Here is a 230,686-nt window from a genome sequence, read left to right as displayed (position 1 = left end):
GCAGACCTGCGTCTGCTCCCCGTTTCCATTGAGGCCACACGGCGCGCTCTGCGACGCGCCCGCGGCGCAGCCGGGGTCCCCGCCGCTGCCGCCCGCGCCGCCGGTCCCGCCCGCGCCGCCGGTCCCGCCCGCGCCGCCCGCGCCGCCGGTCCCGCCCGCGCCGCCCGCGCCGCCGGTCCCGCCCGCGCCGCCCGCGCCGCCGGTCCCGCCCGCGCCGCCCGCGCCGCCCGCGCCGCCGGTCCCGCCCGCGCCGCCCGCGCCGCCCGCGCCGCCAGCGCCGCCCGGACCGCTCGTGCTGGCTGCCGCGCTGCCGCCGGTCCCGCTCGGGTCGCCGCTGCTCGTGCTGGTGTCGTCTGGCTCGTCGCCGCACGCCACGGTTACGAGAGCGACGAGGGCGACGAGCATCCGCGCGAACCGCGCTCGACCCGCACCTCGACCAGCTACAGCCCTGTTCCCGTCGATGCGAGAGCGCCGTCGAGTGTCCAATGCAATCCTCCGTCTGGCCGTGATAAGCGTCACAGAAAACTACAGAATTTTCTTCCTCGTTACACCACATCTCTGTTGCGGCAGCACACGAGGACGCGTCCCAGTGGCCCGGGGGGACCGTGCCAGCAGGTTATGGACGCTCGCCAGCAGGTCCGGAGCCCTTACCAGCACCCGCTGGTGCAGCTCCCGCGAGCTGCTGGTGTCGCTCCTCCGACCCGCTGGTGCAGCTGCCCCTTCGCGCGGATATCGCTCCTCCGACCCGCTGGTGCAGTTTTCCTGCGCTGCTGGCCGCGCTCCCCGATCCGCTGATCCCGCTCCCCAGCTCCGCGGAGCCGCGTCCCGGAAGCGCTGGTGCAGCTCCCCGGTGACGCAACCATGCTTTCCGGTGCGTCGGGCGCTGCTGGTGCGCGCCGAGCTCTGCTGTCGTGCTACGACCGCCCATTGGCCATGATATCCACACTGACCACCACCACCAACGGAGGTAGGTTAAGGGAATCGAACTATCACAAGAGCAACTCGCGGTCCTGAAGGAGACCCGCGCGGTCGGGACCCCTGCGGAGTCTCAGGCCCTCCTCGAACAGGCGCGTCCAGAGCTCGACCGCATCGTCCGCGAGGTCATGGAGCCGAGTCAGCCCATCTCGACGACCCTCACGGAGGACCAGGCGTTCGTCTTCGAGCCGGACGTCGCCGAGCAGTTCGATGACGTCAACTCGAGCGGCACCCTCGACGAGGAGGTCAGCGACCTCGGCATGCTGCTCCGGCTCGCTCAGCAGCACCAGGCCGAGGCGAAGCGCCGCCTCGCTCCGCAACGCCCTGCGAAGGCTCCGCCCGAAGCGCCGGGCCAGCGCCGTCGCGCCGGACGAGCCGGCGCCGCTCGAACCCACGCCCGCCCGCTCCAAGCCCGCGCCGGTCGAACCCTCGCCGATCTGATCTGGGCCGGATCCCGTAGCGCTCAGCGAGCGCGGTAGATGCGGAGCACGGTGATCGTCCGCGCCTCGCGCTCGATCGTGAGCACCGCGTCGTGGAAGCCCGCGCTGAGGAGGTAGTAGGGCGCCTCCCACGCGAGCTCGCCTTCGCCCGTCTCCGCGAAGCGAACGACCGCCCGGTCGATCATGAAGGCCGAGTGCATCGGCAGTCTGTAGAACGTGACCAGCGCAGGGAAGTTCCAGACGACGCGGAAGCTCATCCGCCGTGCTCGCGGGCCAGCTCCTCCAGGGCCCGCGGCAGATCCTCGTGAGCGACGAGGCGCGCACGGCCCGCCGCGATGTCGGCGAGATCCTGATCGAGCTCGGCGCGCTGCTCCGGCGTGAGCCTCTGGACACGTGGCGCGCGCTCGATGGCCGCGAGGATGGGGTCGCTCGGCAAGGAACTGGGCCGGGTAGACATGGGTTCAGCGTGGATCAGAAGGGGGCAGGGATGCAAGAGCGCGCGCCTCTGGCACGAAGCGCAGGATCTGTGCCCGCCCGGCGGCCGTCCATCCGGCGTCTGGTCAGCCGACGTTCTCGAGGCTCCCCGCCGCCGCCGACAGCGCGCCCGCCCTAGAACAGCTCCCCGATGCGCCGGAGGAAGCCGCCGCTCGAGAAGAGCGCGCGCATGCCTCGCTTGAACCAGCTGTACGACGACGCGGTGTAGGGGAACCAGGTCGGGTCCTTCGACCCCAGCGCGATGCGGTCCGCGTTGATGTGCTTGACGTCGCACATCTGCCGGAGCCCGTCCTCGCCCATCACCCGGCCGAAGCCGCTCTGCTTGACGCCGCCGAACGGCGCGTCGGGGAGGGCGCCGTTCATGAGCACGTCGTTCACCAGCACGCTGCCGGCCTGCAGGCGCTCGGCGAGCCGGCGGGCGTGATCGGTGTCCTCCGAGAAGACATAGGCGTTGAGGCCGAGGTGCGACTCGTTCGAGAGGCGGATCGCCTCCTCCTCGGTCGCGACCTGCATGAACGGCACGACCGGCCCGAAGATCTCCTCGGTCATCACCGTCATCGCATGATCGCAGCCTGCGATGATCGTCGGCTCGAAGAACTGGCCCTGCCCCGGCGCGCGCTTGCCGCCGGCCTTCACGGTCGCCCCCTTGTCGACGGCGTCCTTGATGTGCCGCTCGGCGACGTCGATCTGCGGCGGGAAGATGATCGCCCCCACGTCGACGAACTCCTTGCCCGGATCACCCTGGTTCAGCCCCTTGGTGATCTCGACGGTGCGCTCGAGCAGGCGATCGTGGATCTCGCGGTGCGCATAGACCCGCTCCACCGCGACGCACACCTGCCCCGCGTTCGCGAAGCCGCCGAAGACGATCGCCTGCGCCGTGCGCTCGATGTCCGCGTCCGCGCAGGCGATGAGCGGCGCCTTGCCGCCGAGCTCCATCACGCACGGGATGAGGCGCTCGCCGCAGGCGGCGGCGACCTTCCTCCCGGTGCCGACGCTGCCGGTGAACAGGAGCATCTGGATGCCGCTGTCGATGAGCGCCGCGCCGGTCGGCCCGTAGCCGGTGACGACCTGGAACAGATCCTCGGGCATGCCCGCGCCGTCCCAGATCTCCTTCTGCTTGAGCGCGATGAGCGGCGTCACCTCGCTCGGCTTGAGCACGGCGGCGTTGCCGGCGACGATCGCCGCGAGCACGTCGCGCAGCGCGAGCTGGAACGGGAAGTTCCACGGCGAGATCACGCCGACCACGCCGCGAGGGACGTAGTGGACCCAGCTGCGCCGGTGCTTGAACAGGTGGAGCTTGATCTCGTGCGGCTCGAGCGCCTTCGGGGCGACCTGCGCGAAGTACGTCGCCATGTCGGCCGCGACCAGGACCTCGTGCAGCAGCGCCTCGTGGCGCGGCTTGCCGCACTCGCGCGAGAGCAGATCGACGATCTCGTCCGTGCGATCGACGATGGCGTCGCGGAAGCGCAGGACGCGCTGGCAGCGCTCCTCGACGGGCAGCGCGCCCCACGCCTCCTGCGCGCGCCGCGCCCGGGCGACCGCGGCACGCACCTCCTCGGCGCTGGTGTTCGGGGCCTCTCCAAGGAGCTCCCCGGTCGCGGGCGCGTAGCTGCGGATCGCCGCGCCTCCGTGCCCGTTCATGCCAGGACCGCTGCCGTTGCCCCCGATCGGGCGTTCGCTCACCACCTGACCCATGTTCGATCCCTCCGCCTGTCGAGCCCGCATCGCTTGCCGGATGGCCTCCGTGGCTCGCCGCTCGACGCCGGGACCCTACCCTTCCCGAGAAGGTACAGCAAATGAGCATTTGCGCTGTTTCCCGATGAATCCCGACGATTCTCGGCGTGCTCGCGGTCGATCCGGCCCCCCGACATCCGCTGTTGCGCTGCGGACAAATGGTGAGCACACCGTGGTTGCGCCAGGGGGGACCGGCGCCGCAGGCCGCGCCGGTGCGCCCGGGTGAGCCTGGTCGGCGTCTCGGGCGGACTCTCGGCATGACGTCGGCGAGTGGAGCCGCTATAGGCGGACCCCGACATGTTGGAACAACGAGAACTCGATCTCATCGCGGCAGTCGAGCATCCGGATCCGCACCACGTGCTCGGCGCGCACGAAGACGAGGACGACCTGGTTGTCCGCGTCTTTCGGCCGGACGCCACCGAGATCTCGGTGGTCCCGGGCGACCCCAGGCTCCGGAGGCAGCCGATGGAGCGCGTCCACCCCGCGGGCCTCTTCGAGGCGCGCTTCCCCGGCGTGTCCTACCCCGCGGACGGACGCTTCCCGTACCAGCTCGAGCTGCGCTTCGCGGACGGCAACTCCTCGGTGGAGCTCGACCCGTACGCGATGCCGCCGACGCTCGGGGACATCGATCGCCACCTCCTGGCCGAGGGGCGGCACTGGGAGCTCTACCGCGTCCTGGGCGCGCACGTGCGCGAGGTGGACGGGGTCTCCGGGACGTCGTTCGCGGTCTGGGCCCCGAACGCGCGGCGGGTGAGCGTCCTCGGCGACTTCAACCACTGGGACGGCCGCCGCCACGCGATGCGCCGGATGGGCGAGGGCTTCTGGGAGCTCTTCATCCCGGGCCTCGGCGAGGGCGCGCTCTACAAGTACGAGATCAAGACGCCGGAGGGGCACCTCACGGTGAAGACCGATCCCGTCGCCCAGGCGATGGAGCTCCGGCCGGCCACCGCCTCGCGCGTCTACACGAGCCGCTACGCGTTCCAGGACGGCGACTGGATGCAGGAGCGCGGCAGGATCGACTCCCGCAAGAAGCCGCTCACGATCTACGAGGTCCACGCCGGCTCCTGGCGGCGCGTGCAGGGCGAGGGCCCGCCGTACGAGGGCGGGATGCGCTGGATGACGTACCGCGAGCTCGCCGACCACCTCGTCGACTACGTGGCCGAGCTCGGCTTCACGCACATCGAGCTCATGCCGGTCATGGAGCACCCCTTCGACGGGTCATGGGGTTACCAGGTGGCGGGCTACTTCGCCCCGACCAGCCGCTTCGGCGATCCCGACGACCTCCGCTACTTCATCGACCGCTGCCACCAGCGGGGGATCGGCGTGATCCTCGACTGGACCCCCGCGCACTTCCCCAAGGACGCGTGGGCGCTCGGGCGGTTCGACGGCACGGCGCTCTACGAGCACCTCGACCCGCGCCTCGGCGAGCACCGCGAGTGGAACACGTACATCTTCAACTACGGCCGCCACGAGGTGCGGAACTTCCTTGTGGCCAACGCGCTCTACTGGCTCGACGAGTTCCACATCGACGGGCTGCGGGTCGACGCGGTCGCCTCGATGCTCTACCTCGACTACGCCGCGCAGGGCGGCGACTGGGTGCCGAACCGGTATGGCGGCCGCGAGAACATCGAGGCCATCGACTTCATCCGCGAGCTGTCGAACCGGGTGCACGAGCGCTGTCCGGGCGCGATCCTCTGCGCGGAGGAGTCCACCGCCTGGCCGTCGGTGACCCACGCGACGTACGTCGGCGGGCTCGGCTTCGACTTCAAGTGGAACATGGGGTGGATGCACGACACGCTCGACTTCTTCAAGCACGAGCCCATCCACCGCGCCTTCCACTACCACCAGCTCACGTTCGGGCTGATCTACGCCTTCTCCGAGAAGTTCCTCCTGCCGCTGAGCCACGACGAGGTCGTGCACCTCAAGCGGGCGCTGCTCTCGAAGATGCCCGGCGACTACTGGCAGATGCTGGCGAACCTGCGCGCGCTCTACGGCTACATGTGGGCGCACCCGGGCAAGAAGCTGCTCTTCATGGGCGGTGAGATCGGCCAGTTCGCCGAGTGGAGCGAGAAGACGGAGCTCGACTGGGGCCTGCTCTCGGTGCCCGAGCACGCGGGGCTCAAGCGGCTCGTGACGGAGCTCAACGCGCTCTACAAGAAGTATCCGGCGATGTACGAGCTCGACGACGAGCACCACGGCTTCCGGTGGATCGACTGCACGGACCACATGCAGACCGTGATCTCGTTCATCCGCTACGGCGACGGCGCGGGAGATCAGATGTCGCCCTCGGGCACGCACGTCGTGTTCATCGGCAATTTCACGCCGGTCCCGCGCCATCACTACCGGATCGGCGTCCCGCGGCGCGGCGCCTACCTGGAGGTGCTCAACACCGACGCGGTCCAGTACGGCGGCAGCGGCGTGGGCAACCTGGGTCGCGTCGAGGTCGAGGACGTCCCGAGCCATGGGTTCCCGCAATCGATCGTGCTCTCGCTCCCGCCGCTGGGGGTGCTCTGGCTCGTCCCCGAGCAGGACGCGCCGGGCTGAGGCCTCGTCGGGCGCGCTGGTGACCAGGTCCCCAGGGCGCCTTCGCTCGTCGGGGCGAGCGCGCTCCGCGCGGGGCGCGCGCGGCGGTTTACTGGGCCTGGGCCTCGTCGGCCGGCGCTGCCTCGCCTCGCCGCGAGCGCCTCGGCAGCCACATGTCCACCGTCGAGACGACCGCCATGGCGCCGAGCGACAGCAACATCGCCACGCCGGAGATGGGCATCAGCGCAGCGGCGCCGGGCGCGCTCCGGATGAGCCATGGCGCCGCGATGTGCAGCCCGCTCGTGACGACGGCCGCCGCGACGCCCGCGGTGTGGAGCCACGACGGCAGGCGCGCGAGCAGCCAGAGGTGCGCGAGGATCAGCACGTAGACCGGCACCGAGAAGAGGTGGAAATGCGTCACCTCGAGCAGCTTCCGCTCGGAGATCTGCTCGACGAGGACGCGCGGCGCCTCCGGCGTTCCGGGGAGCTCGATCTCCGGGCCCAGATCGAGCGCGGGCCCCTCGGCCGCCGCGGGCGCCTGGGTCGGGGCAGGCGGCGGCGCGGCGACCGGCGCGCCCGCGTAGTACGCGGCGGCCCCCGCGTCCTGGACCATCGCGCCGTAGAGGCGCCACGACACGAGCAGCCCGATGACCGACGCGAGCGCGAACGCCGAGTAGAGGAGCTTCGCGCCGAGCGAGAGCGACCTCAGCCGACCGGCTGAAGCTGTGAAATCCCTCACAGACCGCCGCGCTTCAGCGCGAGCTGGAGGACGAGCGCGTCGCGCTTGACGCCGAGCGCCACGGAGCGGGACGAGATGGATGCGCCCGACACGATGTCGATGTCCTTGCCCGCGGTGATCGGGTCGACCGCCGTCTTGCCGCGGAACTGGGCGCGGAAGCGATCGCCGCGGACCTCGTCGCCGTACGCCTCGCGGTACTCGAGGATCTCGATGCGCTCCACCGCGCCGGCCGTCGAGAACTGCACGGCGAAGTCGATCGGCTCGTGCATCCCCTTCTCTTCGTCCTTGATCGCGTAGCCGTCGATCTTGCCGTCGGACTCCGCGACGTACACCACCCACTCGCGCTTGACCGGCGCCCCCAGCTTCTTGCCGAGCTCCTGCGCCTCCGCGTCGCCGAGGACGACCTTGCGATAGCCGACCTTCTTCGAGCTCGCGAAGAAGCTCTTCAGGACAGCAGGGACCGTCCAGTACGTCGCGCCGTGGGCGGGCAGCGCCGCCAGGATGAACGTGAGCGCCGCTGCTGCAGCGAAGTGGGCGGTGTGGAGGTCACGAGAAGGACGCATCAAAGCTCCGACGAAGCTGTCATTCGTGAAAGTCAAAGTCAACGGCGTTTGGGCCGCGGATTTGCGGCGCGGGCGTCAGTTGCGTCAGTTGCGTCAGTTGCGTCAGTTGCGTCAGTTGCGTCAGTCGCGCACCTGCACGTCCAGGTAGCGCTCGGCGTTCAGCGCCCACGCTTCCGGGCTGCGGCCGGCCTCGACGTGCGCCACCGCGTCGGCCGCGATCGCGGCGCAGTGATCGAGGTTGCAGTGCAGGAAGAGCGCCTGCCGCCCGAAGGGGATCACGCCGAGCGCGGCGGCGCGGCGCATCGCGGCCCGCCAGTCCCGCAGCCAGCCGCGCCGGTAGAGCGGGTACACGCGGGGCACGAAGCGCTGCCGGGCCTCGAGCGGCGCCACCCCGCGCGGGGCGATGCCCGCGCGCACGAGCTGGTCGAGCAGCGCCTCGAGCGGCGGGCCCGAGGCGAAGTCGCGCCCGCTCCCCCAGGCCCCCTCGGGGATCTCGACGCACAGCACCGTCTCGCCCGGGCGGCGGAGATCGGGCGCGTAGTTCTGCAGCTCGGAGACGCGGCCGAACCAGAAGCGCGGGTCGGGGCAGTAGTACGTCTCCGGGGCGCCGAGCCGCGCGCGCGGGTACGCCAGGTAGACAAGGTAGAGCCCGCGGTGCTCGAGCGGCGCGTCGGGCACGAGATCCGCGAGATCGCCGGCGAACAGGATCGGCGCCGCGCCGGCGCGCGCGCCCGCCCCGGCCAGACCGAGGGCGGAGCCGCACTCGGCCTTGACGCCGGCCTCCGCGAGGCGCGCCTCGAGGTACGTGACGAGCGACGAGATGCCCGCCGGCGGGTAGATGAACCGCGCGAGATCCGCCGAGGCGCCGCCGCGGCCGCGGGCGAGCCCCTTGAACAGCGCGAGCGGGCTCGTCGTGCTGATCCGCTTCTTCGCGACGGTCTGGGAGAGCTCGGACGGCGGGAGGCCCCAGACCTTCTCGGCGTAGGGCCGGTAGAACGACGCGTAGGCCGCCGCGCCGACGCGGTCGCGCACGAACCGCTCGAAGCCGACGTCCTCGCCGGCGAGGGCGCGGTCGTGCTCCCAGCGGGCGAAGGCCGCGCGGCGGCCGCGCTGCGCGACGAACCCGAGGCCCATGGCGGCGCCGGCGCGGAGGCCGAGCGCGCGGAGCATCGAGGGCGCGCTCGGCGGGTAGGGGACGTGGCGCTCGCCGAGCACGAGCACCCCGCGGCGCGGGCGCGAGAGGAACGGGGAGCGCGCGTGCACCTCGCGGAAGAGCGGCTGATCGAGGGCGGCCGGGTGGAGCCGGTGCGAGCCGAGATCGCACGGCAGGCCGCGGAACGTCTCGGCGCCCGCGAGCCCGCCGGCCCGCGCCGCGCGCTCGAGGAGGCGCACGCGCCGGCCGGCCCGCGCGAGCAGCAGCGCGGCGTAGAGGCCGGAGATGCCGGCGCCGACCACGAGGCGCTCGGGCCCGGCGTCGTCTGGGCGGAGTGACATCGTGTGCCCGCGTCCCGCGCGCTCAGTACATGAACCCGAGGCCGAGATTGAGCTGCGTCTGGTCGAACCCGAGGGTGCGGTCGCGCAGCTGGTAGTCGGCCTTCACGACGACCCCCTGGGTCGGCCGGTACGAGGCGCCGAGCGTGAGCTCGCGGACGCCGTACGAGGCGTTGGCCTTGTAGCCCTCGGGCACCGCGGACTGCGTGTCGTACGCCTCGACGCGCGCGAACGGCAGGAGCTCGTGGCCCACGCCGAGCGGGCGGAGCACGTCGAACGCGGCCTCGACATAGCCGCCGCGGATCCGGGAGGCCACGGGGCTCGTGGGATCGATGAAGTTCGGCGCGCCGCTCTCGTTGAACGAGACCATCAGCGCGCGCGCCTCGGGGAGGTGCCACTCGGCGAACAGGACCCGCGTCTCCAGGCCGCTCCTGCGCCAGCGCGCGTCGAGCGACCAGCCGAGGACCGGGACCGACAGATCCACCGGGGTGCCGTCGCGAAGGAAAAATTTTCCCTCGCCGTTCGGCCCAGCGTCGCTCGCGTACACCGAAGCGCCCGCGACGACCCCGAGCAGCGGCTCGGCCTCGACGCGCGCGACGGCCGCCCATGCGTTGGCGCGGGCGAGCCCGCCGCTCTGCCGCCCGCCGGCGAGGCCGCCCGCGCGGAAGCCGAGCGGATCGAGGCCGGTCATGGCGTAGGCCTCGAAGCGCAGCCAGTCGAGCGGCTGCCCGAACGCGCCGATCCCGATCTCGCGCCACGTCGAGGGGATGACGAGGGTGTCGACCTTGGGCCTGACCACGCCGTGGAACACCGGCGGCTCGTGCCACTGGTTGATGATCCCCATCGGGACGAGCACGAGGCCAGCCCGCAGCCCGAGGGCGCGGCCTGCCGCGTTCCACTCGATGTAGGCCTGCTCCAGCTCCGCGGCGCCCGGGCAGCTCGCGCAGGAGATCGAGTGTTCGACCTCGAGCTCGACGTAGGACCGGATGTCGGCCGTGAACTCGTGCGCCACGAAGAGCACGAGCCGGGGGATGTCGGCGACCCACGCGCGCTCGCCGTCGCGGCCGGTCGTCGTGCCGCGGACATGCACCTCGCCGTAGCCGCCGACGGAGGTGCTGCTGGCGCTCGCCCCGGCGCTGCGGAACCGCTGCTCGGTCAGGCCGCGGACGAGCTCGTGCTCGGGCGCCTCTCCGGCGCCGAGACCGACGGCGGGCTTCCGGGGCTCCGGCGGCGGCGCGGCGTCCTCGGGCGGCAGGTCGAGGACCGGGCCGTCCGGCGTTGCCTGGGCGGCAGGCGCTGGCTGGGCGCCAGGCGCTGGCTGGGCGGTAAGCGCGGGCTGCGTGGCGGGCGCGGGTTGCGTGGCAGGCGCCGGCTGCGCGGCAGCGGAGAAGGGCAGCAGCGCGCCGAGGACGACGCCCGCGGAGCGAGGCCACAAGGACGTGATCGCTTTCATGACGAGGACCGGGAGCCCGGAGGGGCGGGAGTCTTCGCGCCCTTGAAAACGGAGGTCAACCTCGTTTTCAGCGAGGGGGCGCGCCGCGCGGCGCGCGCGAGAGCGCGCCGCCTGCTGGAGGTCCGGCGGGCAGCGCCTCGAGCAGCGTGAGATCGCTCCAGAGCGCGTCGACGTAGCGCGAGCGCGGGCGCGCGAAGCGGATCGCGATCGTGTAGCCGCGGCCCGCGAGCGCGTCGCGCGCCTCCCGCGACAGCGCCTCGCTGGTGATGAGCGCGCCGCCCGGCCCGGCCTGCTCGACGTAGCGGACGAGCGCGGCGTCGTCGCGGACGCGCACGGGCAGCCGGCCCGGGGCGCCCTCCTGGATCATCCGGTCGAGGTCGCGCGTGAGCACCGGGCGCGGCGGCGCGCCGGCGTCGCGGAGGAAGCGCACGATCGCGGCCGCCGGCGAGGGCGCCTCGTGCTGGCGAGCGAGCGAGATCGCGTCGGCGAGCCATTGCGCCGCGAGGGCCGCGACGAGGGCGAAGGGCGCGGTGGCGCGGAGCGCGCGGTGGCGCGGAGCGCCCTCCGCCGCGGGGCGCGCCGCCGAGAGGGCCGCTGCGCCGGCGGCCATGGCGACGAGGAGGAGCGGGACGAGAGGGAGCCAGTGCCGCGGCTTGAAGGCGATGTTTTGCCCGAGGAGCGCCCAGAGGAAGTAAGCGAACGCGGAGACCCAGAGCTCGGGTTGCTCGCGCAGCGCGCGCGCGGCCCGCTCCCGCGACGCGACCCGGAGCGCGCCCGCGGCGAGGAGCGCGATCAGGAGCGGCGCGCCGAGCCAGCGCGCCGCCGGCGCGTCGGGCCACGCTCCGCCGAGCCCGTTGGCCCAGATCCCCCAGATCACGCCGCGGAGGCGATCGAGCGGCGACGACACGGTGATCGCCGTCCCTCCCCAGCGGGTGAAGTGCCCGAGCCCCTGGACCCACGTCGTCGCGACGAGGTCGCGCGGCGTCGCGATCAGCAAGAGCGGCACGAGCCACGCGAGCGCGCCGGCCGCGAGGTCGCGGCCGCGCGCGAGCCACGCGAGGCGGCCGCCCTCGTCGCGGGCGATGACCGCGAGGCAGGCGAGCGCGAACGGGAAGTACGAGAGCCGCACGCCGAGCCCGACGCCGAGCAGCACGAGCGCCCAGGTGCGCGCGCGCGCCGCCGCGGCGGCGGTATCCGGCGGCGCGCCCGGAGCGGCCGCCCGCGCGTCGCGGAGGCGCCGCGCGCGGGCGCACAGCCAGAGCGCCGCGGTCACCGCCGCGGTGCCGGCCATGTCGCTGAGGAGCTTCTCGGACGACAGCCAGAGGAACGGCGAGGCGAGCGCGAGGACCCCGGCGAACACCGCGGCGCGCCGCCCAGCGACGTCGCGCGCGAGCAGGGCGGTGAAGGCGACGGCGGCAGCGCCCGACGCGGCGCTGACGAGGGCGAGCGCCGCGCGCGGCGTTGCGCCGAGCAGCGCCAGCCCCTTCGCCGCCGCGACGAACACGGGGTAGTACGGCGCGTGCGGGCGGAGCGCGGCCACGTCGAACCGCTCCACGCCGAGCGCGAACCGGAGCGCGTCGATGTCCTCGTCGTGATCGATGCGGAAGAACAGGCGCGAGGCGAGCGCGGCGGCGGTGAGCGCGGCGAGCGCGAGGAGATCGCGCCGCTCTTCCCTCACGAGCCCGAGCCGGATCCCGAGCCGGGCGCGTGCGTCGGCGCGCCGCAGTCCGGCTGATCCACGCTGGCCGCCCCGGCGCTCGTGGTGGCGCCCGAGCCCGATCCCGAGCCCGGGAGCGGCGCCGCCGGCGTGTCGCACTGGTCGAACAGCTCCTCGCCCGCGTAGTCGAGGCACGCCGTCGCGAGCGACGCGACGACGAACGTGGCGCCCGCCACGACGAACGCGGTGCGAAGCGATGCCCAGGAGCCCAAGCCAGTCACGCAAGCACCGTGCCGCTGACCCAAATGACTGTCAAGCGCGTGCGTCCCCCGGGTTGCGCCTGCGCGGCGGGGCGGAGCGTCGCTCGTTTTTTGCTCCTTCCGGCGCCGCGCGCGTAGGGTCGCGCGCATGGAGTGGCTCGAGTCGATGCACCGCATCCGCGCGCTCAAGCTGGAGCTCGCGCGGATGGATCCGCGGCAGGGAATGCCGATCGCGCCGCCGGCCGGGGCTCCCGAGGAGGCGATCGCCGGCGTCGAGCGGCGCCTCGGAATGGCGTTGCCGACGAGCTATCGGGAGCTGCTCTCGCGGCACGACGGCTGGCCGCAGCTGTTCGCCGGCGCCAGCCTGCTCGGGGTGCGCGCGCTCGCGCGCGGCTCGTACATGGACGTCGGGCGGATGGTGCTCGAGCACTGCGAGGGCGAGGAGGCGCGTGGCGCGGGCGACCGCGACGGCGCGCCGGCGACCGTGCGCGGCCGCTATGGTGCGCGGAGCGCGCTCGTCCCGTTTGGCATCGACGCGGCCGCCGAGACGGTCTTCGCGTGGGATCCCGAGGCGAGGGCGCCTGACGGAGAGCTCGAGATCATCCTCTGGACGAACGACGTTGGGCTGCGCCTGTCGGGCTTCCCGGAGCTCCTCGACATGGTGAAGGACATGCTCGCCGCGGAGCTCGACGATCGCCGGAAGCGCGCCGCCGCGCAGGTCGCGCAGATCGAGCCCGCGGCGCTCGCGCGCGGCGCGGTCGCGTCGAGGAGCCGCGTGCGCGCGGTGGCGGTGCCGCTCACACCTGCACCTCGGCCGTTCATGCGGAGCGCGCTCACGGGCTGAGCGAGCCTCGCCTCCGAGCCTGGCCGCTGCGATGCCCGCGTAAGGCTGCGTCCAGGGGACAGGGCGCGCGCTCGTGCGCGAGCGTGCGCGAGCGTGCGCGAGCGTTACAGACCGCATTCTTTGCGCGCCTCGCTCGCGGGCTCCGATGAAGACGAGCCGGTTGTTTCCGCGCGCAGCGTGGGACGTGGTGTACTAGGTGGACCATGACGGATGCCCACCAGCAGCAGCGCTACCGGGTCATCGAGCGGCTAGCTTCGGGCGGCATGGCCGAGGTCTTCCTGGCGGAGAGCGCCGGGATCGAGGGGTTCAAGAAGCAGGTCGCGATCAAGCGCGTGCTCCCGCACCTCAGCGAGAAGAAGCGCTTCATCGCGATGTTCCTCGACGAAGCGCGGCTGTCGGCGCACCTCTCCCACTCCAACGTCGCGCAGGTGTTCGACATCGGCGTCGGCGACAACGCGTACTTCATCGTGATGGAGTACGTGGACGGCGCCGACCTGAAGGCCGTCCTCGAGTCGATGCGCAAGGCCGGCCGCACCCTCCCGGTCGAGTCCGCCGTGTTCATCACGGCGAAGCTCTGCGAGGGGCTCACCTACGCCCACGAGCTCAAGTCGGCCGACGGGCATCCGCTTCAGATCGTCCACCGGGACATGTCGCCTCCGAACGTGCTCATCACGAAGTACGGCGAGGTGAAGATCGTCGACTTCGGCCTCGCCAAGGCGACGAGCCAGCTCGAGAAGAGCGAGGCCGGGATCATCAAGGGCAAGTTCAGCTACCTCTCGCCCGAGGCCGCGCAGGGCCAGGAGGTCGATCACCGCACTGACATCTTCGCGCTCGGCGCGATCCTCTGGGAGATGCTCTCCGGGAAGCGGCTCTTCCTCGGCGACACCGACTACCAGACGGTCAAGCTCGTGCAGCAGGCGCAGATCCCGCCGCTCTCCGAGAGCAACAAGGCGGTCCCCCCCGAGCTCGATCGCATCATCGCCCGCTCGCTGGCCCGCGATCCCGCGGAGCGTTATGGCTCGGCGCGCGAGCTCGGCCGGGATCTCACGACCTTCCTGTACAGGTTCGGCAGGCCCGTCAGCGCCTACGACATCGCCGAGCACGTCCGCAGCGCCATGGCGCTCCGGAAGCGCGCTCCCACGTCGGACAAGGCGTCGTTCATCGACCGGCTCATCGAGGAGACGCTGCTCGAGTTCACGTCGCTGCCGGACGACAAGGCGGCGCCGAGCACCACGCGCTTGAACGAGCCGCTCAAGATCTCGGCCTTCGAGGACATCGGCAAGTGGGCCGACGAGATCAAGCTCTCGGCGCCGGGGGACAAGCTCTCGGCGCCGGGCGAGGACGTCATGCGGCGGTCCCTCGCCACCGTGTCGGTCGAGGAGGGCAACCTCGCCGCGCTGGAGGAGACGGGGTTCGGCCTTCCGCTCGCCCCCTCGTCCAGGCCGGCGGGTCCGCTGCTCGCGCCGCCTGTGCCGGCGCATCCGCCGTTCGAGAGGCGAGCCGTACCGACCCTGGCCTCCCCGCGGCCCGTACCCGAGATGCAGCGCCCTGCGCCGCCCACGCCGGCGCCTATCGCGCCGCTCGTCCCGGCTGCGCCGCTCGACCTGGAGCCGGATCTGGCCCCTCCAGCCAGGACCGGGGGCGGCGCGGTGAAGGCCGTGCTGCTCGTCGCCGCGCTCGCCGCCCTCGCCGCAGGCGCGTGGTTCGGCGGCCTGATCCCGCACTGACACGGCGAAGGGAGCGTGCTCCTTGCGGCGCCCATGGCCGAGCCATGGGCGCTGCGTGCTGCGCGGCGGCGAGGTGGCCAGCGCCACGAGCGCTCAGCGCATGTCAGCACGCGTCGACACGCCGCCCTTGCGAGGCGCGCCGCACCGTGATCGGTGTCGTGGCGCGCTCTCTCGCCGGATGCGTTACTCGGTCCCCTCCGCCTCGTCGTCCTCCTCGTCGTCCTGCTCCTCGAGCTCCCTCTCGAGCTTCTCGATCTCCTCGTCCTCCGTGTCGTCCAGGGCAGGAGCGGCGCGCCCTTCCTGGATCGCCTTCTGACGCGCCTTCTCCGCGGCGGCGCGGGCCTGGGCCACCTTCTGCAGGATCGCCGGCTTGGGCGCCATCATCAGCGTCATCGTGCGCTGCTCCATCATGGGGCGCACCTCGACGTTCGCGATCTCCTCGCAGTGCTGGACGATCCAGTCGAGCTGCTCCTGCGCCTTCTCCGGGTGGGTGATCTCTCGGCCGCGGAAGCGCACCGTGAACTTCACCTTGTGGCCTGCGCCGAGGAACCGGTGAGCAGCCCTGGTCTTGAACTCGAGATCGTGGTCGTCCGTCTTGGGACGGAGCTTGATCTCCTTGATCTCCACCACACTCTGCTTGCGCTTCGCCTCGCGGGCCTTCTTCTTCTCGTCGTACTTGTACTTGCCGAAGTCGAGGATCTTGCAAACCGGGGGATCCGCCTTCGGGTTGACCTCGACGAGGTCGAGCCCCTTCTCCTGTGCTCGGCGCAGCGCCTCGTGGGTCTGCATGATGCCGAGCATCTCGCCATCATCACCGATGACGCGGATCTCCGGGACGCGGATGCGCTGGTTGATGCGGATCTGCGGCCCCCGCTGGGCCTGCCGAGGGTCGAAGCGTCTCATCGCCATGTGATATTTCGCTGCCTCCTTGTGTGCTGTGCTCTTGAAAGCGACGGTCCGCCGCTCCGCGACCGAGCCCGGTCGTGGCGTCCATCACCACGACAATGTCGCCTGACTCTGCGCCGCAGGCAACGGCAGCAAGCAGGACGAGCGCCGCGGCGCATCGGCGCTCCGGGCCATGGCGCGCCGGGCTCGACGGGGGTGGGGAAGGGACTGCCGGGCGAGAGAGGCCGGCCGGAGCGGCAGGTCACGAACCCGATGCGCTCACGGCGAGCCGGGGGAGCTTCCGCGCTGCGGCTCGCCGGTCGGCGAGCTCCGCGAGCGGAATCGCCCCGAGGGCCTCGTCGAGGTCGCGCGACCGGGGGGCGGCCACGGCGTTCGCCGAAGGGCGATCCGGAGCGCTCGTCCGGACCAGCCCGACCGGGGCCGAGTCGTCGAAGTGGAAAGGGGTGTGAAGCTCGATGAGGCGCCCGTTGACGTGGGCGCCGAGGATGGGGCGGTTCTTGGCGATGTCGTCCGCGAGAGCCTTGCGCACCGTGGTGCGGGCCGCCGGGGCGGCCAGGGCTGTCTGATCGAGGGCCATGAAACCTCGCAGGCTAGGTCTCCTGCTGATTTGTAGGCGCGGCCGGTTTCGAACCGGCGACCCCTACCGTGTCAAGGTAGTGCTCTACCACTGAGCTACGCGCCTATGTCCCGCCCGCTCGGCCTGAGGCCGACGAAACGGAGAGCGCCTCCTATCAAGGGGGGGGGAGTCCGTCAAGCGATATGTTTCCTGGGGGTCGCTTTTGTCGTGGCGGCCCGGTGCCTGGTGGTCGGTTTCTGGTGTTCCTGGTGAAGGCTCGGGCGGCGGCCGTCATCGCCCCGCCGCCTTGGTCGAGCAGCCGGTTCGCCGAACCGTCGATGCCATCGAGCGGTCGACGAGGCCCGGCGGCAGCCACAGGCCAGGCGCGGCAGGCGTCCATCGCGCGCTCGACGCGCCGGGCGAGCGACCGGTCGGGAGCCGCATGCGGCGGACGCTCATTGGACGCTCATTGCGCGGTGGGAGCGTGAATTCTCGGAGTTACGTCCGGACACGGACGAACACTGACGACCGCGATCGCCGCGCTACTCGAGGCCGGCCGCTGCGCGGAGGCCGATCGCGCTCGCGCTTGACCTCGCGTGCGGCTCGGGCGACGAACGATGGGATGGCAGGGCCTGACGGTCTAGGCTCGCCGCCGGATCCGGCGGCGGTGATCGCACATGTCGAGGTGGCCGCGGGGAGCGCGCTGTTCGCCGCGCACGCGGCGGTGCCCGGCGATCTGCCGATCGAGCGCGCCGCGTGCGCCACCGAGGCGATCCGCGGCGCCGCTGCGCGCACGCGCGCCGGGCGGCGTGCGAGCGTCGTGCTGGGCGCCCACGAGCTCGTCGGTGCGCTCGCCGCGCTCGGCGAGGCGGCGGCGGTGCGGACGCCGGTCACCGTGCACGTCATCGAGCGGCGCGGCGGGCTCGCCGTCGGGCGCGACGAGCTCGCGCCTGCGCTCGACGTCGGCGCGGGGGTGCTCGTGACCTGGAGCAGCCAGGAGGCGGCCGACATGACGCTGGTGGCGCGGCGCGCCGCCGAGGACAGCGAGACGCCGTTCCTGCACCTCGTCGATGCGCTGCCGTCGGACGTGTCGGCCCTCGGCGGGGCGCGCGAGCTCGCGGCGCGCTTCCTCGGCTCCGAGCGGAGCGCGCCGACCTTCACCGACGCGGCGCCGGGTGAGAGCGACGGCGACGGGGGGCCTCGCCCGCAGGGCCGCGGCGTCGTCCGGAAGCGGGCCGAGCGGGGCTTCTGCGCGCGCGTTCCGTTCGCGCTCGCCAGCGCGATGCGGGAGCTCTGCGAGCTGACCGGCAGGCCGCTCGGCGCGATCGAGCGCGTCGACACCGCGGACGCGGAGGAGATCTTGGTGGTCGTGGGCTGCGCGTTCCCCGCGGCGCGCGAGGTCGTGCGCAGCCTGCGCGCGCAGGGCCGCCGCGTCGGCCTCGTGGGCGTGCGCGCGCTCCGCCCGTTCTTCGGCGCCGACGTGGTGAAGGCGCTCGCGCGGGCCAAGGCCATCGTGGTCCTGGAGCCGCTCGACGTGCCGCTCGCGCCGTACGGGCCCGTCGCCGCCGCGGTGAAGGCGGCGTTCGCGGACGCGCTCACCTGGGCCCCGGGCTTCCCCAGCGTCGGGCGCATCCCGCCGATCCTCTCCGCGACGTTCGCGACGATCGACGGCACCATCACCGAACGCGACGTGCGCCTCTCGCTCGCCGAGATCGCGAGCGGGGAGCGCGCTCGCCGGCACATCGTGTTCGGCAGCGACGGCTGACGCCGCGCGGCAGCGGAAGCGCGGCAGGGGACGGAAGCGCGGAAAGGGCCGCCAGGTCGCATTCCCCGGACGCCCGGGTGAGCCTGCCCGCCTAGCTCCTTGCGCGACCCTTGGATCCTGGGTATGGAGGCGGGCCCCGGGGGGTTGGGAGAGGCCCGCAATTTGCGGGCGAGCCCGTCGGGGCCCGGAGACACGCGTCACCTTGGCAAGCTCAAACTGGTTCCAGCCGAACGCCGCCCCCGGGCGAGCGGGCAACGCGCCCGCGACGCCGGTCGAAGGTCAATCGCCGCCGTCCGGAGGGCAGGAGGCGCCGCCTTCTTCGCCGTTCGGCGGAGGGGCCTTCCAGTTCCTCATCCTGGCGCTGCCGCTGCTGCTCATCTTCGTGATGACGCGGAGCCAGAGCAAGAAGCAGAAGCAGCTCGAGTCGAGCCTCAAGGCGGGCGACCGGGTCGTCACGCAGTCCGGGCTCCTCGGCAAGATCATCGACATCAGCCCGAACTCCCCCAGGGTCAAGCTGGAGATCGCCCCCGGCGTGAACGTGCAGGTCCTGAAGAGCGCGATCCAGGGCCCCGATCCGGGCGAGGTCGCCGCGGCGGACGCCAAGGTCGCCGACGCGGCGAAGGAAAAGAAGTCGTAGGCCGGCGCTCGGCCCAACAGGAAGCTTTTTTACCGCCCCCGCGGCGCCAGACTCCATGCTCCTAAACATCTTCCAGTACGGGTTCGCCGGCGTCGCCGGCCTGTGCCTCCTCGGCGCGTGGCTCAGCCGAGCGAAGCGCGGCGTCTTCGCCTGGGCGGCGCTCTCCGCCGGCGCCGCCGCGATCGCGGCCCACTACCACGTGTTCTGGGCCCTCGCGACCTTCGGCCTGATGGTGCCGTGGGCGCTGCTCTGCGTCGGGCCGTGGATCGATTTCGCGTGGCGGGTAAAGACGGGCTTCGTCCTGTTCCTGGCGCTCGGCTCGGCGCTCGCCATCTACCCGACCTACCACGACGAGCGGTACGGCCGCCCCGTCCACACCGGCCTCTCGTCGGAGCAGGTCGCGGAGCAGGAGACCCGGGCGAGGGCCGGCGAGCTCGGGTTCAGCCGCTTCCTGACGTCGAACATCCCGTTCCGCCTGGTGCGCGGGCTCGATCTGAAGGGCGGCCTCCGCCTCGTCTACACGGTCGACGTCGACGAGGCGATCAGCGACAAGCGCGATCGGTACTACGACGATCTGCGCGCGGCGCTCGCGAAGTCGTTCGGGTTCCACGAGGGCGACAAGCCGCCGACGATCGAGGAGATGCAGAAGCTCCAGACGAAGCTCCGCATCGAGAAGTCGCGCGAGCAGGCGGACACGATCGCGATCACGTTCGACGACCCGGCGGACTCCGAGAAGATCAACGACGAGTTCCTGGCGAAGTTCCTGCACGAGCTGCAGCTCCAGCGGTCGGCGGATCGCCGCGTCGCGAAGTTCCGGATCCGCGACGAGGTCTCGAGCAGCATCCGTGAGCGGGCGGTGTCGCAGGCCAAGGAGACGGTGCTCCGCCGCGTCGACGGGCTCGGCCTCAAGGAGGCGAGCGTCTCCACGCGCGATGAGGACGTCATCATCGAGGTCCCCGGCGACGACGAGGCCGCGTTCACCACGATCCGCGAGATCATCAGCCAGACCGCGCGGCTCGAGTTCAAGATGGTCGACGACGACCAGGACTTCTTCGAGCCGATCGCGAGGAGCGCCAAGGAGGAGGACCTCCCGAAGGGGCTGACGTTTTCGATCGAAAACGCGCCGGTCGGCCCCGGGAAGACGAAGCCGGTCCACTTCGCCCGGATGGTGCGCGCGGAGCACGAGGAGCTGCGCGATACGCTGAAGCGGCTGCGCGAGTGGGTCGGGACGCTCCAGGTACCGGCGGACAACGAGGTCGGCTACGGCAAGCTGTACGAGTACAACGAGGAGAAGGACGTCGTCGAGGAGATCGGCTGGCGGACGTACTTCCTCTTCAGCAAGGCCGAGATCACGGGCGACATGGTGCGCGACGCGCAGGCGCTCCCGGATCAGAGCGAGGGCGGCCTCGGCGGCTGGTACGTGTCGATGGATTTCACCCCGACCGGCGCCGACCGGTTCGAGGACATCACCGGCAGGAACGTCAAGCGGCGGTTCGCCATCATCCTCGACGAGAAGGTCGAGAGCGCGCCGGTCATCCAGACGAAGATCGGCGGCGGCCGCGCGCAGATCACGATGGGCTCGCAGAACCCCGATCAGCAGCTCCAGGACGCGCGCAAGCTCGAGCTGGTGCTCCGATCGGGCGCGCTGCCGGCCCCGATCTCCCCCTCGAACGAGCAGCGCATCGGCCCGTCGCTGGGCAAGGACGCGATCCAGCAGAGCATGAAGGGGGCCATCGCGAGCGGCGTGCTCGTCGTCGTGTTCATGGTGGTGATCTACAGCCGCGCCGGGCTCATCGCGGACATCGCCGTCGTCTTCAACCTCATCCTGCAGATCGCCGTCCTCGCGATGTTCGGGGCGTCGATGACGCTGCCCGGCATCGCCGGCCTGGTGCTCACCATGGGCATCGCGGTCGACGCCAACGTGCTGATCAACGAGCGCATCCGGGAGGAGCTCAGGAACGGCAAGAGCCCGCGCGCCGCGGTCGACGTCGGCTATGACAAGGCGTTCAGCGCGATCCTGGACGGCCACGTGACCACGCTGATCTCGGGGCTCATCCTGGCGCAGTACGGAACCGGCCCCATCAAGGGCTTCGCGATCACGCTGATCGTCGGCATCGCGATCAGCCTGTTCACCGGGGTCGTCTGCACCCGCCTGATGTTCGACTGGGCGGTCCGCGGCCGAAAGATCAAGACGCTCTCGCTCGGCTGAGTACGGGGGCGCGCGAGCGGATCTCCGACCTTTGAGGGAGAACGCGCGAGCGGATCTCCGATTGAGATACGACGATGGAACTCATCAAACCTGGCCGTCAGTTCGACTTCATGAGCAAGCGCTGGCTCTTCATCGGGCTCAGCGGGGTGCTGCTCATCCTGTCGATCATCTCATTCATCGTGCCGGGGCCGAAGCTCGGGACCGATTTCAAGGGAGGCACCGAGGTTGAGGTCGCCTTCCGGGCTCCGGTCTCGAGCGCCGAGGTCCGCGAGGCCGTCACCAAGGCGGGCTTCGACTCCCCGGACATCGTGTCCGTCGCGGATCAGGCCAACCCGAACCGCTACCTCATCCGGGTCCACGAGGTCTCGGCCCTGTCGGAGCAGCAGAAGGGCGCGGTGCGCGATCGGCTGTGCCTACCGCCGGAGAACGGCTCCGTCCCCGAGGACCGCTGCCCGCCCGCGCTGCGCGCCACCGAGGTGAAGTTCAGCCCCGGCGGCGACAAGATCTCCACGCGCTACGACACAGCGCCCGACCTGGAGGGGATCAAGAAGCAGCTCGAGGGCATCGAGGGGGTCGAGCTCAGGGCCGGCGCGAACAACCCGCTCGTCGTGAGCGAGCGCGACCACAAGGTCGAGCTCCACCTCAAGTCGAAGGGCGACCAGCTGATGGACGGCCTCCGGCAGCACCTCGGCGCGGACAAGGTGCCCGAGCAGGCGCTCCGGGTCGAGTGGATCGGCCCGAAGGCCGGCGCGCAGCTGCGCGACGCGGCCATCAAGAGCATCGCCATCACGATCTTCTTCATCATGGCGTACATCGCGTTCCGGTTCGACATCCGGTTCGCGCCCGGCGGCATCGTCGCGCTCGTGCACGACGTCGGCATCGCGCTCGGCGCGATGGTGATCACGCAGCGGGAGATCACCCTGTCCACGGTCGCCGCGCTCCTCACGATCGTCGGCTACTCGATCACGGACACGGTCGTCGTCTACGACCGGATCCGCGAGAACCTGGGGAAGCACCGGGACATGAGCTTCTCGGCCGTCATCAACTTCTCGCTCTCCGAGATGCTCGGGCGCACGATCCTCGTGTCCATGACGACGCTGCTGTCGCTCGTCATGTTCCTCTTCTACGGCACGGGCGTCATCCGGGACTTCGCGTTCACGCTCGTCGTCGGGATCGTCGTCGGCACGTACTCGTCGATCTACGTCGCGGCGCCGCTCACCGAGTGGATCGACCGCCGGTTCTTCGGCGCGAACGGGAGCAAGCGCAAGAAGGTCAGCCGCGTCCGCACGCAGAAGCGCGCCGACGCGGTCGTCTGAGCGCCTCGCCGTGGCCGCGCGGTGCCGCGCGGCCTGAACCGCCCCAGGTCATGGACGCACCCCTCTCGTCGGTGTACCCGCTTCTGTGATGAGCACCGCCACGGAGGCCTGGAGGGAGCTCCCCGAGCGCGAGGCGCAGGCCTCGGCTTCGCACGGCGCGGGGGGCGCCGCGCCCGTCGCGGATCCGGGCGAGGCGTCCGCCGAGGCGCTCGTGATGGCGCGCCAGCTGGGGCTGTCGATCACGGTAGCGGACATCCTGCACCGGGCCGGCTGGGCGCCTGACGAGGCGACCCGGCGCTTCCTCGACCCGCGGCTCTCGCACCTCACGTCGCCCGACGCGATGGCCGATCGCGAGGCGAGCGCGGAGCGGATCGCGCGCGCCGTGCGCGTCGGCGAGCGGATCGCCGTCTTCGGCGACTACGACTGCGACGGGATCACCGCGACCGCCATCATGACCGGCGGGCTGCGCGCCCTCTCGGGACAGGTGGTGCCGCTCCTCGCGACGCGCGCCGAAGGCAGCTACGGCCTCTCGGCGCCCGCGCTGGAGCGCGTGATGCGCGCCGGTCCCACGCTGCTCATCACGTGCGACTGCGGATCCAGCGATCACGAGCGGCTGGCCGCGGCCCGCGCGGCCGGCGTCGACTGCGTCGTCATCGATCACCACCTCGTGCCGGCCGAGCCGCTCCCCGCGATCGCGTTCCTGAACCCGCACCGCGCCGATTGCGGCTTCCCGTACAAGGGGCTCGCCTCCTGCGGGCTCGCGCTCTCGCTCCTGGCCGCCGTGCGCAAGAAGCTCGGCTCGTCGCTCGATCTCCGCCCCTACCTCGACCTCGTGGCGATCGGCACGGTCGCCGACGTCGCTCCGCTGACCGGCGACAACCGCGCGCTCGTGCGGGCCGGCCTTGGCGTGCTCCAGACCGGGCCCCGTCCAGGGCTCCGCGCGCTCGCGGCGCTCGCCAACCTCGATCTCGGGCGCGGCGCGTCCGCCGAGGACGTCGCCTTCCGGATCGCGCCCCGCCTCAACGCGCCCGGTCGGCTCGGCGATCCCGACATCTCCCTGGAGCTCCTGCTCGCGCACGACGGCGTGACCGCCTCCGCGCTCGCCGCCACGGTCGAGCAGGCGCAGATGAAGCGGCGCGCGATCCAGGACGAGATGCTGACCTCCGCGCTCGCCGAGATCGAGCGCGCCGGGTTCGATCGGGATCCTGCGATCGTCATCGCGCGGCAAGGCTTCCACCCCGGCGTGGTCGGCATCGTCGCTGGCAGGATCACGGGGCGCTACGGCAAGCCGGCGATCGTGATCGCGCTTGAGGGCGCGAAGGGGCGCGGCTCGGTGCGCGGTCCAGCGGGCGCGCGGCTCCACGACGCGCTCACCCGGTGCCGCGCCGAGCTCGTCGGCTTCGGCGGCCACCAAGCGGCGGCCGGCGTCGAGGTGCGCGCCGATCGCGTCGAGGCGCTTCGGGCGGCGTGGTGCGACGCCTTCCGCGAGCAGGACCTCCCGGCCGCCGCGGCGTTCGCGGCCGCCCACGTCCGGCTCGACGATCGCGACGATCCAGCGGCCGTCGCGCGCGATCTCGAGCGGCTCGAGCCGTGCGGCGAGGGCAACCGCCCGTCGTACGTCCTCGTGGCGGGCGCGGCCGTACGCTCCGCGAGGAACCTGAAGGGCCACCTCAAGCTGGAGCTCACGTTCGCCCGCCGCGAGATCTCGTGCTTCGGGTTCGAGCTGGGCGAGCTCGCGCCGCGGTTCACCGGCAAGCGCGTCGACGTGGTGGGCCGCCTCCGACGCGACGCCTGGCGCGGCGGGGACGCCGTCGAGATCAGGATCGAGCACGTCGCCGCGTCCGACTGAGCGTTCGCGGCGGGCCTCCGCGGCGTGCTAGCGTGAACGCGTGGCTGAGCCGCTGATCCGGTTCTCGCGTGTGCGCAAGGCCTTCGGTCCGAAGGTCATCTACCGCGACCTGAACCTCGAAGTGTACCCGGGCGAGACGATCACCATCATGGGCGGCTCGGGCGTCGGCAAGAGCGTCATGCTCAAGCTGCTCATCCGTCTGCTCGACGCTGATGGTGGATCTATCCAGTTTCACGGTGAGGAGATCACGCGCCTGAGCGAGTCGCGCATCGCCGGGGTGCGCCAGCGCATCGCGATGCTCTTCCAGGGCGGCGCCCTGTTCGACTCGATCTCGGTCGGTGAGAACGTCGCTTACGGCCTGCACGAGCACTACCGGAAGGAGATGACCGAGGCGCAGATCGCGGATCGGGTCAACTGGGCGCTGTCGCTGGTCGGCCTGCCGGGCATCGAGCAGATGCGCCCGGGGGACCTGTCCGGCGGCATGAAGAAGCGCGTCGGCCTCGCGCGCGCCATCGCGGTGCAGCCCGAGGTGCTGCTCTACGACGAGCCGACGACCGGCCTCGATCCGATCAACACCGAGCGCATCAACCACCTCATCAAGGGGCTGAAGCAGGCGCTCAACGTGACGAGCATCGTGGTGACACACGACATGAAGAGCGCGTTCTCGATCTCGGATCGGATGGCGATGATCTTCCGCGGCGAGGTCATCGCGACCGGCACCCCGGACGAGTTCCGGAAGTCTACCGATCCGCATGTCGCCGATTTCATTACCGGGACCGCTCCGGTGAATGAGGACGTCCAGACGCTTCTCGGCGCGTGACGATCCCCCCGAGATCGCGCAAGATGCCCTTCTGCATGGGCAGAGCGCGCGATCTGAAGGTCGGACTCTTTGTGCTGGCGGGCCTTGTGCTCTCCGCCGTAGTCATTTTCCTGATAGGCGACGAGCGGCGGCTCTTCGACTCTTCCGTCAGCTTCACGACGAACTTCGGCGACGTCCAGGGGCTTAAGCCGGGCGCGCCCATCCGCATGGGAGGCATCGACATCGGTCACGTCGCCGAGGTCGGTTACGGCCCTGATCCGAAGGACACCAAGATCTATGTGAAGCTCGAGATCGTCGAGAGCGAGGCGAGCCGGATCAAGACGGACAGCGTCGCCCAGATCGCGAACAAGGGCCTGCTCGGCGACAAGATGCTGGAGCTCACGAAGGGGCAGAGCCCGGACTCGGTGCCGCCCGGCGGCCACATCCCCGGCGAGGTGCCGACCGACGTGATGGGGAAGGTGACCGGCATGGCCGAGAAGGCCGAGGCGACGCTCGACAACATCCAGAAGGTCTCGGAGAGCATCGCCGACGAGAAGCTGCACAGGGATCTCCGCGAGACGGTCGCCTCGGCGAACACGCTGATGAAGCAGGTGACCGAGGGGGAAGGCTACCCGCACCGCTTCCTGACCGATCCCGAGGAGGCCGAGCGCATCTCGCGCACCGTGCAGAGCCTCGACCGCCTCAGCACGGAGCTCGCGAGCGCGGTGCGCGAGGTGCGGGGCGTCGTCTCGCGGGTCAAGGAGGGGCCGGGGTTCGCGCACGACGTCATCTACGGCGACGGCCCGCAGAAGCAGATTCAGCAGTTCGGGAGCGCGGCGGACGAGGTCGCCATGACGCTGCGGGGCATCCGCGAGAGCGACAGCTTCGCGCACGACGCGCTCTATGGCGGCAAGGGCGACGGCGCCGAGGCGCTCGCCAACGTGACGGCGATGACCGGCGATCTGCGGGCGATCGTGCACGACATGAGGGCGGGCAAGGGGACGCTCGGCGCCCTGCTTGTCGATCCGTCGATCTACGAGGACATGAAGAGCCTCCTCGGCAATGTGCAGCGCAACGACGTGCTCCGCGCGCTCGTGCGCTACTCGATCAAGCAGGACGAGCAGAAGCCCGCGGTCCAGGTCGGCGGCGCCACGCCGTCGCCCTAGCGGCACATCCGAGCCGCCCGCGCAAGCGCCGGAGCGGTAGCGCCTTGCGTTATCTCAGGCCGCCCTTTATTCCTCAGTGTCTCGATGCCCAGGAAGCTCGCTGACCGTCTGTCGGCCGTCGCGCCCAGTGCAACGCTCGCCATGGCGGCGAGGGCCGCGCGCCTCCGCGCCGACGGGCACAAGGTCTTCTCCTTCGGCGTGGGCGAGCCTGACTTCGACACGCCGGAGCACATTCGTACCGCGGCGAAGGCGGCGCTGGACGCCGGCGCCACCCACTACACGGCCGTGTCCGGCATCTCCGAGCTGAAGTCGGCGATCTGCGCGGCGACCGAGCAGCACCGCGGCTGGCGGCCGCTGCCGAGCCAGGTCACCGTGAGCTGCGGCGCGAAGCACGCGTTGTTCAACCTCGCGACCGCGCTCTTCGAGCCGGGAGACGAGGTCGTCATCCCCGCGCCCTACTGGGTGAGCTACCCGGAGCAGGTGCGCCTCGTCGGCGCCACGCCGGTCGTCGTCGACACGACCGAGGAGATGGGGTTCCGCCTTACGGCGGACGCGCTCCAGGGCGCGCTTTCTCCGCGGGTGAAGGCGATCATCCTGTGCACGCCCTCCAATCCGACCGGCTCGGCGTATGCGGAAGAGCACCTGCTCCCGCTCTTGGGCGTGCTGCGGCGGCATGACTGCTGGATCGTCGTCGACGAGATCTATGCCGATCTCACCTACGACGGGTTCCGGCACGTGTCGCTCCCCGCGCTCGCGGAGGACCTCGCGCCGCGGGTGATCGTCGTCGATGGGGTCAGCAAGACCTTCGCCATGACGGGCTGGCGGATCGGCTGGAGCATCGCGCCGGCCGAGGTCGCGAGGGCGCTCGACGTGGTCCAGGGTCAGAGCACCACGAACGCGGCGGCCGTCTCCCAGGCGGCCGCTGTCGCCGCCCTGAACGGGCCCCGCGACGCGGTGTTCGCGATGCGCGCGGCGTTCGCCCGGCGGCGCTCGCTGATGGTCGAGGGGCTCAACGCCGTACCGGGGGTGCGCTGCAGGACGCCGGAAGGGGCGTTCTACGCGTTCGCCGACGTGCGCGGGCTCTGCGGGCGCGCTTTCCAGGGGACGACGCTCGCGAGCGACGAGGACGTGGCGACGTGGATGCTCGAGCAGGCGCACGTCGCCGCGGTCGCCGGCACCCCCTTTGGCGCGCCTGGGTACCTTCGCTTCTCGTATGCCTGCGATGAGGACCACATCGAAGCAGGCCTCGCCGCGCTCCGGCGCGCCGTCGCGACGCTCGATTGACCGCGCGCGTCGCTCTGCGCCGGTGTCCACGCGCGCGCTCGAAGCGCAGCGGCGCCCGTCCCCGCTCGCCCGACCGCGACGTGGCGCGGACGCGGCGGCCCGTCTGGCTCCCGTGCCCCGGTCGCTCACGGGCGGCGCGCAGCCGGCGCGCGCGAGCCCCGCGGCCGGCGCGCTGGCAGCGGCCGCAGGCGCGCCTTCACCGGCGACCCGCCGGTTCGGGCCTGGCTCGGGCCTGAAGGAGCTCCGCGAAGAAGTTCGACATCGCCAGCGAGTTCTTCTTGTCGAACGCCGATGTTTGGGTTAAAAGCGCCACGTCTTTCCGAAACGGCCGGGTGACAACCGGCTGGCATCGGGCGCATAACTCAGCGGTAGAGTGCGTCCTTCACACGGACGAAGTCGCAGGTTCAAGTCCTGCTGCGCCCACCCCGATTCGCTCCCCTGGTGAGCTGGTTCCACGCGTCGAGCTGTCTGCGTGGCCGTGCCGCTCCCAGCAGGTGTTGAGCGGTTGCTTCGGAGCATCGAGTCGCCCGCGCGGCCGTGCCGATGCGCTCCGTCCGTGCCTGCAGCTTTGCGGGGGTGGCGGGGAGAGAAGCCGCTCGGCGCCGTCACGTCGGGGCGTGAAAGCGGCGAAGCGAGGGGGCGCAGGCCGCTTCGGGGTTGGCGAGACGAAGGCGTTCAGCGAGCAGCGCTCGCGGCGGGCGGCGCTGCCGCCGCCTTGTCGTTCTTGCGCTTCTCGATGACGCTGGCCGTCGCGCGGAGCTCCTTCTGGAGGGGGCCGCACCTGAGGCACCTGCGCGTCCGATGGCCCCGGCAGGGCTGGGGGGTGCCCAGCGCCTTGATGTAATGGAGCGCGCGGACATCGCCCTCCTCGCGCACCCTGGCGAGCATCGCCTTGGTGGGGCACTCCGTGAGGCGGCGCAGATCGTCGGCGACGAGCAGCGCCGGCGACGCGAGCTGCCGCACGCTGCTCTCCATCAGCCGTGTGCTCGCGTGGTCCCTGGGCCAATCGCCGAACTTCGGCGCGGTCACCACCTCGTAGAGCAGGTCGGGACCGCGGCTTCCCATGTGCTTGGCCATCAGATCGAACGCCGTGAGGGCGACGTCCGGGGTGCCGTTCGCCGCCCTCAGGATGATCTGCTTGAGCTCGTCGTTCCCGGCCTCCTCGGGAGCGACCTCGAACAGCCGCTGCGCCGTGAGCAGCGCGGCCGCCATCGCCTTCTCACGCCCCTGCGCGACCGCGAGGGCCCGGAGCACCGCGGGGTCTTCCGGATACCGCTGCGCGAGCGAGCCGAGCGCCGCGCTCCCCGCGGCCTGGGCGCTCTCGAGCTCCGCGGGCTGAGCGCGGGCAGGCGGCGCCTTCGCCGGGGCCTCGGGCTCCGCGGGCGCGAGCGCCGGCGCCGGCTCGGGGGCCGGCGCGCTGCTGCTCTCGCGGCCGCTGCTGCTGGGCGCGGCGGCCGGCGAAGGGCCCGGCAAGGCGCTGGCGCGCCCCTCGAGCGCCGTCACGGCCGTCGGATCGCGCAGCGCGACCGCGCCGCAGACGAGCCCGGTCGCGGCCAGCAGGCCCAGCGCGGCCAGCGTGGCGGCCGCCTTCGAGCGGCCTAGCCCTGATTCACCGACGTGACTCACCGAGCCGCTCATCGCAGCTGCCTCTCCCGCGGAGGACCCGCGGCCTGGTCATCAACCGTAGGGATCGTCGTTCTTCGGCGGCTTCGGCGCGGCCGGCCTGGGCCTAGGGGCCGCCGGCTTGGGCGCCGCGGGCGCCGCCGTCGCCGTGGGGGCCGCGGGCTCTGGCGCTGGGGTGGTCGCTGCAGGCTCCGCCGTCGGCTTGGGGGCCGTGGGCTCCGCCGTCGCCGGGGCCGCAGGCTCGGCCGTCGCCTTGGGCGCTGCAGGCTCCGCGGTCGCTCCGGTCGCCCCGAGAGGCGCGGTGGCGCTCGCCGTCGGCGCCGCGGGCGCTTCGGCGGTCGTCGTGGGCGCCGCCGTCGCGGCGGGCGCAGCCTTGTCCGTCGCCGCGGGCACGACCTCCGTCGGCTGAGGCTTGTCCGCCGGAGCCGCAGGCTTGTCCGCCGGAGCCGCAGGCTTCGCCGCGGGCTGCTCGGGCGCGGCCGGCGGGGTCGCGGAGGGCTTGTCGCTCTGCCCGAAGACGAGCCAGAGCGCGCCGCAGAGCGCTGCCGCGACCAGCAGGATCGTGAGCAGCCGCCCGGTGCCGCTGCTCTCCTCTTCCTGCGCGAGCGGAGCCTGGGCCGCGGGTGCGGCCTTGGCCGTGGCCGCCTTGTCTTCCTTCGGCTTGGCGGCCGCTGGCTTCGCCTTCGCCTGATCGTCGGACGCCTTCACGTCCTGGCGCGCAGGCTTGCCGTGCAGATCGTCCGCCGGCGCCCGGTCCGCGACCTCGGCCGGTCTCCTCGCCGCGGCCGCCTTCGCTGGTCTCGCCTCGGCCGCGGGCGCCTCGTCCCGCGCTTCCCGCTCGTTCGCCAGCTGGGCGACCGCCGGGACCGGGATCGCCGCCGGCTCGGCCAGCGGCCTGACGTGCTCCTCTTTCGGCGCCGGAGCTGGCTCGGCCTTCTTCGGCGGGGCGGCCATGAGCGGCTCCTTGGACGGGCCGATCTCTTCCAGCGAGCCGCCAGCGTCGGCGAGCGCTTGCTTCAGCAGCTCGGCCGCCTGCTTCATCATCGTCCGCTCGTCGGGCGGCGGCATCTCCTTCTCGGGGTTCGTCTGCGGGAAGAAGCTGCCGCCCTCCGCGACGTCGGCCTTCTTCGCCTCGCCCTTGCCCGCGTCGCCCTTCGCCCCGATCGAGCCGAGCCCCAGCATCGTCGACGCCCGCTTCACCTGCGCCTGCGCTGCCTTGGAGGCCGCGGCCGCGGGCTCGGCCTGCGGCGCGCTCGCGGTCGCCGACGGTGCCGTGATCTCCTGCACGTCGTCGCCCAGATCCGCGCGGTCGGTGATGCCGGCCTCGAACGCCGACCCGGCGCCCGCTTGCGCGTCGACGAGCCGGGTGATCACGGCCTTGGATTTCTCATCGATCTTGATGAACTTCACGCCCATGCCCGCCGGGTGCGCGTCGCTCCCCTGCGCGGGCTCGCGCTTCCACACGACGCGGCCGACGCCGGCGATCACGGCTTGCTCGTCCTGCAGACGGATCTCGAACTTGAGCAGCGTGCCAGCGGGGAAGGGCGACGGCGTCTTGATGAAGATGCCGCCACGGCTCACGTCATGCGAGTGGTGCTCGATGAACTCGTCGACCGTGGCGCTCTTGTAGCGGACGGTCATCTGCAGCACTCTCGCTCGCGGATCTTTGCGTGTGTCCTGGGCCATCAGGGTAGAACTCCCGTCTACTTCGCGACTCGCTCGCGACTCGCTCCAGCGGATGTGGTCCGCATGTTACCCAAGGTTCGCCGCGAAGCCCAAAGGCTAACACGTGGCGGTCGCTTTACCGAACGCAGCCATGGGCGACCGGGCGAGCATGCTGTTCGCGCGGCGCGCGTGGTCGCGCCTGCGCCCCTGCGCCGCACGGCTTGGCGAACCGAGCGTGTGCGCGCGTCTCTCGTGATATGTTCGCGTCGACTGGAGAATGCGCCAGGATGGCTGTCCGGGACCACTTTCGCGTTCACGCGAGGCGACGCGTCGATCTTGGGGCGACGCTGCGCGATCGCCAGTCAATCGAGGAGCACGGCGTTCGCATCCGCGATCTGGGGCTGGGCGGCGCCGGCATCGAGCTGTCCGAGGCCCAGCTCGCGTCGGAGCTCCTGGATCCCGAGGCGTCGGTGACGCTCGAGGTCACCGCCCCGAACCTGTGGGATCCGCTGAGCCTCCGCGGTCGTATCGCCTGGATCCGCCGCGGTGCGGCGGGGCGGCCGGCGCGCGCGGGCGTTCGCTTCGAGCACCACGACGCCGGGTCGCTCTACGGCCTCTACCAGCTGCTCGGCACCGAACACTTCGACCTTTAGCGCGGGGAGCGCCCGCTTCGGATACGGGCCCATCTCGGCGCTTTCGGTGCTCGGCGTACGTGAGTACGCCTGCGCGCCGAAAACGCCGATCTGGGCCCGTCTCCTGTGCGGGCGCCCCCCGCGCTGCGGCTGGGACGGGGGAGGGAAGAGGGGTTCGGCTGTCCCGACGCGCTGCGCTGGAGCACGTCGGGAACGTCGCTCTGGGTGCGGGAGACGGGGCTAGAAGGCGAACACGGGGCTGACGGTGGGGGCCAGGACGAGGCCGAGCGTTGGCCACATCAGCATCACCTTCATCTCGGCAGACACTCCGAAGTTCTGGGTGATGCCATAGACCACACCGGCGCCTAGCGCGGAGAAGTTCCGCCCCGTGATCTGGTAGGCATCGAGATTCTCGACGTAGCGGGTGTTCGCCGGACACCTGTTGCTGCTGCTGGTGCGCACCGGATCCCCTTCCTCGGTGCGGCGATCGCACACATCCACAGGCACCGAGGCGTTCACCTGGGCCAGCCCGATGGGCGAGGCGAAGGCATAGGGGCGGAACCCGCCCTTCTCGACGATCCGATCCCCCAGGAGGAAATACGTGGCGCGGAGCTCCGCATGGAGTGGCAGGAAGCTGAGCGCCTGGAGGTGCGGGTTCTGCAGGTCATTGCCCGCCTCGTCCGTCCACGGGTTCGGCCCGTTCTTGGAAGACGGCGAGCCGCCGAACGCGAATCCGACCCGTACGCCGAGGAGCAGCGACAGGTCCGAGAACAGCTGCCGATCGTACGACAGCATCACCCGCCACCCAGCGAGGCTCAGGCCGCCCTTGACCCCGTTCGTTCCCTCCAGATCCGCGGGCTCGCCGTAGAACTGCCGGCCCTCGCCGCCCGGATAGAAGCAGGCGTAGGCGGCGTCGCTGCCCGAGCAGACGTAATCCGTACCGCGCACCAGGAGCAGGTCGAGCTGGCCGGAGACGCCGACCACGTTGCGGTTGCCCTTGCCCTTGCCCTTCGACGCCCCGCCGCCCTCGTCGCTCCCCTGCTCGCAGGTCCCGTTCACGCAGGCGAGCCCCGACTGGCACTCCTCGGTCGCCTCGCAGGCCGAACCCCACGTCTTGTCCCCGCGCTTGCCGCCGGCCTCGGGGCAGCCAGGCAGGCCCGGCGGGCAATCCTCCTTCGCGGCGCACCGCTTCGGCGGCTCCTGGCCAGGCAGCGACGGCTCCTGCTCGATCTCGTTTTTGATCGGCACCCGGTGAGGCGCCTGCATCGAACCGGCGGTGCCCACCGGATCGCCCGCCTCGTCTCTCAGGATGACGAAATACCGGATATCGCCGGTCGTCGTGACATCCTCGCAGGGGATCTCCACCCCGAAGCCGCTCTCGATACGCCTCATCTCGAGCGACTTCCACTTGGGCGAACCGAACGGCTTGTAGCGGACCGTCGCCTTGGACGCGTCGATCTCCTCCGGGATCTCGACGTACACGGGCACCGGCGTGTTCACCGCCTGCTCCGCCACCGGCGTGTGGGGAACGTCGCCCGCCGCGGCCTTCGTGGCCTTGCCGCCGCCGTCGCGAGGCGCCTTCCCGGCGGCCTGCGCCTCCTTCTGGGCCTCCTTGAACGCCTGGGCCAGCTCGGTCGTCGTCAGCGCGTCGATGAGCGCCGCCTTCGGATCGGCCTGGAGCGCCAGCACGAACTCGGCCTTGGCCTGCTGGAGCTTGTTGCCGCCGCCATACACCGTGCCGAGCGCGATGTGCAGCTTGCCGACCACCGGCTTCGAGCAGGCGTTCTTGTCGCACTTCTTCAGGGCGTCTTTGAGCTTCTTCTCCGCCTTGTCGAACTCGACAGAGAGGTAGTCATCGTCCATCGCCTGGTTGTGCAGCTTCATCGCCTCCGCGTCCTTTTCGCCGGCGGCGCCGGCGACCGCCGGCGCGCCGAGGACCCACAGCGAAGTCAGTGCAGACGCGAGACGAGCGCGGCGTGAACGACGGAAAAACACGGGTTCAGACCTCCAGGGTGTGCTGGGGAGGGGCTCTTGCTTTCAGGAGGAGGGGGCCGGGTCCGGCCCCCTGGACTGCGCGGTCGAGAGCGACCGTACCCCGACACGCCAGGCGGTGCTCCCGCGACGGCTGGACTACTGCGCGCCCTCCGTGCGGACGAACTGCACGCGCCGGTTCAGGGCACGGTTCTGGTCGGACGTGTTCGGCACGATCGGCTGCTCCATGCCGTACCCCTTCGATGTCAGCCGGGCCTCGTCGATGCCCTTGGCGACCAGGTACTTCTTCACCGAGGCCGCGCGCCGATCCGACAGCTTCTTGTTGTAGGCCGCGGCGCCCTTGTTGTCCGTGTGCCCCTGGATCTCGATCTTGATCTTCGGGTTCTGCTGGAGGACCTCGACCACGGCGTCGAGGATCGGGAAGCTCTCGGGCCGGATCTTGTCCTTGTCGAACTCGAAGTGGATCTGCTGCGTGATCTTGATCTCCTTCTCGGTGACGATGACCAGGCTCGGCTTCTTCGGGCAGCCCGGCTTGTCGCCGCCGACCACGCCCGGCTCGTTCGGGCACTGGTCCTCGAGATCGACCACGGTGTCCTGGTCGTTGTCCGGCTCGGGGCAGCCGTCGGCGTCCTCGTAGCCGTCCGGATCCTCCGGGTCGTTCGCGCAGTTCTTGCCCGTGCTGTCCTTGTCGTTCGCGTCGAGGACCGTATCGAGGTCGTTGTCGAGCTCGGGGCAGCCGTCCTCGTCGAGGTAGCCGTCCTTGTCCTCGGGCAGGAGCACGCAGCTATCCTTGCCGTCCGTCAGGCCGTCGCCGTCCGTGTCCGGATCGTCCGGGCAGCCGTCATCGTCCTGGAAGCCGTTCCAGGTCTCGGCGTCGCACGGGCACTTCTTGTCCTGCGGATCGAGCAGCCCGTCGCCGTCGCAGTCTCCGGGCTTGGGCGGCGGCGCCTCCTCGACGAACCCGCGCTCGGCGCACTTCTGCGGCGGCGAGAGGTCGTACGCGGCGTGCGTGTTCGCCTTCGCGATGTCGAGGTGCTCCTTGGCCCGGACGAAGAAGCCCTGATCGAGCTCGACCGAGGCGAACGACAGGTGCGACTTCGCCATCGCCAGCTCGCGCGGCGCGCAGCGGAGCGCGCCGTTGCGCTCCGCCTGCTTGGCGATGGTGGTCAGCGCCTCGATGTCGCCGCGCATGACCGGCACCTGCGTGCACGAGAAGGCGGCCCCGGCGATCGCCACGACAGCGACGGCGCCTGCGCGACGGGCGCGGCGGGAACTGCGGCGCGTCATTCCAATGCTCATCGACCCGCGCCCTCGTGCGCCTGTTTCGCTAGGGTGATCGCCTTGTCCGCGTACTCCTCTGCGACGTCGGCGAAGTCGATCGCGTCGCCGTAGTCGGCGGCCGCGGCCTCCTCCCGAGCCTTCCAGAGGTGCTCGCGCGCGGTGTAGTACTCGTACGGCGCATACTTCTCTGCGCCGAGCGCCTCGGCCGTCTCGAGCTTGCTCGAGGCCGAGTTCGCGGTGAACGCGTAGAGGGTACCGCCGCAGCCGCCCGTGAGAGCCGCCGCGAGCACCATGCCCGCGCCTGAAATCCAAGTCCCGAATCGCCGCCCGTGCGTCGTCACGATCGCGTTCTTTCTGGAGCGGGCACCTAAGACCGTCTGCCCGGCCGTCGCGACGCTATCAAGGCCGCTCGGCGCGCGTCAACCGGCTCGGGGAAGGGAAGGGTGAGGTCAGAGCTTCCGGTAGACGCCGACGACCACGCCGAGGAGCATCGCGGGCTTGAAGTCGCTCGCCCGGACCAGGATCGGCGCCATCGCCGCGTTCGCCGGCTGGAAGCGCACGTAGTCCTTCTCGGGGAAGAAGTATTTTACCGTCGCCTCGTCGCCGATCAGCGCCACCACGATGTCGCCGCGCTGCGCGGTGAGCTGCCGGCGCACGAAGATGTAGTCGCCGCTGAAGATGCCCGCCTCGATCATCGAGTCGCCGGTGACGCGCAGGCCGAACACCTCGCGCCCGCCGCGCACGAGCGTGCGCTCGATCCGGACCGTATCGAGGACGTGCTCCTCGGCGAGGACCGGCAGGCCCGCGGCGATCCGGCCGACGACCGCGATCTCGACGAGGTCGTCCTCCTGGTCGTTCGCAGGGGCGTCGTTCCCACCGTTCACGAGCGCGCCGCGGAGATCGGCGCCGCCGCCGGCGCCCGCGCCGTCGAGATCGCGCGGGCGGAGCGCGCGCGACTTCATGTCCTCGCGCGTGAGGTAGCCCTTGCGTTCGAGCGCCCGGAGGTGATCGTTCACCCCGTTCGTCGAGCGAATCCCCATATGCGCGCCGATCTCGCGCAGCGTCGGCGGGTAGCCGCGCTCGCTGATCGACTGCCGGATATAGTGAAGCACCTGCTGTTGTCGCTCGGTGAGCCCCTGCATCGGGCGGAACCTACTGAACGGTTGGGTAGATGTCAAAAAAGTGTGGAGCCCCCTCTCCATGGCCTCGATTTTACTGCGATTTTCTGGATGCCAGCGGCGCTCGTCCGACCGTCCGCCCCGCCTCCCGCCGCGCCGCGCCGTGAGCCGTAAGGCGGGTCGAGCGTGCAGGGTGAACCGAAGGGCAGGGCGCCGCTGTGGTCAGGGCTGCTTCGGGCCGTTGTTCCGCGAGCTCACCGCCTGACGGGGCTCCAGCATCGCCCGGATCTCTTCGCCGTCGGCGGCGGCCGCGAACGCCTCCTCCAGCGTGATCATCCGGCGCTGGTAGAGAGACACGAGCGACTGGGCCATCGTCTGCATGCCGCTGCCGGACTGGCCCACCTGCATCTGCGAGTAGATCTGGTGGAGCTTGTCCTCGCGGATGAGGTTCCTGATCGCCGCGTTCGGGATCATGACCTCCATCGCCATGACGCGCCCCGGGCCGTTCGCGCGCGGCAGGAGGAGCTGCGTCATCACGGCGACGAGCGTGAACGAGAGCTGCTGGCGCACCTGCGACTGCTGGTGCGGCGGGAAGACGTCGATGATGCGGTTGATCGTCGAGATCGCCGAGTTCGTGTGGAGCGTGGCGAACACGAGGTGGCCGGTCTCGGCGATCGTCAGCGCCGACTCGACGGTCTCGAGGTCGCGCATCTCACCGACCAGCACGACGTCCGGATCCTGGCGCAGGGCGTACCGCAGGGCGTCCTTGAACGACGCGGTGTCGGAGCCGATCTCGCGCTGGTTCACGAGCGACAGCTTGTGCGGGTGCAGGTACTCGATCGGATCCTCGATCGTGAGGATGTGCAGCCGCTGCTCCGAGTTGATCTTGTCGATGATGCTCGCGAGCGTGGTCGTCTTGCCCGAGCCCGTCGGGCCCGTCACGAGCACGAGGCCGCGGGGCTTGGCGGTGATGTCGAGCACCACCGGCGGCAGGCCCAGCTCGTCGAAGTTCATGATCCGGAAGGGGATCTGCCGGAACGCGGCGGCGACGGCGCCGCGCTGCATGTAGATGTTGGCGCGGAAGCGGGCGAGCCCCTTCATGCCGAACGAGAGATCGAGCTCGTTGCGCTGCTCGAACGCCGCCACCTGCTCCTCGCTCAGCACCGAGTAGCAGAGCTGCTTCGTGTCGCTCGGCATGAGCGGCGGGAGCTTCAGCGGCACCACCGTGCCGTCGATGCGCAGGAGCGGCGGCGTGCCGCTCGTGATGTGCATGTCGCTCGCGCCCTTCTCCACCATCGCGCGGAGGAGCTGCTGGAGCGTGTACCGGAGGCCTTCCTGCTGTCCGACGAGCTCGGTGGTCATGCGCTCAGTCCCCCATCGTCACGCGGCCGACCTCCTCGGTCGTGGTGACGCCCGCGAGCACCTTCTCGATCCCGCTCATCCGGAGGGTCAGCATCCCGCCCTTGATCGCGGCGGCCTTGAGCTCGGCCGTGGACGCGCCCTGGAGGACCATCTCCTTCAGCGCGTCGGTGAAGCGCATGACCTCGTAGAGCGCGACGCGGCCCTTGTAGCCGGAGCCGTTGCAGGTCTTGCAGCCCGCGCCGCGGATGAGCTCCGCGCGCGCCACCTGCTGCTCGGTGAAGCCGAAGTCGAGGAGCACCCTCGCGTCGACCTTCAGCGGGACGCGGCAGTCCGGGCAGATCTTGCGCGCGAGGCGCTGGGCCAGCACGAGGTTCACGCTGGCGGTGATGAGGAACGGCTCCACGCCCATGTTGAGGAGGCGCGAGATCGTCGACGGCGCGTCGTTCGTGTGCAGCGTCGAGAGCACGAGGTGGCCGGTGAGCGCGGCCTTGACGGCGATCTCGGCCGTCTCGAAGTCGCGGATCTCGCCGACCATGATGATGTCCGGGTCCTGCCGGAGGAACGACCGCAGCGACATCGCGAAGTTCAGCCCGATGTCGTCGTGCATCTGCACCTGGTTGATGCCGTGCAGGTTGTACTCGACAGGGTCCTCGGCGGTGCTGATGTTCGAGCCGATCTGGTTGAGCTCCGACAGCGCCGAGTAGAGCGTCGTCGTCTTGCCGGAGCCGGTCGGGCCGGTGACGAGGACCATGCCCCACGGCTGGCCGATCGCCCACTTGAAGTCGGCGAGCGGCTTCGGATCGAAGCCGAGCTTTGCCATGTCGAGCTGCAGGTTCGACTTGTCGAGGAGGCGGAGGACGATCTTCTCGCCCCAGATCGTCGGCAGCACCGAGACGCGGAAGTCCATCTCCCGGCCCCTGCCCATCTTCAGCTTGATGCGGCCGTCCTGCGGGAGCCGCCGCTCGGCGATGTCGAGCGAGCTCATGATCTTGAGGCGGCTCGAGATCGCGTTCTTCAGCTTGATCGGCGGCTGCATCTCCTCCATCAGCACGCCGTCGATGCGGTAGCGCACGCGGAGCTTCTTCTCGTACGGCTCGACGTGGATGTCGCTCGCGCCCTTTTTGATGGCGTTCAGGAGGATCGCGTTGACGAGCCGGACCACGGGCGCGCCCTCGGCGGCCTTCTCCAGCTCGAGGACGTTCACGTCGTCGGCCTCGACCTGGAAGCCGACCTCCTCCTCCCCAAACTCGCTCAGCACCTCGTCGTAGGAGGGCCCGACGTTGTAGGCGCGCTCGATCGCCTCCGTGATGCCGGTCTCGGACGCGACGACGGGCTCCACGTTGAAGCCCGTGAGGAACTTGATGTCGTCGATCGCGTGGAGGTTCGTCGGATCGGCCATCGCCACGACGAGCGCCGTCCCCGACCTGGAGATGGGGATGATCTTGTGCTTCTCGCAGACGTCCCGCGAGACGAGGCGCGAGACCTCCGCGTCGATCTCGTACTCGTCGAGGGCGACGGCCGGGACGCGGTACTGCGTCGAGAGGAAGCTCGTGATCTCTCCGTCGGAGATGTACCCGAGCTTGGCGAGCGCGTACCCGAGGTTCTGACCTGTCTTGCGCTGCTCCTCTTGGGCTTGCCTGAGCTGCTGGAGGCTGATGAGCTTTTCGCGGACGAGCAGTTCGCCGAGGCGGTTCGTTGTCGACATCGAGGCCGCAAATCCTGCGGGTGACGAGGGAGGGAGTCAACGCTGGCGGTTGGGGCCGGCGCGCATCAAGGGTAGGATGTCGGATGGGGGCGAGGATGGCGCTGCGTGAGTCTCTTTGAGTGGTTCGGGCTCAGGCGGGGGGACAGCCGACGCAGGGCGGCCGAGGCCAAGGAGCTCGCCGGCGATCTCGCGGGGGCGGTCGAGCTGTACCTCGACGCCGGGATGCCGGACGACGCGGCCCGGGTCCTCCTCCTCCGGGCGGACGCCGAGCGGAGCGTCGAGAAGCGGATCGCCTTCTGCGCGTCGGCGTCCCGCATGGCGGAGAGCCCGGAGCTCAAGCGCGCGGCGCTCGGGCGCAAGGCGCTGCTCGCGTTCGATCTGGTGCGCGCGCGGGGCGCGAGCGTGATGCGGAGCGAGGCGCTGGCCGTCGCGCGCGAGCTCGAGGAGGCGGGCGAGCTCGAGCGCGCGGCCGACGCGTACGCCCTGGTGGGCGACACCGAGTCGGAGACGCGGGTGCTGGCCGCGGCGGGCGCGATCGAGCGGCTCGAGGAGCGGCTCCGCTCCTCGATGACCGTCGAGAGGGACCAGCGAGAGCTCGCCGCGGTCCTGCGGTCGATCGCGGATCTCGACCGGATGGCGGAGCGCCGCGAGGCGATCGCGGTGGCCGAGGCCTGGATCGCGGGGAACCGCGGCGGCGAGCAGGTGGCCGACGCCCTGCGCGCGATCCGCGCGCGGCTCCTCTCGGGGCCGATCCTCTCGCTCGAGCTCGGCGGCGCGCTCCTGCGGTGCGCGCTCGGCGACGAGGTCACGATCGGCCGCGGCGAGGCGACCATCGTCGTCGCGTCCCGCGCCGTCAGCAGGACGCACGTGCGGATCCGGCGCGGCCCGTCCGGCGTCGAGGTCGAGGACCTCGGGACGCGCAACGGCACGACGCTCGCGGGCGCGCGGCTCACGGGGCCGCTGCCCGTCGGCCGCGGCGTGCAGCTCCTGCTGGGCGGGGAGGTGCCGTGCGCGATCACGCCGGGGACGGGGGAGGGGTGCGTGGTGGAGATCGCGGGCGATCGCTTCACGGCGCCGCTCGGCGATCTGCCGGTCGGCCCCTGGCGGATCCGCGTCGATCGGGCTGGGGCCACGGCGTTCGTCGCGCTGAAGACGCCGCCGGGGGCGCCGCCGCCGTTCCTCGGCGACTACCAGCTCGCGCCGTCGGTCGAGCTGTGCGCGGGCGACGCGATCGCCTCGGCGCGCGGGGGGACGGCGGTCTTCCGGCTACCCCCCGCGGGCGAGGCTCCGTCGATCCGGCGTGGCGGCGCCGAGGGCGGCGCGGCGTGAGCCTGTGGCGGCGGCTCAAGGAGCGCCTCGGCGGCGCCGCGGCGGACGGCGGTGCGCCGGCGGACGCGCGCGGCGCCGCCGGGCCGGGCGGGGCGGACGTCGGGGGCAGCGCGCATCCTGCGCGAGCGGAGCGGCCGCAGGCGCACGCGCGCGCGTCGCGTGAAAGCGGAGGCGACGACATCGCGCGCCTGCGGAGCTCCGGCACGCGGGAGGGGCCCTCGACGGACGAGGTCATCGCCGTGCTCCGGCGGGTGCGCGGGACGCTCCGGGAAGCCGAGGCCGTGGCGCACCTCGTCGCGGCGATGGAGGAGCGGGTGCTGCCCGATCCGATCCGCGTGGCCTGCGCGGATCTGCTCGCGGCCCGGGGCGACGAGCAGGGCGCGCTCGCCGTGCTGGAGGGCGCCGCGTCGCGCGAGCGCGGGGGCGCGTCGCGCGCCCAGCCTGTGTCCTCGACCGAAGGCCTCGTCCTCGCGGCCGATCTCTACGCCTCGCTGGGGCAGCTCCCGCGCGCGGTCGGCGCGATCGAGCGGGTGCTCGTCCGGGAGATCGGCGCGCCGGGCGCGCGCGAGCGCCACCAGCGCTGGCGGGCGGCGCTCGGCGCGGATCGGCCCGCCGCGGTCGCCCGGCTGGAGGATGTGACCGTGGTCGCGCCCTCGGCGGGCAAGAGCCCGTTCCGCCTGCTCCGGGAGGTGGCGCGCGGCGGCGCCGGCGCGGTTTACGAGGCCGAGGACGAGGTGCTCGGCCGGCGCATCGGGTTCAAGGTCTACCACGGGCGGGGCGGCGACAGGGCGCACCTCACCCGCGAGGTGCGGCTCGCCACGGCGCTCGGGGGCCCCGGCGTCGTGCGGGTCTTCGACGCGGACCCCGAGGAGGGGTGGATCGCGCTCGAGTGGATCGCGCGGGGGTCGGTGAGGGACGTGCTCCGCGCCGGCGACGCGGCGGCGCTCGCGCCGATCGCGCGGTGGGCGCGTCCGCTCGCGCGCGCGCTCGCCCGAATCCATGAGCGCGGCTACGTCCACGCGGACGTGAAGCCGGCCAACGTGCTCCTGCGCAACCTCGGCGAGCCCGTGCTCACCGACTTCGGGCTGGCCAGGCCGCGTGGCGCGCCGTCCGCCGGCGGCAGCCCAGGGTACGTCTCACCGGAGCGGCTCGCCGGGCGGGCGAGCGATCCGCGCGATGACATCTACGGCTTTGGCCGCGTGCTCGAGGACGTCCTCGTCCACCTCGAGCCGCTCGGCGGCGAGGGGCTCGCTCCCTGGAAGGACCTGTCGCTGCTGTGCCTCGGCCCGGACGACGACAGGCCGCCGGACGGCGCCGCGCTCGTCCGGGCCGCCCGCTGAGCGACGCGGCGGGCTCAGCAAGCTTCGAGGCAGCGCTGGTACCGATCGAACGCGGCCGCGTCGGTGCCATCGAACGCGCCGCAGGGAGCCTCCGCCGCGCACGCCGACGCGCACCGGACGCGGCCGTCGCACGACGCCTCGGCGGAAATGCCGCTGCCGTGGAAGCCGCACTCCTCGGTGTGCTCCGTCGCCTCGTCGCACACGCTCCCGCAGCCGGACACGAGGGCGACCGCGAGCGCAATTGACGCGGCTGACGCGGCTGACGCGGCTGACGCGGCTGACGCGGCTGACGCGGCGCGAGCTGCGCGCGCGCTGCGGAGTACTTCCGTCCACCAACGACGCCTGCCTTCGCTCATGCCTGTTCTCTGCCGGCTGATCTCTCGTGCGGGGGACCTCACGCTGCGGCGTGGTGCGGCGCAGCGTGGCAACCCGCTTCGCTTCGGGCGCGGCCCTGGGTAGATTGCTCGCCTGCATGCGCGTACGCAACGAGAAGAGGGCGCCCTGATGCGCTTGGCCGTCGTCGCCACGCCCAGCCTGCACCGCGATCAGCGGCCGGCGCCCGGCTCGCTCGACGGAGATCTCATCCGGGCCCGCCTCTCGCTGGACGACGCGGGCTTCCGGGTGATCGACGTCGATCCCGCCCGGGATCTCGCGGAGCAGCTCGACGCGCTGTTCGACGAGGTCGTTGCGACGCGGAGGACCCTGGTCGACGCGGAGGACGCCGCGCGCGACGACGCATCCACCCTGTTCCTCTTCTACGCCTCCAGCGCGGTCGCGCTGTCGCCGGACGGGGAGCTCTTCCTCTGCCTCGACCCCGAGAACCCCGGCGTGGGCGACGCGCTGGGCGACATCGCCTCGGTGTTCCGCGATCGCGCGCGCGGCGAGGTGCTCTTCGTCCTCGAGTGCCATCACGGCCCCGGGGCGACCTCGCGCGCCGTCGTCGCCGCCGCGGAGCAGGCGGTGGCGTCTTCCGTGACGGGGGTCGAGCTCCTCGTCGCGGCCCACCCGATCGGCTCGCTCGACGCGGATCTGCCGTCGGTGCTCACCCGCGCCTTCGTCGAGCACCTCGACGAGGCCGAGCCGGAGCGCGGCCTCACCGCGGAGGCGATCTTCCGCCGCGTGGAGGGGAACGCCGACCTCGCCAGCGCCATCCCGTGCTTCGCGCGGACGGGCGGGCGGGGCTCCTTCTCGGTGCTCGTCCCGCGCGGCGGCGCCCCGGGCGCGCCCCCGGCGGAGAGGCCCGAGGCAGCGCAGCTGGTCGTCGCGGACGAGCGGGACGCCGCCACCACGCCGGCGCCGGCGCCGGACGATCCGGTCGCGCAGTACCTCGCGGCTGGCGACATGCTCGCCACCGCCGCGGACCTGGAGGGCGCGCTCACCGCGTACAAGAAGGCGCTCGCGCTCGTCGGCGTCGCGCACCGGGACGCCCGCGCGGAGGTGCATCTGCGCATCGCCCAGACCAGGTGGCGCCAGGAGCGGCACCGCGAGGCGATCGAGAGCTTCGACAAGGCGCTCGCGCTCGCGCCGGAGCACCGGCCCGCGCTCGAGGCGCTGGTCGAGCTCCACCTCACCGGGCGCGATTTCGTCCGGCTGCGCATCGCGGAGGAGCGGCTGCTCACGCGCGTCGAGGGGGACGGCGATCGTTTCGGGCTCCTCGTCCAGTTCGCAGAGCGCTGGGAGAGCATCGCCGGGGAGCCGGCGCGCGCGCTGGAGCTCCTCGAGCGGGCGCGGGAGCTCCGCCCCGACGACCGCACGGTCTTGCGCGGCCTGGGCCGGCTCTACCAGGCAGCGGGCGACGTCGATGCGTCGATCGTGGCGCGCCGATGCCTCATCGACCTGATGGAGGAGCCCAGGGAGCGGGCGGTCGCGCTCCTGGAGCTCGCGCGCACCGCGATGCAGGGCGAGGCCCGCGCGACCTTGACCGAGGTCACCCGGGAGCGGGACGGGATCGAGCTGCTCGAGCGCGCGCTGGACGCAGATCCCACGTTCCTCGATCCGCTCTCCCTCATCGCGATCCTCCTCTCGGCGCGGCAGGAATGGGGCGAGCTCGAGCTCGCGTACCGGCGGATGCTCGAGCGGGCGCAGCGCATCGCCGACCTGCGCGTCCGGAGCGACGTCACCTGGGAGCTCTGCCGCCGCCTCGGCATGCTCTTCCGCGATCACTTAGAAGATCCCAGCTCCGCGCTGGAGGCGTTCGAGGGCGCGGTGGATGAGCGACCGGACGATGTCCCGGGGCGGCTCAGCGCGGCGTCGCTCGCGCGGACCGCCGGCCGGCTCGAGCGCGCCGCCGCGCACCTCCAGGCCGCCGCGGTGCTCGATCCCGGCAACGTCCAGGTGTTTCACGACCTGTTCGACACGTTCCAGAAGCTGAGGCGGGTGGACCAGGCGTGGTCCGCCGCGAGCGTGGCTGTCTACCTCGGCGCGGCCGAGGCGCGGGAGCGCTTCATCTTCGAGGAGCACCGCCCGGCGGGCCTCGTCCAGCCTGCGCGCGGGCTGAGCGTCGCGACGTGGGACCTCCTGCGCGCGGGCGATCGCGATCGCGCGCTCGAGGAGGTCCTCGCGTCGGTCGCCGGCGCGGCGATCCGCGCGCGCTTCGCCCAGCGCGTGCGGGAGAAGCGGGTTCCCCAGCTCGATCCGGCAGCGCGCTCCGACGCGGAGCGGAACGCGGCCGGCGTGGTTCGCCTGTTCTCGTGGGCGAGCCGGTGTCTCGGGATCGCCGCGCCGGCGGTCTACCTCCGCAAGGACGCGCCGATCGCGGTCGCCGCGGTGCCAGTCGAGGAGCCGAGCATCCTCGTCGGCGGCGAGGCGCTCCGCGGGAGGACGGCGGCCGAGCTCGCGTTCCTGGTGGGCAGCCACGTCGCGTACCACGTCGGCCCGCACCGGCTGCTGCTCCATTTCCCGTCGCTAGAGGAGCTCGGCGTCTGCCTCGCGGCGGCCGTCAAGGTGGCGCGGCCGTCCGAGCTCGTCCCCGCCGACCTCGAGGGCGCGGTGCTCGGGCTGGTGCCCCTCCTCGACGAGCACCTGACGGAGAGCGAGCGTGACGCCCTGGAGGCCGCGGTGTTCGAGCTCTACGAGATCCGCGCGCCGCTCGATCTCGCGCACTGGGTGGGATCGGTCGAGCGGTGCGCTGCCCGGGTCGGCTATCTGCTGACCAGCGATCTCTCGGTGGCGGCGTCGTCGCTCTCGCGGGGAGACGCGCCGGGCGTGCTGACGGCCGAGGAGAAGATCGGCGATCTCCTCTCGTTCACGGTCTCGGACGCCTACCACGCCTTGCGCGAGGAGCTCGGCGTCGCGATCGAGCCCTGAAGCTGCCCGTTCACTCCTTGCCCCGGAGGTAAGCGAGGTACGCGTCGTGGCTCGGCGGGCGGCCGAGGAAGCGGGTGACGAGCGCTCCTGCCTCGACGCCGCCGCCCTTCGCGAGCACCTCGTCGCGGAACGCGCGCGCGACGGCGGGGTTCAGCAGGCCTTCCTGCTTGAAGCGGGTGAGCACGTCGCGCGAGAGCGACAGCGCCCACTGGTAGCCGTAGTAGCCCGCGTCGTAGGTGATGAGGTGCCCGAAGCTCGACTGCAGGTGCGTCCCCTTCACGAAGGCGAAGGACTCGTTCGCGCGCTGCGCCTGCTCCACGACCACGGTCGCGTCGAAGCCCGGATCGCGGGTGTGGAGCTCCAGATCGATCGACGCGAGGGTGAGCTGCCGCTGCGTCGCGAGCGCTCGACCGAAGCCTCGCGCGCGGGTCATCGCCTGGAAGAGGGCGTCCGGGATCTTCTCGCCGGTCGCGTGGTGCTTCGCGAACAGATCGAGCACCTCGCGCGACCACGCCCACTCCTCGAACATCTGGCTCGGCGCCTCGACGAAGTCGCGCACCGTCGCGGTCCCTGAATAGGAGGCCAGCTCCGAGCGCGTCAGGAGGTGGTGCAGCACGTGCCCGAACTCGTGGAAGAACGTCACCACGTCCTCGTGGGACATCAGCGCCGGCTGCGCCCCCGGCTTCGGGAAGTTGCACTCGAGCGCCGCGACGGGGCTCTGCCACGACCCGTCGTCGAGCAGCTTCGCCGTCCGCACGGTGAACATCGCCGCGTGTTTGTACTTGTCGGGCCTGCTGTAGAGGTCGAGGTAGAACTTGCCGATCAGCTTGCCCTCGGAGCGCACCTCGTACGCGGTCACGTCGGGGTGCCACGCCTTCGCGGGGACCTCCTTGTACTCGAGGGCGTACATCTTCGCGGTGATGTCCATGAGCCCCTGCTTCACCGCGCCGAGCTCGAGGTAATCCGAGAGCGCCTGCGAGTCGAACTGGTACGTGGACGCGCGGACCCGATCCTCGAGGAAGTAGCGATCGGAGGGGGGGAGCTTGTCGGTCGGCTTGCCTCCGAGCCGCACGTGCTCCTTCATCAGCGCGGCGAACTCGGCCTTGGCGGGCTCTTTCAGCGCGGTCCTGACCTGGTCGAGGAAGCCGCGCACGGCGCCGCTCGTCCTGGCCATCCGCGGCTCGATGGCGTAGTCCGCCCAGCTCTTGTAGCCGAGCATCTTGGCCTTCTCGGAGCGGAGCGCGAGGAGGCGATCGACGAGCTTCACGTTCTTCTCGCCGCCGCGGTTGGTGAACAGGACGTAGAGAGCGAGCGCTGCCTTGCGGTCCTTGGCGTAGGTGACGAACGGGAAGAAGTCGGGGTAATCGGTGGTGATCTCGACCTTGCCGTTCGCCTTGGGCGCGTGCTTCGCCACGTACTCCTTGGGCAGCCCTTGGAGGGACGCGGGCGCGATCTCGATCGATGCGGTCGACGCGGACAGGTTCGACATGAACTCCTGCCCGATGCGGGTGATCTGCTCGTTCACGTCGCGGAGGCGCTGCTGTCGGTCGACCGGCAGCGACAGGCCGTTGCGGCGGAAGTCGCGCAGGACATCGGAGAGCAGCCGGGCGCGCTCACCGTTCAACGTCTCGCGCGCGTCGCCTTTCTCGGCGTACGCCTCGATGACGGCGGCGAGATCGGCGTCCAGCCACATCGCGGTCGTGAACCTGTCGACCTTCGGCTCGCAGAGCCTTGCGGCCTCTCGCACCGCCGCGTCCGGGTGCGCGACCCCCATCAGGTACGGGAACTCGCCCGCGCTGTTCACCTCGAGCGCGGCGTCGTCGAACCGCCCGAGCGTCGCGGCGTAGGTGAGCTTCTCCGGCGGCGCGCCTCGGAGCGCCCTGATCGCGGCGAGGTGCCCCTCCGCGGCGCGCAGGTGCTCGTCGCAGAGCTGCTTCACGCCCTCCACGGTGAGGCCCTGCGCCACGGGATCGAACTCGGCGCGCGTCGGCGTCTCGGACGGCGCGGTCGTCGCCGGGGTCGACGTCGCCGCCTGCGGCGCGGCGCTGCCGGCCGTGGCCGGCGAGGAGACCCTGCCGGTCTGGGTGCCAGCGTTGCAGGCGACGAGCAGGAGAAGTGAGAGGAGCCCGGAGCGCGCGGGGGTGGTGCCGACCTTCATGTCGGTCGGGCTATACCACGGGGAGCGAGGTGCTTCAGACCGTCACTCGGTCTCCGGCGGCAGGTAGGCGAAGAGGCAATTGTATCCTCGGCTCGTCACGTCGGCGGCGGGCGTCCCGGCCGATACCCTGACGAGCAGCCGGTTGTCCGCTGGGGCCTCCGGGATCGCGACCCGCTCGACGTACAGGTTTTCGTCCTCGGTCTCCGTGGCCGAGTAGGTGGCGGCGTCGATCGATGTGCCGTCTCCGTTCAGCACCTCGGCGCTGAGCTCGCGGACCCCGGACCCGTTGCGCTGCGCTTCGCAGACGACCGAGAACGTCCAGCCCTCTTCCACGTCGTCGAGGGGGACGGCATAGATGTCGACGTCGGCGGTCTCTCCGTCGGCGAGCTGACCCTCGATCGCGTAGCTGACGCCGCCTCCCCCGTTGGCGAAGGAGACAAGGCCGCCTTCCGGCGTCTCCACGACACCGTTGGTCTCCTCCTCCGCCTCGAGGGGATCGGAGCTCGTGCGGTTGTGCAGCACGATGTAGAAGTCGTTCTTTCCTACCTCTCCCGCAGGGCGCTTGACGAAGACGAAGTACTCTTGCCCAGCTTCCACCGGGAGGGCGATATCGCCGCCCGTCGAGGGGTCCACCTTCGCGTACGCGTTGGTCAGATCGGTCGAGGCGAACACGGCGATCTCGCTGACCTTCACCGTCGAGCCGTTGCCCTCGACCCCTGTCGGCTGGTCGACGATCAGCTGGGCGAGGATGGCGTTGTCGACCGCAGGGGTCTCCGGCGGGGTGAACGAATACACGTCGACGTCGGTCGCGCTCTCGAAATTGCCGAAAGCGAAGGTGGTGAAGTAGCCCGACTCGTCGTTATTCAGCTCATAATGCAGCTGCACGGCCTGCTCGGCGTCATTGTTGGGCTCGGTGTCGCTGATGAGGCTGTCGGTATCGCTCTCCGCCACATCGAGCGCGAGGAGCGCCACCCCGTAGTCGAAGCTCACGACCTCGGCGGGGTCGAAGCAGCCGTTCGGGAAGGCGAACTGCGGGAAGGCGGCGTTGCAATCCTGGACGACGATGACGTACTCGCCGTCTGCTGGCAGGACGGTGAGCAGCTCGCTGTCATTGGTGAAGCCCTGGGCCGGGTCGTCGTTCTGCGCGAGCTGGTTCCCGTCGGCGTCGAGCAGCGTGATGACGGTATCCGGGTATGTCGGATCCCGCTCGTCATCCGAAGGCCTCGCGTCGCTCAGGATGTACACCGGCTGCCCCTTGGCTCCGGTGAAGCTGTAGTAGTCAGCGTCCTCGTCCAGCGGCTCGAGCGTCCCCTCGAGCCAACCGTCCTCGGGTTGGATCGGCTCCGCTTCTTCGGGGCTGTCGTTCCCGTCATCCACCTCGCCTGAGCCCGTGGAGGTGCTGCCGGCGGTGGGGCCGGTGGTCGCGGAGGACGTCGTGGTGCCCCCGGCTCCTCCCTCGCCGCCGCCGCCTCCGTTGCCCTCGTCGTCTCCGCCGCAGCCAGCGGCGGTCGCCGCGATCGTGCTGAGCACGAAGAAACCCAGAAAATGCATCGACTTCATGGCACCTCCAACGTTTTCTATCCCACAGCGACTCCAGGTGTAGCGGCGTGGGAAATATACACCTACGCTTCTGCTCGTCCTGCGCGCCATGGGAGCGCACGCTTTCGACGGGCGGAGATCTGGAGCATACGTAATGGCCGGGTGCTGCTCCACAGCCGAATGGCCGAGTTCGGATCGCCCTGTAGAGCTCGGTGGTTGGCGCGTCGGATGGCAATGGCTCCGGGCATGACTCCCTGAGAAGAGCCTCCGTCTTCGTTGGTGCGATTGACGACTCGGGCGGAACACGGAGTTCGCCGGTGGGCTCACCGGCTCGATTCGCCTCCGGCGGCGTGCGCTTCCAGCAGGGATCCGGGGCAGGGGCGAGCCGGCGCCGCGCGGCCGCCCCCTGCTCGCCTCTCGCCGCCGGCTCGGCCGCGTGCTCCGATGGCCGCTGGAACTTTCGCCATGCCCCGTCCCGCGCTCGTCCTGGCCCTGCTGCTCTTCGCTCCCACCCCTGGATGCTCGTCGGACATCGACGCGTGCGAGGTGGTCTGCACCAAGAACGCCGAGTGCCAGACCGACAGCCCTGGAAAGGACACGTGCGTCGCGCTGTGCCTCGAGCTGTCCGACCGCGCGTCCTATGCCACGGCCATCGAGCGCACGGCCGAGTGTTACGAGGAGGAGGCCCGGTCCTGCGCGGATCTCGCGGGTGGCGTCTGCGACTACTCGCCGGAGGATTGAGCGACGAGGCCCGCCGCCTCTCCGGCGCGGGGCGCGCTTCCTACTCGGCCGCCATGAACGGATAGGCGACCGCGCGCGGCGGGGCGAACGTCTCCTTCACGACCCGCGGGGAGACCCAGCGGAGCAGGTTGAACAGGCTGCCCGCCTTGTCGTTCGTGCCGGAGGCGCGCGCGCCGCCGAACGGCTGCTGCCCGACGACTGCGCCGGTCGGCTTGTCGTTGATGTAGAAATTGCCCGCGGCGAAGCGGAGCGCGTCGCTCGCCGCCTCGATGAACGCCCGATCCCGCGCGAACACGGCGCCGGTCAGGCCATACGGCGACGTCTCGTCGCAGAGCGCGAGCGCCCTGTGCTCCTCGCCGTCGGGGTAGACCCAGACCGTGAGCACCGGCCCGAACAGCTCCTCCGCCATCAGCGGGTGGCGCGGATCCGTGGTCTCGATCAGCGTCGGCTCGACGAACCAGCCGTCGCTCCCGTCGTGCGCGCGCGCGCCGCCGCCGCACACGATCGAGCACGCCGCGTCCGACTTCGCCGCGGCGATCCGCCCCGTGAGCCGGGCGTGCGCGCGCTCGTCGATCACCGCGCCCATGAAGTTGCGGAAGTCGGCGACGTCCCCCACGCGGATCGCCCGGATGTGGCCCACGAGCCGGTCCTTGAGGGCCGGCCAGAGCGAGCGGGGGATGTACGCGCGCGACGCGGCCGAGCACTTCTGCCCCTGGAACTCGTAGGCGCCCCGGACGAGCGCCACGGCGAGCGCGTCGACGTCGGCGCTCGCGTGCGCGAAGACGAAGTCTTTCCCGCCGGTCTCGCCCACGATCCTCGGGTAGCTGCGGTAGCGCCCGATGTTCTCCCCGATGCGGCGCCAGATCGACTGGAAGACCGCGGTCGAGCCGGTGAAGTGGATGCCGGCGAAGTCCGGATGATCGAGGCACGCGTTCGAGACGAGCTCGGGCGGGCCCATGACGAGGTTGATGACGCCGCGCGGGAGGCCCGCCTCGATCAACAGCTCCATCACGAAGTGCGCCGAGTACAGCGCGTTCGCGGACGGCTTCCAGACCACCGTGTTGCCCATCAGCGCCGGGGCCGCGCACAGGTTGCCCGCGATCGCGGTGAAGTTGAACGGCGTCGCCGCGAACACGAAGCCCTCCAGCGGGCGAGGCTCCGCGAGGTTCCAGATGCCGGGCGCGCTCGCCGGCTGCTCCGCGGCGATCCGGTGCGCGAAGTGGACGTTGTAGCGGAAGAAGTCGATGAGCTCGCACGCCGAGTCGATCTCCGCCTGGTACGCCGTCTTGCTCTGCCCGAGCATCGTCGCCGCGTTCAGCGTGGGGCGGTACCGGGTCGCGAGCAGCTCGGCCGCCTTGAGGAACACGGCGGCGCGCTCGGTCCACGGCGTCCTCGACCAGGCCGGGTGCGCCCGCCGGGCGGCCTCGATCGCGCGCGCGACGTGCTCGGCGCCGCCTTGATGGGCGCGGGCGAGGAGGAGGTCGCGTCGGTGCGGCGCGCGGACCTCGTCGAGCGCGCCGGTCCGGAGCGCCTCCCCGTCGATGACCATCGGGATCTCGATCGTCTCCCGCGCCCGGCGGTCGAGCTCCGCCTTGAGGGCCGCGCGCTCCGGGCTGCCAGGCGCGTACGTGAGGACGGGCTCGTTCAGGGGGCTCGGGGGCGTGGCGATGGCGTCGATCATGACGCGAGTCTAGCGGCGGAGCCGAGGGCGCGCAGGCTCCGGCGCCGCTGCTCTCCGCCGCGGCGTGAGCCAGATGGCCGCGGAGGAGAGCGCTCGGCGCAATCACGCGATTCGCACAACTCTGGCGATGTCAGGTTTCCGGTGTCGCTCGCCTTGGGCGGCGACCACGTCGCCGCTACTCTCGTCCGATGCGCGAGCTCATCACGCCGCCCGATACGATCCTCGACCCGAGCACGGGAGCGGCGCGCGTCGGGTCCTACCGGGGCGATCTCCCGCGCGTCGACCCGGCGCTCCTCGCGCCGCGCAGGCTCGATCGGCTGCTCAAGCACAAGCGATGGGTCTACGTGGCGATCGCGTCCGACGAGGTCTTCGTCGCCGTCTCGGTCGTGCACCTCGGCTACCTGTCGATCGCGTTCAGCGTCGTCTTCGACAAGGCAGGCCGTCGATTGCTCGTGGACCGCGCGACGTTCGGGCCGCCGTTCGCGGTGAGCGTGGGCGACGCGGGCGGCGAAGGCCGCTCCGCGCGGGCGTGGCTCCCCCGCGCGCGCGTCCGGATCGAGCGGCCGCGCACGGACGCGACGACCGCGGTGACCGCCGCGCTCCGCGGCGTCGAGCTCGAGGCGCGGCTCGACAGCCGCGCGGCCCCGCCGGCGCTCTCGGCGATTGTGCAGGCCTCGGACGGCTTCCTGATCACCACCGAGAAGCGCCTGCTCCTCGGCGTTGAAGGCGAGGCGTCGGTGCTCGGTCGCCGCATCTCCCTCGACGGAGCGATCGCCAGCTACGACTACACGAGCGGGCTCCTGCGGCGCCGCACGACCTGGCGCTGGGCCCTCGCGCTGGGGCGCGCGGAGAGCGGCGAGCGCATCGGCCTGAACCTCGGCGAAGGCTTCGTCGGCGACGCCGAGTGCGCGATCTGGATCGACGGCGAGCTCATCCCGCTCGCCGAAGGCCGGTTCACCTTCGACGCGGCCCGTCCGCTCGACCCCTGGCGCGTCCGGACCGCGGACGGCGCCGTGGATCTACGCTTCGTCCCCGGCGCGGCGCACTCGAACCACACGAACCTCGGCTTGCTCGCGTCGGAGTTCATGCAGCCGATCGGCCTCTACTCGGGCACGATCCGCCTCTCGGACGGGCGGCTCCTCGAGCTCCGGGACGTCCTCGGCGTCACGGAGGACCAGGACATCACCTGGTAGGGGTCGACGGGTCGAGGCCGCGGCTCGCCTCGGTCAGCCGCCGCGGCGCTCGGCGATGAGCTTGTCCAGATCGTCCTCGGTGATGAGCTTCGTGCCGTACTTGCGCGCCTTCACCGCCTTGCTCGACGTGGACGCCACGTCGGCGATGACGAGGTAGTTGAGCTCCTTCGTGACGCTGTTCAGCACCCGGCCGCCGTTCGACTCGACGAGGTGGGTGAGCTCGCCGCGGGGACGCGCGCCCGCGCCGGTGAAGCAGAACGTCAGTCCGGCGAGCGGGCCTTCGGCCTCGGGCGCGACCGGGACGATGCCGGCGGCGAGCAGCCGCCCGATCTCGTCGCTGCGGGCGCGCAGCCCTCGAACGATGCTCGCGGCCTTGATCGCGCCGAGGCCCGGGATGCCGGCGAGCTCGTCCTCCCTGGCGGCGAGCAGCTTCTCGATCGTCGTGTACCCCGCCGACACGAGCAGCCGCGCGGTCTGGATCGCGAACCCCTCGATGCCGAGCGCCGCGAGGAACACCGGCAGCGCGAGCGGGAGGCGGCTCTTCAGCTGCTCCAGGCACTTCGTCGCGCTCTTCTCGCCGCGCCGATCGAGGTCGGCGATGCTCTTGACCGTGAGCTTGTAGAGGTCGAGCGGCTCTCGCACGAGGCTTGCGGCCACCACCTGCTCGATCAGCTTGTCGCCCCACTCCAGCGCGCCGATGGCGTCGATCCAGTTGTGGATGCGCCCCTCGATGAGCGCGCGGCACGCGGCGTTCCGGCAGAGGAGGTACTCTCCCTCAACGACGAGCGGCGCGCTGCAGACCGGACAGACCGACGGAGGAACGGCGGCGGGGCCGCGCTTCTCGACGACCTCCTCGACGTACGGGATCACGTCGTTGCGGCGCGAGACCAGCACCTCGTCGCCCACGCCGATGCCGAGGCTCCGCACGTTGGCCGAGTTGTGCAGGGAAGCGCGCCGGACGTTGGCGCCGGCGAGCTCGACCGGCTCGACGATCGCCACCGGGGTGACGCGGCCGCTCGGCCCGGTGTCCCACTGGATCGCCACGACCGTCGTCACCTTGGCGGGCGACGCGAACTTGAAGGCGACCGCGCCGCGCGGCCGGCGGTTGACGTCGCCGAGCAGGCCCTGGAGGTGGAGCGAGTCCACGTAGACGACGAGCCCGTCGATCTCGTAGTCGAGGCTCGCGCGGAGCTCGCTCGAGTAGCGCCGGTAGAGCTTCACGACGTCCTCGACGCTGCCGTGCGCGGTCTGCGGCGTCGCGAAGCCGAGCTCGCGCAGCCAGGCGAAGCGCGCTCGGCACGTCGGGATCTCGAGGTGCTCGGCGACGTCGTAGAAGAGCACGGTGCAGTGCTCTGCCCCCTGGCCGTCGAACCGCTTGGCCGCGCCAGCGGCCATGTTGCGCGGGCTGGTGACGCCGGGGAAGTGGCGCTTCATGTCCGAGAGGCGAAGGATGATCTCTCCGCGCACGGACAGCCGGCCCTTCTCCCGGATCCGCGAGGGGATCCCCTTCATCCGCGCGACGTTCGCGGTGATCCGCTCGCCCCACTCGCCGTCGCCGCGCGTGATGGCGTCGACGAGCTTGCCGCCCTTGTAGATGACCTCGATGGAGATGCCGTCGAGCTTCTCCGCCACGAAGAGGTCACCCGCGACGCTCGAGGTGGAGCCCGGTGCCGGCGGCGCGGCGCCCGTGCCGCCGTCGCCGTGCCCGTCCTTCACGAGGATCTCGTCGCACCGGGCGACCCAGCCCAGGAGCTCGTCCTCGGAGACGACCTTGTTGAGCGAGCCCATCGGGATCTCGTGCCGCGCCTTCTCCCACTCGGTGATCAGGGAGGCCGAGCCGACCCGGGCGAGCACCGGATGCGCCGGATCGAGGGCGCGGAGCTCGTCCTCGAGGGCATCGAACGCCGCGTCCGAGATCTCGGGGTTCCCTGCGTAGTAGCTCGCCCTGTATTTCTCGATGCGCTCGGCGAGCTCCTCGATCCTCGCCTTGTGCTTCGGATCCGTCGCGAGCCCGCCCTGCAGCGGGTTGCGCGCTCCGGCGTCGTCGTGGTGTGCCTGCGTCATCGCTTGCCTCGGCTCACTCGAGCTCCGTTTCGCCGGCGCGCCGGGCGGCGGCGAAGAGATCCCCCATGCCCATCGCGAGCTCGGACGGGAGCTCGTCTTCCCGGAACAGCCTGACCTCGCGGATCTCGAGCGGATTTTGCGGAGGGCGCGTCGGCGCGGCGATCCGGGCGGTGACGACGACCGTCACGGCGTGGAAGCGAATGTCGCGATCAGGCCGCGAGTACACGCCCACGACCCGCCCGAGCTCGACCTCGGTGACGCCGGCCTCCTCGGCGAGCTCCCGCACGATGCTGTCGCGGAGCGTCTCTCCCCATTCCAGGGTGCCTCCCGGGAGCGCCCATGTTCCGGTGTCGCTGCGGCGAATGAGCAGCCACCGGCCATCGGCGGTCTGAGCGGCGGCGGCGATCCCGACGACAGGCCGCCGGAGCAGCGCGCGGGCGACCTCCTTGGCGAGGGCGAGCACGGAGCGCGGCAACAGCGACAGGGGAGCGATTTCCATGAGAATTTTTGTGGCGTGCGGGCAAAGCATAGGAGCGATCGGGCGCCGCCGGGAGAGGGTTCCGTGCGGCCTCGGCGGATCCTGCGGACATCCATGAGCCGTGCGGCTCAGGCTCGGTCGCGGGAGAGAGGCAGGCTACGCTCGTCCTCATCATGGCGATCGTGCGGAGGGCGATGCGCGCTCCTGTCGGGTTGTACGGCTGGGCTGTCCTCAGCGGCGTGATGGCCTGGGGCGCGGCGCTTGCGCTTGCGTCGCTCCCGAGCTGCACCGACGAGCGGCTCGCGTCGCCTCGCCCTCAGGCAGGCGTCTCCGCCAGCGCGGGCGCCTCGGGGGGGGCGCTGCCCGATGCGGGCGCCGACGAGGGGCCGGCGAACCTTTGCGAGTGCCTCGCGGCCTATGGCGGCGAAGCCGGACGCTGCGGCGATTGCTTCAACGAGCATGCGTCCCGCGGTGGGCGCTGCGAGGCGGAGCTCGCGGCGTGCGACGGGGAGCCTGAGTGCAGGCCGATCAGCCTGTGCCTGAAGGGGTGCGGCCACAACAAAGCCTGCCAGACGGCGTGCGTGTTCCCGGACGATGCGGGCGCTGCTCACCGGATCTTCCAGCGGGTGCTCGCCTGTGTATGCGCCGCGTGCAGCGCCAGGTGCACCTACTCCGGCGCGCCGCTCGAGTGCGCCGCGCCCACCGAGGTGGACGGAAGCGGTGGAGCCGCGGGCGCCAGCGGGGCAGGTGGCGCTGGTGCCGGTGGGGCAGGTGGCGCTGCCGGGGCAGGTGGCGCTGGTGCCAGTGGCGCTGTGGGCGCCGGCGGGGCAGGTGGCGCTGGTGCCAGTGGCGCTGCGGGAGCGTCCGGAGATCGAGGAATCTGACGAGCCCTGCGCTCCCGTCGGCGCGTGGTCCACGCCGGGTCCCCGTGCGGTAGGCTTGCCGCATGGAGAAACCGGTGATCTGGGCGGCCCTTCAGCTCTCCAGCCAGGAGAACGTGGGCGAGAACCTGGCGCGGGTCGAGGTGCTCGTCGTGGAGGCGGCGCGCCGTGGGGCGACGACGGTCGTGCTGCCCGAGAACTTCGCGTACATGGGCAACGAGGAGGGGAAGCGCAACATCGCGGAGGACCTCGATGCTGGCGGCGGTCCGATCGCGCGTCGTCTCGCCGACGCGGCGCGCTCCGCCCGGGTGACGATCGTGGCCGGCGGCTTCCCTGAACGCGCGCACGATCCGGCGCGGCCGTACAACACCTGCGCGGTCTTCGGGGCCGACGGCCGGCTCACCGCGCGCTACCGGAAGATTCACCTCTTCGACGTCGAGATCGCCGACGGAACGAAGTACCGCGAGTCGGCGTCGACGACCGCCGGGGAGCGCCCCGTCGTCACCGAGATCGACGGCGTGAAGCTCGGACTCTCGATCTGCTACGACGTCCGGTTTCCGGAGCTCTACCGTGCGCTGTCGTCCGCGGGTGCAGAGGTCATCGTCGTCCCTGCGGCGTTCACCCTGCTCACCGGCAAGGACCACTGGCTGGTCCTGCTCCGCGCCCGGGCCATCGAGGCCCAGGCGTACGTCGTGGCCGCGGCGCAGTGGGGCAAGCATCCTGGCGGGCGGGCGACGTTCGGGAAATCGTGCGTCATCGATCCGTGGGGTGAGGTGATCGCTCAGGCCTCGGAAGGGGAGGGGATCGCGATGGCGATGCTCGACCCCTCCTACCTCGATCGGGTCAGGGCGAACCTACCCTCGCTCACGCACCGGAGGCTCTGATCGTCATGTCATGGGGGTAAGCACTTTGTCCTCGCACCGGAGGCGGCGGTGCCGGCGCTTCATATGGCCGATCTCTGCCGTCAGCTCACTCGGCAGAGGCGTCGCTCGGCTCCGTCTCTGCGGCCGGGGGCGGCGTGCTGCCGCGCTTGGACAGGAGGGCGCGGAGCTCCGCAGGCCTGCGGAAGCCGATGCGGCGGGCGACCTCTCCCTCGGTTAGCCCCTCATGAAGGAGCGTTCGCGCGCGCTCCGCACGCACCTCATCGTAATAGACGTGGGGCGATGACCCGAAGGCGGCGCGGAAGAGCCGCGCGAAATGAAACTCGGACAGATCGAGGTCCAGCGCGACCTCGTAAGAACGGATCCTCTGGCCTGCTTCCGCGGCGCTGCGGATGCGGTCGCGGCCGAGCAGGATCCGCTCCGAGGTACTGCGCGGGAGCGGGGCTGCCGAGCGCGGTGGTGGCGTGGATCGGGAGGCGCCGGTCGCTGCAGAGCGCTCGCGCGGCGGCTGCGCGCTGTGGCTCGGCGCAGCGACGCCAGGCGTGGGGAGTGACGCCGGCCGTGCGGCAGGCGCGCCGCTCGGAACCGACAGGGAACATGCGGCCGGCATGCTGTGGGACGAGGAGGGTGCGATCGGAGTCGAGATAGGAAGCGCAGTCGTCACGAGTACCTCTCCAGCGGTGAAAGGGCGGTGTCTCGCGGTCATCGCGGCCACCGGCGCGACGTATTGCAACCAGCAGGCCGCAAGCTGATGCAGCGCTCTCGGCTCACGCGGTTCGGCGTTCAGCAGCACAAAATCCCGCGATTGCCCGGCCACCTGCTCGCGACGTCCGACGGGGTGTGGCCTGCCGTTCACGTGGCACAGGCGCCAGAGATCACCCGCGGTTGGCACATTGTGTCTTCGCGACGTGCACGCCATGGCGGTCGCCTGCATCGCGACATCCTCGCGGCGAGCTCATGGGGGTCAGGGAGGATGAATGCGGGAGCGCGGCGCCGCATCCAACGAGGTCCGCGCGAGGCGCGAAGTCGCCGCGACCTCTCGAACGAGGGATCGATGTCAGACGTCGATCTCGGCGTTCGGCGCGCGCTCCATGATGAAGCGGAAGCGCGCCTGGGCGTCCTTGCCCATCAGCTCGTTGAGGATGCGATCGGTCTCGATCTCTCCCTCGATCACGATGCGCAGCGCGCGCCGGCGTCGGATGTCGAGCGTGGTCGCCTTGAGGTCCTCCGCGGGCATCTCGCCGAGCCCCTTGAACCGCGAGATATCCGCCTTGGCCGTCTTGGGGAGCTTCGCGAGGACCCGGTCGCGCTCCGCGTCGTCGAGCGCCCAGTGCGTCTCCTTGCCGACGTCGATCCTGTAGAGGGGCGGCTGCGCGAGGAACACGTGCCCGCCGCGGAGCAGGCCGGGCAGGTGCCGGTAGAAGAACGTCAGCAGCAGCGTCGCGATGTGCTGGCCGTCGCTGTCGGCGTCCATGAGCAGAAAAATCCTTCCGTAGCGCAACTTGGAGGCATCGAAGTCCTTTCCAAAGCCGCAGCCCAGCGCGCTCACGATGTCCTGGAGCTCCTTGTTGCCGAGCACCTTCGAGGTCGAGGCCTGCTCCGCGTTGAGCACCTTGCCGCGGAGCGGGAGGATCGCCTGGGTCCGGCGGTCCCGGCCCTGCTTGGCCGAGCCACCTGCGCTGTCGCCCTCGACGATGAAGAGCTCGCTCTCGCTCGGATCGGTCGAGGCGCAATCGGCGAGCTTCCCCGGCAGGTTGAGCCGGTGCGACACCGGCGTCTTGCGCAGGACCTGCTGGGTCGCCTCACGCCGCGCCTCCCTGGCGCGCGCCGCCAGGATCGCGCGGGCCACGATCGACTCGCCGGCCGTGCCGTTGTGGAGCATCCACTGCTCGAGCGCCGGCCGGACCAGGCCCTCGACCGCCGGCCCTGCCTCCGCGTTGTTGAGTCGATCCTTCGTCTGCCCCTGGAACTGCGGGTCCTGGATGTAGATGGACAGGACACCCACGATCCCCTCGCGGATGTCGTCGGCCGTCAGCGTCACCCCTTTCGGCTGGACCTTCTTCGCGTCCATGAACGCGCGGACCGCCTTCACGATCGCGGCGCTGAAGCCGGACTCGTGCGCGCCGCCCGCGTGCGTGGGGATACCGTTGACGTACGACTTCACGTACTCGTCGGTCGACTCGGTCCACTGGAGCGCGGCCTCCAGGCGGATCTCGCCCTCGCGCGCGACGTAGAAGATGGTCGGGTGCGTGACCGCCTTGCCGCGCTGGGCGACCAGCTTCGGCAAGAAGTCCGCGATGCCGTTCGGGTGGAGGAGCTCGATCGACTCTCCGGACGAGAGATCTCGGAACGCGATCTCGAGCCCTCCGTGGAGGTACGCCTTGGCCTCCAGGCGCTCGCGGATGGTCTCGGGATCGAAGCGCCGGCCCTGCCCGAAGATCTCCGGATCGGGCCGGAAATGGATGCTCGTGCCGTGCTTGCGGGTGGGCGCGCCCTTCTTGAGCTTGCTGGTCGGCGCGCCGCGCGAGAACGTCTGCTGGTGCTCGAACCCGTCGCGCAGCACCCGGACCTCCACGAGCTCGGAGAGTGCGTTGACGACGCTCGATCCGACGCCGTGGAGCCCGCCTGAGACCTTGTAGTTGTCGCTCGCGAACTTCCCGCCTGCGTGCAGCGTGCAGAAGATGAGCTCGAGCGCGGGGCGCTTGTACCTGGGATGGACGTCCACCGGGATCCCGCGCCCGTCGTCGATCACGGTGGCGCCCTGGAGATCGGCGTCGAGCGTCACCTCGATCCGCTTCGCGTGCCCGTTGATGGCCTCGTCGACGGCGTTGTCGACGATCTCCCAGAGCAGGTGGTGGTAGCCCCTGGCGTCGGTGCCGCCGATGTACATGGCGGGGCGCTTGCGGACGGGCTCGAGCCCCTCGAGCACCTCGATGTCAGCGGCCGTGTAACGTGCGCCGGAAGCGGCGCGGACCGGGGGATTCGTGGCGGCCATGTTCAGCTCACCTCCAGCGTCGGTACGACGACGGCCGGCGGCACCACGCGGGCGAAGCGGTCGCGTCGTGCGACAGGCTCGCCCTGGGTGCCGCGCTGGCCGGCGATTTTGCTCGCGGCGATCTCGAGCGTCTTGCCCTTCTCCGTCTCGACCGTGATCGCGTCGCTCGGCCTGAGGGCGAGCGCGGCGCCGACCAGGCGCTCACCTTCGGCGACCCGCATGACGACGGAGCCCTTGCCCGGGCCGGAGAGCAGGGCGAGCTCCTCCACGGCCACGCTGAGCGCCCAGGCGTCGCTCGAGGCGCAGAGCACCCGGTCGGCGCCGTCCACCGCGTGGACGAAGAGCACCTCATCGCCCTCGTTCAGCCTGGCGAAGCGGCGTCCGGAGCGCGTCGATGGATCGCGGTGCGGCCGCAGCGAGAACCTGAAGCCGAGGCCTCCTCGGGTGATCGCCAGCGCGAAGGGCGGCTCCGGCTCGGCGGAGTCCGGGGTCTGCGCCGGGACGTCGAGCGCCCTCGGATCGAAGGACATCAGCGCGATCAGCCGCTCGCCGTCGGCCAGCTTGAACAGCTTCTGCACGGGATCGCCGTAGCCGGTCGACTGCGGCACCTCGTGGATGCGGCACACGTAGCACGCGCCGAGGTTCGAGAAGAACGCGACCGTCGACCGCGTCGAGCCGGCGACGGCCGCGAGGACGCTGTCTCCCTCGCGGATGCGCGTCGAGGCGAGATCCTTCACCTCGCGGACCCGCTTCACCCAGCCCTGCGCCGAGAGGATCACGTTCGCGTCCTCGGCCACGATGAAGTCCTCCGCCTGGTACTCGGGCTCGTCGATCGAGCCGACCACCTTCGTGCGGCGCTTCTCGCCGTAGGATCCCTTGATCTCGACGAGCTCGTCGCGGACGATCCCCCAGCGCTTCGCGTCGCTCCGGAGCAGCCCTTCGATCCGCTTGGCCTCCGCGCGCTTCTCGCCGAGATCCTTCTGCACGAGCTGGATCTCGAGCCGCGCCAGCCTGTAGAGCTTGAGCTCGAGGATCGCGTCCGTCTGCTCCTCGTTGAGGGTGAAGCGCTTCATCAGCTTCTCGGCCGCGTCGGCCTTGCCCTCGCTCTTGCGGATGATCCGGATCACCTCGTCGAGCGCGTCGAAGATCTTCTCGAACCCCTCGAGGATCGTGATCCGCCGCCTCAGCTCGCCGAGCTCGAACTCGAGCCGCCGCGTCACCGTCGCGTAGCGGAAGTCGAGGAACTTCGTCAGGATCTCGTGCAGGCCGAGCCGCCGCGGCGCGGCGATCTCCGCGTTGTCGGTGGGCACGAGGCAGGTGAGGTTCACCTGCACGTTGATCGCGAGCGGCGTCTGTTTGTAGAGGTACGCCATCACGAGCTGCGCGTCGGCGCCGCGCTTGAGCTCCATCACGATGCGCACCTCGCCGGTCGACTCATCGCGCACGTCCACGAGCGTCGGCAGCTTCTTGGAGAGGATCACCTCGGCGATCTTCTCGACGATCGCCTTCCGCTCGACGCCGTACGGGATCGAGGTGATCACGATCTGCGGAGCGGCGCCGCGCTTGCCGTCGCCCTCTTCCAGCTGCCACTCGCCGCGGAGCTTCAGCGAGCCCTGGCCTGCCGTGTAGATGGCCTCGAGCTCCTTCTTCGTCGCGTGCAGCTGACCTCCGGTCGGGAAATCCGGCCCCTTCACGTACGAGAGCAGCCGGTGCGTGGTGAGCTCGCGGCTCTCGATCAGCGCGACGCACGCGTCGATCACCTCGCCCAGGTTGTGCGGCGGGATGCTCGTCGCCATCCCGACAGCGATCCCCTGCGAGCCGTTCACGAGGAGGTTGGGGAAGCGCGACGGAAGGACGATCGGCTCGAAGCGAGTCCCGTCGTAGTTGGGACGAAAGTCCACGGTGCGCTGGCCGAGCTCGCTGAGCAGCTCCAGCGCCAGGGGCCGGAGCTTCGCCTCGGTGTAACGCATCGCGGCGGGCGCATCGCCGTCCACCGAGCCGAAGTTCCCGTGGCCGGCGATGAGCGGCGCCCGCATCACGAAGTCCTGCGCGAGCCGGACCATCGCGTCGTAGATCGCGACGTCGCCGTGCGGGTGGTACTTGCCCATCACGTCACCGACGACCGCGGCGCTCTTCCGGTACTTCGCGTCCGGCCCGAGGTGCAGGTCGTGCAGCATCGCGTAGAGGATGCGGCGCTGCACCGGCTTCAACCCGTCGCGGACGTCGGGCAGCGCGCGCGACGTGATGACGCTGAGCGCATAGTTCAGGTACCGGCGCTGCGCCTCGTCGGCGAGCGAGGTGTCGGGCGCCGGGGGCGGCGGCGGCTCGCTGTCACCGGGCCGGCCGCCACGGCGGCCCTTGCGGGACGCGTCACCGTCGGACGGAAGGGAGGGGGTTCGAGACACGCGATGCTCCAGGGAGTGCGCGGGCACCGGACGAACAGGTGCTCCGATGTTCAGGTGAACGCTGGCGAGCCTCGGCAATTACCCAGGGGCTCGCGCTCGGTCAAGGCTGCCTCGCGGGAATTTCTCGCAGCGCGTGCTCGCCTGCGCTCGTGCGGACCCTGGCATAGCGTCAGATGGCCGCGAGATCGACCCGAACGCGGGCAGCGCAGCGCGGCCTGACGGCGACGCCTTGATTTCGGCGTCCGCCCTTGAGACTCACGGCGCGCTGGGCTACGGGGTGGCGCCTTGTACGCGACAGGCACCCGACCCATGCTTCGCCTTCTCGGCCGCTGGCTGCGGCTCGTCTGGCTCGGCCTCTTCCTGGTGTTCGTTGCAGTAGCGGCGATACGGCCCCGGCTCGCGGCAGCTCAGGTGCCCGGAGGTGCTCCGGGCGCGCAGCCCCCCCGGGGCGGCGCCGCGCCGCCTCCCGCCCCGGCCAGCGCTGCGCAGCCGCCCGCGCCGGCCGACGCGACCGCAGGAGCCCAGCCTGGCGCCGGTACACCTGCGCAGGTCGCCGCCGACGCCGTCGAGCCGACGATCCATCTGGCGCCCACGGAGGCCGAGCTCGCTCGGGGGCAGCCGGTCGTTCAGGTCGCCATCGCCGGCAACCGGCGGGTCTCGACCGAGGACGTGCTCGTCTACCTCGGGCAGACGCGGGTCGGCAGGCCGTTCACCCCCGAGGGGCTGGCGCGCGACGTGCGCGAGCTCTGGGACTCCGGCCTGTTCGACGACGTCGAGGTCGACCTCACGCGCCGCGACGACGGCGTGAGCCTGAGGGTGCTGGTCCGCGAGCGCCCGAGCATCAAGGCCATCGAGTTCTCCGGCAACAAGGAGATCGACGGCGAGGACCTCACCGAGGCGCTCTCGGTCGAGATCAAGACCGGCACGATCCTGAGCTACGCGGCGATCCGGCGTGGCGTGCAGAAGCTCCGCGACAAGTACGCCGAGGAGGGCTTCTTCCTCGCCGAGGTCAGCTACGAGGTCAAGCCGGAGCGGGAGAACCAGGTCACCGTCAAGTTCACGATCAAGGAGCACTCGCCGGTCACCGTCCGGCGCATCACGTTCATCGGCAACCAGAACATCTCGGACGAGGAGCTCCGGGAGGTCATGATCACGGGGCAGGGGGGCTTCTTCGCCTTCGGCACCGGCGGTCCGTTCCGCCAGGACGCGTTCGAGCGCGACGTCCTCGTGATCAACGCGCTCTACTACGATCGTGGCTTCCTCGCGGCGCAGGTCGCGACGCCCAGGGTGATGCTCACGCCCGACCGTACGGGCATCGAGGTCACGATCACGATCAACGAGGGGCCGCGCTTCCGCATCCGCTCGCTCCGCGTCTACGAGCGCGACGCCGACGGCCGCGAGATCGAGCCGCTCGGCGGGCGCCGCGCGCTGCGCGAGATGGTGCGGGCCAAGCCGGGCGACTGGTTCAACCGCGCCGAGCTCGCGAAGGATCTCGGCGCGATCCAGACGCTCTACCGGGACGCCGGGTACGCCAACGTCGAGGCGTCGCCTGACACCCAGCTCGACCCGGACAGGCGCGAGGTCGACATCACCGTCGGCATCCGCAGAAACCAGCTCGTCTACTTCGGGCGCATCGAGATCCGCGGCAACACGAAGACGCGGGACAAGGTGATCCGCCGCGAGATGGAGGTGGAGGAGCGGCGGCTGTTCAGCGAGACGAAGCTGGAGCGCTCGAAGCAGCGGATCACGGCGCTCGGCTACTTCGAGCGGGTCGACATCTCCACCGAGCAGGGCGACGACCCCCAGCACATCAACGTCAACGTCGACATCGGCGAGAAGCCGACGGGCACCTTCCAGATCGGCGCGGGCTTCTCGAGCGTCGAGAACTTCATCGCGACGGCGCAGGTCCAGCAGGCGAACCTGCTCGGGAGCGGCCAGTCGCTGTCGCTCCAGGCGCAGATCTCCGGATCGCGGCGCCTCATCGACGTCCGCTTCTTCGAGCCGTACCTGTTCGACAGCCCGTTCTCCGCGGCGGTGAGCGTCTACAACCAGCTGCGGACCTACACGGAGTTCTCGCAGACCTCCACCGGCGGCTCGCTCACGCTCGGCTACCCGCTCATCGAGCCGGAGCTGCGCGCGCAGCTGACCTACACGCTGGAGAACGACGAGATCTCGTCGGCCACGAACACCGGCCTCGGCACGGCAGAGGAGCGCGCCTCGTTCCAGCGGCTCCCGCTCTACAACCTCTTCAACGCCGGGCTCACGTCGAGCATCCGCCCTGCGCTCACCTTCGACACGCGCAACAACCAGCTCTTCCCGACCTCGGGCATTTACCTGCAGGGCTCGGTGGAGCTCGCCCACAGCGCGTTCGGCAGCGAGAACGAGTTCCTGCGGTACCGCGCCACGGGGAGGTTCTACTACCCGATCACGGACAGCCTGGTCCTCAAGCTGAACACCGAGGCCGGCATGGTGACGAGCCCCAACCCGCAGGGCGTGCCGATCTTCGCCCGCTTCTTCCTGGGCGGCATCCTCGACGTGCGCGGCTTCGAGATCCGGGACATCGGCCCGCGCCTCCCGCTCCGCGAGTCGCTCGATCCGAACTCGCTGCCCATCGCGAACGGCGCGAACATCGGCGGCAACCTGATGTACTACCAGAACCTCGAGCTGGAGTTCCCGATCCTCGAGGCCGTGCAGATCAAGGGCGTCGTCTTCACGGATCTGGGCAACGCCTGGAACCTCGAGAAGCTCTACTGCAACGCCGCCCCCGCATCGCCGCACGACGTCACGAACCCGTGCTTCTCGGCCGAGCGCCTCCTCGACGTCCGCACCTCGTGGGGATTCGGGCTCCGGTGGTTCTCCCCGCTCGGACCGCTGCGCTTCGAGTGGGGCTTCCCGTTCAAGCGGCTGCCCTACGAAGAGACGTACAAGTTCGAGTTCAACATCGGCAACTTCTTCTGAGCCGCTAGCCAGCGGACGCAGCAGGGACGTGCGCGCTCCCGGGGGGGCTGCCGGGGTGACTGTGCGCGGCCGGGCGGGCCCTGCCCCGGAGCGTCCTGGATGGCGCGCAGCGGGTGTCGCGGCCGCTGGATGGGGGGCGGCGCCGGGCGGATCGCCGTGAAGTCCGGGGGCAGCGGTTGCTCGTCGGGGGCGCCGCTGTTAGGTGGAGATCCATGCGCCCGGAGCACAGCTCGATGGGGTTCCCCAAGCCAGGCAAGGCCCTGCTGGGGATGATGATAGCGATCGGCTGTATCTGGGTGATGTTCACCCTGGGCCTGAACTGGGGGGGCGCCGGCGAAGGCGTGCTCCGTCCGTTCCTCGGGATCAGCGAGAAGGTGCTCCACGGTCAGGTGTGGCGGCTGCTCACGGCGCCGCTCGTCCACAGCCCGAGCAATCCCTGGCACTTCATCTGGACGCTGCTCGGCCTGTACTTCTTCGGCACCTCGCTCGAGGAGCGCTGGGGCGCCGGTCGCATGGTTGCGTTCCTCTTCGGCTCCGCGGCCTTCGCGTTCGCGCTTCAGGTGGCCGTCGGCGCCATCTTGCCGCAGGTGGAGCAGCCCGTGTTCTACGGCGGGTTCGGGATGGTCGGGGCGGTCTCCGTTGCGTGGGCGCTCGCGCACCGTCACGCCACGGTCCGCCTCTTCTTCGTCATCCCGGTGACGGGCACGATGCTGCTCGTCTTCATCTTCGCGATATCGGTGTTCTACGTGATCTCCAAGACTGCGCCGCCCCCGGAGGGGCAGATCACGCCGTTCGGCGCAATGCTCGCGGGCTACCTCTTCGGTGACTTCTCTCCGCTGCGTCGCTTCTATCTACGGATGCGCTTCCGCCAGCTGCAGGCGCAATCCGCGGCGCTCCGTCGCGTCCCCGCGGCGCGCGGCCGCTCCGGTGGCGTCCCGCTCCGGGTCATCCCCGGCGGCCAGAAAGACCCGCCGAAGGACAAGCGCTTCCTGAACTGAGATCGCCGCGGCGCGCCCGTCATGCCCCTCAGGCGCGGGCGCACGCGTTCACGGCGCGGCGCACCGACGGAGCTCCTCGAGCGTCTTCGCGCGCGTCAGGCAGCCGAGCTCGCCGGGGTCCACCTTGCTCCCGGCGAGCTCCCGCTTGCAGTCGGATGTCCACTCCGACGAGAGCCTCTCGCCCTCGCTGTCGATCACCACAGAGGCTTTCCCCGGGCCCCCTTTCGCGGCGGACCCCACCCGCTTTGCCTCCGCTGCCCATGCGGTGCGCATGCCCTCGCCGATCGTGCGGCAGTCTTCTTCGGACATCGTCTTGGTGCAGCCGCCGAGGACCGCGCTCGCGAGCACGAGGAGGGCCACGACGGCGCGCTGCTCGCCGAGCGAACGGCTGCCCACGCGAGCGCGTGCTTGGCCAGCGAGAGGCCGGCAGCGCGGCCTGCGCGGGAGAGCTGCCTTCATTGGGCGAGCAGGCCAGCCCACGGACTAGCTGTCGATGAAGCTCTTGAGCTGCTTCGAGCGGCTGGGGTGCCGGAGCTTGCGGAGCGCCTTCGCCTCGATCTGCCGGATGCGCTCGCGCGTGACCTCGAAGTCCTGACCGACCTCTTCGAGCGTATGGTCGCTCTTCTCGCCGATGCCGAAGCGCATCCGGAGCACCTTCTCCTCGCGCGGCGTCAGCGTCTTCAGGACCTTACGGGTCTGCTCCGCGAGGTTCATGTTGATCACGGCCTCCGCGGGCGAGATCACGCTCTTGTCCTCGATGAAGTCGCCAAGGTGCGAGTCCTCTTCCTCGCCGATGGGGGTCTCGAGCGAGATCGGCTCCTTCGCGATCTTCAGGACCTTGCGCACCTTGTCGAGCGGGAGCTCCATCTTCTCGGCGATCTCCTCGGGGGTCGGCTCGCGGCCGTACTCCTGCACGAGGTAGCGCGAGGTGCGGATCAGCTTGTTGATCGTCTCGATCATGTGGACCGGGATGCGGATCGTCCGCGCCTGGTCCGCGATCGCGCGGGTGATCGCCTGCCGGATCCACCACGTCGCGTACGTCGAGAACTTGTAGCCGCGCTTGTACTCGAACTTGTCGACGGCCTTCATGAGGCCGATGTTCCCTTCCTGGATGAGGTCCAGGAACTGGAGGCCGCGGTTCGTGTACTTCTTCGCGATGGAGACCACGAGGCGGAGGTTCGCCTCGACCAGCTCCGCCTTGGCGCGCTCCGCCATCCGCTCGCCCTCGCGGATGTTCTCGTAGGTATCGCGGATCGCGGCGACGTCGATGTTGAGCTCTTCCTCGACCTTCTTCAGGCCCTTCTGGGCGTTCTTGATGGTCGATTCGAAGTCGTTGAGCTCCTCGCGGTTGACGTTGAGCTTCTTGGCGAGCCGCCCCTCGAGGGCGCGGTTGCCCTTCACCTTGATGAGCTCGCGCTTGAGCTCGCCCTTCGAGAGCCCTGTGCGCCGCTCCAGCTCCGTCGCGCCCGCCTCGGCCTTCTCGACCTTCGAGATGAGGCTCTTCAGCTTCTGGACGATCTTGTCGATCGTCCGCTTGTTGAGGCGCATCTCCTCGAGCGTCGTCACGAGCTCGGCTGTCGCCTGCGTCACCTCGACGTCGATCTGCTTGCGGCGGACCTCCGTCTTCACCTCTTTACGCTCCTCCAGGAGCTCCGCCTTCTTCTTGTCGACGCGCTTCACCTTGTCGATGAGGCGGATGATGCGCCGGTCGGCCTCCTCCTCGTCGAACTCCTGGTCGTCGTTCTCGGCGTCCTTGATGAGCTCCTTCACCCGGATCTTGTGCTTCCGGAGCTTCTCGCCGAGATCGATGATCTCGCGGACGGCGATGGGGGAGTCGAGGATGGCGGCGTTGACCTTCTGCTCGCCGATCTCGATCCGCTTCGCGATCTCGACCTCGCCCTCGCGGGTGAGCAGCGAGACGCTGCCCATCTTCCGGAGATACATCCGGACGGGGTCGTTCGACTTCGAGTAGTAGTCGACGTCCTCTTCCTCGCGGTCGGGCGTGACGACGAGCTTCTTCTCGCCCGCCTCCTCGTCCGCGATGCGCTTCGGCGCGATCTTCACCTGGGTCGCGCCGTCGACGATCTCGATGTCCTCGTCGCCGAGGGCGCCCACCACGTCGTCGAGCTGATCGGGCGCGACGTCCGCGGGGAGCGCGTCGTTCACCTCGTCATAGGTGAGAAAGCCTTTGCTCTTGCCGGTTTCAACGAGCTTTTCGAGCGTCTTCCGGTCCTTCTCTGACCGCTCGGCCCGGATGCCCGCGTCTCCTTTGTTGCTAGGGCGCGCCCCCCCCTCGGCGTGCCCGCGTGTCGATGCGTGCCGCGCGCCGTTCAGCGCGCCGCCCCCCGCCGCCCTCGCGACCCCGCCTGCCCGACCGGAAGATTGCTTGGCCTTGCTCGCCATTACCTCATGCTCCACTTACGGCGATCAGCTCGCCGCGACCGACAAGACACCCAATGACTCCGATAAACTCTAGGGATCACGCACGTCGGGTCGCCACGGCGAGGCGACCCGGAACGCATCAAGGAAGACCGAGACCCCCCGCTCTTCGCTGGAATAGCTCACGCAGCAAAGCGTTTTCAGCATCAGCGTCGACGGCGCTCTTCTGGAGCTGGCTCACGACGGCTGCTTTTTGTCGCGCTAGGGCTTGTCTGCTCAACTTTTGTGAATTCTCCAAGAGCGTCGCCTTGGCCGTTGAGGCCGCTTCGAAGACAGGCGAGACCAGCCGTCCAGCCGCGAATGAATGGATCGGAGCCGGGACTTGCGCAAGAAATTCGCTGGCGGCAAGACCCATTTCAAAAGTGAAATTGTGACGCGCCGCAACAATCGCCAGGGCGACGTCGCCTTCGAGGCACTCCAGCGCCGTCTGGAGATCGTCGTCGGCCAGCAGCTCGGGAAAATCGAGGATCGCGCCCAGGATCTCCAGGCTTACTTCCTGGATTTGCGCGCGTGAGCGAGCGCGCTCCCACGTCTCGGTCGTCTGTCCGGAGGGGATCACCTCGCGGGTGGGCTGGCTCCGCGGGCGGGAGAGGGACTCCTCGACGACGCGCTCCAACTGCCGGAGGTCGTCCGGTGAGCGGCCGCCGATCACGAGCTTCGAGGAGAGGCGATCGGCGTAGAGCTTCGCCATCATCCTGAGGTTCGGGTCGTCCTCTTCGGCGAGCAGCGTCGTCACGGCGCGCACGCGGGCGAGCTGCTCGGGCAGCGACGAGCCTCCGAAGCTGTCGCCGTCGAGCGCCTCGTCGATCAGGTGCTCGAGCAGGCCGCGCGCCGCCTTGACGATGCGCGTGATCGCCTCCGGGCCGTGCTTGCGCGCGAGGTCGTCCGGATCGACGCCCGAAGGCAGCACGGCGACGCGCGCGCTGAGCCCCGCCTCACGGCACGGCGCGCGCGCCGCGCGCGTGGCCTTCTTGCCGGCCGCGTCGCCGTCGAACAGCAGGATGACCGCGGGAGCGAAGCGCTTGATGAGCTTCGCCTGTCCGGGCGTGAAGGCGGTCCCGAGCGGAGCGATCGCCTGGCCGATGCCGCGCGCGTGGAGCGCGACGACGTCGAAGTTGCCTTCCACGAGGATCGCCTCGCCGCGCTGACGGATCGCCTGGCGCGCCTGGTGCAGCCCGAAGAGGTGCTCGCCCTTCGTGTAGATCGGCGACTCGGGGCTGTTGATGTACTTCGCCGGCGCGCCGTCGGCCTGCGGCGCAGGGCCGGTGAGGCCGAGCGACGAGAGCTCGGAAGGGCTGGGATCGGGCAACGCGCGTCCGCTGAACGCGATCACCCGGCCCATCACGTCGGTGACGGCGAACATGAGCCGGTGCCGGAAGCGGTCGTAGTGTCCGCTCCCCGACGAGCGCGGCACGAGGAGCCCGACGCGCTCCGCGAGGACCGGAGAGACGCCTTGCTGTCGCAGGTACGTGGAGAGCCCGTCCCATCCGAACGGGGCGTAGCCGATCCGGAACGCCTGGAGGGCGTCGGCGATCGGATCGGTGGCTCCATCGCCGTCGCGGAGCGGCAGGCCGCGCCGCTCGAGCTCCTCGTGAGCGTGGCGCGCGAGCGGGTGAGGAGCGCTGCCCGGCCCCCCGCGGAGGCTGTGCTCGAAGAACGTCGCGGCGAGGTGGTTGACGGCGTAGAGGTCGTCCTTCGACCTGCGCGCCGCCTGGGCCTCGCGCCGCTCGGCCTCGGTCAGCGACTCCGCCACCTCGATGCCGGCGCGCTCGGCGAGCGCGCGGACCGCCTCGGCGAACGTCCGGCCTTCGAGCTTCATCACGAAGTCGATGGCGCTGCCGGTCTCCTTGCAGCCGAAGCAGTGGTAGAACCCGCGGTTCGGGCTCACGTGGAAGCTAGGCGTCTTCTCCTTGTGAAAGGGGCAGAGCCCGGTGAAGGAGTGCCCTCGGCGGGCGAGGCGCACGCTTTCGCCGATGAGCGCTACGAGATCCGTGCGCTCTTTCACGAGCGCGATCGTCTCCGGAGAGATCATGGGCTGCCTTGGGGGCTCCGTGCGTGCGGGGCCCGCAGATCATCACGGGTGGACTCAGACGGCGTGGCGGCGTCCGCGCCAGCGCCTCGGCGGTACGGGCGGCTCGCGAAGCGGGAGACCCCCCAGTCCCTCGCGGCCTGTGTGGAGACAAGTGTCCTGTGCGGCGGCCGCACGTGCAAGGCGGTAGCCGCCAGAGACGTCACTTAGGATCGGGGAACGGAGAGCCGGGCTTCTTGTGGTCCGTCAGGCTCTCGTCGGGCTGGGAAGCCTCGACCATCTCGTCAACCGGCGGCGCCTCGGCGTGCTCGGCCAGGAAGCGCGTATCTTCGCGGACCATCGGAGGGGGCGGATCGCCGATGAGCTCGAGCTCGGTGGCGAGCCACTGCTCCTCTTCGATGAGCGCCCGGCGGCGCGGATCAGTCAGGTCGCCTTGCCAGTGGTCGAGCTCGGTATCGACCTCCTTGAGCCGGCGGCGTACCCTCACGACGTCGACGTCGTCCTTCACCGCGAAGCGCTCGGTGAGGAGCAGCGCGGTGTCGCCGGCGACCTCGACGAAGCCGTGATGGACGGCCAGGCGGTGCTCCTGACCGTTCTGGTGGTAGGTCACGAGGCCGGTCCGGAGCGCGGCGAGCAGCGGGAGGTGACCCGGGAGCACACCGAACTCGCCGGCGACGCTCGGCGCGGTCACGTCCGTGACCTGCTCGCGCAGCGCGACGCCGGTCGGCGTCACGATCTCGAGGAGGATTGTGTCGGCCATGGCTGCGTCAGGACGCCCTCTGCGACGCCTTGGCCTTCACGTCCTCAATGCCGCCCACCAGGTAGAAGTCCTGCTCCGCGACATGGTCGAGCTTGCCGTCGAGGATCTCCTCGAAGCCCGCGATCGTGTCCTTGAGCGGCACGAGCTTGCCCTCGAGCCCGGTGAACTGGGCGGCCACGAAGAACGGCTGCGACAGGAACTTCTGGATCTTGCGGGCGCGCGCCACGACGAGCTTGTCGTCCTCGCTGAGCTCGTCCATGCCGAGGATGGCGATGATGTCCTGGAGGTCCTTGTAGCGCTGCAGCGTCTGCTGGACGCGCCGCGCGACGGAGTAGTGCTTCTCACCGACGATCTGGGGGTCGAGCATCGTCGAGTTCGAGTCGAGCGGATCGACGGCGGGGTAGATGCCGAGCTCCGAGATCGCGCGCGACAGCACGGTGGTCGCATCGAGGTGGGCGAAGGCCGTGGCCGGCGCGGGGTCGGTCAGGTCGTCCGCGGGGACGTAGATCGCCTGGACGCTGGTGACGGAGCCCTTGGTCGTCGACGTGATGCGCTCCTGGAAGGCGCCCATCTCCGTCGAGAGGGTCGGCTGGTAACCGACGGCGCTCGGGATGCGTCCGAGGAGCGCGCTCACCTCGGAGCCGGCCTGGGTGAACCGGAAGATGTTGTCCACGAACAGGAGGACGTCCTGCCCCTCCTCGTCGCGGAAGTGCTCCGCCACGGCGAGCGCCGAGAGCGCGACGCGGGAGCGAGCGCCCGGGGGCTCGTTCATCTGGCCGTAGATCAGCGCGGCCTTCGAGATGACGGGGCTGCCGTCGGCGAGCTTCGACTCGCTCATCTCGAGGAAGAGGTCGTTGCCCTCGCGCGTCCGCTCGCCGACGCCGGCGAAGACCGACACGCCGCCGTGCGCCTTCGCGACGTTGTTGATGAGCTCCAGGATGAGCACCGTCTTGCCGACGCCGGCGCCGCCGAAGAGGCCGATCTTGCCGCCCTTGCGGTAGGGGGCGATCAGGTCGATGACCTTGATGCCCGTCTCGAAGACCTCGACCTTGGTCGACTGCTCGATGAACGGGGGCGGCTCCCGGTGGATCGGCGCCACCTTCTTGGCGTGAACGGGCCCGGCTTCATCGATCGGCACACCGACGACGTTCAGGATCCGGCCGAGGCACTCGTTGCCGACCGGCACCATGATGGGCTTGCCCGTGTCGCGGACTTCCATCCCGCGCACGAGGCCGTCGGTGGAGTCCATCGCGATCGTGCGCACCGACGACTCGCCGAGGTGCTGGGCGACCTCGAGCACGAGGTTGTCTGGCTCAGCCGAGATGCTCGGGTTGCTCAGCTTGAGCGCGTTCAAAATCTTGGGCAGCTGGCCAGCCGGGAAATCGACATCGACGACCGGTCCGATGACCTGGGTGATCTTTCCAACAACCATGGAGCGGGAGCCCTCCTCGTACGTGCTTTGACGAGTCGCGGGGCCCACTAGCACGGACCTGCGCGTCCGACTAGTGCCGTCTGCCAGAAATTCTGCGGGATTTTTGACAGCCGCGTCGCTGCGGACGCGCGGCATTGGGCGTGTTTTTCGGTCGCTAGGCTCCGTACGCGACGTCGGGGCGCAACGTTCATCCGCGCTCGCTCACCGGCGCTGGCGAGGGGGCGCCCGCGCGCGGCGGGCGCTCAGCGTCCTCTGGAGGCGGCGATCCGCGCAAACGCCTCCACGCTGAGCGTCTCGCCGCGAGCGTCGAGCGAGATGCCGGCGTCCTTCGCGTGCCGATCGAGCTCCTGGGAGGACCAGCCATAGAGGTTCTTCCAGGCGTTCCGGAGCGTCTTGCGGCGCGCCGAGAACGCGGCGCGCACGGCCGCTCGGAAGGCGTCCGTCTCCTCGGCGCGCCGCGGGCGCCACGGCGTCAGCACGACGACCGCCGAGTCGACCTCGGGCCTCGGGTAGAACGCGCCGGCGCGCGCGATCAGGAGGCGGCGCACGTCGAACGCGGCCTGCACGAAGACCGAGAGCGCGCCGTAGTCGGCGCTGCCCGGGGCGGCCACCAGGCGATCCGCGACCTCGAGCTGCACCATGAAGACCGCGCGATCGATCTGATGCGCGACGGTGGTCGCCTGCTCGAGGAGCCGGCCCGTGATGTGGTACGGGAGGTTGCCCGCCACCGCGTGCGGCCGCGCGTGGCCGGAGAGCGCGCCGACCCAGTCGACCTGCGCTGCGTCGGCCTCGAGCAGCGTCAAGCGGCCTTCCTCGATCGGTCCAGCGAGCTGCTCGCGCAAGATCGGGACGAGGTCGCGATCGCGCTCGATCGCGACGACGTGCGTGGCGCGATCGAGGAGCGGCCGCGTGAGCGCGCCGAGCCCTGCTCCGATCTCGATCACCGCGCCGCCCTCCGTCGTCGTGGCCGCCTCGGCGATCCGGCGCGCCGCATCGACGTCGACGAGGAAATTCTGCCCGAACCCCTTCTTCGGGGAGAGACCGCGTGTGCGCAAGAGCTCTGCGATGGCCATCGCCCGTCCTCAGATCTGCGGTGGGTGCGCCCCGTCGTGGGCTACGTCTGCGGCTCTGCTCGGCGCGGCCGCCGCGCGCAGCCGCACCACGCGCACGCCGACCTTGCGGAGCACGGCTTCGCGGCGGGTCTGAGCCACCCGCGCGCGGATGAGCACCGCCTCGGCCGCGATCGGCGCGAGCTCCTGGAACGCCTTGTTGGACGGCGTGGGGCCGCTCTGCCCCTCGTCGCCGTCGCTCTCCTGCGGTCGCGGCGCCTCCCAGGGAGGCCCGAGCCCTGGCTCGAGATCCGGGAGCGTCCACACCACGTGAACAGCCTTTCGCGAGAGCCGACGCACGGCCTCCGAGAGCTGGCCCAGCTGTGCGTCGGCCGGAGGCGACGCGAGGACATAGACCATGCTCGCGCGCGGCTTGACGCGCGCGATGTGCGTGAGCGACTCGGCGACCGCCACGGCGGGATCGCGCCGATCCGGCTCGGCGCGCGCGGGCGACTCGATGCCGTAGCTCGCGAGGTAGCGGCGCAGCGTCCGTTCGCGCTGCGAGCGCCCGAGCGGCGCCGGCGCCGAGAACGGCGCGCGCGCGCGCATCGACTCCGCGCGGGCCGCCAGCCGGTCGAGGTCGCCGCGGCGCAGATCGTCGAGCCCGCGCGCGTCGAGCGGCCTGAGGTGCTCGATGACGCGCGCCGCGACGTCCGACTCGTCGAGCTCGCTCCGATCCGCGTCGTACGTGCCGCACCCGACGGTGAGCGCCTGCGCGATCTTGTGACCATGTCCTGGGCCGTGATCGGGCGCGATCGTCACGCGCGGGCCGGGGGCCAGCACGATGAGCCCGACGCGATCGCCGCGCCCGAGGTGCCTCGTCGCGATGGCCGCGGCCTCGTCGATCATGAGATCGAGCGGAGCGCGGCCGAGCGGGCCCGCCCAGAGCTCCACGGCCGCGTCGACGAGGACCCAGACCACATCCCGCTCCTCGCGCTCGAACTCCCGCACGAGCAGTGTGCCTCGGCGCGCGCTCGCCTTCCACGCGATCTTCCGGAACGGGTCCCCCGGCTGGTGCTCTCGCAGCTCGCGCAGATCGTCTCCTTCGCCGCGTATGCGCCCGGGCTTGCCAGAGGCAGCGAGGAGGTGACTGCGTCCTCCGCGCGGCTGCGTCAGGTACGGCATGAAGGGCCGCGGGAGCACCTCGATGCCGTACGGGTTCGCGAAGGTCAGGGGCACCTCGAATAGGCCCGGGGCGCCGTGCACCTCGAGCGCGAGCCCGTGGAGCCCGTGCTGGCCGACGCGCGGCGTTCGCACGATGACCTTCACCTTGAGCCGACCCGAGGCGGAGACTTCGCCGCGGTTCGGCTCGATGCGCACGTCGAGCTGCGACGAGGCGATGGTGCGCAGCTTGACGTAGCGAGCCGCGAGGGTGTCGCGGTTCCGGACCTCGGCCTCGATCTCCACGGTGCCTCCGCGCGCGGAACGGAGGATCCGCCGCGAGCCGCCCCAGAGCATCTCGAACCCAGCCGCGCGGATGCGCGCCACCGACACCAGCGTCACGCCGCGGGCGAGCGCGATCGCGACCAGGATCGCCCCGCCCCAGCCGACGATCGCCGGCTCGCGCGCGATGAGCCCGGCGCCCATGACCGCGACGCCGGCGATGGCCAGGTGGGCGGCGGTGCGCGTGGGGTAGAGCTGCATGCGGGTTTACGCCGGCCGCGCCGCGCGCCGGTACCCTACGCGCTGAACCGCCTCGTCGATGATCGTGTCGCGCGCCTTGGGATCGACGTCGGCCTCGGGCACCAGCACCAGGCGATGGGCCAGCGTCGCTTGTGCCATGCCGCGCACGTCGTCCGGCGTGACGAACGGGCGCCCGCCGATCACCGCCGCCGCCTTGGCCGCCTGGACCAGCGCGAGCGTGGCCCGGGGCGATGCGCCGAGCAGCACGCGAGGGTGCGTGCGCGTGAACGCGGTGAGGTTCACCGCGTACTCGTACAGATCGTCCTCGACGTGGATCCTTCGCGCGACGCCCTGCAGCATGAGGAGGTCCTGGACGGAGAGCGTCGCCCGCGCCCGCGGCGCCTCGACGTTGTGCGCGCGGAGCATCGCCACCTCGTCCTTGTGCTGCGGGTAGCCGAGGCTCACGCGGATGAGGAACCTGTCGATCTGCGCCTCGGGCAGCGGGTAGGTCCCCTCGAGATCGATCGGGTTCTGCGTCGCGAGCACCATGAACGGCGACGGCAGCTCGAAGCGATCGCCCTCGATCGTCACCTGTCGCTCCTGCATGGCCTCGAGGAGGGCCGACTGGGTCTTCGCCGGGGCGCGGTTGATCTCGTCGGCGAGCACGAGGTTCGCGAAGATCGGACCGGGGCGCAGCGTGAAGGTCCCCTCCTTGGGCGACAGGACATAGGTCCCCGTGATGTCGGCGGGCAGGAGGTCGGGCGTGAACTGGATCCGCCGGACCGTCGCGCCCAGCGCGGCCGCGAACGCCTTGACCAGCGTGGTCTTCGCGACGCCGGGGACGCCCTCCAGCAGCACGTGCCCCTGCGCGAGCAGGGCGGTGAGCATCAGATCGAGGGCGCGTGACGAACCGATGTAAACGCGCGTGATCTCTCGCCGGACCGCCTCGATCCGCTCCTTGGCCGCGGAGATTTCGTCGACGGCGACGGCCTGAACCTGGTTCATCGAGCGCCTTTGTCTGAGTGGGGTGGTGCGAGCTTCGCGTCTGTTGGCGACGGGGACGCCGTCGCAGGATCGGGGGGGGCGCCGGGGTGACGTCCGCGCGGTGGCTTCCGGCCGTCGGCGCCGCAGGCGGCGAGGACATGTCGCACGACGTCGGCGGCGTGCGAGAGCGCGGGCCTGGACACGTTCGCCGGTTTGCCGGCGACGACGGACGCTTCGACTCGGTACATGGTGCCCAGAACATCCTTGAAGGCCGAGAGGGCTCGCTCGTCAAGAGATCCCTCTCGCGCGACGAGCCGCGCGACCGTCTCCTGCGCCGGATTCGCCTCCAGGCCGAACCGCAAGGACAGCGCCTCGAACAGGGCGCTCTTCAGCTCGAGGAACGCGAGGCCCCGCGGGGAAGAGGGGGCGGCGAGGACGGCGAAGCGCCCAGCTGCGCCTCCCTGCGCGACGAGCGGCGTCGGACGGGCGTACCGGGGGAGCGGGCTCCGGTACGGCCGTGCGGAGGCGCGCGCGGTCCAGATGGCGAGGCCGAGGCCGGCGAGCGCCGCGAGCGCGAGGAGGGCGCCGCCCGGAAGCCCGTCGCGGCGGGCGTCCTCGACGGCGCTCGCGAGCGCCTTGAGCTGCGCGTCGAAGTCCTTTCGGAGCGACGTCTCGCCGCCGAACGAGCTCTCTTCATCGAACCGGTTCGCGACGATGTGGAGCCGCCCTCGGCGCGGCTGAGTTCCATCCTCGTCGACCAGGTAGCGCGTCAGGCCCGAGGCGAAGGCGCGGTTGCCCGGGTACCTGAGCATCATGTTCATCAGCGCGGACGGGTCGCCCATCGCGAAGAGCCGGCCCTTGCCGACCTGCCCGGCGACGGCGAGGATCACGTCCGGCTCGCTGACAGCGCGGATCCGCAGCACGGGCGAGAGGTTCGGATGCCGGAGGCCGGTCGCGTGGTTCGTGACGAGCCGCTCGACGTGGCTGACGACGGGGTGCCGGCCGACGGAGTGGCCCCCGACGGTGTCGGCGACCGGCTCCGCGATCGCGAGGGAGGGTCGGTTCCGGAGCGCGGCGAGCGGCCGGGCTGGCGTCGGGATGCGCTCGATCTGGAATCGTCGGAGCGTGTCGTCGCCGCGGCCGAAGTCGTCGATGATGGCGAGCCGCCCGCCGGCCTTCATGAAGGAGGTCGTCTCGTCGGCGTCGAGCGTTTGCAGCGGGTGGAGGACCAGGATGCCGTCCTCGGGGCCGACCTGGCTCCAGTCGAGCACGGCGACGGGGTGGACCCTCGCGGCCCCCAGCTCCGCGCGCGCGATCTCGAGAAGCTCCGAGCAACCCTCCCAGCTCGGGTCGTTCACGTCGAAGGCGGCGCCTGCTGCTCGGGCGGGCGCGAGCAGCGCCATCAGTGCGACGAGCGCCGCCAGGAAGGAGCAGGACGTGACCTGCGAGCGCACCGGCCAACGCCGATCTTCCCGAACAAGTTCGGAAGCGGAGCGGGAACCGGAACCAGAACCCGACCCGGGACCGGATCCTGAGGAGCATGCGTGCGCAAACCACGCGCCGTGCCGCGTCATGAGCGCTGCGAACATACCACTGTCGGCCCGACCGATAACCTTGACCCGCCATCCCACATTGCTAGATTCGCTTCTAAGAGCGGGGTGCTTTCTCGCAGACCTCGTTCCACCAATTCAGCCGAGCACTCTACGAGGTGGAGGGGTTAGTCGATGCTTCCTCCGTTCATCATCGAGCAAATACGGCAGCGCGAAGAAGAGAAGGATCGGTCCAGAAGAGAAGAAATTCGACCGCGCCTCGAGCTGCCGATCGAACGCTACCCCGCACCTCGTCGTCTTCCGGACTCGGAAGAGGACGATCCCAACCGCGGCGTCATCATCCTCGATCTGGGCTGACGCCACGTGTAGCACGCGCTCCCCCGTGAACCCCCTGGAAGCGCTGCTCCAGCAATGTGTCCTGGACGACGTACCTCCGAGACATTCCCCGTTTTCCTCGCAAATTCCACGAAGTTGGCGACCGTGCATGCACGCGGACCTCGGCTCCGCGCTCGCACCGGGCTCGTCCGGCGATGACGGTTGGCGACGGTTGGCGACGGTTGGCGACTGAGCGCAAGGGGCTTCGAGCAGGCCGCAGGGGCCCGAAAGTTGTCCTCCGCGGACGTGCCCTGCTCGTGCGGGGTTGACCCTCGGCAGGATCTTCGCATAGGTTGCGCCCCCACTTCTGGCGCCGAGCACTGAACGAGCTACGCTCCGGCGCCTCCAGAGCAGGCCGTGCACAACGTGGGCACGGGCTCTTCCATATCGATCGAGGTTCTACAGATGGCCGTTCATATTCGCCTCGCCCGCGCGGGCACCAAGAAGACGCCCTTCTACCGCATCGTCGTCGCCGACCAGCGCAGCCCGCGCGGCGGCAGGTTCATCGAGCGGCTGGGCACGTACGACCCGCGCAGGACCGAGATCCGCCTCGATGTTCCGCGCGTGAGGCACTGGATCTCGAACGGCGCCCAGCCGACGCACACGGTGGCGCTGCTCCTGAAGCACCCTGGCCTGGCCCAGGCGGCCGCTCCCGCGGACGCCGCGAAGTAGCATGGCCTCGTCGACGTCTCCGCTGGTCGATCTCGTCGCGCTCGTTGCCCGCGCGCTCGTCGATCAGCCGGACCGGGTCGTCGTGCGCGAGGTCGCGGGGGACCGCTTCCCCCGGATCGAGCTGACGGTCGCGCGCGAGGATATCGGCAAGGTGATCGGCAAGGACGGGCGCACAGCGCAGTCGATCAGGACGTTGCTGAGCGCCGCCGCGAGCAAGTCGGGGCGCCGCGCGCACCTCGACATCCTCGACTGAGAAGAGCCCGACGTGGAGCGACGCTACGTTCCCGTCGCGGATGTCGCCCGTCCGCACGGCGTTCAGGGGGAGCTGCGGTTGCGCCTCTACAACGAGGCGTCCGACCTGCTCCTCACGCGCCCTCCGATCAGGCTGCGCCTTACCGACGGCTCTGCGCGGGACGCGAAGATCGTCGCGACGCGGCCCGTCGACAAGGCGCTGCTCGTGCGGATCGCCGGGATCGACGATCGGGACGCGGCCGAGGCCCTGCGCGGAGCGACGGTGTGCGTCCCTCGGGACGTGTTCGCGCCGCTCTCCGAGGGCGAGTTCTACGCCTGCGACGTGGAGGGGGCGCGCGTGATGACGCCCGATGGCGATCTGCTCGGGCACGTGAGGTCGCTCCAGTCGTACCCGACCTGCGATGTGCTCGTCGTGGAGAGGCAGGGCGCAGATTCCATCGAGATCCCGCTGACCGAGAGCTTCGTCAGCAGCGTGGACGCGGAGCGGCAGGTCGTCCAGCTGGCGACGCTGGAAGGCCTCGTCTGAGCCGCCGTTCCACGCAAGGGAGCCGTCCTCGGCAAGTTCGATGCGCATCGACGTAGTCACCCTGTTTCCGGAGCTGTTCGAGGGGTTCCTGGCGATCGGCATGGTCGGGCGCGCGCTCGCGTCGGGTGCTCTCGCCGTGCGGACGCGCAGCCCGCGTGAGTTTGGCCTCGGCCGACACCGGAGCGTGGATGACACGCCTTACGGCGGCGGCTCCGGCATGGTGATGCGCGTCGACTGCATCGTCCGCTGCCTGGAGGCGCTCGACGAAGCCGCCGCCGAAGGCGACGCGTCGAGCGCGCCTCCGGGGGCCGAGGCGACGGCGTCCTCGGGGCCTCTGCCGCGCGCGCACCGGGTGCTGCTCACGCCGCAGGGGCAGCCTTTCCGTCAGGAGAAGGCCATCGAGCTCGCGGTGCGCCCTGCCGTTGCGCTCGTTTGCGGTCGCTACGAGGGGTTCGACGAGCGGGTGCGCGCTTTCGTCGACGAGGAGATCTCGCTCGGCGACTTCGTGATGACCGGCGGCGAGGTTGCGGCGATGGCGGTGATCGATGCGTGCGTGCGCCTGCTCCCAGGGGTGCTCGGGAACGCTGTGTCGGCGGAGCACGAGTCGCACAGCCCCGCGCTGGCAGGGCTCCTGGAGTACCCGCAGTACACCCGTCCCGTGGAGTTCCGTGGGCACAAGGTGCCCGACGTGCTGCAGCAAGGAAACCACGCGGCCATCGCGCGCTGGCGACGAGCGGAGGCCGAGCTGCGGACGGCCCAGCGCAGGCCCGACCTCTGGCGCAAGGCGCGGGGGGGAGAGCCGCCCGCGGACGAGAGCGGCGAGGCGCGGCGATGAGGCTCGCGCTCGCGCTCGTTCACTACCCCGTGCTCGACCGGTCCGGGGAGACGGTGACCACGGCGATCACGAACCTCGATCTGCACGACATGGCGCGGAGCGCGCGCACGTACGGCGCCGAGCGGCTCTTCGTCGTTCATCCGGTCGCCGCTCAGCGCGCGTTGGCAGAGCGGATCAAGGAACACTGGGTGCTCGGCTCCGGCAAGCGCCGGATCCCGGATCGCGCGGTCGCGCTCGATGTGCTGAGCGTGGTCCCCAGCCTGGACGACGTGTACTCCGCGCTGAGCGGCGCAGGTCGGCGCGGCGTCGAGGTCTGGACGACCGCGGCGGCCTCGCGAGGGCTGCCGGTGACGAGCTACGCAGCGACCCGCGCGCGCCTCGCGCAAGCGAGCGACCCGGTGGTGATCCTGTTCGGCACAGGCTGGGGCCTCGCGCCAGAGGTCATCGCCGATGCCGACGTGCGGATCGAGCCGATCAGGGCGGAGGCGAGCACCGGCTACAACCACCTGAGCGTGCGCGCGGCGTGCGCGATCACGCTCGATCGGCTGCTCGGCGACCGGAACGCCGGGTGATCTCGCGTGGCGCGCGGTCGTCGAGCGTGGCGCCAGCACCGCCGCGAGGCCTTCCGGTCCATCCTCCTGCGATGAGCGAGCGCGATGCCGATCGTACCGCCGGGGAGGCGAGCGCGGCGCGAACGACGCCCGACCGGCTGGTGCGCGAGCAGGCGTTCGCGCTCGGCTTCGACGTCGTGGGCGTCGCGCGCGCCGACGAGCCGCTCGGGGTCGAGCACGCACGGTACCTGGAGTTCGTCGCGCGCGGCATGCACGGCGAGATGGGCTACCTCGCGGAATACGCGGAGCAGCGGCGCCGGCTGGACACCAGCGCGATCCTCGAAGGAGCACGCTCGGTCGTGTGCGTCGGCCGCAGGTATGCCCGGCCCAAGGAGAGCGAGCGGCGCGACCCGCCGCTCGCGCAGAGCGTCGCGCGGTACGCGCGCGGGCAGGACTATCACAACCACCTGAAGCGGCGGCTCCGCCGGCTCGCGGCGTTCATCCGCTCGCTCGCGCCATCCGTGCTCGCGCGGCCGCTCTGCGATGTCGAGCCGGTGATGGAGCGCGTCTGGGCGGCGCGCTCTGGCATCGGTTTCGTCGGCAAGAACGGGCTGATCATCACGCCGGGGCAGGGGAGCTACCAGCTGCTCGGTGAGGTGGTCACCACGCTGGATCTCGTCGCCGACGTGCCCATCGCGGAGCGCTGCGGATCGTGCACGCGCTGCCTCGACGCGTGCCCGACCCAGGCGTTCGACGCGCCGTTCGTGCTCGATCCGCGGCGCTGCATCGCGTACCTGACGATCGAACAGAGGAACGCGCCGGCCGAGGCGCTGCGGTCCGGCATGGGTGAGCACCTCTTCGGCTGCGACGTCTGCCAGGAGGTCTGCCCCTTCAACAGGACCGCGCCCCCGGCCCTCGAGCGCACCGCGCCGTTCCATCCTCTAGCCCGATGGGAAGCGCGGGACGTCGACGACCTCGTGGCGCTCGACGAGCAAGCGTTCGACGCGCTGACCGTCGGGACGCCGGTCCGGCGCGCGCGACGCGGCGGGCTCGCCCGAAACGCGACGATCGTCGCTGCGAACCGGCTGGCGAGCGGCGCAGAGGGCGCGGCGGCAGCGAGCGCGAAGCGCGCGCTCGTCGCGGCGCTCGCCCATGACGACGCCTCGGTGCGCGCCGTCGCGGCGTGGGGGATGAGCCACGCAGCGGGCGGCGAGCCGGCGAGCCCGGGCGCGCCGAGGCCTGACGGGCCGAACGAGGATCCCGGTGCAGGTTGAGGCGCGCCGCCCGCCGCGATCGAACGCAGCGCGGGAGCGCGGCGGTGCTCGGGCGCTCTTCGCGGGGGCCCGATGATCCGCTACGGTGTGCGCCGGCAAGGCGCCGCGCGCACGAGCACCAACGTGGATCTCCCCTCCAGGCTCCGAGCGCTCCTCGACGATCTACGCCGGCACGATTCCGTCCTCTGGCGGCGGGCGGTCGACGCTGGGGTGACCTACGGCCCGGACCTCCTCGTCCGGCACAGCCCTGCGTTGTTCGGGCTCGTCGTCGGGGCGGTGTTGCCGGAGCAGCGGAGGGCCGTGCGCCGGAACCTGCAGCTGGCGCTGGGCGAGCGGGGGACGCTCGACGAGTACCGCGACGTCGCCCGGGTGTTCATCAACTTCGCCAGCTGTCTCACGGACGCGTTCATCGCGGGCAGCAGCCGGCCCGATCGGCTCACCGGCCTGTGCGTGAACGACGAGCACTTCACGAACGCGTTCCGGCGGGGCCTCGGCGTGATCGTCGTCACGGCGCATACCGGCGGCTGGCAGGCCGCCGCGCCGCTGCTGCGATCGGTGCACGCGGCCGACGTGCTCATCGTGATGCAGCGCGAGCGCGACGAGCGAGCGCAGGCCATCCAGGACGGCACGCGAGATCGGGTCGGCGTACGGATGCAGCACGTTGCCGACGATCCGCTCGCGGTGCTCCCGCTGCTCGCGCACCTCAGGCGGCAGGGCGTCGTGGCCATCCAGATCGATCGCCTTCCGTCCGGGATGCGCGGGCGCGACGTCGAGCTCTTCGGGCGACCCTGGCGCGTCCCGGAGGGCCCGCTTCAGCTGGCGGCGGTCAGCGGCGCGCCGATCGTCCCTGTGTTCACGCGGCGGACCGGCTTCATGGAGTACGAGATCTGCATCGCGCCGCCCATCTCGCTCCCCCGCAAGCCAGGATCGTCCGAGCTCGACGTGGCAGCGCGGCAGATCACGGCGGAGATGGAGCGTTTCCTCCGGGACAACCCGACGCAGTGGTTCCACTTCGAATAAATCAAGGATTTTGCTCCTCAAATGAGAAATCGCGCCGCCGTCGGGCACGCGCTGCATCGGCGCGCAAGGTGGGTTAAGAGTCCGCGCTGATGGCCCGCCTCCTCGTCGGACTGCCCTCGCTCAAGGGCGATATCCAGAAGTACAAAGATCGCTTCGATCTGGTCGAGCTCCGCCCGCTCGATACGTCGCTGCCTCGCGCGACGACGCTGCGCAAGTGGCGCAAGGCGGTGCCGCCGGGCTTCGTCTTCAGCGTGGTGCTGCCGCGCGTTGTCGGCGAGCTCGCCGGCGGGCGCGACCTCGACGAGGCGCTCTCGGCCTCGCTCGAGGTGGCGGCCGTGCTGGAGGCGCGGTGCGTCCTGCTCCAGACGCCGGCGTCGCTCCGGCCAACGGCGAGCAACCGCAAGAAGCTCGCGGCGCTCTTCGAGCGCCTGCCCGCCGAAGGGGTCGTGCGCTGCTGGGAGCCCTCCGGCATCTGGGAGCGCGACGACATCGTCGCGACCGCGCGCGCCGCGAAGGTCATCCCGGTGCTCGACGTGGCGCGCGACGCGCCGCCGCCCGGGCCGATCGTCTATACACGGCTGCGCGCGCTCGGGCGGTCCTCGTCGATGGGAGCGGCCGCGCTCGAGCGGGTCGCCGAGCGCCTGCGCGGACGGCGTGAGGTGTTCCTGGTCGTCGAGGGAGACCGCGCGCCGCAGATCAAGTCGCTGCTCGCGGCGGCGCTCGCCCGCACGCCCGATCGCTCGACGGCGTCGGCTGTGGTAAGGCCGACCATGCCCATGCCCAGCACCCTCGTCGCCGAGGACGAGGAGCAGTGATCCGCGGCGCGGCAGCCACCGCGAGCGACGCTTTTGCGGCTTCGGCCGCGCGGGCCGCGCTCGAGTCCTCCGGCAGCGCGATCGACGCGATCGTCGCCGGCTTCTTCGCTGCAGCTGGCGCGCAGCCCGACGTGCTGCTCGCGCCCGCCGTCGCGCTGGCGGCCGGCGTCGGCGTCGGCGCGAGGGCGTTCGATGGACGGGCGATCCAGCCTGGGCGCGGCGCGCCGCGGCCGCGCGGGTTCGTCGATGGGCAGAGCGTCCCGGAGGCCGCGCACGTCGCTGTTCCGCGCTCGCTCGGCATGCTGGTCCTGCTGCATGGCTATCTCGGACGGGCGCGGCTCCGTGAGCTGGTTCGCTCCGGTGTGGTCGCGGCGGAGCGCGCCGGCGCGACCGGGCGCGCCGCGCTGCTCCGCGAGGTCGGCTCGCTCGGCGCGGTGGCGCTCCGGGCGCGCGACGTGGAGCGGGCGCTGCTGGCCGTCGGCGGGGCGGTCGCAGGGGGGACGCTGACCGCCGAGGACATCGCCGAAGCGGTGCCCGCCGAGGTGGAAGCCGCGTCGACCACGATCGCGGAGGGGGCGACCGCGCTCCAGGCGCCGTGGCCGGTAGGGGATGTGGCGCGACCCACGGACGCCATCGTCGCCTGCGACGGCTGGGGCACGGTCGCAGCGCTCGCCTACACGCGCACCGACGATGGCATCACCGTCCCCGAGCTCGAGATCGTGCTCGGCCGCGACGCCGTCCCGGTGCGCCGCGGGATCACGCGCCTCGCCCCCGGCACGCCCCTGCCCGCGGCCGCTCCGATCGGGATCCTCCAGCGCGGCGCCTTCGGGGCTGCGATCGCGCTCGCAGGCAAGCCCACGATCGAGGTGAGCGTCCTCACCGCGCTCCTCGGCGGCAACGCGCTCGAAGCTGCCCTTCATGATGTCCGCACGCAGCAGGGCGCCAGCGCCGCCATCGCCGTCCTGCGCGACGAGCGCGACGCGCGCACGGCCAACCTCGCAGCCGGCTTCATGGCGGGGGCAGGGACGCAGCCAGCGGAGGGGTGAGCGCAGCGGGCGTCGGTCGGCCGAAGCGGAGATCGGCCGGCCATGCGGCTTCCGTCAGCCGACGCGACGCGGGCCATCGAGGGCGCCGTGGAGGCGCGCCGAGGCGGCAGGGAGGTACAGCGAGCCGCTGCGCAACGTGCGCTGCGGCCGACGCCTGCCAGCTCGCACTGGCTGCATGCGCCGCGTGCCGTCACGCACGCGGCACTTCCAGGGCCGGAGATGGATGGAGGTGAACCCCGAGAGGGGGAGAACAGAGCGCGGCGCGCATCCAGCCGCGAAGCGGCGGCCGACATTCAGGCCGGCCGGCGCGCTGACGCTGGGCCTAGAGCGCGACGCCGTAGCGCTTCGCGTAGGCGACAACGCCGATCTTGTCGATCGTGCGGATGTCGCGCGTCGTGAGGTTGAGCTTCACGAAGCGGTTGAGCTCGGGGACCCAGACGCGCCGGGTCTGGATGTTCACGAGCTGCCAGCGCTTCGTCTTGATGTTGGAGTGGGAGACATTCTGCGCCAGAAGCTTCCGCTTCCCAGTGATGTCGCTCTTCGCCATGACGTCCTCGGTTGGAAGGGGCCCTGCGTCGGTGCCCCGACCGTAAATCGAACCAGCTGGCCGGGCGCACGCCCTGCGCGGGGGAGCAGGGGGGCTCGGGAGCGCGGGAAAGTGAAGGAAGCCGGGGGACATGTCAAGCGTCCTCCGGGGGGTTCATCGCGGCCGCTGGCTGGAAATCTCTGTCGGAGGGGTTGAGCGCGCGCTGACGCCGGCCGGACGCAGAACGGGATGGGGAAGCGCGGGTCGCAAGCCGGCCCGGACGAGCCCCTCCCCTCGGTATCCCCGACGCCTTACGCGCCTGCTGACGCGCGGCCTAGGTCAGCCACTCGCCGCCCGAGGGCGGACGCCGATCCCGCCCGTCCTTCTCGTTCTCGGGGCGGCGGGAGTGCAGATCGATACGCCGGGCGTCGGCTGCCAGGCGCCAGGCCAGGATCTGGAAGAGGCCGAGGCTCGTGATGGCGGACGTCGCCGCGAACGCAAGGCCCGCGGAGAGCACGATGACGATGTCCCGGGGCGAGAAGGTGTCGAGATGCGCGAGCCTGCCAACGACCAGGTCGGCCGTGAAGGCAAGCACCACAGCGACCGCAAGGATCGACCCGGCGCCCGTCGTCTCCGCACCCATGAAACCGGTAAGGCTGGATAGGACCGCCAGGATCACCAGCAAGGCGCCGAGATGGCCCAGGTGCGGGTCGTGCAGAGCCAGCTGTCCGATCGCATGCCCGAAGGATGGGAGCGTGACGAGGAAGGCGGCGACGAGCAGCCACCGCGCGCCGCTGTAGGCCCTGTAGCGAGACCGGAAGACGAGCGCCGCCGGGAGCGCTATCGCCGCGATGGCCCGGGCGGTTCCCCAGCCAACTGCGGTCCCCGAGCTCTGGAGGCCGAGGACGGTCGCGATCGCCCCGAGCACCACCATGGCGACGGCGCGCTGCCGGTAGCTCACCGACGTGAGCGCGGTGAACAGCGCGACGATGCCCAGGACGAACGCTGGCGGCCCCGCGACAACGCCGTCCGGGCGGAGCCCAGCGAGCGACAGGCCGCCGAGCAGAAGGAAGCCGGCGCCCACCGCAGCACACCAGATCCGCGCCGCGTCCTGCGCTGGACGCATCGGCGCCAGGTCCTCCATGAGCGCTTCGGACGCGAGGAGCGGCTTGGTGACGTGCTCGCGCGTGCTCGGGGGCGCCACCTCGATCGGGATGGCCGGGTTCGACTCTAGGCGCCGATCGACCGGCGCGACGCTGATCGACGCCGCAGCCGGTCCCTCCTGCGCGGGGTCGGCCGGGCTGTCGCCGGCTGGGGCGCCCTCCGGCTGGGCAGGCGCGGCCTTTTCCCGGTCGGCGATCGCGCGACGGCTCGCTGGCGGGCGGTCGCGGCTCGCCTCTCCGAAAGGCTTTTCCATTGATGGAGCTGGATCAGATCTCACGGGCGTCGAAGGGAGGGCTGCTGCGGAGCTGACCGAGCAGCTCGGCTGAGGTGAGCCGCGCGACCAGGGTGCGCCCGAAGTCTCGCACGGCAGGGAATCCTTGCCCATCCATGGCAAGGGATTGCTCGTCCATGTACAGCCGGCGTGCAATCTCGATTTGCACGGCGTGGACGGCACGGTGCGGTTGGCCGTAGTGTGCGGTGCTGAAGCCCCCTTTATAGGGGTCATCATGGCGCACGGAGAAGCCGCAGGCGCGCGCGTGCTGATCGACCACGTCGATCACCGCGCTCGCGGCGGTCGTCCGCCCGCGCGTGCCGGGGACGATGTCGGCCCGAGCGATCGCGCCCTCCGCGTGGCCGCGGCGGCCCTGGCTCGGCATCGAGTGCGCGCAGAGGAGGATCGCGAAGCCGAAGCGCTCGCGCTTGCGGGCGAGGAGCGCGCTGAGGGCGCCGTGGTAGGGGCGATAGAAGCGGTCGAGCCGGCGCTCCACCTCCTGCCGCGGCAGCCGAGCGGCAAGGATGGGCTCGCCGTCCGTGGTCATGCGCCAGATGAGCCCCCGCGGGTAGGGCGCCCGGCCGCCGCCCTCGACCGCGTCGCCGTCGCAGTCGGTCTCGCTCCGGTTGAGATCGACGACCAGCCGGCTCATCCTGGAGAAGAGGAGCGTCGCCCCCTCGGCCGGAGCGTCCTGGAAGAGCGCGTCGACGTACAGGTCCGCGTCGCGCCCGATGCTGCGCGCCGGCGCGATGGTCCAGGACAGCGACTCTGGGTCCACGTGGACGCCCGCGTGCGGTACCTCGACGAGGACCGGGCTTTCCGCTCCGCGGGGCTCGATGACCTCGAAGGCTGACACCACGGGGCCCACTGTGACGCATTCCGCGTCCGGCTGGAACCAGGACGGGGAGGTGAAACGCCGGAAGGGAGGAAGACGTATTGCCGTTCGGGGCGTTCTGGGTCGATCCGCTCCGGCCCGGCTTTCTGGCGCGCTTCGCCGCTTTCGACGTACCGTTGGCCGTGGACCTTGCGACCTGGGTGGACGCCTACCTGGATCACCTTCGCGTCGAGCGGGCTCTGGCGCCCCTGACGCTCGAGGCCTACGGCCATGATCTCGCCAAGCTCGTCGCCCATGCCGAGGCGAGCGGCGTCACGACCGTCGACGGGCTCGACCAGGCGCTGATCGGCACCTACCTGGTCGCGCTCGGCCAGGCGGGCATCAGCGCCAGCTCGGCGGCGCGCCACCTCTCCGCGGTCCGCGGGTTCATCCGCTTCCTGCTCCGCGAGCGCCGCATCGAGCGGGATCCGTGCGCGCTGGTCGAGCGACCCAGGGTCGGGCGGCGGCTGCCCAAGGTGCTCTCGTTCGACGAGATAGCGCTCCTCATCGAGGCGCCCGAGCAAGGGACGTTCAAGGGGCTGCGCGATCGCGCGATGCTCCACGTGATGTACGCGGCCGGCTTGCGCGTCAGCGAGGTGGTGCGCCTCAAGCTCGCGGACATCGACCGGCGCAAAGGGATCGTGATGGCGCTCGGCAAGGGGGGGAAGCGGCGGCTCGTGCCGCTCGGCGAGCCGGCGCTCGCGGCCATCGACGCCTACCTGGAGCTGCGCGCGACGCACCCGCGCAGCGCGGCGAGCCAGGTGCTGTTCCTCTCGCCGCGCGGCGGGCCGCTCACCAGGCAGGCGGTGTGGAAGCTCCTCGGCGGATACGCGCGCGCCGTGGGCATCGCCAAGCCGAGCTCGCCGCACAAGCTCCGCCACTCGTTCGCGACGCACCTGCTCGAGGGGGGCGCGGATCTCCGGAGCGTCCAGGCGCTCCTCGGTCATGCGAACGTCGTGACGACCGAGATCTACACGCACCTCGCCGACGACCACGTGCGCGCCGCGTACCGTCGGGCGCACCCTCGCGCGTGATCGCGCGCAAGACGGCTATTTGCAGCGCTTGAGGAATTTGCCGCAAGGCTTGCTCGCCGGCTGCCCCGCTGGCTGAGCCGGGGGGATCTCGGTGAGCTGGAACTCTTGCACGAGCGGCGTCCCGGCCTTGACGACCACGCTCAGGCTCCGCGGGAAGTAGCCGGTTCGCTTGACGCTCACCTTGTGAACCCCAGGGGTGAGCCCGAGCTCGACCTCCGGGGCCTGCGTCACCTTGCCGTCGATGGTGATCTCCTCGCAGGCGACGGGCTTGCAGGAGATCTTCACCGTCGCGTCGGTCGCCACGCCGGCGTCGGTCGAGGCGCCGGCGTCGATCGGGGGCTCGGCGGCCGGGGTCCCGGCGTCGGCGGCCGGCGCGCTGTGGGCTGGCTCCGGCGGAGCGGGCTCGGCCGACGGCGCGGGGGGAGCCGCCGCGGAAGCGCTGGTCGAGGCGCTGGGGCTCGGCTGCGCCTTGTCCTTGCGGTCCAGGACGTACCACGCGGCGGCCGTGCCCCCGACGAGCAGCACACCAACGATGCCCACCATCAGGGAGGCCGCCTTGCCCCACGGCGACCGGGGCGCGGTGCTGACCGCCGTCAGCGCGGGAACGCCGCTTCGGCGGGATGCGGTCTGGCTCTGGGCCGAAGGCGACGGCGCCTGTCCGGCGGGCGCGTCGGCAGAAGGCTGCGGCGAGGGCGCCAGCGGCGGCGAGGGCGAAAACGGCGCGTGCGACGGCTGCGGCGAGGGTGAAAACGGCGAGGGCACCAGCTGCGTGGCGTCGCCGGGCGGCAAGGGCGCGGGCGCGCTCGCCGCGGTGACCGCGACGGCCGGCGGCGCGGGCGCGACCGCCTCGTTCACCGAAGGAGACAGAGCGAGCGTCGAGCCCACCTCGATCGCGGCCGCCGAGAAGCCGCTGAGCATGGCCGCGAGCTCGCTTGCCGAGCGGAAGCGCTCGCGCGGATCGTGCGCCAGCGCGCGCGCGAAGGCGCCGTCGAGCACAGGGCTCAGCGGGACGCCGAGCTCCGCGGCCCGCACGGACGCGGCGAGGCGCGGCGCCATGAGCTCGCGCTGCCAGCCCTGGACGTCGACCTGACCCTGGCAGGAACGCCAGTACGAGCGGCCCGTGAGCGCGAAGAAAGAGACCAGCGCCGCGGAGAAGATGTCGGCGGCTGGTCCCGCCTGGCCGCCCGGCTGAAGCTGCTCGGGCGCTAGCCACGGCGCGGAGAGGAGGTACCCCTCCTGCGTCGGCACCATGCTCCGCGCGAGGGACGGCCCGAAGTCGGTGAGCTTCACGCTGCCCGGAGCGCTCGGGTCGATGAAGAGGTTCGTCGGCTTGAGGCCGTGGTGGGGGACCTCGCGGGCGTGGGCAGCGTCGAGCACCGCCGCGAGAGAGCGGAGCATCGAGCCGACCTCCTCGAAGCCCATCGGCCGGCGACGCGCGAGCTCGGCGAGCGACGGAAACGGGATCATGTCCGTCACCGTGAAGGGCGCGGCCGTCGCCGGGTCGTAGCCGGCCTCGAGGATGTGCGCGGCGAGCTCTGGCGGCAGCCTGTTCGTCTCGGCCACGTACCGCTGGAGGTGCTGCATCGCGTCCGCGCGCTGACCGACGACGGGCGAGTACAGCTTGATGGCGACGTCGCGCGCTTGCGCCGTCACCGCGCGGAAGGTGGCCGTCGCGCCCCCGTAGCCGAGGAGCGAGCGGACCGAGAACCTCCCCGCGATGACGCTGCCCGGCGCGACGTTCGGTGCCGTCACGCGATCACTCCGCCGCGACCGAGATCGACTCGATCGATTGCAGGATGGTCTCGTCGGCGCCGGAGTTGTCGTCCTCGGGGACGAAGCCGAGCCCCAGCACGATCTCCCCGTCCTTCCCGGCGTCGCCGAAGATCAGCAGCGGGCCCTTCCTGGCCCCGCGGGTCGCGCCCTCTTTCTGCCACAGGCCGATCTTCCGCCCGGCGACGTCCTTGATGTCGTCGGGCTTCTTCCAGTTCACCTTCTTCTTGGGCAAGGTCACGTTGATCTCGCGCGCCAGCGCCTCGAGCGCGGCGTCGCGCTTCTCGATCGCCTGCTTGCCTTCGCCCGCGTCGATCTGCGCCGTCGCGAAGGCCGGGCCCTCGTCGGCGGCCTGCGCGATCGTGGCGCTCTCCGCCTGGGCATAGGTCCAACCCTTCGCGGGCGTGAACACGAGTGAGCTCTGGGCGATCTTCGCCCGGGTCGATGCCTCTGCCTGGCACTGCTCGTCGAGCGCCTTGCAGGGCTTCGGAGCAGGGGGAGGCGGAGGCGGAGGCGCCTCAATCACGGCCGGCGGCGGCGCTACGGGTTGCGGTGGAGGCGGCGAACCGCACGCCGTCGCGAGCGCCGCCGCAGCGCTCAGCGCTAGGGTAGGCAATCGTCGGAAGAACATTGCGCCCGAGCGTTGCAGGACCGGACCCGGTACGGCAAGTAAAGAGCGACTGGGGGGCGACAGCTTGCGCCGCAGGACGCGGCCGGCGCCTCGCGGAAGGCTGACCGCGCCGACCGCGCCGGGCGGCTACTCCGGCGCGGTCGCGAGGCGCAAGGGCTACTTGACGACGGCGCCGACGTCCTGTTCGACCTGCTCAGCGACGCCTACCGGCACCTTGCCGTAGAGGCGGGTGCGCTCCGTGACCAGGAAATAGTCGGGCTTGCCGCTCGCCCCGGGGGGGCCCTTCACGAGCTCGGCGAAGCCGATGTCGCCAGAGCGGCCTGTGTACTCGATCCGCACCACGACCTCCTTCTGCTCCGGGGCAACGGCCACGTACTCGGTCGGACGGAGACGGTCGAGCTTGCTCATCCAGTTGCCTACCGTCTCGTCGTTCTGCTCGGGGCTCGCCGGATCGGCCCAGAACTTCTTGCCCTCGTCGCCGCTGCGCACGACCTCGCGGCGCTTGTCCCCGGCGATGACGCGCGCCCTAGCGAGATCGACGTCCTTCCACTCGTGCAGATCCCGCTCCAGGAGGCGTGACTCCGCGGTGTCGAGATCGCGGTAGATGTCGCCCTTGATGGCGTACACCTCGCCCGTGGCCTCGTCGCGCGCGTACCGGTCCGCGCCGCCGGGCGTCGCGCCGCCGAGGACCAGCTTTCGCTCGGCGCCGCGCAGCTTGACGGTGAGCGTGCCCTCGGGCTCGGCCAGCCCGAACTCGGCCGCGCGGTCGTCCGCGATGCGGCCGATCGAGCGCAGCGCCTTCAGCGGCGCGATCGCCTCGGCGAGCTTGTTGCCGGCGGCCACCGAGACGAACGTCGTCGTCTTGACCGTCGGCTCAGCCTCCGCGGGCGGCTCGTCGTCGTGCGCCCCGTCGTCGGGCTTGTGCGGGTCCTTCGGCTTCTCGGCCGGGGGCGTCGTCTTGCGCTCCGCCGTGCCGACGAAGTAGCGGCCCTCCTTGTCCTTCTTCGCCTCGAGGACGACCGTCTTCGATTTCCCTTCGAAGGCGATGCGCTCGACATCGTCGGCCCGGCCGGTCCAGACGGTCACGTCCGCGACCGAGAGGGCGGCCGCCTTCTCGTCGCGCGTCCAGACGAGGACCGCGGACAAGGCCGCGACCACAAGAAGGCCGAGGTGCACGAAAAAGCTGCGTTCCAACCTCATGCGCGCCTCCCGCTCGCGCGCCGCCCGCGGCGCGTGATGAAGAGCCCGAGACCCAGCACCATGGCCGGCGCCACGAGGATCGTGGCCCAGAACCACACCTGGTCCTTCTCCTTCGTGTGCTCGATCCGGACGTCCTCGCTCGTCGTGATCTCCCCGGCGTAGCTCTCCTCGCCGCCGAGCCACCGGAGCGCGTCCAGCGCGAGCACGATGTTGGGCTCGTTCCTGAACGCCGCGTCGCTGAACACGTCGGCGTCGGCGACCACGAACGCGCGCAGCTCCTTCTTCTCCTTGTCGTCCCCGCCAGGCGCGAGCTCCTTCGAGACCGCCGCCGCGAGGTTGTAGACGCTGCGCTTCTCGCCGCCTTCGTCGAACTTGAAGTTGCCGTTCGCGTCGGCGAACGTCTCGCCCAGCGAGCGGACGACGAAGTCGATCTTGAGGCCGCCGTCCTCGCGCTTGTCGAGCGACGACGCTCCCGGGAAGATCGTCGGCGCCTGCTGCGAGTGGCGGCTCAGCGTCGACACCGAGGCGTGCGAGGAGTACCGCGTCGTGACCAGCATCCCCTGGTCCGAGTCGTTGTAGCGCCGCCGCACGTACACCCGATCGTTCGCCAGGACCTCGGGCTTCCACGTGAGCCCCACGGCGCCGGCGAGCGGATCCAGATCGACCTTGGCGTCCGGATCGAGCGCGAGCAAGAGGTGCCCGCCCTCATCGGCGTGCCGCTTGAGCGCCGCGACCTCCTCCGGGAGGAACGCCTTCTGCGGGCCGAGCACGATGACGACGCTCGCGTCCTTCGGGATCTCGCTGCCGAGCCCCTGGGCGAGCCCGAGGTCCTTGATGACGTAGTTCTGGGACTCGAGCAGCTTGCGGAGGTTCTTGGTAGTCCGCCCCTCGGGGGAGCTGGCCGACTCGTTCAGCTCGCCGTGGCCGACCGTCAGGTAGGCGGTGCGCTGCGGCCGGATCACCTTGAGCAGCACCTTCTGGAAGTCGGCGTCGAGGCTCTTCAGCTTGGCGCCCGCGCTCTTGATGTCGGAGCCGACGGTGAGCGTCTCGCGCGAGCCGTCGCGCGAGAGCACGATGACGCCGTCTTGCGTGACCTTCGCCTCCTTGGCGAGCGCGGGGACGAGCAGGCGATCCTGCACCTCCACGGTGATCTGCGGCGACGCCGCCTTCACCTCGCGCAGGTAGCCCTCCACCTCGGCGCCGACCTCGTTCTGCTGCGGGTAGAAGGCCGTGATCTTGAGCGGCGCGGTCAGGCTCTCGGCGACGCGCTTCGTGGACTCGCCCGGGCGGGCGGTGCGGTAGTACGAGAAGTCCGCCTTGAGATCGAGCTTGCTCGCGGCGAACACGAAGAGCGCGGAGTAGACCGCGGCGAACCCGAGCGTCAGGCCCGAGAGCGTCGCGGCGCGCACCCGCCGGCCCTCGATGCGCTCGGCGCGCCGCATCGGCGCGAGCGCCGCCTCGCCGAAGAACAGCGGCACCGTCGCCATGACGAGCAGCGCGACCCAGGCGACCGTCGTGGCCGCGTCGATGCGCCCGCGCAGCTCGGGCGCGGCGCGCGAGACGCCGACCATGGCCTGCCCCGCGTCGGTCGTGGTGAAGTAGGCCGCCACCGCGACGACGCCGAGCGCCGACAGGATCGCGAGCGCGCGCTCGACCGCGCGGCGCTCGCCCGACTCGCGCACCGCGGTCGCGAAGCGCAGCGCGGTGACGAGGACCAGGGTCAAGAACCCGAGCCCCGACAGGGCATAGCGGAGCCACTCGATCGTGGGCACCACGCGCTCGCCGAGGAAGAGGGCGAGGAGCGCGCCCGCGTACGCCGGGACCATCCAGCCCCCGGCGCGGAGCGCGGGCGGCGCGGGCGGCGCGAGCGGCGCGGCGGGCGCCGGCTCGCCGGCCGGCGGGGCCTCTCGCCCTGCGTCCGGCAGGGACGCGGAGCCCGCTCCCTCGCCGCGGATCTCGGCCTCGTCGGCCTGAGCTTGCTTGTCCTTCACCGCCACCTCCGCGCCTTCAGGGTGTGGGTCGCGGCGAGCAGGAAGAAGTACGCGACCGCGACGTAGTACACGACGTTCTCCAGCCGGAGCACGCCGTTCAGGAACGGCTTCTGGTTGAGCGGGTAGAGGTTCAGCGCGCTCACGAAGTCGTTGAGCGGCGGCTCCGTCACGCGGGCGACGAGGAACAGGAAGCCGAGCGTCCCGATGATCGCCGCCCCGAGGATGACCGCGATGACCTGGCTCGCCGCGAGCGTCGAGGCGAAGAGCCCGATCGCGAGCGACGCGGCGCCGAGCAGCAGCACCCCGGAGTAGCCGACAAGGATGTGCCCGACGGACACCTTGCCGTTCACGAAGATGAGCAGCGGCATGTAGATCGTGATCGCCGTCATCAACGAGACCAGCGCGAGCGCGGCGAGGAACTTGCCGACGATGATCTCGCCGTCGCGCACGGGCGCGGTCTTGAGCAGGATGAGCGTCCCGCTCTCGCGCTCGCCGGCGATGAGCCGCATCGAGAGGATGAGCGCCGCGACCATCGTGATGAACGCCGTGCCGTCGAAGAACTTGAGCAGCACCTCCGCCGACAGCCGCGCGCCCGAGCCGAGCGCCGCGACCTGGAAGTAGATGCCGTCGATGAGCAGCGCAGCGGCAGCGACGACGTACCCGAGCGGTGATCTCAGGTACGCGGACAGCTCCCGCCGCGCGACGAGCAATGTCCCTCTCATGTCTCGCCCTCGCCTTCCTCCGCCTGCTCCTCCGCAGGGGCCTTCCTTGCATCGCCGCCGGCCCTCGCCCTGCCGGCCGCGGCGGACCTGTCCTTCGCCCCGGGCGCCCCACGCGAGGCGAGCCGCAGGAACACCGACTCGAGCTCGCGCTCGCTCCGCTTCACCTCGAGGATGCCGATGCCCGCCTGCACGAGCTCGGCGCACAGCGCCGCGCGCACGTCGCGGTCGGCCTCGACCGCGAAGCTCACGACGTCGCCCCCCGGCTCGGTCGTGGTGAGCTGCTCGACGGACGTGACGCCCTCCACCGCGCGCGCGAGTTCGAGCGCGCGCGCCGCCTCGCCGCGGTCCGCGCCCTCGGGGCCGCGCACCGTGAGCTCGACCCGGACGCCGTGGAGCAGCTTGGCCGAGAGCTCCTGCTCGGTCCCCTGCGCGCCGATCTCGCCGTCCCGGATCACGAGGATGCGATCGCACGTCTCGCTGATCTCGGAGAGGATGTGGCTGGAGAGCACGATGGTGTGCTTGCCGCGCAGGCTCCGGAGCAGGGCGCGCATCTCGACGATCTGCACGGGATCCAGCCCGCTGATCGGCTCGTCCAGGACGAGCAGCCGCGGCTTGTGCACGATCGCCTGCGCGATGCCGACGCGCTGCTTGAAGCCGTGGGACAGCGAGCTGATGGGATCCGCGGCCACGTCGTCGAGCTGCGTCACCGCGAGCGCCTCGGCCACCCGCGCGTCGGCCGCGCCGGCGTCGACGCCGCGCAGGCGCGCGGCGAAGTGGAGGAAGGCGCGCACGCTCATCTCGTCGTAGAGCGGCGGCCTGTCGGGGAGGTATCCGATGCGGGACCGCACCTCGTGGGGGTGGTCGACGACATCCAGTCCGTCCACGAGCACACGGCCCGCGGACGGGAGCAGATCGCAGGCGAGGATCCTGAGCGTCGTCGTCTTGCCCGCGCCGTTCAGGCCGAGCAGACCGACGATCTCTCCCGCCTCGATCGAGAACGACAGGGGCCCGATGGCCTTCCGGTCGCCGTAGTACTTGTATAGGTCGCTGATTTCGATCACGGCCGTGCACCCCTCCGCGAAGGGAAGAAGCTCTCCGCGCCGGCGATTCGGACGCCGCAGAGCGCGGCGGCCCAGGCGCCAGCGGCCCCTTACAACAGCGGGAGGCGGAAATCATTCCCGACGCGGCGCGCGCGGGGGCTTGCTCCGGCGGGGGTCTCTCTCCCTCCAGACGAATCGAGCGGGACACGCGGTAAAGCGGTGAGCGAAGCGACCAGGACGTGATGGATCTCAGCCTGCAGCGCGGCGGGGTCGGTGATCCGGCAGCGCTCGTCCCGCCGTCAGCAGTGCTCGGCGATGATCGCCCAGCAGGCGTCCGCGAACTCGCGGTACGTGGATCGGTCGAGCGTCGCCTGCGTCACGGGCATCACGTCCTGGTGCTCGGCGAGCATCGGGCGCAGCGCGCCCTCGATGTCCGCGCTCGTCTCGATCCACAGGAACTCTTCGATGCCGTCGGTGATCTGGCCGCGGATGAGCTTCGGCACCTCGCTCAGCCGGACCTTCTTCGGGCTCCGCCGCGCGATCGACGAGGCGATCTGCTCGGCGTGCGCCGGCCACCGCTTGAGCGCGTTGTGGAACGTGGAGCCGACGAGCCGGAGGATCTGCTGCGCGAGCATCGCCACGCGCGGGCGCTGCACGCGCTCCTCGTTCTCCGCCACCATCGCCAGGTAGTCGTCGCTCAGGAGCTTGCGCAGGTCGCACGAGAGGATCTGCTGCGACTCCGGCGTCATCCGCAGATCCGCGACGTGCGCGAGGAAGATGTCCCGCAGCATGGTCAGCCGCGCCGTCACCGAGCCGGTCGGCGTCGTGTCGAGGATCTCGGCGAGCGGGTCGATCAGCCGGCGCCCGAAGGTGGTGAGGATGTGATCGAGGATCCGCTTCTGGTGCTGCTTGTGGCCGAGCACGGACAGCGCGCGCGCGATGTGCGCCTTGCTCGGCGCGTCGACGAGGATCTCCAGCGGCTGGTCCTGCGGCTTCCCCTCGTACATGCGCAGCGACGCGAACATCTCGCGGAACGCGTCCGCCGCGGCCGCCCCCTCGCCCGGCTCGCCGTAGACCCGGATGACGAGCCCCGAGTCGGGACCGGCGTCGAACAGCCGCCGGAGCTCTTCCCGGATGTCCTCGTCCGTGACGAGCGGCCCCGGAGGGAGCGATTTCCCACGTGAATCCATGAGCGTCCAGCCTACGGCAAAGCGCAGCGCACCTGAACCTCTGTGCCCCGAGAAAGCGAGCGCGGGGTGCACGCTCGCGGTCCGGTGAGGACGTGCCTGCGGCGGATGTCGTACCCCGGACCCAGGTCAGGCCGGCGTGGCCTCGGGCGGCGCGCCTGCATCAGATAGGAAGAGGAATCAGATGAAGACGACGGGCTGCTCCCAGATCGCGAGGACGATGCAGCCCTCGGCGCTCGAGACGCTGTGGCGGCTGCCCGGGGCGTTCATCACGAGCGTGCCGGCGCGGTGGTGCCCGCGCTCGTCCGACTGCGAGCCTGTGAGCACGAAGATGTGTTCATGGCCGCGATGGACGTGCTGCGGCACGGATGCCCCCGGCGCGTAGCGCAGGAGCGCGGCGGAGGCGCCTGCGTCGCTGCTGCCGTAAAGGCGGTGAATCTCGACGCCTTCCCGGAGGCGCCGCCAGGGGACCGACTCCGGATGAGCGGCCATCGTTGCCACATTCGCAATGATGAATGGCAACTGCACAGGCACGAAATCCCGCGTCGCTGCTGGAAGTGTAGCTGTCATCGCGAATCTCCAGTCTTGATGGAAGCATGCCACAGCGCGCGGTGCGCGCTCAACGGCAATCACGCGAAACGCGCAAAATTCATGCGTGGGAAAAGTTCCAGAAATGAGGAGTCGGTTACACATCCATGGCGTGAAGAGCACACCGAGAACTCCTCTGTTCGCCGTGTTCCCCGCGGCCGGCGTGGCACGGGGGCAGCGCTTCCTCGCCATCCTCCGTCCACTGCTCCTCTCGCTCTCGCTCCTGCCGTCGACCGGCTGCAGCAAGGAGGGGTCGAGCGATCAGCCGCTCACGGTGGGCTTCATCTACGTCGGCCCCAGGGACGACTACGGCTACAACCAGGCGCACGCCGAGGGGGCCGCAGCGCTCGCCAAGCTGGCCGGCGTGAAGACCCGTGAAGAGGAGAACGTCCCCGAGACGGTCGCCGTGCAGAAGACGCTCGAGAGCATGATCAACCTCGATGGCGCGACGGTGATCTTCCCGACGTCCTTCGGCTACTTCGATCCGCACATCCTCAAGGTGGCGGAGAAGTTCCCGGACAAGACCTTCCTCCATTGTGGCGGCCTCTACGACGGGTCGAAGCACCCGAGCAATGTCGGCAGCTATTTCGGTTACATCGACGAAGCCGAGTACGTGTCCGGCGTCGTCGCGGGGATGACGACGAAGAGCGGCAAGCTCGGGTTCATCGCGGCGAAGCCGATTCCACAGGTGCTCCGCAACATCAACGCCTTCACGCTCGGCGCCCGGAGCGTGAACCCGAGCGTGACGACGGCCGTGATCTTCACCGGCGACTGGTCGATGCCCGTCAAGGAGGCGGAGGCGGCCAACAGCCTCATCGATCAGGGCGTCGACGTCCTGACCGGCCACGTGGACTCGCCCAAGGTGATCATCGAGCTCGCGGAGCGGCGCGGCGCGTTCAGCACCGGCTACCACACGAACCAGGCGACGCTCGCCCCGAAGGGGTACCTGACCGGCGCCGAGTGGAACTGGTCCAAGGTCTACACCGACTACATGACGTTCATCCGTGAGGGGAAGCCGTATCCGCACCTCCTGCGCGGCGGTTTCAAGGAGGGGTACATCAAGATGTCACCGTATGGCCCCGCCGTCTCCGAGGAGGCGAAGAAGAAGGCCGATGAGGCGAAGGCGAAGCTCACGGAGGGAACGCTCACCATCTTCCAGGGGCCCATCATGAACAATGAGGGCAAGGTGGTGATCGCCGATTCCGTCGCGCAGCAGCAAACCGACATCGCGCTCGAGAGCATGGACTATCTCGTAGCCGGCGCTCTCGGCTCCACCCACTAGAGCGGTGGCCACCCGCGTCGGATACGGGCCCATCTCGACGTTTTCGGTGCTCAGCGCACCGGAGTGCGCTTCCGCGCCGAAAACGCCGATCTGGGCCCGTCTCCTGTGCGGGTGACCACCGCTCTGGAAGCGGTATCGAGCAGCCGCTCTGGAAGCGGTATCGAGCAGCCGCTCTGGAAGCGGTATCGAGCAGCCGCTCTGGAAGCGGTATCGAGCAGCCGCTCTGGAAGGGGCGTCGATCAGAGCGCTTCGAGGACGGCGGCGGCGGGGGCGGTCCAGCCGATGATCGCGCCCTGGGCACGGACCATCTCCAACGTCGCCGCCTTGAACTCGGGGAAATAGCTCTCGGTGGCGTCCTCGATCAACAGGCACTCGTAGCCGCGATCGTTCGCCTCACGCATCGTGGTCTGGACGCAGACCTCGGTCGTCACGCCGGCGATGAGCAGGTGGGAGACGCCGAGCGCCGCCAGCCTGGCGTCGAGGCCCGTCCGGTAGAATGCGCCTTTTCCGGGCTTCGGTACGACCAGCTCCCCGGGCGCCGGCGCGAGCTCGGGCACGAAGTCGTTGCCCGGCTCGCCGAGGACCAGGATGCGCCCCATCGGCCCGACATCGCCGATCCGCATCCCAGGAGCGCCCCGGCTCCGCTTCGCAGGGGGGCAGTCCGAGAGATCCAGCCTGTGACCCTCCTTCGTGTGAATGATGGGCAGGCCGTGGTCGCGGAACGCGTCGAGGACGCGCCGGACCGTCGGCACGATGCGCTGGAGCCGCTTGACGTCGTTGCCGAGCGCCGCGCCGAAGCCGCCGGGCTCGAGGAAGTCGCGCTGCATGTCGATGACGAGCAACGCCACGGCGTCCCGATCGGCGACGCGGAAGGGGTACGGCCTCGCCGCGATCTCGAGGGGCCGCGCCGTCATCGGTGCCCCGCCATCGCGCGGCCGATCTCCGCGACGTCGGCCGAGGCGATCGGCGACTCGTGGACGATGCGCCCTTCGCTCATCACGAGGACACGGTCGGCCATGGCGAAGATCTCGTCGAGATCCGCGCTCACGAGGAGGACGGCGGTCCCGCGGTTGCGCGCCTTCAGGATGCGGGAGCGGATCTCGGCCACGGCGGCGAAATCGAGCCCGAAGCAGGGGTTTGCGGCGACGAGGAGCGCGATGTCCTCGTCCATGCCGAGCTCGCGCGCGAGGACGGCGCGCTGCACGTTCCCGCCGGAGAGCTTGCCTATCGGGGCGTCGACCGAGGGCGCCTTGATGGCGTACTCCGCGGCGAGGCGCTCGGCCGACCGCCTCAGGGCCGCCCGGCTCACGCCCCAGCGGAGCCTCGTGAAGGGCGGCCTGTCGAAGACGCGGAACCCGATGTTCTCGGCGACCGACATCGCGGGGACGCAGGCGTTGCGCAGCGGCTCCTCGGGCAGGCAACGCACCCGGTGCTGATGGATCTGCGCGCGCGCGGCGCCGTACGGCTCGCCATGGACGAGCACGCTGCCACCCCGCGCGGCGCGCTGCCCGGCGAGGACCTCGACGAGCTCCTCCTGCCCGTTGCCGGAGACACCGGCAATCCCGACGATCTCGCCGCGATGGACCGTGAGCGTCACGCCGCCGAGCGCCGGCCGCCCGCGATCGTCGCTCGCGGCGAGGCCCTCGATGCGCAGGATCGGCTCCCCGGCGGGCGCGTCGCCGCGCGCCGCGGAGACCTGCGCCGGCTGCGCGCCGACCATCATCTCGGCCATGGCCGCGGGCGTGAGGTCCTTGACCTTGCCCCGGCCGGCGACCCGGCCGCGCCGCAGCACCGTGACCTCGTCGGCGAACGCCGTCACCTCGCGGAACTTGTGCGAGATCATGAGCACGCTGATCCGCTGCTCATCGGCCATGCACCGGAGCATCCCGAGCACCTCGTCGGCCTCACCGGGCGTGAGGACCGAGGTCGGCTCGTCGAGGATGACGATCCTGCTGCCGAGGTAGAGCTGCTTCAGGATCTCGAGCTTCTGCTTCTCACCCGCGGCGAGCGCGCGGACGGTCCGCTCCGGATCGAGCCGGAAGGGCATGCGCTCCATGAACGCGCGGATCGACTCGCGCTCCTTGCGCCAGTCGATCACGAGGGGGAGCGACGCGCGCGCGAGCACGAGGTTCTCGGCGACCGTCATGTTCATCACGAGGGTGAAGTGCTGGTAGACCATGCCGATCCCCAGCGCCTGCGCGTCACGCGGGCTCCTGATGGACAGGGCCGCGTCGCCGACCCTCACCTCGCCGGCGTCGGCCTGGTGATAGCCCATGATGCACTTGACCAGCGTGCTCTTGCCGGCGCCGTTCTCGCCGAGGAGCGCGTGGAAGCTCCCGGGCGCGAGGCGCAGCGAGACGTCGTCGAGCGCGAGCAGCGGCCCGAACCGCTTCGTGATCCCCGCGGCGGAGAGCGCCGGCGGCGGCGTGGGAGGGCTGGGCTCCCGGGCGGCGGCGCGGGGCGGCCTCGCCGCGGGGCTCGAGGAGACGCGCGGGTCCATGGTCACGGGAGCGCCTCCAGCAGCGCGGCGGAGGTCGAGACCGCGCCGAACACGCCGTTCTGCATCTTGATCATCTTCAGCGCGGCGGCGTGGTTGCCAGGATCCGTGGCCGCGCAGCAGTCGGAGAGCAGCAGGCACTCGTACCCTCGGTCGTTCGCCTCGCGCATGGTGGTGTGAACGCAGACGTCCGTCGTGATCCCCGTGAGGATCAGGTTCTCGATGCGGCGCTGGCGGAGGATGAGATCGAGATCCGTCGCGCAGAACGAGCCCTTGCCCGGCTTGTCGATGATCGGCTCGCCGGGCAGGGGCGCGAGCTCCGGGATGATCTCCCACCCAGGCTCTCCGCGGACGAGCACGCGCCCGCACGGCCCGGGATCGCCGATGCCCACGCCCGTGCCGCGACCGCCGTCGGTCCGGCGGGAGCGCCACCGCTTGTTCGCCGGGAGATCGGAGAGGTCCGGCCGGTGCCCCTCGCGCGTGTGCAGGACGTGATAGCCGCGGCGGCGCAGCTCCGCGAGCGCGCGCTGGATCGGCGCGATGCACGCCCGCGTCAGGGAGATGTCGTAGCCGAGCAGGTCGATGTACCCACCCTTCCCGCAGAAGTCGGTCTGCATGTCGATGACGATCAGGGCCGTCGTCTCGGGGCGGAGCGCGCCGTTGTAAGGCCAGGCGTAGGGATCAGCGGCCACGTAGGGCATCGGTCGAGTCCTCCTGTCATTCAGCGTTTCGCTCGTCTCGTACGGTTCGCTCGTCTCGCGGGGCTCGCTCCTTTCGTTCGTCTCGTCCGTTTCGTACGGTTCACGCGGTTCGTCCGGCGCGCGTCGCGTCGCGCGATCAACGCGCGAGCGTCAGCTCGGCGGGCTGATCGCGCAGGGTCTGGGTCGCGGAGCTCGCGGCGACCATGATGGCGAGCGTCACGATGTACGGCGCGGCGTTGAAGAGGTGGTATCCCCAGGTGATCCCCACGGACTGGAGCGCCGGCCCGAGGGCGCTCGCGCCGCCGAAGAGCAGCGAAGCGAGGAGGCAGCGCACCGGGTTCCAGCGCGCGAAGATGACGAGGGCGACGGCCATGAGCCCCTGTCCGCTCGAGAGCCCCTCGTTCCAGCTGCCGGGGTAGAAGAGCGAGAGGAACGAGCCGCCGACGCCGGCGAGGAAGCCGCCGGCCATGGTCGCGCGCCGCCGGACCAGGTTCACGTCGACCCCCATCGCGCGGGCGCTGTCGGCGCTCTCGCCCACGGTGCGGAGCACGAGCCCGAAGCGGGTGCGGTTCAGCGCCCAGAGCAGGAGCGGGGCGAGCGCGGCCCCGATGAGGAAGAGCGCGTTCACCTGGAGCGCGGAGCGGACCTGGGGGAGATCGCTGAAGAAGCCGAGCGATATTGCGGGCAGGCGGGGCGCCGTCGGCTGGATGAGCGGCTTGCCGAGGAAGAAGGCGAGGCCAACGCCGAAGAGCATGAGCGCGATGCCGACGGCGATGTCGTTGACGCGCGGCTTCGAGCACAGCCACGCGTGCAGCGCGCCGAGCGCGGCGCCGATGGCGCCGGCGGCGAGCACGCCGAGCCAGGCAGATCCGGTGAGGTAAGAGACGCCATAACCTCCCATCGCGCCCATGACGAGCGTGCCCTCCAGGCCGAGGTTCACGCGGCCGCTCTTCTCGGTGAGGCACTCGCCGAGGCTCACGAAGAGGAATGGCGTGCTGATGCGGATGGCCCCGGCGGCGACCGCGAGGGGGATGCCCCAGAGACCGAGCGCAGCTGCGTCGTTCATCATGCCACCGAAGGCGCCGGAGCCGGCTGACGGACCTTGGGCTCGCGGGCAGAGAGGGAACGGCCGTAAAGCGTCTCGCTGGCGAGGATCGCGATGAACAGGATCCCCTGGAGCACGCTCACCGTCGCGTCGGGGAGCCGCGCCGTCCGCTGCAGCAGGCCGCCGCTCGCGCCGATGCCGCCGAGCAGGAGGGCGACCGGCATGATCGCGAGCGGGTTGTGGCGCGCGATGAACGCGACGAGGATGCCGGTGTAGCCATAGCCGCTGACCAGCGACGCGTTGGCCCGGCCGTGGACCGCCGCGACCTCCACCATGCCGGCGAGCCCGGCGCACGCTCCGGCGAGCGTGCAGGTGAGCACGACGAGGCGCTTGACCGGCAGTCCGGCGAGGAGCGCCGCGCGGACGTTGCCGCCGCTCATCGCCGCGCCGAAGCCGAACGTCGTCCGGTGCATCAGCACATAACAGAGCGCGCACGCGAGCACCCCGTAGGCGAGGCCCCAGTGGACCTCGAGGCCCGGCAGGCTCCCCAGCGCGTTCTCGGCGCCGATGGAGGCGGTCGAGGGCTTGTTGAGGCTCGCCGGGTCGCGCAGCGCGCCCTCGACGAGGTGGTTCAGGATCGCGATCCCGATGTAGTTGAGGAGGAGGCTGCTGATCGTCTCGCTCACGCCGCGGTAGACGCGCAGCGCGCCAGCGAGGCCGATCCAGAGCGCCCCGGCGGCGAGCCCGGAGACGAGCATCGCCGCGAGCACGGCGGCGGGCGGCGCGCCCCACGCCCGTGCGGCCAGCGCCGCCGACGCGGCCGAGAGCCCGCCCATGGCGAGCGCGCCCTCGCCGCCGATGACGATCAGGCCGAGGCGCGCCGGCAGCGCCGTGCAGAGCGCGGTCAGCATGAGCGGCGCGGCCCGAAGGAGGGTGTTCTGGAGCGAGAACCACGTGCCGAAGGCGCCGCGGATCATGTCGTGATAGACGCCCAAGGGGTTCACCCCCTGGGCGGCCACGAACGCGCCGAACACGAGGAGCGAGGCCGCGAGGGCCCCGAGGGGGATGGCGATCGCTTCGGTCGTCTCACGCCCGAGCAGCCCGTGCGAGATGACTTTCACGCTGCCGAGGATAAGGCCTCCATTATTTCCACACGTTTTCGGGGAGCTTGCTTGTCGTGACAGGACGGACAGGACGGGCGCCTCGCGCCGGGACAACCCGCTCCGGCCGGCGAGCGACGCGCCGTTGTCATGACGTGCGACACCCCGGGGGCTCACCGGGTCGAGTGACGCTGTGGTGGGGTGGCCGCGCTGCGATGTGGCGGTAACGCGGCGATGTGGTGGCCGCGGCGACCGCGAACGGTTCGCACAGCGCGGCGGTCTCCGCCTTGCACTCGCCGTCGCGTGCCGGTGAGTTTGCTTGGCGTTCATTGCGTGGACGGCGAAGAGAGCGGCGAGCGCTCGCGCGCCTGAAAGATCTGGGAATGCCGAGGTCCGCGCCGTGCGGCCCCGGCGAGCCTCGTTCCTGTGCCCACGTGCGCCGCGCGCCGCGTAGAGGACCGCCGATCGATCCCACCCGCAAACCCCTGACTGGAGGTAACGCTGTCATGCGGTTCGAACGAACGATTCTGTTCCTGCTAGGCGCCGGTGTCCTCATGGCGTCTCGCCCGGCGGTGTCGGCGGACCTGACCTGCTCGTCGAGCGCGACCCTGGAGGCGCTCGTGACGTGCATTCGCGATCAGATGCCCGGCAGGGACTCAGGCATCTTCGTCACCCCGAGCGCGACGCAGCTGACCGCGTGGCGGAGCGTCGTTCGCACCATGATGGGCGGCAGCTGCACTATCGTGCTGCCGTCCAGCCTGTCGTCGTCCGCGCGGATCCGGCTCCTCCGCGACGTCAACAATGGACGAAGGTACTGTGTGCTCATGGAGGTCGGCGATCGGAACAGCGACGGGACCGTCGATCTCGGGCTGGGCACGTTCATCGTGGACGCGGCCGCGGAGCGAGAGCTCGCTCATTCGGCGCCGCATGCGACAGCGGACCTGGAGACGGAGATCCAGGCCGTCAGCGTCTTCAAGGCGACGAGATCCCGCAGCTTCCTGATGGCCGGCGCTCACCGCGATGCGAGCTTCACCGACAGCGTTTGCCAGAGCTCGACCATGGTCTCGGACGTGGCCCACAACGTGACGAACGCGTTTCACGCGACCTACCTGGAGCTCGCGGCCTTTTATGGATCGAATCCCTGGTGGGGCGTTCAGTGGCATGGCATGGCGAGAGACACCTGCGCGGAGGACGTGTTCGCCTCGCACGGCATGGATGTCGCCCCCGTCTCGGGTGACAAGATACTGGAGCTCAAGCGCAACTTGCTGGCGAGCAAGCCCACCTGGCGGGTCGGCGTTCCCGGCAGCAGCGATTGTTCGCTGAACGCGACGACCAACGTTCAAGGCAGGCTCCTCAACTTCGTTTCGGCGAGCCAGGTCTGTGGTCGCTCCGCCACGAGCTACAGCGGGCGCTTCGTTCACATCGAGCAAGATCCGGCCTTTCGCCTCGCGGACTACTGGATCAATGCGGTCAAGGCCACCTGGCCATGAGGGCCGCTCCTCGGCCGCGCGCTGCGGAGCGAGCCTGGCGATGAAGTGAGGAACGTATAGGTCTCGCTCGCGCGCTCGAGTCGTGCGCGTCGTGGAAGGCGCCCTGGAGATTTCGCGTCGCGCGGAAGGCCGCCCGGGTGAACAGCGACGCGCGAATTCAGGTTTGCCTCGGAAACGATGGAATCTTTCAGCGATAACGAAGTGAATGCGGTTCGACGGCAGGTTCTACAAGGGGCGCCTCGATATCGGGAGCAATGACCAGAACGTCGACAACAACGCGGGCTTCTTCATGTACCAGAAGGCCGAAGGGGGCGACGCGCAGACGAAGCGCCTCGACAAGGACGGCCTGGGCCAGGGGCAGGCGACGTACTCCTCGCACTTTCCGCGCTCGAGGCGCTCTGTTCAACGAGCTCTACTACTACGCCATCGCGGGCACGTACTGGGAGGCCGGCGCGGCGTCCGGCCAGCCGGACGACCCGGACGACCCGGACGACCCGGACGAGGACATGTTCACCAGCCTCGAGTCGTACATCTACCCGTTCTACGGGACGTCGGACGTGCGCTTTTACGGCTCATGGGCGCTGTTCGCGCCCTGGCCGGACATCGACAAGCAGGAGGTGCGGCAGTTCTGCGACAGCGTGACGACCACGGCGCTCCGACAGGCCGCGCGCAATCGGGACGACCGCGCACGATTTCGGAGACACCGACAGCCTCTTCCGCAAGTGGAACGCGTACACGTACCGCGACTCGACCAACTGGAAGGACCTCAACTCCAAGCTGGCCCTGATGGTCTATCGCGACTGGGCGCTCACCGGGAAGACCGATACGGAGTTCCTCAGCTACTGCTGGCCCGCCGTGAAGATGGCGATGCAGAAGGTGAAGAGCCAGGACGACGGGACGAGCAACCAGACGCGGGAGTGCTGGGTGGGCACGTCCTGGGGCGTGGTGGCCGGCATGATCCAGGAGGGGCTCGCCCAGCAGGCCGGTGAGATCGGCGCTAGCCTGGTCGACACCATCTGGAACACCGACGGCCTGTGGTTCCGCACGCCGGAGGCCTGGGAGGCGAACGGTAACATCCGCGCTCCCTACTACATGCGAGCCACCTCCGCGTGGGCGGCGAAGCACGCGTACGACCTCAGCCCCTAGACGTCGGCACGAGCGCGCTCCGAGGGCCTCGAGAGAGAGGTATGGCGAGGTCCTCCGCGTGCTGGCTCCTGCCGCGCGGGGCGACACGAGAGACGTCGTGCCGCCACGGCATCCCAACCGGTAAGCCGCCGAGGCCGGCCGCCGCGCGCGGACGCTGAGTAAAGCCCCGCTCGCCCGGCGCACCGCATGCGCGCGCGCGGCAGGATCTGCGTGCCGCGACTTGGCGCATGTCCGCATGGTCGAGCTCCAGGATGTGGCACTGTTCGTGCTATGATTGTCAGCTCCCATGGATAGGACGATGTCAGATGAGCTCATCGCCTCCAGCGCGGAGCGCGACATCGATGTACCCCTCGCCAAGCTGCTGGAGGCGGCGCCCGACGCGATGATCGTGGTCGATGAGCGTGGAACGATCGTCTACGTCAACGGCGAGGCCGAGCAGATCTTCGGCTACGCGCGCGAGGAGCTCTTCGGCCGGTCGGTGGACGTGCTCACGCCGGTAGAGATCCGCGACCGGCACAAGGGCCAGCGGGACCGGTACACCCGGAACCCACACGGCCGGCCCATGGGACAGGCGCTGAACATCATGGCCCGGCGCAAGGATGGGACAGAGTTCCCGGCCGACATCAAGCTGAGCCCGCTCACCACGCCGCGCGGCCTCCTGGTGACGGCCGCCCTGCGCGACATCTCGCTGCAGAGGCAGACCGAGGAGCGGCTCCGCACCTACGCGCGTCACCTCGAGGTGCTCCAGGCCGACATCGGGAGGAAGAACGTGGAGCTCGAGCAGCGCAACCGGGAGCTCGAGCAGTTCGCCTATGTCTCATCGCACGATCTCCAGGAGCCGCTCCGGAAGATCGTGGCCTTCGGCGATCGCCTCAAGGAGCGGTGCAGCGAGGCGCTGGACGATCGCGGCCGCGATTACCTCGAGCGGATGCAGAGCGCCGCGCGGCGGATGCAGCTCCTCGTCAGCGATCTCCTGGAGTTCTCCCGCCTGACGACGAGGGGCAAGCCGTTCGAGGTCGTGAAGCTCGACCAGGTCGTCCAGGCGGCGCTCTCGGATCTGGAGGTGGCCATCGAGCGGAGCGGGGGGAAGATCGACGTGGGCGAGCTGGCGACGATCGACGGCGACTCGGTGCAGATGCGTCAGCTCTTTCAGAACTTGCTCGGCAATGCGCTGAAGTTCCATGGCAAGGGCGTCCCGCCCCGGGTGAAGATCTGGGGACGCGTGGAAGACGCGGGCGAGGCGGGCGCTCCGGCGATCTACGAGCTCCATGTGGAGGACAATGGGATCGGCATCGATCCGAAGTATTCCGAGCGCATCTTCACGGTCTTCGAGCGGCTGAATCCGCGCGCCGAGTACGAGGGGACGGGGATCGGCCTGGCGATCTGCAAGAAGATCGCGGAGCGCCATCACGGCAGCATTCAGGTGAAGAGCGAGCCAGGGCGCGGCAGCGACTTCGTCATCCGGCTCCCCATGACCCACCCGAGCCGGACCGACGGTGCAGGCAAGAACATGAAGCCACAGCAGGCCGAGGCGGCGCCCGCACGGGCGAGCACGGGGCGCCACGCGGGGGAGACATGACCCTGAGCAAGCGATCCATCACCATCCTCTACGCCGACGATGATCTCGACGACCAGCTCCTCGTCCAGGAGGCGCTCGACGAGGCGCGGCTCCTGAACAATCTGCACTTCGTCAACGACGGCGAGGAGCTCATGGACTACCTCCGCCGGCACGGGCGCTTCGCGGATCCGGAGGTGTCGCCCCGCCCGGGGCTCATCCTGCTCGACCTGAACATGCCGCGGAAGAACGGCCGCGAGGCGCTCGCCGAGATCAAGCACGATCCGGATCTCCGGAGGATCCCCATCATCGTGCTCACCACCTCGAAGGCGGAGGAGGATATCTATCGATCTTACGATCTCGGGGTCAACTCGTTCATCTCGAAGCCGGTCACGTTCGCGGGGATGACCGCGGTCATGAAGGCGCTAGGGAACTACTGGTTCGAGATCGTCGAGCTCCCGCCGGACGTCGAGCACGCGCATGAATACGGGAACGATCAAGGTTCTTCTGGTTGACAACGACGAGGAAGACTGTCTCCTCGTCAAAGACATCCTCGCCGAGGTCCGAGCCACACGCTACGACGTCACGTGGGTGAGCACCTGTGAGGCCGCGCTCGTCGCGCTCAAGGAAGGACGACACGATGTCTGCCTCCTCGATTACCGCCTCGACGGCTGCACCGGCATCGAGATCCTGGAGGCGGTCCACCCGCCGGGCTGTGCGATCCCGATCATCATGCTGACCGGCGCGAGCGATCGCGAGATCGACGTCGCCGCGATGAGCGCCGGTGCCACAGACTACCTCGTCAAGGGGCGTATCGACGCGCAGCTCCTGGAGCGCACCATCCGGTACGCGATCGGCCACAAGGCGGGCGAGATCGAGCTCAAGCGGAAGAACCGGCAGCTCGTCCGGATGCACGAGGAGCTCGCCCAAAAGAACGCCGAGCTCCAGCGGCTCAACGAGGAGAAGAACGCGTTCGTGGGGATCGCCGCGCACGACCTCCGGAACCCGCTCGGGGTGATCATGGGGTACAGCGACTTCTTGCTGTTCACCCAGCGTCAGCGGATGAACAAGGAAGAGCTCGAGATCGTCGACAAGATCCGATCGTCGAGCCGCTTCATGCTCTCGCTCCTCAACGATCTCCTCGAGATCTCGACCATCGAGTCCGGCAAGCTGAACCTGGACAAGCGGAGCGCCGATCTCGTCCAGCTGGTGGAGGCAAACGTCGGCCTCAACACGGTGCTCGCGAGCCGCAAGAACATGGAGCTCCGCTTCGAGGGCCCGAGCGAGGTGCAGCGGGTGGAGGTGGACACGCTGAAGGTGGAGCAGGTGCTCAACAACCTGATCAGCAACGCCATCCATTACTCCCCGCACGGCACGGTGATCCGGGTCATCGTGCGGTGCGAGGGCGCCGAGGTCCTCATCGCGGTCAAGGACGAGGGGCCCGGCATTGCGCCCGAGGACGTTGGCAACCTGTTCCGGCCGTTCGGCCGCGCGAGCACGATGAGCACCGGCGGTGAGCTCTCGACGGGCCTCGGGCTCGCCATCGCGCGCAGGATCGTCGAGGGGCACGGCGGGCGGATCTGGGTCGAGACCGAGCTCGGCCGCGGGGCGACGTTCTTCGTCTCATTCCCCGTCCCGGCTCCTGTCTCGGAAGCGACCGAGTCGAGCGTGACGGGCTGCGGCGGATCCGCGGCCGCGGGGAGCGCGACCGCAGCGTAGCCGTCGTGCCGCGGCTCCGGCCGCGCGTGGCGCGCGTCACCGGCGCTCGTCGGGTGTGTCTCGCCTGCCACATCACCCGCCCGGATTCCGCCGTGGACTCGCCTCTTGCGCCCGCGGCATCCCCATTGCTGAGTCGCGGCCATGTCCGTCGCTCCGCGCCTCCGATCTGCGCCCGCCGTTCTCGCGGTCATCGCCCTCAGCCTGGCGTGCGTTCAGGGCGCGCGCGCCCCCAACGTCCCGCCTCGAGGGACGCTCGCGCCCGGCGCGCTCGAACCGGGCGGAAAGGCCGCGGCAGGGCCGTTCGCGGTGGTCTTCGGCGCGCCCCGCGGGCAGACCACGAGCCCCGCCGAGATCAGCCTCGTCTTCAACCGGCCGATGCGATCGCTCGATCTCGCGGGCAGCGAGGCCGCGGCGCCCGCGGTCCTGAAGCCGTCCGCGCCTGGACGCTGGCGCTGGGTCGGCACGAGCGGCCTCACGTTCGTCCCCGAAGGCCGCCTGCCGCGCGGCACGGAGTTCACCGTCGAGGTCCCGGCGGGCACCCGCGCGCTCGACGGCAGCGCGCTCGCCGAGCCGTACTCCTTCACCTTCCGAACCGAGCTGCCCGCGGTCGCGCGCGTCGAGCCCTGGTCGGGCAAGGACGACCTCAAGCCGGAGGCGAGGTTCGAGCTGCGGTTCAACCAGCCGGTCGACACCGCCGAGATCGCGCGGCGCGCGTCCCTCACGGTGGGCGATCGAAAAGACAAGGTGGCGTTCGAGGTGCGGCGCCCCGACGCGAAGAACGAGATGCTCGCCGAGCTCGTCCCCCGCGCGCCGCTGCCGCGCGACAGCGAGATCGAGATCGCCGTGGCCGAGGGCCTCCGCGGCCGCGAAGGGCCGCTGCCGGCCGGCGAGGAGCAGCGGTTCACGTACCGCACCTATGGGCCGCTCCGGGCGCTGCGCCCCCAGTGCGATCGCGACTCGCCGCAGGGGCGCTGCGCGGCCGACGGCGGGTTCACGCTCGCCTTCTCGAACCCCATCAAGTTCGCGGACGCGAAGCGGGCGATCTCGGTGGAGCCCGCCGTCAAGCTGCTGTGGCCGTCGTGGATCGAGGACGACGAGCCGACGAGCCACATCCCCCTCGGCGGCGCCTTCGCCCCGGGCCGCAGCTACCGGGTGCGCGTGGCCGCCGGGCTGCGCGACGTGCACGGGCAGGCGCTCGCCGGCGTCGTCACCGAGGAGATCGCGTTCGACGATCGCTGGCCCGAGGCGCAGATCGGCCTCGTCGGGAGCGTGTTCGAGCCGGCCCAGCGTCGCGAGATCCCGGTCGTGTCCGTGAACGTGCGCGAGCTCTCGCTCGCCGTCGGCGCGATGACCGAGGAGATGATCCTCGCGCTCCAGGGTGATCCGCACAGCCCGGGGCGCAGCCCGAAGATGGGCGAGATCGCGGCGCTGCCCTCCGGCAAGCAGACGGTCCTGCGGCCGGCCGCCGCGACCAACACGCCGGCGACGCACCTCGTGCGCGCCGCCGAGGTGCTGGGCGGCGAGGGCAAGCGCGGGCCGCTCGCGATCGGGATCAGCTACACCGCCCGGCCCGGGACGCGGCACGCGCGCACCACCTCCGAGGCGGTGATCGCGCAGGTGACCGACCTCGGGATCAGCGCGAAGGTCTCGCCGAGCGGCTCGCTCGTGTGGGTGACGCGCCTGTCGACGGGGGCGCCGGTGCCCGGGGCGCGCGTGTGGATCCGGGCACCGGGCGCGCCCGCGCCCGCGGCGGTGTCGACCGACGCCGAGGGGTTCGCGGTCGTCCCAGCGACGGCGCACGGTCCGGAGGCCTCGACGACGCTCGGGCGCAGCGTGGTCTTCGCGCGCGCGGGCGACGACTGGACGTACCGCACGGTCGCCGACTCGCTCAACGGGTGGCGCTTCGGCGCGGCGTCGGACTTCAGCGAGGCGCGCCCGTTCGGGATGATGTTCTCCGATCGCGGCATCTACCGGCCGGGCGACACGGTGCGCGTGAAGGGGATCTTCCGCGAGGAGGGCGCGCGCGGGGCGAGGACGCCGGCCGGCAAGAGCGTCGCGCTCAAGGTCGAGGGGCCGGACGGCGAGGCGCTCGTCTCGCTCTCCCCGACGCTCGGCGCCTTCGGCACGTTCTCGGCCGACGTGAAGATCCCCGAGAGCGCGCGGCTCGGCACGTACAGCCTCGCCGCCACGGTCCAGGGCGGCGAGGCGGGGTGGCCGGACGTGATGGGCAGCGTCGAGGTCGCCGAGTACCGCCCCGCCGAGTTCAAGGTCGGCGTCGAGAGCGACAGGCCGAGCTACGTCCGCGGCGACAAGGCGCGCTGGACCGCGCGCGGCGATTACCTGTTCGGGGCGCCGATGACGAACGCGGAGGCATCGCTCTCCGTGACGCGCGCGCCGGCGTCGTTCTCGCCGCCGGGGATCGAGGGGTTCACGGTCCGCGAGGACGAGCTCACCGACGCGCTGCGGGACCAGGCGCCGCGCGGGTTCGAGGTGCAGAGCGCGCGCGAGAAGCTGGACGCGGCCGGGCAGGCGTCGATCGGCGCGGCGCTCTCGATGCCGGGGCAGCGCGGCACGGAGCTCGTCACGTGCGAGGCGTCGGTCACCGACGTGTCGCGGCAGACGATCGCCGGGAGCTCGACGGCGCTCGTGCACCCGGCCGAGTTTTACGTCGCCCTCAAGGAGCCCGAGCTCTTCGCGAAGGCGGGCGACGTGCTGCGGCCGGAGATCCTCGCGGTCGATCCGAAGGGGGCGCGCGTCGCGCAGGTCGCGGTCCGGGTCGAGCTCGTGCACCGGACGTGGACGCTCGCGCGGGAGGAGAGCGGCAGCGCGTACCGCAGCGTGAGCGCGCCGGTCGACAAGGTCGTCGCGCGGTGCGGCGTCACGACGGCGGCGGCGCCGCGGAGCTGCGAGCTCACGGTCCCGTCGGGGGGCTATTACCTCCTGCACGCGACGGCCAGGGACCGCCGCGGCAACCCCGTCGGCGCCGCCGCCGGGGTCTACGCGCTCGGCGAGGGCGGCGGGGGCTTCGGCGACAGCGACGAGCTCAAGGTCGACCTCGTTCCCGACCGCGACAGCTACGAGATCGGCCAGACGGCGCGCATCATCGTGAAGTCGCCGTTCGCCTCCGCCGACGCGCTGGTCACGGTCGAGCGCGCCGGGATCTCGACGCACCGGAAGGTGACGCTGTCGGGCGCCATGCCCGTGATCGACGTCCCGATCACGGAGGACCTCCGGCCGAACGCCTTCGTCTCGGTGCTGCTGCTGCGCGGGCGGACGAAGCCGCAGCCCGCGCCGGGGAAGGGCGGGGCGCCTGGGCCCGACGTCGGGGCGCCGGCGTTCCGCCTCGGCTACGCGCCGCTCCGCGTGAACCCGGAGGCGCAGCGGCTCGCGGTGCGCGTCCGCGCCGACAAGGCGGACGCGCGCCCCGGCGATCCGATCCGCGTGGACGTCGACGTCCGCGATCGCGCCGGCCAGCCCGCCCGCGCGGAGGTCACGCTCTACGCCGTGGACGAGGGCGTGCTGTCGCTGACGGGGTACACGACGCCGGATCCGATCCCCGTGTTCGGCGCGCCGCGCCCCCTGAAGGTGGCGACGATCGAGACGCGCGAGGCGCTCGCCCGCGTGCGCAACCCGTTCGCCGACCTCGGCGCCGACAAGGGGCGCGCGGGCGGCGGCGGCGCCGAGGGCGGCACGGGCGTGCGCCGCGATTTTCGCCAGAGCGCCTACTACAACCCCGCGCTCGTGACCGACGCCTCCGGGCAGGTGCACGCGAGCTTCAAGCTGCCGGACTCGCTCACGACGTACCGGGTCATGGCGGTCGTGGCCGCCGAGGACGATCGCTTCGGCTACGGCGAGTCCCGGGTGACGACGAGCCGCCCGCTCATGGCCCGGCCCGCGCTGCCGCGCTTCCTCCGCGCGGGCGACGCGATCGACGCGGGGGTGGTCGTGACCTCGAAGGGGCTCGCGAAGCCGGCGACGGTCGAGGTGGAGGTCACCGCCTCGGGGCTGACGCTCGCGGGCGGCGCCAAGCGCTCGGTCGAGCTCGCGCCGGGCGGGTCGGCCGAGGTCCGCTTCGCGCTCTCGGCGCCGCGGGCCGGCCCCGCGACGCTGCGCTTCCGCGCCACCGGCGGCGGCGCGTCGGACGTTGTCGAGGTGAACCGCGAGATCAAGGCGCCCATGGCGCCGGAGGCCGTCGCGCTCTACGGCGACACCACCACGGCGAGCGCGGAGCGGCTCGGGGACCTGTCGGCGATCCGCGACGACACGGGCGGGCTCACGGTGAGCCTCGCGCCGACAGCGCTCGTGGGCCTCGGCGGCGGCGTGGAGCAGCTCCTCGAGTACCCGTACGGCTGCACCGAGCAGCTGACGAGCCGGATGGTCCCGCTCCTGTCGCTGCGCGACCTCGCGAAGGCGTACGGGATCGCGCTGCCGAAGGACCTCACGGCCGTCATCGGCAAGACGGTCCGGGAGATCCTCTCGCACCAGCGCGGGGACGGGGGCTTCGGCTTCTTCGCCGAGTCGGACAGCGCGGACCTGTGGACCACGGCGTACGCGCTGTGGGGCCTCACCGAGGCCAGGCGCTACGGGGTCGCGGTGCCGCCCGACGCGGCGGAGCGCGCGACGTCGTACCTGCGCCAGGAGCTCAACCGGATCGGCGCCGATCCGCTCCTCCGGGCGACGGCGCCGTTCCTCGTCGACGTCCTCGCGGCGAGCGGCGCCCCCGACCCCGGGCGCGCGAGCCAGCTGTTCGACGAGCGCGACAAGCTGCCGCTCTTCTCGAAGGCGCTCCTCGCGCACGCGATGGTGATCGGCAAGAGCGACAGGGCGTCCGTGGATCAGCTCGTCCGCGAGCTCGAGGGCGCGCTGCGCCTCGACGGGCCGGTCGCGCGGGCCGTCCACAACCACGGCGACGCCTACGCGGTCCTCATGGACTCCGAGGCCCGCACCTCGGCGCTCGTGCTGCGCGCGCTGCTCGCGGCGCGGCCGGCGCACCCGCTCGCGCCGCGGCTCGCGGCGGGGCTGCTCGCGGATCGCCGCGGCGGTACGTGGCGCAGCACGCAGGAGACGGCCTGGGCATTGCTCGCGCTCGATCAGTACCGGAAGGCGCAGGAGAAGACGGCGCCGGACTTCGACGCGCGGGTGTTCCTGGGGCAGGCGGAGCTGTTCTCCGCGCCGTTCCACGGCCCCACGACGGAGCAGGTCAAGACGTCGATCCCCGCGGCGAGGCTCGCGAGCGCCGCGGGCGCGCCGCTCGCGTTCGCGGTCGACGGGCGCGGCCGCCTGTTCTACGAGGCGCGGCTCCGCTACGCGCGCAAGCAGCTCCCGACGGAGGCGCTCGACCGCGGCTTCTTCATCGAGAAGTCGCTCCGCGCGCTCGCGCCCGAGGACCTCTCCGCCGTCGTCGGCGGCGCGGCCGGCGCGGCCCCGCCGTCGGTCGCGTTCGCCGGCGGCGACCTCGTGCTCGGCGAGATCGTCGTGGTGACGCCGTCTCCGCGCGACTTCGTGGTCATCGACGATCCGCTGCCGGCGGGCCTCGAGGCGGTCGACGCGCGGCTCGCGACGTCCGCGCGCTCGCTCGACGTCGACGCGGCCGAGGCCCAGGCCGAGGCGGACGACGCCGACGCCGATCAGGACGACCTGCGCGCGACCGGCCGCGTCTACGACCCGAGCCGCTTCGTCCGAGAGATCCGCGATGATCGCGTCCTCTTCTTCGTCGATCACATGGCCGCCGGGATGTACCGGTACCGGTACCTCGCGCGCGCCACGACGCTCGGCTCGTTCGTGGTCCCGCCCGCGCGCGCGGAGGAGATGTACAGCCCCGAGGTCTTCGGCCGGACGGGCGCCGTCACGGTCCAGGTCGGGAGCCGAGGGCCGGACGCGGCGCCGCGTCCGCGCTGAGCCGTGCGCGCGCCCTCCCCGGAAGGAGCCGGCCGCGCAGGGCGGTGGCTCGCGCGCCTCGGCCCGCGCGCGCGGCGGATCCTGCGCCGCGCGGCGCAGATCGCGGTCGCCCTCGCCGTCGCGCCGTGGCTCCTGCTGGCCGCCCTCGCGGCGCTCACGCCGCTCCCGCCGGAGCTCGGAGCGCCGGAGGATCACGCCGTGTCCACGGTCCTGCTCGACCGCCACGGCACGGTGCTCCGCGAGCTCCGCGCTGGCGACGGCGCGCGCGCGCGCTGGCTTCCGCTCTCCGAGGCCGGCGATCGCATCCAGCGCGCGCTCCTCGCCGCGGAGGACAAGCGGTTCGCGCGCCACCCCGGCGTCGATCCGATCGCCATCGCGCGCGCCGTCGGCCAGCTCGCGGCGGAGCGGCGCGTCGTCTCGGGCGGGTCTACGATCACGCAGCAGCTCGCGCGCACGCTCGTCCCGCGCCCCCGCACCGCGCGCGGCAAGCTCGGCGAGGCGGCGCTCGCGGTGCGCATCGAGGCGTCGCTCTCGAAGCGCGAGATCCTCGAGCAGTACCTGAACCGCGTCGCGTTCGGCCCGGGCCTGCGCGGGGTCGAGGCGGCGAGCCGCTTCTACTTCGACAAGCCCACGCGCGACCTGTCGCTCGCCGAGGCCGCGGCGCTCGCCAGCATGCCGCGCGGCCCGGCGCTGTACGATCCGCGTCGCGGCACCGGGCCGCTCGAGCGCCGCAGGAACCGCGTCCTCGATCGCATGCTCGCGGCCGGCCTCGCCGGCGAGGCCGAGGTGGCCCGCGCCCGCGCGGAGCCCATCGCGCTCGCCCCCAAGGGGGGCGGGCTCGGCGCGCCGCACCTCGTCCGCGCCGTGCTCGGCGGCGCGCTCGGCCCGGGCGCGGGCCTCCCCGCCGAGGGCCCCGGCGCCGCGTCGCGGATCGTAGACCGCCGGGCGACCTCGATCACGCTGACGATCGACCGCGGCCTCCAGCGCGAGATCGAGGTCCTCGCGCAGCAGACCGTCCGCGGCCTCTCGGATCGCGACGTCGGCGCGGCGGCGGTGGTGGTGATCGAGAACGCGACCGGTGAGATCCTCGCGTACGTCGGCTCGCACGACATCGACGACGCCGCCGGGCTCGGCCACAACGACGGCGTCCTCGCGCTGCGCCAGCCCGGCTCTGCGCTGAAGCCGTTCGTCTACGAGCTCGCCATGGAGAAGCTCGGGTTCACCGCCGCGACCGTCCTTCCCGACGTCGAGCTCTCGTTCCCGACGGCGGACGGCAACTACGCGCCGCGGAACTACGACGGCCGCTTCCACGGCCCCGTCCGCCTGCGGGACGCGCTCGCCAACTCGTACAACGTCCCTGCGGTCTGGGCGGCGGCCGCGCTCGGCCCCGAGCGCGTCCTCGCGCGGCTCCGGGAGCTCGGCCTCCGCTCGCTCGATCGCGAGCCGTCGCGCTACGGCGTCGCCATCGCGCTCGGCGACGGCGAGGTCCGCCTTGTCGACCTCGCGAACGCTTACGCCACGCTCGCGCGGGGAGGCTTGTACCTGCCGGTGCGCGCGGTGCGCTCGTTCGCCCCCTCGTCGCCTCCGCCCCCCTCATCACAAGCGGCCTCTTCCGTGTCACCCGCGTCCAGCGGTAGCGGCACGCCCGCCGAGCCGCCCGCGGTGCTTCCCGAGCGCGGCGCGCGCGTCCTCGACGCCGCGCGCGCCCGGGTGGTCGTCGACATCCTCGCCGACGACCGGGCGCGGCTCGCGTCGTTCGGCGAGGGCAACGCGCTCGATCTCCCGTTCCCTGTGGCCGCGAAGACGGGCACGTCCAAGGGCTTCCGCGACAACATCGCGGTCGGCTTCACGCCCGACGTCACCGTCGCCGTCTGGGTCGGTAACTTCGATGGCTCGCCCATGGGCGGCGTCAGCGGCATCACCGGCGCGGGCCCGCTGTTCCGCGACGCCATGCTCGCCGCCGCGCGCGTCCGGCCGCCGCGCCCCTTCGATCCGCCCGATCCCGAGCAGCTCGCCGAGGTCGAGGTCTGCGCCCTGTCCGGCATGAGGCCGACCGCCGCGTGCCCGCACCACCGCCGCGAGCTCCTCCCGCGCGGCGACGCCGCGGCGCTCTCGCCGTGCGACATGCACGAGACCGTGCGCATCGATCGCCGCAACGGCCTGCGCGCCGGGGCCTGCCCCGACGCGACGGTCGAGGAGCGCGTCTTCGAGCGCTACGACGCGGAGCTCACCGCATGGGCGCGCGCCGCCGGCCGCCCCCTCGCGCCCGATGCGGCGTCGCCCCTCTGCGGCGCGCTCGCCGGGCTCGACGGCGCACCCGGCGCTCCTCCTGCCGGCGCCGGCGCCGGCGCGCGCGTCCGCGTCGCGTACCCGCCCGACGGCGCCCGGTTCGTCCTCGACCCGTCGATCAACTCGCTGCAGGCGATCCGGCTGCGCGCCGACGTCCCTCCGGGCGTGCCCCGCGTGCGCTTCGTGCTCGACGGGCGCCCCATCGAGGTCGGCCCGCCGTTCGCGCTCGACTGGCCGCTCGTCGCCGGCGCGCACCGGCTCCGCGTCGACGCGGACGGAGCGACCGCCAGCGAGGAGATCGCGTTCTCGGTGGAGTGAGCGGCGGGCGAGGCGACACCCCGTCTCCTCGCCCGCCGGCTCCGATGACGTCACCCGCGCTGCAGTCGATGGCGTCGATGGCGGGGCGGCGCGCCGCCCGCGGGCCCCATCACCCGAAGATGGGCAGATCTTCTTCCTCGGAGAGCGGGAATCGCTCCACGAGCGGATCGTCCGCGATCCCCGCCAGCTTGCGGAGCGCCTTGTGGATGTGCCCCGGCTTGAGCCGGACGCCGCCCTCCTTGGGCGCGAGCGTGACCGGATCGACGTCGAGCGGGTTGTGCCGGTCGTCCGTCGCGCCGATCACCCGGTTCCCCGCGATGCCCGCGCCGGCCAGGATCATGCTGGTGATGTTCCAGTGGTCCTTGCCGTTGCCCTCGTTGTAGCCCGGAGTCCGCCCGAAGTCCGAGCCCACGACGAGGACGATCCGGTCCGCGATGCCCTGCTCCTCCGCGGCGGTCAGGAGGAAGTCGATCCCGTCGCAGATCTGGTCGAGCCGCGGGATGTGGTTGTCGTCGTGGTTCCCGTGCGTGTCGAACCCGCCCACCGACAGGTTGGCGCTCACGCAGATGCCGGCGCGGTAGGCCGCGAGCGCGACCTGCGCCTGCCGCCGCAGCGAGGCGCTCTCGAACTCCGCGGGCAGGTACTGGATGAGCTGCTTGAGCTCGTTCTGCCCGACGCGCGACGTGAACAGCGTGCTCATCGCCTGCTTGACGTGGGGCAGCCGCTGCTGATCGAGCTTCGCCGCGTGCCGCGCCTGCCGCGCCTCCAGGAGCCGCGTCATCGTGGCGTCGGTGTGGTACTGCTCGCGGTTCTCTTCGTTCCCCGGATCGATCCTGTTCGGATAGGCGAGCCGCTGCAGGAGGCCGGTGTCGGGTATGCGGGTGACGGCCACGACGTTCGCCGTCGTGTCGTAGCCGCCGTTGCTGATGAACCCCATCGGCAGCGCGCCGCCGTGGACGCCGGCCACGAGCGCCGCGAAGGCGGGTTTGCCCTCGCGGAGCGTGCCGCACCACGTGTTGCGGACGCCGGCGTCGTGGCTGTTCGTCCCTGTGTCGATGCCGTTGATGACGAGCAGCTTGCTGTAATGCTTCTTGAAGAACGCGTCGTTGCCGCCGACCGGCGCGTACTTGAGATTGCCGGCGGTCCCGATCGCCGCGCTCAGGTAGCTGCGGTTCATCGCTTCCCGCGTCTTCTGCTCCTCTTCGTCCCGCGCGCCCTTGGGATCGCAGAGGCTCGTCGGGTCCCAGCCGCCGCTCGCGTGGATGTGGACCCAGAGCGGGCCCGCGTAGGGGCCGGCCGCGGCGGCGTCCCTCGACAGCACGCCCGCTGCGACGACGCCGAGGCCCGCCATAGATGCCAGTTTGAGGAAATCTCGACGTTCCATGGCTGCTCCTACTGGTAAAGAAACCTGAAGTCCGAAAGGAGATAGGTCATGACGCTCATCCAGGCGCGGACCGTGTAGTTCTCGTCGCGCGTGAGCTTCTCTTCGTCGGGGAGCCCCTCTCGAGTCCAGTAGTCGTTGTGCACCTGGCAGGGGCCGGGCAGCGACCTCGAGAGCCTGCCCTCCTCGCCCTCCGGCTTCGCCATGCCCGCCTTGCCCTCCTCCCACGTCTCGAGGAAGACCTTGTATGTCCGCTCGATCTCGGGATCGCCGAGCTCGAGCGACTCGCCGAGCACCCGCTTGTGCAGGTACTGGATGTTCTGCTTGATCCCCTCGACGGCCGGCAGCACGTCGAAATCGTTCGTGTCGCGCGGCTCGAACGTCGTCTCGACGTACGGGAAGAGGAGCCGCTCCTCCTGCGGGAGGTAGAGGTCGCGCGGCACCGCGACGCACGCCATCTCGTTCGCCATCCGGTCGGCGATGTTGGCCATGATCCCGTTCGGCTCCGTGATCCGCTGGATCACGTCCTGCGAGTCGATGCCGCCGTACAGCATGCGGTAGGCGTCGCGCCGGAGCAGGAAGTCGTAGCGACTGCCGTCGTCCTCGAACGCCCGCGGGCGCCACGGATACCCCGTCACCGCCCAGATCTTCCGGTGCAGCTGCTCGGGCCCGAGGAACCGCGTGCCGCCGAGCTGCGTGAGCGCCTCGCCCCGAGACGCCTGCGCCACGTTGCGCGCCCGGAAATAGGGGCTCTTGACGATGGCCTTGACGACCGTCTTCAGGTTGTAGCCGCCGTCGGCGAAGTCGTGCGCCATCGTGTTGAACGCGTGGTACTGGGCGAGGTACGCCCGGAACTTGGCATTGAACTCCGGATCGTCGTTGCTCGGCGCGGCGAGCGGCTGTTGCCCGGTGAGGCCGGTGTACATCGTATAGACCGCCGAGAGCGCGAAGCGGGGGTCGTCGGCGACGCGCTTCGCCACCCACGAGAGCGCGGTCGGGAACTCGCTGAAAGGCACCGACTCGGCGCCGAAGCCCGGCGGCCGCATGTCCTCGTACCAGGTGTCGTCCTCCCTGTACCGGCCCGCGGAGTCGAAGCTGTGGAACCCGCCTGACAGCGGGTCCAGGGCGGCGTGGCAGACGGTGCACGCCGCGTTGTTCATCGTCGGGTTGAAGTCGGTGATCTTCGTCTGATCGAGCGGCTGCTCGGCCGTCTTCAGGATGTCGGTGCCGAGGAAGAACTGATAGACCATCCTCGCTCGGTGGCGGTTCCTGTTGGTGTTCGTCGTCGGGTGCCTGGACAGGAAGACGGGGGAGGTGAGCACGCCGGCGAGCGGGATCGGATCGCGCTTCGCCGGGACGAACTCGTCCGGATCCGCGTCGTTCTTGAACTCGGCCGTCACGCCGTACGCCTTGGCGGAGAAGGGGCTCACGACCGTGTAGTCGGCGGTGAGGACCTCCTTGAAGGACCTGTCGTTCCGCACGATGTAAGCGATGAGCTCGAGCGGCTCCCTCCCGACGGCCCGGTTCGTCCAGCTCTTCAGCTTGTTGGCGACGTCCTCAAGGTCCCGCGCGCCGTACCTCGCGACCAGCGCCGGATCCTGCGGGAGGCTGTTGTACCACTTCGGATCGTACGCGTCGCTCCGCAGCAGATCGACGGCCTCCTCGCCGTTCAGGTAACGGTCGGTGAGGAAGAGATCGTTGTAGATCTCCTTCAGCCGCACATAGAACGTCTCCTCCGTGAGCAACTGGTCCAGGATCGGATCCAGCGCGGCCATGCCGCTCTCTGCGACGGCCTCCTCCTCGGCCTCGGTCGGCAGGCGCCCGGCGAGCTCGAGGCTCGCCGTGCGGAGCGTCTCCTCGGGCCCGCTCATCACCACGCCGGCGAAGGAGGCGTTGACGTCCGTCTCGCAGGACGACGGCTCCTTCGTCCGCTCCACCATCGCCCGGAGCGCCTCGACCTCGGCGCTGTCCGAGGCGAGGACCTGGCCGCCGCCGTGCTCGATGGCCTTCGTCGGCTTGAGGAGGACGTACGACTCGCCGCCGAGCTCGAGCCCGGCGAGCGACTTGAACGTCGCGAGGTTCTTGTCGAGGAACCCCGCCTCGCTGCTCCCGGCGAGGATCAGCTTGGACTCCGCCGCCTGCCCCTGCGGGTTATGGCAGCCGATGCACTTCGTCGAGAGGATGGGGACCCACACCTTCTCGGCGAAGAATTGCTCGTCGGAGATGCACGGGCCGTCGGCCTCGCTGCTGCAACCGGCGGACACGGACGCGAGCGCGCTCGCGCCCGCGGAGAGCCCCAGGAGCCCCAGGGCCGTCGCGGCGCGCTTCCGGAGTAACCATCCTATTCTCGGCATAAGCATCCTCGCCGGGAGCGCTCGCGCGACTCCCACGTTGAGGGGACCGGGAGAGCGGAGCCCCGAATCGCGTTGAAAGAACACACACCGACAGCCCCTATCGCAGGGCGCATCCACCCCGCGATGGCCGGGTCCTCGTTCATCGACCATCGACACCCGATGAGGCGAGCTGGACGAACGCCCGCTTCATCGCTTGCGTAGACCACGTACTCTACCCTCTCGAGGGCCTCTCCCGCTATGCGCTCAGCACATTGCTTGATCAGAATTTCTGGTTGTTACCTCTAGTGGTTGTGAAGTTTTTCGACGGGAGGCTGCGGCTCCTCCGGAAGCCACGTACCCGGTGCGCCCAGGTGGGCGCTCCCGCCCGTGGGCGCGCGGGGCGTGCGTGGATGTGGTCAAGACCAGGGAAATCGAATAACCGTTGGATATGAGCTCGACGAGGGATGCGACCCGCGCTCGCGCGGTTCAGTGGTTTGTTCGCGGCGGCACGCTGCGCTCGGCGGGCCGGGATCCCGTCAAGATCGGCATCGCGCCGATCGTGGTGGGGCGCGATCCGAGCTGCGGTGTGGTGGTCGACGATCCGGAGGTCAGCTCGACGCATTGCGATCTTCGCGCGGAGGGGCCGGGCGTGCTCGTCCGCGATCTCGGCAGCAAGAATGGGACGTTCGTGTCGACGGTCCGCATCCGCGAGGCGATCTTGACGGCCGCGTGCGCCATCCAGGTCGGCGGCTCGGTGCTGAGCTTCGAGCCGCTCGACAAGGAGCGCGTCGACGTCGGCTTCGACGAGAGCTTCGGCCCGCTGATCGGCGCCTCGCCGCGGATGCGCCACCTGTTCCGCCTGCTGCGCGAGGTGGCCTCGACGGAGCTCTCGCTGCTGATCACCGGGGAGACGGGCACGGGCAAGGAGCTCGCGGCGCAGGCCATCCATGACGTCTCGAGCCGGCGCGGCGGCCCGTTCGTCGTCGTCGACTGCGCCTCGCTGCCGGGCGCGCTCGCCGAGAGCTTCCTCTTCGGGCACGAGCGCGGCGCCTTCCCCGGGGCGAACGAGCGGAGGAGCGGCGCCTTCCACGAGGCGAACGGCGGGACGATCTTCCTCGACGAGCTGGGCGAGCTGCCGCCCGATCTCCAGCCGAAGCTGCTGCGCGCGCTCACCGAGCAGAAGGTGAAGCGCGTCGGGTCGCGGATCTACGAGCCCGTCGACGTGCGGATCATCGCGGCGACGCGCCGCGATCTCGGCCGCAGCATGAACACCGGGCGCTTCCGGAGCGATCTCTTCTTCCGGATCGCCCAGATGCGCATCGAGCTGCCGCCGCTCCGCGAGCGGCGGGAGGACATCCCGCTGCTCGTCGAGCGCGTCTGCGAGCGCCTGGGGTGCCCCGAGCGCGCCGTGGAGATGGTCAATCTCATCACCACGACGCTCGGCCAGCACGATTTCCCTGGCAACGTCCGGGAGCTCATGAACGTCACCAGCGTGGCCGCGAGCCTGCCGCCCGGGGCCGAGGCGATCGCCTCGATCCTGCCGCTGGAGGGCGGCGGCGACGTGGTCGTCCCGACGTCGGCGTTCGGCGAGGCGAAGCGGAGCGCCGTCGCGGCGTTCGAGCAGCGTTACTTCAGCGAGCTGATCCGGGCGACGGGCGGCAACGTCAGCGAGATGGCGCGCCGCGCGGGCATGGAGCGCCACCACGTGCGTATGTTCTTGAGGAAGCACGGGCTCACCGCGAAGCAGTGAGGGCCCCGAGCGGCGAGGGCGCGGATCGGCGAGGGCGCCGAGCGTGTCCTAGGCGCCGCCTGCGCCGCCGCCGCCGCCCGCGCCGCCGCTGCCGGTCGGGTCGCCGCCCGCGCCGCCGTTGCCGCTCGGGTCGCCGCCCGCGCCGCCGCCGCCGGTCGGGTCGCCGCCCGCGCCGCTGCTCGTCGTGGCCGCTGCCGTGGTCGTGGCCGGGTTCCCGCCGCAGCGCTCCACGCCGCTGCAATCCGCGCAGGAGCACCCCTCGAAGTACTCCGCGCACGAGCCGTTGTCCGTGCAGTGATCCGTGCACCGCGGGGTGCTCGTGCAGTCGGGGCAGGTGCAATCCTCGTTGGCGTTGCACCCCTCGTTGTCGTTGCACCCGCGCCTCGGGCTGCACTCCGCAACCGTGCCCGCGCAGTCCTGGCAGGTGCAATCCTCGCCGTCGGGGGCGTCTGGCCGCATGTCGCAGGCGCCGTCGTCGTTGCAGCGGCCGAGGCAGCTCGCCGTGTCGGAGCAGTCGGGGCAGCTGCAGCTCTCGGGGACCTGGGCGAGGATCGTACACCGCCCATCCGGGCTGCCGCCGAAGCAGCCGAAGCCGAGCGAGCCGCCGGCGCCGGCGACCGTGGCTGCCGCCGTGGTCGAGGTCGTGTCGGTCGCTTCATTGCTCGAGCAGCCGCCGCTCGCGGCGAGCCCGAAGACGATGGAGGAGGCGAGGAGTGCAAGAAAGGCGCGCATGTCTGGCAGCATCCCTCTCCAGCGCGCGCCACGTCAACACCGCACGTCGCGCTGCGCCAGGAAGGCGCTCAGCGGAATGCCACGCTCCTGTCCGCCGTCTTCGCGCGGACGGCCGCGCGCTCGCGCGCGAGGAACTCGCGCACAGCGGCGTCCAGGCGTGGATGCGCGATGTGGTGCGCGCTGTGGGTGACGCTCGGTGCGAAGCCGCGAACGAGCTTGTGCGACCCTCCTGCGCCCGGCTCGAAGCGGCGCAGTCCCCGGGCGATGCAGTCCTCGACCGGGTGATAATAGCAGACGTTGAAATGCAGGAACGGGCGCTCCTCCGACGCGCCCCAGTAACGGCCGTAGAGCGTCGTGGGCCCGGCCAGATTGAGCGCGCCCGCGATGGGGCGTTTGCCTTCCCGCGCCAGGACGATCTCGACGCCTCCCTGCGCCCCGCCGCCGCGCAGCCGGGCCGCGATCTCCTCGAAGAAGGCGCGGTTCAGGTACTGCCGGCCCCAGGCGAACTTCTCCACGGTGGAGACGTAGAAGCCGAACATGGCATCGACGATCTCCGGCGTGATCTCGGCGCCGCGCAGCGTGTCGATCGACAGCCCCTGCCTCGTGGACTCGCGCATTTCGCGCCGGATCTGGTGCCGCCGCTTCGCGTTGAAGCGCGCGAGGAAGTCGTCGAACGTTTGATACCCCTCGTTCTCGAACTGGAACTGGACGCCGCAGCGGTGCGCCATGGCGGCGTCGGAGAGGGCGGCGGCCTCGTCCTCGGTCGGGAACAGGACGTGGGCGCTCGAGATGCGGCTCCGCGCCACCAGCTTGCGGAGCGTCTCGGCGAGGACGGGCAGCAGCGCCGGGCGGTCCTCCGGCCGCCGCACGAGCAGCCGCGGCGTCGTCGCGGGCGTGAACGGCACCGCGACGACGAGCTTCGGGTAGTACGGCGCGCCGATCTGGTGGGACGCAGAGGCCCAGCCGTGGTCGAAGACAAACTCTCCCTCGCTGTTGTCCTTGAGGTAGGCGGGCGCCGCGGCGAGCAGCGCCCCCTCGGCCCGGAGCGTGATGTGGTGGGGCAGCCAGCCCGCCGCCTCGCCCACGCACCCCGTCCGCTCGAGCGCGTCGAACCACGTCCAGGTGAGGAACGGCGCCTCACTCACCCCGTCGAGCGCGTTCCACTCGCTCTCCGGGATGTCGCGGATGGTGTCGTGGACGTGCGCTTCAAGCTCCATGGCCGATCATAGCAGCGCGCGTCGCGCCGCCTGGCCGGCTCACGAGGTCCTGGATCGACCGCGCGCCGGAGCGGGCCACGAGGTCCGAGAGCCCGCGCGCGATCGCGGCGGGGAGCAGCGGGCCGCCGTAGATGAAGCCGGTATAGATCTGCACGAGGTCGGCGCCCGCCTGGAGCTGGTCCATCGCGTGCTCCGCCGACTCGATGCCCCCGGCGCCGATCACCGTGACGTTGCTCCCGAGGCGCGCGCGGATGCGCCGCACCATCGCGAGCGAGCGCTGCCGGAGGGGCGGCCCGCTCAGCCCGCCCGCGCCCATCGCCTCGACGGCCTCCGGGCTCGTCGCGAGCCCGTCGCGCCGCACGGTCGTGTTGGTCGCGATGACGCCGGCGAGGCCGACCTCCTCGACCACGGCGAGCAGCGCCTCGAGCTCCTCGTGGCCGAGGTCCGGGGCGACCTTGATGAGCAGCGGCAGCGGCGCCCCGGCGGCGCGGTTCTCCCGCGCGATCGCGGAGAGCAGCGCCCGCGCGATCGCCGGGCCCTGCATCGCGCGGAGGTCCTTCGTGTTCGGCGACGACACGTTGATCACGACGAAGTCGGCCGCGCGCCGCGCCTCCCGGAAGCTCGCGAGGTAGTCGTCGATCGCGGGTTCGATGGGATCGAGCGGCGCGACCCTGGACTTGCCGATCGAGATGCCCACCGGCACGCCCACGGCCGCCGCGCCGCCGCGGCCGAGCAGGCGCTCCGTGACGCGGGCCGCGCCCTGGTTCGGGAACCCGAGCCGGTTGATGAGCGCCCGGTCGGCCGGCAGCCGGAAGAGGTTCGGCGACGGGTTCGCGGCCTGGGGCTGCGCCGTGACGGTGCCGAGCTCGACGAAGCCGAACCCGAGGGCGGCGAGCGCGCGGGCCCGGCGGGCGTCCTTGTCGAAGCCGCCCGCCACGCCGAGCGGGGAGGGGAAGTCGAGCCCCATGGCGCGCACCGCGATGCGCCCATCCCGGGGCGCGAGGCGGGCGTGCACGAGGGCGCGGAGCGGCGCTGCGTGCTCGATCGGGGCGAGCGCGAGCATGCCGAGCTCGTGCGCAAGGCTGGGCGGCAGCGCGAAGAGGAGCGGTCGGACGAGGCGGTACATCGGGGCGCGTCTCCGTTGCGGGTTGCGGCGCGCGGCGTCGGAGGAGGTCCTGCGAGCGGCGCGGTGGTGGCGGATACCATGGCGCACCGGCCGCGTGGGCCGCCATCTCGGCGTTGGCGAGCGCGCGCCTCCGCGCGCACGGAGGCGCGCGCCGGCGCGCCGGGCGAGGCTCGGCGGCTCTGCTAGACTCCGCGCCCTCCATGACGCCCCCCGAGATCCTCGATCGCGCAGGCGATCCCAGGCCACTGACCGACCTTGGCGAGCGCTTCGCGAGGAGCGCGGACGAGATGGCGGCGCTGCGCGAGCGCGGCGTCGCGGCCGCCCGCGACCTCTGCGCCTTCATCGATCGCTCGCCGACGCCGTACCACGCCGTGCGCGAGGTCGCCTCGCGGCTCGTGGCCGCCGGCTTCTCGGAGCTCGGGGAGCGCGACGCGTGGGCTGTCGCGCCGGGCGATCGCCGCTTCGTCATCCGGGGCGGGTCGACGATCGTCGCGTTCGTGGCCGGGGCCGAGCACCCGGCGCTCGGCGGCTTTCGCGTCATCGGCGCGCACACCGACTCGCCGAACTTCCGGGTGAAGCCGAGCGCCGAGCTCTCGCGGAGCGGCTACCAGCAGCTCGGGGTCGAGGTCTACGGCGGCGTCCTGTACTCGACCTGGCTCGACCGCGATCTCAGCGTGGCCGGCCGCGTCCACGTGCGCAGGGACGGGCGGATCGAGCGCCTCCTCGTCGACCTGGGCCGCCCGGTCGCCCGCGTCCCGAACCTCGCGATCCACCTGAACCGCGGGGTCAACTCCGAGGGGCTCGTGCTGAACGCGCAGAAGCACCTCGCCCCCGTGATCGGCCTGGGCAAGGAGGCCGATCTCAACGCCCTGCTCGCGCGCGCGGTCGACGCGCCGCGCGACGCCATCCTCGGCTTCGATCTCTGCCTGTACGACACGCTCAAGGCGTCGCTCGGCGGCCTCTCCGACGAGTTCATCTTCGCGTCCCGCCTGGACAACCTCGCGAGCTGTCACGCCGCGACGGCCGCGCTGATCGGCGCCGCTCCTTCCGCGGCGACGCGGGTCATCGCGCTCTACGACCACGAGGAGTGCGGCAGCCGGAGCGCCGTGGGGGCGGCGGGGAGCGTGCTCCGCGACGTGCTCGCGCGGATCGTCGACGTCTTCCCGGGGCGCGAGCCGCAGGCGTTCGCCCGCGCGATGGCCGGGTCGCTGCTCGTCTCGGCGGACATGGCCCACGCGGTGCACCCGAACTATGCCGATCAGCACGAGCCGCGCCACGCCCCGCAGATCAACCGCGGGCTCGTGATCAAGTCGAACGTGAACCAGTCCTATGCGACCGACGGCGCGACGGCCGCCGCGCTCGAGGCGCTCTGTCACGACGTGGGCTACGCCCCCCAGCACTTCGTCGTGCGCAGCGATCTCCCCTGCGGCAGCACGATCGGCCCGATCACGGCGGCCTCGCTCGGCATCGCCACGGTCGACGTCGGCGCGCCGATGCTCAGCATGCACTCCTGCCGCGAGATGGCCGGCACGCTCGACGTCCACCTCTCGATCGAGACCTACCGCCGCGCGCTTTCTTGAGGCGGGCACCCGCGGCGGATACGGGCCCACCTCGGCGTTTTCGGTGCTCAGCGTACGAGAGTACGCTTCCGCGCCGAAAACGCCGATCTGGGCCCGTCTCCTGTGCGGGTGCCCGCCGCGATCGCCTCGTTGGGGGGAGAGCGCGCGCGTGCGCGCGGAAGAGGGCCACCTTCTGCGGGGGGCGACGCGCTCGCTTCGTTAACGGGTGCGGGTGTCGTGGGAGAGGAGGGTGAAGCCGATGAGCTTGTACAGGAGGCGGGCGCCGACGTTGCCGTCCCAGTCGTCGGCGTCGTCCTTGGGCGCGACCTCGTTCAGGTCGAAGCCGACGATGCGCCGGCCGCTCTTCTGGATGCGGCCGATCAGGGCGACGGCTTGCTGGAACGTCAGCCCGCCGGGGACAGGCGTGCCGGTGCTCGGACACAGCGTCGGATCGAGGCCGTCGATATCGAAGCTCACATAGACGTCGTCGGGGAGATCCTCCACGATCGAGTCGGCGATCAGGTGGAACGGCTCCCCCTCGAAGAGCCGATCGGCGATCGAGGCGTCGATGTGGGCGACGATGCGCCCGTTCGACTCGCGGATGAACCGGAGCTCGTCTTCGCTCATGTCGCGCAGCCCGACCTGGACGATCCGCGGGATCTTCGGGTGGTTCGTCGCGACGTTGTGCATGATCGAAGCGTGGGAGTCGGTGAATCCCTCGTACGCGTTGCGGAGATCGGCGTGCGCGTCGATGTGCAGGATCCCCATTCCCGGGTAACGCGCGGCGTGCGCCGCGATCGCGCCGTAGGGGGCGGAGTGATCTCCGCCGATGACGCCGACGAGCTTGCCCCGCTCCATCCATCGCATGGCGATCTCCGTGACGCGCTCGTTCAGCCGCCGGGAGAGCGCGTTGACCGCCGCGAGGCGCGCCTCCAGGTCCCGGTCGCCAGCGACCTCCCCGTGCGCCGCGATCACCGGCTCGGCCGCGGCGCACGCCTCCGCGTTCCAGCGCACGATGTCCGGATCGACGTCGAGCATCGCGATGCCCTGCTCGTACGGTCTGCCCGTGTGCAGGTCGAAGAGGTCGACCTGCCGGCTGGCCCGCAGGATCGCCCCCGGGCCCTTGGCGGCGCCGCGGCGGTAGGACACCGTCGGCTCCCACGGCACCGGGACGAGGACCACCCGGGCGTCCTCGGCAGTGTGTGGCAGCCCGTAAATCCCGTTTCCGATGGCGGGACCGTTCGGATCGAAGCCGAGAGGGGATGAGCTCACGCGGCCACGTTGGCGGTTCGCGACCAGGTCGTCAAGCGCGAGCCGCCTCCGGCCCAGCGCACGCCGGAGCGCGCCAGCGCACGCCGGAGCGCGCCGGAGTGCTCCGCCGCACGCGCCGCCGAGCACCGGCGGAGCGGCTCCCTCACCGGCACACCGGCGGAGCGGCTCCCTCACCGGCACACCGGCGGAGCGGCTCCCTCACCGGCACACCGGCGCAGCGGCTCCCACGCCTGAATACCGGCGCGAGGTGCGTAGAGACGATCGCACCGAGCGTGAGACATCGGCGTGAAACACGGATGTCGGGTGGGGATGGCGCGGAGCGCTCGTCGGAATGCAACTTCGAGCTTCCAGCTGCGACGAAATGCGCTAGGAAGAGCGCCGAGAAGATGGGCCGCTGCGCCCGTCCGGGCCGGCCTGCGCTGCTCGGCGCTGCCGGTCGGTTCGGCGCGTGGTCCTGGTAGTAGCAGCGAAGAACAGCCATGCTCCGGTACCGCGCCGATATCAAGACACTCCTCTTCGTCGCGACGTATTTCGTGCTCGTGGCGGTGCAATGGGTCTACGCGCCGCGCGCGCTATGGCTCGCGATTCCGCTCCTCGTCACGACGTGCGTGTTCTCGTTCCTCGGAGCGGTCGCGACCCACAACGCGGTCCATTGCCCCGTGTTCCGGCGGCGATGGATGAACCGCGCGTTCCAGGTCGTGCTGACGCTCACCTACGGGCACCCCGTCAGCGCCTACGTCCCGGGCCACAACCTCAGCCATCACAAGTACACGCAGTCCCGGCGTGACGTGATGCGGACGACGAAGGTGCGCTATCGGTGGAACCTGCTGAACGGCCTCTTCTTCATGAGCCGCGTGGTCCGGGACATCCTGCCCGCCGACATGCGCTACTTCAAGGCGATGTACCGGCGGAACCCGCCGTGGTTCCGTCAGATGCTCCTCGAGTCGGCGGTGTTCCTCGGCGCGATGGGGGCCCTGCTCGCGCTCGACTGGCAGAAGTTCCTCCTCTACGTCCTGATCCCGCACCAGTACGCCGCGTGGGGGATCGTGACCATGAACTACCTCCAGCACGACGGCTGCGACGAGGACAGCGAGTACAACCACTCGCGCAACTTCGTCGGCCGGCTGGTCAACTGGTGGACGTACAACAACGGCTTCCACTCCATCCATCACATGGAGCCCGGCCTCCACTGGAGCCTCCTGCCGGCCGCGCACGCGAGGCGCGTGGCGCCCTTCATCCACCCGGGCCTCGACCAGCCTTCGCTCCTCGCCTACCTCTTCCGCAGCTTCGTCTGGCCTGGCAAGCGCCTGCGCTACGACGGCGCCCCGGTCGTGCTCCCGCCGGAGCAGCCCGACGAGGAATGGATCCCTGGCCCGAAGGAGACGCCCAGCGACGTCTCGCTGGGCGCGATCGCGCCCGGCTGACCCGCCAGCTCCTGCCTCGCGCTGGAGGCTCGGCGCCGCCCTCCTGGGGCGGCGCGCCGAGCGTCTGACCGAGATGTGCGGGGGCGGCCACGCCGGCGCGGCGCGCGCGGTCCTGTGGCGCCTGGAGACCTCCCGAGAGGCACCTCGCGGCGACGACCGGGAGGCCAGGGTCGTGGCCGTCGCGTGGGGTAGGGGGCTGGCCCGGCGCCGGGGGCGCCGGGCCCTGCGCGTCCCCCGGTCAGCGCGGCTGATTCTCCCGCGGCTGGTCTCCCCGCGACTCGCCGCCACGACGGCCAATCTCGGCCATGTGCTGGCGATCGCCGCTCACGGCCTCGCCGCCTTTGCGGCCGATCTCGGCCATGTGGGCCCGGTCCTGGCTCACGCGCTCGCCGCCACGGCGCCCGATCTCGGCCATGTGCTTGCGGTTCTGACTGACGACCTCGCCGCCCTTCTTGCCGGCAGCGCGCGCCTCGTCGCGCGTGAACTCGTGCGCCGTGCCCTTCTCGTGGGCTGCCTTCCCGCCCTTGCTGGCGATCTTGCGCTGACGGTCCTCGTCCATGGCGGCGAAGCCACGCTGCTGCCGCTCGTTGGCAGCCCGCTGCGACGCTGACGAAGGCGGGGGTTCGCTCGGCGAGGCCCCTCTCTCCTCCTGGCCCTCCTCACTCCTGGAAATCATACGATCATCCATGCTCGCCATCATCCTCTCCTTACGGTTGGCTCGCTCGATTCAGGTCTCCGAACGGGGCCTGCGAGCCGGTAAAGGACGGCGTTCCCCCCGTCCCCTCCCGGGCCGGTCGAGACCGGCGATGGCCGCTCTCTCCCGGTGCTGGTCAGGGAGCGGCGTTCGCCGTCCCCTTCCGGCGTTGGTCGGGGAACGGCGTTCGCCGTCCTCTTCCAGCGCTGGTCGGGGAACGGCGTTCGCCGTCCCCTCCCGGTGCTGGTCGGGGAGCGGCGTTCACCGCCTCCCTCCCAGCTGCGGAAAGGCCGACAGACCCTTTCCGCGAAGGCCTGTTGTGCCGGGCGGAACAACGTCAAGCGGGCTGAAGGTTGGGACGCGACGAATTAGGGGGAGGTTCACCGAGCGTGTTTTGGAAACAGCGGCGAACCTGGAAATACCGAGAACGTCGTGCTCCCGCCGCGAGTCAACCCCTCTTGGCGAAATCCCGCATGAACGCCGTGAGGCGCTCTACCGATGCAACGGGTACTGCGTTGTAGATCGAAACCCGGATACCCCCGGTCGACCTGTGTCCGGCGAGCCCCACCATACCCTCCTTTGCGGCCTCGGCGACGAAGCGTTTTTCCATCTCCTCGCTGGCCAGCCGGAACACCACGTTCATGAACGAGCGGCTCTCCTTCTCGACAGGCGCCCGGAACACGTCCGGGTGCGCGTCGATGGTTTCGTACAGCAGCTCACCCTTCTTGCGATTCCGTCGCTCGACCTCCTCGAGCCCACCGATCTCAAGCGTATACGCGAGCACGTTGCGCATGAGGTAGATTGCGAATGTCGGAGGTGTGTTGTAGAGCGAGTTGTTGGCAGCGTAAGTGGCATAACGGAAAATGACGGGAATGTCTTTTCGCGCGCTGTCAACGAGATCCTTGCGAACGAGCACGACCGTGATCCCGCTCGGCCCGATGTTCTTCTGGGCACCGGCGTAAACCAGGGCAAACCTGGAGATATCCATCTTCCGCCACAGGATGTCGGACGACATATCCGCGACGAGCGGCACATCGCCCGTATCGGGCAGCCAGTGCCACTGCGTGCCGAACAGCGTGTTGTTCGTCGTCATGTGGACGTAGGCGGCGTTCGGATCGAGCGAGAGCTCTCCCTGGTGGGGGATGCGGGTGTACCGCTTGTCGACGGCGGTGCTCCCGGCCACGCGCACCGTCCCGACGCGCTTCGCCTCCTCCAGGGCCTTCTCCGACCAGCCGCCGGTCAGGATGTAGTCGGCGCTCCTGCCGGGCGGCAGGAGGTTCATCGGCACGACCGCGAACTGCATGGCCGCGCCGCCCTGCATGAACAGCACGTGGTAGTCGTCCGACAGGCCGAGCAGCTGCCGGAGCAGCGAGATCGCCTCGTTGTGCACCGCCTCGAACGCCTTGCCGCGGTGGCTGTGCTCCATGATCGACATGCCCGTCCCCTCGAAATCGAGGAGCTCGCGCTGCGCGCGCTCGAGGGCGGGGAGGGGGAGCCCGGCAGGGCCGGCGTTGAAGTTGTGGACACGCGCCATGGTGCTTCTCCTGAGGTTCAAGTCGGCGGTTCCTGATGCCGCCGTGTCGGCCGTATACCACGGGGGGCGCCGCCTCCGCCGGACGGGCCGAGCAGGAGCGCCGCCGCGGCGGATCGCGCCGCGCCGGGCCCTTCGCCTCGGACCTGCCGGCGGCCGCGATCTGGGCTAAATTCACCGCTCCGGAGGGCGAGTGATGCTGGTGACCCGCGAAGAGATGGCGTTCGATTTCCAGGGCGCCAAGCTCGATCCCGTCAAGGACAAGGACGTGATCGTCTGGGCCGTGCAGCAGTTCCTCTACGGGGAGATCACCGGCGTCCAGATAGGGCACTGGCTGTACAACGCCCCCGACCTGGAGTCCGCGCGCTTCCTCGCGCGCCAGGCCGTCGAGGAGTTCCAGCACGTCGGCAACTTCCTCCGCATCCTCGAGATCCTGGGCGCGCCGCCGGACAAGGCCGCCTGGAGCGTGCGCTTCCTCGCGACCGGGCTGATGGGCGGGGACTGGGCCGAGCACGTCGCCCTCGAGATGGCCCTGGGCGAGGGCCTCGTCCTCCAGGCCTTCTACGCGATGATCGAGACCGTGGATGAGCCGGAGATCGTCGCCATCCTGAAGCGCGGCGTGCGGCAGGAAGAGCGGCACGTCGACTTCGGCGAGCAGCAGACGAGGAAGGCCATCGCGGGCAGGCCGGCGCTCCGGAGGCGGCTGCTCGGCCTCGCGCTGGTGTCGCTCTGGGGCGTGTCGCGGCTCGAGGCGTTCATGAAGAAGCGCCTGCCGATGGACCACCCGGCGCTCAAGCGCCTGCCCGATCTGGTGTGCCACACGGTGCGGATCGCGGAGCTCCGGCTCATGCGGATCGGCCTGACCGAGGCGCCGATCTCGTCGATGTCGGCCGGCCGCAAGCTCGCGCTGGTGGCGGAGGCGTACGGGGGCAAGCTCGCGCTCGGCCTCGCGTCGTGGGTGCTCTCGGTGCTGCTCTTCCCGCTGCGGCTGCTCGGCCTCGCCGGGCCGAAGCGGCTGACGGACACCTACCTGCGCGATCCCCTGGTCGCGCGCGGCGGCCGCCTCGGCGCTGGCGCGGAAGCTGGCACCGAAAATAGCGCGGACGACGACCCCGGCGACGCCGGTGAGCAGGCGGGCCCGGGCGGCAGGCAGGCGGGGCACGGCGCGGCGGCGCGCGCCTGAACGCGAGGTGGAACGTGGCTGACGGCGAGGACGAGGAGCGAGCCACCCGCGCCGGGGCGGCGGGCACGGCGGGGCCTCCAGGGGCGCGCCCTGCCGCCTCGCCCGCGTTGCCCGCGTCGCGGGAGCTGCCGCTCTTCGCCGAGCTGCCCGAGCTCTCGGGGCAGGTCCCGTGGCGACCCCTCGCGCACGCGCCGACGCCGGTCGTCCCGTGCGCCGCGATCGAGGGGTACCTCGGGCGCGGCGGCGTGTGGGTGAAGCGCGACGATCTGATCTCGCCGCTCTACGGCGGCAACAAGGTGCGTCGCTTCGAGTTCCTGCTCGCCGACGCGGAGCGGCGCGGGGCGAGGACGCTCGTCACCGTCGGCGGGCTGGCGTCGACGCAGGTCACCGCCACGGCCCTCTTCGGCCGCGCGCTCGGCTTCGCCGTCACCGCGGTCCTGTTCGATCAGCCGATCACCCGGTTCGGCCGCGGCGCGCTCCTCGCCGACGCGGCCAGCGGCGCCGAGCTCGTCCATGGCGGTGGGTACGCGACCACCGCGGTCCGGGCGATCCGGGCGCTGCGACGGGCCGACCGGCCGTATTTCATCCTGCCAGGCGCCTCGTCCGCCCTCCCGTGCCTCGGCTACGTCGACGCGATGCTCGAGCTCGCGGAGCAGGTCCAGCGCGGCGAGGCCCCCCGGCCCGATCGCATCGTCGTCCCCTCGGGGACGGGCGGCACGCTGGCGGGGCTCACGCTGGGCGCCGCGGTGCTCGGCTGGCCGACCACGATCGTCGGCGTTCGCATCACCGAGCGCATCGCGTCGAACCGCGCCGTCGTCCGGTACGAGATCGGCAGCATGAAGCGCCTGCTCGCCCGGCGCGCGCCGCGCTTCACCCGGCGTCGGCTCCCGCCGGTCCGCTTCGAGATCGATCACCGCGCGATCGGCCCCGGCTACGGCATGCCGACGCCCGCGTCCATCGCCGCGATCCCCGAGGTGGAGCGGCTGATCGGCGTGCCGGGGGAGGTCACGTACAGCGCCAAGGCGCTCGCCGCGCTGCGCGGGATCGCACAGGAGCGCCCGCGGGAGACGATCCTCCTCTGGCAGACGCTCTCGAGCGCGCGACCGCCGCTCGCGGAGGGCGGCGCGGCGGCGCTCCCGCCGGCGTTCGCGCGGTTCTTCGACGGGGAGATCGCGTACTGAGGGCGCGGCGCGCGGTCGACGCGCCGCGCTGCGGCGTCACTTCACGCGCAGGCTGTTCACCAGCTTGTCGAAGTCGGCGCGCGCCCCGGTGACCGTCTTCTCGGGGCCGGTCATCTTGAAGAACCAGGGATCGCCGGAGGGCGTCTCGACGATCGCGCCGAGGAGGGCGTAGTTCGGCTTCGGATCCGAGGCGGGCATGCCGGGCATCCCGGAGCCGGCGAACGTCCCCTTCACCTCGACGATGGTGACCTTGAGATCGCCGGCCTTGAGGTCGGTGCGCTTGGGCGAATCGTCGCTCTTCTGGGAGAACTGGCCGGCCCAGCGCGTGATGTTCGCGTCCACGCTGCCGCCCGCCTGGCTGACGCTGAGCTCGGCGTCCTCGGCGTCACCGGCGGCGCGCTTGATCTTGTACGTGGCCTTGCGCATCGAGTTGGGGTTCGGCGCGCTCTCGAAGCTCGCCGGGGCGTCCCACGCGAGCGCGCCGCCCGCCTGCTGGCCGCTGGCCGGCGCGGACTTCGGAGCAGGCGCCGCCTCGGCGGGCGCGGCGGGCTTGCTGGTCGCCGGCGCCTCGGGCGCGGATGTGGCTGTCGGCTCGGGGGTCTTCGAGCACGCCGCGGTGAGCGCGGCGACGAGCGGCAAAACCATGGCGGAGCGGAGCTTGATCATCGTGGAGGCCTCAGCGGGGTTCGCGGCGACTGTAGTCGCCGTGTCCGCGGCCTCAAGCCGGATCGGACCGCAGGGAGCCCCCGGCGCGCTCTTGCTGGAGGCGTCCGGCGGGTCGTTCAGCCGCGCGCGTTGCCGTGATACCACCAAAATACAAATACATGGACCCCACCTTCCGGCGCGCGTTCAACGCTGCCTTCGGGCCGTCGACCTACGCGGACTACCTCGGCCGGCTCGAGCGGCGGCTCGGGTGCGCGATCCCGTTCCGCGTCGCCGAGACGCCGCTGTTCCTGCCCCACGGGCTGCGCGACGACCTCGAGCGCTCCGCGACGGAGATCGTGCGACAGATCTCGAGCCCCGCGCTCATCGCGCAGATGAAGCGCGCCATCCCTGCGCACCTCGACGTCCCGGGCATGGATCCGCTCCCCAACTGCGTGCAGGTCGACTTCGCGATCGTGCGCGGCCCGGACGGCGAGCTCACGGGCAAGGTGGTCGAGCTGCAGGCGTTCCCGTCGCTCTACGCGCTCATGCTCGTCCAGGTCGAGATCATGGCCGAGGTGCTCGCCGGGATGCCGGGCCTCGACCGGCGCTGGTCGTGCTGCTTCGGGGGCCGGAGCACCGCCGACGTCCTCGCGCAGCTCCGCCGCGCGATCCTCGCGGGAGAGCCCGAAGAGTCGGTGGTCCTGCTCGACCTCGCGCCGGAGAAGCAGAAGACCTACCCCGACTTCGTGGCCACGAAGCTCCTCGTCGGCGTCGACGCCGTCTGTCCGACGGCGCTCGTCCGGGAGGGGGACCGGCTGTTCCGCCGGGTGGGCGGGCGGCTCGTCCAGGTCCGCCGGCTGTACAACCGCGTCGTGTTCGACGAGCTCCAGTCGAAGCGGGTCGAGCTCCCGTTCCGGTACGGCGATCCGCTCGACGTCACGTGGTGCTCGCACCCGAACTGGTACTGGACCTGGTCGAAGTACACGCTGCCCTACATCGATCACCCCGCGCTCCCGCGCGCGCGGACGCTGAGCGCGCTGGAAGGCGCGCCGCTGGATCTCGAGCGTTACGTGCTCAAGCCGCTGTTCTCCTTCGCGGGCTCCGGGGTGAAGGTGGATGTCACGCCCGAGGACATCGCCGCGATCCCGGAGGGGGAGCGCTCGGGCTGGCTGCTCCAGGAGAAGGTCGCGTACGAGCCGGCGCTCGCGATGCCTGACGGGAACGGGGTGAAGGCCGAGGTGCGGATGATGTTCCTGCGCGCGCCGGACGAGCCCGAGCTCTCGCTCGTCCTCAACCTGGTGCGGCTCTCGCGCGGGAGGATGCTCGGCGTCGATCAGAACCGCGACCTGACCTGGGTCGGCGGCACCGTGGGGATCTGGCCTGTCGACTGAGGTCGCGCTCAGGCGATGAGCGCGCGTCATGCGCCGAGGACGAGCGCCGCGGTCGTGCGCTCAGGTGATGAGCGCGATCTGCCACGCGCCGAGGACGAGCGCCGCCGCGGTCGCGCCCAGCGCGACCTGGACGACGGGGCGCCGCGGCGCGGGCCGGTTGCGCAGCGACAGGCCGGCGACGACCCCGATCGCGGCGCCGCTGAGCAACCCGAAGGCGTGCGCGCCGAGGTCGGAGCGTGGGCTCGCGCCGAGGGCGCCGAGGAGGGCGAGGCCTCCCACGAGCGGCGCGACGAGGTGGAGGAGGTGGCGCTTCTCGCCGCTCTCCTTGTCGTGCGCGCGGTCGAGCATCAGCTGCGTGGCGGCGAGCAGCCCGATCGCGCCGAACACCGCGGTGGAGGCGCCGATCGAGGCGTGGTGCTGGCCCATGCTCTGGTGCCAGAGCGCGTTCGCGAAGTTCCCGATCGCGCCCGAGGCGACCACGGCGAGCGCGGCGCCGCCCGGCCCGAGGCGGCGCTGCACGGCGGACGCGAAGACCGTCCCGGAGATGACGTTGCCGATCACGTGGGCCGAGTCGGCGTGCAGCGTGAGCGCGGTGATGGCGCGCCACGGCTCCGGTCCCACGACGAGGTCGGCGACGGAGGCGCCGCGCTGGAACCAGCGTCCGCCGCCGCTCGCGGGCCCGGTGACGAGGAAGAAGAAGAGGGCGAGCGCGGCGAACGCGACGCCGGCGACCATGGACGGAGGGTGGCGCAGCCGCTCGCGCGGGCGGAGCGGGGGCCAGTTGCGGTTCTCCGCTTCGTACCGATCGATCGAGCCTGCGGCGAGGGCGTAGTCCTCGTCGCGCACGAGGAGCACCCAGCCCGCCGGCGTGTACCGCACGGCGTGCCAAAGCTCGCTCGACTGGAGGACGAGGGCCCACTCGCGGATCTTGCGCTCCGGCATGACGGGGCCGATGGCCGTGAGCCCGAGGCCGTGATTTTCCGCCTCTCCGGAGGTGGGATCGCCGTTCTGGATCATCGCCGCCCTCTCGCCGCGCCTCGGCGGCAGGATCGCGATCGGGACGAACGGCTCGCCAACTGCATCTCGAACACAGATACGGTTCTGTTCGCCCACGGCGGGTCCTCCACGGTTCGTCGACCCAAGGTTCACCGAAACGTGCGGATGAGGCCGGAAGCTGTCAACGCCGGGTCTCCGGGAGCCCGGCCGTCTCGTCGTCACACCGAGCCGCGGCGCTCCGAGCCGGTTGCCGCCTCATGTGCGCGCGCTGCGCGGCCGGGCCCTTGTGCGCGCGCTGCGCGGCCGGGCCCTTGTGCGCGCGCTGTGCGGCCGGGCCCTTGTGCGCGCGCTGCGCGGCCGGGCCCTTGTGCGCGCGCCGCAGCGGTGGCAGTGCGTGGTTGTGTCGACGGCCATCACGCAGGGCATCCGGGTCACCGTCTCGACGGTCTACGTCCCCACGCAGTCATCCCCGACGGAGCACCGCTACGTCTTTGCTTACACCGTGCGGATCGCGAACGAAGGCACCGAGCCCGCCCAGCTGAGGACGCGGCACTGGATCATCACGCACGGCAGCGGGAAGGTGGAGGAGGTGCGTGGCCCTGGCGTCGTCGGCCAGCAGCCCTCGCTCAAGCCTGGCGAGCACTTCGAGTACACGAGCGGCTGTGTGCTCGAGACCCCGCGCGGCACGATGCGCGGCACCTACCAGATGCACCGCCCTGACGGCCGCGTCTTCGACGCCGAGATCGCGTCGTTCACCCTGGCGATGCCGCACTCCCTCAACTGACCCCGCCCCCCCAACCCCCCTTGGAAGAGCCAGCAGGGAGGGGGTGCCCGTGCGCGCGGGCGGTGGGGTAGGGCCCCACGAACCCGAGCGCCGGCCCGCATCGCAGCCTACCGCTCCCGACCCACCTCTCCCGCACCCACGGCAATCGCCCCCCAAAAGGCGCGAGTTCGTGGGAGGGGCCCCCGCCGCCCGCGCGCACGGGCACCCCCACCCTGCTGGCTCCGTTGCTGCCGTCCTAGCCGACGGCCTCCGGCTCGACCGCCGCCCCGTTCGCCTTCGCCTTCTCCGCGCCCCCCCCGTTCGCCGCCGAGAACTTGAACGTGAACTCCCCGCCTTCGAAGTCGACCGCGACGTTCCCCCCGTTCTCGAGGGCCCCGAAGAGCAGCTCGTCCCCGAGCCGCCGCTTGATGTCGTTCTCGATGACGCGCCCGAGCGGCCGCGCCCCGTTCGCCGGATCGAACCCTCGCGTCGCGAGCTCCGCCCGCGCCCGGTCCGTCACCTCGACCGTCACCGATCGATCCGCCAGCATCGCCGCGAGCTCGCCGACGAACTTGTCCACGATGCTGCCCATGACCGACGGATCCAGCGCCCGGAACATGATGCGCGCGTCCAGCCGGTTCCTGAACTCCGGGCTGAACGTGTTCTTGTAGGCCTTGTCGTCGTCGCCCGCCGTCCCTCGCTCGCCGAAGCCGACGCGCGCCTGCGCGAGCTCCCGCGCGCCCACGTTGCTCGTCATGATCAGCACCATGTGGCGGAAGTCGCTCTTCTTGCCGTTGTTGTCGGTCAGCGTGCCGTGGTCCATCACCTGGAGCAGGACCTGGAACACGTCCGGGTGCGCCTTCTCGATCTCGTCGAGCAAGAGCACCGCGTGCGGCGTCTTCGCCGCCGCCTCCGTGAGCAGGCCGCCGCGGTCGAAGCCGACGTAGCCGGGCGGCGCGCCGATGAGCCGCGAGACGGTGTGGCGCTCCTGGTACTCGCTCATGTCGAACCGCAGGAACCCGATGCCGAGCGCCTTGGCGAGCTGCTTCGCGAGCTCGGTCTTGCCGACGCCGGTCGGCCCCGAGAAGAGGAACGAGCCGATCGGCTTCTCCGGCGCGCGCAGCCCCGCGCGCGACAGCTTGATCGCCGACGCGAGCTGCTTCACCGCCTCGTCCTGCCCGAAGATCACCGAGCGCAGCGACTGCTCGAGATCCTTGAGCTGCGCCTTGTCCGACGTCGACACCTGGCGCGGCGGGATCTGCGCCATCTTCGCGACGACGAGCTCGATGTCCGCCGCGTCGACAGTGTACCCGTCGCCGTGGCGGAGGCGCGCCGCCGCGCCCGCCTCGTCGAGCAGATCGATCGCCTTGTCGGGCAGCCGGCGATCTTGCAGGTACCGCGCCGACAGCTTGGCCGCGGCGTCGATCGCCTCGGCCGTGTACGTGATCTTGTGGAACTCCTCGTAGCGCTTCTGCAGGCCCTTCAGGATCTGCGCGGTCTCGTCGACCGAGGGCTCCGACACCTCGATGCGCTGGAAGCGCCGCGCGAGCGCGCTGTCGCGCTCGAGGTGGCCGCGGTACTCCTGGAACGTCGTCGCGCCGATGCAGCGCAGGCGGCCCGAGGCCAGCGCGGGCTTGAGCAGGTTCGACGCGTCCATCGTCCCGCCGCTCGCGGCGCCGGCGCCGATGATCGTGTGGATCTCGTCGATGAAGAGGACGGAGCCCGGCTGCTTCTCGAGCGCGCGCAGCACCGCCTTGAGGCGGTTCTCGAAGTCGCCGCGGTACTTCGTGCCGGCGAGGAGCGCGCCCATGTCGAGCGCGTAGACGGTCGCGTCCTTGAGCGGCGCAGGCACGTCCTTCTTCTCGATCCGCTGCGCGAGCCCCTCCACGATCGCCGTCTTGCCGACCCCGGCGTCGCCGATGAGCAGGGGGTTGTTCTTGCGCCGCCGTGCGAGCACCTGGATCGTGCGGGCGACCTCGTTCTCGCGGCCGACCAGCGGGTCGATGCGGCCCTCGGCCGCCTCCTTGTTGAGGTTCATCGTGAACGCCGCGAGCGGATCCTTGATCGGCTGCGCGGCGCCGGGCTCGCCGCCCTCCTCCGGCGGCTCCTCCCGGAGGCCGTCGTCCTGGCCCGTCTTCGAGATGCCGTGCGAGATGTAGTTCACGACGTCGAAGCGGCTGATGCCCTGCTCGCCGAGGAGCGTCACGGCCGGGCAGTCGCGCTCGGCGAACATCGCCACCAGCACGTTCGCCCCCTTGAGCTCCTTCTTGCCCGAGGACTGCACGTGCATCGCGGCGCGGCCGACCACGCGCTGGAACCCGAGCGAGAGCGTCGGGCTCGTGTCCGCGTCCTCCGGCAGCACCTCGATCTCCTCGTCGAGGAAGCGCTCGAGCTTCTTCTTGAGCAGCGGGGTGTCGCCCCCCGCGTGCCGGAGGACCTCGGCCGTCTCCTCGTCGAAGAGCAGCGCGTAGAGCAGGTGCTCGATGGTCACGAACTCGTGCCGGCGGCGCGAGGCCTCCCGGGTGGCGAGCGAAAAGGCGATCTCAACTTCGGGGCTGATGCGCATGGTCATTCCGGCTCGGCGGTCAACCGAAGGGGCATCGCGTGCTCCTTGGCGAAGTCCTGGACTTGGGCGACCTTGGTCTCGGCGACATCCTTCGTGTACACGCCGGCGACCCCGTGGCCGCGATGGTGCACGCTCAGCATGATGTGCGTGGCCTCCGTCTCGGTGCGGTGAAAGAACTTCATGAGGACGAGCACGACGAACTCCATCGTCGTGTAGTCGTCGTTGTGGAACACGACCTTGTAGCGGCGGGCCTTCTCGACCTTCCGTTCCCGCTCGGTCGCGAGGTCGCCCTGTTTGTCTTCTCTTTCCTCAGGATCGTTCGGCATAAATCCGTCGGGAAGGATAGCAAGAGCCCCGCCCCGGCGAGCGGCCGACGAAGAGGGCTCACGCCCCGGAAGCATGCTCCGCCGCGGCGCCCTTCGCCACGCGCGGGCCTGGATTTTCCGTCCGCCGTGGCGCCCGGCTCATGGAACCGGGTCGAGGGGGCTGCTGGGTTCGTTCGCGGGCGCCGGCCTTGTCCGGCTGGCTCCGTCCGGCGGGCGCGGCCGCCCCGCCGCAGGCGCGCGAGCGGCCCGCGGCGGAGGGCGCGCCGGCGCCGTCACACGAGCGACATGGCCGCGCCGAGGTCGATCTCGACGGGCGTGAGGCCCCAGATGTCGCGCGCGTACTCGCGCACCGTGCGGTCCGAGGAGAACTCGCCCACGCGCGCGATGTTGAGCGCGGACTTGCGCAGCCAGCTCTGCCGGTCGGCGTAGGCCGCCTCCACCTCGCGCTGACAGGCGGAGTAGGCCTTGAAGTCGGCGAGCATCATGTACTCGTCGCGGCCGAGGAGCCGGTCGAGCAGGGGCTGGAAGAGCTCGCGGTACTCCGGGGAGAAGAAGCCCGACGAGATGAGCTCGATCACCTCGCGGAGCTCCGGGTCGGCGGCCACCGCGGTGCGCCCCTCGAAGTGCTCGCTGCGGCGGGCGATCACCTCGTCGGCGGTCAGCCCGAACAGGAAGAAGTTCTCCGGGCCCACCGCGTCGCGGATCTCGATGTTCGCGCCGTCGAGCGTGCCGACGGTGAGCGCGCCGTTCAGCGCGAGCTTCATGTTCCCGGTGCCCGACGCCTCCATGCCCGCTGTCGAGATCTGCTCGGAGACGTCGGCGGCGGGGATGATGCGCTCGGCCAGCGAGACGCGGTAGTTCGGCATGAACGCGACCCGGAGCCCGGTGTGGCGCCGGTCGCCGTTCACGACGTAGGCGACGGCGTGGATGAACTTGATGATGAGCTTCGCCTGCCGGTAGCCGGGCGCCGCCTTGGCGCCGAAGATGAAGGTCCGCGGCACCACCGGCTCGCCGCGCTTCTGGCGCAGGTAGAGCGCGACGATGTGGAGCGCGTTGAGCAGCTGGCGCTTGTACTCGTGGAGGCGCTTGATCTGGACGTCGAAGATCGACGAGGGGTCGACGTGGATGTCGAGCTCCTGCGCGATGACCTTCGCGAGCGCCACCTTGTTCGCGCGCTTCACCGCGGCGATCCGCTCGATGAACTCCGGGTCGTCGAGGTGGCGCTCGAGCTCGCGCAGCCGCTCGAACTCCGTCACCCACTTCGGGCCGACCTTCTCGGTGACGAGCGCGGCGAGCGCGGGGTTGCAGGCGAGCAGCCACCGCCTGAACGTGACGCCGTTCGTCTTGTTGTTGAACCGCTCGGGCCAGAGGTCGTAGAAGTCGCGGAGCAGGTCGCGCTTGACGAGCTCGGAGTGGAGCTTGGCCACGCCGTTCACCGAGTGCGAGCCGACGACCGCGAGGTGGGCCATGCGCACGTGGCGCTCGTGGCCTTCCTCGATGAGGGACATCCGCGCCACGCGGTCCTGGTCCTGCGGGTGGGCGTCCATGACCTCGCGCAAGAACCGCCGGTTGATCTCGTAGATGATCTCGAGGTGCCGCGGCAGGAGCCGCTCGAAGAGCGCGACGGGCCAGCGCTCGAGCGCCTCGGGCAGCAGGGTGTGGTTCGTGTACCCGAAGGCCCTGACCGTCTGCTTCCACGCGTCCTCCCAGGCGAGCAGGTGGTCGTCGATGAGGACGCGCATCAGCTCGGCGATCGCGATGGCGGGGTGCGTGTCGTTCAGCTGGATCGCGTTCTTCTCGGCGAAGCGCGAGAAGTCCGGGTGGACGCGGTTGTAGCGGTTCACGATGTCGGCGATCGAGCAGGCGACGAAGAAGTACTCCTGCCGGAGGCGCAGCTCCTTGCCCTTGTCGAAGTTGTCGTTCGGGTAGAGGACCTTCGAGATGACCTCCGACTGGTTCTTCTCGTGGACGGCGTGCACGTAGTCGCCGGCGTTGAAGAGCTCGAAGTCGAACTCCTCGCCCGCGCGGGCCGACCAGAGGCGGAGGGTGTTGACGGTGTTCGACTGGTAGCCCGCGATGGGCGTGTCGAACGGGACGCCGATGACCTGCTCGGACGGGCGCCAGACCACGCGGAAGCCGCCGCGCTTGTCGGGGACGCGCTCGGTGTAGCCGCCGAACGAGACCGGGACGGCGTGCTCGGGGCGCTCGACCTCCCAGGGGTTGCCGAAGCGGAGCCACTCGTCGGCGCGCTCGACCTGGTAGCCGTCGCGGATGACCTGCTCGAAGATGCCGAACTCGTACCGGATGCCGTACCCGTAGGTGGGCAGGCCGATCGTGGCCATGGAGTCGAGGAAGCAGGCGGCGAGCCGCCCGAGGCCGCCGTTGCCGAGCCCGGCGTCGGGCTCCTGCTCGACGAGCTCATCGAGGTCGAGGCCGAGCTCGCCGAGCACGGTCTTGAAGCTGTCGTAGATGTCGAGCGCCTGCAGGTTGGCGACGAGCGCCCGGCCGAGGAGGAACTCTGCGGAGAGGTAGTAGCCGCGCTTGACGTCCTGCTCGTAGTAGGTGTGCTGCGTCTTCGTCCACCGGTCGACGAGGCGGTCGCGCGCCGCGAGGGCGATGGCGACGTACCGATCGAACGGCGTGGCGGACAGCGATTCCCGGGCGCGCGAGTAGTGCAGGTGATCGGCGAAGGCGCGGCGCAGCGCGGCCGGGTGCATGCCGGTGCGGGCGTCCGGCGCCGAGTTGCCGCGGAAAAATGCGGCGGGGGTGTCGCGCTGCTGGGTGGTGTTGTCTCGCTGGGCGGGGGTTTCTCTCTGACGGTTGGGGTCGGCGTCGATCGGGTTGGCCATGGCGGCGCACTTTAGACGGATCTGGCCCGCGCTGGTTGGCTGCGCGACGTGCTCGGATGAGGTTCCGTGTGGGCGGGGGTTGCCGATGGTCCCCGGGCCAAAGTGCGGTGAGAGCGGAATCCAGCCCGGCGACCTGGTAGGGGGGAGCGCGGTCAACCGGTGCCGCGGGAGAGCGGTGGGATGGCCGACGGCTGGCGGGGCGCGGCGGCGTGAGCAGCGGCGGGCTCACGATCGCTGACGCGGGCGGCGGCCAGGTGCGTCGACCCGGTCCGGCGGTGGAGTCGGGCGCGCTCGCGTCGTCTCAGCGCGGGCAGCCGCCGAGCAGCGGCGCCCCGAGCAGATCGAGCTGCTCGACCGCGCGCTGCGGCCGGCGCGCGCGCAGACCCGCGCCCGTCCCCGGGGCGGCGCTCCAGGAGTTCGCCCGCAGGACGAGCTCCTCGCGGAGCGCCACGAGCTCGCGCGACGGCAGGGTGCTCGTGTCCGTCACGAGCCGCGCTCCGTCACGGTAGCCGGTCCACACGGTGTAGCCGTCCCGTGTGACCTCGATCCCGAACCTGGGGCCATAATCCGTGATCTCGTAGCTGCGCCCCAGGGCCAGGAAGCTCCACTTCTTCATCGCGACCGTCTCGCCAGTGTCCGTCGAGGCGGCCGGACCGGCCAACAAACCGGGGGGCGGCCCCGCGCAGCGCGGCCCGCGGGCGTGATCCCCGCGGAATCCGCGAGGAGTCCGGGTCACCCGGGCCCGCGCGTCGGAGCGGCGCACCCACACGAGCCGCCTTCCCCAGCCGCTTCGTTTCGCGAGGTGCCTGACGTCGTGGGGTACCTGTCGTGATGGCGGACCCACGCCATCGTGTAAGGGAGCGCGGCCTCGTCCCGGCCGAGGGGCGTGAGATCCAGGTAGTTGTAGGTGCCGATCAGGACGTCGAGCCCGCGCGCATAGGTCGAATAGGTGTGGAAGACCTCGTCGCCTTCGCGGGCGAAGACGCTCAGCCCAGGGGCCTCGGGGAAGGGGGAGCTCGCCTTCTTGAAGTTGTACTCCATATCTCCTCGAGCGCGCTCCTCCTCACGGAACGAGACGTGATAGTCATAGTTGAAGTCCGTCTCACCCGAGGAGACCCACGGGAACGTCCAGCCCATTCGCCCCTTGAACGCCTCGATCCTGGCGAGCGGCGCGCGGGAGACGGCGCAATACGCCGTGTCGCGGGCGGCCAGGTGGACGTGGCCACCCTGGATGTTGTCGGCCACGTACGAGCAGCTCTTGCAGCCTTCGTCCCAGCTCGGCGCGAACATGAAATGGTAGACGAGGAGCTGCCGGCGCTCGCCGAAGAGCTCGCGCAGCGTCAGCTTGCCTGAAGGGGCGTCGAACACATAGGCCTTGTCGACCCTCACCCACGGCAGCTCCCGGCGCGCGGCGCTCAGCGCGTCGCGCCGCCGATCGTGCTCTTTCTCTCTCTCCAGCAGCGCCAGGCGCGCCGCCAGCCACTCTTCCCTCGAAGCGATCTTGGCGCGGCTCATCGGCGCTCTCCCTTCGACGCGGGGGCGCCGGCGGCGCTCCTGCTCTGGCTCCGGTTCCGGAGCTTCTTGACGGCGATGGCGGTCACGGCGCCGGCGGAGGCCGCCTGGGCGAGGACCCATCCGATGGACGCGAGGCACGCAGGGCACATGGGGATCTCCTCCTGTGGGCGGCGCGCGCGGCGCCTCGCCGCGCCGGCCGCTGACCCGTGGAAATGACCACGGCGCCTCTGGCCGCGACAGCAACATCGATGTCGCGATCCGTTGGCGCGCGCCGCCGGGCGTGCGACGCTGCCGCGATGGATGCGACGGCCGAGGTCCCCGCCGAGCTCGGCGCGCTGGCGGCCCGCTCGCTCGCCGCGGGCGACGCGCTCGACGCGCTGAAGGTGGTCGGCCCCTTCGGAGGTCCACACGCGCTCGCGCTCCGCGGGATCGCGCTCGCGCAGATGGGCGCCTATCCGGAGGCGAAGGCCGCGCTTGGCCGCGCCGCGCGGGCGTTCGCTGCGGCGGGCGCCGAGCGCGCCCGGGCGCGCTCGAACGCGGCCCTCGCGGAGATCGCGCTCGCGCAGCGGGAGATCGGCGAGGCGTGGCAGGGGCTCGTCGAGGCGGGTGACGCCCTCGAGCGCGCCGGCGATCCCACGAACGCGGCGTGGGCTCGCCTGGGCGCGGCGCGGGCCGCGCTCCTCGAAGGCCGCGTCGCCGAGGCGGAGCGGGCGCTCGCGGCCGCCGAGGCCACGGTCACGAGCGACGCGCCGGTGTTCACCAGGGCCGCGCTGGCGCTCGTGCGCGCCGAGGTGCACGCGCGGCTCGTGCGCGCGTCCTCGGCGCGGCTCGCGGCCGAGCAGGCCGCGGCGTGGGCGCGGGCGAGCGGACATCCGCTGCTCATCACCGAGGCCGAGCGCTTCCTCCGCGCGCACGACGAGCCGGTGGCGCGCCTCGTCCAGGGCGACCGCGACGAGCCCGTGCGCCTCGCCGACGTCGAGGCCCTTGTCGCCGCGCCCGCGGGGCGGGTCGTCGTGGACGCGCTCCGCCGCCGCGTGCTCGACGGCGGCGAGGTGCGGGCCGACCTCGCGCGCCGGCCGGTCCTGTTCGCCCTGCTCGAGGCGCTCGCCCGGGCTCACCCTGCGGCGATCGCGAGCGACGACCTCGCGCGCGCCGCGTTCGGCGTCCGCGCGGTCAACGAGTCCCACCGGCGGCGGCTGCGCGTCGAGGTGGGGCGCCTGCGCGCCGAGCTCGGCGGCGTCGGGGTCGTGCGCGCGCTCGGGAACGCGTACCGCTGGGAGCTCGGCGCGGGCGTGGAGGTGGTCGTCCTCGCGCCGCTCGAGCCGGGCGACGCGGGCGCCATCCGCGCGCTCCTCTCGGACGGCGCCGCGTGGAGCGCCTCGGCCATCGGCGCCGCGCTCGGCAAGAGCGCGCGCACGGTGCAGCGCGCGCTCGCGGAGCTCTCGCTCGCGCGCGCCGTCGAGGTCACCGGCAGCGGCCCCTCGCGGCGCTACGCGAGGCCCAGAGCGGCGCTGTCGATCGCGTCACAAATGTTGCTCCTCGGGCTCGCGCTCCCTGGTTGAGTGCGCGGGGCGAGGAAGGAGTGGACCGTGAAAGCCCGACAGGCCGAGATCATCGCGGAGCGCACGTTCGAAGGGGTGGAGTCGATCCACGGGGTCGCGTTCGACGGACAGGCGGTGTGGTTCGCGCACGGCGATCGCGGAGACCTCGTGTCCGCCGAGCCCGAGAGCGGCCGCGTGCTGCGTCGCCTGAAGGCGCCCGCCAGCGCGGGGGTGGCGTTCGACGGGCGCCACCTGTGGGTCGTCGGGGGCGGAAGGATCCGGAAGATCGATCCCGCGAGCGGGGCCGCGGTCGGCGAGGTGCCGGGCTTCGACGCGACGCCCGTGAGCGGGCTCGCGTGGGCCGACGGCGCGCTTTATGCGGGCATCTACCGCGAGCGGAAGATCCTCAAGATCGATCCCGAGCGCGGGGCCGTCCTCCGCACGCTCGTCTCCGATCGGCTCGTCACCGGCGTCACGTGGACCGACGGCGATCTCTGGCACGGCGTGATGTGCGAGGAGGAGGGCGCGCCGTCGGAGCTCCGCCGCGTCGATCCCCGGAGCGGCGAGGTCCTGGACCGGCTCGCGCTGCCGGAGAGCGTGCGCCTCTCCGGCGTCGAGGCGGACGCGAGCGGCCGCCTGTGGTGCGGCGACCCGGCGACAGGCAGGCTCCGCGCGGTGAAGAAGCCGCGAAAGGCGGTCTGATTCACCCTGGGTTCGACCTGCCGGCTGCAGCGGGCCAGGGGGTTCGAGACAAACTTACAGCGTGAGTGGCACCGCGCCGACCGGAAACGGCTGGGCCGCTGCGCGCGGCGATGATCAAAACCGAAACCTTCGGGAATGTGAAGGCGCGCAAGGTGCGCGCAGATTTCTACGTCGATACGATGCCTCCAGGAGAGGCGGTTCGAGAATGCGACGACACCGGGCGCCGCGAGCCGCCCGCCCGGGGCACGGCGGCCCCGCCGAGAGCAAAGTCAAAGAAGGTGCCGCTGGCGAGGGGAGCGGGGCCGCAGCGGGACCTTCGCCATCCACTGCAGCGCAACAATAACGCTGTATGGGCGGCTTCGGGCGGTTTGACTCACGGACAGCGTTTGGACTCCCAGCCTCCTCGACGGGAGCGGTTTCGTTCGGCGCCGCGTACCCATGTGGAGATCCGATATGCATCTTCGATCGTTTGGCTGGATCTTCGTTCTGGGTTCTCTGGCGCCCGCCTGCACCGGGAAGCTCGGCGATCCGTCCTCGGGCGCGGCTGGCGGCGAGATCGGCAGCGACGTTCCCCCGCCGCAGGCCGACGGGAGCTTGCCGTACGCGGCGCCCACGCCCGCCTCCGCGGCGCTGCGCGCCCGCACATGGCTGCTCACCCCGGAGGAGTACGGTCGCTCCGTCCAGGGCTTGCTCGGCGTGTCGATCGACATTTCGGACATGGAGCCCGTGCCGGACAACGGCATCTATCCGAACATGTCCACCAGCGGGCTCGTCCGCGTGACCCTGGCCGAGCAGTACGCGGCCAAGGCCGAGGCCGCGGTGCTCGCGCTCGGCGACCGGCAGCTCAGCGCATTGATTCCGTGCGGCAAGGTCGACGCGACGTGCAAGGCGGACTTCGTGCGCGCGGCGGTCAGCAAGGCGTTCCGGCGGCCCGCGACGGCGGAGGACCTGACCAATTATGGCGAAGTGTTCGATCTCGCCGCCGAGTCCGGGGATCCGGCGCTGCCGTTCCGCTGGGTGTTGAAGGGCGTGCTGAACTCGCCCTATTTCTTGTACCGGACCGAGATCGGCGCGCCGCGCGACGAGGCGAAAGCGGCGTTTCGGCTGACTGACCACGAGATCGCGACCTTCCTTTCGTACAGCGTGCTCGGCGAGCCGCCCTCTGCGACGCTGGCCGCCGCCGCCGATCGCGGCGAGCTGGCCGATCCCGCGCTGCTTTCCGGGCACATCGACCAGCTGCTCTCGACGCCGGGCGCCGCCGACCAGCTCGGTCACTTCCTCGTCCAGTGGTTGCGGTTGCACACGTTCGAGGCCGAGGTGGAGAAATTCGAGGACGTGTTCCCCGGCTTCGCCGATGTGAAGGCGGCGATGTCCGCCGAGACGCAGCGCTTTCTCCGCGCGAACGGAGGCATGGAGGGCTCGATCGCGAGCCTGCTCACGGCGCCTGTACCCGAGGCCGATCCAGCGCTCTCCGCGTTTTACCGCAGCGACGCCTCGGGCGCGACGGGCACCGCGCGGAGCGGCCTGCTCTCCCTCGGCTCCGTGCTCTCCAAGACAGCCAAGCAGTACCTCACGTCTCCGACGCTCCGCGGCCTGTTCATCCGCGATCAGCTGCTGTGCCAGCACATCACGTTGCCCGAGAATTTCACCCCGCCGCCGATCGAAGAGAGCGAGCTGCGCATGACCCCGAAGACCACGCGCGAGCTGTACGAGACGCACAACGCGCAGGCGGTCTGCAAGAGCTGCCACGCGCTGATCGACAACGTCGGCTTCATGCTCGAGAATTTCGACGGCGCGGGCCGCTATCGGACGCTCGAGCAGTACAGGAGCCCGTCGCTCACCGCGCCCATGGCCGCGCCGCAGCCGATCGACGCGGCGGGCCGGCTGCTCAACACCGACGTGGACGGCGAGTACGACAGCGCCGCGGGGCTGGGAGAAGCGCTGTCGCGCAGCACCTGGGTCCGCGAGTGCGTGGCGCGGCAGGCCTTCCGCTTCTATTTCGGCCAGGTCGAGTCTGCGCGCGGTATTCCGCCGGTCGTGCAGGGCACGGCGGCGCTGGATCGCACCGGTCTCCTGCGCGACCTGCTCGTGGCGCTCCTGTCTTCGCCGAGCACGGTGGAGCGCGTGCGCGAATAGCTACCGCCATCGAGGATCGAACATGCCCAGGCCCTTCGACGTATCCAGACGAGACATCCTGAAGACGGCGGCCGGCGCGATCTTCCTGGCGCCGCTGCTGCGCCACCGCGAGGTCGAGGCGCAGACCGTCGTGCCCAAGCGGCTGGTGCTGATCTTCACGCCCGACTCGCACCCGCCCGAGTGGTGGCCGACCGGCAGCGGGTCGACGTTCCAGCTCCAGGAGCCGCTCGCCGATTTCCGCGGCCTCGAGGGCGACATGTTGTTCTTGCGCCGGCTCGACCATGCCTGGACGGTCGGGAATCACCACGAGGCGGGCATGGCGCAGCTGTTCACGGGCGCGCGCTTCATCGACGAGAGCTCACACCACGCGAACGGCCCCTCGCTCGATCAGATCCTGCTCAAGAGCTCCGACCTGCGCGGCGGCACGCCGATCGCGAGCATCCACCTGTGCGTCGCCGATCGCGGCGGCGCCGACAAGCGCCATATCATCTCGTACAGCGGCCCCGGCCAGCCCATGACCCACACGGCCGACCCCGCGCGCGCGTTCAGCACGATCTTCAGCGGCGTCACCTTCGACGGCGCCACGCCGACGCCCACGCCCGGCGGCATGCCGGATGCCGTCGCGGCCGCGAAGCGCAAGGCCGACCAGCGGATCCTCCAGATCAACACGCGTGAGCTCAAGACCATCCAGGGCTTCCTCGGCCAGGCCGAGCGCCAGAAGCTCGAGCTCCATGTGGAAGCGCTGTTCGAGCTCGAGAAGCGCATCGCGGGCATGGGCGGCGGCACGTCGGTCCCGGCCGGCGCGGCGTGCGAGCGCGCGGACACCTCCGGCTACAACGGCAGCACCAACAACGCGACGACGATCACGCGCTGGGCGCAGATCCAGGCCGACATCATCGTGAGCGCGTTCACGTGCGATCGCACGCGGGTCGCGGACTACCACTTCAGCTTCTCCGGCGGCCACCACGAGGGCCTCCTCGGCTTCGGCCAGAGCTGGCACGACGTGGTGGCGCACGTCAGCCGCACGAACGACAGCGTCAGCGTCGGTGGTGAGTCGATGACCACGCGCCAGGCCTTCATGCTGTTCGATCGTTTCTGGGCGAGCCATATCGCCTACCTGGCGAAGCGGCTCGCGGGCATCCGCGAGGGCAGCGGCACGATGCTCGACAACACGATCCTGCTCTGGGGCGTGGAGAGCGGCACGAACCACAGCCACAACCCGCGGGACATGCAGTACCTGGTCATCGGCGGGAAGAACCTGGGCGTGAACGTGGGCCAGTACATCAACAACACCACCGCGCAGAGCTCGAACAAGCTGCTCACGTCGGTGATGAACGCGCTCGGCCACGCCGCGACGGGCATCGGCATCGAGCCGAACTGCGGGCCGCTGCCGCGCTTTCTCGCCTGAAGCCCGCTCGGGGGCCGCGCTGGCTCCACACCGTCCTCTCTCGAGCGAGAGACCGGGAACAAACCGCCAGGGCGCCGTGTTCCGTCGGCCATGGCGCGACGTGTGATGGGCTGGGCCCTGATTCTGTTCACGCTGGCCCTGGTGGGGTGCGATCATGCGACCAAGGCGGTCGCGCAGGCCGCGCTCGAGCGGCGAGGTCCCCTGTCGATCGTGCCGGGGGTGCTCGATCTCCGTTACGCCGAGAACCACGACATGGCCTTCAGCCTGCTCCGGGGCATCCAGTCGCCGGCGAAGGTGGCGGTCCTCCTGGTGTGCTCGATGGTAGTCCTCGGCGTGGTGCTCCTGGGCTGGTGGAGCAGCCGCCGCGCGTCGGTCACCGAGCAGGCCGGGTACGCGCTCATCGTCGCCGGCGCGGTCGGGAACGCGATTGACCGCGGCGTCCGCGGCTACGTCATCGACTTCATCCACCTTCACCGCTGGCCGGTGTTCAACGTCGCTGACATCGCCATCGTGGCGGGCGGGATCCTGCTCGGGATCGCGATGTTCCGGCGCGCGCGCCAGGAGCCACGCGAGGTGTCCTGAGAGTAGCGCAGCTGGGCTCAGTTACAGAGCAGCTTCTTGAGCTCATCCGTGGTCTTGGGCTTCGCGCCCGCCAGGGCGGCGGAGGCGATCTGCTGCGTCTTCTTGGCCCTGGAGCAATCGTCAGGCCGGTTGGGCGCCTGCTCCAGCAAGGGGCCGAGCTCCTCCGTGGGACCTTTCGCGTGCTTCTTGATGCAGAGCACGGGTTCGCCTTCGTGCACATAGTACCGGCGCTGCGTGACGCTGCTCGTCGTCGCCGGCTTGTCCGGCGTACCCCTCGTCCCGTCAAAGGCCCAGGATCCGTCGTCGTGCAGCGCGAAGACCAGCTTGCCCTGGTCGTAGTAGAACTGGTACGTCGACTCGCCGTGCCCCGCGTCGGCGGACGCGATCTCCGCCTTCTGGATCGCGCCGTCCGCCTGGTATAGCCGGAGCTCGCCGCGTCCCTCGGCGCCGGCGCACTCGAAGCGGAGCTCGCTTCGCGTCAGGTCCTTGCGGGCCTGGATGTCCTGATACCGGGCCCTGATCTTCTGGATCCGCGGATCGTCGAGGCTCGCCTTGGAGCCGTCGGCGGTGTCGGTGGCGGCCTGGGGTGCTGCCGCGGGCGCCGGGCTTTCCACGGCGGAGGTGCCGGCCGGGGGCGTGGTCGCGCCGGGCGCCGGAGCTCGGCCTGGCTCTGCAGGAGCCGCGGAGACGCTCGCCGACGGGGTGGGAGAAGGCGGGCTACACCCGATGACGGCGGCGACCAGCAGGGCGATGGAGGATCGGCTCATGAGGACCCAGAACGCTCGGTGCGACCGTCCCATTCAGCGGGCCGGGTTACCCGCCCTTGCGTCGAAACTCCACGAAGAACCGCACCGGGCCGTCGGGATCGACGTGGTGCAGCACCTCGGGGACGACGATCCCTGGGCTCTCTGGATCGAGAGAGAGCTCTCGACCGCCGAGCCCATCGATCCGGTAGCGCAGCCGCCCCGAGATCACGTGGATCACCCCCCATACGCCGGGCTTGGTGGAATGGTTCTTTCGCAGGCCGGAAGGGATCGTGACCTCGTCGAACTCGGCCGTGCGCTTGTACGCGACCAGCCCGTCGGGCATCTCGAGCCGATCGCAGCGCACGCAGTCGAGCTCGGTGCCGAGCATCGATGCGCGGCCCTCGGACGTGACGACCCAGGGGCGCAAGAAGAGCGGCGGCTTGTGCCGGACATGCTGGCCATGTCCACAGCTCAGCTCGGCCACCCAATCGTTCACATCGTCCTGATGGTAGCCTGTGATCGTTCGGCGCATCGTCTCGATCTACTGACCGTCTTCTGGATGTTTTTCCACTCGATCTGCGTGCGGCGTGTGCGGAGCGAGCTGCGCCTGCGCATCGTCCATCTTCCACGTTCCACCTTCCGGTACACGTCGGATCGCGGCCTCGCTAGGACCACGCGCCCAGCAGCGCGCGCATCGCAGGCGCGATGACCTCCGCGACCGCGCCGCGGTGGGAGGCGGCCAGCGCCGCGCCGTCAGGGCGCCCGTGGGCGGCGAGGGCGTCGGCCTCGGCGTCCGGCGCCGTGGCGGCCGGAGGAGGCGAGGCGAGGGCCGCCTCGAAGGCCTCGGAGACCGCCCGGCGCACCGGCTCGCCGCCCGTCTGGAGCGCCCAGGCCACGAAGCGCCACGCGAGCTCGGCGTGCCGGGCCTCGTCCTCGGCGATCGTGGCAAGGGCGCTCCGGACCGCGGCGTCGGCGGCGCGCGAGCGCTGCTCGCTGGCTTGCACGGCGGCGAGCGTCTCGCCGACGCAGCCCTCGCGGACGGCGCGCGCCGCGAGCTCGGGCAGGCCCGAGGCGACCTCGACCCGCCCGCCGAACGCGAACGGCGCCGGCGCGAGCGCCGCGCCGGCGTACGCGCTCGCCAGGCCGAAGCAGAGCGCCGCGTGGCGCACCTCGTCGCCCGCGGCCTCGTGCGCGGCCGCGAGCATGTCCGGGGGGGCCCCGACCGCCATCAGCTCCAGCGAGAACCGAGCGAAGGAGGCGACCGACGCGTGCTCGAGCAAGGCGTCGCGGAGCCATGCCTCGGCCAGCGCGGCGCGGGTCGACTGCGTCAGCGCCGCCACGTCCGGGGGCGCCGCGGCGCACCACCCGCTCGCCGCTCGCCGCTCTGCCCGCGCCGTGCGCGCGCGCTCCCCCACGAGGAACGGGCGGCCTGTGCCGCCGCAGGTCGCGACGAACTCGTAGCAGCACTCGCTGCCTTGGAGGACGCCTTCACCGAGGCTTGTGTACCAGCACCCCGCGGGCGCACCGGGCGGCGACCCCGGGACGGAGGAGCCGTAGGGGTCGAAGGTCGGGCACGTGACCGCGGGTGAGCCGCCGATGCCGCCCTCGCCGGCAGTCCCTCCTTCGCCTGCAGCTCCCCCGACACCGCCCTGTCCTCCCTGTCCCGAGGGCCCCATTGCGACACAGACCGTTCCTTCCTCGGTCCACTGGACGCCGCCTGCCTGGATTGACGTGACGGCATCGCCGCCTGGCCCGCCATTCCCGCCCATCCCTCCGCGCGCCCCCGAGCTCTCGTCGCCCGACGCGGGGCCACCGCCTCCTCCCGACGCGCGCTCCCGGGTGACGTCGCCGCCGCAGGCGGCGCCTCCAGCAGCCACGTTGAGCGTCGCGGTGGCGAGGATCGCGCGTGTCAGCTGGTGAGCGAGCGCGATCCGAAATTGAGCCGGAGAAGAGGGGATACTGGCCATGGTGCCAGAGAGCAGCAGCATCCATACCAGCGCACGATCCGCGGGCGCAGCCTGTCGGCGCGGGGATGACCGGCACAGCATGGCACAGCCCTGGTCTGCATCGATTGCGCCGCTGCCGCGGCGAGCCCTCGCGGGAGGCGTGGCCCGCGCACTTCGATGTCGCGCTGCGCTGCGCCCGCTAGGCGTCGAGCGGGCGGTCCAGGCCCCGGCGCGACGCGGCGATTCCGGCTGCGTTCGGCGTCGCCGCCGCGCGGAGCTCGGCTCCGCGGTCGCCGCTGCGCGCCGAACCGCGGTCGCCGCTGGTATAGAGGCGCTCATGACCCTCCTCCGAGACCGAGACGCCCCTCGGCGATGGCTGACCGAATGGAGGCCGCATCGCCGGGGCCGACGACATCGGGCGAGGGGTGTTCGCGGCGAGCGCGGCGTGTGGCCCGCAGGCGGCGATCTCAGTCGATGGTCCAGGAAGCCTTGGCGGAGCAGCCGTAGGCGTCGAGGGCGCCCTGATGAGAGAGGGAGACGTTCTTGGTGGCGCCCTTGGCGAGGGGCCCCGTGGTGGAGCCGTAGAACGGCGCGGGAGAGCCGTAGTAGTGGGTCACGGTATAGGAGAGCTTGGCGTAGTCGGGGATGGCATAGATGGAGGTGTTCTTGATCGAGGCCGTCACGTTGAACATGCTGGGGTAGGTGATCGAGCAGGCGAGGGGCACGTTCCTGGTGATGCCGCCGCCGCCCTGCTCGCCGCCGGGGCCGACGATGGCCTCGGCGTCCTCGCCCACGAGCTCGGTATCGTCGATGGCGGCCTCGTCGCCGAGGTCGCTGTCGAGCGGCTCGCCGACGCAGGCGACGAGCGAGAGCGAGGAGAGGAGCGAGCCGAGGAGCAGGTTCTTGAGGTTCATGATGGTGGTGTCCTTTGGTCGGGGGTTCACGCTCGCGAGAGCGCGAGTTGATGGCCTCGGACCATCGTCCCGGCGGCCCGCGTCGCTATGTCGCGGCGTCGCGAGCGGATAGAGCAACCGGCGGGCCAGGCTGTCGGGCGTCTCGGGCAGCCGCCTGGCGTATCCAGGATCTGCGAAATCGGCGGGGTTTGGTTCGACGTGCTCCGCCGCCCGCTGCGGCGGGGCGGGCGACCGTATGGCGCGGTGGAGGTCAGCGCCACCATCCAGACGGCTCGAGCCTCCGTCAGATGTTCACCGGCGGCCTTCTGCCCGTGGCCCTGCACCTTGGTTGGTGCGGGTGATCGCGCTGTTGGTCAGATGTACGACGCGTCTCGAAGCGACGCGCAGCTGTGGGCCAGCCCGTCTACGCGCTGCCGGTCGCGACAGAGCACGAAGGAGCACGACGGGGGGCTCGGCGTCCCCGGCCCCACAGCACAAGCAGGCCAAGGCCGAGCAGGCCCAAGTGCGCTCGGGGGCTGGCGCCCGTGAAGGCACCGGCCGCGTGGCAAGCACAACCGCTGGTGCTCGTGGAGGTTGAACTGTCACTCACTCCACTGCCGCCGTTACCGCCGTCGCCTGCACTGCCGCCGTCACCGCCGTCGCCTGCGCTGCCGCCGTCACCGCCGTCGCCTGCGCTGCCGCCGTCGCCGCTGGCGCCTGCGCTGCCGCCGTCGCCGCTGGCGCCTGCACTGCCGCCGTCGCCGCCGGCGCCTGCGCTGCCGCCGTCGCCGCCGGCGCCTGCGCTGCCGCCGTCACCTCCTCCTCCGCTGCCTGCACCGCCCAGGCACGTGCCGGCGACGCATGTACCATCAGGGCACGTCGTGCCGTCGGGGGCGCTGGCGTCCGCGGGACAGGTACCTGCCACTCCATCGCACGCCTCGGCCACGTCGCAGTCGCCTTCTGCGCCGCGGCACGTGGTGCCCGCGGCCACCTTGGTGTCGGCCGGGCAGCCGTTGCTTGCCCCGTCGCACGCCTCGGCCACGTCGCAGTCGCCTTCTGCGCCGCGGCACGTGGTGCCCGCGGCCACCTTGGTGTCGGCCGGGCAGCCGTTGCTTGCCCCGTCGCACGCCTCGGCCACGTCGCAGTCGCCTTCTGCGCCGCGGCACGTGGTGCCCGCGGCCACCTTGGTGTCGGCCGGGCAGCCGTTGCTTGCCCCGTCGCACGCCTCGGCCACGTCGCAGTCGCCTTCTGCGCCGCGGCACGTGGTGCCCGCGGCCACCTTGGTGTCGGCCGGGCAGCCGTTGCTTGCCCCGTCGCACGCCTCGGCCGCGTCGCAGTCGCCTTCTGCGCCGCGGCACGTGGTGCCTGCGGCCGCCTTGGTGTCGGCCGGGCAGCTGTTGCTTGCCCCGTCGCACGCCTCGGCCACGTCGCAGTCGCCAGCTGCGCCGCGGCACTGGGTGCCCGCTGCAGCCGGCGCGCAGATGCCGTCCACGGCGGCTCCCGCCGCCACACTGCAGGCCTGGCAATCGTTCGATGCCCCGCCGCCACAGGCGGTATTGCAGCAGACGCCATCGACGCAGAACCCTGTCGCGCACCCAGCGCTGCTCGCACATGCGCTGCCCACCTTGAGCAAACGGAAGGGGTAAGCAGAGCCTTGGTCTGTGTTCGCGTCGACGTCGTCGAAAGGCGCCCCCACGACCGCCGTGTCCCCCGCGATCGCGACCGAACTGCCGAAGCGGTCTTCCGTCGCACCACCCGCGGCGACGAGCTGTGCCTGCTGGGACCAGCTCGTCTCGCTGCGTACGAACACGTAGGCCGAGCCTTGGTCTGTGTTCGCGTCGACGTCGTCGAAAGGCGCCCCCACGACCGTCGTGTCCCCCGCGATCGCGATCGACTCGCCCAAGGAGTCGCGCGCTGCACCGTCCGCGGCGACGAGCTGTGCCTGCTGGGACCAGCTCGTCTCGCTGCGTACGAACACGTAGGCCGAGCCTTGGTCTGTGTTCCCGTCGACGTCGTCGGAAGGCGCCCCCACGACCGCCGTGTCCCCCACAATCGCGACCGACTCGCCCAAGGAGTCGCTCGCCGCACCGTCCGCGGCGACGAGCTGTGCCTGCTGGGACCAGCTCGTCTCGCTGCGTACGAACACGTAGGCCGAGCCTTGGTCAGTGCTCGTGCCGACGTCGTCGGAAGGCGCCCCCACGACCGCCGTGTCCCCCGCAATCGCGACCGACTCGCCCAAGGAGTCGCGCGCTGCACCGTCCGTGGCGACGAGCTGTGCCTGCTGGGACCAGCTCGTCTCGCTGCGTACGAACACGTACGCTGAGCCTTGGTCTGTGTTCGCGTCGACGTCGTCGAAAGGCGCCCCCACGACCGCCGTGTTCCCCGCGATCGCGACCGACGAGCCGAAGTTGTCGCTCGCCGCACCGTCCGCGGCGACGAGCTGTGCCTGCTGGATCCAGCGCGTCTCGCCGCGTACGAATACGTAGGCCGAGCCCTGGTCTGCGTTCGCGCCGACATCGTCGAAAGGCGCCCCCACGACCGCAATGTTCCCCGCGAGCGCGACCGACCAGCCGAAGTTGTCGCTCGCCGCGCCGTTCGTGGCGACGAGCTGTGCCTGCTGGGACCAGCTCGTCCCGCTGCGCACGAACACATACGCCGTGCCTTGGTTCTCGTTCGCGCCGATGCCGACCTCGTCGAAAGGCGCTCCCACGACCGCCGTATCCCCCGCGATCGCGACCGAGTTGCCGAAGGAGTCAGTCGCCGCACCGTCCGTGGCGGCGAGCTGTGCCTGCTGGGACCAGCTCGTCCCGCTCGACGTGAACACGTACGCCGAGCCTTGGTTTGCGTTCGTGCCGACGTCGTCGGAAGGCGCCCCCACGACCGCCGTGTGCCCCGCGAGCGCGACCGAGCTGCCGAAGGAGTCAGTCGCCGCACCGTCCGTGGCGACGATCTGTGCCTGCTGGGCCCAGCTTGTCCCGCTGCGCACGAACACGTACGCCGAGCCTTGATTCGCGTTCGCGCCGACATCGTCGTAATACGCCCCCACGACCGCCGTGTCCCCCGCGAGCGCGACCGCGCGACCGAAGCGGTCGTCCGCCGCACCGTCCGTGGCGACGAGCTGTGCCTGCTGGGCCCAGCTCGTCCCGCTCGACGTGAACACGTACGCCGAGCCTTGGTCTGTGTTCGCGCCGACGTCGTCGTAATACGCCCCCACGACCGCCGTGTCCCCCGCGAGCGCGACCGAGTAGCCGAAGTTGTCGCCCGCCGCACCGTCCGTGGCGACAAGCTGTGCCTGCTGGGACCAGCGCGCCCCGCTGCGCGCGAACACGTAGGCTGAGCCTTGGTCTGTGTTCGCGCCGACGTCGTCGAGAGGCGCCCCCACGACCGGCATGTCCCCCACGATCGCGACCGACCAGCCGAAGTTATCGTTCGCCGCACCCCCTGTGGCGACCAGCTGCGCGTGCTGGGACCAGTACGTCCCGCTGCGCACGAACACGTAGGCCGAGCCCTGGTGTCTGTTCGCGCCGACGTAGTCGAAAGGCGCCCCCACGACCGCCGTGTCCCCCGCGAGCGCGACCGAACAGCCGAAGTAGTCGTTATGCGCAGCAGCCGTGGCGATGACCTGTGCCTGCTGGGACCAGCGCGTCCCGCTGCGCACGAACATGTACGCCGTGCCTCGGCCTCCGCTGCCGTAAGGCGCCCCCACGACCGCCGTATCCCCCGCGATCGCGACCGAGTAGCCGAAATAGTCGTTCGCGGCGCCATTCTCGGCGACGAGCTGTGCCTGCTGGGCCCAGCTTGCCCCGCTGCGCACGAACACGTACGCCGTGCCTTGGTCTGCGTTCGCGCCGACGTCGTCGTAACGCGCCCCCACGATCGCTGTATCCCCCGCGATCGCGACCGAGTAGCCGAACTCGTCGTACGCCTGCCCTCCGGGGACGAGCTGCCCCTGTGGGCTGGAGAGCAGGGGATCGATCTCGATGGGATACACGGCATCTGCATCGTCCACGTGGATCGCGACCTGCCCGCCGTCCACGCTCAGCCACGCCGGCAGGTCCTTGCCCGTTGCGTCCTTCACGAACAGGTCGGTGTAGCGGAGCGGGCGCCCGCCCGCGTCGTCCACCAGATCCAGCGTGTCGCCCCGTCCGTCGCCGTCCTCATCCTCCAGCGCCGGCCGCAGCGCGCCGCCCAACTCAAGGACGATGACCTTCGTTCCACGGCACGCGGGCGCTTGCGCGACAACGAACCCGTGCTCGATGCCCAGAGGACCATTGAGATACCATGTCTCCAGATCCTCGTGCACGTAGCGCACGCGCTTCTTGTCCGCGTCGTCCACCTCCGGCGCCACGTCGGGCAGGGCCCTGGCTGCGCCGGCGCACCCGAGGGCCGCGGTGCGGACCGACAACGACCAGTCCGCTTCGCTCGACGTCACCTCCATGCCCGCGACGTCGAGGATTGCCGTCAAGCGCTGGGCCGCATTGTCCACCGAGAGCTTGCCCGGTCCCAGGACGGCCGCGCCGTACACCTGCTCCGAGGCCCCCGCCTGCACTGCGGCGATATACGCCGCGCGCAGCTCCCTGGGCATTGCCGTGGGCGCGTCCATCGCCCGAGGCGCCGCGGGCTCCCGCGTCTCCGGCAGGTCCCCAGGCATGCTGTCGGCGCCGCAAGCGGCCACGATGACGATCATCACATACGTAAGCCACGCGCGCATCGAGCGTCCGCCATCCCTGCGGCGCATGTTCGGTCTCATGTGAATCAGCCCCTTCTTGACGTTCGCATGCGTCGGGGATCGGCATTCGCCGTCCGCTTCAGCATGGGCCGGAGAGCGGCTTCGCCGTCCCCTTGAAACCGTGCCCCGTCCGCCCAGACGCCACGGTACCAGCGGGCAGGTGACAGACACAGAAGTTTCCATGAAGGTGCGAAAAGCTCACATTCGGGTGATACCTCCGCCCGCGACGAGCGCGTTGCGCGGGGCACGGTTCAGATCAAGGACGGCCTCAGGAGTGGCGGGCAGACTGAGCAGCGGGAGGAGCAACAACGCGCGGAGGAGAGGCGATTCCGCCCGGACGCCCGGCCCTCGGATCACCGCAGCCTGCGGCGGACGACCTCGTCCTGCCACGGCGCGCTCCACCGCCGCCGCTGGTATAGAAGCGCTCATGCCCCTCCTCCGAGACGTCCTTTCAGCGCTCGAGTCGATCGCGCCGCTCCGGTTCGCGGAGTCCTGGGACAACGTCGGCTTGCTCGCGGGCGACCCGGCGCGGCCCTCGTCGGCGGCGCTCCTCGCCATCGATTACACCCCCGAGGTCGCCCGGGAGGCGCGCGATCTCGGCTGCGATCTCGTCGTCGCCTACCATCCGCCCCTCTTCGAGGCCGTGAAGCGCGTGGTCGCGCCGAGCCCGATCTTCGCGGCCATCCGCGACGGCATCGCGCTGTACTCGCCCCACACCGCGCTCGACGTCGCCGAGGGGGGCACCAACGATGTCCTCGCCGACGCGCTCGGGATCTCGGCGGACCGCGCGCCGCTCAGGAGGGCGCCCTCCAAGGCGTGGCAGCACAAGCTGGTCGTCTTCGTCCCGGAGGATCGCGCCGACGCGGTGGCCGACGCCCTCGCCGAGGCGGGCGCGGGCCGGATCGGCCGGTATTCGCGCTGCAGCTTCCGCACGCTGGGGACGGGCACGTTCTTCGGGGAGGAGGGCGCGAACCCCACGGTCGGCGAGAAGGGCCGGCTCGAGCGCGTCGCCGAGGTGCGGCTCGAGATGATCTTCCCCCGCGACCGGACCGCCGCGGTCGTGCAGGCGATGCGCGCCGCGCACCCGTACGAGGAGGTGGCGTTCGATCTCGTCGAGCTCGCCGCCGAGCCGCTCAGGGCCGGCATCGGGCGGATCGGGGCGCTCGCCGGGGCCGCGCCGGTCTCCGAGCTGCTCGGCCGCATCAAGGCGGGCCTGGGCGTCGACGCGCTGCTCGTGGCCGGCCACGAGCAGCGCGCCGTCTCCCGCGCGGCCACGTGTGCCGGCGCGGGCGGCGCGCTCCTCGATGACGCCATCGCGCAGGGCGCGGAGCTCTACCTGACCGGCGAGCTGCGCCACCACGACGCGCTCCGTGCGGCGAGCGCAGGCGTCACCGTGGTGTGCGCGCTGCACTCGAACAGCGAGCGCGCCGCGCTGACGCGGCTCGCTGAGCGCCTGCGCGCCGCGGTGCCGTCGCTGCGCGTCGCCATCAGCGCGCGCGACCGGGATCCGTTCTCGATCCGCTGATGGCGCGGCGCTGCGCCGGGAGGGGGCGGGGCGCGGCGCGCGTCAGGGCTCGGCGGCGCGTCCGGCTCACGAGGTGCCTGGCTCGATCGGGACGAACCGAGGACGGCCGTGCTGGCAAAGATGTGCAAAGCCGCTGGACGAAACGGCCTCCCGCGATCAGCTTGCCGGCCCTCATGCGCGACCACGGCACGCCGCCCGCCTCCGACCTGCGCGCGGACGCTCTTGCACCCTCGCCGCCCGCGCCCCGCGGCGCGGGCGTCTGGTCCACGCTCCGCGACGCGGTCCGCGGCGGCGAGCACGACTTCACCACCGGCTCCATCGACCGGGCCATCGCGCTGCTCGCGATCCCGATGGTCATGGAGATGCTCATGGAGTCGCTCTTCGTCGTGGTCGACGTCTTCTGGGTCTCGCGGCTCGGCGCCGACGCCGTCGCCGCCGTCGGGCTCACGGAGTCGCTCCTCGCGCTCGTCTACGCCATTGCGATGGGCCTCGCGGTCGCCGCGTCCGCGACGGTCGCGCGGCGGGTCGGCGAGGGGCGCCACGAGGAGGCGGCCGCCATGGCGGGGCAGGCGATCGTGCTCGGCCTGCTCATCTCGCTGCCGATCTCGGCGGTCGGCGCGCTGCTCGGATCGCGGCTGCTCGCGGCGATGGGGGCGACGCCCGGGGTGATCGCGATCGGCGCGCCGTTCGCCTCGATCATGCTGCTCGGCAACGCGACGATCCTGATGCTGTTCGTCATCAACGCGATCTTCCGCGGGGCGGGCGACGCGGCGCTGTCGATGCGGGTGCTCTGGCTCTCGAACGCGCTGAACATGGCGCTCGGCCCGTGCCTCATCTTCGGCCTCGGCCCGTTCCCGGAGCTCGGGGTGGCCGGCGCGGCGGTCGGGACGACCCTTGGCCGCGGGACCGGCGTCGCGCTGCAGGTCTTCTTCCTCGCGCGCGGCAGCGGCCGGGTGAAGGTGCGAGCGCGGCACCTCGTCCCCGACCCGGGGGCGCTCGCGGCGCTGCTCCGGCTCTTCGCGAACGGCGCGCTGCAAAACGTCATCGGCATGGCGAGCTGGAGCGGCCTGGTGCGCATCATCGCGCCCTTCGGGAGCGCGGCGCTCGCCGGTTACACGATCGGGATGCGCGTCATCGTGTTCGCGATCCTGCCGGCGCTCGGGCTCTCGAACGCCGCCGCGACCCTGGTCGGGCAGAACCTTGGCGCGGGGCGCCCCGACCGGGCCGAGGCCGCCGTGTACCGCGCGGGCATCTGGACCACCGTCATGCTCGGCGCGGTGGGCGTCGTCTTCGCGGTGGGCGCGCGCGCCATCGTCGGCGCGTTCTCGGACGACGCCGAGGTGCTCCGGTTCGGCACGCAGACGCTGCGGATCCTCTCGTGCGGGTTCCTGTTCTACGGCTTCGGCCTGGTGTTCACGCAGGCGTTCAACGGCGCCGGCGACACCTGGACGCCCACGCTCCTGAACTTCGCCTGCTTCTGGCTCTGGGAGATCCCGCTCGCCTGGGGCCTCGCGGGCGCCGCGGGGCTCGGCCCGGCGGGCGTGTTCGTCGCGATCGCGGTGGCGTTCTCGACGCTCGCATTCGCGGGCGGGCTCGTGTTCCGCCGCGGCGCGTGGAAGCTGCGGCGCGTCTGAGGCGCGGCTACCGCGCCGGCCGCGCGAGCCAGGCCTCGATGAGCTTCCGGGCGATGCTGAGCGGCGGCGGGAGGAGCGGCAGCGCGTCGCGGTGGAACCAGCGCGCGTCCTCGAGCTCGCGCGTGTCGACGCGGAGCTCGCCGCCGGCGTAGCGCGCGGTGAACCCGACCATGATCTGGTGGGGGAAGGGCCACGGCTGGCTGCCGAAATAGACGATGTCGGCGACGTCGACGCCCGTCTCCTCGTGGACCTCGCGCGCGACGCACGTCTCCAGCGTCTCGCCCGGCTCGACGAACCCGGCGACGAGGCCGTACATGCCCGCAGGGAACCGCGCCTGGCGCGTCATCAGGACGCGCGGGCCGTCCTCGACGAGCACGATCGTCGCCGGCGTGATCCGGGGGAAGTAGTTGCTCGCGCAGCGGACGCAGCGCTTCACGCGCTCGTCCTGCCCGGCCTCGAGCGCGGTGCCGCACGCAGCGCAGTACTGGTGCGCCCTGTCCCAGTGCTGCACCTGGTACGCCGTGCCCGCGATCTCGAACAGCTCCGGATCGATGCGCCCGTGGAGGCGCCGCAGCGAGACGTAGGCGTACCCCGCCGGCGCCGGCGCGCCCTGCGCGAGCTCGGCCGAGCGGCAGGCGCGCCCGTCGAGCTCGCCGAGCGGCTGCGCGCGCGTGACGGAGACGCCGAGGTCGGCGAGATCGGCCGCGATCGGGATGTCGAAGCGATCGCCGCCGTCGCTCGGCGCGCGGACGAGGAGATCGTCGCCGTGGAACGCGAACCACGCGATCTCGGCGGGCGCCGAGCTCGGACGGCCGAGCCCGGCGCGGAAGCGGGAGGACGGCATGGCGTTACCTGGGGCAGAGCCGCGCGGGCTCCCCGTCGAGGCGTCGCTCAGGTGCGCCGATCGGCTGCATGCAGGGGAGCCTAGCGCCTCGATGGAGGGAGGGATACCGCGACGTCGCGGGAGGAGGAGGTGCGGGCGTCGCGTCGCGGTTCAAGCGCCGCGGGCTCACGCGGGGCCGGCGAGCGTCGCGGCCCAGGCGAGCGCCACGAACGCGACCTCGACGTCGTTCTTCTTGGGGACGAGGCGCTTCGTCTCGATGCCCTCGCTGGCGCGGAGGGGGAGCTGCTCCAGCGTCGCGAGCTCGGCGGCCTGCGCGGCGTGGAGATCGCGGAGCGCGGCGTCCGCCTCGGTCCACTCCTGCCGCGCGCGCTCGAGCTTCGCGGCGGCCTTGTCGCGCTGGGTCCCGGCGCGCCGGGCGGTGTCCCGGCCGGCGACGAGCCCGAGGAGCGCGGCGCCCATTGCGCCGGGGAGCGCGGCCACCTCGGCCTCGGCCTGGCCATACCGCGCCTTCGCGGCGGCGATGCGCTCGCCGAGGCGCGCGATCTTCGGCGCGAACCGGCCGACGACCTGCTGCTGCTCGGCGGCGGCGAGCCGGGCCGCGGCGGCGCGGCAGCGGGCGGCGAACGCCTCGAGGGGCTCGCCATCGTCCTGCGTGAGCCCGAGCTCCTTGTGGACGGCCACAGCGGCCTCGGTCGTGCGGTAGGCGTGCTCCCGGAGCGCGCGCGCCGCGGCCTGCGCGGTGGCGCGCTTCGCGAGCGGGGCAGGCAGCTCGGCGAAGCGGGCGCCCGCGGCGGGCGATGTGGCGAGCAGCGAGGCGTCGAGCCGGGAGACGCGCGAGAGATCCGGCTTGCCGTCGGGCAGGAGCGGGGCGGCGAGGAGCTGGCTCCGGTTGAGGGCGACGCCGAGCTTCGTGTCGCGCAGGTGGGCAATCACGGAGACAGCAACCCAGGGGACGTAACGGAAGCCCTCCGGCGCGGCGGCAGGGGCGTGCGCGTAGAGGCTCCGCCATCCATCGGGCGCTGGCGGGGGCGCCGTCGCTGCCGGGGGCGGCGGCGCCGGCGCGCGGGCGCCGGCGTCCGCACGAGCCGCCGCGCTGCGCCGCGCGGGCTGCGGGGCGGCGGGCGTGTGGCGCGGGTCGAGCACGACCGTCCCGCCCGGGCCCACGGGCGCGCGCTGGGCGGGGCTCGACGGAGCGGGCGAAGCGCGCCTCGGATCGGGAGATGCAGGCCTGGGATCGAGAGAATCGGCCCTGGGAGCTGGATGTACAGACCTGGAATCGAGAGAAGCGCGCGCCGGATCGGGCGCGGGCGGGGGAGGGGAGATGCTCCGGACGAGGCGGCCGATCTCGCGCCGGGTGACCGGGCCACGCAGCCACGACAGGCTGAAGCGCGTCTCGGCGAGGAACGACGGCGGCTGCATGTGGACGTCGCGCACGAAGAACGTGCGCGGGGGGAGCGCCTTCAGCGTGGCCGAGAGGGCCGCGGCCTCGACGCCGCCGGCGCCGCCGTCCGCGCCCGAGAGCCCCTCGACGACGCGCTCGCGATCGGCGTCGGTCTGGAGCCGGCCCACGAACCACGCGCCGGCGTTCGAGAGCGCCTTGTAGTCGAGGTCCATCGGGTTCTGCGTGGCGAGGACGACGCCGACCCCGAAGGCGCGCGCCTGCTTCAGCAGCGCGAGCAGCGGCCGCTTCGTGGGCGGGTTCGCCGGGTGCGGGGGCAAGAAGCCGAAGACCTCGTCGAAGACCACGAGGGCGCGCAGGTCGCTCGTGCCCGAGAGGCCGCGCACCCACGAGAGCAGCTGATCGAACAGCAGCCCGAGGACGAGGAGCCGCTCGTCGTCGTCGAGGTGCGCGACGCTGACGATCACCGCCGGGGTCTTGCCGCCGCCGCTGCCGCCGGCCTGCGGCGCGAGCCACGCCGCGACGTCGAGCGGCGCGCCCTTGCGCCACGTGGCGAACGTGGGCGAGGCGAGCAGGGTGTTGAGCTCGCGGGCGAGCGCCTGGCGCTCCTTGGGGGCGAAGAACTCGTCGACGCCGAGGGCGCCCACGGCGGCGATCGGCGGATCGGCCAGGTCCGCGAGCAGCTCCTCGAGCCCCGCGGCCCGCCGCCCGCGCAGCCGCCGCTCGGCGAGGTGCGCGAGCAGCACGTGCTCGCGGCTCCGGGCCGGATCCGGGTCGCGGCCGACGAGCCGGAGCAGGAGCGACAGCGAGGCCGAGAGCGCCTCGCGGGCGGCCTCCTCGTCCTCGTCCCAGAGCGGGGAAGGGGTCTCGAGCGCCGACAGCACGTGGACCGGCTCGCCCGCCGTGGTGCCCGGCGTCAGCAGGCGCGGGGCCGTGCGGGCGCGGAGCGCGGCGACGTTGGCTGGCCCGAGCCCCGAGGAGGCGAGGCCGTCGCGCCAGCGCGCCGCGAGCCCCTCGGCGACGTCGGTCGTCGAGCGGCCGTCGCGCGCGGCGGCGGAGGGGTCGATCCACGGCTCGAACTCGGCCGCGGAGAGCTCGGGGAACGTGAAGAGCAGGTTGGGCAGGTCGCCCTTCACGTCGACCATGAGCACCGGGACGCCCGAGCGCAGCGCCTCCTCGACGAGGACCATGACGAGCCCGGTCTTGCCGCTGCCGGTCATGCCGACGACCACGCCGTGGGTCACGAGGTGGTGCGCCGGGAGCTCGAACGGGCGCGCGCCGGCGGCGCCGGGATCGCCCGAGAGCGGGCGGGAGCGGCCCAGGGTGAAGGGGCGGGTCGGCATGAGGGCGGGCTCGTGCCATGGCGAGAGGGCTGTCGCAATGCTGGTGGGGGCGGGGGTGCGCGGTGACGCTTGGCGAGCGTGCAGGGCGGGGAGTCTCCGGATCCATGAGGCACACGGCTCTACAACGTCGGGAGAAACGGGAGCGTGTCGGCACGGCGCGCGGTCAATCCCGGGAGAGAGCGACGATCTGACGTCGAGCGTGCCACTCGGTGGTACGATCTACGGATGAACGCGGACGACATCCGGGCCTACAAGAAGCGCTGGGAGATGGTGGCGGAGGTCGAGCAGGAAGAGCTCGAGGCGATGTCTCCGGCCAGGAAGTTCTGCGACCTCGCGATGCTCATGGGAGTGGCCCGGGGACTCGGTGGCTCGATCGATGCAGACAAGGAGGTGGAGCAGGTGCGCCGGCGCTGGAACCTGCTCGCAGAGCGCCTGGGTGTCTGATGAGCCGCTCGCTGGCGGAGCTCGAGGACGCGGTACGCGCGCTCCTCGCCTTACGGGGAGCGGCATGGCATCGTTCCCCGCATCCCAGATGCGCCGGGGTTCGCCCTCAAATCCCGCGTCCTTCTGCTTCGACATGACCGATCCGGTGTTCCCATCGCGTCATGAAGGCTATAGCCCATCGCTCGCGCGACATGGTGGACATCGAATCCATCCTGAGCGCGCATGCCGATGTTGACGAGAAGTGGGTTGTCTCGACGGTTCGTGAGTTTGCCGAGGCGCTGGACGCGCCGGAGCTCGTGACCGATCTCGTGAAGTTGCTCAGCCAGCGGACTCCGATGAAGGTCAAGAAGAAGACTCGTCCTCGCAAGCGATGATGCATCGCGGGAACTTGATGGAGGGGTGCTCGTCCCGAAGTCCGCCGTGGCACGGGTGACGGTGCGCCTGCTCCAGCTCAACCACCCGCGCCGGCGCGCGGAGCGACGGTTGTTGGTCGCGGCAGGGCTGCTCCCAGGGCCGCGGTAGCTGCCAGGGGCGAGCGCGGGGGGGGGCGCGTGAGGACGTCTGGGCCTCGCGAGCCGCGCGTGGCCGATGGCGCCCACCATGGGAGTGATGGAAGGTGCGCGGCCCGCCTACGGCGGCCCTCGCGACCGCGTTCCGCTGCCCCCGCATCCGGCCGCCCCCACCCCCGGCGCCCCGCATCTTCGCGTCAAAAAATGGGCGAGCGCGGCTATAGTGTGCCCATGGAGGTCGGGCCATCGGAACCGGAGGCCCCCGCGTCAACGGCGGGCATCCCAGCGATAGGCGAGGTCTTCGCGCAGAAATACCGCCTCGAGCGCAGCCTCGGCCGGGGCGCCATGGGCGTCATCTTCGCCGCCGAGCATGTCTCGCTGCGCCAGCGCGTCGCCGTCAAGTTCCTCCTCCCCCGGGCGATGACGCTGCCCGGCGCGAGCGCCCGCTTCCTGCGCGAGGCGCGCGCCGCGGCGGCGATCCGCAGCGAGCACGTCGCCCGCGTCATCGACGTCGGCACGGCCGATCTCGGCGTCCCCTACCTCGTCATGGAGTACCTGCGCGGCCGCGATCTCCAGCGGGAGATCGAGGCGCGCGGCCCCTTGCCCGTGTCCGAGGCGGTCGATTACGTGATCCAGGGCTGCGAGGCCATCGCGGAGGCGCACGCGCGCGGCATCGTCCACCGGGACCTCAAGCCGGGGAACCTCTTCCTCACGACCGGCGCGACCGGCGCGCCCATCGTCAAGGTGCTCGATTTCGGCCTCTCCAAGTCGGCCGCCGCCGAGGACGACGGCAAGCTCACGGCGTCGGAGATGATGCTCGGCTCCCCCTGCTACATGTCGCCCGAGCAGGTGCGGTGCTCGAAAGACGTCGACGCGCGCACCGATATCTGGTCGCTCGGCGTCATCCTCTACCAGCTCCTGACGGCGCGGTTTCCCTTCGAGGTGTCCAGGATCTCGGCGCTCTTCGTCGCCATCGCCATGCAGGCGCCCACGCCGCCGCGGGTGCACCGGATGGATCTGCCGGCCCGGCTCGAGGACATCATCCTGCGCTGCCTCGAGAAAGAGCCGGAAGTGCGCGTCCAGACCGTGGCGGATCTGGCGCGAGAGCTCGCGCCGTTCGGCTCGGAGCACTCCGCCCGCGCGCTGGCGCAGATCGAGGCGATCGCCCGGGGCAAGGCCTTTCCGTCGTCCCGGCCCGTCGGGCCCGCGGGCGACGGCGTCGCCAGCACGCTCCCCGCCGCGGCCAACGACGGCCCGGGCGCGTCGTCGACCCTGCCGGACGCCGACAAGGGGGCGGGAGCCGGGGCAGGTCCCTGCTCGACGGCGCTCGCGCCCGCCGGCGATCACCTGACCACCCTGCCGAGCCAGGGCGCCTCGGTGGCGACCTCGTCCAGCGCCGACGCGCCGTCCAGCGAGCGTCGCACGCTCCCCCTCGTGGCCGTCGCGGAGCGGCCCTCGCTGGCGCTGGCGCGGAGCGGCGGCCCCACGACCCCGGCGCAGGAGAGCAGGCCCACGCTGAAGATGGTGCGGAGCGACCGGTCCTCGCCCGGGGGGAGCTCCGAGGACGGCCCCACGCTGACGATGTCCCGAAGCGACGGCCTCGCGCTGAAGATGGCGCAAGGCAGCGGGCCCGTGCTGGCGACAGCGCAGGGCGGCGGTGCCGCGCTGAAGATGGCGCAGGACATCGACCCCGCGCCGGCGACAGCGCAGGACAGCGGCGCCGCGCTGAAGACGGCGCAGGACAGCGGCATCGCGCTGAAGACGGCTCCCGAGGACGGCCCCACGCTGACGATGGCGCGCGAGGACGGTCCGACGCCGACGCCGACGATGGCGCGCGAGGACGGTCCGACGCCGACGCCGACGACGGCGCGCGAGGACGGCCCCACGCTGACGATGGCGCGCGAGGACGGCCCCACGCTGACGATGGCGCGCGAGGACGGCCCCACGCTGACGATGGCGCGCGAGGACGGCCCCACGCTGACGATGGCGCGCGAGGATGGCCCCACGCTGACGATGGTGCGCAAGCGGGAGGCGCCGCCGCGGCAGCTCGGCGCGGGCAAGCGGGCGGTGCCGCTGACCCAGCCGGACGGGAAGGAGATCGCCTGGAGCCCGCGCGAAGGGACCGAACGCCGCCGAGATCGGTGGCGCTCCCGCGCGTTCCTCTGGCGCCGCAGCGCGGGCGCGTGGATCGTGGCCGCCGCAACGCTCCTCGCCGCGGTAGCGATCGGCGCGGCGCGCTGGACAGCGAGATCGAGCGCGCCGGTGGCCGCCAGCTCGCCGGCGGGCCAGGACGCGCCGATGGCCCTCGCGAGCGCGGCCGGCCCTGCGCCGTTCGGCACGCCCGCGCCCTCCGGCGTCGCGCCGGCCCCGGAGGCGCCCTCGCTACCTGCGGATCCGGCCGTGGTCGACCCGCGCTCCGCGGTCGACGCCGTCGCGACGCCCGGCACCGCGGCGGTCCCCGAGCAACGCCCGCAGGGGGTCCGGCCTCCCAGGGGGCGGCGGCCCGGCCCCCTCGCGCCCTCGCGCTCGGACAACGTCTCGCCAGAGCGCGGCGTGCACGGCGGAGGCGCCGAGGACGTGTACGAGGGCCTGGAGATAATCCGCGACAGGCGGTAGACCCGGCTTCGCGCTCGCCGCGCGGGCGGCGTCTCCGCACCGGCGGGCCGCAGGGACAGGCATCATGGCGAAGAAGAAGCTCTCGGCCCGCGCCGCCCGGCGTGAAAGCGATCGCACGTCGGCGAAGCTCACCCGCGATATCGAGCGGCTCGCGCTGCTCGATCCGGGCCACACCCCCGGGCGCGCCATCCCCCTCGACGCGGCCTCGCAGGTCGAGGTGGCCGCCCGGTCGATCCCGTGCCCGCGCTGCCGCGGCGCCTTCCGCGTGGAGGACCACACGGCCGAGACGCTCGACGGCGTCCGCCTCCGCGTCGCGAAGGTCGCCTGCAGCGCGTGCGGCGCAGGCCGATCGCTCTACTTCCGGCTCGGCGCCGCCTCGCTCAACTGAGCTCGTCGACGGCGGATCAGTACCGCGGGACGCTCTCGTCGATGTGGATCGACCACGCGTCGATGCCGCCCTGGAGCGAGGCGACGCGCTCGTGGCCGAGCTTCTCGAGGAGGGCGGCGGCCGAGAGGCTCCGGACGCCATGGTGGCAGTAGGCGACGACCAGCGCGCCCTCGCCGGGCGCGACCTCGTCGGCCCGCTCGACGAGCTCGTTCAGCGGGATCAGCGTGCTGCCCGGCAGCGCGGCGATCTCGTGCTCGCCGGGCGTGCGCACGTCGAGGAGGTACACGGGCTCGCCCGCCTTCAGCTTCAGAAAGAGCTCTTTCACGGAAATCTGTTGGACCATGACCGTACTCGCCATCCCGCCGCGGACGGCGCCGTAAAGGCTTCTACCTAATCCAAGGAGCTCCCCCGGAGCAACCGCCGCTCATCGGCTCGTCCGATCCGTCGGAGCCGTCTGGTTCGTCAGATTCGTCTGATTCGCCCGATCCTTGGCCAGCGCCGCGATCACCCCGACGAGCTCCGCCGGATCCAGGGGCTTGGCGACGTGCGCCTGGTACCCGGCGCCGAGCGCCCGCGCCTTGTCCTCGGCCCGCGCCAGCGCGCTGAGCGCGACGGCCGGCGTCGCCCCGCCGCGCGCCTCGCCGAGGCCTCGCACCCTGCGGATGAGCTGGAAGCCGTCCTCGCCCGGCATCCCGAGGTCGCTGACGAGGACGTCGGGCCGATCCTGCGAAAGGATGGCCAGCGCCTCGGCGGCGGAACCCGCGGTCGTGACCGTCGCCTCGCACTCCTCCAGCACGCGCTGGGCGACCTCGCGCGCGTCAGGCTGATCGTCGACCACCAGCACCCGCATGCCGGCGAGCGACGCGCCCGGGTAGTCGGCCGGGGCCTCGGCGGACGCCTCGCTGGGGCGCTCCGCCGCGTCGGGCGCCTGCTGCGAGACGCCGGCGAGCGGAAGCGTCACGGTGAAGGTCGCGCCCAGATGCTCGCCCTGGCTCGTGACCTCCACGGTGCCGCCGTGCAGCTCGACCAGGTGCTTGACGATCGACAGCCCGATGCCGAGCCCGCCGTGCTTCCTCGTCGAGGACGCGTCCGCCTGCCGGAAGCGCTCGAACAGGTGGGGGAGGAACTGCGGGGCGATGCCCACCCCGGTGTCGGTCACCGACAGCGCGGCGTGCGCGCCCATGCGCCGCAGCGCGACGTCGATCCGCCCGCCCGGGGGCGTGAACTTCACGGCGTTCGACAGGAGGTTCCAGACGACCTGGTGGATCCGCGCGGGATCCCCCCTCAGGGAGCTCGCCTCGGGGTCGATGCTCGAGGCGACCGCGATCCCCTTCGTCTCGGCCGCGAGCTGGATCGCCTCGAGCGCGCTCTGGATGACCGTCGGCAGGTCGACCGGCTGCACGTCGAGCCGCAGCTTCCCCGAGACGATCCGGCTCATGTCGAGCAGCTCGGACACCATGTCGGCCTGGAGCCGCGCGTTGCGCTCGATGACCTCGAGCCCCCGCGCGAGCGTCGGCGGCTCGGGCGCCCGGCCCCGCAGGATGCGCGCCCAGCCCAGGATGGCGTTGATGGGCGAGCGCAGCTCGTGCGAGAGCGTCGCGACGAAGTCGTCCTTGACCCGGCTGACGCGCTCCGCCTCGTCGCGCGCGGCGCGCTCGCTGTCGAGGAGCTTCTGGCGCTCTTCCTCGGCCAGCCGCTCCGCGGTGACGTCCTCGGTGATCCCCATGAACGAGTCCACGGTGCCGCTCGGCCCGAGCTCGGGGATGACCCGGGCGCGGAATCTCCGCTCGCCGATGCTGAACTCCATCCGATGCGGCCTGATCGTCGCGAGCACCTCGCGGCACGCTGCCTCGCTCATCTCGACCACGTCGGACGGGAGCCCGTTCTCGCGGGGCGTCTTGCCGAGGTAGTGCTCCGGCGGGAACCCCATCACCGTCACCGAGGTGGGCGACATGAAGGTGCAGCGCAGGTCGCGATCGAGCCGGTAGATCACGTCGGGCGAGTTCGCCATCAGCGACGCGAGCTCCCGCTCGCGAGCGCGGAGCTCGTCCTCCAGGCGCTCGCGCTCGGCGAGGACCCGCTGCGCCTCGTCGAGCGCCGCGAGGAGGCGGCCCTCGCTCTGGCGCAGCGCCTCCTCCGTGCGCTTGAGCCGGCTGACGTCCAGACAGATGCCGACCCAGGCGGTGACCTTGCCTTGCTCGTCGCGGACCGGGACGCCCCGGTTGAGGACGGGATGGACGGTGCCGTCAGGGCCGAGGTACCGGAGCTCCTCCTCGAACGACTCACCCGTCTGCACGCACCGTTCGAAGATCGCGACCTTGCGCCGATCCTCGGGGTGCAGCGCCTCGATCCACCCGTGCTTCGAGCACTGCTCTTGCATCATCCCGGCCATCCTGAGGAACGCGTTGCTCGCATAGACGTTCCGCCCGTCGGCGTCGCTGACCCAGACGCCATAATCGATGGATTCCCCGATGGCGCGGAAGATCTGTTCGCACCTCCGGACCGCCGCCTCCGATTGCCGGAGCCCCGTGATGTCGAGCACGATCGCGAAGCCGGCCTCCTCGTACCGCTCCCCGGGCAGCAGACAGCCGCTCACCAGCATCTTGAGGCGCGTGCCGTCGCGCAGCACATAGGTCCTCTCGAAGGGCGTGAACGCCCACCGGCTCGACCGCAGCTCCGCCAGGGCGCGGTCGCCGGCGGCGCGATCCTCCGGCGACATGTCGGCATCCCAGCGGACCAGGCCGGCCGTGACCTCTTCCCGCGTGTGGCCCACGAGCTTCAGATAGGCGTCGTTCGCCTCGATGATGCGCCCGTCGTGCGTCCAGAAGGCCATCGGGGCCATGTCGCTGTGGAAGATGTTCCGCAGCCTGGCCTCGCTCTCCGCCAGCGCCTGCTCCGCGGCGAGCGCGCGCTCCTCCGCGTTCCTTGGCTCGGTGATGTCCTCGACGAACACCACCGCGCGATACCGCCTCTGCCGCACGTCACGGACGAAGACGCCGGTCACGTGGAGCCAGCGGACACCGCCGTCCTTGGAGCGGCAGCGCATCTCGAACGTGAGCTCTTCCTCGTCCGCTTCGAGGAGCGAGCGCCACGCCGCGAGCGAGCCCGCGCGGTCTTCCGGCAGGGCGAGATCCGACAGCTTCTTGTGGAGCAGCTCGTCCTCCGTGTAGCCCAGCAGCACGCAAAACGAGCTGCTGACGTGCAGGATGCGCCCGCTCGACGCGTCGATCTGCGCGGTCCCCCTGCTGGGCGATCGCATCGCCCATACTGGCTGTCCGGCCGTCTCCCCCATCCGCCGCCCGCCCCGATCCGCCATGCACCCGCCCGATCGGCCGTGTGCATGGCGTTCCCTCCCGCTGTTTCGTCCGGCCACGCTATCACGATCGCGTGACGCTGCGGGCGGCATGGCGACCCGATCGCCTCCGTCCTCTGCTCGTCCGGATTGCCGGGCGAAGCCTGCTGCGCCTGCTCCGTCTGCTGTGTCTGTCGCACCAGCGCGTCAGCGGTGTCGGCTCTGCCCGCTGCGCCGCTCCCGCTCCGATGGCGCGTCGCAGGCGATCCGACCTGGACATGGAGGAGTTTGCTTGCATTCTCGCTGAAACCAGGCTTCTGCATGGTGGGCGCGCGCCCATGGGCGCGCGTCCGACAGCCGCCATGGATCAAGCCGCCGCTCCGCTCCTCGCTCGCCTCCCGCCGTCGCCTCACGACTTCACGGCCGACGACCTCCTCAATGGCTTCCTCGACTACGTCGCCGAGCGGGGGCTCGAGCTCTACCCGGCGCAGGAGGAGGCCATCCTCGAGATCTTCGGCGGCAAGAACGTGATCCTCAACACGCCGACCGGCTCGGGCAAGTCGCTCGTCGCGGCCGCCATGCACTTCAAGGCGCTCGCCGAGGGGATGAAGTCGTACTACACGTGCCCGATCAAGGCGCTCGTCAGCGAGAAGTTCTTCTCGCTCTGCAACGACTTCGGCCCCGAGAACGTGGGCATGTTGACGGGCGACGCGGCCGTGAACCGCGACGCGCCCATCATCTGCTGCACCGCGGAGATCCTCGCGAACATCGCGCTCCGCGAGGGCGAGAAGGCGCTCTGCGACTACGTGATCATGGACGAGTTCCACTACTACTCGGATCGCGATCGCGGCGCGGCCTGGCAGATCCCGCTGCTCACGCTGCCGCAGGCGAGGTTCTTGCTCATGAGCGCCACGCTCGGAGGCACCGAGTTCTTCCAGGAGGAGCTCACGCGCCTGACGGGCGAGCAGACGGCCGTGATCAAGTCGACCGTGCGCCCGGTGCCGCTCGACTTCGAGTACCGCGAGACGCCGCTCCACGAGACCGTCGCGACGCTCGTGAAGGGCGGCAAGGCGCCGATCTACATCGTGAGCTTCACGCAGCGGGGCTGCGCCGAGGAGGCGCAGAACCTGATGAGCCAGGACTACTGCACCAAGGAGGAGAAGCGGGCGATCACCGCCGCCCTCGCGGGCGCGGGGCCGGGGTCCGCGTTCGGGGGCCCCTTCAAGTTCTCGAGCCCCTACGGCCGCGAGGTGCAGCGCTTCGTCAGGCACGGGATCGGGCTCCACCACGCGGGGCTCTTGCCGAAATACCGGCTGCTCGTCGAGAAGCTGGCCCAGCAGGGGCACCTCAAGATCATCTGCGGCACGGACACGCTCGGCGTCGGCGTCAACATCCCGATCCGCACGGTGCTGTTCACGAAGCTCTGCAAGTTCGACGGCGAGAAGACGGCCATCCTGAGCGTGCGTGACTTCCAGCAGATCAGCGGCCGGGCCGGCCGGAAGGGGTTCGACAACCAGGGGAGCGTCGTCGCCCAGGCGCCGGAGCACGTCATCGAGAACATGAGGCTCGACGCGAAGGCGGGGAACGACCCGGCCAAGCGGCGGAAGATCGTCAGGAAGAAGCCGCCGGAGAAGGGGTATGTGCACTGGGACCGGCAGACGTTCGAGAAGCTGATCCAGTCGCCGCCCGAGCCGCTCGTGTCCCGGTTCCAGGTCACGCACGGCATGCTCGTGAACGTGCTCGGGCGCGAGGAGGGCGGCTGTCTGGCGCTGAAGCGGCTCATCCGCGGCACCCACGATCGGCCGGCGGTCCGGCGCCAGCACGGCAGGACGGCGATGCTCCTCTTCCGCTCGCTCGTGGAGGCGCGCATCATCGAGTTCGTCCCCAGGGAAGACGGGCCGGGCAAGCGCCTCCGCATCAACGCGGATCTCCAGGAAGACTTCTCGCTGAACCACGCCCTCTCGCTCTACGTCCTCGAGACGGTGGGCAAGCTGGATCCCGACAGCGGCACCTATCCGCTCGATCTCCTGACGCTCGTCGAGTCGATCCTCGAGAACCCCGACCTCATCCTGCAGAAGCAGCTCGATCGGCTGAAGACCGAGAAGCTCGCCGAGCTGAAGGCGGCGGGCGTGGAGTACGAGCAGCGGATGGAGGAGCTCGAGAAGCTCGATTATCCGAGGCCGAACCGCGAGTTCATCTACGGGACCTTCAACGACTTCGCGCGGCGGCACCCCTGGGTGGGGCAGGAGAACATCCGCCCGAAGGGCGTGGCGCGCGAGATGTACGAGCAATACCTGTCGTTCAGCGAGTACATCCGGGAGTACAACCTGGAGCGGGCGGAGGGGCTGCTCCTCAGGTACGTCTCCGAGGTGTACAAGGCGCTCGTCCAGACGGTGCCCGAGTACGCGAAGGACAGCGACACCGGCGAGATGATCGCCTATTTCCGGGCGCTCATCCGCGGCGTGGACTCGAGCCTGCTCGACGAGTGGGAGCGGCTGCGCGACCCGTCGTTCCAGCCGCGCGCGGCGGCCCCGGGCGGCGCCGTGGAGCCGGCCGCGTTCGACGTCACGCGGAACGTCAAGGAGTTCACCGTGCTCGTGAGGAACGAGCTCTTCTTCTTCCTGCGCGCGCTGGCCCGCCGCGACTACGAGGTCGCCGCCGAGATGGTTGAGGGGGAGGAGGCGCCCTGGACGGCGGATCGGCTGGACGAGGCGCTCCGGGGCTATTACGCGGAGCACGCCGCGATTCGCACCGATCCGGCGGCCCGGAGCCCGAGCAACACGATCATCCACCCCGCCGAGGACGGCGGCTCCTGGGTGGTTCAGCAGATCATCGCCGATCCGGAGGACCACAACGACTGGATGCTCGACTGCAAGGTGGACATCGATCGTTCGCGCGAGGCGGGGCGGCCGGTCATCGTGCTCCGGCGCATCGCGAGCTGACCGGCCTCCATGGCGTGCGATGGAGATCGCGTGCTGAGGCGCTGAGCGCGCGAGAGGGTAGCCGGCGTTTGACATTCTCCGCCGCGTCGAGCGAAATCGCGGCCATGCGAACTCCGCCGCGCCCCGCACTCTGGGGGTTGCTCCCCCTCCTCCTGGCCGCCTGCGCCCCGCCCACCGGCTCGTCCCCGCCGAGGGCCGCCCCGCCCGCCAAGGCCGCCCCGGCCGGGGCCGCGTCGGCGGTGAAGCAGGCCGCCTCGCCGGAGAAGACGCGCATCGCCGGGCCGGAGGCGAGCCGGATCACGTACGCCCACCTCGGCCGGCAACCGCCGCTCGGAGCGCGGCTGCCCAGGGCGATCCAGTACGCGCCCGGCGGCAAGCTGATCACCTACCTCCAGCGGCAGGCGGACCGGCCGGAGCAGTCTCTCTTCGCCTTCGACACCACATCACGCGAGACACGGCAGCTCGTCGCCTCGGGCGACCTGCTGAAGGACGCGAAGCCGCTGTCCCGCGAGGAGGAGCTGCGCCGCGAGCGACAGCGCATGTTCTCCAGGGGGATCACGGCCTATTCGTGGGCGAAGCGGGCAGAGGTCCTGCTCATCCCCTTCGGCGGCGACCTCTTCTTGCGCGACGCGCGCGACCCGAGAGGGGCGATCGCGCGGCTCACCGGCACGCCCGAGCCGGAGATCGATCCGAAGGTGTGCGACGGCGGCGAGCGGGTGGTGTTCGTCCGCGGGCGCGAGCTCTTCATGATCGACGTCGCCTCGCGCCGCGAGACGGCGCTGACCCGGGGGGCGCCCGAGGGGGTGTCGCGCGGCCTGAGCGACTTCAACGGTCAGGAGGAGTTCGATGAGCCGAGCGGCTTCTGGATCTCCCCCGGCTGCGACCGGGTGGCTTACCTGGAGGTCGACGAGCGAGAGGTCGAGAAGGTGCCAGTCCTCGGCTTCCGCGACGGCAAGGAAGATCTCATGATGGCGCGTTACCCGCGCGTCGGCGGCAAGAACCCCCGTGTCCGGGCGGGCATCCTCGATCTCGCCACCAGGAAGACGACGTGGCTCGCGTGGAAGGGCGGCGACGGCGAAGGCGAGCGCTACCTCGGCCGGTTCGCCTGGGCGGAGGACGGCAAGGCGCTCTGGTTCCAGACCCTCTCGCGCGACCAGAAGCGCCTCTCGCTCCTCCGCGCGAGGCCGCGCTCGGGCGAGGCGGCCGAGGTCGTCGTCGAGACCTCGCCGACGTGGGTGGACTTCGCCGACATGCGGCTCCTCGAGCGCTCGCCGAGGTTCCTCTGGTCGACCGCCGAGGGCGGCCACCGCCACCTCGCGCTGCGAGACGCCGGCTCGGGCGCCGAGCTCGCGAGGCTCACCGCGGGCGACTGGGACATCACCTCGCTCCTTCCGCCGGACGAGGAGCGCGGCCTCGCGCGCTTCGTGGCGACGAAGGACGGCCCGACCGAGCGCCACCTCTACACCGTGCCGCTCGCGGGCGGCGAGGTGAAGCGGCTCACGTCCGACCCGGGGATGCACCAGATCACCGTGGATCCGAGGGGGCCGGGGTACGTCGAGCTCCACGCGGCCCTGGATCGCCCGTGGAGAGGGGCGGTGAGGGGCGCGGACAACGCCGAGATCGGCGCGCTGCCGGCGCCCGTCGACCGCGAGCTCGCGGAGCTCGAGCTGCGCGCCCCCGAGATCGTCGAGGTGCGCGCCGCGAGCGGCGACACGCTCTACGGCGCGCTGCTCGCGCCGCGGAGGATCGAGCCCGGCCGCCGCTATCCGGTCGTGGTGAGCGTGTACGGGGGGCCCGGCGTCCAGACGGTCTTCAACTCGTGGTCTCCGTGGCTCCTCTGGAATCACCTCGCGGACCGCGGGGTGGTGGTGTTTCAGCTCGACAACCGCGGCTCGGCGAACCGCGGGCGCGCGTTCGAGTCCGCCATTTACGGGCGCCTCGGCGAGGTCGAGCTCGCCGACCAGATCGCGGGCCTCGATTTCCTGAAGACGCTGCCTTACGTCGACGCGGGCCGCGTCGGGATCTACGGCCACAGCTACGGCGGCAGGATGGCGCTGGAGGCGCTCCTCACGGCGCCGGACCGCTTCCACGTGGGCGTCGCGGGATCACCGGTGAGCGACGATCGGCTCTACGACACGGGCTACACGGAGCGGTACATGGGCCTCCTCGACAAGGAGGCCGCGCGGTACGAGGCGACCGATCTCACGAAGCGCGCGGGCAACCTGCGCGGCAAGCTGCTCCTCATGCATGGGCTCATGGATGAGAACGTGCACTTTGCGCACACGGCGAAGATGATCGAGGCGCTGATGGGAGCGGACAAGCGGTTCGACACCCTCGTGTTCCCGGGCGAGCGGCACGGTTACCGGTCGCCGGCCGCGAGCCATTACGCGAACCGCGCCATCGTCGAGTACCTGACAGAGCATCTCTGATCGCCGCGCGCCGCGCCCGGCCGGCGCTCTGCCCGCCTCGCCGCCTCGCAGGCGCGGCGGCCTGTGAATCGCATGCGCCCCGGTCGGAGGCATCCATGAAGAAGCTTGCACAGACGAACAGGGACAAGGCCATCGACCTGCTCAGCGAGCGGCTGACCTTCGAGCGCGCGGGCGTCAAGCTGTACGACTCCATCGTGGAGAAGATCGGCCGCGCGGCCGATCCCCTCCTGATGACCCGGCTCGGCGAGCTCAAGGAGCACCGGGACCAGGAGAAGGAGCACGAGGAGTGGCTCGAGGCGCAGATCCGGGCGCTGGGCGGGGACGCGCACGCCGAGACGGACATGTCGCGGCTCGTCACGGTCGAGTCGCGGGGCATCGAGCAGATCGTGCTCGACGGAGACATGAACCCGACCCACCTCTTCCACGCGCTGCTCACCGCGGAGCTCGTCGACAACGCCGGCTGGCAGCTGCTGCTCGAGCTCGCTGACGAGGCGGATGACAGCGAGGCGAGGCAGGCGTTCCGGCGCCGCCTGCACGAGGAGGAAGATCACCTGATCTTCACGCGCAGGATCGTCGAGCGGCTCACGCGCAAGGAGCTGCTCGGGTCGCCGGGCGAGCTGTTCACGATGGCGCACCCGGTGTGACCCGGCGCCGGACGGCGCGTGTGGCGGAACTAGCGGGCTAGGCTCGCTTTGCGGCGGCGGGCTTCGCGGCGGCCTTGGCGGGCTTCGCAGCAGCCTTGGCCGACTTCGTGGCGGCCTTGGCGGGCTTCGCAGCGGCCTTGGCGGGCTTCGCAGCGGCGGCCGGCTTCGCCGGCTTCCTGGCCCAGATGCTCTCGATGTACGCGGTCGCGTCGGGCGTCTTGCAGCTCGTCTCGCCGTGGTCGATCTCGACCTTGCCGATGCGCCGCGCGGCCGTGAGCGCCATGCCGCGGAGCGGCTCGTTCCGCCCGCCGATGCTGATGAGCGCATTGTTCATCCCCTCGCGGGCGCGGTTCTTTGCCCGGTGGATGGACGCCTCGAGCACCGAGAGCCGCTCCTCGAACACGCTGTCGGGAAGCGACGGGTCCTCGGTCGCGAGCAGGCCGAGGAGCGTCCAGCCCGCGCGGCCAATCCACTCGTCGTTCGACGCGGTCCAGCGCGCCATCGCGTCCCGGGCGAACGGCGTCTTCAGCGCCACGCGCTTCATGAGCAGGTCGATGAGCAGCGGAGAGCGCAGGCCGTCGAGCCACGCCTCGAGCTTGTCCCAGGTGAAGCGCCCCGGATCGGCGATCGCCACCGCCAGAGTCCTCGCGTCGCCGTTGCCCGTCGCCCAGAGCGCCTCGGCGAGCTCGTGGTCGCGCTTGATCCGCTTCTCCAGCGCGTTCATGTGGGCGAAGCTCACGCCGAAGAGCGGATCGGTCATCCCGTGGCGCCGGTACACCTTGCGGTTCTGCTCGGTGCCGAGCCGCTCCAGCTCGCCCATCACCTTGGCGAAATCCATGGGCCACACCTAGCTCTTCTGTCCATCGTGCGCCACGGCGCGCTCGCCCCGCGGCGCCCTCCGCGGCGCCGCGGCCTCGGTCCGCTCCGCGAGCGGCCGCTCACCCCGTCGGCGGCAGCCGCCCCCGCATCGGGCCGGCGCTCCCTGTCGATCCGTTGCCCTCAACAGTGCCCAGCAGCGCCCGGCGCACCAGGGTGCCCCGCTCCTCGGCCACCCGGACTCGCTCCTCGTAAAGGGCCAGCAACAGCGGCTGGTTCCGCTCCGCCGCGCGCGCCGCCATCCGCCGCGCCGTCCTCGATCGGGAGGTGGTTTTCCACCGGCGCGACGTAGACCCGCCCTCGCTCGATCGGCTCGCCGCCGGCCGCCGCCCCCACCCGCAGCCGGGTCGACCGCCCGAGGATCTCGCTCGGGGCGAGAAGACGAGAAGAGCAGCGACGGAGCCCCGCGCGCAGGCGCCGCCTACGAAGGCGGGCGGACCACCCGCGCCATCGTGGAGAGGAGCACGCCCATGCTCGATCGCCCCGTGACGGTCCACTGCCATGGACCGGGTGTCCACTCGTGTGGACACGTCATGGCACTGCGAGCGCCCTGCCGCGGCTCGACGCGCCCCGTTCGGAGCCCATTCCAGGACGCCACGGCTTGCGCCGCCAGCGCGGAGCCTGCTCGCACGCCTGGCACGCCGGCTGCTGAGCCCGCCGACGGAGAGGTGAGAGGTCGCCTCTCGCTCAACTGCGGGCTGCAGGCCGGCGAAGGATCACTCGGCGCCCGCCGAAGGGGCCATCGAACGTTCAGCGCGGCCTGATCGACACCAGCAGTGCACCCGTCACGCTAGGGAGGAAGTTGCCATGTTCATGCATTTTACGATTCATGGGATCAAGGCTCATCGAGTCTCTGATCAGACCTTCGATCCGTTCAATAAGGCGGTTGAGCTCTACCAGACGTGGCACCTGTCGGAGATCGAGCCGCTCATTCCGCTCGCCAACAAACCCGTCGGGAGCTGGACGCGGCTCGGCTTCAGCGCGCGCGGCGGACCGGATGACGGCGTATCTTTCAGGTCGGGAGACGCGAGGATCGTCGTCGATCCACAGATCATCTTCGGCCTGCCCGACGCGGTCTTCGCGAGGGACAACAAGGCCCGCTTCGTCCTCGACTACCACCACTGGGAGTCGGACAGCTCGACCGCGAGGGTCAGGGCCGCCTTCTCGAACGGCACGCTGGAGTTTCTGCTGAAGGTGTGGAAAGAGTCGAATCGCGACCAGGCCGCGGCACGAGCCAAGCTCGAGGGCTGGTTCAAGGACAACTGGCAGCAGGTGCTCAAGACGGCGATCGCAGTCTCCGGCGTGGCCGCGTCTCCGTGGGTGGCCGTGGGGACGAGCATCCTGCCCGTCGTCGACCTCCTCGTCGACGTCGCGAAGCACAACAGCGACGACTACCTCGACATGCACCGCTTCGCCGTCGAGCTGAACGGCGAAGGCACACCGGGCGCGTCGAAGTGGCGCGTGATCCCGCCCTCGGGCGCGACGCCCCCATGGATCACGGGACAGGGCAAACAGGAGTTCGTCGTGCGCACGCAGGACGGCGATGGCCGAAATGTGTACGACGTCCGGTACGCCTTCCGGATGATCGACTGACTCAGAACACAGGAACGCTCTTTCGCCTCGGGATCGGGGGCTCAGGGGCCCCCGAACGAGAGCCCTCGGAGCGCAGCGATCCCGAGCCTCTTCTGCTTCGCCTGGACCTCCTTCGCCCACCCGTACAACCACGCTCCGTCATCCTTGATCGCGCGGGCGAGCGACGCCTGGAATCCGACGAGCGCGGCGCCGCCGGCGAGCCAGCCCGAGACGCCGTCGGGCGCGCCGGCGCCGAGCGCCTCGCGCCAGAAGCCTGGCCCGTGAACCAGGGCGCGCGCGAACATCTCCGGGGTGATCGCCTCCCGCGCCGGGATCACGCCGCCGAGGATGCCGCCCGTCACCTCCGCGTAGCGCGCGTCCTTCTGCGCGGTGAGGCTCATCGTCCGGAAGATGGCGAGCCACACCGGGAGCAGATGCCTGTTGCGAATCATGGTGACCGCGAGATCGCTGATCCCGAGATCCGGGTCGAAGCGCGCACGGAAATCGGCCTCGTAGCGCGCGAGGAAGCCCTTCCCGAAGCGCCCCTCCTGGAACGCCGCGCGGACCGTGCGCGCCGCCACGTGCGCGCTCGAGAGCGCGAGCGGGATCCCCTCTCCGTTGATGGGGTCGACGAAGCAGCCCGCCTCCCCGATGAGCAACCCACGCTCGAAGTGGTTCTCCGTCGCGCCGCCGTAGCTCCGGATCGGCCACCCACGCTGGGGTCCGATCTCGACGCGGGCGCCCTTCGCGCCCGCCAGGTGGTGGACCAGCCTCGTGAGCTTCGCGTAGAAGTCGCCCAGCTTCAGGCCGCTCCTGACGAGCGGCTCGCTCACCATCCCGACGCCGATGTTGCAGAGCCCCGGACGCACCGGGAATACCCACCCATACCCGGGGAAATACTTCTCATCGAAGTACATCAGCGTGTGATCGAGCGTGAGCCCGTGCGCGTAGGCGCGGATGGAAGCGAGGGTGTAGCGCGGATCGTTCATCCGCAGGCCCGCCGCGTTCGCGACGGCGCTGGTCGCCCCGTCCGCCCCGACGACGAGCCTCCCCTCGACGCGGCACGCCTTGCCCTCGTGGGTCGCGCTGACGTGGACCCCACGCGCCGTCACCTCGAACCCCGTGACCCGGCACGACTCCCGGACCACCGCGCCCGCGCGGATCGCTCGCCGGAACAGGATGTCGTCCAGCTCCTTTCGCGGGATGGCGTGCCCGTGCGCCGGCAGGCCGGCGACGCGCGGCAACACCCCGGAGACGAGGTGATCCCGGTTCAGGTACAGCCGCGACTTCCGGATCGGCGTACACTCGAGTCGTCCGATCGCCTCGCCGCAGCCGAGCGCCGCGAGGCGCGCGAGGCCCCTCGGGCTGACGTAATCTCCACACACCTTGTCCCGGGGGAAGCGGGCGGCGTCGCAGAGCAGCACCGAGTACCCCTCCGAGGCCAGCTCGATCGCGAGCGCGCTCCCCGCCGGCCCGGCGCCGGCGATGACCGCGTCATAGACCGTCACGCGACACCCGGGCCGCGGAACGCCTGCTCGACCCCGGGGGCGATCGCCCTCGCCAGAGGCGCCATGTCGGGGACGCCCTCCGTGGACATCCAGGTGCCCGCCTCCTCGATCAGGCGAGCCCCCTCCCGGCCGCCGGCCACCCTGCCGAGCGCCCAGCGGGCCACCTCCCGGTGAATGGCCATCTTCGCCGCCGTGTACCCCTCGAGCGCCGAGCGCAGGTGAGCCTGCGCCTGCCCTCCCTGGCCCGCGGCCCCGGCGAGGCCCGCGCGGAGCAACGATGCGTGCGGGCGCGACGCGGGCACCGTGGCCCGGCCGACGGCCCGCGTGAGCTCCTCCACCTTGCGAAGGAGCGCCCTCCGCTCGCGCCCGCCCGTCTGTCCGGCGAGCGCGAGCGCCGCCCGCGCCCGGGTCCACCGCAGCTCCATCGCGGGCAGCTCCATGCGAAGGAACAGGCCATCGCGCAGCTCGGGCCAGTCCCCCTCGATCCGCGCAACAGCCGAGCTCGGATTGCCCACGTACAGGTCGAGCGCCACGCCGGAGAAGACCCGGTGATACGCGTGCATCTGATAGAACCCCGATCTCCAGGTCTCCACCACCTTGCGCAGATCGGTCGCCACCTCGTCCACCCTTCCGGCCGCGAGCCGCCCGACGCCGTGGAACCCGCCCCGGTAGTTGTTGGCCGCGAACAGGTCGCCGCGCGCCTCGGCCTCGCGGATCGCCGCGGGGATCCGAGCGACCAGCTCGCCAACCCGGCCCGCCTGTCCGAGCGCCTGCAGGCTGAACACGATCGCCACCGCCGCCTCGTACTCCGCCCCCCGGCACTCCGCGCGAAACTGGGCCGCGGCGGCGTCGCACAGCCGCGCCGCCCGATCCCAGTCGCCGTGAAAGAAGGCCGATGAGCCGGCGCCGAGCAGGTAGAACGCCCGCTCGTAGGGCTCGCCTCCGCCGCCCAGGGCGCGCTCGTTCCGGCGCACGAGGTCCCGCGACTTCGCGCGCAGGAAGTCGCCCCCGATGAGCGCCGCGAACGCCGCCTCGTACCCCAGCGAGCGCGCGACATGGGCAGACTCCCCTTCGCGCAGGGCCTCGAGGAAGTGCAGGAGGCCGACCCCGTCCGCGCGGACCGGGTCCATCATCGACAGGGCCGTCGTGGCGGCCCACAGGTCGTCGAGCCGCCGCCGGGCGCCGGGAGGGATCTCCGCGGGCGGCCGAGCCTCGAAGTCGAAGCCGCGCAGGTACAGGCGCAGCCGGTGCCCGGCCGACACCACGAGCGCGCCCTTCCCGGACTTCGGCAGCCGGACCCGCGATTCTCCGAGGAACGCCTCCATGAGCCGCAGGCCCTCTTCGAAGCGCCCCGCCTTGAGGTACTGCTCGCCCGCCCTACGCCGGAAGAGCCCTCGCTGCTCGATCGCTCGCGGAGACTCGTCCGCGAGCGCCCGGGCGGCGCGCTCGAACTCGGGTGCCGCGTCCGTGCTCCGTCCGGCGTTGGCCAGCGCCTCCGCGAGCAGGGCGTGGAGGTCCGCGCGGGGAGCGTCTCCGGCGGCGTGCTCCAGGGCGATCCGGTAGAGGCGAGCCGCCTGTTCGAAGGCGAGCGCCGCCTCGGCGCGCCGCGCCGCGGTCATCGCATGGCGGCGCGTCCGGGGCCGGTCGCCGGCGGCGAGCGCGTGTGCCATGAGCCGCTCCGCATCGTCGGAGCCCGCGGCCTCCATCGCGGACACGAGCGCCGCGTGGTGGCGGACGCTGACCTCCTTGGGCAGCGCGCCCGCGACGAACTCCCGCAGGCGATCGTGGTAGATCTGGAGCGTCTCTTCCTCGCCTGCTTCCGCCCACCGGAGGAGGCGCAGCAGGCACAGGTCCCGGAGCCGCCGCCGGTCCCGGCTCCCCGCCGCTTCGAGCAGCACGCCGGCGCTCTGGGCGGCCCCGGAGAGCGCGGCGACCTCGACGAGCGCGCGGTCCTCGTCCGAGAGCGCCTGGATGCGCTCCTGAAGGAGCGATGTCGCCGTCGTCGTGAGCCCCCGGGGGCCGTCGCCGGTCCGCTCTGCCGCAGCGAAGTGCGCCAGCTCGGCCACGAGGTACGGCACGCCGCCCGCTTCCTTCACGATCGCGAGCACGGCCTCGGCGCCCGCGCCGGCTCGGCCGGTGATCGCGCGCGCGAGGGCGACGGCCGAGCCTGCGCCGAGGGGCGCGAGCTCGATCTCGAACGATCTCCCCCTGGATCGGGCGGTGGAGAGGGCTGCCAGCAGCGCGGGGTGAGGCGCCTCGCTCGCCGGGCGGCGCGACAGGACGAGGGCGACGGGGGGCGGGGCTTCGCCGCCGAAGACGCTCTCCACGAGCGCGATGCTGTCGGCGTCCGCCCACTGCGCGTCGTCGACCCAGAGGAGCACGGGCTGCCGCGCCGCCGCGTGCGCGAGCACGAGCCGGAGCGCGGCGAACCCGGACTGGCGCAGCGCGCGCGGGTCGCCGCGGACCTCGCCGGAGCGCGCCCTCGCGTCGACGACGGGCACCCTCCTCAGCTCGGGGAAGAGCAGCGCGAGGGCCTCGGCGCCCTCGGCAGGACAGAGCGCCGCCGCTGCGGCCTCGTCGAGGCCGATCCAGTAGCGGGCCAGATCGTCGATCGCCGCGTCGAACGCCTTGTACGGGATCGACTCGTACGGGTGGCACCGCGCTTCCAGCACGAGCGGCGGGATGCCGTCGGCGCCCTGGACGTCCTGAAGGAACCGCCGGACGAGCATGGTCTTGCCCATCCCCGAGGGGCCCACGACGTCCACGGTGACGAGCTGCCCTTCCTGCGCGGCGGCGAACGCGTCGCGCAGGGCGGCGAGCTCCGCCTCGCGCGCCACGAAGTCGAGCTCGGCCTCTGCCGCGAGCGAGAGCCCGCGGCCGCGCACCCGCGGCGCCTCGGCGTGCTCATGCAGCGCGCCCAGCACCTCCGCGACGGGCATGCGCTGGCCTGGGTCCGGCTCCAAAAGGCCGAGCACGAGCCGATCGACCGCCGGAGGGATCGAGGGCGCGACGCGCGACGGCGGAGGGGGCAAGCGCTGCTTGGCGAGGACCTCGTCGGAGGGGTCGTCTCCGAACGGCAGCCGGCCGACGAGGGCCTCGTAGAGGACCAGGCCCACGCTGTACCAATCCGAGGCGGGGAGGGGCTTCGGGTCCCAGTACTGCTCGGGGGCGAGGTAGGGCAGGGTCCCGAGCACGACGCCGCGGGCCGTGTCGAGCAGCCTCGCGCGTGACACGGGGGTCGCCATTCCGAAGTCGAGGAGCGTCAGGTGTCCCTCCTCGGTGACGAGGACGTTGGTGGGCTTGACGTCGCGGTGTGATTTTCCGAAGGCGTGGACCGTCGTGAGCGCTTCCGCGAGCTGGAGCCCGGCCTGGCAGATCCTGCGGATCGCGGCGGTCTGCTGCTCCTCCGGCGCCTTCGGGTCGAGGCCGAGGCGGTCGGTGAACGGGAGCCCGCCCGGGATCACCTCCATCGTGAAGAAGCACTGTTCGCCCTCCACGTGGAGCTCGTGCAGCCGGACCAGGTTGGGGTGGACGATGTCGCGCAGGGCCCTGTATTCCGCCTTGAGCCACTGGCGTCCTTCGGGCGTTGTGTCGAGGAGGGTCTTGAGGGCGACCTCCTGGTCCCACCGCCTGTCGAGCACGCGGTAGACGATCCCGAAGGCCCCGGAGCCAAGGACTTCCCGGACGACGTACCGTCCCGCGGCGTCGAACGGCCCGCCGACGGGCACGGCGGGGCGCGCGGCGCTCACGGCCCCTGCTTCCCGAGGCCGATCTTGCCGACGCCCAGCGAGGAGAGGAGCTTCTCGAGGTTCGGCTGGGTGCCGCTGAGCGAGCCGGCGAGATCCTTGCCGGCGCGGACGATCTCCATGAGCCCATTGAGGCTCCCGGCGAGGTCGTTGGCGTCGGCGCCCCAGTCCTTCTGGAGGGTGGCCCCGAGCGCGGCGAGGAGCGACTGGCCGGGGCTGGGATCGGGGTGCGCCACGTCGGCGAGCTTGTCGAACTGGAGGATGTCGGCGATGTGCGGCTTTCCGGCCTGGAAGAGCATCTCGTCCACGCGCTTGAAGAACGCGAGGTCCTCGAGCTCGTGCTCCTCGATGTCCCAGATGTCGCAGTAGTCGCCGGTGATCCCGGCCCTCGCGAGATCGTCCGACCTGCGCGTGGAGGCCATGTGATCGAGGATCGCGTTCACGGCGTGGCGCGCCGACTCGTTCGCGGCTTCCATCGTGTTCATGCGGGTGAACGTGCGCATGTACGATCCGCAGAAGACGACGCTGTCTTCGTGGACGCGGTAGCCGCCGTGGGGCGCCTGCCAGAGCCCGGTGCCGTCCGTCCGCGCGCCGTCGCCCAGCTTGCTCCTTCCGGGCACCCACGGCGCGCAGCGCGGCCGGTTCTCCCAGTCTCCGACGTTGTTGATCAGGAACGGGGTGCGGTTGGCGCGCAGCGCGCGGTCCGCGAAGGCGAGGTTCGAGTCGAGGTGGCAGTAGCGCGGCTCCGGGAGGGGGAGGTTCGTCACCGGCGCGGCCAGGCCGCGGGTCGTCCGCAGGCTATCCTTGATCTGGCGCCAGACCTCTCGCTCGATCTCGACGGGCGAGGATTCCAGGAGGCTCTTGCCCGTGAAGGAGGAGCGCCGGCGGCAATTCCCGATGTCCACCGACAGGACGCCGCGGATTTTCGGATCGAAGTCCTCGAAGTGCTTCCCCACCCAGAACTGCGACTGGGACACGGCGGAGAGGCCCCACTCGGTGTCCGGGAAATACACATGGCCGCGCACGAGCTTGAAGTCCTGATCGAAGTAGTACTGGATCCCCGTGAACGTCTGGAGCCGATCCTCGGGCGATTCGCCGTACCGCTGCTCGGGCAGGCGCGGTGTCCTCACGCGCACTGCTTCCGGGAACCGCTGCGCGCGCTCGCTCGTGAGCCGCACGTCCTCCGCAGGGGGCGCCCAGCGGCGGAGGACACGCTGCAGGATCTGCGCCTCGTGCGGACCGACCTTGCGATCGAACCAGAAATGGATCCGCAGCTCCGGTACGCCCTCCGGCTCTTCCACCACGTGGCCGGTCGAATAGGCCACCGAGCGGAACGCGGATCGCTCCCGTTGCGCCAGCGACGCGTCGTCCTCGGCAAACTGGACGCGGCGGAGGAGGCTCCGCAGCTTGTCGTCGGCCTCCTGCGGCGAGAGCGGGCTCATGTAGGTGACCGCGATCTCGTAGCGCTCGAGCCCGGCAGGCAGCTCGGTGGTGACGTGGCTGGTGAACCCTCGCAGCTCCCGGGGTACGCCGTGGTGCGGGACACGGCTGGTCTCCTTGGCGTCCCACCATCGCGTCACCCGCTCGGCCGCGACCGGGTCGAGCGCGACGACATGGTAGTTGGCGCGCGGGAGCTCCTCTTTCGGAGGCAGGACCAGCACCTCCGGACGCAGGACCAGCACCTCCAGCTTGTCATCCATTTGCTCGATGCTCAGGAGCTCACCCGGATGGAAATCGACGCCTAGGTTCTCCTTGAGGTGCTTGCGCCACGGGACGAGCCAGGCGTCGCTCGTCGGGCCCGAGAGGATGTTGTCCGTGTACTGTCCCCCGAGGACCTGATCGAGGAGGAGCTGCAGGTAAACGTTGCCCTGAGTGCGCGCGTCGCAGCGCTCCGCGGCCATCGCGACCAGCGCCTGCGGCGCGGCCCGGATCGACTCGATGAACGGTTCGGAGTAGAAGCCTTTCTGATCCGCGCCGAAGAACGTGAACAGCGACATCCCCTCGTACTCTTTCGCCCTCCTCGCGCTGCACGTCATCATGTAGCGGACGAGCTTGAAGAAGAACCTCGCGAGGTCCCGGCGGCTGAAGCCGAGGCCCTGCGTGAGGCGCATGTACTCCGTCCGGAACGCCTCCAGGCTGCGCGGGCGCTCGCGGCTGAGCGGGATGAAGCCCTTGCGGGCGGCGAACACCTGACGGAAGGTAGGCTCCAGCTGATCGAAGGCCGTCGGACGGTGGCCAGGCCTCGGCTCCCCGACGGGCGTGCGCTTCATCGTGTCGAAGATGTGCCGGTAGAAGCTGGGGAAGAGGCGATATCCGTGCTCACCCGGGACCAGCTTGCGGTGATCTTCTTTTGCTGCGGGGTTAGGATGGCATTCGTGTGGACGGGCCCATTGGGTCCGAGCCATGCCTCCTACCCGGAGGTCGGTCTCGACGAGCGGGAGGTCGGTTCTCATTTTGTCGAGCGTCCATGGAAGAACTTTCCTCGGATCGGGCGGCGTAGACTCAAAGACGTGGACCTTGAAATTGCGCTCTGCGAGCTCGTGGGCTGCCGTGAGCCCCGCGATCCCGGCACCGTACACGAAGACCGTGGGCTTGCTCCAGCCGGTCGTCGCTGTGTCGATCTTGCATATTTTCCAGCCATCACGGAGATTTCGGTTGCACCACTGCGAGAGGCGCTTGGGTTCGTCTCCTTTCAAGAGTGCCGCCTCGTCGAGGTGCGAAAATGAAGCCCACCATATGCGCTCTGCCTCTAAACGATTGTTGAAGTATTGCTGTGTCTTGGACGGCGTAGAACCTGGGCATGGTGTGCCTTGGTGGCATGTTGGTCTACTCGTGTTTTGGGGCACTTCCACGTAAGCGTCGATGAATATACTCAGCTCCTGTTCGAGGACGTCCGCCGACCAGGCGTCCCGCTCGGTCGACCTCGTGTCCTTCTCATGTTCCTTATCGGTGCCGGTTGCTGTCAGCGCGTAACGGGCTGCGTTAAGGAAGTTGCGGACGCGGTCCGGTTCGTAGAACCACGGCAGGCGTCCCTCGGGGTCGATGTTGGGGACTTTACGTCTCCCGGCAGCACCGAACAAACTGACACTCCAGGCCACCAGATTCGTCTCCGCCTCTCGCTGATTCCCTCTTCCTTTTGTCAAGAGCTCGTCCACGGCGTGGACGATGGATCTCGGCTTCTGAAGGAGGTACCAGTAAGGGTTCGGTCGATCTGTGGACGAGTAGAAGGCGGAGTTCAGCAGCTGTTCGATCTCGCGGCGGGCGGGCACCTTCCATTCCTTTTCCGTGTCTTCGCGGCCTCCGACAGGTTCATTTTTGCCGGTGTTCACGCCCGAGCATTCATTGGGGAAATCACGTGCTGTCTTGAGGCTTGCTTCGTACGCGAGTACCCCCATGTCTCCCGCGATTCGTCGGTTCACCAATAGCTCGAGCAGCGCAGCATCGTAGAACGCGAAGAGCTCTGCGGGAATCGCGGCGTACCATTCGTGGGCGCGAATTTTGATGTTTGCCAGAGCGTCGCGTTCCTTGTTGGACGCAGATTGATCTGCTTTTTCGCATTGGAGGAGCAATATGTACATGATCTGCTGCCGTACGAAACGCCTCACGAGGCCCTCCGCACGTTCGGCGATTCGCGTGAGATCGTCCGCCTGCGCGCCGCTGCCGGAGTCGTAGCCCTCAGGCGCACGGTTGGGGAACTTCAACCACGTGTCGTCGTCTGCCTCCAAGGTGGAAAACGAGCCTCCGGCGTCGAAGTTCTTGAGCGCCCACAGGATGGTTGTTCGCCATCGGTCGCTCTTGAGGACATCCTCCAGTTTCGTCTCTGACTCGGATTTGGTTGGGAGCTTCCCAGTTCGCAAGCAGAGCTCGAGGAACTCGGTTCGCTTGCGGAGCCCATCGAGCAGGCACGTGCGCAGCTGTTTCACCGCCTCGTTCTCGTCCTGCTTTGTGTTACCGTTCATTCCCCGCTCTCCAGCTCCAGGCGGAGCTCGTCCGCCTCGTCGATCCGCAACAGCGCTCCCACGAAATACTCGAACGCGCGGAGGCCCCGCGAGAGATCCTCCGTCTTTCCGGCGAGGCCGACCGCCCCGCTCCGCAGCGACTGGCTCAGCGTCCGGCCCCCCGACAAAAGTGCCCGGATGCTCGCCCGATCCGTCGCGATCCGGATCGCCGCCCGCCCCGGCGACGGCACCTCGACGACCTCTCGCCCGACGCCGCCGATCACCACCGCCGGCTCGGGCGCGACGTCCACCGACACCGTGAGCCCCTGGAGCCAGCTCGCCATCGCGGCGCTCGCCTCCGGCTGCGCCTCTGCGATCAGCCGGAGCGCCCGCCGCAGCGTGCCTGTCACCGGCTCAGCCACGGACCACCTCCAGCAGGCAGGGGCCGTCGAACTCGAAGCCCTCGCCCGCGCAGACCCCGCGGATCCGGGCGCGCGCGTCGACCTCGTTCAGCCGCACCACGCTGCGGACGTCGGTCTCGGAAGGTACGAGGATCTGGCCGCGCACGAGCGCCTCGACCTCCCCGGACACGGACTCTCCGCCCCGGCACGCCTCGAACCGCGTCCACCGGGGCACGTCCCGGTCCTGGTCCGGCAGCAGCAGCGCCGCCGCCGCGGGAACGCGCCCCGAGGGCCGCGCCTCGACGATGCCCTCGGTCGTGAAGCGCGCCTCGGCGTTCCGGAAATACCGCACGATGTCGCCGCCCCGGAGGAGGAACACGCTCGTCGCCGTGGTGCGGGTGCGGGCGCGATCGTTCATCCTCGAGAAGACCACCATCCACGGGACGGCGGCGTCGCGCGGCACCGCGCAGCCCCATTCCCAGGAGAAATCGCCCCCCCAGCGGAAGCGACCCCAGTTGTGGTCGTGGTACGCGAGCCTATCCTCGAAGGAGACGCGCCGTCCCCCGATCTCCACCCAGCCCGAGGCCAGCAGCCGCGGCACGAGGCACCAGCTCAGGTGAGACCCGGACCCGACTCGGATGTGGTGGCTGAGCGAGGGCACCGACGCGGGCGCGAGGACAACCTCCATCCGCGGGCCGTCTCCCTGGTTTCGGATCTCGTACCGGCCGCCGCGCCACCGCATCGCCGCCCGATCGAACGTCGCGTCCAGGCGGCCTGGGCGTACATCGGGCCTCCGACATCGCGCCACGTGGCCCTGCCACTCGCCCTGGCACACGACCGTCGTCGCCTTTCCCGAGCCGCCGCCTTCCAGGCTGAGGTTGAAGAGCAATGTCCAGCCTTCGCCGAAGACGACGAAGTGCTGCCACTCCTTGTAGCCTTGCCTCGCCTCGATCTCGAACGGCAGACCGCGCCACGGGTCGGCGTCCGCGGCGAGGGCGCTGAGCCGCGCGGCGGAGAGGCTCACCTGAGGAGATCTTCCAGCGGCCGGACAGGCACCCTCGCCGGGAGCGGCCCTTCCGGGGACGACGGCCTCTCGGCCCACGCCTCCGCGATCCGCTGCGCGCGTCCGGTCAGCGACAGGAGCCCCAGCAGCGCGAGCAGCGCCGCATCCTCGGCCCCGCCGTCCTCGGGGAGAGGGCCTCCGCCGATCGCACACGCAGGCGGATCCGCCGCCGCCGCGCCCGCGAGCGACTCGATTTCCCGTCTCGCGCCGAGCAGCCCGAGCACGGCGTGCAGGAATCCATCGTGTGTGTCGAAATCGAGCTCGGGGGCGGTGACGCTCACGGCCGGTCCCTTGCGCCGCCCAGGTCCGCCAGCACGCCCTCGAGATCGCGGTCGAGGGCGCGCAGGAAGGCGTCCACATAAGCCGAAGGCACCGCGCCGCCTTCCTCGCTCACGATGCCTCCGGCCAGCCCCTCGAAGAGGGTGCGCGCCCGGGCGAGCAGCGCAGATCCCGCGAGGCGCCGCTTCCAGGTGCGGCCCTCGTCGGTCTCCGAGAACCGCCGGCCCTCCCGGACGAGCGCATTGAAGGCAGCCTGCCCTGCAATGGGGTACTTGACGAGGAGCGCCTGGGCCGCGCGCAGGCGCTCCAGCGCGGCGTCGCCGGGCTCGGCCTCGCCGCTGGCCCGCCGCCCGAGCGCCTCGTCGAACTCCCGGCTGTACCGGACCAGGAGGCGCTGGTACTCGCCGAGCACGCGCAGGAGCGCGGCCACGATCGCGTCCCGCTCGCCGCCAGGCGGGGCGTCGGCGCCGGGCTCGGCCCCGAGGCGTGGCTCGCGAGGTGCGCGCTCGCGGCCGAGCGACGGCGCCGCGGGCACCTCCAGGGGCTCGGCCACGGGCGGGTCGGCCGAGAAGTCCGGGAACTCGTCCTCATCGCCGGGGGGCCCGCCTTCGCCGGCCTCGCGCGCGAACCTGGCGAGCCGCGCCTCGGGGCCGTCGTTCGCGCTGGCCTCGCTCTGAACGCGGCAGAGCGCATCGAACATCGCCTTGATGTCGACGAGCTGGGTCTCGGCCAGGCCGTCGTCTCGGAGAGACATCGATTCACCACGTTCGCTGGACGACATAATCCTTGAGCCAGGCAATGAACCTCGTGTGAACGGAGTCCGCGAGCACCTCCGCGAGCCGCTGCCAGCCCACCTCGGCCGACGCCGCGTGGCGCCGCGCCACCTCGCGGGCGTGCTCGATGCCGCCGTGACCGTCGATCAACCGCCGCAGGAACAGGACGTCGCCCTCGGTCTTCTCGCCCGGCGGCGCGGCCCGGCGCTCGAGATACCCGAGCATCGCCGCACGAGCGGCCTCGTCGATGACGTGCTCGTCCACCATCTCTCTCAACAGATCGGCGATCCCGACGTCGGAGGAGCCAGCGGTCGGGCGTGGCTTGCGGAGGATCCGGAGGGCCTCTTCGCGGTCGGCCTCCGGGGCCGAGCGGAGCGCGTGGAGCAACATGAGCGTGCGCTTTCCCTCCCAGAGATCTCCGGCGAGCTCCTTGCCGTAGTCGGCGCGCCCCTCCTCGAGATTGAGGACGTCGTCCTGGATCTGGAAGGCGAGGCCGAGGCTCTCCAGGAACGACACGAGGAGCGCCTCCACGCTGGGCTCCGCCCTGGCCACCGCGGCCCCCACGAGGCCCGGCGCGACGAAGCTGTAGCTGCACGTCTTTCGCCGCACCATCGACTCGTAGTCTGCGTCGGTGAGCTGCCACGTCCCCTCGTCGATCCACGAGAGCTCCTGCGCCTGCCCCTCGAACGACTCGAGCACGGCGCGAGCGTAGATGTCGAGGATCCGAAGGGCCCGGCCTAGGCCGAGCCGGTCCGTGTTCCCCAGCAGGGGGCCGAGCGTGAGCGCGAGGAGGCCGTCTCCGCAGTTGACCGCCGCGGGGATCCCGTGGGTCCGGTGGAGCGCGGGCCCGCCCCTCCGGGTCAGCGAGCCATCCTCGATGTCGTCATGGATGAGAAAGGCGTTGTGGTACATCTCGACGACCGCGGCGGACGGGAGGACCTCCTCGAGCTCGCCGCCGAGCGCGCGGCAGACAGCGATGCAGAGGGCCGGACGGAGCCCCTTCGCGCGGCGCAGCGGGTAGTCCAGCATCAGCCGGTACGCGCGATCGTCGCCCGGCGAGCCCTCGCGGACGATACGGCGGATCTCCTCCAGGACGAGCTCCCTGTGCTCCTCCAGGTACACCTGGCCGATGTCCTGGACCGGGCCAGGCGCTGCCTTCGGCGTGGAGCTCGGACCCGGCAGGTCGACCGAGCTACACACCTTTCGGACGCTCCAGCCCGAGCCCTCGGATCAGGTTGTAGACGTGCGACCGCGCGATATCGAGCCGCGCCGCCGCATCCGAGGCGTTCCAGCCCACCTCGTCGAGCACACGGCGGACGAAGCGCGCCTGGAACGCCCGCGTGGCTGCCTGGAGGGTCTGCTGGACAGCAGGCCAGTCTCCGCCCAGGGGCTCGCCGGCGTCGCCGCGGTCCGGCTCGGGCTCGGGGAAGAGATGCCGTTGCTCGACGCGGAGGACGCCGTCCGCCGCAGCCCGGATGACGGCGGCCTCCACGGCGTGGGCCAGCTCGCGGACGTTGCCTAGCCACTCGGCGTTCTCGATGGCCCGCAGCGCGCCGATCGAGAGCTCGATCGCGGGAAGGTTGTGGGTGCGCACGGCCTGCTCGCAGAAGTGGGCCGCCAGCTCCGGCAGATCCTCGCGGCGCTCGGCGAGGGAAGGCACCCGGACCGGGAGCACCTGGAGCCGATAGAACAGGTCCTCTCGAAAGGCCTTCTTCCCCACGGCCGCGCGCAGGTCGGTGTTTGTCGCGGCCACGATGCGCACGTCGGCGGTCACCGGCTTGGACCCCCCGAGCGGAAAATACTCTTTCGACTGGAGCAGCTGGAGGAGCGCGGCCTGTGCCGTCAAGCTCAGCTCCGCGACCTCGTCGAGGAACAGCGTCCCTCCCTCCGCTGCGTCGACCTTGCCCGGGACTCTGCGGCTCGCCGTCGAGTGCGCGCCCGGCAGGGCGCCGAACAGCTCGCTCTCGATGAGGTTCCCGGGGAGCGCGCCGCAGTTGATCTCGACGAAGGGCTTGCCTGCCCGAGGGCTGTTGCCGTGAAGGACGCGCGCGACGGCGGTCTTGCCGCTCCCCGTGGGCCCCAACAAGAGGACGCTGACGTCGAGCGGCGCGACCAGGACGAGCTGCTGGAAGAGCCGCGCGAGCGCGGGGCTCCTGCCACGGAGGCCGTCCGCGCGCAGCTTCTGTCGAAATGGCAATGTGGGGTTCGCCGACTCGGTGCTTCGCCGCCGCAGGAGCAAGCGATCGGCGAGCGTGGCGACGTGGCGCGCCAGGAGCTCGACATGCGTCCGGTCCTCGTCGCGAAAGGGGCCGGGCTGCACGCGATCCTGCAGGTAGAGGACGCCGATCGGCGGATCGGCGCCGATCGGCGCGCAGAGCACCGCCTCGATCCGGTGCGCGCGCACGCTGCCCCGATCGCGAAACCTGGGGTCGTTGAGCGCCGAGCTCGTCACGATCGTCTTCCCTGAGGCGACGGCCTGCGCCATCACGCCGTGCGAGAGCTGCGCGCGCACGCCGGCGATGTCCTCGTCTGTGCAGCCGCGGGCGATCCAGAACGGCGCCTTGCCGGCATCGGCGCCGTCGTCCCGGATCTCGAGGTAGCCGCGTCGAGCGCCCGCGATGTCCACGACCAGCGCGAGCGCCTCTTCGAGGAACGGCTCGATCTCGTTGTTCCCGCCGAGCTCCACGAGCTTCCGGTACAGGTCCCGTTCGCGTCGCACGCGCTCCGCATCGGCTGGCTCGGAACCGGCGGGTGGTGGACCGGAGCCCTGGTGTACCATTCCGACAATCTACCGGACGAGCGACGCACCTGGGAAGCCCTGCCGTGGGAGGGGCCGAGGGCACTGGCGGCAACGGCCCCGTCGGACATGCGCCGCGCCGAAGCCTCTGGACGATGGCGTGCCCCCGAAGCGCTGAAGCCGTCGTTTGGCGCTGAAGCTGCCGTTTGTCGTGCGAGCGCCGCACCAGCGGCGCCGCCCGCGGTGGCCCCCGAGCTTCGCATGGCCTGGGTTGCGTGCAATCTTCCTGTTTCACGCCACGTCGTCCTCCGGCGCTCGCTCGCGGCTGTTGACGCTTTCGCAAGCCGAGTGCCAGCCGTGGACGCCGGAGCAGGCGTGGTGTCTCCCCGTGGACAGGTCACGCCTCTCCGTCGTGGCTCGGCGCGACGCCTTTTCGAGCGCTCGCAGCGGCGCGGCAGTCCACTGCATTGGATCACGTGTCCATTCGCGTGGACACGTCATGGCCACGCGAGGGCCCCGCCGCTCCGTTCGCGCCGCGGCTCGACGCCCCTCGCGTGGCGCTCGCGCCGCAGGACACCGTCGGCGCCCCCCGCACCGAGCCCGTTCGCGCGCCTGGCACGCGAGCTGCTTCCACGATGGTTCACTTTTTGAAACTGGAGCATCATGAACAAGCAGTTATTCATATCTCTGGCCATTGCGTGCGTCCTCGCTGTCTCCAATGCGCGAGCGACGGCGCCGCAAGTCACTGAAATGGCCGCTCAAGACCTGCGGCAGAAGTTGAATACGGGCTCCGTTGCAACGTTCTACTGCGGGGGGCAGGGTCTGCCCGGAAAGGATCCACGAAATCAGATACAAATGACTACGCTCAAGGACGCTGCTGCCTGCGCGTTGGATTTGAGATGGTCCAGGTCTGCGGCGGTTGACGATGTTGTCGCGACGCCGAAGAAAGTGGTGATTATAAAGAAGGGCAGCGTTTCGCCGACTGACTATTTGTTCGAGTATCCACTTGGTAACGCAGGTGTCGCATATCGTCAGTTTCAGTCGCAAGAATGGTTTCGTGCGGATAAGTTTGTGCTCGGACAGGAATATAATATTTGGGTCATCTATGGTGTGTCGCAGAGGGCTCAACCTTCCGGAGCGGAACCTGTCGCCTCGGCGCCGGTTTCGGGTCCAAGAGTAGAGCTTGATGATCAGATTGTTCCCGTGTATCACTTCAAGCCTGTCAAGAGTCGATGGGCTTTGCAGGTTACCGGCAAGGTCTTTACTGCCTGGGAGATGTCTGGATCGGAGAACCGGTCCTTCATCGTTCCTGGTCTTGCGGCCGGCGGGGCGTGGCGCGTAGCTAGCGACTATAATGACCAGGATGTCATCGGGCTCAGGGCTGTCGTCGCAGCTGGGCCAAACCTTGTTCCGAAATTGCAGTCGACGACGGATGCAGATGGCAATACGACGACTACTACTGCGCCTCAGAAGCTGCAGTTGCTCGCCGGACTCGAGCTGGTGCTCGCGAGGTATGCATCGATCGGGCTGATTTGGATTCCGCTAGGCGGCGATTCCTCCTCTAGAGGGACTCCGCTTTTTTTGCTGACGTATGGCGAGTTGTATCCATCCATCTCGAGCAAATAGATTTCGCCGCATGATCTCGGATCTGAGACGTCCATGAAAGGTCCTTCCCACGGGTGCGTCTCGATTCGGGGTGCCAGTTCGCAGGCTCATGGGGCCACCTGACGGCGTTTTTCGCAGGGTCATGGGGCCACCCCAATCGCAGGAGGATGGGGCCACCCGCGCGGGGGCGTGACCCAGTTTTTCGCAGGGTCATGGGGCCAGCTTCCGAGGTTTTTCGCAGGGTCATGGGGCCAGCTCGGGACGCCGCGGTCGGGATCTGAGACGGGCTCCTTCCGACGACGGCGCGGGTCGCCGTCGGAAGGAGCCCGATGCCCTACCGAGAGCTGATCATGGTTGACATCAAGGAAATGCTCCGCCGTCGTGCGGCGGGGCAAAGCGCGCGTCAGGTGGCGCGCGAGACGGGGTTCGATCGCAAGACGGTCGGCAGGTACTTCGAGGCCGCAGCGACGCTGCCACTGCCGCGCGACCGCGAGCCGACGGACGAGGAGATTCACGCGATCGCCCAGCGCGTGCAGGCGCGCCCGGTGCCCGACGCGAGCGACGAGAGGAAGCAGGTCGACGCGCATCGCATGCGTATCGAGGCCTGGCTCGCCCAATCTCGCCCGCTGAAGCTGCGGAAAATCCACACGCTGCTTCAGCGCGACCACGGCGTCACCGCGAGCTACGACACCCTCTGGCGCTTCGCCAAGGAGGAGCTCGCGTGGCGCAAGAAGACGCCGACGGTTCGTGTCGCTGATACCGAGCCCGGGGAGGTCGCGCAGGTCGACTTCGGCCTCATGGGCAAGCTGTTCGATCCGGCGACGCAGCGAGCTCGCAACCTGTGGGTGCTCGTGGTGACGCTCGTGTACAGCCGCTACCAGTTCGTGTGGCCGTCGTTCGAGCAGACCACCGAGGCGGTGTGCGCGGGCCTGGATGCGGCGTGGCGGTTCTTCGACGCGATGGCGCGCGTGATCATCCCGGACAACATGAAGGCCATCGTGCTGCGCGCTGACGAGCTCGCCCCCGTGCTCGTGCCGGCCTTCCTCGACTACGCTCAGACGCGCGGGCTGTTCGTGGATGCCGCGCGTGTCAGGTCGCCGAGAGACAAGGCACGTGTCGAGAATCAGGTCGCCTACGTGCGGGAGAGCTGGTTCGACGGCGAGTCGTTCACGAGCCTCGACGACGCGCGCGTGTCGGCTGAGCGGTGGTGCCGCGACGTCGCCGGCGCGCGCGTCCACGGCACGACGCGCGAGGTGCCGCGTGAGGTGTTCGAGGCGCGCGAGAGGAGCGCCATGAAGCCGGCGCCGGCAGCACCGTTCGACGTGCCGTACTGGACCGACGCGAAGGTGCACCCCGATCATCACGTGCAGGTGCTCCGGTCGCTCTACAGCGTGCCCACCCGCTACGTCGGCAGCACGGTGCGCGTCCGCGCCGACCGCGCCTCGGTGAGGCTCTACGCCGGTACGGAGCTCGTGAAGGTGCACGCGCGCGTCGCGCCGGGGAAGCGCTCCACCGATCCGAGCGACTACCCCATGGGCAAGGACGTCGCGGCGGTGCGCGACGTCGCCTCCCTCATCGCGAGTGCGAAGACGTGCGGAGTGCATGTCGGGGTCTACGCCGAGCGGCTGCTCGCGGTGCCCTTGCCCTGGACGCGCATGCGGCTGGTCTATGCGCTGCTGCGTCTGTGCAAGAAGTTCGGTAACGGGCGCGTCGAGGCGATCTGCCAGAGCGCGCTCGCGTTCGATGTCGTCGACGTGCAGCGCGTGGCCCGCATGCTCGAGACGGCGAAGACGCCGGCGTCACCGTCCACGGGCCAGCGCACCGTCGTTGCGCTGCCCGCGCCGCGGTTCGCGCGTAGCACGGAGCACTTCGCGACGCGCACGCCGGCGGCTGCCGCGACCAAGGAGGACTCGTGATGAGCGCGAGCGAAGTCGACCCTGCGCTCATCACGGCGCTCAAGCGCCTTCGCCTCGGCCGCATCGCGGCGACGCTGCGCGAGCGTCTCCTGGTCGCCGAAAAGCAGTCGATGGGACACGAGGAGCTGTTGCTCATGCTGCTCACCGACGAGATCGCGCGTCGCGAGGCCAGCGCGACGGAGAGCCGCGTACGCGACGCCGGGCTCGATCCGGCCATGCGCCTGGAGCTCTGGGACAAGACGGCGAAGGTCAGCTTCGACAAGCGTCTGCTCGGCGGGTTCACGAGCCTACGCTTCCTCGAAGAGCACAAGCACATCGTCATCCTCGGCTCTGTCGGCGTGGGCAAGACCTACCTCGCGAACGCGCTCGGACACCTCGCGTGCCAGCACGGCTACAGCGTGCGCTTCTTGCGCGCGGACGCGATGCTGCGCAGGCTGCGCCAGAGCAGACTCGACAACTCACGCGACGCCGAGATGGTCGCGCTCACGACCGTCGACCTGCTCATCCTCGACGACTTCGCGCTCGAGGCGATGAACAAAGAAGAGAGCCGCGACGTGTACCAGCTCTTTCTCGAACGCACAGGCAACGCTTCGATGATCGTCACGAGCAATCGCGACACGGCCGAGTGGCTCGCGATGTTCGACGACGTGCTGCTCGCGCAGAGCGCCGTCGATCGGTTCAAGAACGCGGCGTTCGACTTCATCATCGACGGGGAGTCGTACAGACCGCGGCTCAAGCCGAAGCTCGACGAGAGCACCACGGCCGCGCCGGTGCCCGCGCGCAGCAAGCCGCCCACCCACCCACGCAGCAGGCGGCGATGACCGCTGCGGCCCCGGCGAGGACGTCGAGCCCGGGGCCGCGCCTCTGACCCCTCGCTCCGATCGGTGTGCCTCGCCCACCCTCGTCGATAGGACCGCTGGTGCTGCCGGGGGCGGGGTGAACCTGCCTGGTCCTGAGCGTCGCGGACCCTGCCGGGTTCTACACGGGGGCCTGGGTGGCCCCATGACCCTGCGAAAAGAGAGACGTCGCCGGTCGCTGCGCGCCCGGCTCCGGGGACCTCGACACGCTTCGCGGTCTCGGGCATGGTCGAGACCGATCACGGCGTCTCCCCCTGGCCCCATGACCCTGCGACGGGGTGGCCCCATGACCCTGCGACGTGGCATCGGGGAATGGATCGGGAATGGGCGACCATCGAGGCGGTGAGATGGTGGGATCTGAGATTTCGTGAGAATTGGGGGGGCGCATCCGGAACGCACGCGGCGAAAACGGGCCGACGGCGGGGACGTCTGCATCCACCCCGGCTTCCTCGCCTTGGTCCGTACCGACTCCGTGATGGAGGCGCACGGACCTCTCAGGAGATATCTCTCACGAACAGGGATCGAGATCGGGATGAAGGGCGGGCACGCCGCGCGCGTGTTCGCGGAGTTGGAGGGAGTCCCACCGGCACGCTGTACTCCTGGAGTTGACGGCTGCGCCAGGGTGCGGAGCGAGTATCGGCGGCGTTCGGAGAAGGCGACGGTGCCCACGTCGCTCCCCCCATGAGTCACCCGCTTCCCGCCTCGCCCCCCTCCCGGAGCGCCTCCGGCAACGCCGACGCCACGGCGGACCTGCACGCCTCCATCGAGGCGTGCAGCGCCTCGAGCGACGCCCCCGTCGGGTCGAGCGGCGGGTGCACAACGACCCGCACGACGCCGGGCGCGGCGGCATAACGCCCCTTCGGCTGGAGCGCGCCCGCGCCGTCGATGGTCACCGGCAGGACGCGCGCGCCCGCGGCCGAGGCGGTCCGGAACGCGCCCAGCCGGAAGGGCAGGAGCCGGCCCGTCGCGCTCCGCGTTCCCTCGGGGAAGAACATCGTCGACCACCGCTGCATCACGTTGCGCTGCGCCTCGCCGAGATCCGCGAGCGCGCCGCGGGCGCGCGCGTGCTGCCGGTGACGATCGACAGGCGTGTGGCCGTACAGGCGCATGCCCCAGCCCAGCACCGGCACGCGGAACAGCGCGCGCTTCGCCAGGAAGCGCATCGGCGTGCGCCCCTGGAGCACCACGAGCAACGCGAGGATGTCGAGCGTGCTCTGGTGGTTCGCCGCGATCACGTACCGCTCCCCGGGCCGCGCGTGCTGGACGCCCTCGGCCTCGACGCGCACGCCGACGAGCCAGAGCGCCCCGCGCGCCCAGACGACCGAGAGCCGGTCGTGCATCTTCTGCCGGGGATCGAAGGGAAAGCAGAGCAGCCCGACGGGGAGCAGCACGACGAGGAACAGCATCGCCCAGGCGTGGGCGAGCGCCGTGCGCACGACCTCGACCGCGCCGGCCGGCGCCGCGGCAGCGCCCGCGCAGCGCGCATCACGCTCACTGCCCGCCGTCGAGGCGACCTTCGAAGCGGCCGCGGATCCCTGCTCGCGCAGCCCCGCCCGCGTGGCGCCGCCGTCCTCCGCCGTCACTTGGCGACCGGCGGGGCCTCCGGCCCGTCGAAGCGGGGGACGAAGCCCTCCACCGAGGCCAGCGTCTCCAGCAGCGTGACGTGGCGGAGGCGCGGGATCGCCACGATCGTCGGCCCGCCGAGCTCCTCTTCCGGGACCGCGATCGTCGCCGCCGCCGCGAGCTCCGCCACCGTCGCGCCCACGATCTGCGTCGTGCCGACGTTGCTCGGGCCCGCGCTCCGGACCTCGCGCGGCAGATCGACCCAGTACGCCCGCGGGGGGCCCTGGAACGCCGCCTCGGCCGGGACGCGCGGCCAGAACGTCGGATCCGTCAGGCCGAGCTCCTCGACGAGCGCCGCGCGCTCGGCGCGGACGCCGCGCGCAGCCCCCCCGTCGCCCAGCGCGTCGAGCGCCTCGGCGTGACGCTCGAGCGCCGTCACCAGCAGCGTCCGGTTGCCCGACGCGCGGATGAGATCGAGCGTCTCCCGGCCGTACGCGGCGAGATCGCCGGCCTGGCCGGCGTCGTCGGCGAGCAGCGCCCGCGCGTGCATCCGGCCGACCCTGCCGAGGCTCACGGCGTACGCGTCGCCCGTCCCCGCCGAGCCGATCTCGATCGCCCGCTCGTAGGCGGCCAGCGCCTCGCGAAGCAGGCCCTGCACGAAGTACACGTCGCCCAGGTACCCCTCCGCCCAGCCGCGCCCCATGCCGATGCCCAGCACGCCGCTCAGGTTGACGGCGTTCGCGATCAACACGCGGGCCCGCGTGAGCTGGCCCATGTGGAACTGGTGCCGGCCCGCGTACATCGTCCCCATGTACAGATAGAGCCCGCTCAGGCCGTGCTCCTCGGCGTACGAGAGCAGCTGCGCTGTCGACCGGACCCCGAGATCCCAGTCGAACCGGCCCTCCGCGAGCACCGCGTGGTAGAACCACGTGCCGAGCAGCCGCACCGGGTCGCGCAGGCGCTCGGCGAGGCGCGCGGCGTCCGCGGCGTTCTGCTCGGCCTCGGCGTAGAAGCCGGACTGGCTCAGCGCGACGCAGAGGATGCCGCGCGAGTGGCAGAGCTCGACGTACTCGCCCGCCGCCTCCGCGAGCTCGCAGCCGCGGCGGAGCGGCTCGGTCGCCGGGCCCACCTTGCCGGCCGCGCACAGCGCGCGCCCGAGGATGTTCGCCGGCAGGCACTGGTACGGGCGCAGCTCCGGGCTCGATCCGATCGCCTCGAGCGCCTTGCGGCTGTGGGCCACCGCGTCGGCGAACTCGCCCCGCACGTAGTGCACGCGCGACAGCGCGCTGGAGAGGGCCGCCGTGACGAGCGGCGTCTCCGGCAGCGCCCCCTGCGTGCGGCGGAGCAGATCGAGCGGCTCCGCCGTGCTGCCGAGCAGGCACGCCACGCGCGCGAGCTCGTGCGCGCAGCGGGCCCTGAGCTCGATCCGCCCCGGGTCGAGCGGCAGCCGCTCGAGCAGCGCGAGCGCCTGCTTCAGCCGGCGGCTGGCGCCGTGCGGATCCTGGAGCCGATCGGCCTCGTTCGCCGCGAGCAGGTACGTCGACGCGGCGCGGTCGAGATCGCCGGCGCGCTCGACGTGGTGCGCGAGCGTCCCCGGATCGCCGCCGCGCAGCTCGATGCGCCGCGCGATGCGCCCGTGGTAGTCGGGGCGCTCCTCGGGCGGCACGCGGGCGGCGAGCTGCTCGCGCGCCGCGTCGTGCGAGAACGACGCGAGGCCTCCGTCCTCGCCGAGGCAGACGTAGTGCGCCGCGGCGTCGCGCAGGGCGCTGTCGACCTCCGCCGGGTCGAAGAGCCCGAGCTCGACAAGATCGTCGCGCAGGAACTGGCGGCCGATGAGCGCGGCGACGCCGAGGACCTGGACCGTCGTGGGATCGAGCGCGTCGATGCTGCGCGAGAGGACGTCCGAGACCGACGCGGGCGCGAGGTAATGCGCGTCGGCGCGGGAGATCTCGAGCGCGCCGCTCCGGCTGCGCTGCAGGAAGCCCTCGGTCTCCATGTTGCGGACGACCTGGATGTTGAAGAGCGGGTTGCCCGCGGCGAGCAGCGGGACGCGGCGCACGAGCTCCTGGACGAGGTCGTCGCCCGCGCCGCGGCCGAGCGCGGAGAGGAGCGCCCGGTTCTCCTCGGGCCGGAGCGGGCCGAGGTCGAGGCGCTCGACGTCCTTCCACGCGAGCCACCCCGCCGAGCGCGGCGTCATCGGCGACGAGCCCGGCGGGCCGCGCAGCGCCGACGAGCCGGGCGGAGGCAGCAACGAGCCGGGCGGGGGCAGCGATGACCCGGGCGGAGGCAGCGACGAGCCGCGAGCGAAGGGCGGCCGCGCCGTGCCGAGCAGGAGCACCGGCATCTCGCCGAGCTGATCCGAGAGGCGCAGCAGCACCTCCTGCGTCGCCTCGTCGGCCCAGTGCACGTCCTCGATCGCGAGCACGACCGGGATCTCCTCGGAGATCGCGCCGAGCAGCCGCAGGATCAGCTCGGCGACCCAGCGCGTTCCGCCCGGGCCGATGGCGCCGCCCTCGTCGGCGAGCCCGACCGCGCGCGTCAGCTCCGGCACGAGCCCCCGGAGGAGGGCGGCGTCGTCGGCGATCACGAGGCTCACCAGCCGGCGGATGCGCGCCGCCCGGCTGTCGCCGTGCCGCTCCAGCCAGAGCGCGATCTGCGTCAGCGCCTCGCGGATCGCGGAGTAGGGCACGAGCCCGGAGAGCTCCCTGCACCGGCCGTACGCGACGATCGCCGTGCCCGCCTGCTCGGCGCTCCGGAGCAGCTCGGCGACGAGGCGGCTCTTGCCGACGCCCGTGTCGCCGACCACCACGGCCGGCCGCGGCTCGCCGCGCACCGCGCCCTGGACGAGCTCGATGAGCCGCCCGAGCTCCTGCTCGCGGCCGACGAAGGGCGCGTCGTGCGCGTCGTCGAAGGTCTCCGGCCCGGCGGCGTCGCGCTCGTGCGCTTGCGCCTCGGCCCCGGCCGGGGGCTGCGAGGTGCCGTGGAGCGTGACGTAATAGAGCTCCTTGAGCCGCGCGCAGAGCCGGGCCGCGCTGGAGAAGCGCCGCGCCGGGTCGCGCTCCAGGAGCTCCTCGACGAGCGCGACGACGGGCGCCGGCGTCTCGGGCGCCGCGTGGGCGAGCGGCACGAGCGTGCCGTAGACCTTCTGGTTGATGACGCTGTTGACGGTGCCGTCCGAGAACGGGAGCCGGCCGGCGAGCAGCTCGTAGAGCATGACGCCGACCGCGTAGAGGTCCATCCGGGGGCTCGGGCGCCCGAGCGCGCCCCGCTTCAGGCACTCGGGCGCCAGGTACGCGATGGTGCCCGCGTTGACGCGCGTGTGCTCGGGCTGGAAGCTCACGGTGAGCGTCGCCAGGCCGAAATCGAGGATCTTGAGCCGGGGCTCGTACGGATCGGTGAGGACGATGTTGCTCGGCTTGAGGTCGAGGTGGAGGACGTTGAGCGCGTGGCAGTGCGCGAGCGCCTCGGCCACGCGGCGCGCGATGCGCAGGGCCTCGATCGTGTCGAGCGAGCCCATCCGTGCGAGGTACCGGTCGAGCGTCTCGCCCTGCACGAGCTCCATCGCCAGGTAGAGGCCCACGCCGTCCAGGACGCCGTACGAGGAGAGCTTGACGAGCGAGGGGTGGCGCAGGCGGAGCAGCGCCTCGATCTCGTTCTGCTGGGCGAAGAGCTGCCCGGCGTTCTGGGCGCTCACATCCTTGAAGATCTTGATGGCGGCGTCGTTTCCGGCCCCGTCACGGCCGCGGAACACGGCGCCGAAGCCGCCCTCGCCGAGGCGATCGGCGATCGTGTACTCGCCGATCCTGGCGCCGCGCTCGATCAAGGGATCGCCGACCATCGCTCCTGCCCTTCCGAGTACCCCGTCATCGTTCGCCGACGCACCATGATACCCCGGACGAGCGCCGCGACAGCGCGCAATGGCCTGGCCGCCTGCCTGAGGCACGCCGCCTCGACGGCTTGCCGCATCGCGGCTGTCTGGCCAAGAAACCTGCGTGCAACGTTGGGCGGCGCATCCGGCGCCGATCTCGGCCATCGCGCCCCGCGCGCCGCGACCGGAAAAGTGAGCTCGCACCCAGATCTGCGCCGCGAGCCCGGATTCGGCGCCTGAAATGACGACGGCGGCAGCCCCCGGGAGGGGACCGCCGCCGCGTCCGCGCTCAGGCCGCGCCGGGGATCAGGTCCCGCCGCTGGCCGAACCGCTCGCCGAGCCGCTGACGCTCGCGCTCGCCTTGATGTTGACGTCGATCGAGGCCGTCGCGCTGGCCGACGCGTCGACCGCGGCCGCGACGCAGGCGACCGCCTTGCCGCCGGCCTTGAGCGCCACGTCCTTCACCTCGACGCCCGCCTTGCCGACGCCGGACACCGCCGCCGCCAGCTTCTTGCCGGAGCCGAGCTGCACCTTCGCGATCGCCGGGAGCGACGTGCGGAGCGCGGCGACGAGCTTCTGCGCGTCGGCGTTCACCTTGCCGGTCGCCACGATGCGGACGTTCGGCGCATCGCACTTCGCCTCGCCGGCGGTCTTCGCCGTGCACTGCATCTGGCAGCTCGGGTCGACGCTCGGGGGCTTGAACTCGCCCGAGCACTTCGGCTCCTTGATCTCGGCGCTGCAGCCGCCGGAGCACGAGCCGGAGCACTTCGCCGCGGCCTTGACCTCGCAGGAGCCGGAGCAGCTGCCCTCGCAGGTGCCCGAGCAGGAGCCCTCGGCCTTGGCGTCGCACTTGCCCTCGCAGGTGCCGGCGCACGCCGCGCCCTTCGAGTCCTTGCCGTCGCACTTGCCGTCGCACTTGCCGCCGCAGGTGCCCTTGAAGCCGACGTCGCACTTGCCCGAGCAGCTCGCGTTGCAGGTGCCGGTGCACGCCGCGCCGGCCTCGACGCTGCACTTGCCCTTGCACTCGGCGTCGCACTTGCCGCTGATCTCGCCGCCCTCACAGCTCGCCTCGAGCTTGCCGGGCTGCACCGGCGAGCCGCAGTCGCCGAGGCACTTCTGCATGGCGGTGATGTCGGCGTAGCACTTCGGCGGATCGATCTGGACGGTGATCTTCGCCTCGGCGTTCGCCTTGACGGCGGCGTTCACCTTGGCCGAGACCGCGCCGCAGACCTTCTCGGCGCCCTTGCCGCCGCTCGGATCGGCCTTCAGCTCCGCCTCGCTCATGCCGAGGTCCTTGCCGAGCTTGGCGCACGAGGCGATGAGGTCCGCCTCCATGGCGACGGTGAGCTTGTCGAGCGACGCGGCCGCCTCGAGGAAGCCCTTGATCTTTCCCTCGACCTCGGCGCCGCCGTCGAACTTCAGGTTCGCGATGCCGCCGTTCTTCATCTCGTCGCAGCCGCTCGCGGCCGACGCCAGGTCACCGGCGGGGCCAGGAAGGCTGTCCGCACCCGGGATCCCCTTGCCGCCGCAGTTCACGAGGAGAGGCGAAGCCAGGCCGAGAAGGGCCACGGGCATCGCAAACAACTTCCATCGATTGACGCTCATCTCAGAATCCCTCCGGCACCTCGATCGGTACCCCATGGAGCGCGGACCCTATACCAGCAGCCGCGAACTTGAAAGCTGGGACAGCCGCGATCCTGCGCGACGGTCACTCGTAATGCCGAGCAGCCCCGCACCGCGGGCTCCAGCGACGGACGGCCCTCATTGCCCCAAGTCAGGATGGCTGTAAAGAATCAAGCTGAGCTCATCGCGCGGGGACGGCGGTCTGCATCGCAGGTGGCGCGAGGCGTTTCACATATATATATGGCCCGAGGGAGCTCGCGCGGCGCGCACGGCGTCTCGCCCGCGGCGCCTCACGCGCGGCGCGCGCCCCGTCCCTTGCCGGCCGCGCCCTCTCGGGCGCCGCTCACTCGTCGTCCTCGTCGAAGGGGAGGTTCAGCTGAGAAAGCGGGCGCGCGCCGACCGTGGGCCCGCCCTGCTTCTTGAAGAGCAGCTGCTCGCGCGCGATGTCGGCCTCGATGAGGTCCTGGTTGTCGTACGCGAACGCGAGCGCGTCGAGCACGCGCGCGGGCCCGAGGTTCGGGTACCGCTTGAGCAGCGTCTCCACCGACGCGCCGCCGCGGTGCCACGCCCAGAGCCGCCGGACCGGGACGCGCGACCCGAGGACGTGGGGGCTCCCGGCGAGCACCTGGCTATCGCTTCGCACGTGGGGGTGGGGGACGCGGATTCGCGGGAGCACCGGCGCGGCCATCGCGCGGAGCAGCCTAGTACCGGTCGCGATCGGATGGAAGGGCGCCGCGAGCCGACGGGCACGCTCGGCGCGGGCGCCGGGCTGTGCGGGCACGCTCGGCGGGCGCGCTCCGCTGGCACGCCCGCGCGAGGTCGTCGTCGCGCTCGTCGCGCGACCTCCGGCATCGCTCTCGCTTCGTTCCGCGCCCGCGCGTGCGATCCGGACTACCCTACGCCGCGGAGGCGCGCGAGCATCGTGCCCGTCGTCGTCACCGACCGGAGCTCATCCACCATGACCCAAGCCGAGAAGAACCCGCTTCGCGAAGGGATGCCCGAGGAGCGCACCGCCTCGCCGGCCGCGCTCGTCATCTTTGGCGCCTCGGGCGACCTGACGCGGCGCAAGCTGCTGCCCGCGGTCTACAACCTGACGCTCAGCCGGCTCCTCACCGGCGGCTTCGCCGTCGTCGGCGTGGCGCGGCGCCCGAAGCCGGACTTCGCGAAGGAGATGCGCGAGGCCGTCGGGAAGTACTCGCGCCGCCCGCTCGAGGAGGCGACCTGGAGCGAGCTCGAGAAGGGCATCAGCTACGTCCAGGGGGCGTTCGACGAGGCCGAGACGTACACCCGGCTCGCGGCGGAGCTCGAGCGGCTCGACGCCGAGCGCGGCACCCGCAAGAACCGGGTCTTCTACCTGGCCGTCGCCCCCGATCAGTTCGCGCCCATCGTGCGCGGCCTGCGCGCGGCGAACCTCGTCGCGCCGCCGTCGCACGAGAAGGACGCGCCGTTCCAGCACGTCGTCGTCGAGAAGCCGTTCGGCGAGGATCTGGAGAGCGCCCGCGCCCTCAACCGCGACCTGCTCGCCCACCTCGCGGAGTCGCAGATCTACCGGATCGACCACTACCTCGGGAAGGAGACCGTCCAGAACCTCCTCGTCCTGCGGTTCGGCAACACGATCTTCGAGCCGCTCTGGTCGCGCCAGCACGTCGATCACGTGCAGATCACCGTGGCCGAGGAGATCGGCGTCGAGGGGCGCGGCAAGTTCTACGAGAAGGTCGGCATCACGCGGGACATCGTGCAGAACCACGCGCTCCAGCTGCTCACGCTGGTCGCGATGGAGCCGCCGTCGTCGTGGGACGCGGACGCGGTGCGCGACGAGAAGGTGAAGGTGCTCCGCACGCTCCGGCCGATCGCGGGCCCGGACGCGCTGTCGTCGACGGTGCGCGGGCAGTATGCGCCCGGCATGGTGCGCGGCGAGAAGGTGCCCGGCTACACGGAGGAGCCGGACGTCGCGAAGGACTCGACGACGGAGACCTACGTCGCGATGAAGCTCCACCTGGACAGCTGGCGCTGGGGCGGGGTGCCGTTCTACCTGCGCGCCGGCAAGCGGCTGGCGAAGCGGGTGGCCGAGGTGGTGCTGCACTTCAAGCCGCTCCCGCACGGCCTGTTCAAGGGCGCCCCCGGCGCCACCGAGGAGCCGAACGCGCTCGTGATGCGCCTCCAGCCCGACGAGGGCATCTCGCTCCGCTTCGCGGCGAAGATCCCGGGCGGCGGCATCGCGATCCGCGGCGTCACGATGGATTTCCGGTACGGCGCCGCGTTCGGCTCCAGCACGCCCGAGGCGTACGAGCGGCTCCTGCTCGACGCGTTGCGCGGCGACGCCACGCTGTTCACGCGCGCCGACGAGGTCGAGGCGCAGTGGGGCTTCGTCGATCCGATCTTCGAGGGGTGGCGGACGCAGAGTGCGCCGATCGCGCGCTACGCCGCGGGCAGCTGGGGCCCGCCGGAGGCCGACGCCCTCGTCGAGCCCTCGTCGGACGACGTACGCGCCGTGTGCGGGGCCGGCGACGGGGGGAAGGCCCCGGAGCGGGCGTGGAGGCGGCCGTGAGCCGCGTCGCCGACGTCATCAAGCGGGTCGAGTCGGAGCTCGCCGAGTTCTGGTCGGCGCCCGACGAGTCGCGGGCGGAGCCGGCCCCGAAGACGCGCGCGTCGACCCTCAATTTCGTGGCGGTGGGGAGCCGCGCCGAGGTCGAGCGCCTGAAGGAGCAGGCCGAGGACCTCGCCGAGACGCACGCGGGCCGCACCCTGCTCATCACGCTCGACGACGGGCTCGACCCGCTGAGCGTCCAGGCCGACTGGTCGGCCACGTGCCGCCGCGCCGGCGAGGTGCCGATCTGCTACGACCGCGTGGAGCTCACGTTCGGGGTGGCCGCGGCCGAGCGCGTGGCTTCGATCGTGAGCGCGCTCACGATCTCCGACGTGGCCGTGATCGTCGAGCTCGCGCCTGGCGCGCCGAACGTGCTCGGCGACGCGCTCGCGCCGATCTGCGATCGGCTGGTGTTCGACTCGGCCGAGACGTGCATCGAGCGCATCGCGGAGGTCGCGCGCGGGACGAGGGCGCCGCTCGCGGACCGGGCGTTCGTGCGGACGTTCTCGTTCCGCGAGCTCGTGGCCCGGTTCTTCGACGACATGCCGGAGGCGTGCCGGGCGATCCGGCGGGTGGAGATCGCGCGCAGCGCGGGGGCGAAGCCGGATCCGGCGGCGCTGTTCCTCGGCTGGATGGGCTCGCGGCTCGGCTGGACGTTCGAGTCGCGGGGGCCCGCGCCGTCCGGCGGCGTGGTCGGCCAGGCCCGCGGCGCGGACGGGGCGCCGATCGAGATCGCGCTGATCGACGGGCCGCCGGCGCCGGCGGACGCGCAGGCGTGGCGGCGGCTCGACGGCGTGCGCCTGTGGACGTCGCTGCGCGGCGAGCCGCTGGCGCTCGGCTGCGTGCGCCTCGACAAGGCGCCCGGCACGGTGCGGTGGACGATGGAGGGGGCGCGGTCGGCAGAGCACCTGCACCCGCTCGGCTACCGGGACGAGACGTGGGTGCTGGCGAAGACGATCGACTCGCTGGAGGGCGATCGGCTGCTGCGCGAGGCGGTGCTCGCCGCGGCGAAGTGGAGCGCCCTTTGACGAGCGCCGACAGGAGGACCGAGATGAACGGTGGTGAGGAGACCCTCGTCGCGGCGGACGCTGCGGAGCTCTCGCGGCTCGGGGCGGAGCTCATCGCGCGCGCCATCGCGGCGGCGGTCGACGCGCGCGGCGTCGCGCGCGTCGCGCTGTCGGGCGGGAGCACGCCGTCGGAGGCGTACCAGCGGCTCGCGGCGCTCTCGCTCCCATGGGCGCAGACCGAGTGGTTCTGGGTGGACGAGCGCGCGGTCGCGCCCGATCACCCCCGCTCGAACTACGGCGCCGCGCGCCGGGATCTGGCGGCGGCCCCCATCCCGGAGGAGCGCTTCTTCCGCATGGAGGGCGAGTCGCAGGACCCCGCCGGGGCGGCGGCGCGGTACGAGCGGCTCCTGCGGGCGCGGTTCGGGGTCGCGTCGGCGGTCTCCTTCGACGTGATGACGCTCGGGATCGGCGACGACGCGCACACGGCCTCGCTGTTCCCCGGGACGGGGGCGGCGGGCATCGAGGACCGCCTGGTCGCCGCGATCCCGGCGCAGCCGGACAAGGGGCTGGAGCCGCGGCTCACGCTGACGGCGCCGGTGATCCAGGAGGCGCGGCTGAAGCTGCTCCTGGCCCGCGGGGCGGGCAAGCGCGGGGTCGTGGCGCTGGCGAAGCGGCCCGGCCCGGCCGATGAGGTGCCGGCGCGGGTCGTGCGCGGCGGGCCCGGGCGGCTCGTCTGGCTGCTCGACGCCGCCGCCGCGCAGGCCGGGTAGCGGGGAGCGGGCGCCCGCCTGGTGCAGCGCCGCGCGTCCTGCGCGTCCCAGCGCCGCGCGTTCAGGTGGTGTTCCTATGGGGCGACCCTCGGCTCCGCGATCGACGGGAGGTCTCGAGAGGCGCTCTGCCGCCTATTGCCGAGCGATCGAATCCGAGAGCTCGAACACGCCGACCTGCTTCAGCAGGGCGAAGAGCCTGACCTTCGTCTTCTCCGCGGCGTCCTTGTGCTCCGCGACGAACCTCTCCTGGGTGTCAGCGATGATGCGATCGATCCCTTCGGCGCTGAATCCCTGCGCGGCGAGCACCTTGCGCTCGAACCCGCGGTTCAAGTCGACGCCCAGAAAATCGTCGAGGTAACCGGGCAACATCGCGCGGAACGCCTCCTGCGTCTCCCGGGGAAGCCGAGCCCAGCTCGACTTCAGGAGCTTCGCAAAATACTTGGAGTGCCGCCCTTCATCGAGGACGTGGTCGCCCATCACCCGCGCGAACGACCTCGCGACCTCCTTCTCCTTGCCCAGGCTCGCGATCTCGGCGGTGAGCACGTTCTCGGCGAGCGTCACCGCGAGGAGCTGGAAGTCCATCCTCATGCTCTCCGGCAAGCTCGCGCTGGCGCGCGCCGCCGCGTCGAGCTTCCAGTTCGACTCGGGTACCTGCAGCGGCTCGACGCCAATCTTCTGCTTCATCTGGACGATGTAGTCGAGCGCCACGTAGGCGTGGTAGCCCTCGTCGACGATCACCGTGAGCGCCTGTAGCTTGTCGACATCGCTGGCGCCCTTGATGTGGTCGTGGAGAATATTCAGGCTGCAATCGATGACGAACTTCGTCTCGAGCAGCCCGACCCCGTAGAGGAACTGATACGCGGCTTGGGCCAGGATGTACGACTGCACTGCACCACCGCGCGACGCGACCAGCGGGTGATCGCAAACGATGCTGCGTGCCGTGGGGTAGAGCAGCTCCCCGCTGGAGCGCTCAGGGATCAGAATCCGTGGGGTGTAGCGCACCGTCGCCTTCTCATACCACGACGCTACGGTATCGCCTTCCGGCGCGCTGGCCTCGACGTGTTGCATATCGCTCCTCTATCACCTCGACGCTGACATCCCGACTCCGGGGCGAACGACCAACAGGGTCTACGAGGTTCGGGGCATCGGGTACCACGAGGTCAAGCCCACCGCAAGTGACGACGTGCATCATCGATCCGAGCGAACCTCCATCCATCGATCGTCGCTGGATGTCAGAGGTGTGAGACCCTGTAAAATTCGTGCGAAGAACTCTCCGGCGATGGCTCTGACACGAAGGGTAGAGCGTGAGACGCCGTCCGCTCGCCATTCCCGTGCGCCCCGGCCCAGCAGCTCGCCTCGCGCCATCGAGCGCGCATCGACCTGCCTACGTGAGCAAGCGGTTGCTTGGTCCGCCTGGACGAGCTCCCCGCGTTGTGCGCTGGATACGTGGCGCGCAGCGATCGAGATGGGTGGCATGTCCCCTGCAGTGCCGGCCATCACGCCGCGTGACGATACGACAAGCTGCACGACGGACGGAGCAGCCCCTGGCTCGCCAGAGGCGGGGCGCCCGGCGAGAGGCCGGGCCCATGCGCCAACTCCGTCGTCCATCCGAGCACGAATCCAACTCCATCGCGCCGACGGACAGGCGCAGGAGACTCCCCCATGCGATCGGAACCGTCAACCCCACCAGGGTTCATTCGTCCACCGATCTGACCTTCAGCGATGTCGGACATCCGTCGGTGAAAGTTTTCGCAATTGCCGACTGGCCTGCTGGCCGGCCGACTGGCCTGCTGGCCTGCCGGTAGGTCACAGAGCGAAGATGGCAACAACGCGGCATCGCTCGCCAACCAATTTGAGTTGATCGAGGACAGGCCCGTGATATGGATTGCCAGCCGTCCTGGCATGCCATCCTCATTGTCTTGACGCGCGTCCGCGGCGCGGTCGGCAGGGCCGTTGTGCCGGCACGCGATCGCTGCCTCGGGGCGCTGGAGGCATGCACCAGAAGATGAGAGAATTTCCCGGCGGAGGTGGAAACCGATGCTTGCGAGATGAGGAAGGTCTTCCGAACGGATGCCGTATGGCGCGGTAAACCCTTTCCGTGACGAGGCGCGCGGTGGCTTGTAGAACCCTGATCATCGACAACTTCGATTCATTCACGTACAACCTGTTCCAGTACATGGGGGAGGTCTGCGGCGAAGAGCCGACCGTTGTGCTGAATACGGAAGACTTCGCGGCGCTCGACCTCGCGCGGTACGACTGTGTGATCGTCTCTCCCGGGCCAGGGACACCCGCGCGTCCGGTGGACGTGGGAATAAGCGTCAAGGCCATCTTGAACGCGCAGGTGCCGCTGCTGGGCGTGTGCCTCGGTCATCAGTGCATGGCATACATCCATGGTATGGAGGTCGCGCATGCCCCGGCGCCGATGCACGGACGGGTGAGCGCGATCCACCACGATAATGAAGGAGTATTCGAGGGGCTGCCTCGAGAGCTGAGCGTGGTCCGCTATCACTCCCTCGTCGTCCGCGACCTGAAGGACCCTTTCGTTATCACGGCGTGGGACCAGGATGGAATGATCCACGGCATCCGGCACAAGACGCGCGCGCTGTATGGGATTCAGTTCCATCCTGAGTCGATCTGCACCGAGGCCGGCATGGATTTGCTGCGCAACTTCCGGGACATCGCCATGTCTCACAAGGCGCGCCCCTCGGTGCAGAACAACCATCTCGTGGCCTGACGGGGGTAGCCGTGACGTCCTTCCGCATCCACCATAGAAAAGTCGGTTACTTTCCTGAAACTGTCGATCTGTTTCGGGCCGAGTTCCTTCGCTCGAAGAGCGCGTTCCTCCTGGAGAGCAGCGTGACCCGGTCAGGCTTCGCGCGGTTCTCGTTCATGGGCGACGCTGACGGTCCCCTCGGCGAGACCGTGACGTACGACACGACGACGCGAGAGGCCAACGTCGTCCGGGGAGGGGACAGCCGTGCCGTCAAGGTGGAGAGCGTCTTCGACCTCCTCAGGTCGAAGCTTGCGCAGAGCAGGGTCGAGGTCCCTCAAGGATTGCCCTTCGACTTCAACCTCGGCTACGTCGGATTCCTCGGCTACGAGCTCAAGGCGGAGACCATCGGCTCGGCCGCGCATCGCTCGCCAACGCACGACGCGGCCTTCATCTTCGCGACCCGGGTCGTGGCCTTCGACCACGCCGAGAGGACCTGCTACCTCCTCCACCTCGTCACGGACGACGAGACCGGACGCGCCGCCGAGGCGTGGTTCGACACCGTAGAGGCGCGGATGAGGCGCGAGGTCGAGGCGCCGAGATCAGCGCCGCCGTCCGCCCGCGTGTCGAAGAGGATGTCGCTGGCGGAGGTCGAACGGTGGATCGCCGACAACGCCGTGATGCGCTTCGGCAAAGAGGCGTACATCCGGAAGATCCACGAGTCGCTCGTCGAGATCGTGAACGGGGAGAGCTACGAGGTCTGCCTGACGAACCTGATCGACTTCTCGTTCGAGGAGCCGCCGTTCGAGCTGTACTGCGTGATGAGGAGCCTTACGCCCGCGCCTCACGCCGGCTACTTCCGCGTGGGCGACTTCCATCTCGTGAGCTCCTCGCCCGAGCGGTTCCTCAGCGTCGACAGGAACGGCCGGGCCGAGGCGAAGCCGATCAAGGGGACCCGGCCTCGGGGCCGCACCGAGGACGACGATCGCAAGCAGGCGGAGGAGCTCCGGGCGAACGAGAAAGATCGCGCCGAGAACCTCATGATCGTCGATCTTTTACGGAACGATCTCGGCCAGGTGTGCACCATCGGCTCGGTCCACGTACCGAAGCTCTTCGACATCGAGACCTACTCGCACGTTCATCAGCTGGTCTCGACCATCCGCGGCCAGCTCAAGCCGGGGGTCTCGGCGGTCGAGTGTGTCCGCGCGGTCTTCCCCGGCGGCTCGATGACCGGAGCCCCGAAGAAGCGCACCATGGAGATCATCGACCGGCTGGAGGAGGGCCCGCGCGGCGTCTACTCGGGGGCCTTCGGGTGGTTCGGGCTCTCCGGCGCGTGCGATCTCAACATCGTCATCCGCTCGGTCCCGATCGACCGAGGGCACGCGTGGATCGGCGTCGGCGGCGCGATCACGGCCCTGTCGGACCCGAACGAAGAGTTTGCCGAGACGATCGTGAAGGCGCGCGGCGTGGTGGAGGCCGTCGAGCAGCTGCGGAGGTCTCGACCGTGAGGAGCGAGGCGTCCATGGCGAACGACGCGAACGCAGCTTCGGCCCGGTGCGTGGTCGTGGGAGCGAAGGGCTCGATCGGAGCGTTCCTTGCGACGAGGCTCTCCGGCGAGGGCCTCGACGTGACCGGCATCGACATCTCCGATGCGGCCCCGACCCTCCCGGCGATCGCATTCCACGCCGACGACATCACCCGCCCGAGCGGTCGCACGTGCGCCGCGTTGTCGCAGGCGCGCACGGTGGTGCTCGCCCTGTCGCAGGGCGTGCTCGAGAGAGCTCTCCCGCAGATCCTGCCGCACTTGCGCCCGGACTGCCTCATCGTAGAGACGCTGTCGATCAAGACGCCATTTGGAGACCTCCTCGACAAGCATCGGCCAGCTCAACCGGTGCTCGGCATCAACCCGATGTTCTCGGGTGATCTCGACCCCAAAGGCCGACCGGTCGCGGTCGTGGTTCACCGGAGCGGCGCGGCGATCTCCGGGTTCTTGTCTCTCCTGGAGCAGTGGCAGCTGAAGGTGGTCATCATCGAGCCGCACGAGCACGATCGGACAATGGCGACCCTGCAGTCGATGTGCCACGCAGCCATCCTGTCCTTCGGGAGGGCGCTGTGTCAGGCCGGGGTCTCTGCGTCGTCCATCGCTGCCCTCGCGCCGCCGCCGTTTCGCGTTCTCCTGTCCCTCGTGGCGCGCATGACGCAGAATCACCCCGAGGTCTACTGGGAGATACAGTCCGCGAACCCTTGCGCCGGGGAGGCGCGCGAGAGATTGCAGGCCTCACTTCGAGCGCTGGACGCCGAGGTATCCGCAGGAGAGCGCGAGCGATTCCACCACGAGCTCCGCAAGATCAAGGCGGATCTCATCGAGGAAGATCCGCGCCTCCTGCAGACCTGCCGCCGGATCTTCCAGCTCGCCGATATCTGACGTACCGCCGCGCGCGAGGCGCGCGCATTGCCAGGGGATAGCCGAGAACATGACACTTGACGGCTTCAGGGACCAGATCGACCGCATCGATGACGAGCTCGTCGACCTCCTAGGGCGCAGGCTGCACATCGTGCGGGAGGTCGCTCTCGCCAAGAAGGTGAGCGCTACGCCCGTCATGCAGCCCGCTCGCGTCATCGAGGTGAAGCGCCGCTGCAGGGAGCGGGGGAGCCGCCATCAGCTTCGAGGCGAGTTCATCGAAACCATTTATCAAGCGATCATCGATGAGGCGTGCCGCATCGAGGATGACCTCCTGAGAGGCTGAACATGGCTGACGCAAAATTCGAAGCGATGAAGGCCGCGAGCCTCCTGACCGACAACCTCCAGCGGGACTACCGGTACCGGGAGCGGACCCTCAGCCTCACGGCGAATGAGAACTATCCGAGCGCGCTCGTGCGCTTCACGTCGAGCGCGACCGCAGGCGCTTTCTACCACGTCTCGTTCCCCTTCGACGTGCCGCCTGGAGAGTGGTATTTCCCCGAGTCCGGTCAGATGAACGAGCTGGCCGACATGGTCCGCGCGCTCGGGAGATCTCTCGTCAAATCCGAGACGTTCGACTGGCGTCCGAACGGCGGTTCTCCCGCGGAGCAGGCGCTGATGCTGGCCGCCTGCAAGCGCGGCGACGGCATGGTCCATTTCGCGCACAGGGATGGTGGCCATTTCGCCCTGGAGGCCCTTGCGTCGAAGGCTGGCATCGAGATCTTCCATCTCCCGGTGGACCCGAGGTCGCTCCTCATCGACGTCGCGCGGCTCGACGACATGGCGCGGAAGAACCCTCGTATCAAGATCGTCATCCTCGACCAGTCCTTCAAGCTGCGCTGGCAGCCGCTCGACAAGATCCGAGCCGTCCTGCCCGACTCGTGCACGTTGACGTACGACATGAGCCATGATGGCGGGCTCATCATGGGCGGGGTCTTTGACTCGCCGCTGCGGTGCGGCGCGGACGTGGTGCACGGCAACACGCACAAGACCGTCCCCGGTCCGCAGAAGGGCTACATTGGATTTCGATCCAGCGGCCATCCGTTGCTAGCAGAGACCTCCATCTGGCTGTGTCCGCACCTTCAGAGCAACTGCCACGCCGAGCTGCTCCCGCCGCTGTGGGTGGCGCTCAAGGAGATGGAGGTGTTCGGCCGCGAGTATGCGCAGCAGGTCGTCAAGAACGCGAAGGCGTTGGCTCGGCACCTGTACGACCTCGGCTTCGACGTCTCGGGGGAGGAGTTCGGCTTCACCGAGATGCACCAGGTCCATTTCGCCGTGGGCACCCCGGACAAGGCGCTCAACCTCTGCATGAACACGCTCCATCAGGGTGGGATCCGCTCGACCAACATCGAGATCCCCGGCAAGCCCGGGGTGCACGGCATCCGTCTGGGGGTCCAGGCGATGACCCGCCGCAACCTCGTCGAGAAGGACTTCCAGACGGTGGCCGGGTTCATCGGTGATCTCTACTTCAAGAAGATCGATCCTGCCGTGGTCGCGGCGCGGGTCGAAGAGTTCCTCCGAGGCTTCCCGCTCGCGCCCCTCAAGTACTCGTTCGACCAGGGGCTCGACCAGGAGTTGTTGACCTCTTTGTGCCGTGGAGCTCTCAAGTGACCGCCGCTCGACCTATCGCGTTCATCGAACAGCCGATCCCTCGCGCGTCCGAGGAGATGACGCTCGGCCAGATGGTCGGCAGCATCCTCCTCGAGCACGGCATCGAAGATCTGTTCTGCATTCCCGGCGACTTCACGATGCAGCTGTCGCGCGAATTCGAGCGTACGAGCGGGCTGCGGCTCCGGACGATGTCGCACGAATACGGCACGACGCTCGCCGCGCTGGGCTATGCGGTCGCGCGGCGCGTCCCGGGCGCGCTGTGTTTCACCTACGGCGTGGGGATCCTCAACGCCACCAACGCCATTGCGCAGGCCTATGTGGAGCGAGTCCCGTTGATCGTGGTGTCCGGCGGTCCCGGCAAGCGCGAGCGGGAAGCCGAGATCTTCCTTCACCACCAGGTCACGGATCATGACGCGCAGCTCCGGATCATGCGCGAGGTGACCGCACATCAGGCGCGGATCCACGATCCGCACGTCGCCGCGGAGCAGATCCGTGACGCCCTCCGCGTCGCCCTCGAGGCGTCCCGCCCGGTCTACGTCGAGATCCCTCGGGACCTCTACCTTTCGAAGGTCCGTTATGTCCCGAGGAAGGCGCCGGCACCTCCGACGCCGGGGCGCTTCTCCGCGGACGCGTTCAGCGCCGCGCGCCACGCGCTCGATCTGCTGCGCGAGGCCTCGAGGCCGGTGTTCGTGCCAGGGCTCGAGCTCAAGCGCTTTCGGCTGGAGGGGCCGGCCGAGCGGATCGTCGACGCCCTCGGGCTGCCTTGGGTGGCGACGCCCATGTCTCAAGGGACGCTCGACCCTGCCCACCCGAACTACCGAGGTGTCTTCGCCGGTCCCGCGTCGCCCGACCTCGCCACCCGTACCCTGGTCGAGGAGTGCGATCTGCTCTTCCTCGTCGGCGAGCCGAACTCGGACGTCAATATGGGCGTGGCGGGGAACGTCCCCGTGGGGCGGCTCGTTCATGCCTACGACGGTCGTGTCCGGGTTGGCCGGAAGATCTTTGCTGCGACCACGATGGAGTTCGTCTCCGCGCTGGCGGAGGTGGCCGCGTCTCAGCAGCCCGGGTTGCCCCGGTCTCTCGAGGCCGGCGACGCGCCGTCGAGCGCCGAGAGGGACGTCCGCGACCAGCCCGACAGCGAGCCGCTGACCCCGTTCACGGTCACCCAGGAGCTCGATCGGTATTTCGCGGCAGAGCCGGACGCGGTGCTCGTCGTGGACTGCGGCGACTCGTTCTTCATGTCGCTCAGCATGCGCCCGGCCGACGTCCTCACGTCGTCGCTTTACATGAGCATGGGGATCGCGGTGCCGGGGGCGATCGGCTATCAGCTCGGCAGCGGCAAGCGCCCCATCGTCCTCGTCGGCGATGGCGCGTTCCACATGACAGGGCTCGAGCTCATGCACGCGAGGCGATTCGGGGTGAGTCCGATCGTCATCGTGCTGAACAACCGCAGGTGGACGTCGCTCTCGACGGACGAGAGCGATCACGCGCTGATCCGGCAGGAGCACCTCGAGTTCTCGAGGTTCGCTCACTATATCAACGTCAAGTCGTTCACCGCGAGGACGGGCGCCGATCTCCGCCAGCAGCTCGCGCAGGCGATCGCGCTGGACGAGCCGATCCTCATCGACGCGGTGATCGACCCCTCGATGCGTTCGTACCTTTGCGAGCGCTTCTTCCATGGGATCAAGCAGCAGCAGCACCTGCCCAAGCAGTGAGCCTGGCCAAGGAGCGGAAGAATGTCTCAGGTCGCCCGCGTACTACCGCTTTCCCCAGCCCAGCAGCCGATCTGGCTGGGCCACCAGCTCGATCCCGATAGCGCGGCGTACAACGTCGCGAGCGTCATCGTCGTCGAGGGGAGGCTCGACCATTCCACCCTCTTGCGCGCCCTCGCCCGGGCCGTGAACGAGGCAGACGTGCTGCGCGCTCGGTTTCGAGAGATCGAGGGGGACGAACAAGGCGCTCCGGTCCAGGTGGTCGAGCCCGAGCTCGCCTTCGACTGCCCCCTGATCGACCTGAGCGCGCACCCGTCGCCGGAGGCGGAGGCCAGGGCCTGGATGGAGCGGGATCTCGCCGCCCGGATCGACCTCGGCAGCGGCTGCCTGTTCTCGACGCGCCTCTTCCTGCTCGGAGAGCGCCGCTCGTGGTGGTACTTCAAGTCGCATCACATCGCGCTCGACGGCTTCGCGATGTCGATGTTCTTCAAGCGCGTCGCCGAACTCTACTCGTGCCTCGTCAGCGGAGCGGAGATCTCGCCGACGCCGTTCGGTCCTCTCGCTGCCCTCATCGAGAGTGAGCAGGCGTATCAGGGATCGGACGCGCACCGGCGGGACCGAGCGTACTGGCGCGACAAGTGCTCCCGGGGGACCGACGTCGCGAGCTTCACGAGCGAGGTCGCGCTGCCGTCGAGGAGCTTCCTGCGGTGCGACGCCCGCATACCGCAGCAGACGGTGGCGAGGCTACAGCGCATGGCCGAGGGAGCATCCGCCCACTGGGTTCCGGTGCTCATCGCTGCCTTCGGCGTGTTCCTGAGCCGCGTGAGCGGCCGGCAGCAGGTCGTGCTCGGGATCCCCTTCCTCAATCGCCTGGGCTCGGTCGCGACGAGGATTCCTTCGACCATGGCGAACGTGCTTCCGTTGCACGTCCGGATCCGGCCGGATGATACGGTGCGCGACGTCCTCGCCAGCGTGTCAGTCGAGCTCTCGCAGATGCGCCTCCACCAGCGGTATCGGGCGGAGGATGTCCGCCGCGATTGCCACCTCCTCGGGGAGGATCGCCGCCTGACGGGGCCTCAGATCAACGTCGACCTCTTCACGTCCGACCTGGACTTTGGTGGGCAGCGGGGAGCGCCGGAGATGCTGAGCGCGGGGCCGGCCGACGACCTGTCGTTCCTCGTCCAGCCCGGGGCCGAAGGCGAGGGGCTGCGCCTCGTCGGTATGGCCAATCCGGCGCTCTACCGCGAGGAGGAGCTGCGCCTCGAGCTCGCCCGCTTCCTGGAGTTCCTCGAGCGGTTCGCCGATCGCGTCGACACGCCGGTGGGCCGGCTGGACGCGTTCACCTCGGAAGAGCGCCGCTTCTTCTTCGCACCGCAGCGGCCGACCAGCGCCGCACCATCGCCGGGCGGCGTGGAGACGGGGACGCTGATCGGCGCGTTCGAGCGGCGAGCGCTCGAGGCGCCGGAGGCCGTCGCGCTCACCTCGGGCGATGAGCACATCACCTACGCGGAGCTCGACGCCCGTGCGAACCGGCTTGCGAGCGCGATGGCCGGCGCCGCCGATTTCGTCGGCAACCCGCGTGTCGCCCTGCTGATCGAGCGGTCTGTCGAGACGATCGTCGCCATCCTCGCGACGTTCAAGGTCGGCGCCGCCTACGTGCCGATCGACCCTGACGCGCCCTCCGGACGCATCGACGCGATCCTGGCCGACACGCGGCCTGTCCTTCTCCTGGTCGACGCGAACAACATGCGCAAGCTGGGATCACCGCCCTACAAGACGCTGGCCATCGAGCCGGACAAGCTCGCGTCGGCGCGGCCAGCGACCGTCGCCCTCACGCCGTGGAGGCGCGCGGCGGGGCGCCCGTCCGCCGACGACCTGGCCTACATCATCTATACCTCCGGCTCTACCGGCAGGCCCAAGGGCGTCAAGATCACCCATCGTAACGTCGTACGGCTGTTCAAGACCACCGACCGGTGGTTCGAGTACCGGCGTGACGACGTCTGGACGCAGTGCTTCTCGTACGTCTTCGACGCGTCGGTCTGGGAGATCTGGGGAGCGCTGCTGCACGGGGCGCGGCTCGTCATGGTCCCGCCGGAGATCGCGCGCGCCCCCGAGGCGTTGCTCGAGCTCATCGTCAAGGAGAAGGTGACGGTGTTTGGACAGATCCCGTCGGCGTTCTACCGTCTCATGGAAGCCGAGGAGGATCGCCCGGAGCTCGCGTCGCAGCTCCGCCTCCGATATCAATGCTTCGGTGGCGAGGCCTTGGATCTCCGTCGCCTCAAGCCCTGGTTCAGGAACCACGAGGAGGGCAAGCCGAAGCTCCTGAACATGTACGGCATCACCGAGACGACCATCAATGTGACGTATCAGTTCGTCACGAAGTCGCAGGTCTTGGCCGAGAGCGGGAGCCTCATCGGCAAGGCGTACGACGATCTGCGCGTCATGGTGCTCGACGACGCGCTGCGCCCCGTGCCGGTTGGTGGCTACGGTGAGATGTACATCTCCGGCGAGGGGCTCGCGCCAGGGTACTTGAACCGACCCGACCTCGACGCGGTCAGGTTCGTCGCCGACCCCTATGGCCCTCCCGGGTCACGCATGTACCGAAGCGGCGATGTCGCCGTCTTGCACGAGGACGGCTTGCTCGAGTACGTGGGCCGGAGCGATCAGCAGGTGAAGGTGCGGGGCTATAGGATCGAGCTCGGCGAGATCGAATCGCACCTGCGCGACCATCCGTCCATCTCGGACGCGGTCGCGTCCGTGCAAGTCGACGCGTTCGGCGATCCGAAGCTGGTGGCGCACGTGGTTCCGGCCACGGACGCCGCGTCGACGCGCGCGGTCGACGCAGAGTCGATTCGGGCCTACCTGCGCGAGCGGCTGCCGCCCTACATGGTTCCGCACGCCATCGGGGTCCTCGCCGCGCTGCCGTTCAATCAGAACGGGAAGGTCGATCGGCGAGCGCTCCCCGAGATCAAGGTCACCTCGGAGCGTCGCGTGGAGCCCCCTCGCGACGCCCTCGACGAGCGCGTCATCGAGGTCTGGCGCGGCCACCTCGGGGTCGAGCGGCTCGGCATCGACGACAACTTCTTCGCGCTCGGAGGCGACTCGATCAAGGCGATCCGCGTCTGCCGCACCCTGGGTATGCCCGTGATGACCCTCTTCAAGGATCCCACGCCGCGCGCTTGCGCGGACTTCCTGCGCGCGGGCGGAGGCGCCGCCGAGCAGAAGCAGGGGAGCTTCCTCCACGCCTTCGGCCGCGGCGCCGGTGACGCCGGGATCAACCTGCTGTGCGTGCCCTTCGCCGGCGGCAACGCGCTCGCGTTCAGGCAGCTCGTCGAGGGCCTCCCCGGATCCGTCGCGTGCTGGTCGGTCAACCTGCCCGGTCATGATCCCACGCGACCCGGTGAGGAGCTCCTGAGCGTCGACGCGGTCGCGGACGGGGTCGTGAACGAAGTCATGGCCAGCATCAAGGGGCCGATCGCCGTCTACGGGCATTGCGCCGGGAACGCGATCGCCCTGGCCATTGCGAGCAAGCTGGAGAGCGCCGGCGCAGAGCTCGTGGAGCTCGTGATCGGCGCGATGCTGCCAGATCGCGATCCCCAGGCGGTCCTGTCTGGCGTATCCGAACGGACGGGGCGCGACATCATCACGTTCCTGCGCAGCCTCGGTGGGTTCAAGGACGTGCTGGACGACGAGACCCTCGCCGCCATCGCCGACATGACGAAGCATGACTCGATGGAGACGGCGACGTTCTTCGCCACGAGGGCGAGCTCGCCGCAGCGCCTCGCGGCGCCGATCCACGCCGTCGTCGGCGATAGCGATCCGCTGACCGAGGGCTATCAGACACGGTATCTCGATTGGCGAGCGTTCTCCGAGCAGGTGAGCCTGTCCGTCATCGAGGGTGGCGGTCACTATTTCGTGACGGATTGTGCCGCCGCGCTGGCGGGGATCCTCGAGCGGCGGCTCCTCGCCCACGCGTCTCCGAGCGGCGGCCGCGCGCCGCGGAAGCTGCGGCCGTTCCATAACCCCTTCGACGAGGCCGACGGCTCGTTCTGGCTGCTCGCCAACGAGGAGGGCCAGCGCTCGCTGTGGCCGCGGTTCGCCGAGATTCCGGCCGGGTGGCGCGTCGAGCTCGGCCCCGCGTCGCGCGAGGCGTGCATGGCGGCTCTCGCCTCTCAAGGAGCGCTGTCATGAGCGATGGTTTCGAGTTCCCGAGGTGGCCGGAGTCGTTCGCCGCGGCCTACCGGGCCAAGGGATACTGGACCGGTGAGACGCTCGGCGGGATGCTGAGGAGGGTCGCGCGAAGCGTGCCGGACCGTGTGGCCGTCACGGACGGGCCTGTGAACCTCACGTACGCGGAGCTCGACGCGAGGGCGGACCGGCTGGCCGACGGGTTGGCTGCGCTGGGGCTCTCGCCAGGAGATCGCGTCGTCGTCCAGCTCCCCAACACCGTCCAGTTCGTCGAGGTGATCTTCGCGCTCTTCCGGCTGGGAGCGATCCCCGTCTTCGCCCTCCCGTCGGATCGGATCTCGGAGATCACCCATATCTTCCAGATATCGGGCGCCAAGGCCTATGTGATCCGGGACAAGGCGCTCGGCTTCGACTACCGGATGATCGCCGAGGAGGTCGTCTCGCGGATCTCTCGGGTCGAGCGGGTCATCGTGGTCGGAGACCCGGGGGCGTTCGTTCCTTTCGAGACCCTCTATGGGCGCCCGAACGAGCGGCCGGAGCGGGCAGGCAGCGAGCCCGCGCTCGTCACGCTCTCTGGCGGCAGCACCGCCCTGCCGAAGCTCATCGCGCGCACCCACGACGACTACCTGTACAGCGTCAGGGCGAGCGCCGAGATCTGCGGGCTCACGCCCGAGAGCGTCTATCTGTGCGCCCTGCCGGCCGGCCACAATTTCACGCTGAGCTCGCCGGGCATCCTGGGAACGCTGTGCGCGGGGGGCCGGGTCGTCATGACGACCGATCCGAGCGGAGCGACCGCGTTCTCTCTCATCGAGCGAGAGAAGGTCACGTTCGCGGCCCTCGTTCCTAGCCTCGCGCTGGCCTGGCTCCACGCCGAGCGGACGTGCGATCTGTCGAGCCTGCGATTCCTCCAGGTGGGCGGCGCCAAGCTTAGCGCGGAGATGGCTGCTCGCCTGGAATCCTCGCTCGGGTGCCAGCTGCAGCAGGTCTACGGCATGTCCGAGGGGCTCGTCTGCTACACGCGGCTCGGTGACCCCTCCGAGAGGGTGCTGAACACGCAGGGGCGGCCCATCTCCGTGGACGACGAGGTGCGCATCGTCGACCAGGACGATCAGCCGGTCCCGGACGGCACCCCGGGCGAGCTCCTCGTGCGTGGGCCCTACACGATCCGCGGCTACCTCAACGCCGAGGAGCACAACGGGCGGGTCTTCACGGCCGACGGCTTCTATCGAACTGGCGATATCGTCGCGCGGCGGGACGACGGCTACCTCGTCGTCTCCGGGCGCTCGAAGGACCAGGTGAACCGCGGCGGCGAGAAGATCGCGGCGGAGGAGGTCGAGGGGCACCTCCTCGCCCACCCGCGCGTACGAGAGGCGGCGATCGTCTCGATACCGGATGTCTACCTTGGCGAAGCGTCGTGTGCGTTCGTCGTCGCAGACCCGGAGGGCGAGGTGACCGCCGCGCAGATAAGGGCCTTCGTGCGCGGGCGCGGCGTCGCGGCGTACAAGGTGCCCGACCAGGTCCGGTTCGTGCCGTCGCTGCCGAAGACGACCGTCGGGAAGATCGACAGGAAGGAACTTAGGAAGCAGCACGGCGGCTCTGCCGCTGCGTTGCCTTGAGGACGATATGGGAATCCCGCGAATCAAGTCCTATGACCTGCCCACTGTGATCGATTTCGCCCGCGCTCCGCGCTCCTGGAGGGTCGAGCCGGCGCGCGTAGCTCTGCTGATTCATGATATGCAGAACTACTTCCTCAAGCCGTATGAATCGGCGGCGTTCACCGGCGCGCTGGTCGAACAGATTTACGCGATCCGGACGGCGTGCAAGCTCCGCGACGTCCCGGTGTTCTACACCGCGCAGCCGGGGGGCCAGAGCAAGGCCGAGCGCGGGCTCCTCCTGGATTTCTGGGGGCCCGGCATGCCGGAAGACGGGGAGGCCCGGAGCATCGTCCGCGGGCTGGAGCCGTCCCCTGGCGACCACATGATCGTCAAGCACCGTTACAGCGCGTTCAAGCAGAGCGAGCTGCTGGAGATGCTCAAGAGATCGGGTCGAGAACAGCTCATCATCTGCGGCGTCTACGCGCACATCGGCTGCCAGGCGACGGCGCTCGACGCCTTCATGGCCGGCGTCCAGCCGTTCGTCGCCGCGGACGCGCTCGGCGATTTCTCGCTCGAGTATCACCGTATGGCGCTGAGCCAGATCGCGAGCTGCTCAGGGAAGGTGGCGACCACCGCCGAGCTGCTCGAACAGCTGGGAGGCGCATCTTGACGCCGGAGCTCGGTGAAAGCAGCCTCACGCGCGACCGGTTCCTCGCCGACGTGGCCGAGGTGCTGTGCGTGAGCGCAGAGGAAGCGGCCAGGATCGGCGATCCGTTCGACGCTGGCCTCGACTCGGTCCGCCTCCTCGTGCTCGCGGAGAAGTGGCGCAAGATGGGCGCCCGCGTGGGGTTCGTGGAGCTCGCGGAGCGGCGGAGCCTCGACGAGTGGTGGGATCTCGTCCGCTGAGGCCCACCCGCGGCCCGAGCTGGCGGCCCGGAGAGGAGCGGGGAGGCACGAACACGTGACACATCCGATGAAGCCGAGATTCGAGGACAAGTCCTTCTTGGTGACCGGGGCCGCGCAGGGCATCGGGGCCGCGGTCACGCGCCTGCTCGTCGCGCAGGGGGCCTTCGTCCACGCCGTCGACGTGAAGGGCGACGCCCTGCAGGCGCTCGCGGCCGAGTTGAACCAGCGTGAGCGCGCCGTGGAGCCGCGCCGCGTCGATATCCGTGTCCCCTCGGAGGTGGAGGCCGTCGTGGCGGTCGCCGATGCGGCGCGCCCGCTCGACGGTGTCGTCAACGCAGCCGGGATGCTCGTGCCGGCCGCGTTCGAGGCCGCCACCCCCGACAGCTGGAAAGAGACCTTCGACGTCAACACGAGCGGCGTCTTCTTCGTCTCGCAGGCCGCCGCGCGGCGCATGTCGCCGCGGAGATCGGGCGTGATCGTCACGGTCGCATCCAACGCCGCGAACACGCCGCGCGTCGGAATGGCGGCCTACTGCGCCTCGAAGGCGGCGGTCACGATGCTCACGCGGTGCATGGGGCTCGAGCTGGCCAGGCACGGCATCCGATGTAACACCGTCTCTCCTGGCTCGACGGATACGCCCATGCT

The 230,686-nt window shown here is 70.9% G+C and carries 174 protein-coding genes, 2 tRNA genes and 1 pseudogene (2 of these 177 cut by a window edge); 80 read left to right on the top strand and 97 right to left on the bottom strand.

Annotated elements, in window-relative coordinates; all coding sequences use genetic code 11:
- The 5 genes from WMF11_RS25080 to WMF11_RS25060 form a co-directional block, all read right to left on the bottom strand.
- Positions 1-405, bottom strand: partial view of an RCC1-like domain-containing protein gene (locus WMF11_RS25080; RefSeq protein WP_437979160.1) — the start only. Its footprint begins 3,183 nt before the window's first position; 405 of the gene's 3,588 nt are visible here — the first part of the coding sequence; it begins with the start codon at positions 403-405; its stop codon lies beyond the left edge, outside the window.
- Positions 406-989: 584 nt separating this feature from the next.
- On the bottom strand, positions 990-1,262 hold the full coding sequence (locus WMF11_RS25075) for a hypothetical protein (protein ID WP_437979159.1): 273 nt from the start codon (positions 1,260-1,262) through the stop codon (positions 990-992).
- Between the two features lie 176 nt (positions 1,263-1,438).
- Complete coding sequence (locus WMF11_RS25070) at positions 1,439-1,672, bottom strand: hypothetical protein (RefSeq protein WP_437979158.1); 234 nt, start codon at positions 1,670-1,672, stop codon at positions 1,439-1,441.
- Positions 1,669-1,872 carry a hypothetical protein gene (locus WMF11_RS25065; protein ID WP_437910888.1) on the bottom strand — a complete coding sequence of 68 codons (204 nt, stop codon included), beginning with the start codon at positions 1,870-1,872 and terminating at the stop codon, positions 1,669-1,671. The genes WMF11_RS25070 and WMF11_RS25065 overlap by 4 nt, the downstream gene beginning before the upstream one ends.
- A gap of 152 nt (positions 1,873-2,024) precedes the next feature.
- Positions 2,025-3,593: an aldehyde dehydrogenase family protein gene (locus WMF11_RS25060; protein ID WP_437555209.1), complete on the bottom strand. Its 1,569-nt coding sequence runs from the start codon at positions 3,591-3,593 to the stop codon at positions 2,025-2,027.
- 348 nt (positions 3,594-3,941) lie between these two features.
- Here WMF11_RS25060 and glgB point away from each other — a divergent pair, with 348 nt between their 5' ends.
- The gene (gene glgB, locus WMF11_RS25055; protein WP_437979157.1) at positions 3,942-6,188 is read left to right on the top strand and encodes a 1,4-alpha-glucan branching protein GlgB; all 2,247 of its coding nucleotides are present in this window, start codon (positions 3,942-3,944) and stop codon (positions 6,186-6,188) included.
- 88 nt (positions 6,189-6,276) lie between these two features.
- Here the strand turns inward: glgB and WMF11_RS25050 are convergent, their stop codons facing one another.
- The 6 genes from WMF11_RS25050 to WMF11_RS25025 form a co-directional block, all read right to left on the bottom strand.
- The gene (locus WMF11_RS25050) at positions 6,277-6,906 is read right to left on the bottom strand and encodes a hypothetical protein (protein WP_437555205.1); all 630 of its coding nucleotides are present in this window, start codon (positions 6,904-6,906) and stop codon (positions 6,277-6,279) included.
- Positions 6,903-7,469, bottom strand: coding sequence for an FMN-binding protein (locus tag WMF11_RS25045; RefSeq protein WP_437910885.1), 567 nt, complete (start codon positions 7,467-7,469; stop codon positions 6,903-6,905). Before WMF11_RS25045 ends, WMF11_RS25050 begins: the two co-directional genes overlap by 4 nt.
- Before the next feature lie 120 nt (positions 7,470-7,589).
- Positions 7,590-8,963: an FAD-dependent oxidoreductase gene (locus WMF11_RS25040; protein ID WP_437910884.1), complete on the bottom strand. Its 1,374-nt coding sequence runs from the start codon at positions 8,961-8,963 to the stop codon at positions 7,590-7,592.
- A 22-nt stretch (positions 8,964-8,985) separates the two neighbouring features.
- A complete protein-coding gene (locus tag WMF11_RS25035) occupies positions 8,986-10,413 on the bottom strand; it encodes a hypothetical protein (RefSeq protein ID WP_437979156.1) in 1,428 nt (475 codons plus the stop codon).
- Between the two features lie 67 nt (positions 10,414-10,480).
- Entirely contained in the window at positions 10,481-12,091 is a 1,611-nt protein-coding gene (locus WMF11_RS25030; RefSeq protein ID WP_437979155.1) for a hypothetical protein, read from the bottom strand.
- Positions 12,088-12,342 carry a hypothetical protein gene (locus tag WMF11_RS25025; RefSeq protein ID WP_044965533.1) on the bottom strand — a complete coding sequence of 85 codons (255 nt, stop codon included), beginning with the start codon at positions 12,340-12,342 and terminating at the stop codon, positions 12,088-12,090. Before WMF11_RS25025 ends, WMF11_RS25030 begins: the two co-directional genes overlap by 4 nt.
- 136 nt (positions 12,343-12,478) lie before the next feature.
- Between WMF11_RS25025 and WMF11_RS25020 the strand changes: the two genes are divergently transcribed.
- Entirely contained in the window at positions 12,479-13,174 is a 696-nt protein-coding gene (locus tag WMF11_RS25020) for an SMI1/KNR4 family protein (protein WP_437910881.1), read from the top strand.
- 203 nt (positions 13,175-13,377) lie between these two features.
- Complete coding sequence (locus WMF11_RS25015) at positions 13,378-14,901, top strand: serine/threonine protein kinase (RefSeq protein ID WP_437910880.1); 1,524 nt, start codon at positions 13,378-13,380, stop codon at positions 14,899-14,901.
- 183 nt (positions 14,902-15,084) lie between these two features.
- Here WMF11_RS25015 and infC read toward each other — a convergent pair whose 3' ends face one another.
- The 3 genes from infC to WMF11_RS25000 form a co-directional block, all read right to left on the bottom strand.
- Positions 15,085-15,810, bottom strand: coding sequence for a translation initiation factor IF-3 (gene infC / locus WMF11_RS25010; RefSeq protein ID WP_437910879.1), 726 nt, complete (start codon positions 15,808-15,810; stop codon positions 15,085-15,087).
- Positions 15,811-16,048: 238 nt separating this feature from the next.
- Positions 16,049-16,384 (bottom strand): hypothetical protein, encoded by a 336-nt coding sequence (locus tag WMF11_RS25005; protein WP_437979154.1) that lies wholly within the window; start codon positions 16,382-16,384, stop codon positions 16,049-16,051.
- 33 nt (positions 16,385-16,417) lie between these two features.
- Positions 16,418-16,489, bottom strand: a tRNA-Val gene (locus WMF11_RS25000).
- Between the two features lie 496 nt (positions 16,490-16,985).
- Between WMF11_RS25000 and WMF11_RS24995 the strand changes: the two genes are divergently transcribed.
- The 9 genes from WMF11_RS24995 to WMF11_RS24955 all read left to right on the top strand — a co-directional run bounded on the left by WMF11_RS24995 (position 16,986) and on the right by WMF11_RS24955 (position 27,811).
- Positions 16,986-18,128 carry a transketolase gene (locus tag WMF11_RS24995; protein ID WP_437979153.1) on the top strand — a complete coding sequence of 381 codons (1,143 nt, stop codon included), beginning with the start codon at positions 16,986-16,988 and terminating at the stop codon, positions 18,126-18,128.
- 202 nt (positions 18,129-18,330) lie between these two features.
- On the top strand, positions 18,331-18,765 hold the full coding sequence (yajC, locus tag WMF11_RS24990) for a preprotein translocase subunit YajC (RefSeq protein WP_437555184.1): 435 nt from the start codon (positions 18,331-18,333) through the stop codon (positions 18,763-18,765).
- Between the two features lie 55 nt (positions 18,766-18,820).
- Positions 18,821-20,974, top strand: coding sequence for a protein translocase subunit SecD (gene secD, locus WMF11_RS24985; RefSeq protein ID WP_437979152.1), 2,154 nt, complete (start codon positions 18,821-18,823; stop codon positions 20,972-20,974).
- Positions 20,975-21,048: 74 nt separating this feature from the next.
- On the top strand, positions 21,049-22,290 hold the full coding sequence (secF, locus tag WMF11_RS24980; protein WP_437910875.1) for a protein translocase subunit SecF: 1,242 nt from the start codon (positions 21,049-21,051) through the stop codon (positions 22,288-22,290).
- An 88-nt stretch (positions 22,291-22,378) separates the two neighbouring features.
- Entirely contained in the window at positions 22,379-24,139 is a 1,761-nt protein-coding gene (recJ, locus tag WMF11_RS24975; RefSeq protein WP_437979151.1) for a single-stranded-DNA-specific exonuclease RecJ, read from the top strand.
- A gap of 40 nt (positions 24,140-24,179) precedes the next feature.
- Entirely contained in the window at positions 24,180-24,959 is a 780-nt protein-coding gene (locus WMF11_RS24970) for an ABC transporter ATP-binding protein (protein WP_437555176.1), read from the top strand.
- Between the two features lie 35 nt (positions 24,960-24,994).
- A complete protein-coding gene (locus WMF11_RS24965; protein ID WP_437910872.1) occupies positions 24,995-26,104 on the top strand; it encodes an MlaD family protein in 1,110 nt (369 codons plus the stop codon).
- An 84-nt stretch (positions 26,105-26,188) separates the two neighbouring features.
- Positions 26,189-27,388 carry a pyridoxal phosphate-dependent aminotransferase gene (locus WMF11_RS24960; protein WP_437979150.1) on the top strand — a complete coding sequence of 400 codons (1,200 nt, stop codon included), beginning with the start codon at positions 26,189-26,191 and terminating at the stop codon, positions 27,386-27,388.
- Positions 27,389-27,739: 351 nt separating this feature from the next.
- Positions 27,740-27,811, top strand: a tRNA-Val gene (locus WMF11_RS24955).
- Between the two features lie 252 nt (positions 27,812-28,063).
- On the opposite strand, the gene WMF11_RS24950 is transcribed toward WMF11_RS24955, so the two are convergent.
- On the bottom strand, positions 28,064-29,026 hold the full coding sequence (locus tag WMF11_RS24950) for a hypothetical protein (RefSeq protein WP_437979149.1): 963 nt from the start codon (positions 29,024-29,026) through the stop codon (positions 28,064-28,066).
- Positions 29,027-29,065: 39 nt separating this feature from the next.
- Complete coding sequence (locus WMF11_RS24945) at positions 29,066-30,697, bottom strand: TIGR02266 family protein (RefSeq protein WP_437979148.1); 1,632 nt, start codon at positions 30,695-30,697, stop codon at positions 29,066-29,068.
- Between the two features lie 266 nt (positions 30,698-30,963).
- On the opposite strand from WMF11_RS24945, the gene WMF11_RS24940 reads away from it, so the two are divergent.
- Positions 30,964-31,329, top strand: a complete 366-nt coding sequence (locus WMF11_RS24940; RefSeq protein WP_012237106.1) for a PilZ domain-containing protein — start codon at positions 30,964-30,966, stop codon at positions 31,327-31,329.
- A gap of 219 nt (positions 31,330-31,548) precedes the next feature.
- On the opposite strand, the gene WMF11_RS24935 is transcribed toward WMF11_RS24940, so the two are convergent.
- The 6 genes from WMF11_RS24935 to pilB all read right to left on the bottom strand — a co-directional run bounded on the left by WMF11_RS24935 (position 31,549) and on the right by pilB (position 38,766).
- Positions 31,549-33,192: an EB domain-containing protein gene (locus tag WMF11_RS24935; protein WP_437979147.1), complete on the bottom strand. Its 1,644-nt coding sequence runs from the start codon at positions 33,190-33,192 to the stop codon at positions 31,549-31,551.
- Positions 33,193-33,438: 246 nt separating this feature from the next.
- Entirely contained in the window at positions 33,439-34,587 is a 1,149-nt protein-coding gene (locus WMF11_RS24930; RefSeq protein ID WP_437555164.1) for an OmpA family protein, read from the bottom strand.
- An 8-nt stretch (positions 34,588-34,595) separates the two neighbouring features.
- A complete protein-coding gene (locus WMF11_RS24925) occupies positions 34,596-34,922 on the bottom strand; it encodes a DUF4398 domain-containing protein (protein ID WP_012237102.1) in 327 nt (108 codons plus the stop codon).
- 108 nt (positions 34,923-35,030) lie between these two features.
- Positions 35,031-35,723: a transcriptional repressor LexA gene (gene lexA / locus WMF11_RS24920; RefSeq protein WP_437979146.1), complete on the bottom strand. Its 693-nt coding sequence runs from the start codon at positions 35,721-35,723 to the stop codon at positions 35,031-35,033.
- Between the two features lie 198 nt (positions 35,724-35,921).
- The gene (locus tag WMF11_RS24915) at positions 35,922-37,061 is read right to left on the bottom strand and encodes a type IV pilus twitching motility protein PilT (protein WP_437555162.1); all 1,140 of its coding nucleotides are present in this window, start codon (positions 37,059-37,061) and stop codon (positions 35,922-35,924) included.
- Between the two features lie 4 nt (positions 37,062-37,065).
- Positions 37,066-38,766 (bottom strand): type IV-A pilus assembly ATPase PilB, encoded by a 1,701-nt coding sequence (gene pilB / locus WMF11_RS24910; RefSeq protein ID WP_437555160.1) that lies wholly within the window; start codon positions 38,764-38,766, stop codon positions 37,066-37,068.
- Positions 38,767-38,871: 105 nt separating this feature from the next.
- On the opposite strand from pilB, the gene WMF11_RS24905 reads away from it, so the two are divergent.
- Together WMF11_RS24905 and WMF11_RS24900 are read left to right on the top strand one after the other, a co-directional pair.
- Positions 38,872-40,095 carry an FHA domain-containing protein gene (locus tag WMF11_RS24905; protein WP_437979145.1) on the top strand — a complete coding sequence of 408 codons (1,224 nt, stop codon included), beginning with the start codon at positions 38,872-38,874 and terminating at the stop codon, positions 40,093-40,095.
- Positions 40,092-41,435 (top strand): serine/threonine-protein kinase, encoded by a 1,344-nt coding sequence (locus WMF11_RS24900; protein WP_437979144.1) that lies wholly within the window; start codon positions 40,092-40,094, stop codon positions 41,433-41,435. Before WMF11_RS24905 ends, WMF11_RS24900 begins: the two co-directional genes overlap by 4 nt.
- 14 nt (positions 41,436-41,449) lie before the next feature.
- Here the strand turns inward: WMF11_RS24900 and WMF11_RS24895 are convergent, their stop codons facing one another.
- Positions 41,450-41,656, bottom strand: a complete 207-nt coding sequence (locus tag WMF11_RS24895) for a hypothetical protein (protein WP_437979143.1) — start codon at positions 41,654-41,656, stop codon at positions 41,450-41,452.
- A 283-nt stretch (positions 41,657-41,939) separates the two neighbouring features.
- Here WMF11_RS24895 and WMF11_RS24890 point away from each other — a divergent pair, with 283 nt between their 5' ends.
- The gene (locus tag WMF11_RS24890) at positions 41,940-44,741 is read left to right on the top strand and encodes a tetratricopeptide repeat protein (protein WP_437979142.1); all 2,802 of its coding nucleotides are present in this window, start codon (positions 41,940-41,942) and stop codon (positions 44,739-44,741) included.
- 10 nt (positions 44,742-44,751) lie between these two features.
- Here WMF11_RS24890 and WMF11_RS24885 read toward each other — a convergent pair whose 3' ends face one another.
- Together WMF11_RS24885 and WMF11_RS24880 are read right to left on the bottom strand one after the other, a co-directional pair.
- Complete coding sequence (locus tag WMF11_RS24885) at positions 44,752-46,899, bottom strand: M3 family metallopeptidase (RefSeq protein ID WP_437979141.1); 2,148 nt, start codon at positions 46,897-46,899, stop codon at positions 44,752-44,754.
- Between the two features lie 42 nt (positions 46,900-46,941).
- Positions 46,942-48,459, bottom strand: a complete 1,518-nt coding sequence (locus tag WMF11_RS24880; RefSeq protein WP_437910862.1) for a hypothetical protein — start codon at positions 48,457-48,459, stop codon at positions 46,942-46,944.
- Positions 48,460-48,903: 444 nt separating this feature from the next.
- Here WMF11_RS24880 and WMF11_RS24875 point away from each other — a divergent pair, with 444 nt between their 5' ends.
- On the top strand, positions 48,904-49,179 hold the full coding sequence (locus WMF11_RS24875) for a hypothetical protein (protein WP_437910861.1): 276 nt from the start codon (positions 48,904-48,906) through the stop codon (positions 49,177-49,179).
- A 40-nt stretch (positions 49,180-49,219) separates the two neighbouring features.
- Here WMF11_RS24875 and pruA read toward each other — a convergent pair whose 3' ends face one another.
- Entirely contained in the window at positions 49,220-50,860 is a 1,641-nt protein-coding gene (pruA, locus tag WMF11_RS24870; protein ID WP_437979140.1) for an L-glutamate gamma-semialdehyde dehydrogenase, read from the bottom strand.
- 188 nt (positions 50,861-51,048) lie between these two features.
- Between pruA and WMF11_RS24865 the strand changes: the two genes are divergently transcribed.
- Positions 51,049-52,053, top strand: coding sequence for a DUF2804 domain-containing protein (locus WMF11_RS24865; RefSeq protein ID WP_437979139.1), 1,005 nt, complete (start codon positions 51,049-51,051; stop codon positions 52,051-52,053).
- A 33-nt stretch (positions 52,054-52,086) separates the two neighbouring features.
- Here WMF11_RS24865 and ligA read toward each other — a convergent pair whose 3' ends face one another.
- Both ligA and WMF11_RS24855 read right to left on the bottom strand, forming a co-directional pair.
- Positions 52,087-54,117, bottom strand: a complete 2,031-nt coding sequence (ligA, locus tag WMF11_RS24860) for an NAD-dependent DNA ligase LigA (protein ID WP_437979138.1) — start codon at positions 54,115-54,117, stop codon at positions 52,087-52,089.
- Positions 54,118-54,130: 13 nt separating this feature from the next.
- Complete coding sequence (locus tag WMF11_RS24855) at positions 54,131-54,616, bottom strand: NUDIX hydrolase (RefSeq protein WP_437979137.1); 486 nt, start codon at positions 54,614-54,616, stop codon at positions 54,131-54,133.
- Positions 54,617-55,541: 925 nt separating this feature from the next.
- On the opposite strand from WMF11_RS24855, the gene WMF11_RS24850 reads away from it, so the two are divergent.
- Positions 55,542-56,360: a carbon-nitrogen hydrolase family protein gene (locus tag WMF11_RS24850; RefSeq protein WP_437910857.1), complete on the top strand. Its 819-nt coding sequence runs from the start codon at positions 55,542-55,544 to the stop codon at positions 56,358-56,360.
- Positions 56,361-56,445: 85 nt separating this feature from the next.
- Here WMF11_RS24850 and WMF11_RS24845 read toward each other — a convergent pair whose 3' ends face one another.
- The 3 genes from WMF11_RS24845 to WMF11_RS24835 form a co-directional block, all read right to left on the bottom strand.
- A complete protein-coding gene (locus WMF11_RS24845; protein WP_437910856.1) occupies positions 56,446-56,967 on the bottom strand; it encodes a helix-turn-helix domain-containing protein in 522 nt (173 codons plus the stop codon).
- 447 nt (positions 56,968-57,414) lie between these two features.
- The gene (locus WMF11_RS24840) at positions 57,415-59,352 is read right to left on the bottom strand and encodes a DNA gyrase/topoisomerase IV subunit B (RefSeq protein ID WP_437910855.1); all 1,938 of its coding nucleotides are present in this window, start codon (positions 59,350-59,352) and stop codon (positions 57,415-57,417) included.
- A 2-nt stretch (positions 59,353-59,354) separates the two neighbouring features.
- Positions 59,355-61,757 carry a DNA gyrase/topoisomerase IV subunit A gene (locus WMF11_RS24835; protein WP_437979136.1) on the bottom strand — a complete coding sequence of 801 codons (2,403 nt, stop codon included), beginning with the start codon at positions 61,755-61,757 and terminating at the stop codon, positions 59,355-59,357.
- Positions 61,758-62,066: 309 nt separating this feature from the next.
- On the opposite strand from WMF11_RS24835, the gene bamA reads away from it, so the two are divergent.
- Both bamA and WMF11_RS24825 read left to right on the top strand, forming a co-directional pair.
- Complete coding sequence (gene bamA, locus WMF11_RS24830; protein ID WP_437555134.1) at positions 62,067-64,715, top strand: outer membrane protein assembly factor BamA; 2,649 nt, start codon at positions 62,067-62,069, stop codon at positions 64,713-64,715.
- Positions 64,716-64,927: 212 nt separating this feature from the next.
- Positions 64,928-65,713 carry a rhomboid family intramembrane serine protease gene (locus WMF11_RS24825; RefSeq protein WP_437910852.1) on the top strand — a complete coding sequence of 262 codons (786 nt, stop codon included), beginning with the start codon at positions 64,928-64,930 and terminating at the stop codon, positions 65,711-65,713.
- A 48-nt stretch (positions 65,714-65,761) separates the two neighbouring features.
- Here WMF11_RS24825 and WMF11_RS24820 read toward each other — a convergent pair whose 3' ends face one another.
- The 9 genes from WMF11_RS24820 to WMF11_RS24780 form a co-directional block, all read right to left on the bottom strand.
- The gene (locus WMF11_RS24820) at positions 65,762-66,109 is read right to left on the bottom strand and encodes a hypothetical protein (protein ID WP_437979135.1); all 348 of its coding nucleotides are present in this window, start codon (positions 66,107-66,109) and stop codon (positions 65,762-65,764) included.
- Positions 66,110-66,196: 87 nt separating this feature from the next.
- Positions 66,197-68,116 (bottom strand): RNA polymerase sigma factor RpoD, encoded by a 1,920-nt coding sequence (rpoD, locus tag WMF11_RS24815; RefSeq protein ID WP_437301468.1) that lies wholly within the window; start codon positions 68,114-68,116, stop codon positions 66,197-66,199.
- Positions 68,117-68,234: 118 nt separating this feature from the next.
- Positions 68,235-70,184, bottom strand: coding sequence for a DNA primase (gene dnaG / locus WMF11_RS24810; protein WP_437979134.1), 1,950 nt, complete (start codon positions 70,182-70,184; stop codon positions 68,235-68,237).
- 199 nt (positions 70,185-70,383) lie between these two features.
- Positions 70,384-70,941, bottom strand: coding sequence for an ATP synthase F1 subunit epsilon (atpC, locus tag WMF11_RS24805; protein WP_012237077.1), 558 nt, complete (start codon positions 70,939-70,941; stop codon positions 70,384-70,386).
- A 7-nt stretch (positions 70,942-70,948) separates the two neighbouring features.
- Entirely contained in the window at positions 70,949-72,373 is a 1,425-nt protein-coding gene (gene atpD, locus WMF11_RS24800; protein ID WP_012237076.1) for a F0F1 ATP synthase subunit beta, read from the bottom strand.
- A 242-nt stretch (positions 72,374-72,615) separates the two neighbouring features.
- The gene (gene rsmA / locus WMF11_RS24795; protein WP_437555130.1) at positions 72,616-73,446 is read right to left on the bottom strand and encodes a 16S rRNA (adenine(1518)-N(6)/adenine(1519)-N(6))-dimethyltransferase RsmA; all 831 of its coding nucleotides are present in this window, start codon (positions 73,444-73,446) and stop codon (positions 72,616-72,618) included.
- A gap of 9 nt (positions 73,447-73,455) precedes the next feature.
- Complete coding sequence (locus WMF11_RS24790) at positions 73,456-75,126, bottom strand: DUF58 domain-containing protein (RefSeq protein ID WP_437555129.1); 1,671 nt, start codon at positions 75,124-75,126, stop codon at positions 73,456-73,458.
- A gap of 6 nt (positions 75,127-75,132) precedes the next feature.
- Positions 75,133-76,110, bottom strand: coding sequence for an AAA family ATPase (locus tag WMF11_RS24785; RefSeq protein ID WP_437910849.1), 978 nt, complete (start codon positions 76,108-76,110; stop codon positions 75,133-75,135).
- Complete coding sequence (locus WMF11_RS24780) at positions 76,107-77,543, bottom strand: DUF4350 domain-containing protein (RefSeq protein WP_437910848.1); 1,437 nt, start codon at positions 77,541-77,543, stop codon at positions 76,107-76,109. Before WMF11_RS24780 ends, WMF11_RS24785 begins: the two co-directional genes overlap by 4 nt.
- A gap of 270 nt (positions 77,544-77,813) precedes the next feature.
- Between WMF11_RS24780 and WMF11_RS24775 the strand changes: the two genes are divergently transcribed.
- From WMF11_RS24775 to WMF11_RS24730, 10 genes are all read left to right on the top strand, one after another.
- Positions 77,814-77,996 (top strand): hypothetical protein, encoded by a 183-nt coding sequence (locus WMF11_RS24775; protein WP_157906850.1) that lies wholly within the window; start codon positions 77,814-77,816, stop codon positions 77,994-77,996.
- A 423-nt stretch (positions 77,997-78,419) separates the two neighbouring features.
- Entirely contained in the window at positions 78,420-78,686 is a 267-nt protein-coding gene (gene rpsP / locus WMF11_RS24770; RefSeq protein WP_012237071.1) for a 30S ribosomal protein S16, read from the top strand.
- A gap of 1 nt (position 78,687) precedes the next feature.
- On the top strand, positions 78,688-78,939 hold the full coding sequence (locus tag WMF11_RS24765) for a KH domain-containing protein (RefSeq protein ID WP_012237070.1): 252 nt from the start codon (positions 78,688-78,690) through the stop codon (positions 78,937-78,939).
- Positions 78,940-78,951: 12 nt separating this feature from the next.
- Positions 78,952-79,464 carry a ribosome maturation factor RimM gene (gene rimM / locus WMF11_RS24760; protein ID WP_437910847.1) on the top strand — a complete coding sequence of 171 codons (513 nt, stop codon included), beginning with the start codon at positions 78,952-78,954 and terminating at the stop codon, positions 79,462-79,464.
- Positions 79,465-79,504: 40 nt separating this feature from the next.
- Positions 79,505-80,299 carry a tRNA (guanosine(37)-N1)-methyltransferase TrmD gene (gene trmD, locus WMF11_RS24755; RefSeq protein ID WP_437910846.1) on the top strand — a complete coding sequence of 265 codons (795 nt, stop codon included), beginning with the start codon at positions 79,505-79,507 and terminating at the stop codon, positions 80,297-80,299.
- A complete protein-coding gene (locus WMF11_RS24750; protein WP_437979133.1) occupies positions 80,296-80,871 on the top strand; it encodes an RNA methyltransferase in 576 nt (191 codons plus the stop codon). The genes trmD and WMF11_RS24750 overlap by 4 nt, the downstream gene beginning before the upstream one ends.
- 71 nt (positions 80,872-80,942) lie before the next feature.
- Complete coding sequence (gene queG, locus WMF11_RS24745; protein WP_437910844.1) at positions 80,943-82,124, top strand: tRNA epoxyqueuosine(34) reductase QueG; 1,182 nt, start codon at positions 80,943-80,945, stop codon at positions 82,122-82,124.
- A gap of 72 nt (positions 82,125-82,196) precedes the next feature.
- Positions 82,197-83,144, top strand: coding sequence for a lysophospholipid acyltransferase family protein (locus tag WMF11_RS24740; protein WP_437555122.1), 948 nt, complete (start codon positions 82,197-82,199; stop codon positions 83,142-83,144).
- 89 nt (positions 83,145-83,233) lie between these two features.
- Positions 83,234-83,959, top strand: a complete 726-nt coding sequence (locus WMF11_RS24735; protein WP_437301456.1) for a DUF72 domain-containing protein — start codon at positions 83,234-83,236, stop codon at positions 83,957-83,959.
- Positions 83,956-85,005, top strand: a complete 1,050-nt coding sequence (locus tag WMF11_RS24730) for a hypothetical protein (RefSeq protein ID WP_437555121.1) — start codon at positions 83,956-83,958, stop codon at positions 85,003-85,005. The genes WMF11_RS24735 and WMF11_RS24730 overlap by 4 nt, the downstream gene beginning before the upstream one ends.
- Positions 85,006-85,327: 322 nt before the next feature.
- Here the strand turns inward: WMF11_RS24730 and rpmB are convergent, their stop codons facing one another.
- From rpmB to WMF11_RS24715, 3 genes are all read right to left on the bottom strand, one after another.
- Complete coding sequence (gene rpmB, locus WMF11_RS24725; protein ID WP_012237062.1) at positions 85,328-85,552, bottom strand: 50S ribosomal protein L28; 225 nt, start codon at positions 85,550-85,552, stop codon at positions 85,328-85,330.
- Positions 85,553-85,865: 313 nt separating this feature from the next.
- Entirely contained in the window at positions 85,866-86,948 is a 1,083-nt protein-coding gene (locus WMF11_RS24720) for a hypothetical protein (RefSeq protein WP_437910842.1), read from the bottom strand.
- A gap of 13 nt (positions 86,949-86,961) precedes the next feature.
- The gene (locus tag WMF11_RS24715; RefSeq protein ID WP_437910841.1) at positions 86,962-87,825 is read right to left on the bottom strand and encodes an N-formylglutamate amidohydrolase; all 864 of its coding nucleotides are present in this window, start codon (positions 87,823-87,825) and stop codon (positions 86,962-86,964) included.
- A 77-nt stretch (positions 87,826-87,902) separates the two neighbouring features.
- Between WMF11_RS24715 and xerD the strand changes: the two genes are divergently transcribed.
- Positions 87,903-88,874 carry a site-specific tyrosine recombinase XerD gene (gene xerD, locus WMF11_RS24710; protein ID WP_437979132.1) on the top strand — a complete coding sequence of 324 codons (972 nt, stop codon included), beginning with the start codon at positions 87,903-87,905 and terminating at the stop codon, positions 88,872-88,874.
- Positions 88,875-88,889: 15 nt separating this feature from the next.
- Here the strand turns inward: xerD and WMF11_RS24705 are convergent, their stop codons facing one another.
- The 8 genes from WMF11_RS24705 to WMF11_RS24670 all read right to left on the bottom strand — a co-directional run bounded on the left by WMF11_RS24705 (position 88,890) and on the right by WMF11_RS24670 (position 97,907).
- Positions 88,890-90,626 carry a serine/threonine protein kinase gene (locus tag WMF11_RS24705; protein WP_437910839.1) on the bottom strand — a complete coding sequence of 579 codons (1,737 nt, stop codon included), beginning with the start codon at positions 90,624-90,626 and terminating at the stop codon, positions 88,890-88,892.
- A gap of 4 nt (positions 90,627-90,630) precedes the next feature.
- The gene (locus WMF11_RS24700; RefSeq protein ID WP_437555116.1) at positions 90,631-91,170 is read right to left on the bottom strand and encodes a hypothetical protein; all 540 of its coding nucleotides are present in this window, start codon (positions 91,168-91,170) and stop codon (positions 90,631-90,633) included.
- Positions 91,171-91,431: 261 nt separating this feature from the next.
- A complete protein-coding gene (locus tag WMF11_RS24695; RefSeq protein ID WP_437910838.1) occupies positions 91,432-92,475 on the bottom strand; it encodes a DUF4340 domain-containing protein in 1,044 nt (347 codons plus the stop codon).
- On the bottom strand, positions 92,472-94,466 hold the full coding sequence (locus tag WMF11_RS24690; RefSeq protein WP_437979131.1) for a Gldg family protein: 1,995 nt from the start codon (positions 94,464-94,466) through the stop codon (positions 92,472-92,474). The genes WMF11_RS24695 and WMF11_RS24690 overlap by 4 nt, the downstream gene beginning before the upstream one ends.
- Entirely contained in the window at positions 94,463-95,188 is a 726-nt protein-coding gene (locus tag WMF11_RS24685; protein ID WP_012237054.1) for an ABC transporter permease, read from the bottom strand. Before WMF11_RS24685 ends, WMF11_RS24690 begins: the two co-directional genes overlap by 4 nt.
- Complete coding sequence (locus WMF11_RS24680; RefSeq protein ID WP_437910836.1) at positions 95,185-96,249, bottom strand: ABC transporter ATP-binding protein; 1,065 nt, start codon at positions 96,247-96,249, stop codon at positions 95,185-95,187. The genes WMF11_RS24685 and WMF11_RS24680 overlap by 4 nt, the downstream gene beginning before the upstream one ends.
- Before the next feature lie 278 nt (positions 96,250-96,527).
- A complete protein-coding gene (locus WMF11_RS24675) occupies positions 96,528-97,418 on the bottom strand; it encodes a hypothetical protein (RefSeq protein ID WP_437910835.1) in 891 nt (296 codons plus the stop codon).
- A gap of 177 nt (positions 97,419-97,595) precedes the next feature.
- Positions 97,596-97,907, bottom strand: a complete 312-nt coding sequence (locus WMF11_RS24670) for a cupin domain-containing protein (RefSeq protein WP_231865009.1) — start codon at positions 97,905-97,907, stop codon at positions 97,596-97,598.
- A 319-nt stretch (positions 97,908-98,226) separates the two neighbouring features.
- Here WMF11_RS24670 and WMF11_RS24665 point away from each other — a divergent pair, with 319 nt between their 5' ends.
- On the top strand, positions 98,227-99,285 hold the full coding sequence (locus WMF11_RS24665; RefSeq protein ID WP_437979341.1) for a BMP family ABC transporter substrate-binding protein: 1,059 nt from the start codon (positions 98,227-98,229) through the stop codon (positions 99,283-99,285).
- A gap of 239 nt (positions 99,286-99,524) precedes the next feature.
- On the opposite strand, the gene WMF11_RS24660 is transcribed toward WMF11_RS24665, so the two are convergent.
- The 5 genes from WMF11_RS24660 to WMF11_RS24640 form a co-directional block, all read right to left on the bottom strand.
- On the bottom strand, positions 99,525-100,199 hold the full coding sequence (locus WMF11_RS24660) for a cysteine hydrolase family protein (RefSeq protein ID WP_437910833.1): 675 nt from the start codon (positions 100,197-100,199) through the stop codon (positions 99,525-99,527).
- The gene (locus WMF11_RS24655) at positions 100,196-101,785 is read right to left on the bottom strand and encodes an ABC transporter ATP-binding protein (RefSeq protein WP_437979340.1); all 1,590 of its coding nucleotides are present in this window, start codon (positions 101,783-101,785) and stop codon (positions 100,196-100,198) included. The genes WMF11_RS24660 and WMF11_RS24655 overlap by 4 nt, the downstream gene beginning before the upstream one ends.
- Before the next feature lie 2 nt (positions 101,786-101,787).
- Positions 101,788-102,483, bottom strand: a complete 696-nt coding sequence (biuH, locus tag WMF11_RS24650; protein WP_437301443.1) for a biuret amidohydrolase — start codon at positions 102,481-102,483, stop codon at positions 101,788-101,790.
- 136 nt (positions 102,484-102,619) lie between these two features.
- Positions 102,620-103,549, bottom strand: coding sequence for an ABC transporter permease (locus WMF11_RS24645; protein WP_437979339.1), 930 nt, complete (start codon positions 103,547-103,549; stop codon positions 102,620-102,622).
- Positions 103,549-104,649: an ABC transporter permease gene (locus WMF11_RS24640; protein ID WP_437979130.1), complete on the bottom strand. Its 1,101-nt coding sequence runs from the start codon at positions 104,647-104,649 to the stop codon at positions 103,549-103,551. The genes WMF11_RS24645 and WMF11_RS24640 overlap by 1 nt, the downstream gene beginning before the upstream one ends.
- Before the next feature lie 485 nt (positions 104,650-105,134).
- Between WMF11_RS24640 and WMF11_RS24635 the strand changes: the two genes are divergently transcribed.
- The 8 genes and pseudogenes from WMF11_RS24635 to pbpC all read left to right on the top strand — a co-directional run bounded on the left by WMF11_RS24635 (position 105,135) and on the right by pbpC (position 119,043).
- Entirely contained in the window at positions 105,135-106,118 is a 984-nt protein-coding gene (locus WMF11_RS24635; protein WP_437979129.1) for a hypothetical protein, read from the top strand.
- A gap of 506 nt (positions 106,119-106,624) precedes the next feature.
- Positions 106,625-106,952, top strand: a pseudogene (locus WMF11_RS24630) (GH116 family glycosyl hydrolase); the annotation flags it as partial.
- Between the two features lie 27 nt (positions 106,953-106,979).
- The gene (locus WMF11_RS24625; RefSeq protein WP_437911018.1) at positions 106,980-107,264 is read left to right on the top strand and encodes a GH116 family glycosyl hydrolase; all 285 of its coding nucleotides are present in this window, start codon (positions 106,980-106,982) and stop codon (positions 107,262-107,264) included.
- A gap of 298 nt (positions 107,265-107,562) precedes the next feature.
- Entirely contained in the window at positions 107,563-108,843 is a 1,281-nt protein-coding gene (locus WMF11_RS24620) for a sensor histidine kinase (protein ID WP_437979128.1), read from the top strand.
- Complete coding sequence (locus WMF11_RS24615; RefSeq protein ID WP_437719276.1) at positions 108,840-109,334, top strand: response regulator; 495 nt, start codon at positions 108,840-108,842, stop codon at positions 109,332-109,334. The genes WMF11_RS24620 and WMF11_RS24615 overlap by 4 nt, the downstream gene beginning before the upstream one ends.
- A complete protein-coding gene (locus tag WMF11_RS24610; protein ID WP_437979127.1) occupies positions 109,300-110,538 on the top strand; it encodes an ATP-binding protein in 1,239 nt (412 codons plus the stop codon). The genes WMF11_RS24615 and WMF11_RS24610 overlap by 35 nt, the downstream gene beginning before the upstream one ends.
- Positions 110,539-110,679: 141 nt before the next feature.
- A complete protein-coding gene (locus WMF11_RS24605) occupies positions 110,680-116,436 on the top strand; it encodes an MG2 domain-containing protein (RefSeq protein WP_437979126.1) in 5,757 nt (1,918 codons plus the stop codon).
- 3 nt (positions 116,437-116,439) lie between these two features.
- A complete protein-coding gene (gene pbpC / locus WMF11_RS24600) occupies positions 116,440-119,043 on the top strand; it encodes a penicillin-binding protein 1C (protein ID WP_437979125.1) in 2,604 nt (867 codons plus the stop codon).
- 109 nt (positions 119,044-119,152) lie between these two features.
- Here pbpC and WMF11_RS24595 read toward each other — a convergent pair whose 3' ends face one another.
- A complete protein-coding gene (locus WMF11_RS24595; RefSeq protein ID WP_437910826.1) occupies positions 119,153-120,427 on the bottom strand; it encodes a DUF1501 domain-containing protein in 1,275 nt (424 codons plus the stop codon).
- Between the two features lie 8 nt (positions 120,428-120,435).
- A complete protein-coding gene (locus WMF11_RS24590) occupies positions 120,436-122,778 on the bottom strand; it encodes a DUF1588 domain-containing protein (protein WP_437910825.1) in 2,343 nt (780 codons plus the stop codon).
- A gap of 427 nt (positions 122,779-123,205) precedes the next feature.
- Here WMF11_RS24590 and WMF11_RS24585 point away from each other — a divergent pair, with 427 nt between their 5' ends.
- On the top strand, positions 123,206-124,507 hold the full coding sequence (locus tag WMF11_RS24585) for a sigma 54-interacting transcriptional regulator (RefSeq protein ID WP_012237037.1): 1,302 nt from the start codon (positions 123,206-123,208) through the stop codon (positions 124,505-124,507).
- Between the two features lie 48 nt (positions 124,508-124,555).
- On the opposite strand, the gene WMF11_RS24580 is transcribed toward WMF11_RS24585, so the two are convergent.
- From WMF11_RS24580 to WMF11_RS24570, 3 genes are all read right to left on the bottom strand, one after another.
- A complete protein-coding gene (locus tag WMF11_RS24580) occupies positions 124,556-125,239 on the bottom strand; it encodes a hypothetical protein (protein ID WP_437555101.1) in 684 nt (227 codons plus the stop codon).
- 68 nt (positions 125,240-125,307) lie between these two features.
- On the bottom strand, positions 125,308-126,456 hold the full coding sequence (locus tag WMF11_RS24575; RefSeq protein ID WP_437979124.1) for a GNAT family N-acetyltransferase: 1,149 nt from the start codon (positions 126,454-126,456) through the stop codon (positions 125,308-125,310).
- Positions 126,446-127,582: a quinone-dependent dihydroorotate dehydrogenase gene (locus WMF11_RS24570; RefSeq protein WP_437979123.1), complete on the bottom strand. Its 1,137-nt coding sequence runs from the start codon at positions 127,580-127,582 to the stop codon at positions 126,446-126,448. Before WMF11_RS24570 ends, WMF11_RS24575 begins: the two co-directional genes overlap by 11 nt.
- A gap of 287 nt (positions 127,583-127,869) precedes the next feature.
- On the opposite strand from WMF11_RS24570, the gene WMF11_RS24565 reads away from it, so the two are divergent.
- Positions 127,870-129,162: a M18 family aminopeptidase gene (locus WMF11_RS24565; protein ID WP_437979338.1), complete on the top strand. Its 1,293-nt coding sequence runs from the start codon at positions 127,870-127,872 to the stop codon at positions 129,160-129,162.
- A 198-nt stretch (positions 129,163-129,360) separates the two neighbouring features.
- On the opposite strand, the gene WMF11_RS24560 is transcribed toward WMF11_RS24565, so the two are convergent.
- The gene (locus tag WMF11_RS24560) at positions 129,361-130,413 is read right to left on the bottom strand and encodes an agmatinase family protein (RefSeq protein WP_437766913.1); all 1,053 of its coding nucleotides are present in this window, start codon (positions 130,411-130,413) and stop codon (positions 129,361-129,363) included.
- Positions 130,414-130,892: 479 nt separating this feature from the next.
- On the opposite strand from WMF11_RS24560, the gene WMF11_RS24555 reads away from it, so the two are divergent.
- Entirely contained in the window at positions 130,893-131,837 is a 945-nt protein-coding gene (locus tag WMF11_RS24555; protein ID WP_437910822.1) for a fatty acid desaturase family protein, read from the top strand.
- A 238-nt stretch (positions 131,838-132,075) separates the two neighbouring features.
- Here the strand turns inward: WMF11_RS24555 and WMF11_RS24550 are convergent, their stop codons facing one another.
- Both WMF11_RS24550 and serC read right to left on the bottom strand, forming a co-directional pair.
- On the bottom strand, positions 132,076-132,396 hold the full coding sequence (locus WMF11_RS24550; protein WP_044965509.1) for a KGG domain-containing protein: 321 nt from the start codon (positions 132,394-132,396) through the stop codon (positions 132,076-132,078).
- 583 nt (positions 132,397-132,979) lie between these two features.
- On the bottom strand, positions 132,980-134,065 hold the full coding sequence (gene serC, locus WMF11_RS24545) for a 3-phosphoserine/phosphohydroxythreonine transaminase (protein ID WP_437555096.1): 1,086 nt from the start codon (positions 134,063-134,065) through the stop codon (positions 132,980-132,982).
- A 193-nt stretch (positions 134,066-134,258) separates the two neighbouring features.
- Here serC and WMF11_RS24540 point away from each other — a divergent pair, with 193 nt between their 5' ends.
- Together WMF11_RS24540 and WMF11_RS24535 are read left to right on the top strand one after the other, a co-directional pair.
- Entirely contained in the window at positions 134,259-135,245 is a 987-nt protein-coding gene (locus WMF11_RS24540; RefSeq protein WP_437979122.1) for a ferritin-like domain-containing protein, read from the top strand.
- Positions 135,246-135,259: 14 nt separating this feature from the next.
- On the top strand, positions 135,260-136,426 hold the full coding sequence (locus WMF11_RS24535; RefSeq protein ID WP_437979121.1) for a 1-aminocyclopropane-1-carboxylate deaminase/D-cysteine desulfhydrase: 1,167 nt from the start codon (positions 135,260-135,262) through the stop codon (positions 136,424-136,426).
- Positions 136,427-136,462: 36 nt separating this feature from the next.
- Here the strand turns inward: WMF11_RS24535 and WMF11_RS24530 are convergent, their stop codons facing one another.
- Entirely contained in the window at positions 136,463-137,092 is a 630-nt protein-coding gene (locus WMF11_RS24530; RefSeq protein ID WP_437979120.1) for a hypothetical protein, read from the bottom strand.
- A 158-nt stretch (positions 137,093-137,250) separates the two neighbouring features.
- Here WMF11_RS24530 and WMF11_RS24525 point away from each other — a divergent pair, with 158 nt between their 5' ends.
- Positions 137,251-138,462, top strand: coding sequence for a hypothetical protein (locus WMF11_RS24525; protein WP_437979119.1), 1,212 nt, complete (start codon positions 137,251-137,253; stop codon positions 138,460-138,462).
- 60 nt (positions 138,463-138,522) lie between these two features.
- Here WMF11_RS24525 and WMF11_RS24520 read toward each other — a convergent pair whose 3' ends face one another.
- A complete protein-coding gene (locus tag WMF11_RS24520) occupies positions 138,523-139,575 on the bottom strand; it encodes a rhomboid family intramembrane serine protease (protein ID WP_437979118.1) in 1,053 nt (350 codons plus the stop codon).
- Between the two features lie 283 nt (positions 139,576-139,858).
- Between WMF11_RS24520 and apaG the strand changes: the two genes are divergently transcribed.
- The gene (apaG, locus tag WMF11_RS24515; protein ID WP_044965505.1) at positions 139,859-140,242 is read left to right on the top strand and encodes a Co2+/Mg2+ efflux protein ApaG; all 384 of its coding nucleotides are present in this window, start codon (positions 139,859-139,861) and stop codon (positions 140,240-140,242) included.
- A gap of 235 nt (positions 140,243-140,477) precedes the next feature.
- Here the strand turns inward: apaG and clpA are convergent, their stop codons facing one another.
- The 6 genes from clpA to WMF11_RS24485 all read right to left on the bottom strand — a co-directional run bounded on the left by clpA (position 140,478) and on the right by WMF11_RS24485 (position 147,626).
- Complete coding sequence (gene clpA, locus WMF11_RS24510; RefSeq protein WP_437979117.1) at positions 140,478-142,793, bottom strand: ATP-dependent Clp protease ATP-binding subunit ClpA; 2,316 nt, start codon at positions 142,791-142,793, stop codon at positions 140,478-140,480.
- Positions 142,790-143,113 (bottom strand): ATP-dependent Clp protease adapter ClpS, encoded by a 324-nt coding sequence (clpS, locus tag WMF11_RS24505; RefSeq protein WP_272093285.1) that lies wholly within the window; start codon positions 143,111-143,113, stop codon positions 142,790-142,792. Before clpS ends, clpA begins: the two co-directional genes overlap by 4 nt.
- A 272-nt stretch (positions 143,114-143,385) precedes the next feature.
- Positions 143,386-145,962, bottom strand: a complete 2,577-nt coding sequence (locus tag WMF11_RS24500) for a glycogen/starch/alpha-glucan phosphorylase (RefSeq protein WP_437910814.1) — start codon at positions 145,960-145,962, stop codon at positions 143,386-143,388.
- Between the two features lie 301 nt (positions 145,963-146,263).
- Entirely contained in the window at positions 146,264-146,578 is a 315-nt protein-coding gene (locus WMF11_RS24495; protein ID WP_437979116.1) for a hypothetical protein, read from the bottom strand.
- 116 nt (positions 146,579-146,694) lie between these two features.
- Positions 146,695-147,477 carry a DUF899 domain-containing protein gene (locus tag WMF11_RS24490; protein ID WP_437910813.1) on the bottom strand — a complete coding sequence of 261 codons (783 nt, stop codon included), beginning with the start codon at positions 147,475-147,477 and terminating at the stop codon, positions 146,695-146,697.
- Positions 147,474-147,626 (bottom strand): hypothetical protein, encoded by a 153-nt coding sequence (locus WMF11_RS24485; protein WP_437979115.1) that lies wholly within the window; start codon positions 147,624-147,626, stop codon positions 147,474-147,476. Before WMF11_RS24485 ends, WMF11_RS24490 begins: the two co-directional genes overlap by 4 nt.
- 99 nt (positions 147,627-147,725) lie before the next feature.
- On the opposite strand from WMF11_RS24485, the gene WMF11_RS24480 reads away from it, so the two are divergent.
- From WMF11_RS24480 to lspA, 5 genes are all read left to right on the top strand, one after another.
- Positions 147,726-149,039 (top strand): helix-turn-helix domain-containing protein, encoded by a 1,314-nt coding sequence (locus tag WMF11_RS24480; RefSeq protein WP_437979114.1) that lies wholly within the window; start codon positions 147,726-147,728, stop codon positions 149,037-149,039.
- A 27-nt stretch (positions 149,040-149,066) separates the two neighbouring features.
- Positions 149,067-149,720 (top strand): Vgb family protein, encoded by a 654-nt coding sequence (locus WMF11_RS24475; protein ID WP_437910810.1) that lies wholly within the window; start codon positions 149,067-149,069, stop codon positions 149,718-149,720.
- 453 nt (positions 149,721-150,173) lie between these two features.
- Positions 150,174-151,856: a DUF1588 domain-containing protein gene (locus tag WMF11_RS24470; protein ID WP_437979113.1), complete on the top strand. Its 1,683-nt coding sequence runs from the start codon at positions 150,174-150,176 to the stop codon at positions 151,854-151,856.
- Positions 151,857-151,878: 22 nt separating this feature from the next.
- The gene (locus tag WMF11_RS24465) at positions 151,879-153,264 is read left to right on the top strand and encodes a DUF1552 domain-containing protein (protein WP_437979112.1); all 1,386 of its coding nucleotides are present in this window, start codon (positions 151,879-151,881) and stop codon (positions 153,262-153,264) included.
- 90 nt (positions 153,265-153,354) lie between these two features.
- Positions 153,355-153,846 (top strand): signal peptidase II, encoded by a 492-nt coding sequence (lspA, locus tag WMF11_RS24460; protein ID WP_437979111.1) that lies wholly within the window; start codon positions 153,355-153,357, stop codon positions 153,844-153,846.
- 17 nt (positions 153,847-153,863) lie between these two features.
- Here the strand turns inward: lspA and WMF11_RS24455 are convergent, their stop codons facing one another.
- From WMF11_RS24455 to WMF11_RS24435, 5 genes are all read right to left on the bottom strand, one after another.
- Complete coding sequence (locus WMF11_RS24455; protein ID WP_437979110.1) at positions 153,864-154,613, bottom strand: hypothetical protein; 750 nt, start codon at positions 154,611-154,613, stop codon at positions 153,864-153,866.
- Between the two features lie 46 nt (positions 154,614-154,659).
- Positions 154,660-155,124 (bottom strand): DUF3565 domain-containing protein, encoded by a 465-nt coding sequence (locus WMF11_RS24450; RefSeq protein WP_437555080.1) that lies wholly within the window; start codon positions 155,122-155,124, stop codon positions 154,660-154,662.
- Positions 155,125-155,257: 133 nt separating this feature from the next.
- On the bottom strand, positions 155,258-156,559 hold the full coding sequence (locus tag WMF11_RS24445; RefSeq protein ID WP_437979109.1) for a ferritin-like domain-containing protein: 1,302 nt from the start codon (positions 156,557-156,559) through the stop codon (positions 155,258-155,260).
- Positions 156,560-157,005: 446 nt separating this feature from the next.
- On the bottom strand, positions 157,006-157,452 hold the full coding sequence (locus WMF11_RS24440; RefSeq protein WP_437979108.1) for a hypothetical protein: 447 nt from the start codon (positions 157,450-157,452) through the stop codon (positions 157,006-157,008).
- A gap of 403 nt (positions 157,453-157,855) precedes the next feature.
- Positions 157,856-162,142, bottom strand: a complete 4,287-nt coding sequence (locus WMF11_RS24435; RefSeq protein ID WP_437979107.1) for a hypothetical protein — start codon at positions 162,140-162,142, stop codon at positions 157,856-157,858.
- A gap of 445 nt (positions 162,143-162,587) precedes the next feature.
- Here WMF11_RS24435 and WMF11_RS24430 point away from each other — a divergent pair, with 445 nt between their 5' ends.
- Both WMF11_RS24430 and WMF11_RS24425 read left to right on the top strand, forming a co-directional pair.
- Positions 162,588-163,685 (top strand): Nif3-like dinuclear metal center hexameric protein, encoded by a 1,098-nt coding sequence (locus tag WMF11_RS24430; protein ID WP_437979106.1) that lies wholly within the window; start codon positions 162,588-162,590, stop codon positions 163,683-163,685.
- Positions 163,686-163,858: 173 nt separating this feature from the next.
- Complete coding sequence (locus tag WMF11_RS24425) at positions 163,859-165,319, top strand: MATE family efflux transporter (RefSeq protein WP_437979105.1); 1,461 nt, start codon at positions 163,859-163,861, stop codon at positions 165,317-165,319.
- 7 nt (positions 165,320-165,326) lie between these two features.
- Here WMF11_RS24425 and nudC read toward each other — a convergent pair whose 3' ends face one another.
- Positions 165,327-166,163, bottom strand: a complete 837-nt coding sequence (gene nudC / locus WMF11_RS24420; RefSeq protein ID WP_437555075.1) for an NAD(+) diphosphatase — start codon at positions 166,161-166,163, stop codon at positions 165,327-165,329.
- A 165-nt stretch (positions 166,164-166,328) separates the two neighbouring features.
- Entirely contained in the window at positions 166,329-168,905 is a 2,577-nt protein-coding gene (locus WMF11_RS24415; RefSeq protein ID WP_437979104.1) for a helicase HerA-like domain-containing protein, read from the bottom strand.
- Positions 168,906-169,130: 225 nt separating this feature from the next.
- On the opposite strand from WMF11_RS24415, the gene WMF11_RS24410 reads away from it, so the two are divergent.
- The 4 genes from WMF11_RS24410 to WMF11_RS24395 all read left to right on the top strand — a co-directional run bounded on the left by WMF11_RS24410 (position 169,131) and on the right by WMF11_RS24395 (position 172,862).
- Positions 169,131-169,349, top strand: a complete 219-nt coding sequence (locus tag WMF11_RS24410) for a hypothetical protein (protein ID WP_437910799.1) — start codon at positions 169,131-169,133, stop codon at positions 169,347-169,349.
- A 161-nt stretch (positions 169,350-169,510) separates the two neighbouring features.
- Positions 169,511-169,723: a hypothetical protein gene (locus tag WMF11_RS24405; protein ID WP_437910797.1), complete on the top strand. Its 213-nt coding sequence runs from the start codon at positions 169,511-169,513 to the stop codon at positions 169,721-169,723.
- A 366-nt stretch (positions 169,724-170,089) separates the two neighbouring features.
- Positions 170,090-172,474, top strand: coding sequence for a protein kinase domain-containing protein (locus WMF11_RS24400; RefSeq protein WP_437979103.1), 2,385 nt, complete (start codon positions 170,090-170,092; stop codon positions 172,472-172,474).
- Between the two features lie 64 nt (positions 172,475-172,538).
- On the top strand, positions 172,539-172,862 hold the full coding sequence (locus tag WMF11_RS24395) for a hypothetical protein (protein WP_437979102.1): 324 nt from the start codon (positions 172,539-172,541) through the stop codon (positions 172,860-172,862).
- Positions 172,863-172,878: 16 nt separating this feature from the next.
- Here WMF11_RS24395 and WMF11_RS24390 read toward each other — a convergent pair whose 3' ends face one another.
- Together WMF11_RS24390 and WMF11_RS24385 are read right to left on the bottom strand one after the other, a co-directional pair.
- Positions 172,879-173,205: a rhodanese-like domain-containing protein gene (locus WMF11_RS24390; RefSeq protein WP_437283245.1), complete on the bottom strand. Its 327-nt coding sequence runs from the start codon at positions 173,203-173,205 to the stop codon at positions 172,879-172,881.
- 81 nt (positions 173,206-173,286) lie between these two features.
- Positions 173,287-176,121 carry a PAS domain S-box protein gene (locus WMF11_RS24385; RefSeq protein ID WP_437979101.1) on the bottom strand — a complete coding sequence of 945 codons (2,835 nt, stop codon included), beginning with the start codon at positions 176,119-176,121 and terminating at the stop codon, positions 173,287-173,289.
- A gap of 395 nt (positions 176,122-176,516) precedes the next feature.
- On the opposite strand from WMF11_RS24385, the gene WMF11_RS24380 reads away from it, so the two are divergent.
- The 3 genes from WMF11_RS24380 (at position 176,517) to WMF11_RS24370 (ending at position 182,169) form a co-directional block, all read left to right on the top strand.
- Positions 176,517-179,096: a DEAD/DEAH box helicase gene (locus WMF11_RS24380; RefSeq protein WP_437910794.1), complete on the top strand. Its 2,580-nt coding sequence runs from the start codon at positions 176,517-176,519 to the stop codon at positions 179,094-179,096.
- Between the two features lie 104 nt (positions 179,097-179,200).
- Complete coding sequence (locus WMF11_RS24375) at positions 179,201-181,525, top strand: alpha/beta fold hydrolase (RefSeq protein ID WP_437979100.1); 2,325 nt, start codon at positions 179,201-179,203, stop codon at positions 181,523-181,525.
- A 95-nt stretch (positions 181,526-181,620) separates the two neighbouring features.
- The gene (locus WMF11_RS24370) at positions 181,621-182,169 is read left to right on the top strand and encodes a DUF892 family protein (RefSeq protein ID WP_437910792.1); all 549 of its coding nucleotides are present in this window, start codon (positions 181,621-181,623) and stop codon (positions 182,167-182,169) included.
- Positions 182,170-182,206: 37 nt separating this feature from the next.
- Here the strand turns inward: WMF11_RS24370 and WMF11_RS24365 are convergent, their stop codons facing one another.
- Positions 182,207-183,007 (bottom strand): DNA alkylation repair protein, encoded by an 801-nt coding sequence (locus tag WMF11_RS24365; protein WP_437979099.1) that lies wholly within the window; start codon positions 183,005-183,007, stop codon positions 182,207-182,209.
- Positions 183,008-183,168: 161 nt separating this feature from the next.
- Positions 183,169-183,408: a chemotaxis protein CheB gene (locus WMF11_RS24360; RefSeq protein WP_437911016.1), complete on the bottom strand. Its 240-nt coding sequence runs from the start codon at positions 183,406-183,408 to the stop codon at positions 183,169-183,171.
- A gap of 444 nt (positions 183,409-183,852) precedes the next feature.
- Between WMF11_RS24360 and WMF11_RS24355 the strand changes: the two genes are divergently transcribed.
- Positions 183,853-184,638 carry a hypothetical protein gene (locus tag WMF11_RS24355; RefSeq protein ID WP_437910791.1) on the top strand — a complete coding sequence of 262 codons (786 nt, stop codon included), beginning with the start codon at positions 183,853-183,855 and terminating at the stop codon, positions 184,636-184,638.
- A 41-nt stretch (positions 184,639-184,679) separates the two neighbouring features.
- Here the strand turns inward: WMF11_RS24355 and WMF11_RS24350 are convergent, their stop codons facing one another.
- The 9 genes from WMF11_RS24350 to WMF11_RS24310 are packed head-to-tail and all read right to left on the bottom strand — an operon-like array spanning position 184,680 to position 199,044.
- A complete protein-coding gene (locus WMF11_RS24350) occupies positions 184,680-186,125 on the bottom strand; it encodes an NAD(P)/FAD-dependent oxidoreductase (RefSeq protein ID WP_437979098.1) in 1,446 nt (481 codons plus the stop codon).
- Positions 186,122-189,874 (bottom strand): protein kinase domain-containing protein, encoded by a 3,753-nt coding sequence (locus WMF11_RS24345; RefSeq protein ID WP_437979097.1) that lies wholly within the window; start codon positions 189,872-189,874, stop codon positions 186,122-186,124. The genes WMF11_RS24350 and WMF11_RS24345 overlap by 4 nt, the downstream gene beginning before the upstream one ends.
- Complete coding sequence (locus WMF11_RS24340; RefSeq protein ID WP_437979096.1) at positions 189,871-193,830, bottom strand: NAD(P)-binding protein; 3,960 nt, start codon at positions 193,828-193,830, stop codon at positions 189,871-189,873. Before WMF11_RS24340 ends, WMF11_RS24345 begins: the two co-directional genes overlap by 4 nt.
- Positions 193,827-194,231 (bottom strand): hypothetical protein, encoded by a 405-nt coding sequence (locus WMF11_RS24335; protein WP_437979095.1) that lies wholly within the window; start codon positions 194,229-194,231, stop codon positions 193,827-193,829. Before WMF11_RS24335 ends, WMF11_RS24340 begins: the two co-directional genes overlap by 4 nt.
- Entirely contained in the window at positions 194,224-195,234 is a 1,011-nt protein-coding gene (locus WMF11_RS24330; protein ID WP_437979094.1) for a hypothetical protein, read from the bottom strand. The genes WMF11_RS24335 and WMF11_RS24330 overlap by 8 nt, the downstream gene beginning before the upstream one ends.
- Positions 195,231-195,554: a hypothetical protein gene (locus WMF11_RS24325; protein ID WP_437979093.1), complete on the bottom strand. Its 324-nt coding sequence runs from the start codon at positions 195,552-195,554 to the stop codon at positions 195,231-195,233. The genes WMF11_RS24330 and WMF11_RS24325 overlap by 4 nt, the downstream gene beginning before the upstream one ends.
- Entirely contained in the window at positions 195,551-196,306 is a 756-nt protein-coding gene (locus tag WMF11_RS24320) for a hypothetical protein (protein WP_437979092.1), read from the bottom strand. Before WMF11_RS24320 ends, WMF11_RS24325 begins: the two co-directional genes overlap by 4 nt.
- A 4-nt stretch (positions 196,307-196,310) precedes the next feature.
- Positions 196,311-197,525: a polyprenyl synthetase family protein gene (locus WMF11_RS24315; RefSeq protein ID WP_437979091.1), complete on the bottom strand. Its 1,215-nt coding sequence runs from the start codon at positions 197,523-197,525 to the stop codon at positions 196,311-196,313.
- Complete coding sequence (locus WMF11_RS24310) at positions 197,518-199,044, bottom strand: sigma 54-interacting transcriptional regulator (RefSeq protein ID WP_437910782.1); 1,527 nt, start codon at positions 199,042-199,044, stop codon at positions 197,518-197,520. The genes WMF11_RS24315 and WMF11_RS24310 overlap by 8 nt, the downstream gene beginning before the upstream one ends.
- 681 nt (positions 199,045-199,725) lie before the next feature.
- On the opposite strand from WMF11_RS24310, the gene WMF11_RS24305 reads away from it, so the two are divergent.
- The 3 genes from WMF11_RS24305 to WMF11_RS24295 all read left to right on the top strand — a co-directional run bounded on the left by WMF11_RS24305 (position 199,726) and on the right by WMF11_RS24295 (position 203,404).
- Entirely contained in the window at positions 199,726-200,688 is a 963-nt protein-coding gene (locus WMF11_RS24305; RefSeq protein WP_437979090.1) for a hypothetical protein, read from the top strand.
- Positions 200,689-200,996: 308 nt separating this feature from the next.
- Positions 200,997-202,583 carry an IS21 family transposase gene (gene istA, locus WMF11_RS24300; protein WP_437975132.1) on the top strand — a complete coding sequence of 529 codons (1,587 nt, stop codon included), beginning with the start codon at positions 200,997-200,999 and terminating at the stop codon, positions 202,581-202,583.
- A complete protein-coding gene (locus WMF11_RS24295) occupies positions 202,583-203,404 on the top strand; it encodes an ATP-binding protein (protein ID WP_437975131.1) in 822 nt (273 codons plus the stop codon). Before istA ends, WMF11_RS24295 begins: the two co-directional genes overlap by 1 nt.
- A 722-nt stretch (positions 203,405-204,126) precedes the next feature.
- Here WMF11_RS24295 and WMF11_RS24290 read toward each other — a convergent pair.
- The 4 genes from WMF11_RS24290 to WMF11_RS24275 form a co-directional block, all read right to left on the bottom strand.
- Entirely contained in the window at positions 204,127-205,023 is an 897-nt protein-coding gene (locus tag WMF11_RS24290; RefSeq protein WP_437979089.1) for a lysophospholipid acyltransferase family protein, read from the bottom strand.
- Positions 205,020-208,841, bottom strand: coding sequence for a serine/threonine-protein kinase (locus tag WMF11_RS24285; protein ID WP_437979088.1), 3,822 nt, complete (start codon positions 208,839-208,841; stop codon positions 205,020-205,022). The genes WMF11_RS24290 and WMF11_RS24285 overlap by 4 nt, the downstream gene beginning before the upstream one ends.
- 336 nt (positions 208,842-209,177) lie before the next feature.
- Positions 209,178-210,476, bottom strand: coding sequence for a hypothetical protein (locus tag WMF11_RS24280; protein WP_437910778.1), 1,299 nt, complete (start codon positions 210,474-210,476; stop codon positions 209,178-209,180).
- Positions 210,477-210,837: 361 nt separating this feature from the next.
- Positions 210,838-211,275 carry a DUF433 domain-containing protein gene (locus WMF11_RS24275; protein WP_437979087.1) on the bottom strand — a complete coding sequence of 146 codons (438 nt, stop codon included), beginning with the start codon at positions 211,273-211,275 and terminating at the stop codon, positions 210,838-210,840.
- A 177-nt stretch (positions 211,276-211,452) separates the two neighbouring features.
- On the opposite strand from WMF11_RS24275, the gene zwf reads away from it, so the two are divergent.
- The 3 genes from zwf to pgl are packed head-to-tail and all read left to right on the top strand — an operon-like array spanning position 211,453 to position 214,858.
- Positions 211,453-213,042 (top strand): glucose-6-phosphate dehydrogenase, encoded by a 1,590-nt coding sequence (zwf, locus tag WMF11_RS24270; RefSeq protein WP_437555057.1) that lies wholly within the window; start codon positions 211,453-211,455, stop codon positions 213,040-213,042.
- Positions 213,039-214,109 (top strand): glucose-6-phosphate dehydrogenase assembly protein OpcA, encoded by a 1,071-nt coding sequence (locus WMF11_RS24265; RefSeq protein ID WP_437979086.1) that lies wholly within the window; start codon positions 213,039-213,041, stop codon positions 214,107-214,109. The genes zwf and WMF11_RS24265 overlap by 4 nt, the downstream gene beginning before the upstream one ends.
- Positions 214,110-214,132: 23 nt before the next feature.
- A complete protein-coding gene (gene pgl / locus WMF11_RS24260) occupies positions 214,133-214,858 on the top strand; it encodes a 6-phosphogluconolactonase (RefSeq protein WP_437979085.1) in 726 nt (241 codons plus the stop codon).
- Between the two features lie 132 nt (positions 214,859-214,990).
- Here the strand turns inward: pgl and WMF11_RS24255 are convergent, their stop codons facing one another.
- On the bottom strand, positions 214,991-215,926 hold the full coding sequence (locus WMF11_RS24255; RefSeq protein ID WP_437979084.1) for a diiron oxygenase: 936 nt from the start codon (positions 215,924-215,926) through the stop codon (positions 214,991-214,993).
- Between the two features lie 1,045 nt (positions 215,927-216,971).
- Here WMF11_RS24255 and WMF11_RS24250 point away from each other — a divergent pair.
- The 11 genes from WMF11_RS24250 to WMF11_RS24200 all read left to right on the top strand — a co-directional run.
- Entirely contained in the window at positions 216,972-217,592 is a 621-nt protein-coding gene (locus WMF11_RS24250) for an anthranilate synthase component II (RefSeq protein WP_437979083.1), read from the top strand.
- 122 nt (positions 217,593-217,714) lie between these two features.
- Positions 217,715-219,076 carry an aminodeoxychorismate synthase component I gene (pabB, locus tag WMF11_RS24245; RefSeq protein ID WP_437979082.1) on the top strand — a complete coding sequence of 454 codons (1,362 nt, stop codon included), beginning with the start codon at positions 217,715-217,717 and terminating at the stop codon, positions 219,074-219,076.
- Between the two features lie 14 nt (positions 219,077-219,090).
- Complete coding sequence (locus WMF11_RS24240; protein ID WP_437979081.1) at positions 219,091-219,993, top strand: prephenate dehydrogenase dimerization domain-containing protein; 903 nt, start codon at positions 219,091-219,093, stop codon at positions 219,991-219,993.
- A gap of 49 nt (positions 219,994-220,042) precedes the next feature.
- Positions 220,043-220,315, top strand: a complete 273-nt coding sequence (locus tag WMF11_RS24235; protein ID WP_437979080.1) for a chorismate mutase — start codon at positions 220,043-220,045, stop codon at positions 220,313-220,315.
- 2 nt (positions 220,316-220,317) lie between these two features.
- The gene (locus WMF11_RS24230) at positions 220,318-221,640 is read left to right on the top strand and encodes a hypothetical protein (RefSeq protein WP_437979079.1); all 1,323 of its coding nucleotides are present in this window, start codon (positions 220,318-220,320) and stop codon (positions 221,638-221,640) included.
- Positions 221,637-223,355 (top strand): thiamine pyrophosphate-binding protein, encoded by a 1,719-nt coding sequence (locus tag WMF11_RS24225; protein ID WP_437979078.1) that lies wholly within the window; start codon positions 221,637-221,639, stop codon positions 223,353-223,355. The genes WMF11_RS24230 and WMF11_RS24225 overlap by 4 nt, the downstream gene beginning before the upstream one ends.
- A 21-nt stretch (positions 223,356-223,376) precedes the next feature.
- Positions 223,377-227,543, top strand: coding sequence for an amino acid adenylation domain-containing protein (locus WMF11_RS24220; protein ID WP_437979077.1), 4,167 nt, complete (start codon positions 223,377-223,379; stop codon positions 227,541-227,543).
- Positions 227,540-229,156 carry a (2,3-dihydroxybenzoyl)adenylate synthase gene (locus tag WMF11_RS24215; RefSeq protein WP_437979076.1) on the top strand — a complete coding sequence of 539 codons (1,617 nt, stop codon included), beginning with the start codon at positions 227,540-227,542 and terminating at the stop codon, positions 229,154-229,156. The genes WMF11_RS24220 and WMF11_RS24215 overlap by 4 nt, the downstream gene beginning before the upstream one ends.
- Before the next feature lie 7 nt (positions 229,157-229,163).
- On the top strand, positions 229,164-229,805 hold the full coding sequence (locus WMF11_RS24210) for an isochorismatase family protein (protein ID WP_437979075.1): 642 nt from the start codon (positions 229,164-229,166) through the stop codon (positions 229,803-229,805).
- Positions 229,802-230,041 (top strand): phosphopantetheine-binding protein, encoded by a 240-nt coding sequence (locus WMF11_RS24205; protein ID WP_437979074.1) that lies wholly within the window; start codon positions 229,802-229,804, stop codon positions 230,039-230,041. The genes WMF11_RS24210 and WMF11_RS24205 overlap by 4 nt, the downstream gene beginning before the upstream one ends.
- Positions 230,042-230,108: 67 nt before the next feature.
- Positions 230,109-230,686 carry the 5' portion of a 2,3-dihydro-2,3-dihydroxybenzoate dehydrogenase gene (locus tag WMF11_RS24200; protein ID WP_437979073.1) on the top strand. The gene runs 202 nt beyond the window's last position, so 578 of the gene's 780 nt are visible here — the first part of the coding sequence; its start codon is at positions 230,109-230,111; its stop codon lies off the right edge, out of view.

The sequence above is a fragment of the Sorangium sp. So ce295 genome (assembly GCF_051527405.1).
In the GTDB taxonomy this organism is placed as follows: Bacteria; Myxococcota_A; Polyangia; order Polyangiales; family Polyangiaceae; genus Sorangium; species Sorangium cellulosum_B.
Note: the sequence above shows the minus strand (reverse complement) of the source record. Positions and strands in the feature narration are given on the sequence as shown.

Excerpts from the sequence above, each read along its gene's own strand:
- WMF11_RS25070 (WP_437979158.1), bottom strand. The coding sequence starts at position 1,672 with ATGAGCTTCCGCGTCGTCTGGAACTTCCCTGCGCTGGTCACGTTCTAC.
- WMF11_RS25065 (WP_437910888.1), bottom strand. The coding sequence starts at position 1,872 with ATGTCTACCCGGCCCAGTTCCTTGCCGAGCGACCCCATCCTCGCGGCC.
- glgB (WP_437979157.1), top strand. The coding sequence starts at position 3,942 with ATGTTGGAACAACGAGAACTCGATCTCATCGCGGCAGTCGAGCATCCG.
- WMF11_RS25045 (WP_437910885.1), bottom strand. The coding sequence starts at position 7,469 with ATGCGTCCTTCTCGTGACCTCCACACCGCCCACTTCGCTGCAGCAGCG.
- WMF11_RS25040 (WP_437910884.1), bottom strand. The coding sequence starts at position 8,963 with ATGTCACTCCGCCCAGACGACGCCGGGCCCGAGCGCCTCGTGGTCGGC.
- WMF11_RS25035 (WP_437979156.1), bottom strand. The coding sequence starts at position 10,413 with ATGAAAGCGATCACGTCCTTGTGGCCTCGCTCCGCGGGCGTCGTCCTC.
- WMF11_RS25020 (WP_437910881.1), top strand. The coding sequence starts at position 12,479 with ATGGAGTGGCTCGAGTCGATGCACCGCATCCGCGCGCTCAAGCTGGAG.
- WMF11_RS25015 (WP_437910880.1), top strand. The coding sequence starts at position 13,378 with ATGACGGATGCCCACCAGCAGCAGCGCTACCGGGTCATCGAGCGGCTA.
- infC (WP_437910879.1), bottom strand. The coding sequence starts at position 15,810 with ATGGCGATGAGACGCTTCGACCCTCGGCAGGCCCAGCGGGGGCCGCAG.
- WMF11_RS25005 (WP_437979154.1), bottom strand. The coding sequence starts at position 16,384 with ATGGCCCTCGATCAGACAGCCCTGGCCGCCCCGGCGGCCCGCACCACG.
- WMF11_RS24995 (WP_437979153.1), top strand. The coding sequence starts at position 16,986 with ATGGCAGGGCCTGACGGTCTAGGCTCGCCGCCGGATCCGGCGGCGGTG.
- secD (WP_437979152.1), top strand. The coding sequence starts at position 18,821 with ATGCTCCTAAACATCTTCCAGTACGGGTTCGCCGGCGTCGCCGGCCTG.
- secF (WP_437910875.1), top strand. The coding sequence starts at position 21,049 with ATGGAACTCATCAAACCTGGCCGTCAGTTCGACTTCATGAGCAAGCGC.
- recJ (WP_437979151.1), top strand. The coding sequence starts at position 22,379 with ATGAGCACCGCCACGGAGGCCTGGAGGGAGCTCCCCGAGCGCGAGGCG.
- WMF11_RS24965 (WP_437910872.1), top strand. The coding sequence starts at position 24,995 with ATGGGCAGAGCGCGCGATCTGAAGGTCGGACTCTTTGTGCTGGCGGGC.
- WMF11_RS24960 (WP_437979150.1), top strand. The coding sequence starts at position 26,189 with ATGCCCAGGAAGCTCGCTGACCGTCTGTCGGCCGTCGCGCCCAGTGCA.
- WMF11_RS24950 (WP_437979149.1), bottom strand. The coding sequence starts at position 29,026 with ATGAGCGGCTCGGTGAGTCACGTCGGTGAATCAGGGCTAGGCCGCTCG.
- WMF11_RS24945 (WP_437979148.1), bottom strand. The coding sequence starts at position 30,697 with ATGGCCCAGGACACACGCAAAGATCCGCGAGCGAGAGTGCTGCAGATG.
- WMF11_RS24940 (WP_012237106.1), top strand. The coding sequence starts at position 30,964 with ATGGCTGTCCGGGACCACTTTCGCGTTCACGCGAGGCGACGCGTCGAT.
- WMF11_RS24935 (WP_437979147.1), bottom strand. The coding sequence starts at position 33,192 with ATGAAGCTGCACAACCAGGCGATGGACGATGACTACCTCTCTGTCGAG.
- WMF11_RS24930 (WP_437555164.1), bottom strand. The coding sequence starts at position 34,587 with ATGACGCGCCGCAGTTCCCGCCGCGCCCGTCGCGCAGGCGCCGTCGCT.
- lexA (WP_437979146.1), bottom strand. The coding sequence starts at position 35,723 with ATGCAGGGGCTCACCGAGCGACAACAGCAGGTGCTTCACTATATCCGG.
- WMF11_RS24915 (WP_437555162.1), bottom strand. The coding sequence starts at position 37,061 with ATGACCACCGAGCTCGTCGGACAGCAGGAAGGCCTCCGGTACACGCTC.
- pilB (WP_437555160.1), bottom strand. The coding sequence starts at position 38,766 with ATGTCGACAACGAACCGCCTCGGCGAACTGCTCGTCCGCGAAAAGCTC.
- WMF11_RS24890 (WP_437979142.1), top strand. The coding sequence starts at position 41,940 with ATGCGCTTGGCCGTCGTCGCCACGCCCAGCCTGCACCGCGATCAGCGG.
- WMF11_RS24885 (WP_437979141.1), bottom strand. The coding sequence starts at position 46,899 with ATGAAGGTCGGCACCACCCCCGCGCGCTCCGGGCTCCTCTCACTTCTC.
- WMF11_RS24880 (WP_437910862.1), bottom strand. The coding sequence starts at position 48,459 with ATGAAGTCGATGCATTTTCTGGGTTTCTTCGTGCTCAGCACGATCGCG.
- WMF11_RS24875 (WP_437910861.1), top strand. The coding sequence starts at position 48,904 with ATGCCCCGTCCCGCGCTCGTCCTGGCCCTGCTGCTCTTCGCTCCCACC.
- pruA (WP_437979140.1), bottom strand. The coding sequence starts at position 50,860 with ATGATCGACGCCATCGCCACGCCCCCGAGCCCCCTGAACGAGCCCGTC.
- WMF11_RS24865 (WP_437979139.1), top strand. The coding sequence starts at position 51,049 with ATGCGCGAGCTCATCACGCCGCCCGATACGATCCTCGACCCGAGCACG.
- ligA (WP_437979138.1), bottom strand. The coding sequence starts at position 54,117 with ATGACGCAGGCACACCACGACGACGCCGGAGCGCGCAACCCGCTGCAG.
- WMF11_RS24855 (WP_437979137.1), bottom strand. The coding sequence starts at position 54,616 with ATGGAAATCGCTCCCCTGTCGCTGTTGCCGCGCTCCGTGCTCGCCCTC.
- WMF11_RS24850 (WP_437910857.1), top strand. The coding sequence starts at position 55,542 with ATGGAGAAACCGGTGATCTGGGCGGCCCTTCAGCTCTCCAGCCAGGAG.
- WMF11_RS24845 (WP_437910856.1), bottom strand. The coding sequence starts at position 56,967 with ATGCCGGCCGCATGTTCCCTGTCGGTTCCGAGCGGCGCGCCTGCCGCA.
- WMF11_RS24840 (WP_437910855.1), bottom strand. The coding sequence starts at position 59,352 with ATGGCCGCCACGAATCCCCCGGTCCGCGCCGCTTCCGGCGCACGTTAC.
- bamA (WP_437555134.1), top strand. The coding sequence starts at position 62,067 with ATGCTTCGCCTTCTCGGCCGCTGGCTGCGGCTCGTCTGGCTCGGCCTC.
- WMF11_RS24825 (WP_437910852.1), top strand. The coding sequence starts at position 64,928 with ATGCGCCCGGAGCACAGCTCGATGGGGTTCCCCAAGCCAGGCAAGGCC.
- rpoD (WP_437301468.1), bottom strand. The coding sequence starts at position 68,116 with ATGGCGAGCAAGGCCAAGCAATCTTCCGGTCGGGCAGGCGGGGTCGCG.
- dnaG (WP_437979134.1), bottom strand. The coding sequence starts at position 70,184 with ATGATCTCTCCGGAGACGATCGCGCTCGTGAAAGAGCGCACGGATCTC.
- atpC (WP_012237077.1), bottom strand. The coding sequence starts at position 70,941 with ATGGCCGACACAATCCTCCTCGAGATCGTGACGCCGACCGGCGTCGCG.
- atpD (WP_012237076.1), bottom strand. The coding sequence starts at position 72,373 with ATGGTTGTTGGAAAGATCACCCAGGTCATCGGACCGGTCGTCGATGTC.
- rsmA (WP_437555130.1), bottom strand. The coding sequence starts at position 73,446 with ATGGCCATCGCAGAGCTCTTGCGCACACGCGGTCTCTCCCCGAAGAAG.
- WMF11_RS24790 (WP_437555129.1), bottom strand. The coding sequence starts at position 75,126 with ATGCAGCTCTACCCCACGCGCACCGCCGCCCACCTGGCCATCGCCGGC.
- WMF11_RS24785 (WP_437910849.1), bottom strand. The coding sequence starts at position 76,110 with ATGAACCAGGTTCAGGCCGTCGCCGTCGACGAAATCTCCGCGGCCAAG.
- WMF11_RS24775 (WP_157906850.1), top strand. The coding sequence starts at position 77,814 with ATGCTTCCTCCGTTCATCATCGAGCAAATACGGCAGCGCGAAGAAGAG.
- rpsP (WP_012237071.1), top strand. The coding sequence starts at position 78,420 with ATGGCCGTTCATATTCGCCTCGCCCGCGCGGGCACCAAGAAGACGCCC.
- WMF11_RS24765 (WP_012237070.1), top strand. The coding sequence starts at position 78,688 with ATGGCCTCGTCGACGTCTCCGCTGGTCGATCTCGTCGCGCTCGTTGCC.
- trmD (WP_437910846.1), top strand. The coding sequence starts at position 79,505 with ATGCGCATCGACGTAGTCACCCTGTTTCCGGAGCTGTTCGAGGGGTTC.
- WMF11_RS24750 (WP_437979133.1), top strand. The coding sequence starts at position 80,296 with ATGAGGCTCGCGCTCGCGCTCGTTCACTACCCCGTGCTCGACCGGTCC.
- queG (WP_437910844.1), top strand. The coding sequence starts at position 80,943 with ATGAGCGAGCGCGATGCCGATCGTACCGCCGGGGAGGCGAGCGCGGCG.
- WMF11_RS24740 (WP_437555122.1), top strand. The coding sequence starts at position 82,197 with ATGATCCGCTACGGTGTGCGCCGGCAAGGCGCCGCGCGCACGAGCACC.
- WMF11_RS24735 (WP_437301456.1), top strand. The coding sequence starts at position 83,234 with ATGGCCCGCCTCCTCGTCGGACTGCCCTCGCTCAAGGGCGATATCCAG.
- rpmB (WP_012237062.1), bottom strand. The coding sequence starts at position 85,552 with ATGGCGAAGAGCGACATCACTGGGAAGCGGAAGCTTCTGGCGCAGAAT.
- WMF11_RS24720 (WP_437910842.1), bottom strand. The coding sequence starts at position 86,948 with ATGGAAAAGCCTTTCGGAGAGGCGAGCCGCGACCGCCCGCCAGCGAGC.
- WMF11_RS24695 (WP_437910838.1), bottom strand. The coding sequence starts at position 92,475 with ATGAGGTTGGAACGCAGCTTTTTCGTGCACCTCGGCCTTCTTGTGGTC.
- WMF11_RS24685 (WP_012237054.1), bottom strand. The coding sequence starts at position 95,188 with ATGAGAGGGACATTGCTCGTCGCGCGGCGGGAGCTGTCCGCGTACCTG.
- WMF11_RS24675 (WP_437910835.1), bottom strand. The coding sequence starts at position 97,418 with ATGGATTCACGTGGGAAATCGCTCCCTCCGGGGCCGCTCGTCACGGAC.
- WMF11_RS24670 (WP_231865009.1), bottom strand. The coding sequence starts at position 97,907 with ATGGCCGCTCATCCGGAGTCGGTCCCCTGGCGGCGCCTCCGGGAAGGC.
- WMF11_RS24660 (WP_437910833.1), bottom strand. The coding sequence starts at position 100,199 with ATGACGGCGCGGCCCCTCGAGATCGCGGCGAGGCCGTACCCCTTCCGC.
- WMF11_RS24655 (WP_437979340.1), bottom strand. The coding sequence starts at position 101,785 with ATGGACCCGCGCGTCTCCTCGAGCCCCGCGGCGAGGCCGCCCCGCGCC.
- biuH (WP_437301443.1), bottom strand. The coding sequence starts at position 102,483 with ATGCCCTACGTGGCCGCTGATCCCTACGCCTGGCCTTACAACGGCGCG.
- WMF11_RS24645 (WP_437979339.1), bottom strand. The coding sequence starts at position 103,549 with ATGAACGACGCAGCTGCGCTCGGTCTCTGGGGCATCCCCCTCGCGGTC.
- WMF11_RS24635 (WP_437979129.1), top strand. The coding sequence starts at position 105,135 with ATGCGGTTCGAACGAACGATTCTGTTCCTGCTAGGCGCCGGTGTCCTC.
- WMF11_RS24625 (WP_437911018.1), top strand. The coding sequence starts at position 106,980 with ATGGCGATGCAGAAGGTGAAGAGCCAGGACGACGGGACGAGCAACCAG.
- WMF11_RS24620 (WP_437979128.1), top strand. The coding sequence starts at position 107,563 with ATGTCAGATGAGCTCATCGCCTCCAGCGCGGAGCGCGACATCGATGTA.
- WMF11_RS24615 (WP_437719276.1), top strand. The coding sequence starts at position 108,840 with ATGACCCTGAGCAAGCGATCCATCACCATCCTCTACGCCGACGATGAT.
- WMF11_RS24610 (WP_437979127.1), top strand. The coding sequence starts at position 109,300 with ATGAATACGGGAACGATCAAGGTTCTTCTGGTTGACAACGACGAGGAA.
- WMF11_RS24605 (WP_437979126.1), top strand. The coding sequence starts at position 110,680 with ATGTCCGTCGCTCCGCGCCTCCGATCTGCGCCCGCCGTTCTCGCGGTC.
- WMF11_RS24595 (WP_437910826.1), bottom strand. The coding sequence starts at position 120,427 with ATGGAACGTCGAGATTTCCTCAAACTGGCATCTATGGCGGGCCTCGGC.
- WMF11_RS24590 (WP_437910825.1), bottom strand. The coding sequence starts at position 122,778 with ATGCCGAGAATAGGATGGTTACTCCGGAAGCGCGCCGCGACGGCCCTG.
- WMF11_RS24585 (WP_012237037.1), top strand. The coding sequence starts at position 123,206 with ATGAGCTCGACGAGGGATGCGACCCGCGCTCGCGCGGTTCAGTGGTTT.
- WMF11_RS24580 (WP_437555101.1), bottom strand. The coding sequence starts at position 125,239 with ATGCGCGCCTTTCTTGCACTCCTCGCCTCCTCCATCGTCTTCGGGCTC.
- WMF11_RS24575 (WP_437979124.1), bottom strand. The coding sequence starts at position 126,456 with ATGGAGCTTGAAGCGCACGTCCACGACACCATCCGCGACATCCCGGAG.
- WMF11_RS24570 (WP_437979123.1), bottom strand. The coding sequence starts at position 127,582 with ATGTACCGCCTCGTCCGACCGCTCCTCTTCGCGCTGCCGCCCAGCCTT.
- WMF11_RS24565 (WP_437979338.1), top strand. The coding sequence starts at position 127,870 with ATGGCGGCGCTGCGCGAGCGCGGCGTCGCGGCCGCCCGCGACCTCTGC.
- WMF11_RS24555 (WP_437910822.1), top strand. The coding sequence starts at position 130,893 with ATGCTCCGGTACCGCGCCGATATCAAGACACTCCTCTTCGTCGCGACG.
- WMF11_RS24550 (WP_044965509.1), bottom strand. The coding sequence starts at position 132,396 with ATGGACGAGGACCGTCAGCGCAAGATCGCCAGCAAGGGCGGGAAGGCA.
- serC (WP_437555096.1), bottom strand. The coding sequence starts at position 134,065 with ATGGCGCGTGTCCACAACTTCAACGCCGGCCCTGCCGGGCTCCCCCTC.
- WMF11_RS24540 (WP_437979122.1), top strand. The coding sequence starts at position 134,259 with ATGCTGGTGACCCGCGAAGAGATGGCGTTCGATTTCCAGGGCGCCAAG.
- WMF11_RS24530 (WP_437979120.1), bottom strand. The coding sequence starts at position 137,092 with ATGATCAAGCTCCGCTCCGCCATGGTTTTGCCGCTCGTCGCCGCGCTC.
- WMF11_RS24525 (WP_437979119.1), top strand. The coding sequence starts at position 137,251 with ATGGACCCCACCTTCCGGCGCGCGTTCAACGCTGCCTTCGGGCCGTCG.
- clpA (WP_437979117.1), bottom strand. The coding sequence starts at position 142,793 with ATGACCATGCGCATCAGCCCCGAAGTTGAGATCGCCTTTTCGCTCGCC.
- clpS (WP_272093285.1), bottom strand. The coding sequence starts at position 143,113 with ATGCCGAACGATCCTGAGGAAAGAGAAGACAAACAGGGCGACCTCGCG.
- WMF11_RS24500 (WP_437910814.1), bottom strand. The coding sequence starts at position 145,962 with ATGGCCAACCCGATCGACGCCGACCCCAACCGTCAGAGAGAAACCCCC.
- WMF11_RS24495 (WP_437979116.1), bottom strand. The coding sequence starts at position 146,578 with ATGAAGAAGTGGAGCTTCCTGGCCCTGGGGCGCAGCTACGAGATCACG.
- WMF11_RS24490 (WP_437910813.1), bottom strand. The coding sequence starts at position 147,477 with ATGAGCCGCGCCAAGATCGCTTCGAGGGAAGAGTGGCTGGCGGCGCGC.
- WMF11_RS24485 (WP_437979115.1), bottom strand. The coding sequence starts at position 147,626 with ATGTGCCCTGCGTGCCTCGCGTCCATCGGATGGGTCCTCGCCCAGGCG.
- WMF11_RS24480 (WP_437979114.1), top strand. The coding sequence starts at position 147,726 with ATGTCGCGATCCGTTGGCGCGCGCCGCCGGGCGTGCGACGCTGCCGCG.
- WMF11_RS24470 (WP_437979113.1), top strand. The coding sequence starts at position 150,174 with ATGCATCTTCGATCGTTTGGCTGGATCTTCGTTCTGGGTTCTCTGGCG.
- WMF11_RS24465 (WP_437979112.1), top strand. The coding sequence starts at position 151,879 with ATGCCCAGGCCCTTCGACGTATCCAGACGAGACATCCTGAAGACGGCG.
- lspA (WP_437979111.1), top strand. The coding sequence starts at position 153,355 with ATGGCGCGACGTGTGATGGGCTGGGCCCTGATTCTGTTCACGCTGGCC.
- WMF11_RS24455 (WP_437979110.1), bottom strand. The coding sequence starts at position 154,613 with ATGAGCCGATCCTCCATCGCCCTGCTGGTCGCCGCCGTCATCGGGTGT.
- WMF11_RS24450 (WP_437555080.1), bottom strand. The coding sequence starts at position 155,124 with ATGCGCCGAACGATCACAGGCTACCATCAGGACGATGTGAACGATTGG.
- WMF11_RS24445 (WP_437979109.1), bottom strand. The coding sequence starts at position 156,559 with ATGGCCAGTATCCCCTCTTCTCCGGCTCAATTTCGGATCGCGCTCGCT.
- WMF11_RS24440 (WP_437979108.1), bottom strand. The coding sequence starts at position 157,452 with ATGAACCTCAAGAACCTGCTCCTCGGCTCGCTCCTCTCCTCGCTCTCG.
- WMF11_RS24435 (WP_437979107.1), bottom strand. The coding sequence starts at position 162,142 with ATGCGCGCGTGGCTTACGTATGTGATGATCGTCATCGTGGCCGCTTGC.
- WMF11_RS24430 (WP_437979106.1), top strand. The coding sequence starts at position 162,588 with ATGCCCCTCCTCCGAGACGTCCTTTCAGCGCTCGAGTCGATCGCGCCG.
- WMF11_RS24425 (WP_437979105.1), top strand. The coding sequence starts at position 163,859 with ATGCGCGACCACGGCACGCCGCCCGCCTCCGACCTGCGCGCGGACGCT.
- nudC (WP_437555075.1), bottom strand. The coding sequence starts at position 166,163 with ATGCCGTCCTCCCGCTTCCGCGCCGGGCTCGGCCGTCCGAGCTCGGCG.
- WMF11_RS24415 (WP_437979104.1), bottom strand. The coding sequence starts at position 168,905 with ATGCCGACCCGCCCCTTCACCCTGGGCCGCTCCCGCCCGCTCTCGGGC.
- WMF11_RS24410 (WP_437910799.1), top strand. The coding sequence starts at position 169,131 with ATGAACGCGGACGACATCCGGGCCTACAAGAAGCGCTGGGAGATGGTG.
- WMF11_RS24405 (WP_437910797.1), top strand. The coding sequence starts at position 169,511 with ATGAAGGCTATAGCCCATCGCTCGCGCGACATGGTGGACATCGAATCC.
- WMF11_RS24400 (WP_437979103.1), top strand. The coding sequence starts at position 170,090 with ATGGAGGTCGGGCCATCGGAACCGGAGGCCCCCGCGTCAACGGCGGGC.
- WMF11_RS24395 (WP_437979102.1), top strand. The coding sequence starts at position 172,539 with ATGGCGAAGAAGAAGCTCTCGGCCCGCGCCGCCCGGCGTGAAAGCGAT.
- WMF11_RS24390 (WP_437283245.1), bottom strand. The coding sequence starts at position 173,205 with ATGGTCCAACAGATTTCCGTGAAAGAGCTCTTTCTGAAGCTGAAGGCG.
- WMF11_RS24385 (WP_437979101.1), bottom strand. The coding sequence starts at position 176,121 with ATGCGATCGCCCAGCAGGGGGACCGCGCAGATCGACGCGTCGAGCGGG.
- WMF11_RS24380 (WP_437910794.1), top strand. The coding sequence starts at position 176,517 with ATGGATCAAGCCGCCGCTCCGCTCCTCGCTCGCCTCCCGCCGTCGCCT.
- WMF11_RS24375 (WP_437979100.1), top strand. The coding sequence starts at position 179,201 with ATGCGAACTCCGCCGCGCCCCGCACTCTGGGGGTTGCTCCCCCTCCTC.
- WMF11_RS24370 (WP_437910792.1), top strand. The coding sequence starts at position 181,621 with ATGAAGAAGCTTGCACAGACGAACAGGGACAAGGCCATCGACCTGCTC.
- WMF11_RS24365 (WP_437979099.1), bottom strand. The coding sequence starts at position 183,007 with ATGGATTTCGCCAAGGTGATGGGCGAGCTGGAGCGGCTCGGCACCGAG.
- WMF11_RS24355 (WP_437910791.1), top strand. The coding sequence starts at position 183,853 with ATGTTCATGCATTTTACGATTCATGGGATCAAGGCTCATCGAGTCTCT.
- WMF11_RS24340 (WP_437979096.1), bottom strand. The coding sequence starts at position 193,830 with ATGAACGGTAACACAAAGCAGGACGAGAACGAGGCGGTGAAACAGCTG.
- WMF11_RS24320 (WP_437979092.1), bottom strand. The coding sequence starts at position 196,306 with ATGTCTCTCCGAGACGACGGCCTGGCCGAGACCCAGCTCGTCGACATC.
- WMF11_RS24305 (WP_437979090.1), top strand. The coding sequence starts at position 199,726 with ATGAACAAGCAGTTATTCATATCTCTGGCCATTGCGTGCGTCCTCGCT.
- istA (WP_437975132.1), top strand. The coding sequence starts at position 200,997 with ATGCCCTACCGAGAGCTGATCATGGTTGACATCAAGGAAATGCTCCGC.
- WMF11_RS24295 (WP_437975131.1), top strand. The coding sequence starts at position 202,583 with ATGAGCGCGAGCGAAGTCGACCCTGCGCTCATCACGGCGCTCAAGCGC.
- WMF11_RS24285 (WP_437979088.1), bottom strand. The coding sequence starts at position 208,841 with ATGGTCGGCGATCCCTTGATCGAGCGCGGCGCCAGGATCGGCGAGTAC.
- WMF11_RS24280 (WP_437910778.1), bottom strand. The coding sequence starts at position 210,476 with ATGAGCGTCAATCGATGGAAGTTGTTTGCGATGCCCGTGGCCCTTCTC.
- zwf (WP_437555057.1), top strand. The coding sequence starts at position 211,453 with ATGACCCAAGCCGAGAAGAACCCGCTTCGCGAAGGGATGCCCGAGGAG.
- pgl (WP_437979085.1), top strand. The coding sequence starts at position 214,133 with ATGAACGGTGGTGAGGAGACCCTCGTCGCGGCGGACGCTGCGGAGCTC.
- WMF11_RS24255 (WP_437979084.1), bottom strand. The coding sequence starts at position 215,926 with ATGCAACACGTCGAGGCCAGCGCGCCGGAAGGCGATACCGTAGCGTCG.
- WMF11_RS24240 (WP_437979081.1), top strand. The coding sequence starts at position 219,091 with ATGGCGAACGACGCGAACGCAGCTTCGGCCCGGTGCGTGGTCGTGGGA.
- WMF11_RS24235 (WP_437979080.1), top strand. The coding sequence starts at position 220,043 with ATGACACTTGACGGCTTCAGGGACCAGATCGACCGCATCGATGACGAG.
- WMF11_RS24230 (WP_437979079.1), top strand. The coding sequence starts at position 220,318 with ATGGCTGACGCAAAATTCGAAGCGATGAAGGCCGCGAGCCTCCTGACC.
- WMF11_RS24220 (WP_437979077.1), top strand. The coding sequence starts at position 223,377 with ATGTCTCAGGTCGCCCGCGTACTACCGCTTTCCCCAGCCCAGCAGCCG.
- WMF11_RS24215 (WP_437979076.1), top strand. The coding sequence starts at position 227,540 with ATGAGCGATGGTTTCGAGTTCCCGAGGTGGCCGGAGTCGTTCGCCGCG.
- WMF11_RS24210 (WP_437979075.1), top strand. The coding sequence starts at position 229,164 with ATGGGAATCCCGCGAATCAAGTCCTATGACCTGCCCACTGTGATCGAT.